Source organism: Vreelandella sp. DA03-1M (assembly GCF_055725665.1).
The window spans coordinates 3319635-3550320 of sequence record NZ_CM146798.1; the positions used below are offsets into that span (position 1 = coordinate 3319635).

199 protein-coding genes, 5 tRNA genes and 3 pseudogenes (2 of these 207 only partly in view) are annotated in these 230686 nt (G+C 54.9%); 99 read left to right on the forward strand and 108 right to left on the reverse strand.

The genetic code is table 11. The annotated features are described in order from the left end of the window. The 4 genes from ACXUPB_RS15570 to ACXUPB_RS15585 all read left to right on the forward strand — a co-directional run. Positions 1–866: the 3' portion of an AEC family transporter gene (locus tag ACXUPB_RS15570; RefSeq protein ID WP_035558832.1), read on the forward strand. 10 nt of this gene lie to the left of the window's left edge; the window shows 866 of its 876 coding nt (coding positions 11–876); its start codon lies off the left edge, out of view; the stop codon is at positions 864–866. A 130-nt stretch (positions 867–996) separates the two neighbouring features. Next, positions 997–2193 carry a PQQ-dependent sugar dehydrogenase gene (locus ACXUPB_RS15575; protein WP_472953335.1) on the forward strand — a complete coding sequence of 399 codons (1197 nt, stop codon included), beginning with the start codon at positions 997–999 and terminating at the stop codon, positions 2191–2193. A 52-nt stretch (positions 2194–2245) separates the two neighbouring features. Continuing rightward, a complete protein-coding gene (locus ACXUPB_RS15580) occupies positions 2246–3691 on the forward strand; it encodes a sensor histidine kinase (protein WP_472953337.1) in 1446 nt (481 codons plus the stop codon). An 11-nt stretch (positions 3692–3702) separates the two neighbouring features. Further along, the gene (locus ACXUPB_RS15585; RefSeq protein ID WP_335598081.1) at positions 3703–5103 is read left to right on the forward strand and encodes a sigma-54-dependent transcriptional regulator; all 1401 of its coding nucleotides are present in this window, start codon (positions 3703–3705) and stop codon (positions 5101–5103) included. Positions 5104–5269: 166 nt separating this feature from the next. Here ACXUPB_RS15585 and ACXUPB_RS15590 read toward each other — a convergent pair whose 3' ends face one another. After that, positions 5270–5749, reverse strand: coding sequence for a hypothetical protein (locus ACXUPB_RS15590; RefSeq protein ID WP_472953339.1), 480 nt, complete (start codon positions 5747–5749; stop codon positions 5270–5272). A 418-nt stretch (positions 5750–6167) separates the two neighbouring features. Between ACXUPB_RS15590 and ACXUPB_RS15595 the strand changes: the two genes are divergently transcribed. The 4 genes from ACXUPB_RS15595 to ACXUPB_RS15610 all read left to right on the forward strand — a co-directional run bounded on the left by ACXUPB_RS15595 (position 6168) and on the right by ACXUPB_RS15610 (position 11062). Further along, complete coding sequence (locus ACXUPB_RS15595; protein ID WP_335598079.1) at positions 6168–7370, forward strand: quaternary amine ABC transporter ATP-binding protein; 1203 nt, start codon at positions 6168–6170, stop codon at positions 7368–7370. Continuing rightward, on the forward strand, positions 7370–8197 hold the full coding sequence (locus ACXUPB_RS15600) for an ABC transporter permease (protein ID WP_035558852.1): 828 nt from the start codon (positions 7370–7372) through the stop codon (positions 8195–8197). Before ACXUPB_RS15595 ends, ACXUPB_RS15600 begins: the two co-directional genes overlap by 1 nt. A 140-nt stretch (positions 8198–8337) precedes the next feature. Further along, entirely contained in the window at positions 8338–9213 is an 876-nt protein-coding gene (locus ACXUPB_RS15605; RefSeq protein ID WP_472953343.1) for a glycine betaine ABC transporter substrate-binding protein, read from the forward strand. Positions 9214–9421: 208 nt separating this feature from the next. Next, positions 9422–11062 (forward strand): BCCT family transporter, encoded by a 1641-nt coding sequence (locus ACXUPB_RS15610; RefSeq protein WP_472953346.1) that lies wholly within the window; start codon positions 9422–9424, stop codon positions 11060–11062. 70 nt (positions 11063–11132) lie between these two features. Here ACXUPB_RS15610 and ACXUPB_RS15615 read toward each other — a convergent pair whose 3' ends face one another. From ACXUPB_RS15615 to ACXUPB_RS15625, 3 genes are all read right to left on the reverse strand, one after another. After that, entirely contained in the window at positions 11133–11858 is a 726-nt protein-coding gene (locus ACXUPB_RS15615; RefSeq protein WP_035558861.1) for a 3'-5' exonuclease, read from the reverse strand. Position 11859: 1 nt separating this feature from the next. Continuing rightward, positions 11860–13770, reverse strand: coding sequence for a DUF294 nucleotidyltransferase-like domain-containing protein (locus tag ACXUPB_RS15620; RefSeq protein WP_035558864.1), 1911 nt, complete (start codon positions 13768–13770; stop codon positions 11860–11862). Between the two features lie 280 nt (positions 13771–14050). Beyond that, the gene (locus ACXUPB_RS15625) at positions 14051–14443 is read right to left on the reverse strand and encodes a DUF4168 domain-containing protein (protein ID WP_035558867.1); all 393 of its coding nucleotides are present in this window, start codon (positions 14441–14443) and stop codon (positions 14051–14053) included. Positions 14444–14588: 145 nt separating this feature from the next. On the opposite strand from ACXUPB_RS15625, the gene ACXUPB_RS15630 reads away from it, so the two are divergent. Together ACXUPB_RS15630 and ACXUPB_RS15635 are read left to right on the forward strand one after the other, a co-directional pair. Next, positions 14589–15527 carry a DMT family transporter gene (locus ACXUPB_RS15630; RefSeq protein WP_472953348.1) on the forward strand — a complete coding sequence of 313 codons (939 nt, stop codon included), beginning with the start codon at positions 14589–14591 and terminating at the stop codon, positions 15525–15527. Positions 15528–15558: 31 nt separating this feature from the next. Beyond that, positions 15559–16326 (forward strand): EAL domain-containing protein, encoded by a 768-nt coding sequence (locus ACXUPB_RS15635; RefSeq protein WP_442906335.1) that lies wholly within the window; start codon positions 15559–15561, stop codon positions 16324–16326. 73 nt (positions 16327–16399) lie between these two features. Here the strand turns inward: ACXUPB_RS15635 and mtgA are convergent, their stop codons facing one another. The 3 genes from mtgA to ACXUPB_RS15650 all read right to left on the reverse strand — a co-directional run bounded on the left by mtgA (position 16400) and on the right by ACXUPB_RS15650 (position 19176). Next, positions 16400–17116 (reverse strand): monofunctional biosynthetic peptidoglycan transglycosylase, encoded by a 717-nt coding sequence (gene mtgA / locus ACXUPB_RS15640; protein WP_336274125.1) that lies wholly within the window; start codon positions 17114–17116, stop codon positions 16400–16402. 10 nt (positions 17117–17126) lie between these two features. Continuing rightward, a complete protein-coding gene (fghA, locus tag ACXUPB_RS15645; protein WP_101145237.1) occupies positions 17127–17981 on the reverse strand; it encodes an S-formylglutathione hydrolase in 855 nt (284 codons plus the stop codon). Positions 17982–18066: 85 nt separating this feature from the next. Beyond that, the gene (locus tag ACXUPB_RS15650; protein WP_472953352.1) at positions 18067–19176 is read right to left on the reverse strand and encodes an S-(hydroxymethyl)glutathione dehydrogenase/class III alcohol dehydrogenase; all 1110 of its coding nucleotides are present in this window, start codon (positions 19174–19176) and stop codon (positions 18067–18069) included. 163 nt (positions 19177–19339) lie between these two features. On the opposite strand from ACXUPB_RS15650, the gene ACXUPB_RS15655 reads away from it, so the two are divergent. Then, positions 19340–20236, forward strand: coding sequence for a LysR family transcriptional regulator (locus tag ACXUPB_RS15655; RefSeq protein ID WP_472953353.1), 897 nt, complete (start codon positions 19340–19342; stop codon positions 20234–20236). A 40-nt stretch (positions 20237–20276) separates the two neighbouring features. Here the strand turns inward: ACXUPB_RS15655 and ACXUPB_RS15660 are convergent, their stop codons facing one another. Continuing rightward, a complete protein-coding gene (locus ACXUPB_RS15660; protein ID WP_472953355.1) occupies positions 20277–21644 on the reverse strand; it encodes an L-serine ammonia-lyase in 1368 nt (455 codons plus the stop codon). Between the two features lie 187 nt (positions 21645–21831). On the opposite strand from ACXUPB_RS15660, the gene ACXUPB_RS15665 reads away from it, so the two are divergent. Next, a complete protein-coding gene (locus tag ACXUPB_RS15665; protein WP_472953357.1) occupies positions 21832–22479 on the forward strand; it encodes a hypothetical protein in 648 nt (215 codons plus the stop codon). Positions 22480–22586: 107 nt separating this feature from the next. Here the strand turns inward: ACXUPB_RS15665 and rpoD are convergent, their stop codons facing one another. From rpoD to rpsU, 3 genes are all read right to left on the reverse strand, one after another. Continuing rightward, positions 22587–24437, reverse strand: a complete 1851-nt coding sequence (gene rpoD / locus ACXUPB_RS15670) for an RNA polymerase sigma factor RpoD (protein WP_035558896.1) — start codon at positions 24435–24437, stop codon at positions 22587–22589. Positions 24438–24664: 227 nt separating this feature from the next. Next, positions 24665–26518, reverse strand: coding sequence for a DNA primase (gene dnaG, locus ACXUPB_RS15675; RefSeq protein WP_472953359.1), 1854 nt, complete (start codon positions 26516–26518; stop codon positions 24665–24667). A 347-nt stretch (positions 26519–26865) separates the two neighbouring features. Further along, a complete protein-coding gene (gene rpsU, locus ACXUPB_RS15680) occupies positions 26866–27081 on the reverse strand; it encodes a 30S ribosomal protein S21 (RefSeq protein ID WP_008956349.1) in 216 nt (71 codons plus the stop codon). Positions 27082–27305: 224 nt separating this feature from the next. Here rpsU and tsaD point away from each other — a divergent pair, with 224 nt between their 5' ends. Further along, positions 27306–28361, forward strand: coding sequence for a tRNA (adenosine(37)-N6)-threonylcarbamoyltransferase complex transferase subunit TsaD (tsaD, locus tag ACXUPB_RS15685; RefSeq protein ID WP_035558901.1), 1056 nt, complete (start codon positions 27306–27308; stop codon positions 28359–28361). A gap of 7 nt (positions 28362–28368) precedes the next feature. Here tsaD and plsY read toward each other — a convergent pair whose 3' ends face one another. Then, positions 28369–28941, reverse strand: coding sequence for a glycerol-3-phosphate 1-O-acyltransferase PlsY (gene plsY, locus ACXUPB_RS15690; protein WP_035558904.1), 573 nt, complete (start codon positions 28939–28941; stop codon positions 28369–28371). A gap of 103 nt (positions 28942–29044) precedes the next feature. Here plsY and folB point away from each other — a divergent pair, with 103 nt between their 5' ends. Further along, a complete protein-coding gene (gene folB / locus ACXUPB_RS15695; RefSeq protein ID WP_035558906.1) occupies positions 29045–29425 on the forward strand; it encodes a dihydroneopterin aldolase in 381 nt (126 codons plus the stop codon). After that, complete coding sequence (gene folK, locus ACXUPB_RS15700; protein ID WP_035558909.1) at positions 29422–29970, forward strand: 2-amino-4-hydroxy-6-hydroxymethyldihydropteridine diphosphokinase; 549 nt, start codon at positions 29422–29424, stop codon at positions 29968–29970. The genes folB and folK overlap by 4 nt, the downstream gene beginning before the upstream one ends. Before the next feature lie 4 nt (positions 29971–29974). On the opposite strand, the gene ACXUPB_RS15705 is transcribed toward folK, so the two are convergent. Beyond that, on the reverse strand, positions 29975–31099 hold the full coding sequence (locus tag ACXUPB_RS15705) for a tRNA nucleotidyltransferase/poly(A) polymerase-related protein (RefSeq protein WP_052703732.1): 1125 nt from the start codon (positions 31097–31099) through the stop codon (positions 29975–29977). Continuing rightward, positions 31099–31917: a symmetrical bis(5'-nucleosyl)-tetraphosphatase gene (locus tag ACXUPB_RS15710; protein ID WP_035558912.1), complete on the reverse strand. Its 819-nt coding sequence runs from the start codon at positions 31915–31917 to the stop codon at positions 31099–31101. Before ACXUPB_RS15710 ends, ACXUPB_RS15705 begins: the two co-directional genes overlap by 1 nt. A gap of 200 nt (positions 31918–32117) precedes the next feature. Between ACXUPB_RS15710 and ACXUPB_RS15715 the strand changes: the two genes are divergently transcribed. Both ACXUPB_RS15715 and ACXUPB_RS15720 read left to right on the forward strand, forming a co-directional pair. Continuing rightward, a complete protein-coding gene (locus tag ACXUPB_RS15715) occupies positions 32118–32297 on the forward strand; it encodes a hypothetical protein (RefSeq protein ID WP_035558915.1) in 180 nt (59 codons plus the stop codon). Beyond that, entirely contained in the window at positions 32297–33772 is a 1476-nt protein-coding gene (locus ACXUPB_RS15720; RefSeq protein WP_035558917.1) for an FAD-dependent oxidoreductase, read from the forward strand. Before ACXUPB_RS15715 ends, ACXUPB_RS15720 begins: the two co-directional genes overlap by 1 nt. Here ACXUPB_RS15720 and apaG read toward each other — a convergent pair. From apaG to ACXUPB_RS15745, 5 genes are read right to left on the reverse strand one after another with little or no spacing between them, the layout of a single operon-like run. Further along, entirely contained in the window at positions 33741–34118 is a 378-nt protein-coding gene (apaG, locus tag ACXUPB_RS15725) for a Co2+/Mg2+ efflux protein ApaG (RefSeq protein ID WP_008956340.1), read from the reverse strand. The two genes, ACXUPB_RS15720 and apaG, sit on opposite strands and share 32 nt — an antisense overlap. Next, positions 34115–34942 carry a 16S rRNA (adenine(1518)-N(6)/adenine(1519)-N(6))-dimethyltransferase RsmA gene (rsmA, locus tag ACXUPB_RS15730; protein WP_035558921.1) on the reverse strand — a complete coding sequence of 276 codons (828 nt, stop codon included), beginning with the start codon at positions 34940–34942 and terminating at the stop codon, positions 34115–34117. Before rsmA ends, apaG begins: the two co-directional genes overlap by 4 nt. 53 nt (positions 34943–34995) lie before the next feature. Then, complete coding sequence (gene pdxA, locus ACXUPB_RS15735; RefSeq protein ID WP_101145222.1) at positions 34996–36060, reverse strand: 4-hydroxythreonine-4-phosphate dehydrogenase PdxA; 1065 nt, start codon at positions 36058–36060, stop codon at positions 34996–34998. Continuing rightward, complete coding sequence (locus tag ACXUPB_RS15740) at positions 36060–37085, reverse strand: peptidylprolyl isomerase (protein ID WP_472953367.1); 1026 nt, start codon at positions 37083–37085, stop codon at positions 36060–36062. The genes pdxA and ACXUPB_RS15740 overlap by 1 nt, the downstream gene beginning before the upstream one ends. A gap of 39 nt (positions 37086–37124) precedes the next feature. Beyond that, positions 37125–39575, reverse strand: a complete 2451-nt coding sequence (locus ACXUPB_RS15745; RefSeq protein ID WP_101145220.1) for an LPS-assembly protein LptD — start codon at positions 39573–39575, stop codon at positions 37125–37127. A 70-nt stretch (positions 39576–39645) separates the two neighbouring features. Here ACXUPB_RS15745 and ACXUPB_RS15750 point away from each other — a divergent pair, with 70 nt between their 5' ends. The 5 genes from ACXUPB_RS15750 (at position 39646) to speD (ending at position 43335) form a co-directional block, all read left to right on the forward strand. After that, positions 39646–40653 (forward strand): aminoglycoside phosphotransferase family protein, encoded by a 1008-nt coding sequence (locus ACXUPB_RS15750; protein ID WP_101145219.1) that lies wholly within the window; start codon positions 39646–39648, stop codon positions 40651–40653. Continuing rightward, the gene (murU, locus tag ACXUPB_RS15755; RefSeq protein ID WP_472953370.1) at positions 40653–41333 is read left to right on the forward strand and encodes an N-acetylmuramate alpha-1-phosphate uridylyltransferase MurU; all 681 of its coding nucleotides are present in this window, start codon (positions 40653–40655) and stop codon (positions 41331–41333) included. Before ACXUPB_RS15750 ends, murU begins: the two co-directional genes overlap by 1 nt. A 3-nt stretch (positions 41334–41336) precedes the next feature. After that, a complete protein-coding gene (locus ACXUPB_RS15760; RefSeq protein ID WP_472953372.1) occupies positions 41337–41747 on the forward strand; it encodes a gamma-glutamylcyclotransferase family protein in 411 nt (136 codons plus the stop codon). A gap of 114 nt (positions 41748–41861) precedes the next feature. Continuing rightward, positions 41862–42281: an OsmC family protein gene (locus tag ACXUPB_RS15765; protein ID WP_008956332.1), complete on the forward strand. Its 420-nt coding sequence runs from the start codon at positions 41862–41864 to the stop codon at positions 42279–42281. A 259-nt stretch (positions 42282–42540) separates the two neighbouring features. Continuing rightward, on the forward strand, positions 42541–43335 hold the full coding sequence (gene speD, locus ACXUPB_RS15770; protein WP_008956331.1) for an adenosylmethionine decarboxylase: 795 nt from the start codon (positions 42541–42543) through the stop codon (positions 43333–43335). 62 nt (positions 43336–43397) lie between these two features. Here speD and lpxL read toward each other — a convergent pair whose 3' ends face one another. From lpxL to ACXUPB_RS15830, 12 genes are all read right to left on the reverse strand, one after another. Next, on the reverse strand, positions 43398–44312 hold the full coding sequence (lpxL, locus tag ACXUPB_RS15775) for an LpxL/LpxP family Kdo(2)-lipid IV(A) lauroyl/palmitoleoyl acyltransferase (protein ID WP_336274135.1): 915 nt from the start codon (positions 44310–44312) through the stop codon (positions 43398–43400). Between the two features lie 12 nt (positions 44313–44324). Next, a complete protein-coding gene (alr, locus tag ACXUPB_RS15780) occupies positions 44325–45425 on the reverse strand; it encodes an alanine racemase (RefSeq protein WP_101145214.1) in 1101 nt (366 codons plus the stop codon). A gap of 144 nt (positions 45426–45569) precedes the next feature. Continuing rightward, positions 45570–46544, reverse strand: coding sequence for an RNA polymerase sigma factor RpoS (gene rpoS / locus ACXUPB_RS15785; protein WP_035558949.1), 975 nt, complete (start codon positions 46542–46544; stop codon positions 45570–45572). A gap of 165 nt (positions 46545–46709) precedes the next feature. Further along, entirely contained in the window at positions 46710–47786 is a 1077-nt protein-coding gene (locus ACXUPB_RS15790) for a peptidoglycan DD-metalloendopeptidase family protein (protein WP_101145213.1), read from the reverse strand. Between the two features lie 7 nt (positions 47787–47793). Continuing rightward, positions 47794–48753, reverse strand: a complete 960-nt coding sequence (locus ACXUPB_RS15795; protein ID WP_008956326.1) for a DUF368 domain-containing protein — start codon at positions 48751–48753, stop codon at positions 47794–47796. Beyond that, positions 48750–49427, reverse strand: coding sequence for a protein-L-isoaspartate(D-aspartate) O-methyltransferase (locus tag ACXUPB_RS15800; RefSeq protein ID WP_101145212.1), 678 nt, complete (start codon positions 49425–49427; stop codon positions 48750–48752). The genes ACXUPB_RS15795 and ACXUPB_RS15800 overlap by 4 nt, the downstream gene beginning before the upstream one ends. Then, the gene (surE, locus tag ACXUPB_RS15805; RefSeq protein WP_101145211.1) at positions 49414–50160 is read right to left on the reverse strand and encodes a 5'/3'-nucleotidase SurE; all 747 of its coding nucleotides are present in this window, start codon (positions 50158–50160) and stop codon (positions 49414–49416) included. The genes ACXUPB_RS15800 and surE overlap by 14 nt, the downstream gene beginning before the upstream one ends. A gap of 183 nt (positions 50161–50343) precedes the next feature. After that, complete coding sequence (truD, locus tag ACXUPB_RS15810; protein WP_101145210.1) at positions 50344–51378, reverse strand: tRNA pseudouridine(13) synthase TruD; 1035 nt, start codon at positions 51376–51378, stop codon at positions 50344–50346. Next, complete coding sequence (ispF, locus tag ACXUPB_RS15815) at positions 51371–51859, reverse strand: 2-C-methyl-D-erythritol 2,4-cyclodiphosphate synthase (protein WP_101145209.1); 489 nt, start codon at positions 51857–51859, stop codon at positions 51371–51373. The genes truD and ispF overlap by 8 nt, the downstream gene beginning before the upstream one ends. A 17-nt stretch (positions 51860–51876) precedes the next feature. Continuing rightward, positions 51877–52584 (reverse strand): 2-C-methyl-D-erythritol 4-phosphate cytidylyltransferase, encoded by a 708-nt coding sequence (ispD, locus tag ACXUPB_RS15820; protein ID WP_472953375.1) that lies wholly within the window; start codon positions 52582–52584, stop codon positions 51877–51879. Beyond that, the gene (gene ftsB, locus ACXUPB_RS15825) at positions 52581–52919 is read right to left on the reverse strand and encodes a cell division protein FtsB (RefSeq protein ID WP_008956320.1); all 339 of its coding nucleotides are present in this window, start codon (positions 52917–52919) and stop codon (positions 52581–52583) included. The genes ispD and ftsB overlap by 4 nt, the downstream gene beginning before the upstream one ends. A gap of 200 nt (positions 52920–53119) precedes the next feature. After that, positions 53120–54271, reverse strand: coding sequence for a GNAT family N-acetyltransferase (locus ACXUPB_RS15830; RefSeq protein WP_472953377.1), 1152 nt, complete (start codon positions 54269–54271; stop codon positions 53120–53122). A 178-nt stretch (positions 54272–54449) separates the two neighbouring features. Here ACXUPB_RS15830 and ACXUPB_RS15835 point away from each other — a divergent pair, with 178 nt between their 5' ends. From ACXUPB_RS15835 to ACXUPB_RS15850, 4 genes are all read left to right on the forward strand, one after another. Then, entirely contained in the window at positions 54450–55805 is a 1356-nt protein-coding gene (locus tag ACXUPB_RS15835; protein WP_472953378.1) for an aldehyde dehydrogenase family protein, read from the forward strand. Between the two features lie 88 nt (positions 55806–55893). Beyond that, complete coding sequence (locus ACXUPB_RS15840) at positions 55894–58506, forward strand: ATP-binding protein (protein WP_472953380.1); 2613 nt, start codon at positions 55894–55896, stop codon at positions 58504–58506. Continuing rightward, entirely contained in the window at positions 58503–60269 is a 1767-nt protein-coding gene (locus tag ACXUPB_RS15845) for a two-component system response regulator (RefSeq protein WP_472953382.1), read from the forward strand. The genes ACXUPB_RS15840 and ACXUPB_RS15845 overlap by 4 nt, the downstream gene beginning before the upstream one ends. After that, positions 60259–61122, forward strand: coding sequence for a MurR/RpiR family transcriptional regulator (locus ACXUPB_RS15850; RefSeq protein ID WP_008956315.1), 864 nt, complete (start codon positions 60259–60261; stop codon positions 61120–61122). The genes ACXUPB_RS15845 and ACXUPB_RS15850 overlap by 11 nt, the downstream gene beginning before the upstream one ends. 11 nt (positions 61123–61133) lie before the next feature. On the opposite strand, the gene ACXUPB_RS15855 is transcribed toward ACXUPB_RS15850, so the two are convergent. Together ACXUPB_RS15855 and ACXUPB_RS15860 are read right to left on the reverse strand one after the other, a co-directional pair. After that, on the reverse strand, positions 61134–61493 hold the full coding sequence (locus ACXUPB_RS15855) for a RidA family protein (RefSeq protein WP_008956314.1): 360 nt from the start codon (positions 61491–61493) through the stop codon (positions 61134–61136). Positions 61494–61574: 81 nt separating this feature from the next. Further along, on the reverse strand, positions 61575–62060 hold the full coding sequence (locus ACXUPB_RS15860) for an Lrp/AsnC family transcriptional regulator (RefSeq protein ID WP_008956313.1): 486 nt from the start codon (positions 62058–62060) through the stop codon (positions 61575–61577). 194 nt (positions 62061–62254) lie between these two features. Here ACXUPB_RS15860 and ACXUPB_RS15865 point away from each other — a divergent pair, with 194 nt between their 5' ends. Continuing rightward, on the forward strand, positions 62255–63946 hold the full coding sequence (locus ACXUPB_RS15865) for a 2-isopropylmalate synthase (RefSeq protein ID WP_101145202.1): 1692 nt from the start codon (positions 62255–62257) through the stop codon (positions 63944–63946). 130 nt (positions 63947–64076) lie between these two features. Here ACXUPB_RS15865 and ACXUPB_RS15870 read toward each other — a convergent pair whose 3' ends face one another. Beyond that, positions 64077–64934, reverse strand: coding sequence for a universal stress protein (locus ACXUPB_RS15870; protein ID WP_101145201.1), 858 nt, complete (start codon positions 64932–64934; stop codon positions 64077–64079). Positions 64935–65103: 169 nt separating this feature from the next. Between ACXUPB_RS15870 and crcB (ACXUPB_RS15875) the strand changes: the two genes are divergently transcribed. The 3 genes from crcB (ACXUPB_RS15875) to ACXUPB_RS15885 all read left to right on the forward strand — a co-directional run bounded on the left by crcB (ACXUPB_RS15875) (position 65104) and on the right by ACXUPB_RS15885 (position 67039). Continuing rightward, complete coding sequence (crcB, locus tag ACXUPB_RS15875) at positions 65104–65505, forward strand: fluoride efflux transporter CrcB (RefSeq protein ID WP_101145200.1); 402 nt, start codon at positions 65104–65106, stop codon at positions 65503–65505. Beyond that, a complete protein-coding gene (gene crcB / locus ACXUPB_RS15880; RefSeq protein WP_101145199.1) occupies positions 65502–65888 on the forward strand; it encodes a fluoride efflux transporter CrcB in 387 nt (128 codons plus the stop codon). Before crcB (ACXUPB_RS15875) ends, crcB (ACXUPB_RS15880) begins: the two co-directional genes overlap by 4 nt. Before the next feature lie 188 nt (positions 65889–66076). Next, positions 66077–67039, forward strand: coding sequence for an arsenic resistance protein (locus ACXUPB_RS15885; RefSeq protein ID WP_101145198.1), 963 nt, complete (start codon positions 66077–66079; stop codon positions 67037–67039). Here ACXUPB_RS15885 and cfa read toward each other — a convergent pair. The 3 genes from cfa to ACXUPB_RS15900 form a co-directional block, all read right to left on the reverse strand. Continuing rightward, positions 67036–68199 carry a cyclopropane fatty acyl phospholipid synthase gene (cfa, locus tag ACXUPB_RS15890; protein WP_101145197.1) on the reverse strand — a complete coding sequence of 388 codons (1164 nt, stop codon included), beginning with the start codon at positions 68197–68199 and terminating at the stop codon, positions 67036–67038. The two genes, ACXUPB_RS15885 and cfa, sit on opposite strands and share 4 nt — an antisense overlap. Positions 68200–68405: 206 nt before the next feature. Beyond that, complete coding sequence (locus ACXUPB_RS15895; RefSeq protein ID WP_101145196.1) at positions 68406–69263, reverse strand: universal stress protein; 858 nt, start codon at positions 69261–69263, stop codon at positions 68406–68408. Between the two features lie 19 nt (positions 69264–69282). Beyond that, complete coding sequence (locus ACXUPB_RS15900) at positions 69283–70773, reverse strand: SulP family inorganic anion transporter (RefSeq protein ID WP_101145195.1); 1491 nt, start codon at positions 70771–70773, stop codon at positions 69283–69285. Positions 70774–71293: 520 nt separating this feature from the next. Between ACXUPB_RS15900 and ACXUPB_RS15905 the strand changes: the two genes are divergently transcribed. Next, positions 71294–72307: an isocitrate dehydrogenase gene (locus ACXUPB_RS15905; protein ID WP_101145194.1), complete on the forward strand. Its 1014-nt coding sequence runs from the start codon at positions 71294–71296 to the stop codon at positions 72305–72307. Positions 72308–72336: 29 nt separating this feature from the next. On the opposite strand, the gene ACXUPB_RS15910 is transcribed toward ACXUPB_RS15905, so the two are convergent. Beyond that, positions 72337–74541, reverse strand: a complete 2205-nt coding sequence (locus ACXUPB_RS15910; RefSeq protein ID WP_472953388.1) for a heavy metal translocating P-type ATPase — start codon at positions 74539–74541, stop codon at positions 72337–72339. A gap of 68 nt (positions 74542–74609) precedes the next feature. Between ACXUPB_RS15910 and ACXUPB_RS15915 the strand changes: the two genes are divergently transcribed. After that, positions 74610–75089, forward strand: coding sequence for a MerR family transcriptional regulator (locus ACXUPB_RS15915; protein WP_472953390.1), 480 nt, complete (start codon positions 74610–74612; stop codon positions 75087–75089). Positions 75090–75096: 7 nt separating this feature from the next. Here the strand turns inward: ACXUPB_RS15915 and ACXUPB_RS15920 are convergent, their stop codons facing one another. After that, entirely contained in the window at positions 75097–75873 is a 777-nt protein-coding gene (locus ACXUPB_RS15920) for a ZIP family metal transporter (protein WP_472953392.1), read from the reverse strand. A gap of 348 nt (positions 75874–76221) precedes the next feature. Here ACXUPB_RS15920 and ACXUPB_RS15925 point away from each other — a divergent pair, with 348 nt between their 5' ends. Continuing rightward, on the forward strand, positions 76222–77493 hold the full coding sequence (locus ACXUPB_RS15925; protein WP_472953395.1) for a methyl-accepting chemotaxis protein: 1272 nt from the start codon (positions 76222–76224) through the stop codon (positions 77491–77493). A gap of 54 nt (positions 77494–77547) precedes the next feature. On the opposite strand, the gene ACXUPB_RS15930 is transcribed toward ACXUPB_RS15925, so the two are convergent. Continuing rightward, positions 77548–78198, reverse strand: a complete 651-nt coding sequence (locus ACXUPB_RS15930; protein WP_336274145.1) for a peroxiredoxin — start codon at positions 78196–78198, stop codon at positions 77548–77550. 208 nt (positions 78199–78406) lie between these two features. Continuing rightward, positions 78407–79444 (reverse strand): CNNM domain-containing protein, encoded by a 1038-nt coding sequence (locus ACXUPB_RS15935; protein WP_336274146.1) that lies wholly within the window; start codon positions 79442–79444, stop codon positions 78407–78409. Between the two features lie 319 nt (positions 79445–79763). Here ACXUPB_RS15935 and ACXUPB_RS15940 point away from each other — a divergent pair, with 319 nt between their 5' ends. From ACXUPB_RS15940 to ACXUPB_RS15955, 4 genes are all read left to right on the forward strand, one after another. Beyond that, positions 79764–81035 carry a methyl-accepting chemotaxis protein gene (locus ACXUPB_RS15940; protein ID WP_472953397.1) on the forward strand — a complete coding sequence of 424 codons (1272 nt, stop codon included), beginning with the start codon at positions 79764–79766 and terminating at the stop codon, positions 81033–81035. A 128-nt stretch (positions 81036–81163) separates the two neighbouring features. Beyond that, entirely contained in the window at positions 81164–84640 is a 3477-nt protein-coding gene (locus ACXUPB_RS15945) for a class I SAM-dependent DNA methyltransferase (RefSeq protein WP_472953399.1), read from the forward strand. A 1-nt stretch (position 84641) separates the two neighbouring features. Beyond that, positions 84642–85388 (forward strand): HipA family kinase, encoded by a 747-nt coding sequence (locus ACXUPB_RS15950; protein ID WP_336275260.1) that lies wholly within the window; start codon positions 84642–84644, stop codon positions 85386–85388. Then, complete coding sequence (locus ACXUPB_RS15955) at positions 85385–86209, forward strand: DUF3037 domain-containing protein (RefSeq protein ID WP_336275259.1); 825 nt, start codon at positions 85385–85387, stop codon at positions 86207–86209. The genes ACXUPB_RS15950 and ACXUPB_RS15955 overlap by 4 nt, the downstream gene beginning before the upstream one ends. A 193-nt stretch (positions 86210–86402) precedes the next feature. Here ACXUPB_RS15955 and ACXUPB_RS15960 read toward each other — a convergent pair whose 3' ends face one another. After that, positions 86403–87641 (reverse strand): Zn-dependent hydrolase, encoded by a 1239-nt coding sequence (locus ACXUPB_RS15960; protein ID WP_336275202.1) that lies wholly within the window; start codon positions 87639–87641, stop codon positions 86403–86405. Further along, positions 87641–88831: a hypothetical protein gene (locus tag ACXUPB_RS15965; RefSeq protein ID WP_336275203.1), complete on the reverse strand. Its 1191-nt coding sequence runs from the start codon at positions 88829–88831 to the stop codon at positions 87641–87643. The genes ACXUPB_RS15960 and ACXUPB_RS15965 overlap by 1 nt, the downstream gene beginning before the upstream one ends. Before the next feature lie 166 nt (positions 88832–88997). Here ACXUPB_RS15965 and ACXUPB_RS15970 point away from each other — a divergent pair, with 166 nt between their 5' ends. Next, the gene (locus ACXUPB_RS15970) at positions 88998–89465 is read left to right on the forward strand and encodes a MarR family winged helix-turn-helix transcriptional regulator (RefSeq protein ID WP_336275204.1); all 468 of its coding nucleotides are present in this window, start codon (positions 88998–89000) and stop codon (positions 89463–89465) included. Positions 89466–89704: 239 nt separating this feature from the next. Here the strand turns inward: ACXUPB_RS15970 and ACXUPB_RS15975 are convergent, their stop codons facing one another. The 9 genes from ACXUPB_RS15975 to doeA all read right to left on the reverse strand — a co-directional run bounded on the left by ACXUPB_RS15975 (position 89705) and on the right by doeA (position 98243). Continuing rightward, positions 89705–90316, reverse strand: coding sequence for a LysE family translocator (locus tag ACXUPB_RS15975; RefSeq protein WP_035559052.1), 612 nt, complete (start codon positions 90314–90316; stop codon positions 89705–89707). A 158-nt stretch (positions 90317–90474) separates the two neighbouring features. Then, positions 90475–90942: an S-ribosylhomocysteine lyase gene (locus tag ACXUPB_RS15980; RefSeq protein WP_472953402.1), complete on the reverse strand. Its 468-nt coding sequence runs from the start codon at positions 90940–90942 to the stop codon at positions 90475–90477. 30 nt (positions 90943–90972) lie between these two features. Beyond that, positions 90973–91320: a putative quinol monooxygenase gene (locus tag ACXUPB_RS15985; RefSeq protein WP_008956294.1), complete on the reverse strand. Its 348-nt coding sequence runs from the start codon at positions 91318–91320 to the stop codon at positions 90973–90975. A gap of 61 nt (positions 91321–91381) precedes the next feature. Beyond that, positions 91382–92059: a haloacid dehalogenase type II gene (locus tag ACXUPB_RS15990; RefSeq protein ID WP_179916614.1), complete on the reverse strand. Its 678-nt coding sequence runs from the start codon at positions 92057–92059 to the stop codon at positions 91382–91384. Between the two features lie 116 nt (positions 92060–92175). Then, on the reverse strand, positions 92176–93609 hold the full coding sequence (locus ACXUPB_RS15995) for an aspartate aminotransferase family protein (RefSeq protein ID WP_179916613.1): 1434 nt from the start codon (positions 93607–93609) through the stop codon (positions 92176–92178). Positions 93610–93761: 152 nt separating this feature from the next. Further along, a complete protein-coding gene (locus ACXUPB_RS16000; protein ID WP_335596366.1) occupies positions 93762–95258 on the reverse strand; it encodes an NAD-dependent succinate-semialdehyde dehydrogenase in 1497 nt (498 codons plus the stop codon). A 243-nt stretch (positions 95259–95501) separates the two neighbouring features. Continuing rightward, entirely contained in the window at positions 95502–95978 is a 477-nt protein-coding gene (locus tag ACXUPB_RS16005) for an Lrp/AsnC family transcriptional regulator (protein WP_035559069.1), read from the reverse strand. Between the two features lie 8 nt (positions 95979–95986). Beyond that, positions 95987–97018 (reverse strand): N(2)-acetyl-L-2,4-diaminobutanoate deacetylase DoeB, encoded by a 1032-nt coding sequence (gene doeB / locus ACXUPB_RS16010; RefSeq protein ID WP_472953404.1) that lies wholly within the window; start codon positions 97016–97018, stop codon positions 95987–95989. 25 nt (positions 97019–97043) lie between these two features. Beyond that, the gene (gene doeA / locus ACXUPB_RS16015; RefSeq protein ID WP_035559075.1) at positions 97044–98243 is read right to left on the reverse strand and encodes an ectoine hydrolase DoeA; all 1200 of its coding nucleotides are present in this window, start codon (positions 98241–98243) and stop codon (positions 97044–97046) included. A 309-nt stretch (positions 98244–98552) separates the two neighbouring features. Here doeA and ACXUPB_RS16020 point away from each other — a divergent pair, with 309 nt between their 5' ends. The 15 genes from ACXUPB_RS16020 to ACXUPB_RS16090 all read left to right on the forward strand — a co-directional run bounded on the left by ACXUPB_RS16020 (position 98553) and on the right by ACXUPB_RS16090 (position 124661). Next, positions 98553–99488 carry a 2-hydroxyacid dehydrogenase gene (locus ACXUPB_RS16020; protein WP_335596364.1) on the forward strand — a complete coding sequence of 312 codons (936 nt, stop codon included), beginning with the start codon at positions 98553–98555 and terminating at the stop codon, positions 99486–99488. Positions 99489–99578: 90 nt separating this feature from the next. Continuing rightward, a complete protein-coding gene (locus tag ACXUPB_RS16025) occupies positions 99579–100310 on the forward strand; it encodes a hypothetical protein (RefSeq protein WP_335596363.1) in 732 nt (243 codons plus the stop codon). Further along, entirely contained in the window at positions 100311–101243 is a 933-nt protein-coding gene (locus ACXUPB_RS16030; RefSeq protein ID WP_472953407.1) for a LysO family transporter, read from the forward strand. Positions 101244–101763: 520 nt separating this feature from the next. Further along, on the forward strand, positions 101764–102708 hold the full coding sequence (locus tag ACXUPB_RS16035) for an IS5 family transposase (protein ID WP_101147219.1): 945 nt from the start codon (positions 101764–101766) through the stop codon (positions 102706–102708). A gap of 237 nt (positions 102709–102945) precedes the next feature. Beyond that, complete coding sequence (gene glgA / locus ACXUPB_RS16040) at positions 102946–104619, forward strand: glycogen synthase GlgA (protein WP_035562465.1); 1674 nt, start codon at positions 102946–102948, stop codon at positions 104617–104619. 15 nt (positions 104620–104634) lie between these two features. Then, positions 104635–106494, forward strand: a complete 1860-nt coding sequence (gene treZ, locus ACXUPB_RS16045; RefSeq protein WP_035562461.1) for a malto-oligosyltrehalose trehalohydrolase — start codon at positions 104635–104637, stop codon at positions 106492–106494. Continuing rightward, the gene (gene malQ, locus ACXUPB_RS16050; RefSeq protein ID WP_472953409.1) at positions 106491–108632 is read left to right on the forward strand and encodes a 4-alpha-glucanotransferase; all 2142 of its coding nucleotides are present in this window, start codon (positions 106491–106493) and stop codon (positions 108630–108632) included. Before treZ ends, malQ begins: the two co-directional genes overlap by 4 nt. Then, positions 108625–111438 carry a malto-oligosyltrehalose synthase gene (treY, locus tag ACXUPB_RS16055; RefSeq protein ID WP_472953411.1) on the forward strand — a complete coding sequence of 938 codons (2814 nt, stop codon included), beginning with the start codon at positions 108625–108627 and terminating at the stop codon, positions 111436–111438. The genes malQ and treY overlap by 8 nt, the downstream gene beginning before the upstream one ends. A 74-nt stretch (positions 111439–111512) precedes the next feature. Next, complete coding sequence (locus ACXUPB_RS16060; protein ID WP_179916606.1) at positions 111513–112121, forward strand: DUF2934 domain-containing protein; 609 nt, start codon at positions 111513–111515, stop codon at positions 112119–112121. A 112-nt stretch (positions 112122–112233) separates the two neighbouring features. Further along, complete coding sequence (gene glgX, locus ACXUPB_RS16065) at positions 112234–114432, forward strand: glycogen debranching protein GlgX (protein WP_082072553.1); 2199 nt, start codon at positions 112234–112236, stop codon at positions 114430–114432. A 58-nt stretch (positions 114433–114490) separates the two neighbouring features. After that, entirely contained in the window at positions 114491–116518 is a 2028-nt protein-coding gene (locus ACXUPB_RS16070) for an alpha-1,4-glucan--maltose-1-phosphate maltosyltransferase (protein WP_035562448.1), read from the forward strand. A gap of 103 nt (positions 116519–116621) precedes the next feature. After that, complete coding sequence (gene treS, locus ACXUPB_RS16075; RefSeq protein ID WP_045812081.1) at positions 116622–119969, forward strand: maltose alpha-D-glucosyltransferase; 3348 nt, start codon at positions 116622–116624, stop codon at positions 119967–119969. After that, a complete protein-coding gene (gene glgB, locus ACXUPB_RS16080; RefSeq protein WP_472953414.1) occupies positions 119962–122187 on the forward strand; it encodes a 1,4-alpha-glucan branching protein GlgB in 2226 nt (741 codons plus the stop codon). The genes treS and glgB overlap by 8 nt, the downstream gene beginning before the upstream one ends. Positions 122188–122393: 206 nt before the next feature. Continuing rightward, positions 122394–123623 (forward strand): nucleoside recognition domain-containing protein, encoded by a 1230-nt coding sequence (locus ACXUPB_RS16085; protein WP_035562445.1) that lies wholly within the window; start codon positions 122394–122396, stop codon positions 123621–123623. Between the two features lie 159 nt (positions 123624–123782). After that, positions 123783–124661, forward strand: coding sequence for a DMT family transporter (locus ACXUPB_RS16090; protein ID WP_035562443.1), 879 nt, complete (start codon positions 123783–123785; stop codon positions 124659–124661). A 12-nt stretch (positions 124662–124673) separates the two neighbouring features. Here the strand turns inward: ACXUPB_RS16090 and ACXUPB_RS16095 are convergent, their stop codons facing one another. From ACXUPB_RS16095 to ACXUPB_RS16105, 3 genes are all read right to left on the reverse strand, one after another. Next, positions 124674–124889 (reverse strand): DUF2798 domain-containing protein, encoded by a 216-nt coding sequence (locus ACXUPB_RS16095; protein ID WP_035562440.1) that lies wholly within the window; start codon positions 124887–124889, stop codon positions 124674–124676. Positions 124890–124987: 98 nt separating this feature from the next. Continuing rightward, positions 124988–127171 carry an OsmC domain/YcaO domain-containing protein gene (locus ACXUPB_RS16100; RefSeq protein WP_035562437.1) on the reverse strand — a complete coding sequence of 728 codons (2184 nt, stop codon included), beginning with the start codon at positions 127169–127171 and terminating at the stop codon, positions 124988–124990. A 121-nt stretch (positions 127172–127292) separates the two neighbouring features. Then, positions 127293–128177, reverse strand: coding sequence for an alpha/beta fold hydrolase (locus ACXUPB_RS16105; protein ID WP_472953416.1), 885 nt, complete (start codon positions 128175–128177; stop codon positions 127293–127295). Between the two features lie 126 nt (positions 128178–128303). Between ACXUPB_RS16105 and ACXUPB_RS16110 the strand changes: the two genes are divergently transcribed. Further along, positions 128304–129314 carry a zinc-binding alcohol dehydrogenase family protein gene (locus ACXUPB_RS16110; RefSeq protein ID WP_035562431.1) on the forward strand — a complete coding sequence of 337 codons (1011 nt, stop codon included), beginning with the start codon at positions 128304–128306 and terminating at the stop codon, positions 129312–129314. Positions 129315–129343: 29 nt separating this feature from the next. Here ACXUPB_RS16110 and ACXUPB_RS16115 read toward each other — a convergent pair whose 3' ends face one another. After that, positions 129344–129937: a TetR/AcrR family transcriptional regulator gene (locus ACXUPB_RS16115; protein ID WP_035562428.1), complete on the reverse strand. Its 594-nt coding sequence runs from the start codon at positions 129935–129937 to the stop codon at positions 129344–129346. Positions 129938–130142: 205 nt separating this feature from the next. Here ACXUPB_RS16115 and ACXUPB_RS16120 point away from each other — a divergent pair, with 205 nt between their 5' ends. The 4 genes from ACXUPB_RS16120 to ACXUPB_RS16135 all read left to right on the forward strand — a co-directional run bounded on the left by ACXUPB_RS16120 (position 130143) and on the right by ACXUPB_RS16135 (position 136693). Then, a complete protein-coding gene (locus ACXUPB_RS16120; RefSeq protein ID WP_035562426.1) occupies positions 130143–131369 on the forward strand; it encodes an efflux RND transporter periplasmic adaptor subunit in 1227 nt (408 codons plus the stop codon). Then, positions 131366–134503: an efflux RND transporter permease subunit gene (locus tag ACXUPB_RS16125; protein WP_472953418.1), complete on the forward strand. Its 3138-nt coding sequence runs from the start codon at positions 131366–131368 to the stop codon at positions 134501–134503. Before ACXUPB_RS16120 ends, ACXUPB_RS16125 begins: the two co-directional genes overlap by 4 nt. Further along, positions 134503–135909, forward strand: coding sequence for an ATP-binding protein (locus ACXUPB_RS16130; protein ID WP_035562419.1), 1407 nt, complete (start codon positions 134503–134505; stop codon positions 135907–135909). Before ACXUPB_RS16125 ends, ACXUPB_RS16130 begins: the two co-directional genes overlap by 1 nt. 88 nt (positions 135910–135997) lie before the next feature. After that, complete coding sequence (locus tag ACXUPB_RS16135) at positions 135998–136693, forward strand: response regulator (protein WP_035562415.1); 696 nt, start codon at positions 135998–136000, stop codon at positions 136691–136693. Here ACXUPB_RS16135 and ACXUPB_RS16140 read toward each other — a convergent pair. Continuing rightward, a complete protein-coding gene (locus ACXUPB_RS16140; protein ID WP_035562412.1) occupies positions 136690–137640 on the reverse strand; it encodes an alpha/beta hydrolase in 951 nt (316 codons plus the stop codon). The two genes, ACXUPB_RS16135 and ACXUPB_RS16140, sit on opposite strands and share 4 nt — an antisense overlap. A 149-nt stretch (positions 137641–137789) precedes the next feature. Here ACXUPB_RS16140 and ACXUPB_RS16145 point away from each other — a divergent pair, with 149 nt between their 5' ends. The 3 genes and pseudogenes from ACXUPB_RS16145 to dauA all read left to right on the forward strand — a co-directional run bounded on the left by ACXUPB_RS16145 (position 137790) and on the right by dauA (position 142371). Further along, a complete protein-coding gene (locus ACXUPB_RS16145) occupies positions 137790–138209 on the forward strand; it encodes a hypothetical protein (RefSeq protein ID WP_472953421.1) in 420 nt (139 codons plus the stop codon). A 212-nt stretch (positions 138210–138421) separates the two neighbouring features. Continuing rightward, positions 138422–140469: pseudogene (gene betT / locus ACXUPB_RS16150) on the forward strand (choline BCCT transporter BetT). A gap of 153 nt (positions 140470–140622) precedes the next feature. After that, positions 140623–142371: a C4-dicarboxylic acid transporter DauA gene (gene dauA / locus ACXUPB_RS16155; RefSeq protein ID WP_035562404.1), complete on the forward strand. Its 1749-nt coding sequence runs from the start codon at positions 140623–140625 to the stop codon at positions 142369–142371. 80 nt (positions 142372–142451) lie between these two features. Here dauA and adhP read toward each other — a convergent pair whose 3' ends face one another. Together adhP and exaC are read right to left on the reverse strand one after the other, a co-directional pair. Next, a complete protein-coding gene (gene adhP / locus ACXUPB_RS16160; RefSeq protein WP_035562401.1) occupies positions 142452–143480 on the reverse strand; it encodes an alcohol dehydrogenase AdhP in 1029 nt (342 codons plus the stop codon). A gap of 121 nt (positions 143481–143601) precedes the next feature. Further along, the gene (exaC, locus tag ACXUPB_RS16165; RefSeq protein ID WP_035562398.1) at positions 143602–145122 is read right to left on the reverse strand and encodes an acetaldehyde dehydrogenase ExaC; all 1521 of its coding nucleotides are present in this window, start codon (positions 145120–145122) and stop codon (positions 143602–143604) included. 129 nt (positions 145123–145251) lie between these two features. On the opposite strand from exaC, the gene ACXUPB_RS16170 reads away from it, so the two are divergent. Continuing rightward, positions 145252–145929: a response regulator gene (locus ACXUPB_RS16170; protein ID WP_035562395.1), complete on the forward strand. Its 678-nt coding sequence runs from the start codon at positions 145252–145254 to the stop codon at positions 145927–145929. Between the two features lie 3 nt (positions 145930–145932). Here the strand turns inward: ACXUPB_RS16170 and ACXUPB_RS16175 are convergent, their stop codons facing one another. The 11 genes from ACXUPB_RS16175 to ACXUPB_RS16225 form a co-directional block, all read right to left on the reverse strand. Next, the gene (locus tag ACXUPB_RS16175) at positions 145933–147312 is read right to left on the reverse strand and encodes a hybrid sensor histidine kinase/response regulator (RefSeq protein WP_472953424.1); all 1380 of its coding nucleotides are present in this window, start codon (positions 147310–147312) and stop codon (positions 145933–145935) included. Next, positions 147281–148447, reverse strand: a complete 1167-nt coding sequence (nosP, locus tag ACXUPB_RS16180; protein WP_035562389.1) for a nitric oxide-sensing protein NosP — start codon at positions 148445–148447, stop codon at positions 147281–147283. Before nosP ends, ACXUPB_RS16175 begins: the two co-directional genes overlap by 32 nt. Beyond that, positions 148428–150692 carry a hybrid sensor histidine kinase/response regulator gene (locus ACXUPB_RS16185; RefSeq protein WP_035562386.1) on the reverse strand — a complete coding sequence of 755 codons (2265 nt, stop codon included), beginning with the start codon at positions 150690–150692 and terminating at the stop codon, positions 148428–148430. Before ACXUPB_RS16185 ends, nosP begins: the two co-directional genes overlap by 20 nt. Further along, positions 150682–151257 (reverse strand): putative pterin-binding protein, encoded by a 576-nt coding sequence (locus ACXUPB_RS16190; protein ID WP_082072552.1) that lies wholly within the window; start codon positions 151255–151257, stop codon positions 150682–150684. The genes ACXUPB_RS16185 and ACXUPB_RS16190 overlap by 11 nt, the downstream gene beginning before the upstream one ends. A 97-nt stretch (positions 151258–151354) precedes the next feature. Continuing rightward, a complete protein-coding gene (locus ACXUPB_RS16195; RefSeq protein ID WP_035562383.1) occupies positions 151355–152173 on the reverse strand; it encodes a DUF2189 domain-containing protein in 819 nt (272 codons plus the stop codon). A gap of 348 nt (positions 152174–152521) precedes the next feature. Then, entirely contained in the window at positions 152522–152950 is a 429-nt protein-coding gene (locus ACXUPB_RS16200; protein WP_035562380.1) for a universal stress protein, read from the reverse strand. Positions 152951–152961: 11 nt separating this feature from the next. Then, a complete protein-coding gene (locus ACXUPB_RS16205) occupies positions 152962–155556 on the reverse strand; it encodes a TRAP transporter permease (protein ID WP_035562378.1) in 2595 nt (864 codons plus the stop codon). Positions 155557–155713: 157 nt separating this feature from the next. After that, positions 155714–156694, reverse strand: a complete 981-nt coding sequence (locus ACXUPB_RS16210) for a TAXI family TRAP transporter solute-binding subunit (RefSeq protein WP_035562376.1) — start codon at positions 156692–156694, stop codon at positions 155714–155716. Between the two features lie 456 nt (positions 156695–157150). Next, complete coding sequence (locus ACXUPB_RS16215; protein WP_035562375.1) at positions 157151–158455, reverse strand: TRAP transporter large permease; 1305 nt, start codon at positions 158453–158455, stop codon at positions 157151–157153. Beyond that, positions 158445–158924: a TRAP transporter small permease gene (locus tag ACXUPB_RS16220; protein ID WP_035562373.1), complete on the reverse strand. Its 480-nt coding sequence runs from the start codon at positions 158922–158924 to the stop codon at positions 158445–158447. The genes ACXUPB_RS16215 and ACXUPB_RS16220 overlap by 11 nt, the downstream gene beginning before the upstream one ends. Before the next feature lie 61 nt (positions 158925–158985). Beyond that, a complete protein-coding gene (locus ACXUPB_RS16225; protein ID WP_035562371.1) occupies positions 158986–159996 on the reverse strand; it encodes a DctP family TRAP transporter solute-binding subunit in 1011 nt (336 codons plus the stop codon). A 306-nt stretch (positions 159997–160302) separates the two neighbouring features. Here ACXUPB_RS16225 and ACXUPB_RS16230 point away from each other — a divergent pair, with 306 nt between their 5' ends. Together ACXUPB_RS16230 and ACXUPB_RS16235 are read left to right on the forward strand one after the other, a co-directional pair. Then, positions 160303–161166, forward strand: a complete 864-nt coding sequence (locus ACXUPB_RS16230) for a DMT family transporter (protein ID WP_335596333.1) — start codon at positions 160303–160305, stop codon at positions 161164–161166. Positions 161167–161274: 108 nt separating this feature from the next. Further along, positions 161275–162009 carry a ParA family protein gene (locus tag ACXUPB_RS16235; protein ID WP_035562365.1) on the forward strand — a complete coding sequence of 245 codons (735 nt, stop codon included), beginning with the start codon at positions 161275–161277 and terminating at the stop codon, positions 162007–162009. Positions 162010–162118: 109 nt separating this feature from the next. On the opposite strand, the gene ACXUPB_RS16240 is transcribed toward ACXUPB_RS16235, so the two are convergent. The 13 genes from ACXUPB_RS16240 to puuE form a co-directional block, all read right to left on the reverse strand. Beyond that, complete coding sequence (locus ACXUPB_RS16240; protein ID WP_472953430.1) at positions 162119–162652, reverse strand: DUF192 domain-containing protein; 534 nt, start codon at positions 162650–162652, stop codon at positions 162119–162121. A 2-nt stretch (positions 162653–162654) separates the two neighbouring features. Next, entirely contained in the window at positions 162655–163815 is a 1161-nt protein-coding gene (locus ACXUPB_RS16245) for an ABC transporter ATP-binding protein (protein ID WP_472953432.1), read from the reverse strand. Then, positions 163808–164473, reverse strand: coding sequence for a molybdate ABC transporter permease subunit (gene modB / locus ACXUPB_RS16250; RefSeq protein ID WP_472953434.1), 666 nt, complete (start codon positions 164471–164473; stop codon positions 163808–163810). Before modB ends, ACXUPB_RS16245 begins: the two co-directional genes overlap by 8 nt. 13 nt (positions 164474–164486) lie before the next feature. Further along, on the reverse strand, positions 164487–165278 hold the full coding sequence (modA, locus tag ACXUPB_RS16255) for a molybdate ABC transporter substrate-binding protein (protein ID WP_235272507.1): 792 nt from the start codon (positions 165276–165278) through the stop codon (positions 164487–164489). Next, positions 165259–166734 (reverse strand): pyruvate kinase, encoded by a 1476-nt coding sequence (gene pyk / locus ACXUPB_RS16260; protein WP_339934344.1) that lies wholly within the window; start codon positions 166732–166734, stop codon positions 165259–165261. Before pyk ends, modA begins: the two co-directional genes overlap by 20 nt. A 105-nt stretch (positions 166735–166839) precedes the next feature. Next, positions 166840–167328, reverse strand: a complete 489-nt coding sequence (locus tag ACXUPB_RS16265) for an ureidoglycolate lyase (RefSeq protein WP_035562352.1) — start codon at positions 167326–167328, stop codon at positions 166840–166842. Between the two features lie 9 nt (positions 167329–167337). Then, positions 167338–168183: a bifunctional allantoicase/(S)-ureidoglycine aminohydrolase gene (locus ACXUPB_RS16270; protein ID WP_035562349.1), complete on the reverse strand. Its 846-nt coding sequence runs from the start codon at positions 168181–168183 to the stop codon at positions 167338–167340. Between the two features lie 118 nt (positions 168184–168301). Next, entirely contained in the window at positions 168302–169030 is a 729-nt protein-coding gene (locus tag ACXUPB_RS16275; protein WP_035562346.1) for an amino acid ABC transporter ATP-binding protein, read from the reverse strand. Then, positions 169011–169667, reverse strand: coding sequence for an amino acid ABC transporter permease (locus tag ACXUPB_RS16280; RefSeq protein WP_035562343.1), 657 nt, complete (start codon positions 169665–169667; stop codon positions 169011–169013). Before ACXUPB_RS16280 ends, ACXUPB_RS16275 begins: the two co-directional genes overlap by 20 nt. After that, positions 169664–170341, reverse strand: a complete 678-nt coding sequence (locus tag ACXUPB_RS16285) for an amino acid ABC transporter permease (RefSeq protein ID WP_101147505.1) — start codon at positions 170339–170341, stop codon at positions 169664–169666. The genes ACXUPB_RS16280 and ACXUPB_RS16285 overlap by 4 nt, the downstream gene beginning before the upstream one ends. Before the next feature lie 8 nt (positions 170342–170349). Continuing rightward, the gene (locus ACXUPB_RS16290) at positions 170350–171204 is read right to left on the reverse strand and encodes a transporter substrate-binding domain-containing protein (protein ID WP_472953438.1); all 855 of its coding nucleotides are present in this window, start codon (positions 171202–171204) and stop codon (positions 170350–170352) included. 339 nt (positions 171205–171543) lie between these two features. Beyond that, the gene (locus tag ACXUPB_RS16295; RefSeq protein WP_447043404.1) at positions 171544–172419 is read right to left on the reverse strand and encodes a MurR/RpiR family transcriptional regulator; all 876 of its coding nucleotides are present in this window, start codon (positions 172417–172419) and stop codon (positions 171544–171546) included. A 20-nt stretch (positions 172420–172439) separates the two neighbouring features. Continuing rightward, complete coding sequence (puuE, locus tag ACXUPB_RS16300; protein ID WP_472953439.1) at positions 172440–173375, reverse strand: allantoinase PuuE; 936 nt, start codon at positions 173373–173375, stop codon at positions 172440–172442. A gap of 319 nt (positions 173376–173694) precedes the next feature. On the opposite strand from puuE, the gene ACXUPB_RS16305 reads away from it, so the two are divergent. From ACXUPB_RS16305 to ACXUPB_RS16365, 13 genes and pseudogenes are all read left to right on the forward strand, one after another. Continuing rightward, positions 173695–174447 (forward strand): aspartate/glutamate racemase family protein, encoded by a 753-nt coding sequence (locus ACXUPB_RS16305; RefSeq protein ID WP_472953441.1) that lies wholly within the window; start codon positions 173695–173697, stop codon positions 174445–174447. Positions 174448–174601: 154 nt separating this feature from the next. After that, positions 174602–175960, forward strand: a complete 1359-nt coding sequence (locus ACXUPB_RS16310) for an NCS1 family transporter (RefSeq protein ID WP_472953444.1) — start codon at positions 174602–174604, stop codon at positions 175958–175960. Positions 175961–175989: 29 nt separating this feature from the next. Continuing rightward, a complete protein-coding gene (locus ACXUPB_RS16315; protein WP_472953446.1) occupies positions 175990–177468 on the forward strand; it encodes an NCS1 family nucleobase:cation symporter-1 in 1479 nt (492 codons plus the stop codon). A gap of 626 nt (positions 177469–178094) precedes the next feature. Further along, positions 178095–178805, forward strand: coding sequence for a TetR family transcriptional regulator C-terminal domain-containing protein (locus tag ACXUPB_RS16320; RefSeq protein WP_472953448.1), 711 nt, complete (start codon positions 178095–178097; stop codon positions 178803–178805). 94 nt (positions 178806–178899) lie between these two features. Continuing rightward, positions 178900–179835, forward strand: a complete 936-nt coding sequence (locus ACXUPB_RS16325; protein ID WP_472953451.1) for a PDR/VanB family oxidoreductase — start codon at positions 178900–178902, stop codon at positions 179833–179835. A gap of 137 nt (positions 179836–179972) precedes the next feature. Continuing rightward, positions 179973–181097, forward strand: coding sequence for an amidohydrolase family protein (locus ACXUPB_RS16330; RefSeq protein WP_472953453.1), 1125 nt, complete (start codon positions 179973–179975; stop codon positions 181095–181097). Positions 181098–181119: 22 nt separating this feature from the next. After that, the gene (locus ACXUPB_RS16335) at positions 181120–181590 is read left to right on the forward strand and encodes a RidA family protein (protein ID WP_472953454.1); all 471 of its coding nucleotides are present in this window, start codon (positions 181120–181122) and stop codon (positions 181588–181590) included. Positions 181591–181592: 2 nt separating this feature from the next. Beyond that, positions 181593–182441: a creatininase family protein gene (locus ACXUPB_RS16340; protein WP_472953457.1), complete on the forward strand. Its 849-nt coding sequence runs from the start codon at positions 181593–181595 to the stop codon at positions 182439–182441. 36 nt (positions 182442–182477) lie between these two features. After that, positions 182478–183482 carry an ABC transporter substrate-binding protein gene (locus ACXUPB_RS16345; protein ID WP_472953459.1) on the forward strand — a complete coding sequence of 335 codons (1005 nt, stop codon included), beginning with the start codon at positions 182478–182480 and terminating at the stop codon, positions 183480–183482. Beyond that, positions 183479–184294 (forward strand): ABC transporter ATP-binding protein, encoded by an 816-nt coding sequence (locus ACXUPB_RS16350; RefSeq protein ID WP_472953461.1) that lies wholly within the window; start codon positions 183479–183481, stop codon positions 184292–184294. The genes ACXUPB_RS16345 and ACXUPB_RS16350 overlap by 4 nt, the downstream gene beginning before the upstream one ends. Continuing rightward, complete coding sequence (locus ACXUPB_RS16355) at positions 184287–185084, forward strand: ABC transporter permease (RefSeq protein ID WP_472953463.1); 798 nt, start codon at positions 184287–184289, stop codon at positions 185082–185084. The genes ACXUPB_RS16350 and ACXUPB_RS16355 overlap by 8 nt, the downstream gene beginning before the upstream one ends. A gap of 28 nt (positions 185085–185112) precedes the next feature. Next, positions 185113–186453: an FAD-binding oxidoreductase gene (locus tag ACXUPB_RS16360; RefSeq protein ID WP_472953465.1), complete on the forward strand. Its 1341-nt coding sequence runs from the start codon at positions 185113–185115 to the stop codon at positions 186451–186453. Positions 186454–186617: 164 nt separating this feature from the next. Further along, positions 186618–186762: pseudogene (locus tag ACXUPB_RS16365) on the forward strand (NCS1 family nucleobase:cation symporter-1); the annotation flags it as partial. Positions 186763–186789: 27 nt separating this feature from the next. Here ACXUPB_RS16365 and ACXUPB_RS16370 read toward each other — a convergent pair. Then, positions 186790–188307, reverse strand: coding sequence for an ATP-binding cassette domain-containing protein (locus tag ACXUPB_RS16370; protein WP_472953466.1), 1518 nt, complete (start codon positions 188305–188307; stop codon positions 186790–186792). A 132-nt stretch (positions 188308–188439) separates the two neighbouring features. After that, positions 188440–189912, reverse strand: a complete 1473-nt coding sequence (ilvC, locus tag ACXUPB_RS16375; RefSeq protein ID WP_472953468.1) for a ketol-acid reductoisomerase — start codon at positions 189910–189912, stop codon at positions 188440–188442. Positions 189913–190105: 193 nt separating this feature from the next. Here ilvC and ACXUPB_RS16380 point away from each other — a divergent pair. From ACXUPB_RS16380 to ilvY, 6 genes and pseudogenes are all read left to right on the forward strand, one after another. Further along, positions 190106–190357: pseudogene (locus ACXUPB_RS16380) on the forward strand (LysR family transcriptional regulator); the annotation flags it as partial. A 93-nt stretch (positions 190358–190450) separates the two neighbouring features. Then, positions 190451–191644 (forward strand): transposase, encoded by a 1194-nt coding sequence (locus ACXUPB_RS16385; protein WP_172416275.1) that lies wholly within the window; start codon positions 190451–190453, stop codon positions 191642–191644. Positions 191645–192084: 440 nt separating this feature from the next. Continuing rightward, positions 192085–192813: a TorF family putative porin gene (locus ACXUPB_RS16390; protein ID WP_062363658.1), complete on the forward strand. Its 729-nt coding sequence runs from the start codon at positions 192085–192087 to the stop codon at positions 192811–192813. Between the two features lie 284 nt (positions 192814–193097). After that, positions 193098–193943: a TolC family protein gene (locus ACXUPB_RS16395; protein ID WP_197746125.1), complete on the forward strand. Its 846-nt coding sequence runs from the start codon at positions 193098–193100 to the stop codon at positions 193941–193943. Positions 193944–194645: 702 nt separating this feature from the next. After that, entirely contained in the window at positions 194646–196007 is a 1362-nt protein-coding gene (locus ACXUPB_RS16400; RefSeq protein WP_074210231.1) for an IS1380 family transposase, read from the forward strand. Positions 196008–196185: 178 nt separating this feature from the next. Continuing rightward, positions 196186–196869, forward strand: coding sequence for an HTH-type transcriptional activator IlvY (gene ilvY / locus ACXUPB_RS16405; protein WP_472956760.1), 684 nt, complete (start codon positions 196186–196188; stop codon positions 196867–196869). Positions 196870–196906: 37 nt separating this feature from the next. On the opposite strand, the gene ACXUPB_RS16410 is transcribed toward ilvY, so the two are convergent. From ACXUPB_RS16410 to uraH, 3 genes are read right to left on the reverse strand one after another with little or no spacing between them, the layout of a single operon-like run. Next, positions 196907–197641 carry a GntR family transcriptional regulator gene (locus ACXUPB_RS16410; RefSeq protein WP_472953473.1) on the reverse strand — a complete coding sequence of 245 codons (735 nt, stop codon included), beginning with the start codon at positions 197639–197641 and terminating at the stop codon, positions 196907–196909. A 14-nt stretch (positions 197642–197655) separates the two neighbouring features. Continuing rightward, positions 197656–198858, reverse strand: a complete 1203-nt coding sequence (locus ACXUPB_RS16415; protein WP_472953475.1) for a urate hydroxylase PuuD — start codon at positions 198856–198858, stop codon at positions 197656–197658. A gap of 58 nt (positions 198859–198916) precedes the next feature. Further along, on the reverse strand, positions 198917–199270 hold the full coding sequence (gene uraH / locus ACXUPB_RS16420; RefSeq protein ID WP_472953476.1) for a hydroxyisourate hydrolase: 354 nt from the start codon (positions 199268–199270) through the stop codon (positions 198917–198919). A gap of 146 nt (positions 199271–199416) precedes the next feature. Between uraH and uraD the strand changes: the two genes are divergently transcribed. After that, a complete protein-coding gene (uraD, locus tag ACXUPB_RS16425; protein ID WP_472953478.1) occupies positions 199417–199956 on the forward strand; it encodes a 2-oxo-4-hydroxy-4-carboxy-5-ureidoimidazoline decarboxylase in 540 nt (179 codons plus the stop codon). A gap of 79 nt (positions 199957–200035) precedes the next feature. Here uraD and ACXUPB_RS16430 read toward each other — a convergent pair whose 3' ends face one another. The 3 genes from ACXUPB_RS16430 to ACXUPB_RS16440 form a co-directional block, all read right to left on the reverse strand. Continuing rightward, positions 200036–200392, reverse strand: a complete 357-nt coding sequence (locus ACXUPB_RS16430; RefSeq protein ID WP_447043390.1) for a phasin family protein — start codon at positions 200390–200392, stop codon at positions 200036–200038. Positions 200393–200573: 181 nt separating this feature from the next. After that, the gene (locus ACXUPB_RS16435) at positions 200574–201263 is read right to left on the reverse strand and encodes a glutathione binding-like protein (RefSeq protein WP_113269064.1); all 690 of its coding nucleotides are present in this window, start codon (positions 201261–201263) and stop codon (positions 200574–200576) included. 113 nt (positions 201264–201376) lie between these two features. Then, positions 201377–202069 carry a glutathione S-transferase family protein gene (locus ACXUPB_RS16440; RefSeq protein WP_472953480.1) on the reverse strand — a complete coding sequence of 231 codons (693 nt, stop codon included), beginning with the start codon at positions 202067–202069 and terminating at the stop codon, positions 201377–201379. A gap of 388 nt (positions 202070–202457) precedes the next feature. Between ACXUPB_RS16440 and ACXUPB_RS16445 the strand changes: the two genes are divergently transcribed. Beyond that, the gene (locus ACXUPB_RS16445) at positions 202458–204149 is read left to right on the forward strand and encodes an L-lactate permease (protein ID WP_447043387.1); all 1692 of its coding nucleotides are present in this window, start codon (positions 202458–202460) and stop codon (positions 204147–204149) included. A gap of 111 nt (positions 204150–204260) precedes the next feature. On the opposite strand, the gene ACXUPB_RS16450 is transcribed toward ACXUPB_RS16445, so the two are convergent. From ACXUPB_RS16450 to ACXUPB_RS16495, 10 genes are all read right to left on the reverse strand, one after another. After that, positions 204261–204785 (reverse strand): gamma carbonic anhydrase family protein, encoded by a 525-nt coding sequence (locus ACXUPB_RS16450; protein WP_447043386.1) that lies wholly within the window; start codon positions 204783–204785, stop codon positions 204261–204263. Between the two features lie 34 nt (positions 204786–204819). Beyond that, complete coding sequence (locus ACXUPB_RS16455) at positions 204820–207822, reverse strand: FAD-binding and (Fe-S)-binding domain-containing protein (RefSeq protein WP_472953481.1); 3003 nt, start codon at positions 207820–207822, stop codon at positions 204820–204822. Positions 207823–207838: 16 nt separating this feature from the next. Then, the gene (locus ACXUPB_RS16460; protein ID WP_472953482.1) at positions 207839–209050 is read right to left on the reverse strand and encodes a pyridoxal-phosphate-dependent aminotransferase family protein; all 1212 of its coding nucleotides are present in this window, start codon (positions 209048–209050) and stop codon (positions 207839–207841) included. 100 nt (positions 209051–209150) lie between these two features. After that, on the reverse strand, positions 209151–210338 hold the full coding sequence (locus ACXUPB_RS16465) for a CaiB/BaiF CoA transferase family protein (RefSeq protein WP_035562277.1): 1188 nt from the start codon (positions 210336–210338) through the stop codon (positions 209151–209153). Positions 210339–210356: 18 nt separating this feature from the next. After that, positions 210357–211142: an enoyl-CoA hydratase/isomerase family protein gene (locus tag ACXUPB_RS16470; protein ID WP_472953483.1), complete on the reverse strand. Its 786-nt coding sequence runs from the start codon at positions 211140–211142 to the stop codon at positions 210357–210359. Between the two features lie 67 nt (positions 211143–211209). Next, positions 211210–212493, reverse strand: coding sequence for a TRAP transporter large permease (locus ACXUPB_RS16475; protein ID WP_472953484.1), 1284 nt, complete (start codon positions 212491–212493; stop codon positions 211210–211212). Further along, positions 212490–212993: a TRAP transporter small permease gene (locus ACXUPB_RS16480; RefSeq protein WP_472953485.1), complete on the reverse strand. Its 504-nt coding sequence runs from the start codon at positions 212991–212993 to the stop codon at positions 212490–212492. The genes ACXUPB_RS16475 and ACXUPB_RS16480 overlap by 4 nt, the downstream gene beginning before the upstream one ends. Then, positions 212938–213078: a hypothetical protein gene (locus ACXUPB_RS16485; protein WP_472953487.1), complete on the reverse strand. Its 141-nt coding sequence runs from the start codon at positions 213076–213078 to the stop codon at positions 212938–212940. The genes ACXUPB_RS16480 and ACXUPB_RS16485 overlap by 56 nt, the downstream gene beginning before the upstream one ends. An 89-nt stretch (positions 213079–213167) precedes the next feature. Then, positions 213168–214148 (reverse strand): TRAP transporter substrate-binding protein, encoded by a 981-nt coding sequence (locus tag ACXUPB_RS16490; protein ID WP_472953489.1) that lies wholly within the window; start codon positions 214146–214148, stop codon positions 213168–213170. Between the two features lie 232 nt (positions 214149–214380). Then, positions 214381–214824, reverse strand: a complete 444-nt coding sequence (locus tag ACXUPB_RS16495) for a GlcG/HbpS family heme-binding protein (protein WP_472953491.1) — start codon at positions 214822–214824, stop codon at positions 214381–214383. Positions 214825–215047: 223 nt separating this feature from the next. Between ACXUPB_RS16495 and ACXUPB_RS16500 the strand changes: the two genes are divergently transcribed. Next, a complete protein-coding gene (locus ACXUPB_RS16500) occupies positions 215048–215731 on the forward strand; it encodes a GntR family transcriptional regulator (protein ID WP_472953493.1) in 684 nt (227 codons plus the stop codon). A gap of 5 nt (positions 215732–215736) precedes the next feature. On the opposite strand, the gene glcC is transcribed toward ACXUPB_RS16500, so the two are convergent. After that, on the reverse strand, positions 215737–216516 hold the full coding sequence (gene glcC, locus ACXUPB_RS16505; RefSeq protein ID WP_472953495.1) for a transcriptional regulator GlcC: 780 nt from the start codon (positions 216514–216516) through the stop codon (positions 215737–215739). Positions 216517–216529: 13 nt separating this feature from the next. On the opposite strand from glcC, the gene ACXUPB_RS16510 reads away from it, so the two are divergent. The 5 genes from ACXUPB_RS16510 (at position 216530) to ACXUPB_RS16530 (ending at position 221118) form a co-directional block, all read left to right on the forward strand. Next, on the forward strand, positions 216530–216748 hold the full coding sequence (locus tag ACXUPB_RS16510; protein ID WP_472953497.1) for a hypothetical protein: 219 nt from the start codon (positions 216530–216532) through the stop codon (positions 216746–216748). Further along, positions 216732–218231, forward strand: coding sequence for a glycolate oxidase subunit GlcD (glcD, locus tag ACXUPB_RS16515; protein ID WP_472953499.1), 1500 nt, complete (start codon positions 216732–216734; stop codon positions 218229–218231). The genes ACXUPB_RS16510 and glcD overlap by 17 nt, the downstream gene beginning before the upstream one ends. Before the next feature lie 51 nt (positions 218232–218282). Beyond that, positions 218283–219383, forward strand: coding sequence for a glycolate oxidase subunit GlcE (glcE, locus tag ACXUPB_RS16520; RefSeq protein WP_472953500.1), 1101 nt, complete (start codon positions 218283–218285; stop codon positions 219381–219383). Between the two features lie 14 nt (positions 219384–219397). Continuing rightward, positions 219398–220630, forward strand: coding sequence for a glycolate oxidase subunit GlcF (glcF, locus tag ACXUPB_RS16525; protein WP_101147522.1), 1233 nt, complete (start codon positions 219398–219400; stop codon positions 220628–220630). An 86-nt stretch (positions 220631–220716) separates the two neighbouring features. Then, a complete protein-coding gene (locus ACXUPB_RS16530; protein ID WP_472953503.1) occupies positions 220717–221118 on the forward strand; it encodes a heme-binding protein in 402 nt (133 codons plus the stop codon). A 116-nt stretch (positions 221119–221234) separates the two neighbouring features. Here ACXUPB_RS16530 and ACXUPB_RS16535 read toward each other — a convergent pair. From ACXUPB_RS16535 to ACXUPB_RS16560, 6 genes are all read right to left on the reverse strand, one after another. Then, positions 221235–221311: transfer RNA gene (locus ACXUPB_RS16535), tRNA-Asp, on the reverse strand. Positions 221312–221390: 79 nt separating this feature from the next. Continuing rightward, positions 221391–221466 (reverse strand) — tRNA-Val (locus tag ACXUPB_RS16540). Between the two features lie 52 nt (positions 221467–221518). Continuing rightward, positions 221519–221595, reverse strand: a tRNA-Asp gene (locus ACXUPB_RS16545). 58 nt (positions 221596–221653) lie between these two features. Continuing rightward, positions 221654–221730: transfer RNA gene (locus tag ACXUPB_RS16550), tRNA-Asp, on the reverse strand. A gap of 69 nt (positions 221731–221799) precedes the next feature. Continuing rightward, a tRNA-Val gene (locus ACXUPB_RS16555) sits at positions 221800–221875 on the reverse strand. Between the two features lie 70 nt (positions 221876–221945). Further along, the gene (locus ACXUPB_RS16560; protein WP_472953504.1) at positions 221946–222701 is read right to left on the reverse strand and encodes an alpha/beta fold hydrolase; all 756 of its coding nucleotides are present in this window, start codon (positions 222699–222701) and stop codon (positions 221946–221948) included. 164 nt (positions 222702–222865) lie between these two features. Between ACXUPB_RS16560 and ccoN the strand changes: the two genes are divergently transcribed. The 8 genes from ccoN to ccoS all read left to right on the forward strand — a co-directional run. Next, positions 222866–224290, forward strand: a complete 1425-nt coding sequence (gene ccoN / locus ACXUPB_RS16565; protein WP_176302356.1) for a cytochrome-c oxidase, cbb3-type subunit I — start codon at positions 222866–222868, stop codon at positions 224288–224290. A gap of 19 nt (positions 224291–224309) precedes the next feature. Beyond that, positions 224310–224918: a cytochrome-c oxidase, cbb3-type subunit II gene (ccoO, locus tag ACXUPB_RS16570; protein ID WP_088699417.1), complete on the forward strand. Its 609-nt coding sequence runs from the start codon at positions 224310–224312 to the stop codon at positions 224916–224918. 3 nt (positions 224919–224921) lie between these two features. Next, positions 224922–225146, forward strand: coding sequence for a CcoQ/FixQ family Cbb3-type cytochrome c oxidase assembly chaperone (locus ACXUPB_RS16575; protein ID WP_035585415.1), 225 nt, complete (start codon positions 224922–224924; stop codon positions 225144–225146). Further along, entirely contained in the window at positions 225143–226072 is a 930-nt protein-coding gene (gene ccoP, locus ACXUPB_RS16580; protein WP_101147525.1) for a cytochrome-c oxidase, cbb3-type subunit III, read from the forward strand. The genes ACXUPB_RS16575 and ccoP overlap by 4 nt, the downstream gene beginning before the upstream one ends. 149 nt (positions 226073–226221) lie before the next feature. Continuing rightward, positions 226222–227661 (forward strand): cytochrome c oxidase accessory protein CcoG, encoded by a 1440-nt coding sequence (ccoG, locus tag ACXUPB_RS16585; protein WP_101147526.1) that lies wholly within the window; start codon positions 226222–226224, stop codon positions 227659–227661. Positions 227662–227667: 6 nt separating this feature from the next. Then, positions 227668–228201 carry a FixH family protein gene (locus ACXUPB_RS16590; RefSeq protein ID WP_101147527.1) on the forward strand — a complete coding sequence of 178 codons (534 nt, stop codon included), beginning with the start codon at positions 227668–227670 and terminating at the stop codon, positions 228199–228201. Further along, complete coding sequence (locus ACXUPB_RS16595; protein WP_472953508.1) at positions 228198–230657, forward strand: heavy metal translocating P-type ATPase; 2460 nt, start codon at positions 228198–228200, stop codon at positions 230655–230657. The genes ACXUPB_RS16590 and ACXUPB_RS16595 overlap by 4 nt, the downstream gene beginning before the upstream one ends. Further along, positions 230654–230686, forward strand: partial view of a cbb3-type cytochrome oxidase assembly protein CcoS gene (ccoS, locus tag ACXUPB_RS16600; RefSeq protein ID WP_101147529.1) — the beginning only. It continues 213 nt past the right edge of the window; the window shows 33 of its 246 coding nt (coding positions 1–33); the start codon lies at positions 230654–230656; its stop codon lies beyond the right edge, outside the window. Before ACXUPB_RS16595 ends, ccoS begins: the two co-directional genes overlap by 4 nt.

A 230686-nucleotide genomic window follows, 5' to 3' on the forward strand; every position in this document is an offset into this window, starting at 1 on the left:
AACTTTTTGCCGTTATGGCGCCCGTGCTTGCCGGGGCAGGACTTGGCTTTTTATGGATCCGCTTAGGCCACCCCTACCCGGTCGACTTCATCACGCGGCTAGTATTTAACATCGGCACCCCTTCGCTGGTATTGGCATCCCTGGCGGGTGCCGACATTGATGCAGCCACCTTTGGCCAAACGATGCTTGCCGCCGCGTTGGTAATTCTTACCATGGGGGGCGCGACCTTTTTGGTGGCAAAACTGTTGCGGCGCAGCTGGCGGGTATTACTGGCACCGATGATGTATCCCAATACCGGCAATATGGGCTTACCCGTGGTGCTTTACGCGTTTGGGAGTGCGGGGTTTGCCTACGGCATCACGGTCATGGTCACCGTATCGCTATTTCAGTTTACCTTAGGCGCTGCGCTTAACAGCCAAGGTAATCCGCTCAAAACCCTCGTTAAAACACCGACCGTTTACGCCATTCTTATTTCTATGGCGCTGTTACTGACCGGTACCTCGCTACCGCCTTGGTTGGCGAACACAGTAGATTTAATGTCTGGGTTCACGGTACCACTAATGTTGATTACTCTCGGCGTATCACTGGCCAGTATTCAGGTTAAAAACCTGCGCTCGGGACTGGGGTTTAGCTTGGTGCGCATCCCTCTCGCCGCCGTGGCGGCTTGGTTTATTGCGGGCTGGGTGGGCCTCCCACCCTTGGCACAAAGCATTTTAGTGGTACAGATGTGTATGCCCGTGGCGGTATTTAACTATTTATTTGCGCAACGCGCTCAGCGCGAACCTGTCTATGTTGCCAGCTTGGTGTTCTGCTCAACGCTGCTAGCGCTGGTTTATATACCGGTGCTACTCGCCATACTCATGTAAGCCCGCGTTTTTCAATAACGCCGTTTAAGCACTCTTAGCGGAACCCCGACGTGAGTGAAGAGTCACTGCTAGACTGTTACTAATAACGGGTACTAATGATAACGGGCATTAACATCACAGAGGGCACGCTATGCACTATGCCAATAAGAGTCACTCTACTCGCCACTGGTTGGCGCCGGGGACTCGAGTAGTGGTGATTAGCGGGTTAATACTGGCGGCTACGATGAGCAGCGCGAACGCAGAAGTGATTCAGACGTCGCTTGAAACCGAGCATTTAACCCTTTCTATTGAGCGTATCGCCGAGGGTTTTGAACACCCCTGGGCGGTTGCATTTTTACCCGATGGCCGCTCGCTAGTCAGTGAACGCAGCGGGCAACTGGCGCTTGTTGACCCCGAAAGTGGCGAAACACGCTCCCTGCAAGGCATGCCAGACGTCAGCACTCAGGGCCAAGGCGGCCTGTTAGATATTGTTTTGCACCCTGATTTCAAAGGTGGCAATGGCGCGGGTGACAACGACTGGATTTATTTCACCTGGAGCAAGCCCGATGACACTAACACGCGCTCGGCGCTATCACGCGTACAATGGCTGGGCGACGAACTGGGTGAGGTAGAACACTTATTTGAACAGGATCGCGCCTCTGGGCCTGGCCGCCATTATGGCTCGCGACTCGCTTGGCTACCTGATGGTACGCTGCTAATGAGCATTGGCGACCGCGGTAGCGAGCCGCCTCGCGCCCAAGCTAGTGATGACCACGCTGGCTCAACATTGCGCCTTACCGCCACCGGCGGCGTGCCTGATGACAACCCCTTTGTAGACGACGACGCCACACTGGACGAAATTTATACCATGGGTAACCGTAATATTCAGGGCATGACCGTGATGAGTAACGGCCAAGCTTGGGTGTCCGAACACGGCCCGCGAACCGGCGACGAGCTTAACCATATCGAAGCAGGCAATAACTATGGCTGGCCGGACGTTAGTCAGGGCAATGACTACGCCACCAATGAACCGATTGGCGAAGACTCGCTGCCCGGCATGGTGAACCCGGTATATGTGTTTGAAGGACGCTTTGCACCCGCCGGGCTTGCAGAAGTGACTAGCGACGCGTTTGGCGAGTGGAAAGGTAATTTATTGGCTGGCGGTCTCGGCAGTGAAAAGCTACTTCGCTTGCGCTTAGAGAATGGTAACGTAGCCGAAGAGGAGCTGATTCTTAATGGTGACATTGGTCGTATTCGTGATGTTCGCCAAGGCCCGGACGATGCCATCTATCTGCTTACCGATGCCCCTCAGGGTGGCCTTTATCGCTTGGCGCCAACGAATCAGTAACGCCTCACGCACTTGCAGATATTAAATGTATTAACATCACTATGAGCACCGCATGCGACTACGCAATTTAATAATTTTAACGGTAATTGTGCCGCTTTTCGTCGTCCTAGTGGTGTTTAGCTTAGTCGCCATTAAATCGCTTGAGGATAACGTACGCTCAAAGCTACAAACGGAAGTAGAGATTATTACCCGCACGCTGAGTTCTTCGCTGAGTTACGCGGTCACCCCGGACAGCAGCACCCCGCTCGAAGAAGCGCTACAATCGGCGTTTTCGTTCCACCGCATTTATGGCGCCTATGTATTCGATACCGACGGGCGCGACATTTACGGTCTAGGCCTTGGCAAAGACATTTTCAGCCGGGAAGAAATTCAGCAAGTTATTGAGCGCGATGATTTATATAGCAACTATCGACAGCACGATGGCTGGAATTACTACTCTGCGTTGACACCCCTGCGCTCACAAGATGGCACTGTGTATGGCGTGCTGCAGGTTAACCGACTCAATACCGGCATTGAGAGCTATACTGGTTTTATCAGCATTGTGGCCGTGTTGGTCTTTGTGGTCGGCGCTGCAGGGATTGTATTTAGTATTTGGTGGGGGTTTCGCCGCCATATCGAGCGCCCGCTTAATCGGCTGCTGCACGTAATGCTGCTGGTGGAAGATGGTGACCGCAGCCAGCGCGCCACCGAAGACGGCCCTACCGAATATCGCCACCTCGCCTCTGGGTTAAATGGCATGCTAGATGCGATGGCAGAGAAAGACCAAGAAATCGAAGACCGCCAGCGGCGTGAAATCGAGCTTGAAAAGCGTCTGCGCAAATCGAAAAAACTAGCCGAACTAGGGGTTCTTGCAGCGGGGGTTGCCCACGAAATAGGTGCACCGCTAACGGTAATCAATGGCCAAGCTCAACGCCTGGCTCGCCGCGATGTGATTGGTGATGACGAACGCGCAAGGCTAAGCCGCATTCGCGGCGAAGTGGAACGCATCGTCGAAATTGTGCGTCAATTGATGGAATTAGGCCGTCAACATAACGTAGAGAAAGGCGAGTTAGCACTCGACCAGCTTATTATAAGTGCCAGCGATTTGGTTGAAGAGGAGCTTGAACCACGCAACATTCGTCTAGACATTGAATTACCGTCACCGATACCCAACTTAATCGCCAATGGTCAGCAGCTTATTCAGGTGCTGACCAATTTACTCAGAAATGCGGCGCAAGCGCCCAAAGTAAGCCGCATTAGGGTTCGAGCCCAACAGCAAGAACATGAATTAATACTGTGGGTAGAAGATGATGGCCCGGGCATACCCGACTCCCATCATCATAAAGTGTTCGATCCATTTTTTACCACCAAACCCGTCGGCCAAGGCAGTGGTTTGGGGCTCTCTATGGTGCATCGCATTATTAACGACCACGGCGGCACGATCGGCGTGTTTGACAGCGTCCTTGGTGGCGCTGGTTTTGAAATTACACTACCCCTTAGTGAAACCGTATCCGCGTGAGGACAACGTTTGTGACCCATCAGGAACACCTTTTACCTTTATTAGTGGTGGAGGATGACGCCGCTATACGTGAGTTATTAGAGGAAGAACTGCAGGATGCAGGCTATACCACGCTGGGTGTCCCTAGCGCTGAAGAAGCTATTGCCTTGTTGAGCCACACCACCGTCTCGCTGGTAATCACCGACGTACGTTTGCCGGGTATGACAGGCATACAGTTACTTCAGCAACTCCGCCAAACGGGCAGTGAGTTGGGCATTATCGTGATTACCGCCTTTGGTACCATTGATCAGGCGGTCGAGGCATTAAAACTCGGGGCTGACGATTTTTTAACCAAACCACTCGATCTGGATGCTATTCGGGAGGCCGTTTTTCGTGTGCTTGAACGGCAGCGTTTAGCAGTTTCTCATGATTCAGAGATCAGTCACTTCCACGGCATTGTGGGTAAAAGTCAGGTTATGCAGGCGCTGTTTCATGATGCCTCCCGCCTTGCCAAGAGCGACGCTCCCATCCTGATATTAGGTGAAAGCGGCACGGGTAAAGAGTTACTTGCTCGCGCCATTCATCAGGAAAGCCCGCGTAACGACCAGCCCTTCGTACCGGTTAACTGCGCGAGCATTCCCGCCGATTTGATGGAAAGTGAGTTCTTTGGCCATGTAAAAGGCGCTTTTACCGGCGCTAGCGAAGCGCGTAAAGGACTATTTCAAAGCGCCCAGGGCGGCAGCCTGTTCTTAGATGAAATTGGTGAAATGCCGATTAATCTGCAGGCTAAATTATTGCGTGCCCTTCAGGAAAAAACCGTGCGCCCAGTGGGTGGCGAGCGCGAAGAGCCGGTGGATGTGCGCATCATCGCTGCGACCCATCGCAATCTAGAAAAAGAGATAGAACAAGGTAACTTCCGTAGCGACCTTTTTTACCGGTTGGAAACTTTTTCACTGCGCATTCCGCCGCTGCGTGAACGCGACACCGATATCGAGCATCTTGTTTTTGCCCTTATCGATAAGCACTCTGAGGCACAGGGCAAGCAGATTGAGCAAATCGAGCCCGAAGCACTCAATAATTTGCTCAATTACACCTACCCCGGCAACGTTCGCGAATTGGAAAACGCCATTATGCGCGGCGTTACGCTGAGCGAAGATGGCTCGCTAAGCCACAAGGATTTACCCGAGCGCCTGCGGGAGCAATCAACGGTTGAAACCGGCACGCCTATAGTGCCTTCCGTCAGTGGCGAACTGCTCGCGGGAGGCCAACTGCCAGTACCGCCGCCGATTCGCTGGCCCAGCTTGGAAGAAGTCGAAAAACGCTATATTAACAAAGTCTTGGAAGCCACAGGGGGCAATAAGCGGCGCACGGCAGAGGTGCTGGGCATCGCGCGCAGAACACTCTACCGCCGCCTTGAAGATAATGAAGAGTAATTGACGCGACCCTGCTAGCTGATTAAACAGGATTAAAAAAACCCCCGCGGGCGCGGGGGCGGAAAGGATGGCAAACCGTGTGGAGCAGCCGCAGGGAACAGACAGCTGATGCGATTTACCATCGTAGGGAGCGGTACACTAACAATTAATTAATAATGACTAGCCATTACTGATTACTGGTTTCCTCATCATCGTCATCTGGGGTGGCATCTGTATCTTCACTATCGCCCGGCATCGGGTCAGTGCCTTCACCGAAACCCGCTTCATCTTCTTCAGGGTTCATTGTCCCCGTGGCGGGCTCATCCATTGTGTCTTCAGGCATGTTCTCTTCTGACATGCTCTCTTCTGACATGCTCTCTTCAGACATAGGCGCTTCAGATTCAGCGCCTGTACTTTGAGTCATAGACCCTTCTGAACCTGAATCCTGCTCCATTGCCGGCTCTTCACTCATGCTCGGCTCAGGTTCAGTGGTGGCATCTTGTTCCAACGGAGAAGGCTCTTCCGTGGGTGTCGCCGGCGGCTCTTCATTATCGCCGCAACCAGCCAATACGATGACACTTGCTGCGGTTGCCATCATGCACAGCGTTAACCAACGTGGGCGCTTGGTAGCTTGCTGACTTTCAATTTGGTCATGTTGATTATCCATAATACCCACCTCCATTGATGAGACCGTTAATCTCTACTCTGCAATATGCAATTAATAAAACGTTTACTTGGTTAAATGAAAATTTGTCTTATACAAATTGTGACACGCTTATTAAGTACATTCATTTAATGTGCCAACTTCCGCATAAATAAAACAAACACTTTAAAATCATAACGTTAAATAATAATAAATATCAGCATCGACAGCAGCTACTCGAAATCAGGTGGGTAAAAAATGACACATGTAGCGTTAATTGCCCCGTTGAGCGAGCCGTTGTGACACACAGGCCCTACCTATGTATAATAATTATTAATAAATTAACCAACACAAGTTATCTTTTCTTTTATGAATGACGTTGTGCCGCGGCTAACGCTGCCATCAATGCACATTCTTTCTGCTCAACAAAAAGGCACCGCCGATGGACGAGACACGACCCGTCAAAATTAAAGTGCGCGGCTTAAGCAAAGTCTTTGGCAAGCACCCTCAAAAAGCAATCGAGCTACGTAACCAGGGAATGAAGCGTCCAGAAATTCTGGAGAAAACAGGCCAGACGCTGGGGCTATCGAATATTTCGTTTGATGTCTATGAAGGCGAACTGCTGGTTATCATGGGGCTTTCAGGGTCGGGCAAGTCGACGTTGATTCGTTGCCTTAACCGCCTGATTGAAACGACCGAAGGTGAGATCATCATCGACGGTGAAAATATTCCGACGCTGAAAGAGAAAGCGTTGCTGGAGTGCCGTCGCCGCCACTTCTCTATGGTGTTTCAGAATTTCGCGCTATTTCCTCACCGCACTGTGCAGCAAAACGCCGAGTTCGGTTTGGAAATTCGCGGCGTAGAGAAAGCAGAACGACACAAGATTGCTCATGACTCGCTGAAACAGGTTGGCTTAGAGGGCTGGGAAGACGCCTACCCCAATCAACTTTCCGGCGGCATGCAGCAGCGCGTTGGCCTAGCCCGTGCGTTGGCCAACGATGCCACCGTGCTGTTAATGGATGAAGCCTTCTCCGCCCTCGACCCGCTGATTCGTAAAGACATGCAGCAAGAGCTTTTGCAACTGCAATCCAAAATGCAAAAGACTACCGTCTTCATTACCCATGACCTGGATGAAGCGCTCAACATTGGCGATCGCATCGTGCTGCTGAAAGATGGTGAAGTGGTGCAGATCGGCACGCCGGAAGAAATTCTGACTAAACCTGCGGATGACTACGTGCGGCGCTTTATCGAAGGGGTTGATCGGTCACGTATTCTGACCGCTGAAAGCGCCATGCGGCCTCTGCGCTCCACCGCCCGCGAAAGCGATGGGCCGCGTACGGCGTTACACCGTATGCGTGACCATGCTATCGACTCTATCTATGTCGTTGATCGCGACCGTCGTCTGCTCGGCCTGCTGGAGGTGGATGCCGCTAGCCGCGCGATTGAAGAAGGGTCTGATTCAATCATTCCCTATTTAACTCAAGATTTCCGCAAAGTCCCGATGGATGAGCCGCTGCATAACCTGTTTGCCATGTTTAGTGAAAAGAGCTTCCCTATTGCCGTGATTGATCAGCAAGAGCAACTGCTTGGCGTGGTGGTAAAAGGCGCAGTACTTGATGAACTGGCACGAGCAGGAGAGCAATAATGGAGATCCCACGCATCCCGCTAGGTGATTGGATTGAAAGCGGCCTAACTTGGTTGACCAGCGAATTCTCCATGGTTACCCGCGGCATTTCCCGCTTTACCCAAACCGGCATTGATACTTTAAACAGTAGCCTTTTTTGGCTACCTGAATGGGCGCTGCTAGGCCTGATTGCCCTGCTATGTTGGCGGTTAGGCGGCACTCGCTTAGCTATTGGGGCCATCGCGGGCTTAGCATTAATTTGGAACCTGGGCCTGTGGGAGCCCATGATTGAAACGCTTACGCTGGTGGTGTTTGCCACCCTGGTGGCGATCGTTATCGCGCTACCGGTCGGCATTGCGGCGGCGCTGTCTAATCGGCTTTACCGGGTGATTATGCCGATTCTGGACTTTATGCAGACCATGCCAGCGTTTGTTTATTTGATTCCCGCGATTCCGTTTTTCGGCATTGGCTCCGTCTCAGCGATTTTTGCGACGGTCATCTTCTCGATGCCACCAGCGATTCGCTTTACCACGCTAGGTATTCGTCAGGTTCCTGTGGAGCTCATCGAGGCCGCTGATGCTTACGGCGCTACGCGGGGTCAGAAACTGTTCAAAGTGCAGCTGCCGCTATCACTTCCCACTGTCATGGCGGGTATCAACCAGACCATTATGTTGGCGCTCTCGATGGTGGTGATCGCAGCCATGATCGGTGCGGATGGTTTGGGCAGCGAAGTATGGCGCGCTATTCAACGCCTGCGTCCTGGCGATGGTTTTGAAGCGGGCATTGCAGTGGTTATTCTAGCCATGCTGCTTGACCGCTTGACGCAGTCACTAAGAAAGACCCGATAATCGGGAAAACGCATCAATTAAGCAAAACGGCAAAAGCGACTGTGTTGAGCCAACCGCTTGCTAAGTCGCTTCTGGCTAACCATGCTGTGTTTGGCAGCAGATTGACACATCAATAAATGTATACCCAAGGGAGAAAGTGAATGAAACATCGCACATTGAACCTCCGTATCCGTATTGCTTCACTGGCACTGTTAGCTGGTACAGGCGTCGCTATCAGTAGTGCAGCGCAAGCCGAGGAAGAGAAAGGCACCGTTAACCTGGCCTACGTCGAGTGGTCATCTGAAGTTGCTTCCACCAACGTGGTTGCCGCGGTTCTTGAGCAAGCAGGCTATGAGGTTGATCTAACCTCGCTTTCGGCTGCTGCCATGTTCCAAGCGCTCTCTTCTGGCGATGCGGATGCGATCGTTGCCGCTTGGCTGCCGACCACTCACGCCGATTACATGGAACGTTTGGGTGATAGCATAGAAGATCTGGGCCCCAACCTGGACGGTACCAAGCTAGGCCTCGTTGTACCTGAGTACACCGACGTCGACTCCATTGCTGACCTTAACGATAACGCTGACAGCTTTAATAACGAGATCATCGGCATTGACCCCGGCGCAGGCTTAATGTCGCTGTCCGAAAAGGTTGTGGATACCTATGACCTTGAGCTGGAACTGCGTAGCGGTAGTGGCGCTACGATGACGGCAGCGCTGTCGAGTGCTATTAATAACGAAGAAGATGTTGTTGTTACTGGTTGGACGCCTCACTGGATGTTCGCCCGCTTTGACCTCAAATACCTAGAAGACCCTGAAAACGTCTACGGTGGCGCAGAGCAGATCCATACTGCGGTTCGCGAAGGCCTGGAAAATGATATGCCGGAAGCCTATGCCATTCTCGATGCTTTTAAATGGACGCCAGAGCAGATGGGGGAAGTCATGCTGATGAATCAGGAAGATGGCAGCGACCCCTACGAGAACGCGAAGCAGTGGGTTGAAGATAATCAGGACGTAGTTGAGCAGTGGCTCGATAGCTAAACGACCTGTGCAGTAACTATAACGGGGGGCTTCGGCCCTCTGTTGTCGTTATAAACGATATTCTTGCGGTCACCAACTCACGCTACGTTGAATAAGGTTTTTATCCGTTTTGCTATTATAAGTAGGTAAAAACGCGCCATCCGATGCTGTTTGATGACCGCATCTTGGCTTCTGTTTAACTTTTCCTGTTCGACCTAAAGAGGCTCCTGTGGCTAACCACGACTCTAATACCCCCCCTGAAGAGCCGGTTTCTGAGGGCATACCTTCCCCGGATGGTCCGGCCAATCTAATTGATACCGATTATGTGATCGGACAAGACAACATCACCACCAATGCCATGGGTCTCAACCTTGACCTGCACGGCAAGGTATTTACTATCTCGTCATTGGTTGTGCTGCTATTTGTCATCCTCACGCTGGCACTGCAAGACACGATTGCACCGGTTTATGACGCGATGTTCGGTTTCTTGACCGGCAACTTGTCTTGGTTCTTTATCCTGGCAGCGAATATATTCGTCATTTTATGTATTGGTCTGATTTTCTCCCCATTAGGTAAAATCCGCATTGGTGGCGCCGATGCCAAACCCGATTTTACTTATATGGGTTGGTTTTCAATGCTGTTTGCCGCAGGCATGGGCATCGGCCTGATGTTCTTCGGCGTTAATGAACCGCTGACGCACTTTGGCACATCCTTTGACGGCGGCAGTTGGGCGCCGCTTGCAGGTGCGGAAGGTGATGCTGCCGGTGCTGAAGCGCTAGCGATGGCCGCAACCATTTTTCACTGGGGTCTGCATCCTTGGGCAATTTACGCGGTAGTAGCGCTTTCGTTGGCGCTGTTCTCGTTCAATAAGGGTTTGCCACTCTCTATGCGTTCGGTGTTTTACCCGATTTTAGGTGAACGCGTCTGGGGCTGGCCAGGCCATATGATTGATATTTTGGCTGTCTTTGCAACGTTGTTTGGCCTGGCCACCTCATTGGGCCTAGGTGCTACCCAAGCCGCAGCGGGTATAAGCTACCTGTTTGGCGCGCCGGAAAGTGATATCACCATGATCCTGTTGATCGTCGGCATTACGATGATCGCCATCTGCTCAATCATTGCCGGCGTTGATAAGGGCGTACAACTGCTCTCCAAAATCAACATTATCCTGGCGGCAATGCTGCTTTTCTTTGTGATTGCAGTGGGCCCTACCCTGCTTATTGCTACCGGTTTCTTTGAGAATCTGTGGAACTATGCGGTTCACCTGCCTGCATTGTCGAACCCCTTCGGCCGTGAAGACGCCAACTTCAGCCAGGGCTGGACGGCCTTCTACTGGGCGTGGTGGATCTCCTGGTCCCCGTACGTAGGTATGTTTATCGCCCGGGTTTCCCGTGGCCGCACCGTGCGTGAATTTCTGATCTCGGTCATGCTGGTGCCATCCACCGTATCCGTATTATGGATGACCACCTTTGGCGGTACCGCCATTGATCAGTACGTAAGCCAAGGCATTGAGGCCGTTCGCGATGCAGGCGTTGATCTACAGCTATTCATCATGCTTGAGCAACTGCCGTTATCACAAATCACCTCTTTCGTCGCCATTGTGCTGGTGATCGTATTCTTCGTCACCTCGTCTGACTCTGGCTCGCTGGTGATTGACTCCATCACCGCTGGCGGTAAGGTCGACGCACCGACGCCACAGCGCGTATTCTGGGCGATCATCGAAGGGGCAATTGCGATTGCGCTGCTACTAGGCGGCGGCTTAACGGCACTACAAACCATGGCGGTGTCGACCGGCTTCCCATTCACCATCATTTTGCTAGTGGCCTGCTATGCCATTATCAAGGGGTTGATGAGCGAGCCAAAAGCGGTTTAAGCCTTCGGTTACATACTCCATAAAGCAAACGGGCAACCCACTGGGTTGCCCGTTTTTTTGTTGATAACCTTTAACACCAAATGTCTTTTAAAGGTGTGTGGGGCCGGTAATGGGTAGCAATTTGCGCCTGCAATAGCTCTGCGGTGGCCAACGCATCCACCAGGGCATGATGTCCTTGATAAGCGGGCAAACCATAGCGTTCGCGGCTAGCGTGCAACCGTATCGAAACCGGTGGGCGACCCAACCAGCGACGAAAGCGCGCCCAAAGCGTTTGGCGATGGAGCCGCGCCTCCAGCGACATGGTATCGATCATCGGAAACAGCACCCCTTCCCCACGGCGAGCTTTGACAGCGGCATCTAAAAAAGGCCGCTCGATATTGCGGAAGTGAACGACGACTAATCGACCCGCTAACGCCGCTAACACCTCATCCAATATCACTTCTAAATCTGGCGCCTGGGCAATCTCCGAGTGGGTAATGTGATGATAGGCAATCGAGGCTTCCGCCAGCGGCCGCGAAGGATTCACCACCCAGTAGCGCCGCTCGGCAAGCTTAATGCGATTAAGGGTAAACGGCACAAGACCAATACTGACAATGGCATGGCGCCGCTCATCCAGCCCGGTGGTTTCCATATCAAGTGCCACCATGGGCACCTCGGCAATCGGGGTTTCCGGATCAGGCAGCGGGGTACTAAAAAACTGTTGGATCGCCGAACTGTCAGCTTGCTGAGCCCGCTGGGCCATATAGCCAGCCCAGTCAGCCTGAGTGATTTTCTGACGTGGTCGTATTCCAAACATTTCAGCGCCCCTGCCGCTGAGCGGGCATCGGGTAGCGGAATTTGAGAAATTTTTGCGCGTTGCTCAGCACCTGGAAAGCGTCTTTCAGGGTGTGGCGTTCGCTATCAGCAACGTTTTCGGGCTCGATATTGTTGTCCGGCAGGCGATCCTCTTGCAGATCGATCATTTGATGGCGAATCCGCGACATGCATAAAAACTCAAATGCGTAGCTTAGCTTGTCGCTCATACCGGTCGCTAATAGCTGGGTCTTGCTGATGTCATTCAAGCGTTGAAAGGAGTTCTGTGCCTTGGAGCCGCAGGCCAAGGCGTGAATCCGCACCAAATCCACCATCGGTGCGGTACCGCGGCGTTTCAAGTTGATGGAGTTGTTGTGCTTACCATCTTGTTCCATCACAAAGGTACGGAAAAATCCTAATGGCGGCGTACGATTTAAAGCATTGCGCGCCATGGCGGCTAAAAACAGCGGTGATTTTGGCGCTGTCTCGGCAATCAAATCCTGCAGCGTTTCCACATAGAGGTCTTCGCCATAGCAACTATCCAGGTCAAAGAAAATCGAGCTGTGCAGCAGCCGTTCAGGCGTGGGGTTGGCCATCCAATCCTGAAAATACCCCTTCCAAACGCTGAGCGGCTGACGCCACTGAGCGTTGGTCGCCATAACGTCACCTTTGCAGTAGGTGTAGCCGCAGGCGTCCAAACCATCGCTAACAATTTTCGCCAAGGCGTGAAAGTAAGCGTCGTGCTGTTCGGGAACAAACTCATCGGAGAGGATCAGCGCATTGTCTTGATCGGTAACAATGCTCTGCTCATTTCGCGCCATGGACCCATTGACCATAAAGCAGTAAGGCACTGGCGGCGGGCCTAGTTCCGCTTCGGCCATTTCTAGCAGCCGGCGGGTAAAGCTACGTCCGATGGTGGAAAGTGCACTACCCACCATCTGAGAATTGGCCCCTTCTTGTACCATTCGTACAAACGCCGCGCGTACATCCGGCGCTAAGCGTGCTAACCCTTGGGCGCTGGATTGGTTAAAAATATTACTAACCAGATAGAGGCCGCTATGGGTTTCATAACGAATGATATCGGAAAGATGCACGACGCCTACCGGACGCTGCCGATAGAGCACAGGCAGGTGATGCACGTTACTGCGCAGCATCGTCAGCATGGCTTCATAGACAGAAGCATCTGATTGAATAGTAATTAAGCGTGAGGAAACCACTTCGCCCACCGTGGTTTGCGGCGATAGTCCCTCAGCCACAACACGAGTGCGAAAATCACTATCGGTTAAAATTCCGCACATCTGCCATGTTTGGCCTTCGCTGTCTTTAAAGCTAAAGCGTGGGTTGTCACTCCCCTCTTTCAATACCAATAGCGCAGAGGCTTGGGCTTCGCTCATTTGCTGGGCGGCTTGCTGAACGCTGGTAGAGACTTCGACCATCACCGGATAACGCGTCAGCAACTTGCGTATCCGCGTGACCATCATGTCATTGGATTTCTTTTGCTGCTCGGCAGCGGTTTCTAACCGCGGCCGCTCTAACTCAACAAAATCAGCAAAATGATCATCTTCTTCACACAGACGTTGGAAGACCGCATCTGGAATAAAATAAAGCAGGGTATCTTCGATAGCCTTTGCAGGAAGGCTTACTTTATGATTACGCAGCAAGCTGAAGTGCCCAAAGATATCGCCTTCCCCCAGTCGATTATATAGCTCTCCATTTCTACGATAGACTTCTACTGCGCCACTGCGGATGTAACAAAGCTCATTTAGCGTTTCATTGAGCTCTAAAATATTGCTGCCGGTTTTGAAGTAGCTCACTTCCACCTGTTCAGCAATGGCATCGAGAAGATCGTCCGACAGCCCATCAAACGGGGGAAACCGCCCCATATGCTGGCGTATTTCTAGCAGTTCGACATCCATACGGACTCCTTAGGCTTGCCGGTCAATTGACTGGAGAATCAACACATAATGTAAAGTGTGGCGGGAAGGCCGGGTAAGGTAAACCCCGAGACATACAATAAAGACGACCATGCCGAGAGGGGTTAAGAAAAAGAGACCTGCAAAAGAGACAAGCAATAAAAAGCCCGATGCATGTTGCACCGGGCTTTGGTGGCCGAAGCCAAACTGATAGTTAAATGGCTAATTAATTTACTTAACTAGCTACATCCAAAACACTATCAACCAATATCAAACGCTAAGCTTAGGATTGGCTAGCCATTTCCTGAACACGCTGCATCATTTCTGGATCTTGCTGAATAGATTGACCAATTGCATTGAAGGTATCAACATCTAAACCGCTGTCTTCGACCACTTCGATCATGCGGTCATTAGCTTCAGTGCGCACTTCCTGCTGCGCTGATTCATCTTCCGCTTCCTGCAGACGTTGGGTATATTCTTGAGAAATAACCGCAATTTCTTGAGAAGCATCGGCGAACTGCTGGAGCTGATCGTCAGAAAAATCCTGGGCAGGTGCTGCTTGCTGGGTTGCCATTGGATCTTGTGCCGAGCCTTGCTCTTGTTGGGCATGAGCAGTAGCCGTCATTAGACCAGTAGCGAGCAGGGCAGCAGAGAACAGAGCAGTCATACGTTGCATAGTAATAAACCTCAATATTGCGTTATGTATGTGCCCACTGTGACGCGCTGTTTTCAAGCAGGTTCAATTTATAATGTAAGAGTTAGTAACAAAAAGAATCATATGTATCAAAGCGATGATCTAAACACGCCACCACGGAAAAATAATGACTAGCAAATTCAATATCTTAAAATACAGCGATCTCTCTTCTGCGGGCTTGGCGGCTATGCCTGCTATTTTTGTTCTTCTCTGGAGTACAGGCTTTATCGGCGCAAAATTTGGCCTGCCTTATGCTGAACCCTTCACATTTCTGTTCATACGCTTCGTGCTGACCTTACTGCTGTTAATCCCGTTGGCACTTTTAATGCGTATTCCTTGGCCAACATCGCCTAGGTTATGGACACACATTGCCATATCGGGTTTTCTAGTCCACGGCGCTTACTTGGGTGGCGTCTTCTATGGCATTTACTTAGGTATGCCAGCCGGGCTAGCGGCGCTGCTTGTCGGTCTTCAGCCGCTTTTGACCGCCGCCTTTGCTGGACCACTATTAGGGGAAAAGCTGACACGGCTTCAGTGGGTGGGGTTGAGCCTGGGTTTAATCGGAATCTGCTTAGTCCTCGGCAGTAAGTTAGAGATTGGTGAATCCCTCTTTGATGGCTTCGGTATTAGCGCTTTACTGTGCGTCACCGCCGCATTAATGGGCATTTCATTGGGTACGCTCTATCAGAAAAGATATTGCACCAGTATGCCGCTGCTTTCTGGGGCGGTTATCCAATACTTGGCGGCAGGTGTCCTACTAGGGAGTGGCGCACTACTATTTGAGACACGCCAGGTGGAATGGAGTAGTACTTTTATACTAACCCTTGCTTGGCTGGTGTTGATTCTCTCAATTGCCGCTATCCTGTTACTTATGGCCTTGATTAAAAAGGGGGAAGCCTCGCGGGTAGCGAGTCTTTTTTATCTTGTGCCACCCGTCACGGCGCTTCAGGCGTGGTGGTTATTTGACGAACGTCTACCCCTATTGGGGCTTGCGGGAATGGTGATTGCCATCACAGGGGTAGTGATGGTGATTCGAAAACCCGCCCATGGGGCGACTAGACGATAACAAGGTTTTGTAGAACAGGGTTTGGATAAACATGTCAGCACAACACCACTGTGCCAGGGTGAACGGACACTGTAACCGTTGCGATTCACCGGTACCTTTTGCATTTACGATGGCATTTCAACCAATCGTCGATGTTAGTCAGCGAGAAATTATTTACTACGAAGCGTTAGTGCGCGGGCCCAATGGTGAATCTGCCTTTTCAATACTTGAGCAAGTGACAAAGGATTTGATGTACCGCTTTGACCAGGCGTGCCGTATCAAGGCCATAGAGCTAGCCAGCAAGCTGGGTATGCAGGAAAAGCTCTCGATTAACTTTCTACCCAATGCGGTTTACGAACCAAGAGCGTGCATTCAAGCCACCCTTGAAACAGCGCACCGTGTTGGCTGGCCTACCGAGCAGCTCAATTTTGAAATAACCGAAACTGAGCGGGTTAAAGATCGTGGGCATATGCGTCGGATTATCGAAAGTTACCGTGAGATGGGCTTTACCACGTCACTGGATGACTTTGGTAATGGCTATGCCAACCTCGATCTACTGACAGACCTGCGGCCAGATACGCTGAAACTTGACCGCGACCTGGTAATGGAATGCGATAGTGATAAGCGTCGACAAGCCATACTTCGTAGCCTAGTGGCGCTAGCAAGCACATTGGGAACACAGCTAATTGCTGAGGGCGTTGAAACCCGTGAAGAGTCTCGCTGCCTAGTTGAATTGGGTATTCCGATGCAGCAAGGCTACTACTTTTCCTACCCAAATTTAGAAGCATTGGCGGAAATTGATGACGCCAAATACCGTTAGGCAATACCATTAGGTCATGTGAAAAAAAATATGACCTAATCGGCTATCAATGCTTTTATATCAGCATCCTAAACTATAGTTGTTGCAGATAATCAGCTCCGCCTAAGTTACGCATCTGCTGGCGTATCCACTGGCTGCGCCGCTCAACCTGAGCATCGGGCCTTGCGGCGCTACGCGTTAACGGGCTGGGTAAAATAGCGGCCAGCAAGCTGGCTTGGCGCTCGGTAAGGGAATGGGAAGAGGCGCCGAAATAGTGCTGAGCCGCTGCCTCCAACCCAAACACGCCGCGATCCCACTCAGCGACATTGAGATAAACCTCAAGAATACGTTGCTTACTCCAGAGTATCTCAATCAGCAGCGTGAACCACGCCTCTAGCCCCTTGCGCGTCCAGCTTCGGCCGGTCCATAGAAACACGTTTTTCGCCGTTTGCTGGCTCAGGGTGCTGGCACCGCGTAGCCTTCCGCCGTCCCGACTGGCCTGCAGCGCGCGGCGTAATTCGACAAGATCAAACCCACTATGATGCGGAAAGCGCTGATCCTCTGCGGCAATCACTGCCAGTTTGGCGTTGTCAGAGAGCGAATCCCAACCGCGCCACTCGCGCTGTAGTCGAATCGGCTCACTATGGATCCAACTCTGTATTTTGCGCTCAACCATCACCATCGAGCCCGGTGGAGGAACAACGCGAAACAGCACTACCAGCGCGACTGATAGCAGCACAAACGCTAATACGCTGCGCCATACAATCCGCCATAGCAGACGCATAAAACGGCGCAGCGAACGATTGAGCATCCAGTAATCCTTAACGCTTCATGAGGTGGTCTGCATGATAGCGCAGATGATCCTCAATGAACGAGGCAATGAAGAAGTAACTGTGATCGTAGCCCGGCTGACGGCGCAGTGTTAACGGATGATCGTGCTCTTCACAAACGGCTTCTAAACGCTCAGGCTGAAGCTGCTCCTCTAAGAACTGATCCGCTTCGCCCTGGTCGATAAACAGTCGCTGACGGGATGCACCATTAGCCACCAGTTCACAGGCGTCGTACTGACGCCAGCGTGACTGATCTTCACCTAGATAGGCAGTAAAGGCTTGCTGCCCCCAGGGGCAGTTCATTGGATTCACCACCGGTGAAAAAGCCGAGACTGAGCGGAAACGACCTGGGTGGCGTAGTGCCAGAATCAAAGCGCCATGCCCACCCATCGAATGGCCACTAATGGATTCGCGACCATTCACCGGGAAGTGCTGGCGTACTACCGAAGGCAGCTCCTCAATCACATAGTCGTACATGCGATAGTGAGACTTCCAAGGCTCCTCAGTCGCGTTGACATAGAATCCAGCCCCGGAACCCAGATCAAAGCTTTCGTGCTCGCCAGGCAAATCCGTACCTCTGGGGCTAGTGTCAGGGCAGACAATCGCCACACCCAATTCGGCGGCAATACGGTGAGCGCCCGCTTTCTGCATAAAGTTTTCGTCATTGCAGGTTAGCCCTGAGAGCCACCAAAGCAGCGGTACGCGCGCGTTTTCCGCCTGGGGGGGCAAGTAAACGGCGAAGACCATGTCGCAATCCAGCGCACGGGAGTAATGGCGGTAGCGCTTATGCCAGCCACCAAAACTACGGTTAGCGGACACCAGTTCTAAAGTTTCACTCATGCTCATGGGCAGGTTCCTTTAAATGCAGCAAACGCGGCAGGTCTCCCCGCCGCGCTTTAAACGTGCTAGCTATCAGTTTCAGCAATGATACTCAGTAATGCAGTACGGTACGAATGCTCTTACCTGCATGTAGTAAATCAAACGCTTCGTTGATCTTCTCGAACGGCATATCGTGGGTAATGAAGTCGTCGATATTGATCTCACCCTTCATATAACGATCAACGTAGCCCGGTAGCTCGCTGCGCCCTTTGACGCCACCAAAGGCGGATCCTTTCCAGACGCGTCCGGTAACCAATTGGAATGGGCGTGTCGAAATCTCTTCACCGGCCCCGGCGACACCAATCACGATCGATTCGCCCCAGCCTTTGTGGCAACACTCCAGCGCCGAGCGCATCACATTGACGTTGCCGATACACTCGAAGGAGTAGTCGACACCTCCATCGGTCATATCGACAATGACTTGTTGGATCGGGTCTGAATACTCTTTCGGGTTCACAAAATCGGTAGCGCCAAACTGCTTGGCCAGCTCAAACTTATCAGCATTAACGTCGATGGCAATGATACGTCCCGCTTTAGCCATAACAGCGCCTTGGATAACGGCTAATCCGATGGCCCCAAGACCAAACACCGCCACTGTAGCGCCCGGCTCTACTTTGGCGGTATTAAGCACCGCGCCAATGCCGGTAGTCACACCGCAGCCCAATAGGCAGATTTTATCCATGGGCGCTTCTTTAGACACCACCGCCAGGGAGACTTCGGGCAACACTGTGTACTCACTGAACGTAGAGGTGCCCATATAGTGGTGAAGCATCTTACCGTCTAGGGAGAACCGCGAGGTACCGTCAGGCATGACCCCTTTACCCTGGGTAGCGCGCACGCTGCCACACAGGTTGGTTTTACCCGATAAACAGAACTTACACTTACCGCACTCGGCGGTATAGAGCGGAATCACATGGTCGCCCGGCTTAAGGCTGGTGACGCCCTCGCCTACTTCCTGAACGACGCCTGCGCCTTCATGGCCGAGAATCGCAGGGAAGTTACCTTCCGGGTCAGCACCAGAGAGCGTGTAGGCATCGGTATGGCAGACGCTGGTAGCGGCCATTTTAACTAGCACTTCCCCCGCTTTCGGGCCTTCTACATCAATCTCAACCAGTTCAAGCGGCTTACCCGCCTCCAGTGCAACCGCTGCGCGTGATTTCATTAAGCCTGCTCCTTTTTGCATCGCCCACAGCAGGCATAACCCCGCTGCTCAATGTGTTTTCAGTGGTTGCAGTGTAGGCCAGCTAGGCGCCCTTGATAAACCGGGATACACTCATAAGATTATTGCCACACTGCAACAATCGCTATCGACCCAAGGAGTTAGCATGCAGCATTGGAGCCGTATCGAAGCCTTTGTTGAGGTAGTGCGTTTAGGCACCTTCTCTGCTGCGGCCCGTCACCTGAAGGTGTCGACCTCACATATTAGTCGTCTGGTCAGTCAACTCGAAAACCAGTTGGGGGTTCAGTTGCTCTATCGCACCACTCGCCAGATCCGCTTAACTGATGCAGGGACGACTTATGTTGAGCACTGCCGCCACCTGTTTGATGGGTTGCGCGATGCCGAGCAGGCACTCAGCGAACTCCAGGCCAAACCTAATGGACTGCTTAAACTTACCTCGGCTACTACCTTCGGCGAGCGCTTCATCGCCCCACTGGTTAACGACTTTCAGTGTTTGCATCCGCAACTGGATGTACATATGCACTTCACTAATCGACCGGTGGAGCTGATTGAAGAGGGCTACGACATTGCCATTCGGATGGGGGTGTTAAAGGATTCCAGCCTGATCGCCAGGCGCCTATGTGACCGCCGCGAGTATGTCGTCGGCTCACAAGGCTATTTTCGCCAAGCGCCGCGCCCCCACACCTTGGCAGAGCTTAGCCAACACCGCTGCTTGATTGGCTCAAGGCCCAACTGGTTGTTTGAAGTGAATGGCCAACGTCGCGAAGTGCGTGTCGAGGGGTGCTGGACAGGCAACTCTGGCCCAGCGCTGCTAGATGCGACACGCAAGGGGCTCGGCCTTGCCCAGTTGCCCGACTATTACGTAGCGCCCTACTTGGCCAGCGGTGAGCTGGTGGCCGTGCTTGAGCCTTTTCAGCACCATGATACCGCCGTCTGGGCGGTCTACCCTCGCCACCGTCACCTATCGCCTAAAATCCGCCAACTGGTCGACTACCTGGTCGCCAACATTGACAGCTTATTACCCAGTAACCCGCTGGCTTAGCACTTGATGACTTAGAACTTGATGACCTAGACTTGATGGCCTAGCACTCGATGGCATTAACAGCGAGCCCGCCCTTGGAGGTCTCTTTGTATTTGTCCTGCATATCGCGGCCAGTATCGCGCATGGTGCGGATCACTTTATCCAGCGATATAAAGTGCTCGCCATCACCGTGCATCGCCATGCGCGCGGCATTAATAGCTTTGACGGAGGCAATCGCATTGCGCTCGATGCAAGGCACTTGAACGAGCCCGCCGACCGGGTCGCAGGTCAAACCTAAGTTATGCTCCAAGCCAATCTCAGCGGCGTTCTCCACCTGGCCCGGCGAGCCGCCTAGCACCTCGGCGAGCCCTGCGGCTGCCATGGCGCAGGCGGAGCCCACTTCGCCCTGGCAACCCACCTCCGCACCGGAAATGGAGGCGTTCTTTTTGCATAAAATGCCAACTGCCCCGGCGGTCAGCAGAAAGTCCACCACATCGGCTTCGCTAGCGTCGGGTTCAAACTTCAAGTAGTACGCCAATACGGCGGGCACAATACCCGCAGCGCCGTTGGTGGGCGCAGTGACCATCCGCCGCCCGGCGGCGTTCTCTTCATTCACCGCCAGCGCGAATACGTTGACCCAATCCATGACGGTAAAACTCGACACGATCAGGCGCTGATTGGCCGGTGGATGCAGCAACTGCTGATGGAGCAGCTGCGCACGACGGCGCACATTTAATCCGCCTGGCAAATGACCAGTGGCGCGCAGGCCATTCTCGATGCTGTCGCTCATGGCGTGCCAAATGGTTATTAGTTCCTCACGGATGGCCGATTCACTACGCCAGGCTTTTTCATTTTCCAGCATCAGTTGACTAATGCGCAGCTGATGCTGCTGACATAGCGCCAGCAACTCAGCCGCCGTATTGAAGGGGTAAGGCAGTTCAGTAGCATCTTCACCAACCTCGCCTTGATCTGCCTTAGCTTGATCGACATAAAAACCGCCGCCGAGGGAGTAAAACGTATTGGTCGCCACCAGCGCTTCATCGCAATAGGCGCTCAGCACCATGGCATTAGGGTGAAAAGGCAGGCAGGTCTCATCCCACTCCACATCGTTACGGGCCTCAAAAGCGATCTTTTGCCCATTGGCAAGCACCAGCGGCTCTCCCTCTTCAAGGTGTTTTAACCGCGAAGCTATGGTATCCGGATCAATGCTTTCAGGCGCTTCGCCCATCAAACCCATAATGACTGCCTGATCGGTGCCATGCCCCACTCCGGTGGCGGCAAGTGAACCGTGCAGCCTTACCACCAGTCGGGTAACGCGGATATCGCCAAGCGCCTGGGCAAAATCTCGGGCTGCGCGCATCGGTCCCACCGTGTGGGAACTTGAAGGACCGATGCCGATACGAAAAAGATCAAACACACTAATAGCCATGCCGATGACGCCTCAAAACGTTGTTATTGCCTGTCCAATAGACACTTTGCAGGGACGATGACCAAACATCGTGTGATTAACCGCAATATCGACGTGCGAACATACAAGTGTGACGATATAATGAACATTCACCCTTGCATGTTAATATATGCGAATTGCGACGCTGCTTACCACAAAGGATGTTGGTATGTCTTCTCCCCCTCCCTGGCCAATAGGGTTTCAAACCATTTTAGTGCGTGCAGTGCTGTACGTGTTATTTATCGGCGCGATTGCCCAAGGTGCCTATTTAGAAGCACTCTATCTCCCTTCAGTACGGTTTTCTGAGCTGGGCTTTACCGAGTTTACGCAAACACTGGTGCTTGCCACCTGCTGTGCAATGCTGATTTATATTCGCCAAGTGCTTAAAGTCTGGCCCACCGTCACCCTACTGCTACTAGCGTTTGTGGCCGCCTCGCTGGTGCGCGAACAAGATCACTTTTTAGATAACTATGTTGCTCATAACACCTGGAAGGTGCTTGTTGCGCTGATTATTCTCCCGACACTCTTTTGGGTGGTGAAGCAGCGCCAACGCTTTCTTGCAGAGTTTACTCATTATAGCAACACCTTCGCTTTCGGTTTATTTACGGCAGGCGTACTGACCACTTATATCTTTTCGCGCCTCTATGGACGACAGGAATTCTGGCAAGCCATTCTTGAAGACAGCTACTCTGGAACCTTTAAGAGTGTCGCAGAGGAAGTGGTCGAGCTACTCGGTTACAGCTTAATTTTGATCGCCACCTTAGAGCTACTACTATTGACGCGCCGCATTTATAAAGCTCGGCAGCTATCCACTTAAGCTAGGTACCGATCACCACCACGAAAAAGCCCGCCGTTCATTGAACGGCGGGCTTTTTGATCTTAGCGGCTACTGCTTGGCTATTCACCACTTACCAATCACGGCATTCACTCGTCAAGGAACGAACGCAGCGGTTCAGAGCGGCTGGGGTGGCGCAGCTTACGCAGCGCTTTGGCTTCAATCTGACGAATTCGCTCACGTGTCACGTCAAACTGCTTGCCCACCTCTTCCAGCGTATGGTCGGTATTCATATCAATACCGAAGCGCATACGCAGCACTTTCGCTTCGCGAGCGGTCAAGCCGCCTAACACGTTACGCGTCGCTTCGATAAGACCTTCACCGGTGGCCATATCGATCGGCAGCAACATGGTGCCATCTTCGATAAAGTCGCCCAGGTGTGAATCATCATCGTCACCAATCGGCGTCTCCATGGAGATCGGCTCTTTGGCGATTTTGAGCACCTTGCGTACTTTATCTTCCGGCATTTCCAAGCGCTCGCCGAGCTCTTCCGGGGTCGGCTCACGGCCCATTTCCTGGAGCATCTGGCGTGATACGCGATTGAGCTTGTTGATCGTCTCAATCATGTGCACCGGAATACGAATGGTGCGCGCCTGATCCGCGATGGAGCGGGTGATTGCCTGACGAATCCACCAAGTGGCATAGGTCGAGAACTTGTAACCACGGCGGTATTCGAACTTATCGACCGCTTTCATCAAGCCGATGTTGCCTTCCTGAATGAGATCCAGGAACTGCAGACCGCGATTGGTGTACTTCTTGGCAATCGAGATAACCAAACGCAAGTTAGCCTCAACCATCTCTTTCTTGGCACGACGAGCTTTCGCCTCACCAATCGAGAGCTTGCGATTCACCTCTTTAAGGTCGGCAACCGAGAGTTGCACCATGTCCTCTTCAAAGGCGATCTTGCGCTGGGCACGGGCGATATCGGCGCGCAGCGGCTCAAGACGGTCAGCGTACTTGCTCTGCGCTGCCTGGAAATCATCCAGCCACGTTTTACGCGATTCGTTGCCAGGGAACGACTTGATAAACGTTTTACGCGGCACCTTGGCTTTCTTCACGCACAGCTGCATCACCGCTTTTTCCTGGGCGCGCACCTGCTCAACGCTGATACGCACTTGGCCAACGAGGCGCTCAAAGTGCTTAGGTACCAGCTTGATGGGCGAGAAAAGTACCGCCAAGCGAGCCTGCTCGGCCTTCAGCTCGGCACTACCTCGGCCATGCTTGGCAAACGCCGCTTCGACTAAGGCTTTCTGCTCGCGAATCTGCTCAAAACGCGCACGCGCTTCTTCGGGATCCGGGCCGCCCTCGCTGGCCGTGGAGTCTTCGTCCTCATCGTCGCCGTCGCCTTCCACGTCATCTTCAAGTTCGGACTCGGGCTCCGGCTCGGGCACCTCTGCTTCGGCAACGCCGGGGATACCCTCATCGGGATCAATGAAACCAGAAAACAGATCCGAAAGACGCCCCGGCGCTTCTTCATCCTGGGTGGCGTCATAGGCGTCCAGAATAGACGCGACGGCTCCCGGCAAATAGGCCAGAGACGACATCACTTCACGGGTGCCCTCTTCGATCCGTTTGGCGATTTCAATTTCGCCCTCACGGGTCAAAAGCTCAACCGTGCCCATTTCACGCATATACATGCGTACGGGGTCAGTGGTGCGGCCTACATCGCTTTCCACGGCGGCAAGGGCCGCTACGGCCTCTTCCGCAGCGGACTCGTCCGTGGACTGATCCGACATCATCAAAGTGTCTTCATCTGGCGCTTCTTCAGCGACACTTATACCCATGTCGTTGATCATGCCAATGATGTCTTCCACTTGATCCGGGTCGGCGATATCCTCGGGTAGATGGTCGTTGACCTCGGCATAGGTCAGGTAGCCCTGTTCCTTGCCTCGAGCGATCAACTCCTTCAGACGCGACTGCTGCTGCGCATTTCCAGCCATAGAAACCCTATCTCGACGAAGAAGAATGAAACACCTGGAGCGCTGAATCGATTAAACTCAACAAGCCGTACAGTATAGCGTAAAAAGCAGGAAATTTTCCAGCTCGACGTATTTGCGCGGTAATTCAGGTGTGTTAGTTTGTTCGGTTAGGCCAGCGCTCGGTAGCTGAGCCTATATCTGGTGCTGAAACGCTAGGAATTCAACCCCCCATCGCCCAAGACACCGCCTCATTGACGCTGGGCAAGCTCCATTACCAAGCTTGCCAAACGCTGACGCTGTTCCTTATCTAACTTTTGCCCGGCGCGCTCCTGCGCCAGCAACGCCATGTACTCCTCTTGAGGAGAACGCTGACGTTGAACATGCTGCAGATGTTCCACCCAGCCATTCAGCTCTGCTTCCCTATCTGCCTTGGGAATCAACAGCTCGCGCTTAGCAAAGACCGCCAATACCTGCCCCTGCTGACTGCCTTGAAAATGCGCCAACACTACTTGCGGGCTGCGGTAGCGCCCCGCCTTTAGCAGTGCGATCAGTTCTCTGCATAGCGGTGCGTCATCATCTTCCGGTAGCCACTCCAAATGATCCGGGAGCGAAGTCACCAAATTGGGCTCATGCAGCAACAGCTGCACGATACGCCCAACCGGGGAGAGCGCCTGGGAACGTGAGCGCAATGAGTGGGCTGGCGCTGCCAATACCGCACCCTGCATCGCTGATGACGCCGAATCGGGCTCTACCTGCTCCGCCTGTCTCTGTGAAGCGTGGTGCTGCGACACTTGGGCACGCTTTTCGAGCAGTACTTTCAATTGCTCTTGTGCCAACCCACTACGCTGTGCCAAAGACTCAAGCAGTAGTGATTTGAGCATGCCATCAGGTACTTTGTTCAATGCTTCAAGCACCTGACTGGCAAATCGTTCGCGCCCTTCCACCGTATTAAGGTCGCGCCCTTGGGCCGCCTGCTCGAACAGAAACTCCGATAGAGGCATGGCACAGGTGACGCGATCCTGAAACGCCTGGGCGCCTTCACGGCGCACCAGGGTATCCGGATCGTCACCTTCAGGCAGAAACAGAAAACGCGCTTCACGGCCATCAATCATTTGCGGCAACGCGGTTTCCAACGCCCGGCTAGCCGCCTGTCTTCCCGCACGGTCACCGTCAAAACAGAATACTACGCGACTCACCAGTCGAAACAGGCGGGTCAAATGGTCTTCCGTGGTAGCGGTGCCCAGCGTCGCCACGGCGTTATGAATACCAAATTGCGCCAGCGCCACTACATCCATATAGCCTTCGACCATAACAAGCTGCTCAAGCTTGCTAGAGGCTTGGCGCGCTTCATACAGGCCGTAAAGCTCACGGCCTTTGTGGAACACGGGTGTTTCCGGCGAGTTGAGGTATTTAGGCTGATCATCGCCCATTACCCGCCCGCCGAACGCAATCGTACGCCCACGTAAATCACGAATCGGAAACATGACCCGATCCCGAAAGCGGTCATAGGTACGCCCGGTATCTTCACGGTGAATCAGCAGCCCATACTCCACCTGAACCGGCTCACCAATACCACGCTCACTGAGATGCTGCTTCAGCGCCTCCCAACCGCTCGGGGCATAGCCAATGCCATAGGTCTTGATCACCTCGTCCGAAAGCCCACGACCCGACAAATAGCGCTGGGCAGACTGGCCCTCCTGCATCTTTAATCGCTCGCGATAAAAACTGGCGGCGAGTTCGAGCAGGTTAACGCCCTCTTTGCGCTTCTTTTCGCGTTGCTGGGCACGTGGGTCGTCAGCACCTTCGCGAGGCACCTCAATACCCAAGCGCCCGGCCAACTGCTCTACCGCTTCGGGAAACGGCAGCTTGTCGTACTCCATCAAGAAGCGTAGTGCATTCCCATTAGCGCCGCAGCCAAAGCAGTGATAAAACTGCTTATCCGCGCTGACGGTGAACGACGGGGTCTTCTCTTGATGAAAGGGACATAGCCCGGAGTAGTTACGGCCGGCTTTTTTAAGCTGCACACGCTCACCGACCACCTCGACCACATCAACGCGGCCTAACAGATCATCAATAAAACGCTGTGGAATTTGGCCTGCCATGAACTACGGGCATCCTCGCGCAAAGCGCTAATTCGCTGACTTTCGAGACTGCTTTCTAAAACTATCTTCAAAATACTATCGTCAAAATACTGTTTTTAAAAAATTGTATTTAAAAACTGATCTTAATAACTGCTTAAGGTCATCAGACCTATTGCCAGATCAGATCATCATAAACAGCGACAGTCTTAAAAAACGGTGATTTTGAAAACCGTGATTTCGAAAAACAATAACCTTGAAAAACAGCGATCATGAAAACAACAGTCAAAAACAAACGGCCACCTAGTGGCGGCCGCTTGGCATCCCTCTTGAGACGACCAGCTAACTGCTCCGGCCCCCTCGGGTACGGATCAATAGAGCCGTTCGAAACGCTTTTGCTCACGCTGGACTTTCTTGGCGTGGCGTTTTACGGCAGCTGCCGCTTTGCGTTTACGCTCAGCAGTCGGCTTCTCATAGTGCTCGCGGCGGCGTACTTCAGAAAGAACACCGGCTTTTTCGCAAGAACGCTTGAAGCGACGCAGGGCGACGTCAAACGGCTCGTTATCACGTACTTTTACAGAAGGCATTAAGCACTCACCTACCTTAAGGAGTCTTGAGTTCGGATAGTACGTACACTGCGATATTGCGGTTCAGAATACAGTGTACGACCCAGTTTTACAGCGCACAGTAGTCTAGTCGCCGTTGGCCATCTTTGCAAATGCTTACGCTCGTTTGCAGCGACAATGTTAGACTACTGGCCTTGTGATTTTCACCTTTATATTTTTTGCACATCCTTTGAGAGTCCCTTTTTATGCGTGTTCTGGGCATTGAAACATCCTGCGACGAAACGGGCGTTGCGCTTTATGACACTTCGCTAACCGGCGGCAAAGGGCTGCTGGCCGACGCGCTCTACAGTCAAATCGCCATGCACGCCGAATTTGGTGGTGTGGTACCCGAACTCGCTTCTCGCGACCACACCCGCAAACTGCTACCGCTAATTGAGCAGGTGCTCAGCGATGCCAAGCTAACGCGTCACGACTTGGACGGCATTACTTATACCGCTGGCCCGGGCTTAGTCGGTGCATTAATGGTAGGCGCCAGCACCGCCCACGGTATGGCACGAGCGTTAAATATTCCCGTACTTGGCGTGCATCATATGGAAGGTCACTTACTGGCACCGATGCTGGAAGACGAGCCGCCTGCGTTCCCCTTCGTGGCGCTGCTGGTATCCGGCGGGCATACCCAACTGGTCGAAGTGCAGGGGCTGGGGCGCTATCAGCTACTCGGCGAATCGGTGGATGACGCCGCGGGTGAAGCGTTTGATAAAGCTGCCAAAATGCTGGGCTTGGCCTACCCAGGTGGGCCTCAAGTCGCCAAACTGGCGGAACAAGGGGATCCCAAGCGCTTTCGCTTCCCGCGCCCGATGACCGACCGACCAGGGCTCGATTTCAGTTTCTCAGGCTTAAAAACCCACACCATGACCGCCATTCGCCAATTGGAGGCAGTGGGGGAACTCGACGACCAAGCACGTGCCGATGTAGCCCGCGCCTTTGAAGAAGCCGTGGTTGATACGCTGGTCATTAAGTGCCGCAGAGCGCTGGATCAAACCGGTTTGAAACGTTTAGTGGTAGCGGGTGGGGTTAGCGCCAATCATCGCCTGCGTGAACGACTCCACGCTGAGTGTGAAAAACGCCAAGCCCGCGCCTACTACCCACGCGGGCGCTTTTGCACCGACAATGGCGCCATGATTGCCTACGTAGGCGCTCAGCGCTTGGCAGCGGGCGAGTGCGATACCTACGGCATAATGCAGGCGACCCCCCGCTGGCCGCTGGATCAACTGTCACCCCCGGCTGCCGCTGACAGCTAACTGCGCTCTAGGAGCCGCGAAATGGCGGCTCTTCACCGCGTCGCAGTCGACGAATATTAAGCCCGTGGCGGGCCAACACCAGCAGACTGAAGCCGCCGACCACCATAAAATACGCAGGCGCTAGCCAAGCGCATATCAGCGGCGCCACCAAAGCACTGGCCAGCGATGCCATCGCCGCCGTCTTTAGCCGCCACGCCAGTAGCGCCCAAATAATGGCGCTTAATAGCGCCACATTGGGCACCAATATCAGCAGTACACCAAACGCACTGGCGACTGCCTTTCCGCCACGAAAGTGGTGCCATAAGGGAAAACTGTGTCCTAGCAACACGGCCAGCCCAACCAGCCCTTGCAACCATACTGGGCAGCTCATGAGCTTGGCTCCTATAACAGCGGGCATGGCTTTTAAGGCATCTAGCAGCAGAGTAACGGCCGCCAAACGGGGGCCATAAAGGCGCAATACGTTAGAAAACCCAGGGTTAAACGAACCATGTTGGCGTGGGTCCCCCACACCCGCTAGGCGGCAAACGCTCAGCGCTGCCAACCAACTGCCGCTTAAATAACCCACTACTATCCATACCATGGCGCTCTGCTCGCTTTATAGACCGTCTCGATAGCCTGGCTCGCTGTCGTTTAGCCCCATCCTAACGTACAATCGCCCGCTTGTTGCAGCTGGGGGAAGGCAGATGGATCGCATTTTGATTGAAGCGTTAACCGTCGACACAGTTATCGGTGTCTATGCTTGGGAGCGTTCAATTCAGCAGTCGCTGAGCCTGGACTTAGTGCTGGCAACCGATATACGTTCAGCGGCAGCGACCGATGATTTACGCCTCACGCTGGATTACGCGGCCATTTGTCAGCGCATCCAGACATTTGCCGATGCTCATCAATTCGCCCTGGTCGAAACTTTCGCCGAACGCCTCGCAGAGTGCTTACGTACAGAGTTTCCAATCAATGGGTTGCGCCTCACCGTGCGTAAACCCGGCGCAGTGCCCAACGCTGTCAGCGTCGGTTTGGAAATTACCCGCGGCGCCTTACCAGAGGCAATGCAGGAGCCCAGCGCATGAAACTGGTCACTGTCAGCTTAGGCAGCAATATTTACCCCACTCGGCATATCCGCTACTGCCTTGATGCGCTCGCGGACACCTTTGGCTCGCTGCAAATCTCACGTGTGTTTGAAAGCGAGCCAGTGGGCTTTACCGACAGTCGCAATTTCTATAATTTGGTAGTGGCCTTCCACAGTGACTGGACACCCGGGGAGCTTCAGGCTTGGAGTAAGCAGCTGGAAATAGAGCACGGCCGCCTTCCTGACACTGCTAAATTTAGCCCCCGCGCGCTGGATATCGACTTGCTTACCGTGGGCAGCCTCTGCGGCACCGTCGATGATGTCACGTTGCCACGCAGCGAAATCACTCATAATGCGTTCGTGCTGCAGCCGCTTGCGGAATTGCTACCCACAGAGCGCCACCCCTTGTGTGACACCTCTTACGCTTCGCTATGGAAAACCTTCGAACTAGGCAGCCAACGTCTCTGGGCGGTTGATTTTAGCTGGCGTGGCCGCTGGATCTCTCAGTCAGACGAGCTTCCTCGCTTGGCAGCGGCCCGTCGATAACCAGTTACTCAAGTGCTACCGCCACGGCTTGCCCGCGCCGCACGCGTATTGCCTCACCCAGCGCTGCCCCCTGATATCCTTCCGCCATTAACGCCTGCGGCCCCACCTCGCGAGCCGCTAGCCAAGCGCTGCCAAGCCGCTCCACTTGCTCCGGCGCCAGCACGCTCACTAATGCCAACTGCGCCTCGACCTGCTCGGGCTTGCGCCAGCCATCCAACCTTTCAAGCCAATGCAGCACATTCGGGCCCTCCAGTGGCGCGGTAAGCAGCGCATAAGTGAGCACGGTATGACGGGCAAGCTGAGCCACGGCGTTAGGCAACTTTAACCGCGTTGCTAAGGCATCACGCTGTTCGGCGGTGAGCGGTGACACCAACTGCGCATAGCGCCAGTGAGCCACTGCTATCGTGCTGTTTCGAGGCGTTTGATCCAGCGCAGCTAAACCTCGCGGCAACACCGACCCCATGAGTTCGGGAAACCAGATAGGCAGCGCCTCGCAGCGCTCAAGGGTGGTAAAATAAACGTCCGGGCTTGGTTCGCCCAGCGCCTTTTCAGTTTCCACCCACACCCGTTCGGCGGCCAAATGCTCAAGTTCACCGCTATGACTCACCTGACGCATCAGCGCCAGGGTTTCAGGGGCAATGGTGAAGCCCAGCCCTGCATAACGGGCCAAAAAGCGTGCGGTACGCAGTACGCGCAGCGGGTCTTCGCTAAACGCAGAAGAGATATGCCGAAGCACGCGCCGTTCGATATCGCCTTGACCATTAAACGGGTCGGTTAATTCACCCTCGGGGCTCTGGGCAATCGCGTTAATGGTTAAATCCCGCCGCAAAAGATCCTCTTCCAGGCTGACATCGGGGCTGGCGTGCACTTCAAACCCGCCATAACCATGGCCAGATTTGCGCTCGGTGCGGGCGAGCGCGTACTCCTCGGCCGTATCCGGATGCAGAAAGACCGGAAAGTCGCGCCCCACGGGTTTAAAGCCACGTTTGCGCATGACGTCTGGCGTAGCGCCCACCACCACCCAGTCATTGTCATAGACCGGCCAGCCCAGTAGCGCATCGCGCACAGCGCCGCCCACCCGAAACACGCTCAAACCCGCTAAACGTGGATCGCTATTGGTCTCTTTCACTACTGTCTACTCCGTTGCTGGCTCGCCACACTGGTTCGCTCTCCGCTGTCCAGATTAAGCGCGGTTAACCGCCCACCCCAAACGCATCCCGTATCCAACGCCTCGACGGGCACCCGCGCCTGCGGGGTTCTTCCTTCCAGTGCCGCCCAGTGGCCGAAAAGCAGCCGGGTATTATCATCTCGCGGGTATTGAAACCAGGGCAGAAAACCCGAAGGCGCACTATCTAGCCCCTCTTTAGCGGCAAAGTCCAAACGCCCTTGGGCATCAATAAAGCGCATTCGGGTGAGCACATTAACAATCAGGCGCAGACGATCCATGCCGTCTAGATCGTCGCGCCAGCTATCCGGCAGGTTGCCAAACAGTTGGGTTAAAAACTTACCAGAGGCGTCACTGCCCAGAGCTGCCTGCACTTCACGCCCCAGCGACTCGGTCTGAGCCACACTCCATTGGGGAAGCAGCCCGGCATGGGTCATGAGCGTACCGTTTTCAATCACGCAAAGCGGTTGGCTCTGTAGCCAATCCAGTAGCGCTTCGCGATCAGGGGCGCCCAGAATATCGCTAAGGGTGTCGTTTTTCTTCAGTTTGCCGCCGCCGCGCGCCACCACCAGCAAATGAAAATCGTGGTTGCCCAGTACGCTGCGTGCAGCGCTCCCCAGAGCACGCACTTCGCGCAGGCACGCTAAAGAGCCTGGGCCACGATTAATTAAATCACCGACCAGCCATAGCGTATCCCGCGTGGGGTTGAAGCTGAGCTTCTCCAGAAGGGCTACAAATTCGGCGTGACAGCCGTGCAGATCGCCGATCGCATAGGTACTCATGCGGGAGGCCTTTTTCATAAAATAAGTGGACTAATACTACCACTTCACCGAGACCCTCTGCCTGTTGTAGACGGTTTATGTTGATGATTAACACTGGTTAAAAGAGTGAACCTGGCTCACTATAAAAGTACGCTTTGATGCTCTTAAGCCATTCGATAGTTAGCCACCTGGTAATAACTGTTAAGGAAAACGATACGCCTATGGCAATGGATCACTCTCGACGCAGCCTGCTGCGAGTTGCAACACTGGCGGGCCTTGGTGCCCTCATACTTCCCGGCACAGCGCTTCTTCCTGCCGCACGTGCCACTGCTACCAAGCTTGGCCCGCCCCCCGTTGCGGTGACGGTTAATGGCTGGCTACTGAACAGCAGTGACCGCTGATGTATATCGCCTTTGAGGATATCAACGAACACAGCAACGCCTGGGATGTCTGCATTATCGGCGCGGGTGCGGCGGGCATTTCCATGGCCGTTACCCTAGCGGAGCGAGGCCACCGGGTACTGCTCTGTGAAGGTGGCGATGCGGACTACAGCGAACGCTCCCAGGAGTGCTACCGGGGCGACGTCGTCGGCGACCCCTATATTCCCCTGTATGGCGCTCGGCTGCGCCATTTGGGTGGGTCGACCAACCACTGGGGCGGCATTTGTCGCCCTTTGGATCGCTACGACTTCAATGCCAAAGCCGTCGCCAGCGAAACGGCCTGGCCTATAGGCCGCGATGCGCTGGTTCCTTACTACAGCGCGGCCGTTACTATGCTCGGTCTGGAACCTACGCCAGCCGATCATGTGGTCCCTGAAGCGGGGCTAAAACGCATCTATTTTTCGCTGGGTCACCCCACACGCATGAAAGAGAAGTATGCCGCTACGTTGAGCGATTCGACCACTCTGACGTGCTGCCTAACAGCCAACTTGGTGGCACTGGAAACCCAGGCTGGCAAAGTCACCAGCGCCACTTTTAGCAATTACCGGGGCGACTACCGCAAGGTTCAGGCGCGCTACTTTGTACTGGCCTGCGGCGGCATCGAAAACTCGCGCCTGCTGCTGTGGTGCAACCAACAACTAGATGGCCAGCTAATCCCCCAAGCCGACACCCTGGGACGCTACTGGATGGAGCACCCCCACGCCACAGTGGGGAAGGCGCTCATTTTTGAGCCTGCGGCACTGGGTCTGGACGAGGATTACAACGTTTTCCTCTCCCCCACTGCTCGCTCCTTGCGCTCACGACAAATACTCAATTGTGGGCTGCGCTTGCACCGCATGAACGCTGAAGCTACCCAGGAACTGATTGACGAGCTCGCAGAACAGGCACCCGCGCTGGTGGGTCGGCTGCGTATCTGGCAGGCCCAAGGTCGGGTGGTGCACGGCGCGTTTCTAAGAGCCGCCTGGGAGCAGGAACCTCGCTATGACAACCGTATTGAGCTAAGCGATGAGCTGGATAAACTGGGAGTGCCACGTAGCCGGCTGGTGTGGCGGCAATCTGAGCTGGATCGCCACACCATTCGCGAGAGCATGCTACTGCTGGGTGAATACCTGCGTGATAACGAGGTGGGCAGGCTACAGATGGCTGATTGGCTTGCCGATACGCCGGTGCAACTGCCCACGGAAGGCGAACTTGCTGGACGTCACCACATGGGCGGCACGCGCATGAGCCTTGTTGCCGAGACGGGTATCGTTAACCCCGACTGCCGTCTATTTGCCCAGGAAAATTGCTACTTGGCGGGCTCCAGCGTTTTTGCTAGCGCAGGGCACGCCAACCCCACTTTAACGCTGGTACAGCTGGCCTTGCGACTTTGCGATCATCTGGAGAGTAGGTTAGCGCAAAACGCTAGTGAAGCTGGAGCGGCACCGCCAGCCTGAACGGTGTGATAGCCACTTCAAACGCGCGTTGCGTGGAAGTGTCCAGCAACGTATAGGCGCCCTCCATGACCCCCACCGGCGTTTGCAGAATGGCACGGCTGGTATAGCGAAAGCTCTGGCCAGGGCCAATCAGTGGCTGCTGCCCGACGACGCCTTTGCCGCGCACTTCCTGGCACTCGCCGCTGCCCTGGGTGATTTTCCAGTAGCGCGCCATGAGCTGCACGCTATGGGGGCTTTGATTGTGGACGGTGATGGTATAGCTGAAGACGTAACGCGACTCCGCATCATTGGACTCATCGGCACGGTAGCTAGGCGCAACGTTTACCTCGATAGTTAGACCACTCACGCTTGGCTGCCCCGCTCACTGCTCGCCTGTTCATCGGCGGCGACTCGATTGGCAATCGCCACGTATTCGGCGACCGTCAGTGTTTGCGGACGGCGGATAGGATCAATACCCAACTCTTCAAGGATTTCAGGACTCACGCGCCCTTTAAAGTTATTGCGCAGCGTTTTGCGCCGCTGGCCAAACGCGAGCTTCACCAACTCAAACAGCAGCGTGGGGTCTTCTGCAGTATGGGGCAGGGTCGCATGAGGCGTTAAGCGCACGATGGCCGACTCAACCTTGGGCTGCGGCACAAAGGCTTCCGGCGGCACAATAAATAGCTGCTCGACACTACAGTAGTACTGCGCCATAACCGACAGACGCCCCCAGTCGGCACCGCCCGGTTCAGCAGCCAAGCGCTCAACGACTTCTTTTTGCAGCATGAAGTGCATATCCTCTATCGCACTTCCTGCAGCCAGCAGGTGAATTATCAGCGGCGTGGAGATGTTGTAGGGCAGGTTGCCCACCACACGCAGCGCAGGTCCATCGCCTTTCAGCGCGGCAAAATCAAACTTCAGCGCATCGCCTTCATGTATCACAAAGTCGGGGTAGTTAAAAAACTGCACTCGCAGGCCAGGGATCAGATCGCGGTCGAGTTCAATTACCTCCAGATGTCCCGCCGCTTCCAGCAGCGGCTCGGTTAGTGCGCCCTGCCCTGGGCCAATTTCGACAAGGCGATCCGTCGAGCGCGGGCCAACGGCACGAACGATCCGCGAAATAATGCCAAGGTCGCGCAAAAAGTTCTGACCAAAGCGTTTACGAGCGCGGTGTTGGGGCACAGTAGACATCAAACGGTGTTCCTTGGAGTGCGGATTCAATCGGGAGTATTTCGCAGCAAACGCTAGACAGTAGCAGACAACCGCTGGGTAGATAGACGGCGTGCAAGGGCGATAGCGACTTTCAGGCTGCCGGGGTCTGCCACGCCTTTGCCAGCCAGATCCAACGCGGTGCCATGGTCGACCGAAGTGCGTACCAATGGCAAGCCCAGGGTAATATTGGCAGCCTGACCAAAGCCTGCATATTTTAACACTGCCAAGCCCTGGTCATGGTACATCGCCAACACTGCATCGACACCTGCCAAGTGCCGCGGGGTAAATAGTGTGTCGGCGGGCAACGGGCCAAGGATATCCATTCCCTCAGCGCGAAGGGCATCAAGCGCGGGAATAATAATATCCAGCTCTTCGTGGCCCAGGTGGCCATTTTCACCGGCATGCGGGTTTAAGCCACACACTGCAATGCGCGGTTTAGCAATCCCGAACTGGTGCTGCAAACCAATCGCCAGTAAGCGACTAATGCAGGTGACCCGCTCAAAGGTGATAGCGTCGGCGACGTTGCGCAGAGGCAAGTGTGTGGTCACCAGAGCAACACGTAAATCGCCACTACCCTGCCAGCTTGGCGATGCCGCATGTAGCGCCGCGTCGGTGGCCAGCATCATCACGACGTCATCAACGCCACAGGCATCACGCAGCCATTCGGTATGGCCGGTAAAGCCAGGGTGACCGCCGTCAATAATTACGCCTTTGTGCAGCGGTGCGGTCACCATGGCAGCGGCGAGGCCGTGTTGACAAGCATCGACCGCCATTGCCAGGGTGGCAAGTACGTAATCGGCGTTAGCTGGATTAAGCACACCTGGCGAGGAAGGGGCATTAAGAGCGACGGACCAAACAGGTAAGGCATTGTCGCCACTTGGGCACTCACCCACCGAACACTCTACCACCGTAACATCCAGCCCCAGCGCAATTGCGCGCTGGCGCAGCATTTCCGGATCGCCAATGGCCACGGTATTTGGAGGAAGCCCCCCCCCGGCTGCAAGCATTAGCGTTAGTTCAGGACCGATGCCCGCTGGTTCGCCGGTGGTGATGACCACCGGCAGCGCGCTATCAGCCCTTGAAGTCCCAGCTACCATTAGAGACGAACATCAACAAAAGCCTGTGAGCGAATCTCTTGCTGCCAGGTTTCAAGCTCTTCGTTCGCGCGACGCTGGAAGATCGCTTGGCGAACCTGCTCGCGCTGACTCTCCTGAGTAACGTTCTGGCGGCGACGCTCTTCCACCTCAATCACGTGGTAGCCGAACTGAGAGCGCACCGGCTGGGATATCTGGTTAACGCCTAGGTCACGCATTGCTTCCTCAAACGCAGGAACAGTTTGCCCTGGGCGCACCCAGCCAAGCTCACCCCCGTTGAGTGCAGTGCCGCTGTCATCGCTATACTCGCGCGCCACGGAGGCAAAATCATCTCCCTGAGACAAGCGCTGGCGCACTTCTTCGGCTCGCGCTCGCGCCTGGTTTTCATCGCGATTAGGCGTCAGCTCGATTAATACGTGGCGGGCCCGCGTCTCTTCAATGAAGTTCTGCTCGCCGGCCTGCCCCTGCTGCTGGTCAAGAAAACGCTCAACGTCACGATCACTAACCGTCACACGATTACTGATTTGGCGCTGCTGCACCTGACGCATCAGCATTTCGCGGCGAATATCTTCGCGCACGCTCGCCAGCGTCATGCCGTCAGCTTCCACGGCATCAGCAAACTCATCCAGCGTCATACCGTTGGATTCGGCAATCGAGCGCACCTGACCGTTTAGCTCAGTATCATCAATCGTCAGACTGGCATCTTCCGCCATTTGTAGCTGAATCTCTTCCATCACCATACGCTCAAGCACTTGCCGCTCAAGCTGGGAGCAGGGAGGAAGATTACCGCCCTGCGTCTGGGCCTGCTGCTCAATTTGCGCCATACGATCATCCAATTCGCTGCGCATGATCACATCGTTATTGACCACGGCCACGACACTATCCAATGCCTGACGCTGGGTGGATTGGAAATTTTGCGCTTGGAGCGTCAGTGGGGCCAACGCAAGGCCAGCGCCAACGCAGAGGGCGAGTAGGCTACCAGCAGAGAGCTGCTTCATTCGGCCTAGCAAGGGCTTTCTCATTTTCATTACAAACGTCTCTTTCATTAGCCATTCTATGGAAGTCATTTACAGGGCGGTCGGACGATAGCCAGGAATGGTCTGTTCAAAATAGCTGTCCGCATTCTGGCCAACGCCACCTAAGCCACGGAACACGAAGCGCAAAAAAAGCCCGCGATCATTAAAATCATCATCAATGCGGGCAGTATCATCGTCATCGACCCATTCACGCCAAACAAGCTGCAGGCCATAACAGCAGTTATTCCACTGCACGCCTGCCAGCTGCTCAAGCGAGCGGTCATTGGTTTGATCGTGAAGGTAGCGACCGATCAAATCAATGCTAGTGCTGGCTTTCCAGGCAAACGACAGATCCCACTCTTCACGGTTATAGTCGCGAAAGCCGTCGTCGCCCTGCAACACACCCGGGTCAAATCCTTCGATCTCCCAACGGTAGCCAAGGTTCACTACGTGCCCTTCGGGATGGCGATAACGTACATCAACGCTTGAGCGTTCGGTGCGATCACGGTGATCATCGTAGAGCCATTCGTAGCCACTGCTCCAGCGATCATTAATTTGCCAATCAAGGCGGGTCACTAGTGGTGAACGATCCCGGGTGGCCTGATAGTAGCTTTCAGGATTAACGTTGGGGTTTTCTTCCGGCCGATCCGGCAGCGTATCCGCATCGCCTTCGCTATCGATTCGGCGATCATCAAAGTAAACACTCTGCCCGACCCCAAACGAAAGTCGATCACGACCGGACGCATCCTCAAGTAGGCGCGACTGCACGCCATAAGAGAGCCGGTTGAGATCACCCACGCGGTCAGTGCCGGAAAAGCGCTGGGCGGACCAGAGCTGATCCCAGGAGAACACACGTTCTCGACTGTCAAAGTCCGGCAGCTCAGTTTGATCGGTACGTGGCACGTAGGCGTAGTTCAGACGCGGTTCCAAGGTTTGGCGATAGTCGCGCCCGCCGAGGGCCAGCTCGCGCTCAAAGACCAACCCGCTATCGATTGAGGTCAGCGCAATGCTGCGGCTGGGCGAGTCACCCCGCTCCGTTTCTCGCTCGCCATAATCCAACTCATAGGCGGTGTTCCACAGTTCAGTACGCGGCTCTAAATAGCCCCAAGGCCGTTCAAAGCGCCAGCCAACAACAGGCGTAAGGTGCAATCGGCTACCGGTGGCCGCCTCACGCTCCGGCACACGGCGCTCATCCACATCGCGCCAAAAATAGGTCGCATTAGAGCGCCACTGGGTGTAGAGGCCGTTGTCGAACTGCCAGTTCGCGTTGGCACTCAGGCTCGGCAGTTGATAAAAGGGCTTATCGCTATCGCTGAGCGGGTCTTCCAGACGCTGAAAGCCTTGGGCACGGGCATCTAACTGCCAGCGCTGGCCACGGTAATCGACCTGGGCCAAGCGCTCCATGCTGGCGCGATCACTTTCACCGAACTCGCCACCAAAGTCATCAAAATAGCGCCCGTCGCTGGCCGCACCATAGCGCAGCCGGTAAATGCTACGCTCGTTTACCCGCCCTGCATGGCGGGCATCCACATACCAACGATCCTCACCTTCAAAGCGATTTTCTCCACCGCCGGAGCCGCCGTTATCACTATTTAAATAGCCGCCTTCGACGATGCCCGCACTCTCTTCAAACAAGTAGCGGTACTCACCGTTCATTAGCAACCCGTGGTCGCTCATCCAGCGCGGCGTGATGGTTGCATCGTGGTTAGCAGCAATATTCCAATAAAATGGCTGAGTATAATCAAAACCGTCTGTTGAAAAGCCGATTGACGGGGACAGGAGCCCGGTGTGACGACGATCGTCAATGGGAAAACGTAGCCAAGGCCAGTAAAACACCGGGACATCTTTAACATGCAGTCGGGCATGACGCGCGGTGCCAAAGCCTTCTGCTTGGTATAATCGAATATCACTGCTCACCAATTCCCAGCTATTGGCGCCTGGGTCACAGGTCGTGAAGCTGGCGTCCTGCAGACGATACTCGCCCTCTGCCGTCTGCTCTAACTGATTTGCCTGACCGCGCAGGTGCTGGTCGTAAAGCACATAATGGCTATTCCCCAACGTCGCCCGGTCTTCGTTTAGCCTCAGCATCGCCTGCTCGCCGCGCACCAATGCACGTCCGTCACGTATGGCGATATTGCCTTCAGCATCGACCTGCTCACGGTCGGCGGGTAAAAAGACACGCTCCGCTTCTACTTCCTCATTGCCGCGCCGAAGCACCACATCACCGCGCAACAACGCCTCGCCATTGGCGGCGTAATCGACGTCGCTGGCCTCAAGTGAGAGGGTTTCCGGGTTCTCTTCCGCGGGTAAGCGGTAGCTGGGCATCACGTAGCGCCCCCGGCACAATTGATTGGCCGCCTCTTCTTCCCCCCAGGCTTGCCAGTCTAACGCCTCTGCGGGCATGTTTTGACCTTGAGCCACCGCTGTAAACGAGGCGCCAGCAAGCAAACTGCCCATCAGCGTATGCGCAACTGGCAACGTGCGCGAAAATCGCTTGCCCATGTTCGTTATCCTTGGCATCCAGAATCGGTATTATACAGCCCGCATGATGCCCGACCAGCAAGGAGCTTGCATGTCCTCTTATCGGATTAACGCCCTCACCACGTGGGCTGCCCAACAAAACGGCCTTTCCAAGGCCGATATTACGCTTTCATCCGCCGTGGGCGATGCAAGTTTCCGGCGTTATTTTCGCCTCACATTACCCGACGGCTCTACCCAGGTAGTAATGGATGCCCCGCCTGAACAGGAGGACTCACACCCTTTTGTCGCCATCGCCCAACGTTGGCACAGCGCAGGCTTGGCGGTACCCAAGGTGCATGCCGCCAACTTGGCGGACGGCTTCCTGCTGCTTGATGACCTGGGCAACACACCGCTACAAAACTTGTTTACCGACGACGCTACCACACAGGCGTACCATGCGCAGGCCCTAACGCTCATCGCCGAGCTGCAAAACCGCGCCAGCCCCGAATCACTGCCCGCTTATGATAGGGCGCTGCTTGGCCGGGAGCTCGATCTGTTTCCCGAATGGTGCTTGGGTGCTTGGCTGAAGCTACCGCCACCCGAAAGCTGGCACCCCCTGCGCGAGCAGCTTATTCAGCAAGCGCTGGCCCAGCCGGTGGTCAGTGTGCACCGCGATTTCGATGCTATGAACCTGATGGTACACGACCAGCGTTTATTCATGATCGACTTTCAGGACGCGGTGGCAGGCCCGCTAAGCTACGACCTTATCTCATTGTTGCGGGGGCGCTACTGCCGCTTTAGCGATGAGGAGTTTAGCGACTTCGTCAGCGCATTTTATCAGCAGGCCCGCCGTGATGGTCGTCTTCCCAGCCGGGTCGATTTTGCCACCTTCCTAATCCAGTGCCATGCCATGGCCGCTCAGCGCTCGCTGAAAGTGCTGGGCATATTTTGCCGTTTAACGCTACGCGATCAAAAAAGTGGCTATCTTGAGCGCTTGCCGCACTTTTTGGATCATCTGGAGGATAGTCTTTCGTTCCTGACCGAGCAGACTGATTTCACTGAGTGGGTCACGCTCACCTTTCGCCCCGCCCTCATGAAACGACTAGCGGAAATGACGTAATGAAAGCAATGATCTTAGCCGCAGGGCTCGGCAAGCGGATGCGACCGCTCACGGATCACTGCCCCAAGCCCCTGTTACCCGTCGCGGGTAAGCCGCTCATCGTGCATCATCTGGCGCGTCTTCACGAAGCGGGGATTCATGAAGTCGTCATTAATGTCAGCTACCGTGCCGAGCAGATTATTGATGCCCTGGGTAATGGCGATGCTTTTGGGCTGCGTATTCATTGGAGCCGTGAAACAGAGCCTTTGGAAACCGGTGGCGGTATTCAGCAAGCCCTACCGCTGCTGGGTGAAGCACCTTTTCTACTTATTAACGGCGATGTCTGGTGTGAAGCGTTGCCCAACGTACAAGCGCTGCAAGGCGATGATTTAGCGCATTTGGTGCTGGTAGATAATCCTTCCCACCACCCCGACGGCGATTTTGGGCTAGCGGGAGGGCGCGTTAATCAAACCAGCAATGAGCGGTTGACCTTCGCGGGCATCAGTGTGATTCACCCAGCATTGTTAGCCGGTCAGCCTCAGGGCGCCTTTACATTAGCGCCACTGCTCAGGACCGCTATTGATGACCAACGGGTGAGTGGGGAACATTACACGGGGCAATGGGTCGATGTGGGCACGCCTGAACGGCTGGCGGCATTGGAAAGCCAGCTCCAATTCCAACGACCGCGCGGGAAGGACTAGCCGATGCATCCAGACTATTTACGTGAGGCAATCGCTGATACGCCCCGCGTAGCGGTCTATGGCACGCTGAAGCAGGGTTTCAACAACGCCCACTGGTTAAACGGCGCCAGGCGACTGGGGAGCGACACCACCCGCGCCCTCACGCTCTATGATATCGGCCCCTACCCCGGCGCAAAATGGCAGCCATCCAAAGGCGTCACTATAGAGGTTTATGAGGTCAGCGTTGGCCAGCTGGCCCAGCTAGACCGGCTGGAGGACTACCGTATCGATGCCCCCGCGCAGGGCGAGTATGACCGCCAGCAAATAGCCACCCGCTTTGGTCGTGCCTGGGTCTATCTTTACAATCCGGAAGTGGCGGATAAGCGAGCCATTTGCGAAGGCGGTTGGGAGATGCCTTACACTGACCATGATTAATAATGCCGGTGATGAAAAACAGGGACATTGAGAAGAGCCCCGAGAAGAGGCGCGCAGGCCAAGAAATGTTATGCTGCGCGACTTACCTTTCGTCGCCTAGATGAGGAGAGCCGCGTGAAAGCACGGGTAAAATGGACAGAAGGCCGTCAATTTGTGGCGGAATCCGGTAGCGGGCACAGCGTTGTCATCGACGGTCCGCCCGACCACGGTGGCCGCAATACGGGGCCCCGCCCCATGGAAATGCTGTTGATGGGCATGGGCAGTTGCACCGCTTTTGACATCTTGAACATTCTCGATAAAGCGCGTGCCAATGTCACCGACTGTGTCGCGGAACTTGACGCTGAACGCGCTGATGAAGTGCCCGCCGTCTTTACCAAGATCCACGTTCATTTCGTAGTGACTGGGCATGCATTGAAAGAGAAGCAGGTTCAGCGCGCCGTTGAACTCTCTGCTGAAAAGTACTGCAGCGCGTCGATCATGCTGGTTAATGGCGGCGTAGAGATCACTCACTCTTTTGAGATTATCGAGGCTTGAGCGGCTGTTTGCACGGGCAGCGCTTGGCTCTCTCGGCTAGCGCCGCCGCTTGCCCAACCGCGGCGGCAAAAAAAGTAGTTCAGTCGGATGCAAGCAATCGCCTTGACGGGCATAATACGCCCGCTTGTTTTACCTTCACCTGTGCTGTCACCGCCCTGCTTTATCGGGTGGGGTTACACCGCAGCGATGGTGGCAACGTCTTATCGGTTCCGGCGCTGGCTCGTCGGGGTGTCTTCACCTGCCATAAGGAGGCTCGGACATGACAGATAATCTCCGACTCCACGGGTTTAACAACCTGACAAGCTCTTTGAGCTTCAACATTTACGACATTTGTTACGCCAAAACCGAAGAGCAGCGTGCGGCTTATATCGACTATATCGATGAGCTCTACAACGCCGAACGTTTGACGCAGATCCTGAAAGACGTCACCAACATTATCGGCGCTCATGTGCTGAATATCGCCCGCCAGGACTATGAGCCCCACGGCGCAAGCGTGACGATCCTGATTGCCGAGCATGAGCTGGATGACGCCGCGCCTGAGCAGATTAAGCCGGGCCCCGGTCCACTGCCAGAAACGGTGGTTGGGCACTTAGATAAGAGTCACGTTACGGTGCACAGCTATCCTGAGTCGCATCCTGACAACGGCATCAGCACCTTCCGTCTCGATATCGATGTCTCGACCTGTGGTCATATCAGCCCGCTTAAAGCGCTGAACTACCTGATCCACAGCTTCGACTCCGACATTGTCACCATGGATTATCGGGTACGCGGCTTCACCCGTGACGTAGACGGCAAGAAGCTGTTTATTGATCACGGCATTACCTCCATCCAAGACTACCTTGCTGACGATACCAAGCATGCGTATCAGATGATGGATGTAAACGTGTATCAGGAAAACATGTTCCATACCAAGATGCTGCTCAAAGATTTCGAGCTGGAAAATTACCTGTTCGGTACGTCTCGCCGCGATATTACCTTTGAAGAAGCACGTGATATTGAGAGCCGTTTGCGTAAAGAGATGCTGGAGATTTTTTACTCTCGTAACTTGGATTAAGCGACGCCTCTGAATGCCAAAAGCCAGCTAACGCTGGCTTTTTTTGTGGCGCTTATATGGGATCAATAAACGCTGGGCTCGCCTTCGGGGCGGGTCTTAAAGCGTCTATGCAGCCACAGATATTGCTCCGGGTGCTTGCGAATGGCCTGCTCAATAAACTGATTGACCTTGGTCGCATCGGCTACCTCGTCATTGCTCGGAAACCCTTCTAACGCTGGCAGGCTCTCGATGGTGTACGTCGCATTATCAGGGTTGCGGTGAAACATCATCGGCACCACCGACGCGCCGGTCATACGCGCAAGCTTGGCCGTTAAGCGAATCGTCGCAGCCTGCTGACCAAACAACGGTGCAAACACACTGACATCGCGGCCAAAATCCTGATCCGGCGAGTACCACACCATCCGGCCTGCCTTAAGCTGCCGCACAGCCCCACGCAGATCGTAACGGTCAATCGCGACTCCAAAGTTGCGTCCACGAGCGCGAGTCATAAAGCGCTCAAACAGCGGGTTGTTATGCGGGCGATAGACAGCGTCAGCAGAGAAAAATAGCGCGTGTAAGGCACCGCCTAAATCGAGCGATGAGAAGTGAACACCGATAATGACCACCCCTTTGCCTCGCGCCTGAGCACGGGCCATGTGCTCTTCGCCAATATAAGCAACTCGGTGGCGTAAGCTTTCGCCATTTCGACACCAGCCCGTCGCGGTTTCGACGAGACCAATGCCATTAGCGATGAATGACTCTTTGACGAGTTGCCGCTGTTGTTCGGCGCTCTTTTCGGGAAAGCACAGCGCTATATTGGTGTCGGTAATGCGCCGCCGCCGCTTGGCAAAGCGCCATGCGAGCAACCCAAGCCCTTTGCCAATACTCATTTTTAGCCGCCAGGGCAGCCAGGCGGCAACATACATGGCACCAATCCCGAGCCAAGTGGGCCAGTAACGCGGGTGGGCAAACGAACGTGGATAACGTGATTTTGACATAAAAACAACCGTTTAATCAGAACGCCCATGATAACGCCGAGGCGCCCGGGGCAGTACCCCCGTCAGCAGGGTATAGCTGATCGTATCGCAGTAACGGGCCACTTCATCCACCGGCAGTACTTCGCCGTTGCTAGCGCTACCCCATAATACGACTTCGCTGCCAATGGCGGCATCGGGCACGTCTGTTACATCCACCGTGAGCATATCCATAGAGACTTTACCGGCAATCGCGCAGCGTTGGCCGTTTACCAGCACTGGCGTACCATCGCGGGCATGGCGGTCATAGCCGTCACCGTAGCCGCAGGCAACCACGGCAATGCGTGAACGCCGCGGCGCACGCCAGCGCCCGCTGTAGCCCACGGGCTCGCCCTCTTCTAGCTCTCGCAGGGCGATAATTTCAGAGCGCAGAGTCATCACTGGCTTCAGTTGCCGGGTGATGTCATTGGCGACTTCTAAGGGGTCGCTGCCGTAGAGCATGACGCCTGGCCGGTTCCAGTCACCATGTGCCACCGGCCACGCCAAGGTCGCCGGTGAGTTGGCTAGGCATAGCGGCGCTTCTAGCTCACTGGTCAACTCCTGGAGCCGTGCCATTTGCTGAGTGAAATAACGGCTATCCTGAGCATCGGCAGTGGCAAAATGGCTCATCAGGTGCAGCGAAGCCACACTCGGCGCAGCAAGAAGCTGGCGCCAGATGGCAGCGGCCTCTTCAATGGCAAAGCCCAGGCGGTGCATGCCGGAGTCGACTTTTAACCATACCGGGATGGGCTGGCGTGGCGTGGCCGCCAACAGTGCATCAACCTGCCACTGGCTATGCACCGCGATCCAGAAACCGTGGGTGTCCACCAGCGCCAACTCATCAGTACTGAAGATGCCTTCAAGCAGAACGATAGGCTTCGTAATGCCACCTTTACGCAACGCGAGAGCCTCTTCGATACAGGCGACGGCAAACGCGGGAGCATGGGCCTCCAGCGCTTGAGCGCACGCTAGCGCACCATGCCCGTAAGCATCAGCTTTGATAACGGCCACTGAGCGGCTTTGGGGCGCACAGCGGCACGCCAATTGATAGTTGTGACGCAGCGCGTCCAGATCAATATCGGCCACAAGGGGGCGCATAGGTTTTCTCACTTACCTGATTCAGCAATAAATGCTTATTAACAAAAAATGTCAGCGATAAAAAACCGAGCAAGCACCTATAGGTACTTGCTCGGCTTAGAGGGAAGGCGCGTTTAATAATCACCTTTGTTGCGCTTCAAACACTTAAGTTTCAAACAAAGCTTCTAACGAGAGACCCTGTTTTTCCAGCGAACGACGCAGCTTTTTCAGCGCTTCGACTTGAATCTGACGTACCCGCTCACGGGTCAAACCAATTTCGGCACCGACTTCTTCAAGAGTGGCGGATTCGTGACCCCGTAAGCCAAAGCGGCGCACGACAACTTCACGCTGTTTTTCGCTCAGCTCATCAAGCCAAAGATCAACGTGCTCTTTGACATCGCCATCCACCAGACGCGCTTCAGGCCCCTGCACCTCATCGTCGGTCAACGTATCGATCAGCGGCTTATCGCTCTCACCGCCCATCGGGTAATCAACGGACGATACGCGCTCATTGAGGCCGAGCATCTTTTTGACCACCTCGACCGGTTTGTCCAGGTGCTCGGCGATCTCTTCAGCAGTGGCCTCATGGTCAAACTTCTGGGTCAATTCGCGCGCCGCGCGCAGGTAGATATTGAGCTCTTTGACCACATGAATCGGCAAACGGATTGTACGCGTTTGGTTCATCAACGCGCGCTCAATGGTTTGTCGAATCCACCAAGTGGCATACGTTGAAAAACGAAAACCCCGTTCGGGGTCAAACTTTTCAACGGCGCGGATCAAGCCCAAATTACCCTCTTCGATCAAATCCAGCAGCGTTAAGCCGCGGTTAAGGTAGCGGCGGGCAATCTTCACCACCAGCCGCAAATTGGACTCAATCATCCGTGAGCGTCCCAGCGGGTCGCCCTTACGCGCTAATCGGCCGTAATATACTTCCTCTTCTGGCGTTAATAATGGCGAAAAGCCGATTTCGTTGAGGTAGATTTGCGTTGCATCCAAGCTTTGGGTCGATTGTCGATCCTCACGCCCTAGCGCTTTTTCAAAAGCATCTTCTTCTACCGCGATGTCATCATCGGTATTATCAAGTGCCTCCTCAGCAGCCTCCAGGTCAACCTCCTGTAGATCTTTCTCCAACATACTCATGGCCTTACCCCCGTGTTTCGCCTACCCGCCATTTAGAAAGTCAAAGGGGTGCGCTCTAAGGCGCACACCATATTGTTATGTGACAATTGTTATATGACGCTCGAATACAGCGATTCGGGCAACTTCCAAGTTAAACGCTGGCCTTCCACGCTACCGGTGAGTGCATTAGCGGGAAGGCAGAAAGTCCATGGGATCTTGAGGCTGGCCATCACGGCGAACCTCGAAGTGCAATCGGACATTTTCTGCGTCACTATCCCCCATCGTCGCAATCACTTCACCCGCTTCTACCACGTCATTTTCACTGACCCGTAAGCTATCGTTATGCGCATACGCACTCAGGAATTGGTCGTTGTGCTTGAGAAGGATGAGGTTGCCATAACCCCTGACGCCGCTGCCCGCATAAACCACAATACCGGGCCCAGCTGCTTTAACAGGTTGCCCCTTTTCACCGGTGATATCAATCCCGGCAGTGATGCTATCGCCTTGTCCAAATGCCCCGACGACGTTGCCATCGGCAGGCCATTGCCAATTGATCGTTTCAGCAGGCGTATAGGTACGCGAAGAGCGGTCAACGCTGGCACTTTGTGTAGCTGGAGCAGCTTCAGGCTGTGGCTCGGGTTCTGATACTGGCTGCGGTTCAGGTTCTGACGCTGGCTCAGGTTCCGGCTGAGCGGCAGGCTCAGGTTCGGCAGCTGCGACCACTTCAGGCTCAGGCGTGGAGGAAGAGGTATTTTCTTCACTGCTAGGCGAAGAATCAGCCACTTGTTCCGCAGCCTCTACGGCATCGCGTTCAGCGGTTAGGCGCTGGTTACGTTGAATCGCGGATTCGTCGGGCAACAGCCAGTCGAGTTCCTGGTCATCACTCGCAACAGAGGCTGCTTGCGGATTCAGTCCGGTCGCCACGGCGCCACCACCATTGTTATTAGCGGCAGGCTGGCTACTGGCGACTGATGACGTTGAGGCGCCTTCGCGCAGGGCAATGGTTTGCCCTGGCCGAATTTGGTACGGCGCATCAATATTGTTCATTGCCGCCAACTGGCGATAATCCAAATTGTGCTGCCATGCGATGCCATACAGCGTGTCGCCCGCTTTAACGGTGTACTGGGGTGAGTTTTCCACCGCTTGGCGTGCTTGGCTTAAATCACGCACTTGAGGGCTTCCGCCTTGTTGGCTGGCACAACCCGCAATTGTTAATGCCAGCGCCGACATCATCAGTACTTTAAGACTATAACCTTTACGCATATAAACCTTACTCCTTTTCAGCGCCAAGCTTGGTATCGATGGGCCGACGATCCGCGTGTCGGTTGAGTAACACAACAATGAGTGCCCCCAAGGCCATTAGCGCGACAACGCCAGCTACTTGTGCCGAGGCACCGGTCAATACGGCATAGTCAGCGGGCAACAAATAACGGTGCTCCAAAGGGATCATTTGCCCTTCTGGCCCTATTTGATAGCGTAACAGTTCACGCCATGGCCAGAGAACCGGTAACGAACCGACAATAAACCCCAGTAGCAGTTGCATGGTCGAGGTATGGTGGCGCCGTAACAACCAGGACAACAAGCGTGAAAACAACGCTAAACCCACCACACAGCCCATTCCAAACAGAATAATAATGCCCAGATCAAAGCTGCGAATTGCTCCCATGATGGTGCCGTAGAGCCCCATTGTCAGCAATAGAAAACTGCCTGATACCCCTGGCAGGAGCATGGCGCTGATGGCAATGCAGCCTGCCACCATCACTACCAGCGCCTCGTTGCCCAGCAGCAGCACCAGCGGCATCATGCCTGGCAACGCTTGGGCGAGCACTAACCCCACCAACAATGGCAGCAGATACCATAGTTTCCAGCCGCTACTTGCCTGCCCGACCACCAGTGCGGAGGCCGCTACAAGGCCAAAAAAGAACCCGTCCAACAGTAGTGGATGCGCTTCCATCAACCATAGTGCTAAATGCGCAACGCTAAATAGACTAACCGCAACACCTGCCAATAGCGGTACCAGAAAGGCTAGGTTCAAATGGAGACTCAGGGCTTTCCAGCCACCTTGACGCCATACACCAATCGCACTTGGGCCAAATTGCTTGATGGTGTTAATCAGCTCTTCATAGATACCGCTAATAAACGCAATCGTACCTCCCGACACACCGGGTACCGCATCGGCGGCGCCCATCCCTGCGCCACGTAAAAATATTCCCAAGGGTTGCCGCTTCAATCCACTACTCCTTGTAGTAAAGGTACAAAACGTACGGGCTCAAGCCGCCGTTTTTCAAAGGCACTGCCGATGCGCTTTACCTGAGTAAGCCACTGGCTGCCATCGGGATCTTCCAAGGGGGCGATCAACACCCCGTCGTAACTCAATTGCTCTAGTAGCGATGTGGGCAATGTATGAGCGCAGGCGGTTAGCAAAATAACATCAAACGGTGCCACTTCAGGCCAACCATAGCCTCCATCCGCCACTGCTAGTGTGGCTGGGGCCGTAAGCCGCCGTAACCGCTCAGCCGCACGCTCGTACAACGCACCAATGCGTTCAATGGAGTAGAGCTCTTCTACCAAGCGCGACAATATTAACGTTTGATAGCCAGACCCGGTGCCCAGTTCCAATACCCGGCGGGGCCCGGCGCGCAACACGAGCTCGGTCATCCGCGCCACAATGAACGGCTGCGATAGCGTTTGGCCAAAGCCAATCGGTAAGGCGGTATCTTCATAGGCGCGGTGCGCCAGCGCCTCATCCACAAACAGATGACGCGGTTCACTGGCCATGACCTCTAGCACGCGGGCATCGTTGATGCCTTGCTGCATGAGGCGCTCGACCATTCGGTCTCGGGTACGCTGTGAGGTCATACCGCGACCGCGCAGCTCAGCAGGGGAGATATCAGGCAAAAACATCCAACCAATCCTGCACATCGTTAAGCGCGGGGTGGCGCGTCAGGTCTGTTTGTAACGGTGTAATCGATACAAAGCCCGCTTCAACAGCGGCAAAATCGGTATCTTCACCATCATCGGCATTGGCTGCTACCGGCGCAATCCAATAGCGGGTACGCCCCCGCGGGTCTTGTACTGGCAACGGTTTTTCGGCTGGTCCGCGGTACCCAAGGCGGGTAACTTTAACGCCTTTGATCTCTTCCCAGGGTACATCGGGGACATTGACGTTAAGCAGCGTACGCGGCGGTAGCGAGAGTTGATCCGCGGCGCCAATCAAGGTGGCGGCCACTCTTCCGGCGGTAGCGAAGTGGCGCTCGCCGCATAGCGACATGGCAATCGCGGTCATGCCTAGGTTGCGCCCTTCCATCGCCGCCGCAACGGTGCCGGAATAGAGCACATCGTCGCCCAGGTTACTGCCGTGATTAATCCCTGAGATCACTAAATCAGGTTTTTCATCCCATACACCGTGAACGCCTAAATAGACGCAGTCGGCAGGGGTACCATCAACGCTATAAAAGCCGTTATCAAGCGCCGTCAATGAAAGCGGCCGTGACAAGGTAAGCGAATTACTGGCACCGCTGCGGTCTCGGTCAGGCGCCACCACGCGCATATTGGCGTGCGACAGCAGCGCATCGTGTAGCGCACGCAACCCAGGCGCGTAAACACCGTCATCATTTGAAAGCAGTAGTCGCCGCATAGTGGCTCTCCCTTTTTTATATGCACAAGTTATATGCACAAGAGTCATTAGCGCCAGCGTCATAAGCACACAGCATAAACGCGAAAGGTGACAACTCCTATCCATCACTTTTAGTAAACTTTTTAACGTCTTATAGCTATTCTGACGACTTATAACCGTTCTGACGACTGACGTCGCCCACCGCTATCCACTCATCTCTATCAGCTCACCAAGCACAGCGGTAGCAAAGCTACCGCGAGGCAACGCAAACGAAAGCCGTACGGCATCAGCTTCCCAAGTAAGCTGTGGTTCCAGCAGCCGCATCCGCAGCGCACGGCGTGCCTGCTTAACCCCGCAGCGCTCCAAACCACTACACAAGCCAGGATACTGCTGCTGCAAATACGTTTCATAGCTAGCAGCGTCACCCTGACCGGCTTCGCCAACGCCCCAGAGCACCCCCGTTGGATGCACATCCAGCGCCATGGCGCGGGCCTGAAGCGTCGCATCGGTGGCTTCAATACCAAACACGCTTTGCGTGCCGTCCAACATTAAGGTGTCGCCTGCCAGGGGTTGCGTCCAAGTGCCATCCGCAACGCGAGTGCTGAGCAGTTCGTTAAACAAAAAGCTGCGCGCGGTAGAAAGCATCATACCTTGACGGTCGTCCCGTTTACGCCAACCTCTGTTAAGTAGTGCTTCTGCGCGCTGAAGATTATGCCCTTCATGACCAAAGCGCTGGGGGCCGAAATAGTTGGGCACACCAGACTGACAAAGCGCTTCCCAGCGGCTGATAAAGTCGTCGCTTGCTATGGCCTTACCGCTTAGGCGTAAGACGAATCGATTAGTGCGGTGAACCCCGCGCTTAAGCTTACGCGGGTGGCGCGCCTGCTCAACCACCGTGATGCCCTGGGCATTAAGCGATTGCTCTAAGTCAGGCGGCGCATCGCGCCCTGGCAGATGCACGCTCAGCCACTGGCGGGTCACGGCAATACGATCCTTCATCCCGGAGTAACCAATATCACGGGGTGTTACGTCACAAAGCCGACTTAACAACTTAGCCACTTCTAACGTGGATTGGTTACGTTTTTCAACCCGCAACCACAGGTGTTCCCCGTGCGCCTCGGGAGTAAAATCCAACTGTTCGTCAACCCAGAAGTCTTCCGCCTGAGCACGGTATTGACCGGCTTTAGGCGGGCCGAACAGAGGATCTAAGCAACGCTGCCAGACAGGCATATTAATCATTAAGCGCCTCTGCACGGTTTAGCAGCACCACTGCCTCAGCAGCAATACCCTCACCGCGCCCGGTAAAGCCCAGCCGCTCGGTAGTGGTGGCTTTAACGTTAACCTGGCTAAGCGCGACGCCTAAGTCAGCGGCAATGATGGCCCGCATTGCATCAACATGAGGCGCCATTTTAGGCGCTTGCGCCATTAGCGTGGCGTCCAGATTGACCACGCCATAGCCCTGGCCCTGAATAAGAGTGACCACATGGCGCAGCAGTTCGCGGCTATCAGCCTCCGCCCACGTTGGGTCGGTATCGGGAAAATGACGGCCAATATCGCCCAACGCACAGGCACCTAACAGCGCATCGCTCACAGCGTGCAGCAGCACATCGCCATCGGAGTGCGCCACGAAGCCATGGTCAAATGGCAGCTTAACGCCACCGATCATCAGGTGATTGCCGGGGCCGAAACGGTGGACATCGAATCCGTGGCCAATACGCATTACTAAGCTCCTAATGATTAAAGCCTGTCAGGCAGGTTAGCGGCTTGGGCCGCCATAATCGCAGCTGCCAGCGCTAAGTCGTCTGGGTGGGTAATTTTCAGGTTGTCGCGCCGCCCGCTTACTAATTGCGGCCGTTCGCCCAGGGCTTCGACTGCCGAGGCTTCATCAGTTACCAGTGTTTGCTGCTGGCGGGCGGTTTCCAGTGCACGCCGCAGCAGCGCGTAACGAAAACCTTGGGGCGTTAGCGCATGCCATAAGCCATCCCGGGGTTCGGTTCGCGAGCTCAGGCGCTGGTTATCGGCACGCTTCATGGTATCGGCTACCGGCATCGCCAAGAGCGCGCCAGCGGGGTGTGTCGAAGCGGCTTGATAGAGCGCCTGCAGATCGTTCGCAGTAATACAGGGACGTGCCACATCATGCACCATCACTACATCGTCACCCTCGGCCGTCATGGCGTGCAGCGCATTTAACACGCTGTCCATTCGCTCGTTGCCACCGGGTACTCGCTGCCAGTCCGCAAAAGGTACCCAGCCTGGTGAAAACCAGCGGTCATCAGCATCTAAACAGAGTACCAAGCGGGCGTGGGGAAAGGCGTGATGCAGCCGAGCCAAGGTATGCGCCAACACCGGCTGTTCATCGGCCAAGGTTAAATACTGTTTAGGCTTGTCTGCCCCCATGCGGCGACCTTGGCCCGCCGCAGGAACGATTAGCCAGGTTTGGCTCACTGTGCCGGCTCCTGGGGAGCGACCAGACCCGCATTAATACCGATCAGCTCATTCTCAATTGCCACACCAGGCACCCAGAAAAATTGTTCATCGGTACGCACCATGCCCATATCGCTACGCGCCCGTTCCTCTATGGCGTCTAAACCGTTTTTTAAATCCGTCACTTCGGCCGCCAGCCGCGCATTGCGCTCGCGCATGGGTACATTGGCCGCTTCTTGCACCGCCACACGTTGCTCCACACGCTGTAAATCGCTCCAGCCGCCGTTACCTAGCCACAATTCGTATTGAAGCAGTGCCACCACCGCGAGCAATGTTATCACTAGCCATTTGCGCATCATTGCTCTCCCTAGGTATATCGGCTGGGTTTATTAAAAGCACTGGCTGAATCAACCTCTGCGCTGATCCGCTGAAGAGCGCTTATCGGCGCGTATTATGCCATTAAGGGGCAACACCAGCGAGCCGCGCCTTACTTTAATGTCGGTTTTAATAGCAGTTTTAATATCGACTTAAATGACGGCGTAAATGATCGTTAAAATCACTGCTTAAATGGCAGCGCTTGATGGGCCGCTTCGCGATAGGCGCTGACATGCTCGCCCTCTTCCTGGCAAAACTGGGCGACACCGGCAGCAAGCCCCGGATGGCGAATATAGTGCAGCGAGCGCACTCGTTGAGGGGCAAAGCCACGCACCAGCTTGTGCTCACCCTGGGTGCCTGGATCAAACAGCGTTATGCCATGCTGCAAACAGTACTCAATCCCCTGGTAGTAGCAAGCCTCAAAGTGGAGACAATCAGCGACGACCTCGCTTCCCCAATAGCGGCCATATAACGTGCTACTGCCACGAAAATAGAGCGCTGCGGCTACCGGGCGGCCTTCACTATGGGCCTGTACCAGCACTAGCGCGTCCGGCATGGTTTGGCGTAGTTGTTCAAAAAAATCATGGTTTAAATAAGGCGGACGACCACGCTCATGGTAGGTAATCGCATAGCAGCGATAGAAATGTGCCATATCGGCGGAGGTAATCGCCTCGCCTTCCAAACGCGATACCGTTAAGCCTTGCTCAGCGACTAAGCGCCGCTCGCGCTTGATCATTTTGCGTCGCTTAGAGGTCAGGCTGGCCAAGAAGCCATCAAAGTCGCCAAAACCACGATCACGCCACTGAAACTGGACGCCTTCACGGGTGATAAGCTCGGGGCACTGTGCCTGCCAAGCGGTGACATCCGCTTCATTGGCAAACAGCAAATGCCAGCTTGAAAGGGCTTGGCTTGTGCACTGTTCACGCCATGCCTCGGCAAGAAACGCTCGCACTGCCGTGGCATCGGCGTGTTCAGCAATCAGCGTGCGCACGCCGGGTACCGGTGTGAACGGCACCGCGCTAAGCGCTTTAGGATAATAACGACCACCGGCGTGTTCTAACGCTTCCGCCCAGCCCCAATCAAACACATACTCACCGTAGGAGTGATGCTTGCGGTACATGGGCATCGCCGCGACTAGCTGCTCGCCTTGCCATACACTCAGATGACAAGGCTCCCAGCCGGTAGCCACGCTGACCGAGCCGCTGGCTTCAAGTGCGTGTAAAAAAGCATGGCGTAAAAAGGGCTGATCATTATCGACGAGTGCATCCCACTGGCTTGCCGTGACGGCCCCAATGGTGGGTAGAATAGTGAGCGACAGTGGATCTAACGGCATAGCACCTTCCAGGGAGTGTGGGGCTAACGCAATATAAATTACCAGCACCACTTTACACTAACTGACTGCATTAACCGTTTACATTAATCATTGTCGTCAGCCGTTTATACCGACCAACTATACCGACATTGATACCCACGTTTATCACTCACGCCGATAGCGGCGTACAGGAGAGGCCATGAAGCGCGACCTAACGGGTGACTTCCAAACGCAGCGTCATGCTGCCGATCAAATGCCCTACCCGACGCTAACGGTGCGACGTGAACGACTAGCCCGCCTTGCGCGCATGACCAAGCATCACCAGCTAGAGATTATCCGTGCGATTCAAACCGATTTTGGTCAGCGCAGCGACGTGGAAATACGCATAGCCGAGATCAGCGCGGTACTAGACGCCATTCGTCACGCAAGACTCAATCTATGGCGCTGGATGCGCCCTTGGGCGGTCAGTATGCCCTGGCGGCTACTGCCAGCACGGGCTCGCATTGCGCCTCAGCCACTGGGCGTTGTCGGCGTGATATCACCCTGGAACTACCCATGGTGTTTGTCGTTAATGCCGGTGGTTGACGCCTTTGCAGCCGGTAATAGGGTGTTACTCAAACCTAGCAAGCACTCCCCCGCTACCAGCGCCCTACTGAAGCGATTAGTACCGCAATATTTTACCCCTGAAGAGTTCAACGTGGTGGAGGGCGATGAGGAGGTTGCGCGTCGTTTTAGCGGCTTACCGTTTGATCACTTGATATTCACTGGCTCTACCGCGGTGGGACGGCAAGTCGCCCAAGCGGCGGCGGCGAATTTAACCCCAATCACGCTAGAACTGGGCGGTAAATCGCCAGCTATCGTGGCGGGCGATGCCGACCTGGATCAAGCGGCCGCAGCGATTATTTTCGGCAAAGGCATGAACGGCGGACAAACCTGTATTGCCCCTGACTATGTGCTGGTAGAAAGTCGCCATATTAGCGGCTTGGTTAAGGCGTTAAGCCACACCATTCAACAGCAGCGACCCGACGACCACGCAGCCACGTCTCCCATTGATGCCGCTCACCAACAGCGGCAGGAGGCCATGCTACAAGAAGCCCACGATCATGGCTGTAGAATCGTTGATCACGGTCCACATGCGCCTGCACTGATTATCGACCCCCATCAAGATCTTCAGGTGATGCGTGAAGAAACGTTTAACCGCTGCCTACCGGTGATTGGCGTCAGTGATATATCGGCAGCTATCAACGTTGTGAATGCCCTCCCCCACCCATTAGCGCTTTACGCATTTACTCACGATAAAGTTTTACAGCAACAGCTGCTGGAAACCACTCGTTCTGGGGCACTGGTGTTTAATACGACGCTGCTGCATCACGCAGTGCCATCTTTACCTTTTGGTGGTGTAGGCGAGAGTGGCATGGGCGCCTATCACGGCCGCCACGGCTTTGAGCGATTTAGTCATTTACGTAGTGTTTTTTATCAATCAAAACGCACACCCAGCCACATGTTTTATCCGCCTTACCGGCGCTGGCTAATGAAACTGATTGGGCTTGGTTAAAGCTTACGGGTTAATGTCCGATATTTAGTTATACATTGGCATAAAACCCTTATGGTATGTTTTATTAATTCTCAGCTTTGGAATGGTCATGCAAGCCACAGAAACACCTGATAACGAAACACAGCGTTTGGCGGCCTTGCATGCTTTACAGGTACTCGATACCCCTCTCGATACGGCTTTTGAGCGTATGACGCAATTGGCCCGTGACCTGTTTGATGTGCCTATTGCGCTGGTTTCATTAGTCGATCAAGAGCGCCAATGGTTTAAATCGCATCAGGGCCTTGAGACCTGTGAAACCAGCCGTGAAGTCTCTTTCTGCGCCCATGCCATTGCGCTTGATGCGCCACTAGTGATCGAAGATACGCTTCACGACGAGCGCTTTATAGATAATCCGCTGGTCGGTGACCTGCCACATATCCGCTTTTATGCAGGTTACCCACTACGGCCATTAAATGGCATGCCAGTAGGCACACTGTGCATCATTGATCGCCAGCCTCGCGTCTTCAGCGAGCGTGACTTAATGTTACTCGGCAGTTTGGCCGGTCAAGTAGAAGAACTACTGCGCCAGCATAAACTGCAGGTAGACCTCACCCATACCGCGCGCCGTTTTGAGGCGCTATTTACCAAAAGCGCCACCGCCAAGATACGTATTGATCACGCGGGCCTGATTATTGGCATCAACCCCTTCGCACTGAACCTTCTCGGTTATGAAGAGAGCGAGCTACTCGGCAAAAATGTCTCTGTCCTTACGCCCCCAGGCATAAGCTCACAGCACGATTCGTTTATCGCCCGCTATATTGCCGGTCACGAGCCCAAAGTCATTGGGCGTGGCCGTGAAGTAGAGGCGTTACATAAAGAGGGGCGTTACATACCGGTTCATCTCGCGATTAATGCCATCCACGATGATCACGGAAAAGTGGTCGAGTTTTTAGGCGTACTCACCGATTTAACCGATGTTTACAACGCCAACCGCAGGATGCGTAAAGAGCAGAACTTGCTCAAAGTGCTCCACCAGGGCGTTACCGACTATCAAGCATTAATGTCGGGAGAACGCCTATGGACCTTCTTAATGGAGGCGCTTCGCGACCTTACCGACAGTGACTACGCGCTGATTGGTGAAGTGATGCCCACCACGACCACCAATGCGCTTAAAATCCATGCGATTACCGACCTGTCCTGGAGTGTAGAGTCTCGCCACCTGATGGAGCGGCTGCGTAGCGGCGATATGACCCTCACCAACCCCAAATCGCTGCTCGGCCGTGTGTTTGCATTTGGCGAAGTGATTATGACCGATGACGTTTATAGCCACGTCAAACGCGGCGGCTTTCCCCCGGGTCATCCACCGCTGCATAATTACCTGGGTGTACCCATATTCAGCGGCGAGCGGCTAATCGGCATGTTTGCCATCGCCAATAGCAAACAGCCGCTCAATCAGGCACTGCTGGATTGGCTGCAGCCGTTTACCGATACCTGCGCTCTGCTGATCAACCTTTACAGCCAAATGGCTGAGCGTGAAGAGGTCACCAAAGATTTGGCTAACGCCAGAGATCAAGCGGAAATTGCCAATCAGGCTAAAAGCGAATTTCTCTCCTCGATGAGCCATGAATTGCGCACACCGCTCAATGCCATCATTGGGTTTTCTCAATTACTAGCCAAAGGACGGCGCGACCCACTGACTGAAAAACAACAGCGCCAAGTAACACAAATCGAGAAAAGCGGGCTTCATTTGCTTAATTTAATCAATGAGATACTCGACCTCGCCAAAATAGAAGCAGGTCATCTGACGCTATCCATTGAGGCAATCGTAGTGGCCAACGTGATTGACGATGCTTGCAGTACGCTTGAGGCTAACATCGAAGCGGCGGGTATTACTTTACTTCGCACACCTCACCCGCTCCACTGGCAAGTCAGCGCGGATTACACCAGAACCAAACAAGTGCTGCTTAACCTGCTCTCCAATGCGATTAAATATAACCGTCACCATGGCACTATCGAAATCGCGGTAACGCAAGAGAGCGATGAGCTATGTATTAGCGTTACCGATTCGGGAAAAGGCATTGCTGTTGAGCGCCAGCATGAACTATTTGAACCGTTTAATCGCCTTGATGCTGAGCAGAGCACAACGGAAGGTACGGGTATCGGCTTAGCCATTACCCGCGAACTCATAGGGCGGATGCAAGGGCGCATCGGTGTGGAAAGCGCGCCAGGACAAGGATCCACCTTCTGGTTTACGTTACCTATCAACGACCAGAGCCTACCGCAAGAAAACGTGCTGCCTAGTGAAGTCGCAGAGACCACCAACGAGACTGAGCACATCTTTCAGCTGCTTTATATTGAGGACAATCCAACTAACCAACGGTTGATGGATGACATTATAGAAGACTATCCCAATATTGAGCTTCAGACGGTGTCCAGTGCAGAACTAGGGCTTGAAATCATGCGTCACTCGCCGCCTGATTTAGTGTTAATGGATATTCATTTACCCGGTATGAATGGCTATCAAGCGTTAGCGGAGATACAGAACACCCCCGAACTCCAGCATATTAATGTGATTGCCCTGTCGGCCAATGCGATGGATCGCGATCTTCGCTATGGTTTAGCCGCCGGTTTTGCTGATTACCTGACGAAACCCATCGATATCGAGAAGCTAAGCCGTACGCTTCACCAGTTTTTACCGACTGTGTTAAGGAAGGTGCCATGAGCCTTACCGAAAAACACCTGCTAGTTATTGATGACAACACGGTTAATATCGAATTATTGCTCGACCTACTTGACGAGTATGGCTTCGAGAATGTTCACGGTATTAATGATTCACGGGAAGTGCTTGGCCACTGTCAGTTGCAAATGCCTGACCTGCTACTGCTGGATATCCGTATGCCCTACTTAGACGGCTACGCGGTTATTGAGCAGTTGAGTGCCCACTTTGAAGAGCAGATGCCTCCGATCATTGTGCTCACCGCGCAAATCGATGATGCCACCCGTCAACGCGCTCTCGCTTTGGGCGTTCGTGATTTTATCACCAAGCCCTTTAAGCAGGATGAAGTCCTGCAGCGTATACGCAATACGTTGAACATTGAGCACCGCTATCAAATACGCGATAAGCAGGTCGATACGTTAGAAATGACGGTCGCTAAACGCACCCAAGAGCTTGATAGCCAGTCGCGCACTGACTCAATTACCCAATTACCCAATCGCCGCGGATTAAACCAGGCATTGCAAGCGGCAGCCCTTCAAGCCTCCGGCACAGGGGTATTGTTTATTGCGCTCGATAAATTAGATGATGTGGTGCGCCTGCACGGCTACCAGGTCGCCGACCAATTGCTGCGTCACATTAGCCAACAGCTGCGACAACAGCTTAGCGCTGATTGCCTGCTCGGCTTATGGGGTGGCAGCGAACACCTGATTATCACACCAACGGCAGATTCAGCCAAGCTGACGCAACTGGCTGAACAGCTGTTGAGCTGCTTTGAGCAGGATCAGGCGTTGGATGAGCTGCTGCTTCCCCTTAGCGCACGTATCGGGATTAGCGGTGAAACGGGCCATTTTGAGACTGAACGCCTGGTGCATATGGCCGCCTTAGCGTTGCCGCCCCAAGGGTCGCTACGCATCCAATGCTATACGCCAGCGATTGAGGAGAAGCAGCGCCATCAGCTACACATTCAGCAGGCGATACGCGGTGCCACCGAGCGAGGTGAAATGTCGCTCGCTTTCCAGCCCAAATTATCGCTGGCCGATCACAAAATTATAGGCGCAGAAGCACTCCTGCGCTGGCACCATCCAGAGCTCGGTCTTATCTCCCCAGGCGAGTTTATTCCACTGGCAGAAGCCAGCGGTGATATTCTTGCCATCGGTGACTGGGTGCTCACTGAGGCGATGCGCTACATCAACCTTTGGCGGGCGCAAGGACTGCTCAATGACGACTTCCATATTGCCGTCAACGTGGCCGCACGCCAGCTAACGCGTAAAGACTTTGCCCAACAGCTACTGGCACGGCTTGAAGAGCAGCAGATTCCCCAGCGCTTCTTTGCCCTGGAAGTGACAGAATCCGGGTTGATGAGCGATATGGATCACGCCCGTCAGCAGCTCGCACAACTGGCCCAAATGAATATCGCTGTCGCTATTGATGATTTTGGTACAGGCCAGTCGTCACTGGCGTATATTAAAACGCTGCCCTTCTCGACACTCAAAATCGATCGCGCCTTTGTGATGGACTTGGAAACCAGCGCCATTGATCGCCAACTGGCGCAAACGATCACCCAACTTGCACATAGTGTAGGTTGCGATGTGGTGGCAGAAGGCATCGAAAATTCCGCCCAAGCGGCGTATTTAAGCTCAATTGGCTGTGAGGCTGCACAAGGTTACTTTTACGCTCGCCCGCTGCCTGCGGAGGCCTTCGTGACCTGGTGCAGCGAATGGCAGCCGCTTCTTTCTACTTCTCCTAGGGAGGCCGTTAATGGCTCATGACTTACTTGACCGCTTACGCGAACGTTTAGAAGAACTCAACCGCTCGGAGCGTAAAGTCGCCAATGTAATTCTTGAGGACCCGACGGTCGCTACCAGCCTTAGCATTGCCAGCCTAGCGCAGGCGGCAAGCGTTAGTGAGCCCACGGTTAACCGCTTTTGTCGCAATTTTGGCGCCAAAGGCTACCCCGATTTTAAAATCAAACTCGCTCAGAGTTTGGCCGGTGGCACGCCTTATGTCACCCGGGCCGTGGAGCCCGGCGACACCGCCACCCAGTACACTCAAAAAATTTTTGGCGCCACCATAGCCGCACTAGACGAAGCACAGCGTGAAATCGACATGGCCGCCATCGAGCGCATGGTCGACTACCTCACCCAGGCAAAACAGATCCACATTTTTGGTTTGGGCGCCTCTGGCGCAGTGGCCCAGGATGCCCAACACAAGTTCTTCCGCTTCAACCTGCCGGTGATGGCCTACATAGATGTGCTGATGCAACGCATGGTCGCCGCCGCCTGCCATACCGGTGATGTGGTAGTGATTATTTCCTACACCGGCCGCACCCGGGAACTGGTGGATATTGCCCGCTTGGCGAGGGATGCCGGCGCCGTGGTTCTGGGCATTACCGCGCCGAATTCGCCGTTAGCGCATGAGTGTACTGCCACGCTTGAAGTGGCCACGCCCGAAGACACCGACCACTACATGCCGATGACCTCGCGGGTAATCCAATTAACGCTGATTGATGCGCTGGCCACCGGAGTGACCCTGAGGCGTGGTGAAGACTTCTTACCCCACCTCAAGAAAATCAAAGACAGCCTGCGCGACACCCGCTTTCCGGTGGAAAAGCCAGGCAAGTGATTGGTGAGTGTTTACTCACTGACGGCGGCGGTCACGGTAATTTCCACTTTCAGCTCATCGGCTGGCAGCGGTGCGCACACGCAGGTGCGCGCCGGGGCATAACCCTCCGGCACCCAGGCGTCCCAAACCTCGTTCATGGCAGCAACGTCGCTGCCGTCTTTTAGATAAACCGTCGCGCTAAGCAGCTGCTCGCGGCTTGAACCAATCTCTTTCAGTAGCGCATCCACCCGCGCCAGCATGCTTTCCGTTTGCGCGGTAATATCGCCATTACGGGCCTCAGGACCGGCCACTTGGCCACACAAATAGGCAACCCCTTGGTGAATCACTGCTCGGCTCATGCGGGCTTTCGTATCGTGGCGCTGAATCGTCATAGTGCAAACTCCCAATAAGTAGAAAAAAAGCAGTCTAAACCGCTTAGCTTACCTTTGACCATGCCAAAAGCATTAAGGCTATCAAAGCCGATCGGTAGGCACTGGGCGATGTTCAAAGACCCGCCGCAGGACAAAGCTGGTGTGCGCCCCCGTCACGCCTTCAATCCGGTTGATCACGTGCAGGAGCAGGTGTTGATAGTCGTCCATATCGCGCACCAGAATCTTGAGCTGAAAATCCGCCGCCTGACCGGTAATAATCAAACACTCGATGACATTGGGTATTTCCCGTATATGGCGCTCGAAATTATCAAAGCGTTCCGGCGTATGCTGATCCATGGAAATATGCAGTAGCGCCATCAGTTGATAGCCCAGTTGACGGGAATCGACTTCTGCACGGTAGTGCAGAATCAAGCCATGCTCCTCCAAGGCTCTCACCCGACGCAAACAAGGCGAAGGAGAAAGGCCGATACGGTCAGCTAACTCCTGATTACTGATCCGTCCTTCCTGCTGCACGATATCCAATATATGACGATCAAAACGATCCAACACCAGTGGCGACACGGACATAAAAAGCAGCTCCTACCATAAAATTAAAGACTATCGATATTTTATGCTAATTATGTGCCTGGTGGACCTATTTTCGCAAGAACCTAGCGCGGCAAAGCGCATACACTGGATAGGCTGTCAAAAGCAGCCAACGAAGTAGTGCGGTCGCCACAAGCAGCCGATTCAATCAACCAGCTACGCTTAGGAAATCCACCATGTCCGCTTTCGATCATCGCAAGTATCGCCCTGCGCCCCGTGTACCTGCTTTCAACCGTCAATGGCCGGATCGTGACCTTGATCACGCCCCGATCTGGGTGAGCGAAGACCTACGCGACGGTAACCAGGCGTTACTTGAGCCGATGACCGTTGAGCAGAAACAGCGCTTCTGGCATCAGATCGTTAAAGTAGGTATCAAAGAAGTCATGGTGGGCTTTCCTTCGGCCAGCCAACCGGACTACGACTTCGTGCGCTGGCTGATCGAAGAGGATCAAATTCCCGATGACGTCACCATTGCGGTGCTGGTGCAGTGTCGCGAACACCTGATCGAAAAGACCTTTGCCTCGCTGGTAGGCGCCAAACGCGCCATTGTTCACCTCTACAACTCCACCTCAACGGTTCAGCGCGAACGTGTCTTTGAGATGGATCGCGCCGGTATTGTGGATATCGCGGTACAGGGCGCCACCTGGGTTAAGACCTACGCCGACCGTTACCCGGACATTGACTGGCGCTTTCAGTACTCACCGGAAAGCTTTTCCAGCACCGAAATCGATTTTTCCCTGGAGGTCTGCGAAGCAGTCTTGGATGTTTGGCAGCCAACGCCGGACAACAAATGCATTCTCAACCTGCCGACCACGGTGGAAGTGGCTGGGCCGCACCATCACGCCGACCAGATTGAGTACTTCTGCCAGCACATCAGCCGCCGCGACAGTGTGATCATCTCGGTGCATACCCACAACGACCGCGGTGGCGCTGTCGCCTCCGCCGAGCTTGCCCTGCTGGCCGGTGCCGAGCGGGTAGAAGGCACCCTGCTGGGCAATGGCGAGCGTACCGGTAATATGGATATCGTCACCCTGGCGATGAACCTTTATAGCCAAGGCATTGATCCTGAGCTGGATCTTTCCAATCCTGATGAAATCATTCAGGTCGTCAACGAGTGCACCGGGATTGCGATTCACCCACGCCACCCCTGGGTGGGCGAGATGGTCTACACCGCTTTCTCAGGCAGTCACCAAGATGCGATCCGTAAATCACTCAAGCACCAGAAGCCCGACGAGCCGTGGCAAGTGGCCTATTTGCCCATTGATCCCCATGACATCGGTCGCGACTATCAGGCCGTCATTCGCGTCAACAGCCAGTCCGGTAAGGGGGGCATGGCCTTCCTGCTGGAACGCGATTACGGCATTAACCTGCCGCGTTGGATGATGCTGGCCTTGGCGCCTTACGTGCAGCAAGAGAGCGAAAAACGCGCCAGCGAACTCTCCAGCGAAATGATTCGCCAGGTGATGTTTGATCACTTCACCCAGGAAGCACCGCTCTCGCTAGTCGACTACCGGCTTTCCAAGGGTCAGCAGGAAGGCATTGAAGTCACGCTGCAACAAGGTAGCGAAACGCTACGCCTTTCAGGCAAGGGCAACGGCGCGATGTCCGCGTTTACCGATGCGTGGCAACGTCACTCCGGCAGCAGCGTAGGCATTATCGATTACAGCGAGCACTCTCTCGGTGCCAGCAGCGAGGCCAATGCCATTGCCTTTGTGCAGCTTAATATCGATGGTCAGCGGCTCTGCGCGGTAGCCGAGGACAGCGATACGGTAAGTGCATCGCTCAAGGCGATCATCGCGGGTATCAATTTCACCGATCAAACGGTGGCAAAGGGATTATCTTCCAAGGAAGCAGAGCTGACGCTGTAACCGCCGCTGCCACCTAAACCTCAACTGGCGATGTAGCCTGACTCAAGCAGGGATTCATCTACGTCGCCAGCAAGCGTATCGAAGACAAATATTGCACACCCAGCTCTACTTTCGGTATTTCTCACATGGATTAGCGCAAAATCAACACCGGCAGCTGCGCTTTACGCAGCATCGCGGTGGTAGTACTGCCGACCAATAGGTGGCGAATTCGCGAGTGGCCGTAGGCCCCCATCACCAACATATCAATGCCGTTCTCTTGTTTGTAAGCACGTAGCGTTTTTTCTACTTCGCCAGAGCGGATGGCCCCTTCGGCAGTGTGACCGGCCTCGCGCAGTGTTTCTAATGCCCAGGCTAGCTGCGAGCGGTTTTCTGCGGTTTCCGCACCCACAATCACCACGTGGCAGGTGGCGCCCTCAAATAGTGGGCTTTTAGCCAGCATTTCCACGCCTTTACGCGCGGTGTTACTGCCATCGAATGCCATCATCACGTTATGCGGCTGGGTAAACTGTTTCGGCACCATAAGAATCGGCCGGTGCATTTCCCGCACCACACGCTCAAGGTTGGAGCCTAAATGGCCGCTGGCTTGGTGCGCCGTTTCGCCCCGCTTGCCGACTACCAGCAAGCGCACCTCTTTTTCGTTCTCGACTAACGTTTCCACCAGCGTACCGTTGCGCTGCAAGCACTGCGGCTCGGCAACGCCCGCGCTTATCGCACGCTCTTTGGCGGCGTCTAACAGTAGTCGCCCGCGTTCACGGGAGACTTTGGCATGCTGCTCTTCTATACCCGAGAGTTTTTCCAGCAGGTGCTCTCGGGTACCTAATCCTAGGTTACCGGTTAAATCCGGCTCGGTTACCTGGGCGTGATGATTATCGACGGTGTGGATAAAACTAAGCGGCGCATTCAGCGCTTTAGCGGCCCAGGCCGCATAATCACACACACCTTCTGAAAACTGAGAACTATCGATAGCGGCCAACACGCGATCTGACATGGAGTACTTCTCCTTGAGCGGGGGCATCAACATTGTTGTTATATTCTCGACCTTTTCTACACCAACTGATTGACGTGCGACACCCTAAAACGCTCTTGCGTGCTTCGGACGCTATAAAACGCACATGCTAAACTGGGCGGCCTATTTATTGAGCGCCTAAGGGGGAAGCATGAGTGATGGCTTAACAAGCGTACTGTTAGTCGCACTCGGCGGCGCGCTGGGTGGCATGGGGCGGTTTGCGGTTTCCAATCTACTGGCCCGCTATCTCGGTAAGGCCTTTCCCTGGGGAACCCTGGCGGTTAATGCCAGCGGCGCGTTTCTAGCGGGCTGGCTACTCGGCAGCCTAGGTATCGCCAACGCCCCCTCACCTTTATGGCTGTTCACTGTCGCCGGTTTACTGGGTGGCTACACCACCGTTTCTTCTTTTAGCTTGCAGACCATCGAGCTATGGCAAGGCGGCCAGCAACTGCGCGCCAGCGTGAATGTAGGGGCCACGCTGCTGTTTGGCTTAGCCATGGTCACCTTTGGCTGGTTGTTATCAGGCGCTTCTCTGTCAGGAGCGAACTTATGAGTGCCTGGAGAGCGTACCTTGCGGTGGGCATCGGCAGCGGCGTCGGCAGCGTGCTACGTTACGGCGTTTCGCTGTTATCGCAGGCGGCATTAGGGGGTTATTTCCCGTGGGGAACACTTATCGTCAACGTGCTGGGTTCTTGTTTAATCGGCTGGTTGGCTGCCACCTTCTCGCGCTCACCCCACAGCCCACTCGCGCGTTTGCAACCGTTACTGGTCGCCGGGTTTTGCGGGGGCTTTACCACCTTTTCGCTGTTTAGCTTAGAGACGCTGTATCTGGTGCAGGTGGGCAAACCAGCTATGGCGCTGGTTTATATAGTGGTCAGCCTGCCGCTTTGGCTGGGTGCCGCCGTTGTGGGTGAACGCATGGCGCTTTCTCGTTAGGCTTTGTACGAAAACTGCCTGCGCTCGTCTATACGGCGTTAAAAATCATCTCGTGCGCGAGTCCGATCAAAATGCTCATTTACACCCTGTAAACTCCGCTTTTTCGTTGATTTTTGCCTTGTCTAGCCATCGCTCGCCGACTTTTCGTACAAACCCTAGCAAAACCGTCAGCCAAAGGACGATCCAGTATGCGCGATCAGATGGAACAGTATCAGTCTTGGCTCTATCTGGTATTCATTGGCTTGGGTTTAGCACTAGGCATCGGGGCGCCGGGATTTGCTCAGCGCCTAGCGCCGTTAGTATGGCCTCTATTAGGCATACTACTGTATGCCACCTTTACTCAAATCCCCTTACTGAACATTGCCCGCAGCTTCACTGACAAGCGCTTTATGGCGGCGTTACTAACCGGCAACTTTATCGCCATTCCCGCTTTTTTAGCGCTTTTCGTTTTGTGGCTACCGCTTTCTTCCGCAGTGCTGGCAGGCGTTCTGCTGGTACTGCTAGTACCCTGCACCGATTGGTTTATCACCTTTACGCATTTAGGCAAAGGCGATGCCGCCCGGGCGATGGCTGCCACCCCGCTACTGCTGCTGGTGCAGATGGTTGCGCTACCGATTTATCTTTGGCTGTTTTTAGGCAGTGAATGGTTTCAGTTAACGCTTTCTAAAGAGCTACTGAGTGCCTTTACCGGCCTTATTATTACGCCGTTAGTGCTCGCTTGGCTGACTGAATACCTAGCCCAAGGCCGCCGCAGCATTAAACGCAGCGTTGCCTGCCTGGGGCTGCTGCCCGTGCCGCTATTGGCGCTGGTGGTGTTTATGATTGCCGCTTCGCAGGTTCACACTGTGATCGAGCTTAGCGAGGTGTTGGCTCAGGTCGTCTTTATCTTTATCGGTTTTTTACTCTTCGCGGCACTGCTGGGCAAAGGGCTAGGCAAGCTGTTTGCATTGCCCACCGCTAGCGCCCGAACCCTGGCCTTTAGCTTTGGCACGCGTAACTCCTTTGTAATGCTGCCTATCGCCCTGACGCTACCCAGCGCTTGGCAGGCCGCGGTAGTCGTGATTGTGTTTCAATCACTCATCGAACTCTTTGGCATGGTGGCATTCTTACGCTGGGTGCCTAGCAAGCTATTGCCAGAGAAAATACATTAACTGATGCGGTGATAGCCCCCCAACACCCCCTGCTTGCTCATCACCAACTGCCAGAGATGGATTTCCCGAGCGCGGAAAGCACCAGCGCAGCTTAATAAATAGTAGCGCCACATGCGATAAAACCCCTCGCCATACTGGTCTTTAAACGTCGGCCAGTGAGCCTCAAAGTTTTGATGCCAAGCCATCAGCGTACGGTCGTAATCAGCCCCAAAGTTATGTACATCCTCTACCACGAAAAGCGCTTCAGCAGCGTCCGTGACTTGCCCCATGGTGGGCAGCTCCCCATTGGGGAAAATGTACTTATCAATCCAGGGGTCGGTGACCGTATTACTTAGATTTTTGCCAATGGTATGCAGCAAAAACAGCCCATCATCTTTTAAGCAACGGTTGGCGACACTCATAAATTCACGATAGTTTTTATGCCCCACGTGCTCAAACATGCCGATGCTGACAATGCGGTCAAACTGCTCGTGCTCATTACGGTAATCCTGCAAGCGAAACTCAACCGGCAGGCCTTTTTTGATCAGCCGCTGCCCGAACTCGGCTTGCTCCTTAGAGATCGTAAGGCCCACGCATTCAACGCCGTAATGCTCGGCAGCGTAGGCCATAAAGCTTCCCCAACCGCAGCCGATATCCAGCACGCGCATACCTGGTTTCAATTGAAGTTTTCGACAAATGAGATCTAGCTTGGCTTCCTGGGCTTCATCCAACGTTTGAGCATGTTTCCAGTAACCGCAGGTATACGTCATGCGTTGATCAAGCATGGCAGCATAGAAGTCATTACCCAGATCGTAATGCTTTTCGCCCACTTCCCATGCGCGCTTAACGGTTTGGCGATTCAGCAGGCGCGAACGTAACGAGTAATACACTAGTTGGGTAGGCTTGATACGCTGCCCAAGCTGAGCACGCATTAAGCGGTAAAACAGCTCGTCTAGTTGCGCAGCGTCCCAATCCCCTTTCATATAGCTTTCGCCAAGCCCGAGGTTACCTCGCGAAAGGGCGCTATCGATAACACCGGGTGCTTTTAGCTGTATGTCCCAGGATCGTCGGCCATCCAACTGAATATCGGCTTGGGCCAGCAACTCGGCGACAAAACGATGGGAAGGAGAGGCTTCATCGAAGCCAACAGGGACTGTTCTCTCTAAGGTAGGCATATTCAAGGCAGGCTCCTCGCACTATTCCAGTGTGTGAATAGATAACAACCTGACTATCAGCATAGAACCGCATTGCAACATTAGCATTGTTAAATAAGCCACCTTAACGCTAATTAAATACAAAAAAACCGGCCACTCAAATTACGAGGGCCGGCTGCAGAGAAGAAGTCGCAATGCGAGCTAAACGGTGATGCGCTGCTGTTTAGTGAGCCTTAGCGCAAAATCAGTACCGGTATGCGGCTACCACGTAGCATGGCCGTGGTTGTGCTACCTACCAGCAAGTGGCGAATACGCGAGTGCCCGTAGGCGCCCATCACCAGCAGGTCAATGCTGTGCTCTTTTTCGTAGGCTTGCAGGGCTTCATCTACCTCGCCAGCACGAATAGCGCCTTCGGCCTGGTGGCCAGCTTCACGCAACGTGCTTAACGCCCACTCAAGCTCGGAGCGGCGTTCAGCCGTTTCTGCACCCACGATCAGCACATGGCACTCGGTGCCTGCAAACAGCGGCGAACGGGCCAGCATCTCGACGCCTTTTCGGGCGGTTTTGCTGCCGTCAAAGGCTATCAATATCTTTTCAGGCCGCTTGAAGGTTTTCGGCACCATCAGGATCGGGCGGTGCAGTTCACGCACCACCCGCTCAAGGTTAGAACCCAGATGCCCACTGGCTTGGTGGGCGGTTTCACCGCGCTTGCCCACTACCAGCAAACGTATGTCTTTCTCAAGCTCTAACAGGCTTTCCACCAGGGTGCCATTGCGCTGGCGCGTGGCGGGGTCGCTGACCCCATCTTCTATTGCGCGCTCTTTGGCGGCTTCCAACATCAACTTGCCTTGCTCGCGATTCACCTTCGCGCGCTGCTCATCAAGTTCGGAAAGCTCTTTCATCAGCCGTTCGCGGGCGCCGAAACGCAGGTTGCCGGAAAGGTTCTGCTCTTCGGGTACGCCTGAATGATTGTCGACCACATGCACAAAGGTTAACGGTGCATCCATGGCCAAGCTTGCCCAGGCGGCGTAATCGCAGACGCCTTCTGAAAACTGGGAGCCGTCAATAGCGGCTAATACTTGATCTGTCATGTTGCGCTCCTTGCGTTGGTTAGTGGCCGCCCATCAATTTTTCAACCGCTTCGGGGTCGTTATGAACCGCATAGCGATCCACTACCGTCGCGCTGGCCTCGCTCAAACCAACAAGCTCTACTTCAGTACCCTCACGGCGAAATTTAATCACGATCCGGTCCAGCGCTTGTACGGCAGTCACATCCCAAAAGTGTGCACGGGAAAGATCAATCGTCACTTTCTCGATACTTTCCTTGAGATCGAAAGCGGCCGTGAAACGCTCAGAAGAGGCGAAGAACACTTGGCCGACTATTTGATATTCACGCTCTTTGCCCGCTTCGATCTCTTTTGAACCGATGTAGAGAATGTTGCCCACTTTGTTAGCAAAGAACAGCGCCGCCAACAGCACACCGACAAATACGCCGATAGCCAAGTTGTGTGTGCTAACCGTGACCGCCACAGTAGCCAACATGACGATATTGGTGCTTAGGGGGTGTTTTTTCAGGTCCCGGATCGATTCCCAGCTAAAGGTGCCGATTGATACCATGATCATTACCGCCACCAGCGCCGCCATGGGTATCTGCGACACCCAATCTGACAGGAAGACCACCATCATTAAGAGCACCACGCCAGCAATCAGCGTCGATAATCGCGTCCGGCCACCGGACTTAATATTAATAACTGATTGACCGATCATGGCACAGCCAGCCATGCCGCCCATCAGCCCGGCACCTATATTGGCAATCCCCTGCCCTTTACACTCGCGATTTTTATTACTCGGTGTATCGGTCAGGTCATCCACAATGGTGGCGGTCATCATCGACTCAAGCAGGCCCACCACAGTCAGCATCAACGCGTAAGGTAAAATAATCCATAGTGTTTCCAGATTCAGCGGCACGCTGGGCCACAGAAAAACAGGCAGCGTATCGGGCAGTTCACCCATATCACCGACACTGCGGATATCCATCCCACTAATCATATAGACCGCGGTTAGCACCACAATGCAGACCAACGGTGAAGGAATCGATTTACCGATGACGGGTAAATAGGGAAACAGATAGATAATGCCCAAGCCCGCCAACGTCATGGCATAAACATGCCAGGTCACGTCGGTCAATTCCGGCAATTGTGCCATGAAGATCAAAATCGCCAGCGCATTCACAAACCCGGTAACCACTGAGCGCGACACGAAGCGCATCAAATCCGCGAGTTTCAGGTAACCGGCTATAATCTGCAGTACACCGGTAAGCAGCGTTGCCGCCAGTAGATATTCAAGCCCATGTTCGCGCACCAGCGTCACCATCAGTAACGCCATAGCGCCGGTTGCCGCTGAAATCATGCCGGGACGACCACCGGTGAAGGCAATAATCACCGCGATACAGAAGGAGGCATAAAGACCAACTTTGGGGTCAACGCCTGCGATGATTGAAAAGGCAATCGCCTCGGGAATCAGCGCAAGGGCGACCACGATTCCCGAGAGCGTGTCGCCTTTAATATTGGAAAACCACTCTTGCTTACTATAGAGAGACATTCAGGGAGTCCATGGCTGGAGGTTAAAATAGTACAAACCCTCGACGCGACACAGTGGCGCACGCAAGACGCGCGGTATCAGACTAATGAGCCAGTGCTGGAGCAATCTAAGGTTCGGCCCGCCAATCGGCGGAAGAATGGCAATAGCATGCCGTAACGCCATGACAACGCAATTAACGTGTCTAGACGTATCGCTTGGGGAGGGGGAAACCTAGGGCGGAGTCATCAGCCCTGAAGTGGGTAATGCTTGTGTTGAATTTGAAAAGGTCATTGCCGTTATGCCTTGCTGTCAGAAGAACGCTATATTTAATCGCGTTGTAATAAGCCGCCGCATTCTAGCAGCAATTATTGTTGACTGCACCCGCCCTACACCCTTTGCAGGGTGCCCTCTAGGTTCAATTTGGCGTACCATTGCACCGCTAAAAGAGACATTTAATCCCAACTTTTCACGTTGAAGCGGCACGCCATTCCTTGCCCCATAAGCATGCCGAATAAGCCTGCCGATTAAAGAGGAGCAGCACATGAGCCAATCTATTGCAGTCATCAAAGGCGACGGTATCGGCCCCGAAATTATGCAGGCCACGCTACGAGTACTCGACGCGTTAGATTGCGGCTTGAATTACCAACATATTGACGCCGGCCTGGGCGCGCTTGAAAAGCACGGCACGCTGATTCCCCAGGAATCGCTGGATGCCATCGAAAAATACGGCATTGCCCTAAAAGGCCCGCTGACCACGCCGATTGGTAAGGGCTTCTCCTCAATCAACGTACAGCTACGCCGCCACTTTGATCTTTACGCCAACGTGCGTCCGGCGATTAGCTTCCCCGGCACCCGCTCGCGCTACGACGATATCGACATGATCACCGTGCGCGAAAACACCGAAGGCGCCTACCTTTCCGACGGTCAGGAAATGATCGACGACGGCAATACCGGCATTTCGGTAATCAAAGTTACCCGCAAAGGCTCAGAGCGTATTGTGCGCTACGCTTTTGAGCTGGCCAAAAACAACGGCCGCAAAAAAGTCACCGCGGTACATAAAGCCAACATCATCAAAACCAGCTCTGGGCTGTTCTTGGACGTGGCGCGTGAGATCGCCAAAGAGTACCCCGAGATCGAATTTCAGGAGATGATCGTCGATAACGCCTGCATGCAACTGGTGATGAACCCGCATCAGTTTGATGTGGTGGTCACTACCAACCTGTTTGGCGATATTCTCTCTGACCTATGTGCAGGTCTAGTGGGTGGACTGGGCCTGGCGCCTGGGGCGAATATCGGCGAAAAAGCGGCAATCTTTGAAGCCGTGCACGGCTCCGCGCCAGATATCGAAGGCAAAAACATTGCTAACCCCTGTGCCCTACTGCTGGCTGCCGCGCAAATGCTCGATCACCTGGGCATGAACGAGAAAGGCGACGCTATCCGCCAGGGTATTCGCACCGTGCTGGAAACCCGCCGAGACATGGTCACCCCCGACATGGGCGGCACCGGCAGCACCGATTCCTTTGCCCAGGCGTTGGTCGAGTACGTACAGGGCTAGTTCGTAAAGAGCTAACAGGCTAGTTTGTTTTAAACGTCGTTAAAGCGGTAACGCAATAAATGCAACGCATTGAGGGTGACCAGCACAGTTGCCCCGGTGTCCGCCATTACAGCGACCCACATCCCCGTAATCCCCAGCGCGGTAGAGACCAGAAACAGCGCTTTAAAGCCAAGCGCCAAGGCCACATTGGTTTTAACATTGCGCATGGTGGCCCGGGAGAGCGCAATCATTTCGGCAATGCCCGCTACGCGGTTTTTAAGCAAAGCGGCGTCGGCGGTTTCTAGCGCCACATCGGTGCCGCTGCCCATCGCAATACCTACTTCCGATGCCGCGAGCGCCGGTGCGTCGTTAATACCATCGCCCACTTTACCTATCGGCCCAAGACCTTGTGCCTGCCACTGGCGCACACGCTGGGCTTTGTCTTCGGGCATCAGCTCGCCTTCAGCTTCAATGCCCAACTGCTCACCAATGGCGGCCACGGTGCGGGCGTTGTCTCCACTGAGCATCACGGCCTGTACGCCTAGGCGCTCAAGCGCTTGAAGTCCTTCGCGAGCATCTTCACGCGGCTCATCACGCAGGGCGATCAGACCTAACGGGCGCTCGTTCTCTCTGTCTACTTCGATCAAGACGGCCACGCTTTTGCCCTGCGCTTCCAGCGCGGCAATGCGCTTATCGCCTTCACTGGTGGGCCTGTTGAAACGTTGCAAGTAGCGCGGACTTACCAGCATTAACTCACGCCCATCCACCCGCCCAGCAACGCCATGCCCTGCTAGCGCATGGGCACCTTGCACAGTAGGCAGCGGAGCATCCTGCTGCCGGTGAAAATAATCACTAATCGCCACGGCGAGGGGGTGGCTCGAGCCCTGCTCCAGCGCAGCGGAGAGACGCACTACTTCATCCCGACTGTTTTTATCAACACTGCCGTCAGTTTCAAAGCTCTCCACATCGGTCACCGAGGGCGTGCCTGCGGTGAGCGTACCGGTTTTATCCAGCGCGACGCGTTTCAGCTTGCCTAACTGCTCTAACACCGCGCCGCCTTTCATCAACAGGCCATGACGAGCGCCCACCGACAAGCCTGCTGCAATGGCCGCGGGAGTCGAGATTACCAGCGCACAGGGGCAAGCGATCAACAGCAGCGCCAGGGCGCGGTAGATGGATTCCGACCACAGCATTGGCGACACCAGCGGCGGTATAATAGCGACCAGCAGCGCTACTGCCACCACCGCAGGCATGTAGTAAAAAGCAAAGCGGTCGATAAAACGCGCCACCGGTGCTTTCGCCGCCTGGGCCTCTTCCACCAGCTTGATCACTCGGGCAATCGTGTTGTTTTCTGCACTTTTAGTTACCTCGACCTCCAGCACGCCGTCTAGGTTGACGGTGCCCGCAAACACCCCCTCCCTTTCGCCACGCTCACTCGGCACCGATTCACCATTGACTGGCGATTCATCAATTGAGGAGCATCCCGCCATAATGAGCCCATCGCAGGGTAACCGGTCGCCTGGGCGTACTTGCACCCGCTGGCCGGGCTGAAGCGAAGCGGCAGCGACGTCACGAATATTGCCTTGCTCCATTAATCGCGCGGTAGAGGGCGTCAGCTTAGAAAGCGCGGAAATACTGCGCCGCGCCTGGGCGGCGGCAACGCCTTCCAGCATTTCCCCCACCGCAAACAGAAACACCACGACCGCGGCTTCGGCGGCGGCGTTAATCGCCAGCGCCCCAATGGCGGCAATGCTCATCAGCATCTCAATGGTGAAGGGGTTCCCCATCTTCAACGCCTGCCCAGCACGCTGGACAATCGGCACAAGGCCAACCACCGTCGCGACGACAAACGGCCAAGTGCCCAGGCTAGGCCAGGCAAATTTAAGCGCCCAAGCAAGCGCCAGCAGTACCCCACTAACAAGCACTAAACGCCCTTTAGGCGTTTTCCACCAAGGGGTACGTGTTGTCGCTTCAGCCGTGTTCGCCGACTCATCAATTACCTGGTAACCCAGCGCAGTGATGGTCGACTCTATCTCGGCATGGGGCAGCGTTTTCCCAGGCAGCGCGGTCAATCGCACCGAGCCGGTAACAGAACTCGCGGAGACTTCTTCGACATGGTTTAAGCGCGTTAGCGCCGCTTCGACTTTACGCTCGCAGCCGCCACAATCCATGCCCTGTACACGCAGGGTGGTGGGCGTGGGCGTCGCTTGAGGGGTCTTGTCTTGCGTGGTTTTAGTAGGGGTCGTATGACTCATCGCATGGAACTCCCAGTTCGACTATCTTAAGAACAGCGTAATACCTGTAGCGACTAGAGGTTCAAGCAATGAAAGAACATTCTCCAACGCTCTCCACCACTGAGCGCTATATTGGCATTGGTGAATTGGCACGTGAGTCCGGCTGCAAACCGGAAACGGTGCGCTATTACGAGCGCATTGGTCTACTGCCTTCAGCACCGCGCAACGAAGGCAACCAGCGCCGCTATACGGCGTCGGCTGTCCGTCGATTAACGTTTATTCGTCATGCACGGGATTTTGGCTTTTCGGTTGAGGCGGTACGGGAGCTTTTACAAATGGCGGATTATCCCGCCATGCCTTGCGAAGAGGTCGACACCTTGGCCAAACGCCACCTAGCCGAAGTAGAAGCACGGCTTGCGCGGCTAACCGCGGTGCGCGATGAACTGCAGCGCATGATCAATCAGTGCGCGGGAGGCAATATTGGCCAGTGCCATATTATTGACGTGCTGAGCGACCATCGCCTGTGTGAGCACTCTGGCCCCCACGGTGGCGCGGATGTCATCGGTTAACGTGAAGTTAGCCCAGCCACACATCCAGAAACAGCATAATCACCAGCCCCATCGCCAAACCAAAGGTGGCTTTCTTCTGATGGCCGGATCGGTGGGTTTCAGGAATGATTTCATGGCTGATCACATACAGCATGGCGCCAGCGGCAAAGGCTAAGCCCCATGGCAGCAATATTTGCGAAACGCTAATAATACTGGCGCCAAACAGCCCACCGATGGGTTCGATCAAGCCGGTTAGCGCAGCAATCGACCAGGAGCGCCACCTCGAGTAGCCCTCGCCCATCAACGCAACCGCGACGGCTAGCCCTTCCGGCATGTTCTGCAGGCCAATGCCGATCGCCAGCGGCATGCCGCCTTCTAGCCCATTGGCGCCAAAACCGACGCCCACCGCCATGCCTTCTGGCAGGTTGTGGATGGTAATGGCAAATACAAACAACCATACCCGGCGCAGTGATGCAGCCGCTGGCCCTTCGCGCCCCTGGGCAAAATGCTCATGGGGAAGATGCTCGTTAAGCAGCGCAATCGCGCCCATGCCCAACAAAATAGCGGTACACACAATCGCGGCGGGCACGGGGCCACCAGAATAATAGATTTCAGCGGCATCCAGCGCAGGAATAATCAGCGAAAAGAAAGACGCCGCCAGCATCACCCCAGCGGCGAAACCCAACGCCAAATCGCGAAAGCCACGGCTGGGTGCTTTGCCTAGCAGCACTGGTAATGCGCCTACAGCCGTTAGCAGCCCGGCCGTTAAGCTGCCTAAAAACCCTAATAACAACGTATTTTCCATGAACAACATAAACCCGGTTAGCAATTAGCAAGACATAAAACAGAACGACACGTTGTTGTCTAGGTTTTGTACCAAAAGTCGCTGGAGAAAGGCCAAGCGAGGCCAAAACCGGCGAACATCACTTCGCCCTCCTCACTCTGCATTGAGCATCGCCAACGAGTCAATTAACACCTAGGCCTGGCGGTCTCAATAACAAAGCCGCCTTCTTCTTCCGCTATATGTAAAATTTTAATTACAATGTGTTAATAACATTATGTGCTATATCGCTACAAAAAAGTGATTTTACACCGAATGTCTATTATGATTTGTATAACTATACAAGCCCTATACGATCGAGACATTTTATAAATGCTAAGCCTTCACCGCCATTCACCCCAACATAGCGCCCTATTGCAACATACTGCCTGTATTTCATTCACCCCTGATGGTGAGATTAAAGAGGCAAGCCCTCTATTTTTGAACGCTGTGGGCTACACGCTCGAGCAAGTTAAGGGACAGCATCACCGTATGTTTTGCTTTCCTGAAGAAACCAACCAGCCCGAATACGCCGCTTTTTGGGAAACACTCGCCGCAGGCTACAGCCAGCAGGGGCGCTTTCGGCGCTTAAACGCTAAAGGCAAGGAAATTTGGCTTGAAGCGACCTATATACCTATCAAAAACCGGCGTGGAAAAGTTATACAAATATTCAAAGTCGCTAGCGACGTTACAGACAAACATCAAAATGCGGCGCGGGAGCGCGCCATTCTTCAGGCGTTGAATAACTCTATGGCAGTGATTGAATTCACTCCAGATGGGTATGTACTGGATACAAACAGTAATTTTGAACAAACAATGGGCTACGCAGCTGAACAAATAAGAGGCGTTCATCACCGCCAATTTTGCCCTGATACGTTTTACCAGCAGCACCCTGATTTTTGGGAGCGGTTAAGCCGTGGCGAATTTATGCAGGGTAAATTTGAGCGCATTGATGCTCGTGGCAACACTATCTGGTTGGAAGCCACTTATAACCCAATCCACGATGAGCAAGGGAAAATCATCAAAGTAGTCAAATTTGCCACGGATATTACCCGCTCAATTCAAGAATCAGAAGCAGCGTATATAACGGTTAATACGGCGCAAACATCGTCAACACAGACTGAAAAAATAGCCCAGAGCGGTTTAACTCACCTCAAACAAATACTCAAGGATTCAGAACAAGCCACACACACGCTCAACGAAGCACAGAGCTTAATAGCCGCCCTTAATCAACAAGCTGACCAAATTAATAAAATCACCGCTTCAATCGCGCAAATTGCCAATCAAACCAACCTATTGTCGCTTAATGCTGCAGTTGAAGCAGCGCGAGCCGGCGAGCAAGGCCGCGGATTTGCGGTGGTTGCAAACGAAGTACGCCGTTTAGCCAAGGGCTCCAGCGAAGCAGTTGAAGAAATTACCCGAGTGCTTAAAGACAACAGCGCATTGGTGGAACGCACTACGCATGCTATGCAGCAAGTGGTGGAACAGGGCAAATCAAGCCAAGCCAGCGTGGGCGAAATTGAGGTCATTGTGAATGAAATACTGATTGGTGCGCGCAGTGTGTCAACGTCTATTGAGCAGCTAGCGTTGGAATCTCCTCGCTAACCCAATAAAAAAGCCAGCACTGTTGTACTGGCTTTTGTAGCTTATACCACGCTGTTAACGTAGCGGTGTTTTGCGCAAATAGGGCAGGATCGTTTCGTATTCGCCATATTTCTGTTTGGCGTCTTCATCAGAAACGCTAGGTGGAATAATAACGTCTTGCCCTACCATCCAATCAGCCGGAGTGGCAACACCGTGCTTCGCGGTGGTTTGCAGTGCATCCAGGGCACGCAGAATTTCAGCAAAATTACGCCCCACGGTCATGGGGTATGTCATCGAGAGCTTCAACTGCTTATCCGGTCCGATAATAAATACCGAACGTACCGTGGCACTGTCTGCTGGCGTGCGGCCATCAGGTAAATAGGCATCTTCAGGCAGCATATCGAACAGCTTGGAAACAGTCAGGCTATCGTCAGCGATGATAGGAAAATCAACATCGCTGCCGGATACGTTCTTAATATCAGTGCCCCAGCGTTTGTGGTCTTCCACGCCATCAACCGATACACCGATCACCTTGGTGCCGCGCTTTTTCCACTCTTCGCTCAGAGTGGCAACAGCACCAAATTCCGTCGTGCAGACCGGGGTAAAGTCTTTCGGGTGTGAAAACAGGATAGCCCAGCTATCGCCAATCCATTCGTGAAATTGAATCGGCCCCTGGCTAGTCTCCGCTTTAAAATCAGGCACGACTGCATTGATACGTAATGACATTGCTTTCCTCCTTAATGGACGTTGAACGCCCTAATACCTTATTTATCTTTCAACACCTTCACTATAGATCATTTAGTGCTAAGACAGCCAGTGGCAAGGCAACGTTCACTCTGTAGAGCCAAGCCCAGTATAAAGGCGTAAAAGCCTGACGATAAAACGTACTACGGCGCCCTAAGGCGCCGTTTTATACCAATAAGCTGAAAAAGGTTTACTCAGCCGCTTTGGCGTTTTTATCATCCCGCTTAACGCGCTTGATCCACTGCTGTTTCGCGTAGTGGCGCAAATTGGCTACATTGTCGGTCTCATCGACAATATCCTGCCCCAGAATGGTTTCGATAATGTCCTCAAGCGTAATCAAGCCGACAAAAGTGCCGTGCTCATCATAAACCACCCGCATATGCAGGTGATCTTTGAGCATAGAGGTAAACACCTGCTCTACATTATTTGAAACATCCACGCTACCAATCGGGTGCATCAGTTCACGCATCGTTTTGGCATCGTCTGCATGGTACATATCGGCTTTATGCACATAGCCAAACGCCTGCTCGCCGTTATCCATCACGGGGAACCGCGTGAACGGCGCTTTGCCATACTGCTTATCAAACGCGGAGACGGTCATATCAGGCAGCACCGTTACACACACGGTACGTGGCGTCATCGCTTTGCTCACCAGGATATCGTGCAAGTTAAGCATATTGATGATGGTGCGTGATTCATCCGCATCCAGCACGCTCTCTTCCAGGCCCACGCGCGCGAGAACTTTGATTTCATCACGCAGGTCGACATCATGCTCTGACTTGCCTAGGCGGCGCGTAATCTGTTCTGACATCCAGATAAAAGGCAGCAAACCCATAATCATAGGATTTAACAGGCGTGGCAGAAACGGCGATAAACCGCGCCAGTACGTTGCGCCAATGGTTTTTGGGATAATTTCCGACAAGATCAAAATCAGCATCGTCATCACTGCCGACACAATAGCGATAGAGGCTTCACCAAATACCACGGCCGCCTGAGCACCCACAGCGGTTGCCCCCACAGTATGAGCGATAGTATTGAGCGTCAAAATCGCCGCGAGTGGCCGGTCGATATTGGCTTTTAGGCGCGTAAGCGAGGCATGCAACTTGGGATTGTCTTCTTTCTGTTTAGCTATATAGCTGGGGGTAATCGAAAGAAGCGCCGCTTCAAGGATGGAACATAAGAATGAGAACGCGATTGAAAGGGTAGCAATCGTGATTAAGAGGAACATGAGGGCCTAGGGTGATGGATTATTTCGCGTTTATAGGGGTAAGGCAGACGAATGTCAATAACAGCCATCACCAAAGCAGCAGAAACCATCCATTGGCCTCCCCCCTAGCTTGCGCCTTTCAAAGTTTACTTTTGTTCACAGTTGAAGGGTTACAAATCTAGTGCAAAGAGAACTATATTATTAAAAATGAGTTCAGATTCATCAATAAAGAAGAAGTTACAATAATTAAACTCACTTGATAATCAAGCCTCTTTTCACTTAGGTGCCTCCCCTTGTGCCTGTTCCCAGTATTATTCGACTAAATACAGAGAAGGCCTAAATGTATAACAACTTTTTTAACGCATCTCTCTATAAAGCATTACTCAATCATACGGCCTGCATTTTCTTTACGCCACAATGGGTTATCAAGCACGCTAGCCAATCGTTTTTAGACGTAATGGGGTGTCGGCTACAGGAAATCAAAGGGCAACATCACCGTATTTTCTGCGATGCCGCCGAAACACAACGCCCTGAATATCAAACGTTTTGGCTGTCGCTTGCCGCTGGCAAAAGCCACCATGGGCGCTTTCGCCGTTTTAGAGAAGATGGCGAAGAGGTGTGGCTTGAAGCAACCTACCTGCCAATATGCACGCGCATGGGCAAAGTAACTCAAATTCTTAAAGTAGCCAATGAAGTTACTAAAAGCCACCAAGAAGCTAACCACCAAGATGCGCTGCTGCATGCCCTACACCGCTCTATGGCCGTGATTAAATTTACGCCAAAAGGCGACATCCTGGATGTAAACCAAAACTTTGAAAAAGTAATGGGTTATCGCAAGGAAGCATTGATCGGCAAACATCACTCTATGTTTTGCCGACCTGATTTTTATCGCCAGCAACCCAACTTTTGGCAGAATCTTGCCAACGGTGACTTCAAAAATGGCCGCTTTGAACGGGTAGATGCACAGGGCAAAACCGTATGGCTTGAAGCGACGTATAACCCTGTTGAAGATGCAGACGGTAACGTCATAGCCGTTGTTAAATTCGCCAGCAATATTACGCCACTGGTGGAAAAAGCTACCGCCACCACAGGTACGATAAGCTCAGCGCAAAGCAGTACATCGCAAATTGAGCAAACCGCTAAAGACAGCCTGGGCCACTTAGATGAGATGGTGAAAGGCGCTGCGCAGGCCGCGCAAACGCTCGCCCAAGCGCAAGAACTGATTGATGAACTGCATAAGCAGTCGCAAAGTATTCACAAAATCACCGAATCAATCGCAAAAATTGCCAGCCAAACTAACCTTCTCTCGCTGAACGCCGCTGTAGAAGCCGCCCGCGCGGGCGAACAGGGCCGTGGTTTTGCGGTGGTCGCCAACGAGGTGCGCCACCTTGCCAAAGGCGCCACCGAGGCGGTAGCGCAAATAACCCAGGTACTTAAAGACAACGGCAGCTTGGTAGAACGTACGACCCAATCCATGCAGCAAGTGATTCAACAGGGCAAAGCCAGCCAGTCCAGCGTTAGTGAGATTGATACCATTGTGAATAAAATTCTTCACGACGCCCGCAATGTCGCCACCTCTATCGAACAACTCGCCGCCGATACGCATATTTAGCCAAACCGATTTCATGCACAAGGAAGTGCACCCTTTACACATCACCCTCCTTTTATCGCTTTTAAGCATGCTACTATCTAACCCAGCTTAACTAGTTTAGATAAACATGCCTGAAAGGATATTGACTGATGTTCGATTCGCCCGTTGCGGTTGCCACGCCTGCCGCTGTTGATAGTTTTATCGACCGCTGGAAAGGCACCACCGGCACCGAAAAGGCCAACTATCAGCTCTTCCTTTCAGAACTGTGCACACTGCTTGAACTCCCCACGCCCGACCCTGCCAGCAAAGACAACAGTGAAAACGGTTACACCTTTGAGCGCCGGGTGGATATTCAAAACCCTGATGGCAGCGAAAATCGCGGCTTTATCGACCTCTACAAGCGCAGCGCCTTTGTGCTGGAAGCCAAGCAAACCGGCAAAGGGCTAGAAACCAAAGGCTGGGACAAAGCCATGCAGGCGGCTTACAACCAAGCCGACCAATACGTGCGCGCCCTACCCGCAACAGAGGGCCGCCCGCCGTTTATTGTGGTCACGGATGTTGGCCGCACGCTGGCACTCTACTCTGAGTTTTCGCGCTCTGGCGGCACCTATGTGCCCTTCCCCGACCCGCGCAACTACCGTATTAAACTCGAAGACCTGCGTCAGCCAGAGATTCAGCACCGCCTAAAAGCACTATGGGAAGCGCCAGACACGCTAGACCCCAGCCAATACGCCGCCCGCGTAACCCGCGCCGTGAGTGCCAAACTGGCAACGCTTGCCAAAACGCTGGAGTCCGACGGTTATGAAGTTGACCGCGTGGCGCACTTTCTCAAGCGCTGCCTGTTTACCATGTTCAGTGAAGATGTGGAGTTACTGCCCAAAGGCAGCTTCACCGCATTTTTAGAGCGCATGAAAGCAACCCCCGAGCACTTTACGGACGCCATTGGCTCGCTGTGGGAAAGCATGAACAACGGCGGCTTTAGCGGCGTGCTCACCGCTAAAGTAATGCGCTTTAACGGCGGCCTGTTTAAAGGCATTGACCCGATCCCGCTCAACGCCGAGCAAATTCAGTTATTGATTGATGCCGCCAAAGCCGACTGGCGCTTTGTCGAACCGGCCATTTTCGGCACGCTGTTAGAGCGCGCCCTAGACCCCCGCGAACGCCACAAGCTGGGTGCCCACTACACGCCCCGCGCCTATGTCGAACGGCTGGTAATGCCCACGCTGATTGAACCGCTGCGCCGCGAATGGGCCACCGCCCAGGTAGTCGCAGAAGCCCACAACCAGAAAGGCAAAACCGACAAAGCACTGGAAACCCTGCGCGCCTTTCACCACAAGCTCTGCCAAGTGCGGGTGCTTGACCCCGCCTGCGGCAGCGCCAACTTCCTGTATGTTGCGCTGGAACACATGAAGCGCCTGGAAGGTGAAGTGTTAAACCTGATCGCTGACCTTAGCGGCGGTCAAGATAGCTTGGAAGCCGAAGGCTTTACCGTCTCGCCCCAGCAGTTCCTCGGCATGGAAATTAACCCCCGTGCAGCCGCCATTGCCGAAATTGTGCTGTGGATTGGTTACCTGCAGTGGCACTACCGCATTAACGGCAGCCTCGACCTGCCCGAGCCGATACTGAAAGACTTCCACAACATCGAAAACCGCGACGCGTTGATCGAGTTTGACAGCCGCGAACCGCTGTTGGATGACAATGGCCAGGAAGTCACCATTTGGGACGGTATCAGCATGAAGAAAAGCCCCGCTACCGCCGAGCTGATCCCCGATGAAACCGCCCGCACAAGCGTGTACCGCTACCATAACCCCAAGCGCACAGAATGGCCGGAAGCAGATTACATCATCGGTAACCCGCCGTTTATTGGCGCTTCCACCATGCGCCGCGCACTCGGCGATGGCTATGTGGATGCCGTACGGCAAGTATTTAAAGGCACCGTGCCGGAATCCGCCGATTTTGTGATGTATTGGTGGCATATCGCCGCCGAAGCGGTACGCACCGGCCACGCTCAACAGTTTGGCTTTATCACCACCAACAGCCTGCGCCAAACCTTTAACCGCCGCGTACTGGAACCGCATTTAAACGATGCCAAAAAGCCGCTATCGCTCACCTTTGCGATTCCCGACCACCCCTGGGTAGATGGCAACGACGGTGCAGCGGTACGTATAGCGATGACCGTGGGCCGTGCAGGCGAAATGCCAGGGCTATTGCAGCAAGTAACAAACGAAAGCAGCGATGAAGGCCGCGAAGCACTCAATGTCGCACTGAGCCACCGAGAGGGTAAAGTGTTTGCTGATTTAGGTATTGGGGCAAATACAGCGGGGGCAGCTCCTTTGCTGTCAAATAGTGAACTCAGCAATCGTGGCGTATCGTTATTTGGCAAGGGCTTCATTGTTACCCAAACAGAAGCTGCTCAGATTGGACTTGGAAATATCAATGGGTTAGAAAATCACATCAGACAATACCGAAATGGCCGAGATCTGACTCAGAGTTCTCGCAACGTGATGGTCATCGACTTTTTCGGGCTGACAGCAGAAGAGTCAAAAGCGCGATACCCAGCAGCTTACCAATGGTTGCTTGAACGCGTGAAGCCTGAGCGTGACAACAACAAGCGTGAGTCACGCAAACGTAACTGGTGGCTTTTTGGTGAAACAAACCCTAAATTACGCCGTCAACTTAGTGATCTTCCTCGCTATATCGCCACGGTAGAAACCGCCAAACATCGCCTATTTACATTTTTGGATGCCGATATTCTTCCGGATAATATGCTGGTGAATATCGCTGTTGATACTCCTACGTGGCTAGGAGTCGTATCAAGTCGTATGCACTTCCGTTGGGCCAACGCTAATGGTGGTTCGCTCGGAATGTACGTAGGCGATGTTCGCTATAATAAAACTCGTTGTTTCGAGACCTTCCCCTTCCCTGACATTACCGACGAGCAGGCGGCGCATATCGGCCAGCTAGCTGAACAGATTGACGCACACCGCAAACGCCAACAAGCAGAACACCCCGCGCTCACGCTCACCGGCATGTATAACGTGATGGAAAAGCTTCGCGCTGGGGAAGAACTTAATGCCAAAGAGCAAACCATCAACCAGCAAGGCTTGGTCAGCACCCTGCTCGCCGACCACGACGCGTTAGATAACGCCGTGTTTAACGCCTACGGCTGGGATGATTTAGCTAAGGAGCTAGTCGGCCTACCCGGTGCCACCACGCCGCTGCCAGATAAACCCGCCGCCCAGGCGAAGGCCGAAGAAGAACTGCTAATGCGTTTAGTGGCGCTAAACAAACAGCGCGCCTTAGAGGAAGCCCAAGGCAACGTGCGCTGGCTACGCCCAGATTACCAAGCGCCGGAAGAAGCCGCACCCACCCAAACCGAAATGGCCAGTGCCGCCACGGCTGCTGCCGCACCCGCCGCAGACAAAACCAAAGCCACATGGCCCAAAGACCTCGCCAGCCAAGTCACCCAGCTACGCGACATGCTCGCCGCCAGCCCCCACAGCGCGGAAAGCTTAGCTACCCAGTTCAAACGCAAACCGCTAAAAGGCGTAAACGAGGTACTCTCCGCCCTCGCCGCCCTCGGCCAAGCCCAGCAAGAAGGCGAGCAATGGCGATTGGTGAGGTGATATGAAAAGACCTTATATAGTAGAGGCTAAGGAAATTCTGCGCCAATCGACACAGGGGCGCACAAAGCCATTTATAATACGTGATACAAATAATGATCAATATGTGGTTAAAGGCGTCAATGGCGTTGGCCAGCAGTCACTGGTATCTGAACTCATTTGTTCAGAATTAGCGCGACGCTGTGAATTGCCTGTTGCTGAGTACGCCTTAATGCGTTTTCCAACGGGCATGTTGGCTTTTTCGACAGAACCACGTGCCGGGGACCTAGAGGGAGGAATGGCCTTTGCGTCTAAGGTAGCTCCCCACAGCCAAGACCTACTCTTCTCGCTAATGGGAGAGGTCGACGAAGGTACTCAGCAGCGTCTCTTACTGTTTGATATTTGGATTAACAATGAAGATCGATGCTTAAGTAGCCAGGGAGGCAATGTAAACCTACTGTGGAGCGCTGTAAGTGGTTTGGTGGTCATTGATCATAATTTAGCTTTTGACCCCATAAACCATACAGGTGACTTTGAAAATCATGTATTTAGCCATCAACGTGGACGTTTCTCAGACCTTGAAATACGCGCACGCCACGAAGCGGTGCTTGACGCTGCACTGAATGATTGGGATATGATCACTGATTTAATACCTTTAGAGTGGCTCTACCGAGATACCGATGACGAGACCACCGAGATACAACCCACATTAGCAGAGCGCTTTAATTTGTTAGTGCGTTTACGCGATTCTTCCTTCTGGAGCTTGATATGAGCGCAATTATTTGTAATTACGCGGTACTGCGCTTTCAGCCCTATCTCGATACAGGTGAGTTCGCGAACCTGGGGATCATCATGCTCTGCAATAATGGCGAATTTCTTCAGCGTGTCGAAACTGTTTCACGAAAACGTATTACGCATTTCTTCGATAAATTGCCAGTAAAAATGTTTACTCAAGCGCGCCAGAATTTCGTAACAGAGCTTAAGCGTACGGTTGATTTAGCTAACCACCACAAAGGTCAATTGGATGTGCAATTACGCATTTTCAATGACTTGGTAGAACCGCGCGAAGCGATGTTCCGCTTCAGCAATCCAGGCACACTCGCTGCAAAAGACCCAGTGGCTGCCCTTGACGAGCTGTTCAATCGCTATGTTCATCATGATTTCAAACACATAGCTACACCAGAAGAACAGCTCACTAAAAACGTTACGCATTGGCTTAGATCACTGAATCGCAGATACACAGAGCAAACGCTAGGTAATGATATTGTTCGCGTAAAGTTGCCATTTGTCTGGCGAGAAGGCGTACGTATACGCCAAGCCATCAAACCCATCAGCTTCGACTTAGAAGACGCTAGCCGCATTATTGAGAAAGGTGATAAATGGTTGGCACATTTACGTAGACTCAAAATTTCTGAAACTGCTCCAGATGACATGGTGTTCATCAGTCAAGCCCCTAACGTACAAAAAGGCCCTAAACTACGTGCTTACAATGAAATCTGCCAAGAAATAGAGAGCGATTTTTCGGCGAGAGTACTTCCAGAGCAACTGGGGCAATATAGTATTCTCAAGGCAATTGCAGAGCCTGTTGTATAGAACGACAGGCATCTTAACGATATTGCTGCGTATGCAGCGCGAACTAAAGTTTTTCGGCTACGTGCTCCGCAGCCGATACTTATGGACTCTAAAAAAAGTATCCCGTTTAGATAGCCAATATATTTTGCGATCTAGTACGTAAGGGAAAATCGCTATGAAGGAGCCAAACCGAAGCAGTTTCTGATCGTTTATTTCACTCAGAAAGAGCTTTTGCGGTTCGGAAAATCACCTCAATCCCCTTCGCAAGCTTCTTGTAGTCAGTCCATTCCTCAGGCGCATGAGAGATACCATCGCGGCTCGGGACGAAGATCAATCCCGTCTGCGTTATTTTCGACAGGATCATAGCGTCATGCCCTGCGCCACTGGGCATCCAACGCCAATTTATTCCACTGGCATTGGCATCTTTAGCGAACTGTTCCTGAATCTCTTTGGCCATTGGCGTGGACGGAATGGTTATCTTTTCGTTGATCTCGAACGTAAGACCGTCATCCAGAAGTTGCTTCAACTCTGTGCGAAGCTTGCCCTTGATCTCGGCAACGTTTTCCGCCTGCGGCGACCGGATATCAACGCTGAAAGAGACACTATTAGGAATGACGTTCGCACCACCCGGTTGAGCTACTATACGCCCGACAGTGCCAACAGCTGCCTTATCCACCTCTATAACGATATCAGGAATCCGAGCGATAACAGCTGCTGCCCCGACCATCGCATCTTTTCGGGCATTCATTGGAGTCGTTCCCGCATGGCCCGCCGCACCAATCACGGTCACCTCAATCTGTGACAGCGAGACAACCTCGGTGACAATGCCGATGTCTTCCTGGTTTTGTTCAAGAACCGGCCCCTGCTCAATGTGCAGCTCCAGAAAGGCGTGGAGAGAACCTGCTGACAGCGCCACTTCGTCAGACCTTGAAGGATCCAGCCCAAACTCTGACATTGCCTGTGCAACGGATATGCCGTTTTGATCTTTCAGTTCATACAGTTCCTGCTGTTTGACCTGGCCCGTCAGAAGACGAGAACCCAATAGCCCACTACCGAAACGGCCACCTTCCTCCTCAATCATCGCAATAATCTCGACAGATCGTTCTGGTTTCAGGCCAAGTTCTTGAAAAACAAAAGCCGTTTCAAGCCCGGCGACCACCCCAGCGGGGCCATCAAAGTTACCGCCGTTCGGAACAGAGTCGAAGTGCGACCCCACTAACACTGGCGGAAGGGCCGGGTTTTTGCCCTCAATTCGCCCAAAAAGATTTCCGACGGCATCTTCTCTCGTCTGCAGTCCCGCCTCTTTCATTTTCGCCAGTAGATAATCTCGTGTATCTCTGTGCTCTGCGCTGTAGGTAAGGCGGGTAGTTCCTTTACCAGGTGTCGATGTGAACCGTGCGATACACTCGATCATATCCTGAACTCGGAATTCGTTAATATGCTGCTGTGTCATTAGATCAATCCTGTAAAAATACCTGCTATAACAACGGATACCATAGTCACCGTGACAAATCCGGCGACCAGCATGGAAGGCATCATATGTGCGGAGAGGGCTGCGCGCTCTTTCTCATCGTCGGTAAGCGTGTTTACCACCTCGTTAGTAATAACGTAGTCCGCGGGGAACCCATAGAGCGCTGTCAGTGAGCAGGCAAAAGCCATGGCCGGCGTCATCCCCAAAAGTTTGCCCGCAACGTATGAAAAAATGTACATGCCGGAGATGCCGATAATGATCGCCCCGAACATTGGGCCAGCGAGACCAAGCAGCATTTCAGGTGTTGCCCGGTTGAGGCCGCCAAAAATAAACAGCATCAAAACCATGATGACAAAGCCGAAAGAGTTCGCCGACTGCAGTGGCTGGCGTTCAAGGAAGCCAAAAGAGGATGCGAGTACCCCACCAATCAAACAAAGTACAAAGGGGCTTATTTCGAAAACAGGTTGAATTAGTTGAGCCACGCCCCACGCCAGAAAGGCAACAACTCCTAGCCGGAAAAGTTTGAAGTACACCGTGTTGTAGGCAGGTGGCATCTTCTGGAAGAGGCGCGGCAGAGGATTTTCGCCCAATGTCGAACCGGTTGCAGCATCATCAGTGACTACCCATTGTCCAGCCCGATAAAGGTTGAGAACGCGACATCCTTCTCGCTGAAGCATCAGCGACGTTAACGGATAGCCAATGAAGCCCTGCATCACATATATCAATATAGCAAGCACCGCGAGGCTCTCAAGTCCGGCCTCAGAAGCTGCTTGCGACATGATCAGTGACGACACAATGCCGCCTGTTAGTGGAGGAGTTGCTACAATTACTGTTTGGTAATCAAGAAAAAGCCGTCCCACAGTGAATAGAATTGCTGCTATACCAGCGATCCCGCAAAGTGCAATGACGACCGTTCGCCATTGCCGCTTCAATTCATCGATCGACAGCAAAGTGCCCATATTGGTAATAAGCAGGTATATAGCGAGATAAACCACAGGTGTTGGAATGCCCGCGATCTCAACTATATTTGCGGGAAAAAAAGTCCAATAGCCAATTAGAAATAAAACGGCACATACAAAAACTGAAGGCAGCTTTGATTTGGTACGTAAAGCGGCCACATCGCCGATATAAAGAATGAACGCGAGTATTGCGAAGGCTGCGAGTTGTGACATGAGAACCCCTTTTTTCGGTTTGAACGCAGCCCGCTAAGTAGCTTTAAACTTGTAATATGCTGCGCGCTAAAACTCAATATAGATCCATATGGATTTATATTGCAACAGGATGGTGGTATGTATACCGTTGAAAGAGGTATCAAGGATGACTGACAAAAGGTTATCAATGCTTGAGGAGACCTTCTCCTCAGATCTGTGCTATCTAATGGCAATGAGCCACATCGTACTGGCTAATAACCAAGTAACTAGCCGTTTTATCGAAAAAAACTATGATATGCCAGTAAATGCGTGGTCAACGCTTTATGCAGTCAGCTATTTTCCAGGCATTCTCGCAAAAGACGTACAAATCCTCTTCCCACGACCACAGAACTCGATCAGCAGGGCAATCAAACTGCTTGAGGATCGTTGCCTGATCAAACGTGAAGTAGATAATAATGACACGCGCGCTAAGCAACTTTTTCCTACCGCCGAAGGCGCCGCCTTGCTTTCGGAGATCGAAAATAAGGTGGTTCGGCGTCAAGAAGAGGTATTCGGCGCGCTGACAGACTTAGAACGAAAAACGTTTCTGAGCCTCTGCCGAAAGATCATCGATAGTGGCGAGCTAAATAGCTCATCAGCGCTCGATGTATTTTAGTGCTGCCGTTGATAGCAAGCATTTGAGAAGGTGACGGCATTTTTTCAATGGCCGCAAACATAAAGATATCCATATGTGTCATGTCCGAAGCAGAAGCTATCATCTTTAATGAACGATTATTGCTGTTGTCAGAAGATAACAAGGACAGTCAGCAGGAGGCTCGCGTCTATGGGCTAGGTATGTCAGTTAAGAGAGGCTGCATAAATGTTAATGACAGTCACCGATCAGGATGAACAACGCTAAGCCCTTAACGGCAACGCAGCCCCGATAGCAACAAAGATACCGCCACAGGTGCGGTTGAACCCGCGGCCAACGCGTTTTAACCAGTGGCGAATGCGGTTGGCCATATTGGCGAGCAGGCCTTCCACGATGCATTCGATAGCCACAAAGGTGCCTGCAAGCACGAAGAATTGCAGCATCAAACTGCCTTGGGGGTCGATAAACTGAGGTAGGAAGGCGCTAAAGAACAGCAGTACTTTGGGGTTGGTAATCGATGCCAATACGCCTTGGCGATACAGGTGCCACCCGCTCGCTCGGCTTGCATTAATATCAATGTCGCCCGTAATCGGCGGCGAGCGCCATACCTGAATACCCAACCAAATAAGATAGGCCCCGCCGACCCATTTCAGCACGGTCAGCCATACCACCGATGATTTAAGCAATGCACCAATCCCAAACATGCACAGGGCAATAATCAGCATAAACCCTGTCGCACCGCCAACAATGGTAAACAAGGTTTTACGGCTGCCATGCATGGCGCCGTGGGTTAGCGCCAACAGGCCGTTTGGCCCTGGCGAGAGCGAAAGGCCAATGCAGGCGATTAGGTATAAAAGCCAAGTGTCTAACAGCATGTCGAAGCCTCACCGGTGGAAAATGCGCGCGTTGTGCCAGCATGTCATCGTTGGTTAGCCTTTTCATCCGTTAAATACCCTAGCTATAAAAACGCCTCCTGGGTAATTGATCCCCAGGAGGCGTTTGGCTTACAACATACGTGCTGTTAGGTAAAAGCTTAACCGAACACTTCAGTCCACTCGTTGCGCTTGGCCAGCAGGTTGCGGGCCAGTTCCTGGGCGCCTTCCAGGCTGTGGCTGGCGGCCCAGCCGCACTGCATTTCGTTGCAGGCGGGTACTTCAGTGGCTTCTAGCACATCGTTCAAGGTTTGTTCGATGATAGTGATCACGCCGTCGTAGTCGTCGTGATTGATCATCGCGATGTAGAAGCCGGTTTGGCAGCCCATGGGGCTGATATCGACGACTTTATCGGTGTGATTGCGCGACAGCTCAGCCATCAAGTGCTCAAGGGAGTGCAGCGCGGGCATCTCCATGTGATCTTTATTGGGCTGGCAGATCCGCAGGTCATACTTGTGGATACGGTCGCCGTTCTGGCCTTCTTTGATGTCGGCTAAACGCACGTACGGGGCTTTTACCTTGGTGTGATCCAGGTTAAAGCTTTCGACGTTCATCTTTTTATCGCTCATGTTGGCTCCTTTTTGCTTAAACCTTTTCGCTTACACCTTTGGCGCGTCAAAATTCCATGGCTCATCGGTGTATACGCACACGTTGGCATCTTCAATATCACCATCGGGCGACTCAACGTGCTTGGCGAAGAAGTCTTGAATCTCTTTACGTTGGCAGTGCGCTTCAAACTCTTCACGACTGGCCCAAATTTCATGAAACACGATCGGATAACCGGTGCCCTGGGCAAAGGGATTATCAATCTGGCGCGTTACTGTGTAGTGAATGCAAGCATCTTCCCGGTGCGTATTCGGCTCTAAGGTCTGAAGTGCTTTAAATACCGCTTCTTCCTTGCCTGGTTTGGGTTTAAAGCCGGCAACACAGTAAATTTTTTCTGACATGCTCATATCCTAATTCGTTAAGCGTGCGTCATTATGCGGCTTGTCTACGCAGGTTCACAACCTAGCGAATAATGCGTTCGGCCAATGCGCCTAAATCGGTGACCGTCATATCGGGCTCAATGCCCCAGGGGTCAAACGGCGCATCCGAATTACGCCGTATCCAGGCGCTGCGCAAGCCTGCATGAGTGGCGCCAATCACATCAAAGGGATTGCTGGAAATTAGCCAGGTGTGTTCTGGGCGGGTTTCCAGGCGGCTACGCAGATGGGAATACACGGCGGGGTCTGGCTTGAAGCGCTTTACTTCATCCGCGCTAATGACGTCATCCATATGGCTCTCAACGCCCGCACGCGTCAGTAGCGTTGAGACGGTATCGGCAGTGCCATTTGAAAACGCCACACAGCGGATACCCGCATCGCGCAATTGATCCAAGGCGGGCACGACATCGTCAAACGCAGGTAGCTCACCATACACCGCCATCAAGTGATCGTGATCGTTATCGGAAAGGCCGGTTTGTAGTGCCCGGTCGATAAAGACCAGCGCTTCGCGGGTACATTCAGAAAAGGGCACATAGGCGCCCATCAGGCCGTGGCGGAAGCTGTATTCAAGCTGTTTCTCGCGCCAGCGGCGGGCAAATTCGCCTGCTTTGGAAGCATCGGCCAAGCGTCGTTCCAGCTCAACGGTCACTCCCTGGGTATCAATCAGCGTGCCATAAACATCGAAGGCTAATACCGGCTGCATCGTGGGCCTCTCTTTTACTATCAATTGGCTAACAACTGTATTCAGCATAGTCGTGGCTTACAAAAACAAAAGCGCCGCTGCACAGACAGCGGCGCTCAACAGGCTAAGTCAGGTGATTAAACCGTAAAGGCAGCCTCCTGCTGGCCGGTTTTAAGATCACCGGAGCGCACTAGTTCATCAGTCACGCGGTCAATGGCGCGTTTGGCGCGGCCAATCATTTCGTCCACTTCACCGCGGTTAATGGTCAGCGGTGGTGCAAAGCCGAGAATGTCGCCTTGGGGCATGGCGCGGGCAATCAGGTTCTCTTCCATCGCGGCTGCCGCAACACGCGGGCCGACTTTCAGCGCTGGGTCGAAGTGCAGGCGCTGCTTGGCGTCTGGCGAGAACTCCAGCGCCGCCATCAGGCCTACACCGCGCACGTCGCCCAATAGCGGATGACCTTCAAAGTTAGCTTTTAGCTGCTGCTGGAAGTAAGCACCGGTTTCTGACGCGTTACCCACCAGGTTTTCACGCTCGATGATATCCAGGTTAGCGAGCCCTGCCGCACAGCCCAGCGCGTGGCCCGAGTAAGTCCAGCCGTGGCCGATGGGGCCGTATTCGCCGGTGCCTTGCTCAAGCACTTGCCAGACTTTCTCACCAACGATAACGCCGGAAAGTGGTTGGTAGGCGCTGGTGAGGCCTTTGGCGATGGTGACCAGGTCAGGCTTCATGTTGTAGTGGTGGCTGCCGAAATCAGAACCGGTACGGCCAAAACCGCACACCACTTCATCAGCGATCAGCAGCACGTCGTACTTGTCCAGTACCGCCTGAATCGCTTCCCAGTAACCTTCCGGCGGCGGCACGATACCACCCGTACCCAGCACGGGCTCGCCGATAAAGGCGGCGACGGTATCCGGGCCTTCTTCCAAAATCATCGCTTCGAGTTTCTCGGCGCAATAGGCAGAGAACTCAAGCTCAGTCATGCCATGCTGCTCAGCGGCGCGCAGGTAATAGTGCGGCGCTTCGGTATGGCGAATGGTGTCAATCGGCAGATCAAAGTGGTCGTGGAATGCTTTCAGACCGGTCAGTGAGCCAGAGGCGATGCCGGAACCGTGGTAACCACGCATGCGCGAGATGACCTTTTTCTTCTGCGGGCGGCCCAGCACGTTATTGTAGTAGCGCACGATCTTGAGCTGGGTTTCGTTGGCGTCTGAGCCGGACATACCGTAGTAGACCTTGGACATGTTCATGCCCGCGATCTTCAGAATCCGCTCGGAAAGCTCGATCTGCGGCTCGTTAGAGTGACCCACATAGGTATGGTAGTAAGAGAGTTCGAGCGCCTGCTTATAGATCGCCTCAGCCACCTCGGTGCGACCGTAGCCGATGTTGACACAGTAAAGCCCGGCAAAGCCGTCGATAAATTCACGGCCATCCTTGTCCACAATGTTGATGCCTTTACCGCCGGTAATCACGCGGCCCGGCAGGTCGCCGTGGGCGAAATCGCGCAGGTGGGTAGAAGCGTGAAAAGTGACTTTGCGGTCACGTTCGATCAGATCCTGATGCAAGCTCATAGCGTTCTCTCTTATCTATAAAGGACGTATCGCCCGACAAGTCTGGCGCCTACAAAACCGGCTCTGGATGGCCGCTGTAGGCACCTAATTGTTTGAGCGATTAACGTTTTAATTCTGCTTATCGCCAAGTACTCCGGGCGATAACGTTGATGTTAGCTACCAGAAACTGATCCCAGCGCGCCCAGGCAGTAATACTTCGTTTCCAGGTATTCATCGATACCCGTGGCGCCACCTTCACGGCCAAGGCCTGACTGCTTCACACCGCCGAAAGGTACCGGTGGACCAGTCATTTTGACGGAGTTAACGCTGACCATGCCGTATTCCAGCGCGCGCATCAGCTTCCAGATACGGCGGATATCGTGGGTGTAGATATACGCGGCCAGGCCGTACTCGGTGTCGTTGGCCATTTCGATCACTTCGTCGTCGGTGCTATAGGCGGTGATACCGGCTACCGGGGCAAAGTTCTCTTCCCGCCATACTTTCATTTTGGGCGTTACGCCGGTCAGCATCACCGGCATAAAGAAGTTCTCACCCGGCGCTTGGCTTTGGTCACCGCCAATCATCTTGGCGCCTTTGGAAATAGCGTCATCGACAATCGCTGCCGCTTTTTCTACCGCCTGACGGTGAATCAGCGGGCCCAGGTCAATTTCACCCTGCAGGCCATTGCCTACCGTTAGGGCCGCCATGCGCTCGGCGAACTGCTCAACGAATTCATCATGAATGGATTCGTGTACCAAAATGCGGTTGGCGGCTAGGCAGTCCTGCCCGGCGGTTTGGAACTTGGCATCGACCGCCGCGTAGGCGGCCTGTTTAGGATCCATATCCGGCCCGACGATAAACGGCGCGTTGCCGCCCAGCTCCAGAGAGAGTCGCTTGACGGTGTTGGCGCTCTGTTCGATCAGCAAACGGCCCACGCGGGTGGAACCGGTGAAAGAGAGCGCACGAATACGCGACTCGCTGCAAAGGATTTTCGAAACTTCCGCCGGGTCGCCCAGCACGACGTTGAAAATCCCTGCCGGGATCCCCGCCCGCTCGGCAAGCTCCGCCAGCGCCAGCGCCGAGAACGGCGTTTCGTTGGCAGGCTTCACAATCACCGGGCAACCCGCTGCCAGTGCTGCGGCGGCCTTGCGGGTGATCATCGCCAGCGGGAAGTTCCACGGCGTAATCATCGCGGCAATGCCGACCGGCTCTTTAATGGTGCCGAGTGACGCATTCGGGATATGACTGGGAATAGTTTCGCCGTAGGTACGCTTGCCCTCTTCCGCGAACCAGCGCACGAAGCTGGCACCGTACTCGACTTCGCCACGAGCATCAGGCAGTGGCTTGCCCTGCTCCAGCGTCATGATGGTAGCGAGGTCTTCACGGTTGGCTTGAATCAGGTCGTACCAGGCCAGCAAACGCTCGCAACGTTCATCGGCGCGCAGTGCCCGCCAGTGTACAAACGCCGCTTCTGCAGCATCCACAGCGGCAGTGATCTGCTCGGCTTCCAACAGCGGAATATGGCCAATGGCTTCATTGGTGGCAGGGTCATACACCGCTTCTTCGCGACCGCCTTCGCCGTGAGTCCATTTACCGTTCACGTAGGCGTACTGCCGGAACAGACGCGGATCTTCCAGACGCTTGGCAAGCGTGGTCGATAGTGTGGTCATGGAAACCTCCCTCAAATGCAGTCTGGCTAACCGAGCGCTGCAATAACTGTGTGGCATTGTCAGCAAACGCTCATTAGCCTTGCCGTCGAATGCACATAGGTTAACGGAGAGGCGCCACGAAGTGTTTTTGAAAACCGAGGCTTATCACGCGACTTTTTTTGTCAGCGGACGTTTGGCAGTGGATTTTTTTTGTTGTTCTGGCAATAGCTTTGGTGAGCTAGCCAGAATGCTGAACGAAGTGATTTAAAACACATCGTCGGTATCGATGCCGATAGGAACCCGCTTAACGGTTTTGGTCACGATATAGGTGAAGTAGCGCTCGATACCGGCTTCGGACACCAGCCACTTATCCATCAGGCGCTGGTAGCTATCAATGGTACGCGCTTCAAACTTCACCAAATAATCCACGCCGCCCCCCACTGCCACGCACTCGGTGACTTCGGGGGTTTGCATTACCAACGCTTCGAAACGAGAGAAGCTTTCGGCATTGTGCTGTTTGAGTTCAATCTGCACCCAAACAGGGTTGCGTGGCACCAGCACGTCCGCATTGATACGGGCGGTGTAGCCTTCGATAACACCGGCCTTTTCCAGGCGCTTTACCCTCTCCCAGCAGGGGCTGACCGAGAGGTTGATCGCCTCGGCCAGCTTCGATTTAGTGATCCGCCCATCGCGGGAGAGGATATCGAGGATTTTTAGATCGTAGCGGTCCAGTTTCATCATGCCGGGGGCTACGCCTCCAGGCGTTCAACAACATCGGCGATCACCGCTAGGGTGTCCCCCATATTGATCAGCGAGGGTGCACGGCGGGCCATCAAAATGCCATCGCGCTCGGCTTTGTAGGCCACTGGTGCAGTGCCGCTGCGAGTCATGTCATACACATAGGCAATCGTCTGGCCTTTTTTCACCTCGTCGCCCAGCGCCACCAGCAGCTCCAACACGCCGGAGTGCTGGCTCTGCACGTAGCAGCTGGCATCTGGCATATCGAGATATATCTGTCCGCCAGCGGGCATTTCGACTTCGCCCTTGACTAGCCCGTAGTGAATCAGGAAATTGCGCACGCCGCGTTCGGCAATGGCGATACTTAAGGGCGTCGACGTGCCGCCGCCGCCAAGCTCTGTGGCCACAAACACTTTACCCTGGCGCTCGCAGGCGGTATCGAAGAGTTTTTCCGCATCCAGCTCAAACATCACCATGGCGTAGGGGGCGCCGAACGCCTTGGCGCCTTCCAGAGCGGACTGCTGCTGCGCTTTGTTATCCAGTACGTGAGACGCACCAAACGGCAGAATATCCAGCGTACGGCCGCCAGAGTGCAGATCAAGTACCACATCACTCATCGGCACCAGCACGCGGGTAAAGTAGTCGGCAATTTGCGGCGTCACGCTGCCGTTAGGGTCGCCGGGGAAACTACGGTTGAGGTTGCCCTGATCCATCGGCGAGGTGCGCTTGCCTGCCATGACCGCCGGCGTGTTCATACACGGCACGATAATCACGCGGCCAGTGACCTCTTCCGCTTTCAACGTCGATGAGAGCTTCAGCAGTGAGGTGATGCCTTCGTACTCATCGCCGTGGTTGCCGCCGGTCAGAAGCGCCGTGGGGCCGTCGCCGTTCTTGACTACGGTCACCGGAATCATCACCGCGCCCCAGGCAGATTCGTCAGTAGAGATGGGCAGTTTTAAAAAGCCGTGCTGCACGCCATCGGCATCAAAATCAACGGTGGCGGAAATGGGGCTTGGCCGCAATTGGTTCGCTTGATCGGTCATTGGATATTCCTTTTTTTACAAACCACTACTTAACAAACAGCTGGCGCGGAAAATTGGCCAGGGTTTCGCAGCCGTCTTCGGTAATCAAGATGCTTTCGGTAATTTCCAAGCCCCAGTTTTCTTCCCAGAGCCCCGGCATAAAGTGGAACGTCATGCCCGGTTCCAGAATAGTGTCATCCGAAGGGCGCAGACTCATGGTGCGCTCGCCCCAGTCTGGGGGGTAAGAAAGCCCGATGGAATAGCCGCAGCGGGCGCCGCCACGGTCAAAGCCATATTTATCCATCGCGGCACCCAGCGCCATGGCGATATCGGCAGTGCGATTACCGGGCTTAGCGACCGCTAAGCCATTTTCAATGCCTTCCAACAGGGCCGATTCCGCGCGGATAAAATCGACCGGAGGCGTACCCAAATACACCGTGCGCGACATCGGCGCATGGTAGCGCTTAAACACCCCGGCAATTTCAAAGAAAGTGCCTTCGCCTTTGCGAAACGGCGTGTCATCCCAGGTCAGGTGCGGTGCGGCAGCATCTTTACCGGTGGGCAGCATCGGCACAATAGCGGGATAGTCGCCGCCAAATACTTTGCCATTCTCATCCACAAAACCTTCGATGCCAACGCGGTAAATCTCTGACACCAACTTGCTCTTTGGCAAGCCTGGCTCAATTACTTCCAGAATACGCGTATGCATGCCTTCCACTATCTTGGCGGCAATGCGCATATAGGCCACTTCTTGCGGCGATTTGATCGCCCGGCACCAGTTCACCAGGGCGTTGGCATCCATAAAACGCGCATGGGGCAGCTCGCGCAGAAGGCTTAGATAGGCCTTGGCGGAAAAGTAGTAGTTATCCATCTCCATACCCACGACACCTAAATGCCAGCCGCGATCGGGCATGATCGACTGCGCCAGATACTCCATTGGGTGCATATCCGGATTTTGCACATAGTAATCCGGGTAGTAGGTAATGTTATCGGGATCAATCCAGCAGGTGCGCAGAGCACCGTTGGCATCCATGCGCCGCCCGAACCATACCGGCTCGCCTTCGAGGCCCACCAGGACACACTGATGCACATAAAACGACCAACCGTCGTAACCGGTTAGCCAAGCCATATTGGAAGGGTCACTGACGATTAATACGTCAATGCCACGACTGGCCATTTCAGCACGCACTTTCCACAGGCGGTTAGCATACTCTTCGCGCGTGAAAGGTAGGGAAACCTGAGTCATCGGGCAACTCGCCATTAAGGATCACCAAGAACCAACGTGCTGCCTACTGTACTGTTAGGCACACAACGCTGGGCCACAGGATCGACCTGGCCACCACCGATCAGGCGTCGGGGTTGCATCTGCTGCGGTTGCAGCAGGCCCGCCAATGTCGTCTTAAGGCGATACTAGCACCGACCCTTGGTTAGCGGTCAAAGGCTTTATGACAAAAAGTGTATAGAGCATCATTATTTAGGCTGAGCGAGCTTGCAACAGCCCCCATCGCTCACCATGATAACGGCAGTGAAGGCACTTTTAACAAGAGGAGACGAGATGAAAATTATTGTCCATATTGACGAAGCTACACAATGGCAGGAGGCGCTTTCACAGGCACTGCCCCAGGCAACCGTGCTAACTAGCGAAGCACCCGCGGAAGAACGCCAACAGGCTGACTACCTCGCCATTTGGAAAGCGCCTGCCCATTTACTGCAAGAGCAGACTCAGCTAAAAGGCATCATTAACTTAGGCGCTGGGGTGGATTACCTCCTGAAAACGCCAGGGCTGCCTAGCGATGTACCGATTGTAAAGTTACGCGATGCCGGCATGGGCGAGTTAATGGCCGATTACGCCCTGTATGGCGTACTGCATTTTTACCGCAGCATGGACCGTTACCGGGAACAACAGCAAAACGCCACCTGGCAACCACAGGCCGTGGTAGAGAAATCTCAGTGGTCGGTGGGTGTACTAGGCCTGGGGGCTATTGGTGGTTTTGTGGCCAGCGCTTTACAGCAAGCTGGTTTTCAGGTGCTGGGCTGGAGCCGCTCGCCCAAACAGATTAGCGGCGTACACTGTTTTCACGGCGATGGCGGGTTAACCGAACTGTTAGGCCAAGTGCAAAGCTTAATCACTATTTTGCCTGACACAGAAGCGACCAAACACATTCTCAACGCCGAGCGGCTGGCCCAATTACCCAAAGGCGCCAGCGTGATCAACCCAGGCCGGGGTAGCTTGATTGATGAACAGGCATTGCTGGACGCGCTGGGCAACGCTGAACAGCCGGGCCATTTGCGAGGGGCACTCCTGGATGTCTTTCAGGAAGAGCCGCTGCCAACAAACAGTCCGCTATGGCAGCATCCCAATGTGATCGTAACGCCGCATATGGCAGCCCCTACGCCGCTGAATGATGCCATCGACCAAGTAATTTCCTACTTACATGCCTTTGAATCGGGTGAAAAACTATCCACCGTCAATCCGGACGCAGGCTACTGACGACCTCCTCCACCGCGGTTATACTAGCGCGCTGGGAACCAAGCGCTGGCTAAAGGCTCTTAGGATGACACTATTTTTGGAGGAACGGCCTTGGCCAATGTTTTCGCACGAAAACCTAACCGCACGCTTGCGGGGATAGGGTTGAGTCTTGCCGCCTTCTGGTTAAGCGGCATGACGTTAGCAGCAGATACACTCAAAGACCCACGCCCCTTTGAGGCCCAATACCGACTTGAAGTGCGCGGCTGGCCAGGGGCCACCATCACCCACCGGCTCACTAACGAAGGTAACCACTGGTTAAGCGACATGCGTTTTTCCATTACCGTGGCACGCGGCCAGGAATTCAGCCGTTTTGCTGTCAACGGCGATGAGACCCAGGCACTGCTTTTTAATAGCAGCTACTCAGTGTTAGGCATCGGTGATAGCTACAAATTGAACGAGAACGATATTCCCAGCCTAGATCGGCAAACGGCGCTGTTTGATTTATCGCGCCGGGCGGGGCACGAAAACTGCACTGAAAGTTCCCCCTGCGAGATTGAGTTCGTCGATCAAAAAGGCCGGGACGAACACTTCCAATACTATGTTAATGACACGGTTAACAACACGAATGCCAACGCACCTGAAACCATTCACGTGCCTGCCGGTGAGTTTGAAGCGCTGCAGGTGTCGTTGATTGATATTGAGAAGCCTGATCGCCTGCTACAACTCCACTTTCATCCCGACTGGCCCGGCTTGATTCTGTCTGCGGTGTACCAAAAAGAGGGCAACCGCGAAACGCAGCTGACGTTAACCAACTTCAACCCAGACGGGGGCATGACGCCCTAAATGTTTTCAGGCTTATTGATTGTTTTGTTACCACTGGTTCTTGGCTACTTGGTACCGGTGCATTCCACCCGCATTCAGCAGTTAATAAACCGAGCCGTTAGCGGCTCGGTTTATTTGATTTTACTGTTTATGGGCATCAGTTTGGCGGGGCTAGAAAACCTGGCCAGCCAATTTTCACGCTTAGGTGGCAACGCCCTACTGCTATTTAGCATTACCACCGCCTTTAACTTAGCAGCTCTTTGGTGGTTATCATGCCGTTTGCCCCTTAAGACAGGCAACTCGCCGGTGGTAAAGAATGCACCTACCAGTAAATTGGCCGCCATGCAGGGCTCACTGTTGCTCGTTACTGTGGTGGCAGGCGGCGTTATCGCTGGCCTGTTGTTAGGGCCTCTTGTAGGCGAAGGGCTTTTCAGCACCGCCGATTTACTCGCCGAATGGGTGCTTTACCTACTATTGGCACTGATTGGCTGCCAACTGCGCAATTCAGGCATGTCTCTTAGACAAATCCTGCTTAACCGTATGGGGCTGGCAATTGCAGTTACTCTAGCAATCAGCTCATTACTGGCAGGCCTGGTTGCCGCCCCGCTGCTTTCACTTAGCTGGAACGAAGGATTGGCGATGGCATCAGGCTTCGGCTGGTATTCGCTGTCCGCTATCTTGATTGGTGATCAGCTAGGCCCGCTGATGGGTGGCGTGGCGTTTTTCAACGACCTCACCCGCGAGCTACTGGCGTTTATCCTGATTCCGTTGGTGATCCATCGCCATACCGCACTGGCGATTGGCTACGGCGGGGCGACCTCCATGGATTTCACCTTGCCCGTCATTCAGCAACATGGCGGCGTGGCCTGCGTCCCTATCGCCGTGGTCAGCGGGTTTATTCTTTCACTGCTATCCCCCCCGCTGATCCTGTTTTTTCTTTCGCTATCGGCTTAAATGCTGAGAGGCCATGCTTTTTTTCGCAATGGCCCTCGCCCCTGCCCTAAGCGATTAATAAGCAAGCCAAAGTTATCATTTACTTTTGTTAAAAAGACAGCCCAGCTCACTAAAGGCAAAGGGGAATTCAATAAATAAAAATAGAAAAAATCTCTTATCTTTTATTAAATTTTAAACACAACCCTTTAAAGCCAAAGCATTTAACGAACTTAACCGCTCTTCCATTGCGCCTCTTTAGCTCTTCCAATACTTATTTAACACGCATATTGATGTAGGTTATGGTCGCCCCCCATTTAGCTAACCTATGATTTCTCAACTATAGTTTTTAAGTAGCGCCTGTTCTTAAGTAGCGACTTCCGATGCAACGCCTAGAGGCATGGTAGCCGAGGGTGAGGAAAGGAAGTCATTAGGGAGTAGTGAACTAGGTAGTCAAATACTAGATACCTAAGGAAGCTCTGAAAAAGTCACTGCCATCAGCGATAATACGGCTATCGTCAACTGCATAGGATTCAGTGCTGCCATGGATCAAATCACCTTCTCAGAAGCCGAGTACCAGAACAAGAAGCGAAAGACCCGCCGCGAACTCTTTCTGGAGCGGATGGACAAGCTGATCCCCTGGACGCAGTTGGAGAAGAAGGTAGCCCGTTATTACCCCAAGGGCGAGAGCGGGCGGCCTCCGTATCAACTGTCTGCCATGCTCCGCGTCCATTGCATGCAATTGTTTTACAACCTGAGCGATCCGGCCATGGAAGACGCCCTCTACGAGATCGAGTCCATGCGCCAATTCGCCGGTTTGAAACTGGACCGATTGCCGGACGAAACCACGATTCTCAAGTTTCGCCATTTTCTGGAACGCCACGGCCTTGGCAAGGTGCTGTTCCAGGAAGTGAACAACCACCTGGAGAAAAATGGCCTGATGCTGCGCGAAGGGAGCATTGTCGATGCCACTATCATTTCTGCGCCTAGTTCCACCAAAAACAAAAAAGGCGAGCGCGATCCGCAAATGCACCAAACTAAAAAAGGTAGCTCTTGGCACTTTGGCATGAAAATGCACATAGGTGTCGACGATAAGCTTGGGTTGATTCACAGCATTGAGACCACGGCTGCCAATGTCCATGACATTGTGCCTGCCGATAAGCTCCTTCACGGTGAAGAGCAACGCGTCTTCGGTGATGCCGGTTACCTTGGTATTCAAAAACGAGACGAGCACAAGCACCGCAACGATGTCTCTTGGTATATTGCCAAACGGCCTGGCACCCGCAAGCAGCTAGATGCCAGGCGACAGAAAGTCGAAAAAATCAAAGCCAGTATCCGTGCCAAGGTGGAGCACCCCTTTCGGTACATCAAACAAGTTTTTGGTTATGGCAAGGCTCGCTATCGTGGACTGGCCAAAAACACTCAGCGCCTGCACTTGCTGGCGGCGTTCAGCAACCTGCTGATCAGTGAGAAATACCTATGGGAATAGGGCGATTGCGCCCGTTTTCCGCTCAATGAGCGGGAAACGGGCAAAAATACACAAAGAACGGGAGAAGAATGTCTGAATTTTCGATTTTTTCTCGGCTCAAGTGAGCGGTGATGAATATCGGCAGTTATTCAGACCTTCCCTAAATATTAAATACCTAAATACTGTCTGACTTAAGGCGATCTAGTTAAAAGCTATCAGTTAAACAGTATTGACCATGGTAATCCAGGGAGGTAGAGCATGGGCGATGTGGCTTTGAGTGAGGTTGCTAACGTTAAAAGCATGTCGGACGAGAGCATGGTAGAAAATGACGAAAAAGAGGGGCCTAGACTGAAGGATGCTCCTTTCACCGATAACCAAGTAATCCCCCGGCACCATTTAAATCAAACTGTTACCGATCGCCGTTACGACATTATTGATCGACGCCATAACGATAAACTCGACTCTCCACAACGCATTCTATTTGTTACCACTGAAATTACCGATTTTGTTAAGGTCGGCGGTCTGGGCGACGTCTCTTCAGCGCTTCCCCGCGCACTGGCAGCGCATCACGATGTACGGGTATTAATCCCCGCTTATCGGGAAATGGTTCAGTCCGATTATGACATCGTGACGGTTGGCCATTTGCCCGCTTTTGCGGGATTGCCAGCCTGTGATATTGGCCAGCTAACCTGCCGCGATGGGCTGATCGTTTACGTGCTGCTCTGCCCAGAGCTTTATGAGCGTGAAGGCACTCCCTATGGCACCGGCTCAAGCGGTTATGGCGATGGTCAGGATATAGGCTGGAACGATAACGATATTCGCTTTGCTAGGCTGTCACGGGCGGCGGCTGATATCGCCCTGGGCAAAGCGAATTTGGATTGGCAGCCCCAACTACTACATCTCAATGACTGGGCGTGCGGATTGGCGCCCGCCTACGTGCATTGGCAAGGGCACTCAATTCCAACCATTTTCACCATCCACAACTTGGCTTACCAAGGCGTATTTGATGCCTCGCGCCTAGCGTTACTTGGCATTCCCTACGACGCATTTAACATTCATGGCGTCGAATATTATGGCGACCTTTCCTTCATGAAAGCGGGAATTGTCTATGCCTCGCAAGTAACCACCGTCAGCGCCACCTACGCCCAAGAGATCACCACCCCTAAATTCGGATGTGGGCTGGACGGGCTGCTTCGCTGCAAAGCCGAACAGGGTCGCTTGAGCGGTATTCCCAATGGTATTGACGACTCCTGGGACCCACGTACCGATAGCCATTTGATTCAGGCTTTCTCTTCTAATGATTGGCGCGGCAAACGGGCCAATGCGGATTATGTGCGCCGCCATTTTGGACTCACCCCCAGCCAGGGCCCGTTATTTGCCGTGATCTCACGCATGGTGCATCAGAAAGGGCTTGATCTGACCATCGAGGCCGCGAAGGCCATTGTCCATGCGGGCGGCCAAATCGTTTTTATGGGCTGCGGAGAACATCACGTCGAGGAAGCCCTGCGTAAGCTGGCCATTCGTTTTCCTGGTGCCATTACAGCCTATATCGGTTTCGATGAGTATCAGGCTCGCTGCCTTTTCGCGGGGAGTGATTTCCTGCTAATGCCTTCACGCTTCGAGCCCTGCGGGCTGAGCCAGATGTATGCCCAGCGTTTTGGGTCACTGCCGATCGCTCACCGCACTGGCGGCCTGGCCGATACCATCGAAGACGGCGTGACCGGTTTTCTGTTCGATGACATGCAGTTCGGCAGCTATATGCATGCCATTCAGCGTGCCTTCGCAGTCTACAAGTCGACCGACCTGTTCAATGCCATGCGGGGGGCGGCGATGACAGGACGCTACCACTGGAAACAGTCAATTGTTCCCTATAGCAAGCTGTACCTGCAGGCCCTTGAACAGGCAGGTAACGAGGCGGCACTGGCCCAATGATGGAGGTGACAAGCGATGTTTGAAAGGCCTCAGCTCCAGACCACCAGATTGAAGAAAAACAAGCTACATACGAGCCGTTTTCACCCCACCTTTGGCGCTCAGGTTTTGGGCGAGGGACGGACTCGTTTTGTGCTGTGGGCGCAGGGCGCTCACCGGGTCGATGTAGAGGTCGAGGGCCTGCCCAGTGTCACCATGGATCAGGCCGATGACGGCCGCGTAACGGCCGAAGTGGCCTGTGAGCACGGTGCTCGCTACCGCTACCGAGTGTTCGATAAGGACGACGAGCAGGGCAGCCTAGTGCCCGACCCCGCCGCCCGTGCTCAGGCCGGTGATATCGACGGCCCCAGTGTGGTGATCGACCCCAATAACTACCAGTGGAAAAACGCCGATTGGCAGGGGCGCCCGTGGCACGAAACCGTGCTTTACGAACTGCATGTCGGCACCCTGGGTGGCTTTAAAGGCGTGCGCCAACACCTGCCCTACCTGGCCGAACTAGGGGTCAATGCCATTGAGTTGATGCCGGTCTCGGAATTTCCCGGTGCGCGTAACTGGGGCTACGACGGCGTACTGCCCTACGCGGTGGAAGCCTCCTACGGCAGCCCTGATGACATGAAAGCACTGATCGACGAGGCTCACTCCTACGGCCTGATGGTGTTTCTTGATGTGGTCTACAACCACTTCGGCCCCGACGGTAACTATTTGGCCAACTACGCTGGCGCCTTCTTCCGTGAGGATTTGGTCACACCCTGGGGGCCTTCCATCGACTTCCGCCAACCGATGGTACGTCGTTACTTCATCGATAACGCCTTGATGTGGTTGGAGGAGTATCACCTGGATGGCTTGCGTTTCGATGCTGTCCACGCCATTAGCGAGCAGGACTTCCTGGTCGAGTTGGCCGGCACAATACGCACCCAAATGGCTCCCGAGCGGCATATTCATCTGGTGCTAGAGAACGAAGGCAATACCGCCAGCCTGCTCAACCAACAGCAGTTTACCGCTCAATGGAATGACGACTGGCACAACGTGATGCATGTCTTGCTGACCGGCGAGCAGGAAGGCTATTACAGCGATTTTGTCGATAACGCTACGCCTAGGCTGGCCCGCTGCCTCAGTGAAGGCTTTATATTTCAGGGCCATACATCGCGTCATGGACATTCCCGCGGAGAGCCCAGCGCCCATCTGCCGCCAACAGCCTTCGTCGCGTTTCTCCAGAACCATGATCAGACCGGTAACCGCGCCCTTGGCGAACGATTGAGCATGCTCGCCGATGCCGATTCACTGGCAGCCGCTGAGGTTTTACTGCTGCTGTCACCCATGATTCCACTACTGTTCATGGGCGAAGAGTGGGGTTCCACCCGACCCTTTCTATTCTTCACTGAACATAATGAGGAGCTCGCCCAAGCGGTTCGCGAAGGGCGGCGGGCAGAGTTTGCCGACTTTAGCGCTTTTTTTGACGAGAAGAGCCGCGAACGCATACCCGACCCTAATGCGCTGACCACCTTCGAAGCCTCCATCCCCGACTTCGCCGCGAGGGAAACATCTCCCTTTGCCGCCTGTTTGCACCGCTATCGCACGCTATTAGCGCTGCGTCACCAGCATATTGTGCCGCGCCTGCCTGGCGCAGAAGCACTGGGGGCAAAAGTGCTCGGCGACAAGGCCGTACTGGCCCGCTGGCGAATGAGTGACGACACCCAACTGGTAATAGCACTCAATCTTGGGCAGCAGGCGGCAGCCACGCCGGGGTTGGGAGTAGGTCAACTGCTTTATGAAACTACCGAAGGCGCCGCAAAGGCCACCGAGAGCGGCCGGATGCCACCCCGTGCCGCGGCTGCCTGGTTGCGCCACACCCCCGGTGACGAGGAGGTCAGTGCATGAAAGCGTCGTTGAGGGAACTCGCCGAAGCGGCCGGTTTACTACTTGAGTGGGAAAATAGCGACGGCGAGCACTGCCAATTGTCTGAGCAGGCTCAGCGTAACCTACTGGAAGCACTCGGCTATTCAACGTCGAGTAAGTCTGCCATGAAGGAAGGCTTGCAACGCCTGAAACGCCTGCATGCGCCGCGAAGCCCTGCAGAATGGCCACCGCTGCTTACCGCCGACTGTGACACGCCGATACCGCTGCCCTCGCCGTTGCCTCCCGGCACCGCGTTTACATTGCAGCTTGAGCAAGGCGGTTCTAAACAAGGTTACCTTGACGATGGCGGTGCGGTGCCCAGCATTACCGAGATCGGCTATCACCAGTTGCAGGTAGCCGATACCGAACTGACCCTGGCCGTTGCGCCACACCAGTGTTATTCACTGAGTGACGCCAGCGGTGAGATTACACCACGACTATGGGGCTTGGCAGCGCAGCTTTACGCACTGCGGCGTCCCGGGGACGGCGGCATCGGCGACACCTTGGCACTGGAACAGTGCGTTTTGCATGCCGCCGAGCAAGGCGCGGATGCCCTGGCAATTAGCCCGACCCATGCCATGTTTAGCGCCGACCCTGAGCGCTACAGCCCCTACTCCCCCTCCACCCGCCTACTCTATAACGTGCTTTACAGCGCTGCAGAAACCCTGCTGGGCGACGCCAGTGTTTATGACGCCCAGGCACGTAATGGGCTGCATGCTGAGCTGCGCCGCCTGGAAGCCGATGACTACCTCGATTGGCCCGAGGCAGCACGCGCCAAGCTCTCCTGGCTGCGTTATCTCTACGATGACTTCATGGCGCGTGAAGATGATGAAGCCCAAACCCTCCACCGGGAAATGCAGGCATTTCGCCGTGCGGGTGGCGCCTTGCTGGAAGATCATTGCCGCTTCGAAGCCCTGCAAAGAGAACTCGGCCCCGGCGACTGGCGAGAGTGGCCCGAAGAACTACGCGACCCAGCCAGCCCTAAGCTTGCTCACTTCGCCGAAACCCGTGCCGATGAAATCGGTTTTCATGCTTTCTTGCAGTGGATAACCGCCGATGGACTGTCCCGTGCTCAGCGAGTCGCCCGTGAGAGCGGTATGGCGATTGGCTTGATCGCAGATCTGGCGGTGGGGGCGGATGCCGGTGGCAGCCAAACCTGGAGCCGCCCAACGGATATGCTGGAAGGCGTCTCAATTGGCGCCCCACCCGACCTGTTTAATGCCCATGGTCAAAACTGGGGCCTCGCCGCCTTTTCGCCCGACGGTCTGAAGCGTTCAGGCTTTCGAAGTTTCATTGACATGCTGCGCAGTGCCTTTGCCCATGCTGGCGGGGTGCGCATCGATCATATCCTCGGCTTGTTGCGACTATGGCTCATTCCCCGTGGCGCACCGCCCACTGAAGGCGGTTATCTCCGCTACCCGCTAGACGACATGCTCCGCCTGGTGGCGCTGGAGTCGTGGCGACACCGCGGCATCGTGATTGGTGAAGACCTGGGCACCGTCGCCCCCGGCTTTCGCGAACGCCTTACCGCCCGCGGCATATTGGGCATGCAGGTGCTGTGGTTCGAGCAGGACGAGGCGCATCACTACCTTACCGCCAGCGATTGGAACCCCAATGCCATGGCCACCTCTTCAACCCATGACCTGCCCACCGTAGCGGGCTGGTGGGCGGGGCGCGATATTGAATGGCGCAGCCGCTTGGGGCTGCTCAAGGAAACGCAAAGTGCTGAAAGCGAACGGCTAGCCAGGCGCAAGGAGCGTGCCAAACTCGCCGCGACGCTGGGCTTACTGGGTGTAAAGCCAACGACCGAGACGCTAGAAGCGGCCGATATACCCGCCTCGCAGGTACTTGATGCGTGTGCGCGTCACTTAGCCGCCACGCCCGCGCCGTTACTCTTGCTCCCGGTTGAAGACGCCTTAGGGCTTGAGGAGCAAGCCAACTTACCGAACACGGTGGATGAGCACCCTAATTGGCGTCGGCGCTGGGCATCCGATGCCAATGATTTACTGACATCGGATGAGGTTCGTCAACGGCTCGCGGCGCTGACGCGTGCACGTAAAGACTCCTCCTCTGGCAAACCATCACGATCCGCCCTATCTGGGAAATCGACTCATGAATGAAATCCTCGCGACTGTGCGGTTGCAGTTTCACCGCGACTTTACCTTAGAGGATGCCGAACACTGGGTAGACTATTACGCCAGCCTGGGTATTAGTCATATCTATGCCTCACCTCTACAGGCATCACGTGCCGGTTCGCCCCATGGTTACGATGGCATCGACCCAACACGCATCGACCCTGAGTTAGGCGGCGAGGCGGCGCTGGAGCGCTTAGTGTCGCGGCTTCGCTCGCGCGGCATGGGGCTAATCCTGGATATTGTCCCCAACCACCTAGCGGTGGGGGGCTCCCAAAACCGCTGGTGGCAGGATGTGCTGACCTGGGGGAAAGATAGCCCCTATGCCGACTTCTTCGATATTGACTGGCACGCTGCTGATATTAATAACGCCGCCCCCTCGCTTGCCGGAAAGCTGCTTGTGCCGTTCTTGGGTGATCCTTATGCCGAAACCCTGCATTCGGGTGAATTAGAACTGAGCTACGACGCCGATACGGCGGGCTTCCATGTGGATTATCACGAGCACCGTTTTCCCATCGACCCTCGTCATTACGGCGACATACTACGCTTTGCTGAGCACAACGTGCTGCACGAACAGGCGGCTTTTTTCGATGCCCTGCAGCAACGCGAAGACGCCTATACCGCCGCTGACGAGGCGCGTTATCAACTAAGCAAGGTGATGGAATCCCCCGCTGCCCGGCAGTCGCTCGACGCTGTTCTGCCCCTGTTCGACGGTGCAAATCCCAACGGCGCCATTCGCCTGCATAACTTACTTGAACGCCAGCATTACCGCCTGGCGTGGTGGCGCACCGCTTCTGATGAGATCAACTGGCGGCGTTTCTTCGATGTCACCGAACTGGGTGGACTACGCGTTGAAGTGCCGGAAGTGTTCGAAGCCGTTCATGCCCTGCCGTTACGTTTGGTCGAAGCGGGCTGGGTCGATGGCTTACGGGTCGACCACGTTGATGGGCTTGCCGACCCACGCGGTTATTGCCTAAAGCTTCGCCAGCGCCTGGATGCCTTGCAAGCCAAGCGACCAGCCGATGTGCCTCCCCACGTCGCTCTCTATGTAGAAAAGATTTTGGGTGATGGCGAAACACTACATGACGACTGGGGCGTGGACGGCACCAGCGGTTATGAGTTTATGAACGAGGTCTCAGGCATACAGCACAACCCGGCCAGTGCCGCACCATTGCGAACGCTTTGGCAGGAAATCAGTGGCCGAGACGTTGATTTTTTAGCTGAGGTACGGCTGGCCAGGCGCGAGATACTGACCTCACTACTGGCCAGCGAATTCAATGCCTGTGCCAACGCCCTGCATGCCGTTGCTCGCACCCAGCTGGCCAGCCGTGATATTACCCTGGCGGCCATCAGCCGGGCGCTGGAAGCATTAATCGTTCACTTCCCCATCTATCGCAGCTATGCCGACGAAGCCGGGCGCCCCGAAGCCGATGCCCCCTTCTTCACTCAGGCGATGCGAGGGGCTCGGCAAGCGCTAAATCCACCCGACGCTGCCGTTCTTGAAACCATGGAGCGCTGGCTGGGGGGAGAAGCTCCCCAAGACATCGCTAATGCTGAAGAGCGCCGACTGCGTCAGCGCGCCATAGTGCGTTTCCAGCAGCTCACCTCGCCGGTGGCGGCCAAGGCAGTGGAAGATACCGCGGGATATCGCAGCGCCGTGTTGATCTCGCGAAACGATGTGGGCTTCGATGGCGAGCACTTCAGCCATTCGCCCAGGCACTTTCATGAGGCGAATGCCCGGCGTGCCCGCCAATTCCCTCGCACCATGGTGACCACCGCCACCCACGACCACAAGCGTGGCGAAGATGTTCGCGCTCGATTAGCAGCACTCAGTGAACACGCCACTCACTTTGCGACACACATTGAGCATTGGCGGCGGTTAGCCGCCCCGCTGCGCCGATCGTTGCCCAACGGGGTTGCTCCCTCACCGGGCGATGAACTGATTCTCTATCAGGTTCTTCTAGGGGCTTGGGCGCCAACGCTTGACCCGCTGGACAACGACGAGATGCAAACGTTTACCCAGCGGCTCGCTCAGTGGCAGCAAAAAGCCCTGCGCGAAGCCAAGTTACGCAGCCATTGGCTATGGCCAGATGATACTTATGAGTCCGCTTCTCAAGCGTTCCTTGAAGACTTACTGACCACACCGCCCTTGCGCGATTCCATTGCAGCGGCGGCACGCACTATCGATCTACCAGGCGCCCTCAATGGCCTCGTACAGACGGTACTGCGCTTGACCGTACCCGGCGTGCCTGATCTTTACCAAGGTGGCGAATTCTGGGATTACAGCTTGGTCGATCCTGATAACCGCCGCCCCGTCGACCATGCCGCGCGTCAAGCAGCGCTTGAAGCGGCCCTCACGCCTACAGAGGCACTATTAACGTGGCGGGATGGACGAATAAAGCAAGCGCTCATCGCCCGGTTACTGGCGCTGCGCCATCGTCATCCACGGCTATTTACCCACGGTGATTATCATCCTATCTCGGCAACCGGTGAGCATGCCGACCACGTGGTGGCATTTACCCGGCGTTACGCTGGCTACCGATTGTTGGTGGTAGTACCGCGGCTGACAACTGCCCTGCTAGGCAACGCCGAGCTACCGCATATTCCCCCGTCACACTGGGGAGATACTTTGCTACAGCCAGATGCTGGTGTTTGGCAGGGGGTGTTGACCGCGTCTTCGCTGGAGATAGGCGACCACGGACTTCCTATTGCCTCCTTGCTGGCGGAACTACCCGTCGGTGTCTACCTGCGCGATGACGACACGGAGAGCAGTGGCGCTTGGGTTACTTCTTAATGACTTCAACACCCTGTCACATCGTAAACGAGCGTCGAAAACGAATTGTGAAATAGGACATAGGATGAGCTGACATGACTGACGAAGAACGCGTACGTCAACTGGCCTACAGCATCTGGGAAGCTGAAGGACGACCCGAAGGCCAACAGCAACGCCATTGGGACAGAGCGTTAAAGATCGTTGCCACTGAGCAAGCAGCCGGTAACGACGCCGATTTGGAAGAAGTCGGTGAGCCTCTGGACGAAACACCTATCTTGGAGGAGGACTTGCCGCTAGAGGATGACGAGGTGGGCATCCAGGAGAACCGTTTACCGCTGGAAGACCCCGACGGCGACCCCGCCTTTGATGAAGCTCCCTTTCGCGACGACACCGTAGTCGGGCAGGACCTGCCGGTGCAGGATCGTGGCCATCCGCCCCAGGCACCCACCGATCCCGACGCTACAGCGAGTTTGATGGAGCCACTGCCTGAGGACTCCGCCACGGTGGCGCGTACCCGCCGCCCGCGGCGTAGCAGCGACCCGCTGGCCGCTAGTAAAGAGACGAACACAGCTAAGACAGCCAACACACCTAAAAAAGCGGGTAAGGCGGCAACGGCTAAAAAGACAGATGCCAAGACAGCGAAAAAAGCGACGCCAAAGGCGAAGAAAACCAACACGCCTAAGACAAGCGACCCCGAGAGTTAAAAGTACTAGTTAAAAGCTGTTATTAACAATGTCGTTAAAAACGCTCGTTAAAAAACAGACGTTAAAACGTTAGCTAACTCCCAAGTGCCCGAATGGCCCAAGGATGAATGCAATGAATACAAGCCACGCCTCGCGGGACAGCGATAAGTCCGTTGCCGCCGACGAAACCCCAAGCGTTATGCGGCACGCACGTGTTCACGAAGGGTCATCGTTTCCTTTAGGAGCGACCTGGGATGGCCTAGGCGTTAATTTCGCGTTGTTCTCCGCGAATGCCACCCGAGTTGAACTATGCCTGTTTGATGAAACCGGCGAACAGGAAGTGGCGCGTGTTGAGCTGCCCGAATACACCGACGAAGTTTGGCATGGCTACTTACCCGACGCCCGCCCCGGCCAGCTTTACGGTTACCGTGTGCATGGGCCTTACGCACCCGAGGAAGGCCACCGCTTCAACCCCAATAAACTGCTACTCGACCCTTACGCCAAGCAGATTGTGGGTGACCTGCAATGGGATGAAGCGCTGTTTGGTTACACCATTGGCCATCCCGATGGTGATCTAAGTTTCGATGAGCGGGACAGTGCAGCATTTATGCCCCGCTGCCGCGTGATCGACCCGGCCTTCACCTGGGGGCGCTCACGAGGCGTGCAGCTGCCTTGGGATCACACCATTGTTTATGAGACCCATGTGCGTGGCTACACCATGCGTCATCCGTCGGTGCCGGAAGCGCTGCGCGGTACCTTTGCCGGGCTGATGGTCAACGATGTGGTTGACTACATCCGCTCGCTTGGCGTGTCGTCGGTTGAGTTACTGCCGATCCACGCCTTCGTTGATGATCAGCGTCTGTTAGAGCAAGGGCTGCGCAATTACTGGGGCTACAACACGCTCGGTTTTTTCGCCCCCCATTCGCGCTATATCTCTGGCGACAGCATTAATGAATTTAAGGAATTGGTGGCGCGCTATCATGCCGCCGATCTCGAGGTCATTCTCGACGTGGTTTACAACCACACCGCCGAGGGCAACGAACTAGGCCCCACCCTTTCCCTTAAGGGGATCGACAACGCTTCTTACTACCGGCTGATGCCCGACGAACTGCGCTACTACATCGACGATACCGGCACGGGTAACACCCTTAACCTGAGCCATCAGCGTGTGTTGCAAATGGTCACTGACTCGCTGCGCTACTGGGCCACCGAGATGCGCGTTGATGGTTTCCGCTTTGACTTGGCGACCATTCTTGGCCGCGAACCCCACGGCTTCGATGAGGGCGGCGGTTTTCTCGACTCTTGCCGACAGGATCCCGTTCTAAGCCAGGTCAAGCTAATTGCCGAACCCTGGGACTGCGGCCCCGGCGGCTACCAAGTCGGTGGCTTTCCGCCGGGCTGGGCGGAGTGGAATGACCGCTACCGGGATACGGTGCGCGCTTTCTGGCGCGGCGATGAAGGGCAGTTACCGGAGCTTGCTACCCGGCTAATGGCGTCGGCGGATTTCTTCAAGCGGCGAGGCCGGCGGCCTTTCGCCTCGGTCAACTTCGTGACGGCCCACGATGGCTATACCCTTTTTGATCTGGTGGCCTACAACGATAAGCATAACGAGGCGAACGGCGAGGATAACAAGGATGGCCATGGTCACAATTTATCGTGGAACCATGGCGTGGAGGGCCCTACTGACGATGAGGATATCCAGTCATTACGGCTGCGTCAGATCCGTAACTTCATCGCCACCACGCTGTTCTCACAAGGCACGCCGATGCTGCTGGCGGGCGATGAACTATTGCGCACCCAGCAAGGCAACAATAACGCCTACTGCCAGGATAACGAGATCAGTTGGGTGGATTGGAACTTAGACGGTGACGCCCACGCCATGATCGAGTACCTGCGACGGGTGATCGCACTGCGGTTGCGCTACCCCATCCTGCGTCGAGGTCGCTTCCTTTCCGGTGAGTACAACGAGGAAATGGGGCTCAAGGAAGTGGCATGGCTGGCCCCGGATGGTGCCGAAATGGATGTTGAGCGCTGGGAAGATACCGAGGCGCGCACACTCGGCCTATTACTCGATGGTCGCGCCCAGCCTTCCGGTATACGCCGTGCGGGGGCCGATGTCACCTTGCTGCTAATTTTCAATGCGCACCATGAGGCCGTCGCTTTTCAACTACCGGCCGCACCGAGTGGTAGCGGATGGTTATGCCGCCTCGACACCAGCCAAACCATTGAGGAAGCCCCCTTCCAGCGCGCCTTTGGAGAGGAACACAGGATGGAAGGTCGTTCACTGGCCCTGCTAGAGCTAGTACAGCACGGCGAAGGCGCCGTTACCTAGATATAAGGCGGCGCGGATACCTTCGCTGTCGTTTTCGCGCTGCAAGGAGAAGCATGCGATGAGTTCACCTGTCTATCCCACGTCCGGGGCTCTCCCGGCACAGAGTCAACACCAGGACCATGGCCTAGCGGCCACCCATGCCCCGCGCATTGCCATTGAAGCCGTCACCCCTTCCCTGGATCAAGGGCGCTTTGCGACCAAGTCCATCGTTAACGAAACGGTAGTGGTGAAAGCCACCATCTTCGCGGACGGTCACGATGTGCTGGCAGCGGCTATCTGCTGGCATGACGATGAGGGGCAGCAACAGCGCGCGCCCATGAGCCAGATCGAGCCCCTCGGCCTGGATGTATGGGAAGGGAGTTTCACGCCTCTCCGGGTGGGCCGCCATGGTTTTATTATTGAAGCCTGGTGGGATGTGTATGCCACTTATCACTACGAACTCGCCAAGAAACACCAGGCGGGGGTTCCCATCGGGCTCGAACTGGAAGAAGGCAGACAACTGGTGGAACAAGCCGCCGAGCGTAGCGAGGGAGCGCTGTATAAATCACTGGCTGACCTCCTTGAGCAATTCCGGCTGGCGCAGAATGATGCTGACCGCGTCGCGCTGCTATTAGATGATATAACCACTAGATTGATGCACGAAGCGGATACTCGTCCGCACATAACCAGAAGCGACGCCCTCTATCCGCTCGAAGTCGAACGGCTTAAAGCGCGTTTTGCCAGCTGGTACGAACTGTTCCCCCGCTCGGAAACCGACGATCCCAATCGCCACGGCACGTTCAAGGATGTGCACAGGCGGCTACCGTTAATCCGCGACATGGGCTTTGACGTGCTCTATTTCCCGCCTATCCATCCTGTCGGTCGGGCGTATCGCAAAGGGCCTAACAATAGCCTTGAAGCCGGGCCGAACGACCCAGGCAGCCCTTACGCCATTGGCAGCGAAGAAGGCGGACATGACGCCATCCATCCTGAGCTTGGCACCCGCGAAGACTTCCGCGAGCTGGTCCGTGTCGCGGCCGACCACGGCCTTGAGATAGCGCTCGATTTTGCCATTCAGTGTTCACCGGATCACCCCTGGCTCAAGGAGCACCCCGGCTGGTTCTCCTGGCGGCCCGACGGCTCGATTCGCTATGCCGAGAATCCGCCCAAAAAATATCAGGATATTGTCAACGTCGATTTCTACGCCGAAGAGGCGATTCCCTCGCTGTGGCTTGAACTGCGCAATGTGGTTCAAGGCTGGGTCGATGAAGGGGTAAAGATATTTCGGGTTGATAACCCACACACCAAGCCGCTGCCCTTTTGGGAATGGTTAATTGCCGATCTTCGCCAACGTGACCCCGATGTGATTTTCCTGGCCGAAGCGTTTACCCGCCCGGCCATGATGCTGCGCCTGGGCAAGCTGGGTTTCACACAGAGCTATACCTATTTTACTTGGCGCCATACCAAGGCGGAGCTAACCGAATACTTCACGCAACTCAATGAATCGCCCCTGCGTGACGGCTATCGGCCCAACTTTTTCGTTAACACACCGGATATCAATCCCTATTTTCTGCAATCGTCTGGGCGGGCGGGATTCCTGATTCGCGCGGCGCTGGCCACCATGGGATCAGGATTGTGGGGCATGTACTCCGGCTTTGAACTCTGCGAAGGCGCACCGGTACCCGACAAGGAGGAATACCTCGATTCAGAGAAGTACCAGATTCGCCTGCGCGACTATAGCGCCCCCGGCAACATCATCTATGAGATCGCCCAACTCAACCGCATCCGTCGCGAGAATTCGGCGCTGCATAGCCATCTTGGGCTGACCTTCCATGCGGTACACAACGACCGTTTATTGCTCTTCGCCAAGCGCACCGAACTAAGCGACGAGGCCATCTTGGTCGCCGTCAACCTTGACCCGTTTGAGCCTCAGGAGGGCGCCTTTGAGTTGCCCATGGCGCTATTCGAAGTTCCCGATGAGGCGGCACTGCATGTGGAGGACCTCATGAGTGGCCGTCAATGGACTTGGCATGGCAAATGGCAATCGATGCGCTTAGACCCCAGCGTTATGCCGTTCGCCATTTGGCGACTTCGCCCGGTTCACTAGCTTCCGGTTTATTAGCTACCGGTTTATTAACAACGGTATTGGCTTGGAAGCCGCTAGTTCATGTCAATTGTTATCTAATGATCAAAGCAGAGAGGGTAAGCCAATGATGGATGCCAGCAGCGAAACACACGCCGTCGAGGCGATGGATTTCCTCGATGACCCACTCTGGTACAAAGATGCGGTGATTTACCAGGTACACGTGAAGGCCTTCTTCGATGCCAACGATGATGGTATCGGCGACTTCGAAGGGCTTATCCAAAAGCTCGACTATATCGTCAGCCTGGGCGTCAACACGATTTGGATTTTGCCGTTCTACCCCTCGCCGCGTCGCGACGATGGTTACGATATTGCTGAATACACCAGCGTTAGCCCCGATTACGGCACGCTTGATGACGCCAAGCGCTTCATCCAGGAGGCCCACCAGCGCGGACTGCGCGTGATTACCGAACTGGTCATCAACCATACGTCTGACCAACACGAGTGGTTTCAACGCGCCAGACAGGCGCCAGCAGGATCACCAGAGCGCGACTTCTATGTATGGTCGGACACCGATCAAAAGTACCCCGGCACACGCATCATCTTTCTGGACACCGAATCCTCCAACTGGACCTGGGACCCGGTGGCCGGCGCCTACTTCTGGCATCGTTTCTACTCCCACCAGCCGGATCTCAACTTCGATAACCCCGTGGTACTCGATGAGATTCTCAAGGTCATGGAGTACTGGCTCGATATGGGGGTCGATGGCCTGCGCCTGGACGCCATACCGTATCTGGTCGAGCGCGAAGGCACCAACAACGAAAACCTGCCCGAAACCCATGTGGTACTCAAGAAGATCCGCGCGGTGCTCGACGAGCGCTACCCCGACCGCATGCTGCTCGCCGAGGCCAACCAGTGGCCCGAGGACACCCGGCCCTACTTCGGCGATGGCGATGAGTGCCACATGGCATTCCACTTCCCTTTAATGCCGCGCATGTACATGGCTCTCGCCCAGGAAGACCGCTTCCCGATTACCGATATTTTGCGCCAGACCCCGGAAATACCGGCCACCTGCCAGTGGGCGATCTTTTTGCGTAACCACGACGAGCTGACCCTTGAAATGGTGACCGATAAGGAGCGCGACTACCTCTGGAATCACTACGCCGCCGACCGTCGGGCTCGTATTAATTTGGGCATTCGTCGTCGGTTAGCGCCGCTGCTTGAACGCGACCGGCGGCGTATTGAGCTGCTTAACAGCCTGCTGCTCTCCATGCCGGGCACGCCGGTGCTCTATTACGGTGACGAGATTGGTATGGGTGACAATATCTATCTCGGCGACCGTGACGGCGTGCGCACGCCCATGCAGTGGTCGGTGGATCGCAACGGCGGCTTCTCCCGCGCCGACCCGGCCAAGCTCGTGCTACCGCCGATCATGGATCCGCTCTACGGCTATCAAACGGTCAATGTCGAAGCACAAATTCGTGACTCGCACTCGCTGCTTAGCAATATGCGGCGGCTACTCGCAGTACGCAGCCAGCACCGTGCTTTCAGCCGTGGCACCATGCGGCCACTCTACCCCTCCAATCGGCATATTCTCGCCTACCTACGCGAGATGACACTCGATAATGGCGAGACAGAAACACTGCTGTGCGTGGCCAATGTGGCCAGCACTGCCCAGGCGGTGGAGCTCGATCTTTCCGCGTTTTCCGGTCAGGTGCCGGTAGAAATGGTCGGCGGAAGCGCTTTTCCACCGGTGGGTAAACTGGCGTACCTGCTGACGCTGCCTCCTTACGGTTTTTTCTGGTTCTTGCTGGCCCCGGCTACCGCCATGCCGGAGTGGCATGTGCCTGTACCAGAGCCCATGCCGGATTTCGTTACGCTGATTATCAAAAAGCGCCTTAACGAGATTTTTGAGGAGACACCCAGGCGACTACTCGAACGCGAGACGCTGCCCAGCTACCTGCCCAAGCGACGTTGGTTCGCCGCCAAGCAGGCGCGTATTGAGGAAGTCCACTTACACGCCACTGCCAGCCTTGAGCACAGCGGCCATACGCTGCTGTTTAGCGAAGTGGAGGTCAAACATGGCCAAGGCAGCGAGCGCTACCAACTGCCGCTGGCTTTCCTGGGCGAAGATGAACAGAGCAATCCGCTACCCCAACAGCTCGCCATGGCCCGTGTTCGTCGCTTCCACGAAGTGGGGCTACTCACCGATGCGGTCACCCTGGATGCCTTTACACTGGCGGTACTAGAAAACATGCGCCTAGGCACCGTGCTGCCTTATGAGAAAGGAGAAATTCATTTCTTGCCAACCGCCACCTTCGCCGAACTGACACTTCCCGAGCACCTCGAGGTGGTGCAGCAGAGTGCCGAGCAATCCAATAGCTCGGTGATCATCAATCATCAATTAGTGCTCAAGCTGTTCCGACGCTTGGAGCCAGGCATTCATCCCGAAGCGGAAATCGGCAGTTACCTGACTGAGCGGGGCTTTACGCATACCGTGCCTTTGTACGGCGTGGTCACCCGGCTCGAAGAGGGAGCCACGCAAACGCTCATGATTCTGCAAGGCTTCATCGACAACCAGGGCGATGCCTGGTCATGGACGCGCAATAAGCTGGAACGTGCCATTCGTGAAGCGGTGGCGGACGACGAACGGGCAAGCGAGCCAAAAGCCGAAGCCCGCTACGGCGCCTTCGAGGAGTTGGCAGAGTTTGCCACTACCTTAGGGCGTCGATTGGGTGAGCTGCATATGGTGCTGGCGACGCCCAACGACGACCCAGCATTCACGCCCGAAGTCGCTGGTCTCTCCCATGTGCAGCACTGGACACAACGCGTGACGCAGCGTGTTGAGGAAGCGCTAAACGTGCTGGAGCAACACAAGAACACTGCCAACGAAGCCGAACAGCGGCTTGCCGACATTATTTTGGCTCGCCGCGCCACGTTGATGGATGCCATCAAAAAGATGTCGGAACTTGCCCAAGGCAGCCTACTCACCCGTATTCATGGTGATCTACATCTTGGCCAAGTTCTGGTGGCTCATGATGATGCTTACATCATCGATTTTGAAGGCGAACCGGCCAGGCCCTTGGAAGAGCGTCGCGCGAAGGATAGCCCGCTGCGCGATGTGGCTGGCATGTTGCGCTCCTTCGACTACGCCTATGCCAAGGTGGAGGAAGCCCGGCCCGGCGACAATGAAGGCGCTGATACGCATACCGGCACCAGCCATGCGGTGGTGGAGCAGTATCTGCTTAAAGGTCGCCAAGCCTTTCTCAACGCTTATTGGCTGGCCACCATGGAAATACCCCACGAATGGAAGCAAGCCAGCGGAGCCGCTGCGGCGGTGGATCTGTTCGTGCTGGAAAAGACGGCTTACGAAATCGCCTACGAAGCCGCCAACCGCCCCGAATGGTTGGGTGTGCCGCTGCACGGCTTAGCTGCCCTCATCGAACAACTTAGCCCAGGAGAGCCACATGAATAATGTTATTCACACCCGACCCCTTCTGGATCGCAGCTTGTGGTTGACTGAGGAAGACGCCAGCGCTCTAGCGCAAGGAACCCATCGCGATCCCTTCGCCATCCTCGGTATTCACAGTGATGGCAAAGGGCAGTTTTTGCGCGTATTCCTACCCGGCGCGGTAGGGGTTGATGTACTCGACCGCGACGGCGGCAGTGTGCGTTGCTGCCTGACGGGCATACAAATCCCTGGTCTGTTCGCTGCCCGGCTGCCGCATGCGGCTCCCTATCTGCTGCGTATTCGCTGGCCCCAAGGCGAACAGCTAACCGAGGACCCGTATAGCTTCGGCCTGCTGCTGGGCGAAATGGATCTCTACCTGCTAGGCGAAGGCAACCATCGGCAGCTGGGGCACTGCCTAGGTGCCCAGCCCATGACAGTGGATGGCGTCAACGGCGTGCGCTTCGCCGTTTGGGCGCCGAATGCCCAGCGTGTTTCCGTCGTGGGTAATTTCAATAGCTGGGACGGCAGACGACACATAATGCGCCTGCGCATTGCTGCCGGGGTGTGGGAGATATTCGTACCGCGCCTTGGGCCTGGGGAGGCGTACAAATATGAGGTGGTCGAGGCCTACGGTGCGATTGGCCTGCGTGCCGACCCAGTTGCTTTAGCCACCGAAGCACCGCCCTCTACCGCCTCGGTGGTAGCCGACATCACGCCCTTTACCTGGCATGACGACGCATGGATCGCCCAGCGGCAAAAACTCCATGACCCGACCCATCCAATAAGCATTTATGAAGTGCACGCTGCCTCCTGGCGCAAACATGGCGGCGACAACGGCGAACTCTATAGTTGGCGTGATCTGGCCGAGCAATTAATACCTTATGTGCTGGACATGGGGTTCACCCACGTTGAACTCTTGCCCATCATGGAGCACCCGTTCGGCGGCTCCTGGGGTTATCAGCCATTGAGCCAGTTTGCGCCTAGCGCCCGCTTCGGTAAGCCTGTCGACTTTGCCTACTTCGTTGATGAGTGCCATCGCGCAGGGCTGGGCGTCATTCTCGACTGGGTGCCGGCCCACTTTCCCACCGACCCCCACGGCTTGGCACGCTTTGATGGCACCGCTCTGTACGAATATGAGCATCCTTTTGAGGGGTTCCATCAGGATTGGGACACCTATATCTATAATCTGGGAAGGCGTGAAGTGCATGGCTTTATGCTCGCCTCGGCACTGCACTGGCTGCGGCATTTCCATGTCGATGCATTGCGTGTCGATGCCGTTGCCTCAATGCTCTATCGCAACTACTCCCGTAACGAAGGCGAATGGATTCCCAACCGCTTTGGTGGTCACGAAAACCTGGAAACCATCGACTTCCTGCGCCACCTCAATGACGTCATCAGCGAGGAAGCCCCCGGCACCATCGTTATTGCCGAGGAGTCAACCGCTTGGCCGGGTGTCACCCAGCCGACCAAGGAGGGCGGGCTGGGCTTTGCCTATAAATGGAACATGGGTTGGATGCACGACACGCTGGAATACATCGCCAAGGATCCGGTGTATCGCACCTATTCGCATCACGATATGACCTTTCCTATGGTCTACGCTTTCTCTGAGCACTACGTCTTGCCGATTTCTCACGACGAAGTAGTCCACGGCAAGGGCTCGCTGATCGGTAAGATGCCCGGCGATGAGTGGCAGAAGTTCGCCAATCTCCGCGCCTATCTCGCCATCATGTGGTCGCAACCCGGTAAGAAGCTGCTGTTTATGGGCTGCGAGTTCGGTCAGTGGCGGGAGTGGAGCCACGACCGTGAGCTGGATTGGTCGCTGCTCGCCGAAGCCCGGCATACCGGTGTCCACCGATTGCTTAGCGACCTTAACCGCTGCTACGTCGAGCTACCTGCTCTGCACCAATGCGATAGTGAACCCCGAGGGTTTACCTGGGTGGTGGGCAATGACAATACCAATAGCGTTTTTGCCTGGCTACGCTGGAGCGCCACCGGTGAGCCGTTGCTGGTGGTTGCCAATATGACGCCAATCCCACGCATAGGCTATCGTCTGGGCGTGCCGCTTGCCGGTGGTTGGGAAGAACGCCTTAACAGTGACGCGGAGTGTTATGGTGGTTCCAACATGGGCAACCTAGGTCGGCTAACCGCCGAAGACTCCCCACTTCATGGGCAAATCGCCAGCCTTGAATTGACGCTACCGCCACTCGCGGTACTGCTGCTGCGCCCGGCCGACATGCAATGACCAAGTAAAAAGCCGAAATACTTTCCGGGAGCACGTTAAAGTGAAAGCGGCCCTGACTCGATACTGAGCCAGGGTCTGCACGGTTTTAAACAGCGCCACCTATTCTTTTTCTGTCGGGTTAGCGAGAGCGGGCATTCATTGGTTAGGATAAGCGGCATTGTCTGTTTAACTACCCATCGCTTCACTGCTTAGGATGCCCTTCCTTCATGCTCAACGGAATCTGGTTAAGCTTTTTTATTGCTGCTTTCGCGGCTTCCTTATGGCAGTGGTTAGTCGGCGGCGACAGCGAAGTATTCGCCCGTTTGGTGCAATCGCTGTTCGATATGGCGGAAGTCAGCGTCGATATTATTTTGGTGCTGTTGGGCACTATGACCTTATGGTTGGGTTTTCTTTCGATTGCTGAAAAGGCGGGGTTGATACGCCTGCTGGGGCGAGTACTCGACCCGCTCTTCTGCCGCTTGATGCCGGAGGTGCCTCGCGGCCACCCCGCTATGGGGCTTATCAGCATGAACTTCGCGGCGAACATTCTGGGATTGGATAACGCTGCCACGCCGATCGGTATCAAGGCCATGCACTCACTGCAAACTCTCAACCCCAGCAGTGAAACTGCCAGCAATGCACAAATTCTGTTTCTAGTTCTCAATACTTCTTCACTGACACTCTTGCCGGTAACGATTTTTATGTACCGTGCCCAGCAAGGTGCCGCCGACCCGACGCTGGTGTTTTTACCGATCTTGCTCGCTACCAGCGCCTCTAGTCTGGCAGGACTTTTGGCGGTAGCGGTGATGCAGCGATTAAAGCTCTGGCATCCCGTCGTGTTGGCCTATTTGGTGGCGGCCGCCTTAGCGTTGGGACTCTTGATCACCACGCTGGCGGGTATGTCTGCCCAAGCGCTGGCGGCGGCCTCTACGCTAGTCGGCAACCTGACGCTATTTAGCATCGTAATGATGTTTTTAATCGTAGCGGCATTGCGTGGAGTGAAGGTCTATGACGCCTTTATCAAAGGTGCAAAAGAGGGCCTGAGCTTCACCATTACGCTGCTGCCCTATTTGATTGCCATGCTAGTGGCGGTGGGCGTACTGCGCGCCAGCGGTGTGCTGGACGCCGGTCTTAGCGGCATTCGCTGGTTGGTTGAAGGCGTTGGGTGGGATACTCGTTTTGTAGATGCCCTGCCAACGGCGTTTGTTAAGCCGCTTTCTGGCAGCGGTGCCCGTGCCATGATGATCGAAACCATGGACACCTTTGGCGTCGACAGCTTTCCAGGCCTACTGGCTGCCACCATGCAAGGCAGCACCGAAACCACCTTTTATGTATTAGCTGTTTACTTCGGCGCGGTGGGCATCACCCGTATTCGTCATGGCTTAGGCTGCGCGCTGGTGGCTGATTTAGCAGGTGTTACCACCGCCATTGCAGTGTGCTACTGGTTCTTTGGGTAAGTGCTGAAACGCTCGATTTTCATAGAATGTCTGCCACACTTATGAGCGACGTACGCTTTAGACGCCAACTGGGATTGGAGGCTTGAGCCCTTAACACTATTATAGAAACAGCTTCGCATGGATTGCGCAGCCTTATTGAGGCTACAAGGAGAGTAAATAATGGGTGTCAGTACAGTGTTTGTGGCGCTAGCCGCATTTTTCTGGGGTGTGTCCGGCGGGATTGGTAGCATCCTTATTGAGAGTGGCTGGGCACCGTCAGTCGTTTCCTTTTACCGTGGGTTTATTGGGCTTCTTTTCGTACTTGTCTGGTTGCTAATTCGTCCCCGTAGCAGCGGGCTCTCGAATCGACAGTTATGGCTTTGGTCTACTATCGCGGGCCTGGGTGTTGCAGGCAATTTCTCCTTCTATTTCATAAGCATTGAGCACGGTAGCGTGGCCGTTGCAGCTACATTGATGTATTGCGCCCCGGTATTTGTATATCTAATATCATTCGCGCTAAAGCTTGAAAGACCCACGGTATCAAAATGGGCGGCAATCGCCTTGGTGATGATTGGTATTGTGCTTTTGACAAAGCTTTACGAGATTGGCGCAAGCGACTTATCGCTGATCGGTGTGGTTGCTGGGCTACTTGCAGGGCTCTCATACGCCGTTTTTATTTTCGGTTTTAAATACGCAGCTCCCCATGGCAGCCCCCAGGCAGTCCTTTCGATTGCCTTTGCAGTGCTTTCCATCGTGCTGATATTGCCGAGCGATATTGATCAAACCGTGAGCGTTGTAAGGTCTTCAGAATGGCCGATGTTTTTAACCCTGGGCGTACTGGGGGCGGGCCTCTCCTTTGTGCTTTACATTGTCGGTCTAAAACACACCGCGCCCGCGTTAGCTTCGATGATAGCCATGGTAGAGCCCGTCACCGCAACACTATTTGGCTTCTTACTCTTAGATGGAAGCCTCGACGTTATTCAGATTATCGGCATGGGGTTAATATTAATCACTGTAACAACGCTAAGCGTTACTTCCAGTAAGTCCAGTCAGGCATAACTAGCCAGACAGTTAGATCTTCTCGGCAATGCGGTGTGCTAATTTATGAATAAAGGGGCCGCTGACAAACGCGATGATTCCCGCGGCTGGCCACGCCAAGAACCAAGCATGCATCCAGAGGCTAAAGAAGTTGGGAGGTGCCCCAACATTAACGAACGTGATCCAAGCAGACATGATCAGCGTTAGCGTAAACGACATAAGAATAGCGAAGATAATTCTATGCTTCATGGGAAGTCCTTAACTACCGTTTTACGTACCTTAAACCTACCCTGTTGGTGCCGTCGCGCCAGCAGAGAGGTTTAACTATCATTGCTTGTAGCTGATGCTTAAATTTCCGCTTTCGCCGCCCGAGCCGCGTGGAGCTTCTTGTAGCTATCGATCAAGCGCTGGTGGCGCTCAAGGCCCGCTAACTGCATGTTCGTCGACGTTAGGCCATAGAAGCGTTCCTCGCCACTTACCGAGCCCACGACGGCCGCCATGGTTTCCTCGCCAAACATGCGCTGGAAGCTATGTAGATAATCGTTTAGCTCCAGCTCGTCATCCAGCACAATTTCCAGCACCGCGTTCACTGCTTGATAGAACAGGCCGCGCTCGACGGTGTTGTCATTGTACTGCAGGAACATCTGTACACAGTCCAGCGCCTCTTCATGACGCTGCAGCGCCAGGTAGACCAACAGCTTCAGTTCCAGGATCGTCAGCTGCCCCCAGACGGTGTTCTCGTCAAACTCAATGCCGATCAGGGTAATAATGTCAGCATGGTCATCCATCTGGCTCTCTTCCAGCCGCTCGACCAGATCAGTGAGCTGATCGTCGTCGAGACGGTGCAGGTTGAGAATATCCTCGCGGTAATCCAGTGCCTTGTTGGTGTTGTCCCAAATCAGGTCTTCAATCGGGTACACTTCCGAGTAGCCCGGCACCAGAATGCGGCAGACCGGCGCGCCCAGGTCCTCGTGAACCGCCATGTACACTTCAGCGCCCAACTCTTCAAAAATGCCGAACAGCGTCTCGGCTTCTTCATCGTTGCTGCCAGAGAAGTCCCACTCGCTAAACTCGAAGTCAGGCTTGGCACTAAAGAAACGCCAGGAGACCACGCCGACCGAGTCGATAAAGTGCTCAACAAAGTTGTTGGGCTCGGAAACCGTCTGTGAGTTAAACGTCGGCAACGGCAGGTCGTTCAGGCCTTCGAAGCTGCGGCCTTGCAGCAACTCGGTCAAGCTGCGCTCCAGTGCCACTTCAAAGCTCGGGTGGGCACCAAAAGAGGCAAACACGCCGCCGGTGCGCGGGTTCATCAAGGTGACGCACATGACCGGGAACTGCCCGCCCATGGAGGCATCTTTCACCAGCACCGGGAAGCCCTGTGCTTCCAGGGCGTTAATGCCCTCCACAATGCTGGGGTACTTGGCCAGCACTTCCTGCGGTACATCCGGCAGGGTTAGCTCCTGCTCAAGGATTTCACGTTTCACCGCCCGCTCGAAAATTTCCGACAGGCACTGCACCTGGGCTTCTACCAACGTATTGCCCGCGCTCATACCGTTGCTTAGGAATAGGTTTTCAATCAGGTTGGAGGGGAAGTAGACCGTCTCGCCATCGCTTTGACGTACAAACGGCAGCGATACAATACCTCGGTCTTCACGACCCGAGTTGGTATCAATCAGGTTGGAGCCGCACAGTTCGCCTTCCGGGTTGTAAATAGCCAGGCAGTGCTCGTCGAGAATTTCTGCGGGCAGCTCGTCGTTCGGGCCCGGCTTGAACCACTTCTCATTGGGATAGTGAACAAACGCGCTATTGGCAATCTCTTCACCCAAAAACTGATCGTTATAGAAGAAGTTGCAGCTCAGGCGTTCTATAAACTCGCCCAGCGCCGAACACAGCGCACTCTCTTTGGTCGCGCCTTTGCCGTTGGTAAAGCACATCGGTGAGGCCGCATCGCGAATATGCAGCGACCATACGTGGGGCACAATATTGCGCCAGGAGGCGATCTCGATTTTCATGCCCAGATCAGCCAGGATCGCGCTCATATTGGCGATGGTCTGCTCCAGCGGCAGGTCTTTGCCCTCAATATAGGTACTGCCGCCTTCCGGCGCGCCCATCAACAGCGCTTGGGCGTCCTCGTCTATGTTCTCTACCGTCTCGATTTGAAAGTCGGGGCCAGTTTGCACCACTTTCTTGACCGTGCAGCGGTCAATGGAGCGCAGAATGCCCTGGCGATCTTTTTCAGAAATATCTTCCGGCAACTCGACCTGAATTTTGAAGATCTGCTTATAGCGGTCTTCCGGGTCAACGATATTGTTCTGGGAAAGACGGATATTCTCAGTGGGAATGTCTCGAGCGTTGCAGTAAACCTTTACGAAGTAGGCCGCGCACATGGCAGACGACGCCAGGAAGTAGTCAAACGGTCCTGGTGCCGAGCCGTCGCCTTTGTAGCGAATCGGCTGGTCGGAGATAACCGTAAAATCGTCGAACTTGGCCTCCAGGCGGAGGTTGTCGAGATAGTTAACTTTGATTTCCATGAGCGGGCGTCCGGAGTAATGAGTGTGCCTGGGCTTTTGCAAAAACAAGCCAACAGGCGAATTGCGGCCCATTATCCAGTTTTTTACCCGCTTCGTCTTGGTCAGTCGCCTCCCGAATCGCCTATCCAGCGTCAAGAAGAAACGGCAGCGCTTCATCCAGCAGTATTTCGGGAATTTCTTCGGCGATGTAGTGGCCACAAGGGAGCGCTTTGCCTTTTACATCGGTGGCGACTTTTTGCCATTCACTGAGTGCATCAAAGCAAGCTTCAATGGCGCCTTCAGCGCCCCACATCACTTTTAATGGGCAGGTGAGCTTTACGCCTGCGTCGATACCGGCTTGATCATGCTCCAAATCGATGGTGGCGCTGGCGCGGTAGTCTCCGCAAATACCGGTAGCGGTGCCGGGGAGCGCAAGGCAGCGCTGGTATTCGGCCAGCGCTTCTGGGGAGAAAGGCGCCATGCCGGCACTGCGGGCACCCATCACGCTTTTGAGGTATTGGGGGGGATTACTCTGGATCAGCATTTCCGGCAGCGGCTGGGGGCGAATTAGGAAGAACCAGTGCCAGTAGCTGCGCGCAAAGGCCTCGTTGGTGCCGCGATACATGGCCAGCGTCGGGGCAATATCCAGAAGCACCATACGCTCTACTCGCTCTGCGTGGTCAACGCCTAAACGATGGGCGACTCGCGCCCCACGATCATGGGCCAGCACTTTAAAACGCTCAAAGCCCAGCGCACTCATCAGCTCTGCCATATCGGCAGCCATGGCGCGCTTGGCGTAATTTAGGTGCTCAGGATCGTCGTCGGGTTTACTGCTGTCGCCGTAACCGCGCAGGTCGGCTGCGATAACGGTGAAATGCTGGGCAAGCTCTTCTGCCACTTTGTGCCAAATTATGTGGGTCTGTGGGTGGCCGTGGAGCAGAAGAAGTGCCGGGCCGCTGCCGCCCATTCTAAACGTAATGTCGATACCGTTAACGTGACGTGTCTGTTTTTCAAACCCTTCAAACATGGTGAGCTCCTGACTTAGGACATGGCGATTCAATTCAGCCTGCGCTGATATTACGCAGCAGAGTTCTTTTTAATAAAACAACATCGGGGCATGATGGTGCCACTTATCGTTAACGAGAGAACTACTATGAAGGCGTTCGCCTTTACCCAAAGTCTGCCCATCGACCATCCTGACGCGCTGCAAGCCATTGAGCTCCCCCTACCCACGCCTGACGCCCACGACATTCGTGTCGCGGTAAGCGCGGTTTCGGTTAATCCTGTGGATGCCAAAGTGCGCAGTAGCGCCCTGCCTGAAAGCGGCGAGCCGCGCGTGCTGGGTTACGACGCCGTGGGCGTGGTCAATGCCATCGGCAGCGCGGTCACCCGCTTTCAGCCGGGTGACCGGGTGTGGTACGCAGGCAATATTGCTCGGCAGGGCTCTAATGCTGAATATCAGCTTGTCGATGAGCGTATCGCCAGCCTAGCGCCGAAAAGCCTTTCTGACACGGAGGCCGCTGCGCTTCCGCTGACCGCGATTACGGCTTGGGAGCTACTATTTGACCGGCTAGAACTAGGCATGCGCGATACCCAAGGCAAAAGCCTGTTGGTGATTGGTGCAGCAGGGGGAGTGGGCTCAATCCTGGTGCAACTTGCCAAACAGCTCACCGATATTACCGTCATTGGCACAGCGTCCCGGCCCGCAAGCCAAGCCTGGGTGAAGTCACTAGGCGCCGACGCGGTGATTAATCACCACCAGCCACTTGATCAAGAACTTAAGGCGGCGGGCTTTGACGGTGTGGATATGGTGATTAGCCTTAACCAGACCGACCACCACTTTGAGGCCATTCTTGAAGCCCTCAAGCCCCAGGGAAAACTGGCGCTTATTGATGACCCGGAGCTGATCGATGTGCGTAAGCTCAAAATGAAAAGTCTGTCCCTGCATTGGGAGCTGATGTTTACCCGCCCGCTGTTCGCGACGGACGATCTCGCCAAGCAGCACGACCTGCTCACAGAAATATCGACCATGGTCGATGACGGACGCCTAAAAACGACTCTAGGCGAGGTATTGGGCCCGATTAACGCCGAGAATTTAAAGCGCGCGCACGCTCTGATTGAGAGCAACAGCACGATTGGCAAACTGGTCTTGGAAGGCTTTTAATACGCGCTCAACGTCACGTCCATCGCTGGCTATGGCAATGGGCGTACCAGTACTTGCTGAAACAGGATCGTTTCAAACTGCTCCATCGGCTCGACGGATTTAAGCGTTTTGGCACGCAGAATGGCACCTTCCCAACCGGTGAGAATAAAGCTGGCGAGCGCCTCGGGTGCGGTGTGGCTGGCAATATCACCCCGCGCCTGAGCATCCTGCAGGCAGCGCACGAAGCGCTGTTCCCAGCGCTGTAGCACGAGGTTTAACGCATCGCGGAAGGTATCGCTCTGGCCTGAAAGCTCTTGGCCAAGGTTGCCAATCAAGCAGCCCGTGGCATGATCGCACTCGTGCATATGGTCCCGGCCTGCTGCGAAGTACCGTTTCAGGCGCTCAAGTGGTGGCGTCTCACTATCTTCCAGCAGTGCCACCAGCGTTTCGTCATAAGTAGCCGCAAAGCGCTCAATCACCGCCAGCCCGAAATCCTCTTTGCTGGAGAAGTAGTGATAGAAGGAGCCCTTGGGTACACCGCAGGCCTTTAAAACGGCATTAATACCCGTCGCGTTGTAGCCTTGCTGACTAATCAGCTCGGCGCCACTATCAATTAATTTGTCGCGGGTTACATTGTTTTTCATATACTTAAAGTAGACCAGTCAGTCTATTACTATCAAATGAGTGAAAGCCAAGTAAGTAAAAGCCAAATGATTGAGTGCCAAGTAAATGTTAATTACATGTTATTTGCACATTGTTTGACTAATCGCTGCTTAACAATGCGTGATGCTAGCATCATACGCTTATTTTTCTGGGATTTTCGCCCTAGCCAACGGATGACGCGCGGTAATGACACCAAAACGCTCCCTCTCTTCCCCTCACTCGTCTTATCAACGAGGCCGCGTTCGGTTAGGTGCCGTAGCTGCGCTGTTGATTCTTGTCGGCACCCTTGTGCTCGCTTGGTGGATTATATCTCAGCCACCCCGCATTGCGCGCACAGCGCCGCCGGAACCTCTACCTACCATGGTAGACGTAATGACCGTGTCCGCGAGCACTCAGGCCCCTAATCTTTATGGCTTTGGTCGCGTTGAGGCAGAGCAGGAGACAATGCTGGCAAGCCGCGTAGCAGGGCAGCTTGAGCGTTTCGCTAATGGCGTTGTTCCCGGCCAGGTCGTCGAGCAAGACGCCGCCGTGGCGTTTATCGATCAAGCCGATCTGGCGCTTACGCTTGAAGATGCTCAAGCGCAGCTGGCTAATGCCCAGGCGCTACTTGCTTTAGAGCAGGCAGAGCAGCAGCGCGCCCGTAGTGAATACGAATCCTTTGGTCGCCAACTCTCCGCCGAACGCCAAGCCCTGGTTTTGCGTGAACCACAGCTGCGCCAAGCACAAGCTGAACTCACCCAAGCACGCGTGGCCCGCGACCAGGCAGCACTGAATGTTGAGCGCGCAACCCTCACCGCTCCCTGGCGGGCCATAGTACAGGAGCGCTTGGTCGGCGCCGGCAGTCTGCTCAGTCAAGGCACCGAGGTATTGCACCTGGTGGGCGTCGAGCAGTTTTGGGTGCGCGCCTCACTACCCGGTGAGTGGATGGAGTGGCTGGAAGCGGGCAGTAGCGTGACGTTAACCAGCCGCGGCTGGCCCGAAGGCGCCACACGTGAAGGCACGCTGGTGTCGATGTTGCCCAGCCTGGAAGAGAATGGCCTGCAGGCACAGCTACTCATCGCAGTGAACGACCCCTTGGCGCTAGAGAGCGACGGCCCGGCCCTGCGTCTGGGCGATGTGCTACGTGCGTCCTTTCAACCCGCTATTCAAGAGCAACTCATATCGCTACCCTCTGCCGCGCTTCGCCCAGGGGATGTTACGTGGCGAGTCGACGAGGAGAATCGCCTGCGCCGAACGCCGGTCACGCTGGCTTATCGCGGGGAAGATGACGCCTTGATTCGTAGCGGTCTGGAAACCGGCCAGCAGGTCGTCACCGCGGGCTTGGCCCAGCCTCGAGAAGGCCAACTCGTGCGCATTCGTCGGCCCAACGACACCCCGGCCCAAGCGGGAGATGAACCGGGAGACGAATCATGAAGGTACCACGCGGCCCATTGGCATGGATGGTGGATCACGGGGTAGCGCCTAACTTACTGATGGTGCTTTTTATCGCCGGCGGTTTAATGGCATCGCTGGCGATTAAAAAGGAAGTATTCCCCGAATTCGGCACCGAAGTCGTCCAAGTCACAATTAGCTATCCCGGCGCCACGCCGGAAGATGTTGAACAGAGCCTGCTGCTACCGGTGGAAGCCGCAATTGCCGATGTCGAAGGCATTGATGAGCTCACCGCGACGGCCAGCGAAGGCAGCGCCAACGTCAGCGCTACGCTGATTGACGGCATTGATGTCATGCGCGCCTATCAGGATATTCAGCAGGCAGTGAACGCTATCACCACGCTGCCCAGCGCCGCCGATCCACCGCGTTTCACCCTGGCGGGACGCTCTCGCAGTGTGCTCAGCCTGCAAGTTTATGGCCAGGTCGGCCTAGAGGCACTCCACGATGCGGCTGAAGATGTACGCGGCGAGTTGCAAGCCACATCGGGCATTTCCCGCGCTGAGCTTTCCGGCAACCGCGAGCGGGAGATTCAAGTCCATCTGGATGAAGAGGCCATCGAGCGCTTTGGCCTCGACCATCAGGCGTTGGCCAGCCGCATCGCCGAAGAGGCGCTTGACCTTGCCAGTGGTCAGCTAACAACGGCCGAAGGCGAGTGGCTAATTCGCTATCAAGGGCGGCGCAACAGCGCTGAAGCCTTTGCAGAGCTGCCGATACTCACCAGCACTCAGGGCGCTCCGATTACACTCGGTGAGATCGCCAGGGTCAGTGACGGTTTTGCCGAGACCGATCGCGAGGAGTTCTATAACGGTCAGCCCGGCCTCTCTGTGGATGTTTACCAGATTGGCGACCAGACCCCGACCAGTATCTCTGAAGCGGTCAACGGAGAGCTTGAGCGCTTGCGGGAAGGTATGCCGGAAGGCGTCAGCCTGGATATTTCCCGCGACAGCTCAGAAGTTTACGAAGACCGTCTTAGCCTGCTGTTAAAAAATGCCTGGATGGGCTTAGCGCTGGTATTGGTACTCATGGCGCTGTTTCTGGAAGCACGGTTAGCCTTCTGGGTCACCCTGGGCATTCCGACGGCGTTTCTGGGCGCCATGCTGTTTCTGCCCTGGATCGGCGTCTCGCTCAACATGATGTCGATGTTCGCCTTTATTATCGCCCTAGGGATCGTGGTGGATGACGCCATTATCGTTGGCGAAAATATCTACAGCTACCGGGAAGAGGGCTACTCGCTGCGCGATGCAGCGGTGAAAGGCGCCAGCGAGATCGCCACGCCGCTCACGTTTGCGATTCTGTCCAATATCGTCGCTTTCCTGCCGCTGCTGTTTTTACCCGGCTTTTTAGGGCTTATTTTTGCCACCGTGCCGGTGGTGGTAGTCACCGTCTTTTTAATCTCCTGGCTGGAAGCGCTCGTCATTCTGCCCGCCCACTTGGCGCATAGCCGTAAACCGCGCCAAACCCCGGCGTGGCAGCGTCCTCTTGAAGCACTGCGCCAACGCCTCCAGGGCGGCTTACACCACTTTACCTATCGCCAGTTCGAGCCGTTTCTACAGCGCGCGCTAAATCAGCGCCTGCTAAGCATTTCGCTGGGCGTCGCCATTCTGCTGATCGCCCTCTCCTGGTCAATGAGCGGGCGTTTGGGCTTTTCCCTGATGCCACGAGTTGAATCGGATCAGGTTCAGGCAACGGTAACGCTGCCCATTGGCAGCAATATCAGCGTCAGCCGTGAGCTTAGCCAACAGCTGCTCGACGCCGCCGATGTCCTAAGCGAGCGCGAAGAAACACTCAGCTTTAGTAGCTCGCGCAGTCGCCTGGACGGCGAAAGCCTGGAAGTGCGTTTGGATATTGCCAGCGAGAGTTTAGAGGCTTGGCCACCGTCGCGCATCGCCCGCGAGTGGCGCGACTTAACCGGCGATTTACTCGGCGCTCAGTCAGTGCGTTTTGAGGCTGATGTCGGCGGCCCCGGCAGCGGCGCGGCGCTCAGCCTTCGCCTTTCCCACCCGGACACGCAGGTATTGGAAGCCGCCGCCGAACGCTTGGCGGAAACATTGGGCGGCTATGGACTCACCGATATCGACAGCGGCCTGGGCGACGGTAAACCGCAGTTAGAGATGCGTCTCTCTGCCGAAGGCCGCGCGCTGGGGCTCACAGGCAGCAATTTAGCCGAAGCGCTACGCGGGCCTCTTCAAGGTGCCACGGCACTTGAACAGTACGTCGGACGCAGCGAAATCAGCGTTGAGGTTCGTCTGCCCAACGACAATCGCGACAGCCTGAATGAGCTCTACCGCATGCCGGTGCGCACGCCTGACGGCCTCAGCGTGCCACTTTCCCGGGTAGCCGACATCACCATCAGTCAGGCCTCTAGCAGTCTTGAGCGCATTAACGGGCGACGGATTATTACCGTGACCGCCGACTCAGAAAGCGATCTGGCCATTAACCAGGTACTGGCAACGCTGCAGGAAGAGGTTTTCCCCAATCTTGAAGCAACCTGGCCAGGGCTTGAGGTCAGCATGGGCGGTCGTCAGCAGGACACCGCCGACAACTTGGCCACGCTCAAGACCTCCATGTGGTTAATGATTGCCGCTCTTTACGCCCTGCTCGCCATTCCGTTCCGTAGCTATTTGCAGCCGCTGCTGGTGTTGGCCGCCATTCCCTTCGGCATTGTCGGTGCAGTGGCCGGCCATATGATTATGGGTTTCGGACTTTCGATTATCAGTTTGCTGGGCATGCTCGCGCTCTCTGGCGTGGTGATCAACGATGCGCTGGTGCTGATTGACTACGCCAACCGTAAACGCCGCGAAGGCATGGATGCCCGGGGCGCCATCGTGGCGGCGGCTACTCGCCGTTTACGGCCGATTATGATGACCACGCTGACGACCTTCTTGGGCTTGGCACCCATGATCTTGGAAACCTCGCGGCAAGCACGCTTTATGATTCCTATGGCGATTTCGCTAGGTTTTGGCATGCTGTTCGCAACGGCTATTCTGTTAATTCTGGTGCCCTGCCTCTATCTGGGCATGGAGAATGTTCGCGAACGGCTTAGTGCCCCGCGTCAGCCCTCACCCAGCAACAAATTGAGCGACAACAAATCGAGTCAAGAAGAGGGAGCTCATTAATGGCAGTGCTCACCGCGATACGCCAATGGCGGCCCTCTCGGCTGGGCCTGAAGCTGTTTGTGATTATCCTAAGCGTCAATGTGGCCATCTCAGCCAGTATGTTTCTGGCCGTCTCCTACAGTATTGACCGTGGCTTTCTCGACTATCTCAACCAAGCCCAAGAGCGCCGCGCCACGCTGCTAGCAGACGGTCTTGTCACACGCTGGGAAACCCAGCAGAGCTGGGAGTGGCTGGAGCAGTCACCGGAACGCTGGCCGTTTATTGTTCGTTTTGAGCTTGGCCAGGAGCATCGCGACCGCCCCTCACCGCTTGGCGAAGCGCGGGATTTTAGCCTTCGCGCAGCGGATGGACGCTTTGTCGTGCCGCCCCACAGCGGGCGCGAAAACTCGGGCAACTGGCATTGGCTAACGCTGCAAAGCGGTGAAACCACTATCGGTTCGCTGGGTTTCCGGCCGCCGCGGGAAATGATGGAGCGCATGGAGAGCCGCTTTCTGGAGCGTCAGCAGCGTAATCTGGTGCTTATCGTCATATCACTCTGCGTTGCTTCATTGCTACTGGCGGGCGGGCTTTCCTGGTGGCTGGGGCGTCGTACCCGGGCATTGGCCGGCGCCACGCTGCGCCTTACCGAAGGCGACTACCACACCCGGCTACCGGAACGCGGCCGCGACGAGCTCTCGCGCCTAGCGCGGGATTTCAATGTGCTTGCCGCCACGCTGGAAGCCAGCCGTGATGCCCGCGCCCGCTGGGTGTCCGATACGGCCCATGAGCTGCGCACGCCGCTGGCGGTGCTGCGCGGAGAGATCGAAGCCATGCAGGATGGCATTCGGCCCCTGAATCAAGAGAACCTCGGCTCGCTCGCCCAAGAGGTGGGTCAACTAGAGCGTTTGGTGGCAGATTTACGCCTGCTTTCCCAAAGCGACGCGGGCGCGTTGGATATACAGCTGGCCCCGATGGATCTTAGCGACTGTCTCGCTAGCCGTCTGGCTGACGCTGACCGCTGGTTAATGGACAGCGGTTTAACGCTGACAGAAAAAATCGAGCCTGGCATTATGATTCGTGGCGATGCCCAGCGCCTGCGCCAGCTGTGGAACAACCTGCTGGATAATAGCTGCGCTTACACCCAGCCGCCGGGCGAACTCCGCGTCACGCTCACGACTCAACAGGGAATGGCAGTGGTTACCTGGGAAGATAGTACGCCGGGTGTACCGGAGGGAGAGCTAGCACGCTTAACCGAGCGTCTGTATCGAGTGGAAGGATCGCGCAACCGCGCTAGCGGCGGCAGCGGCTTGGGCCTCTCCATTGCCAGCGCCTTGGTCAATGCCCACGGCGCAACGCTGACACCCTCCACCTCAACACTAGGTGGGCTGTGCTGGACACTGCGCTTTCCCCTGTTGACCCCTGTCTGATATTTTCAAAACAATTGTTTAAGAACGAATGCTTATAAATCAGTTTTAAGCCATGCTTTTCCGTTCACTGCTAAGCGAGTCTACCTCTATGTCTCATGCTGCCTCTTTGCTCGTTGTTGAGGATGAACCGAAGATTGCCCGCCTGATGGCGGACTACTTAACCACCCATGGCTTCGAGGTGACGACCCTGGGCCACGGTGATGAAGTGATGCCGTGGCTGGAGCAGCACTCCCCTGCCCTGGTACTGCTCGATATTATGCTGCCGGGTAAAGATGGCCTCACTCTGAGCCGGGAAATTCGCCAGCTGTGGCCCTCCATTGCACTTATAATGGTCACCGCCAAGGTAGAAGAGGTCGACCGCCTGCTGGGACTGGAGCTAGGTGCCGATGACTATATCTGCAAGCCGTTTAGCCCTCGTGAAGTCGTCGCTCGGGTCAAAGCCGTACTGCGCCGCAGCCAAGCGGCAGCCGAGGCGTCGAGTGAAGTACAAAACGCCCCGGTGGTTTTAAACGAAGACGGCTGGCAAGCCCTCGCCCACGGTCAGGACCTGGGCCTGACCGCGGTGGAGTTTCAGTTATTGCGCGTAATGATGCAGGCGCCGGGGCGCATCTTCAGCCGCGAGCAGCTAATGGATCATATGTACCGTGACAACCGCATCGTGTCAGAACGCACCGTGGACAGTCACATTAAAAAACTGCGTAAGAAAATCCACGAAGCGCTCCCTGAACTCGAAATCATTCGCTCGGTATATGGTGTCGGCTATAAGTATCAGCCGGAGGGTTAAGGATTTACCTGCCGATTGAGAAAGGCGATGCCTGCATCGATAGCGCCGCCCCGTAGCAGGAAGCTCGTAATGTGGCCGCGCCAGCGCTGCAGGTAGAGTTCACTTTCGATGTGGTTGTCCTGCAGGGCTTGATAGAAGTCCGTGGCGTGATCCACCGGCACCAGTTTGTCCCATTTGCCGTGAAACAGAAAAAACGGCGGTGCCTGTGGGGTAATTTGCCAAGCAGGCGAGGCTGACCGGTACGCCTCGGTCTTTTCTGCGCGGGTGCCGCCGATAAAATCAACCACTAGCGGCCCATCCTCAAACTTGAGCAAATCACTGGGAAGACCCCCGGCCAGCACCGCGGCCAGACGGCTCTGCTCACCGCCGTATGGCTCCGCCAATGGCCCTTCGACGCCCGCTAGCGCCAACAAACTTACCAGGTGGGCACCGGATGAAAAACCTACACCCACAATGCGATCGGTATCCACCTGCCACTCATCGGCATTGGCGTGAATCCAGGTCATGGCCTGCTGCAAATCGTTTAGCTGATTGGGAAAGCGGTATTCCGGTGCAAAACGGTACTCAACATTCACCGCCACATAGCCCTGCCCTGCTAGCTGTTCGGCAATACTCTGCATATCTTGCGGTGTGCGATTGCGCCAGCCGCCGCCATGTACCACTAATGCCGCGGGTCGCCGCGTATCCGTTGATCCATTGGGCAGATAAACACTCGCCTTTAACGCCTGAGGCCATGCCTCGGGTGTGTAACTAACTGGGGCTAAGCGCTCAAAAGGCTGGGGGGCATGCAACGGGTTACTCTCAACAGCAGTTTCGCCCTGGCTAATATGTTGGGAAGCGCTACAGCCATTCAATAGCAAGGCAAGCGCCCCCAGGCCAGTAACACGGCGTAGGGTGGTAAACGCATAACGCTGCTGAAACACGCGAAAGTATTCGATTCGCGACATTAATTTGCTCCTTGATAACGAGGTGACCCCTCACCTACCGACTACGACCTGCAACAAGCCGATAAGATCATGATTGTTGCACACTATCTGCAAACGGTTTGCACGCCACCTAGCGATACTGTCATCGTCAACTCACCAGGAGAGAACTTATGGACGCTTCAAGTGCTAGGAAAATGTCAATTCGCCACCTGTTTGCCCCTGCACTGCTGGCTATCGCCATTGCGCCATTAGCGCTTACCGCTCAAGCGGATAGCCACGGTGATCATGAAGGTAAAGATCCTGATCGTGAGCGTATGGAAGAGCGCATGGAGGAGCGTCGCCAAGAGGTATATCAGCGCGCAGAAATTTCTGAAGAGAAGCAGGCTGAGCTGAACGAAGCTCACGCTGAACACCGTGAAGCCATGCACGCTCTGCGTGAAGAGCACCAAGAGCGGGTCGCCGAGATCCTCTCTGAGGAAGAGCAAGAAGCGCTGCGCAATGCCATGCACGAAGCCCATGAAGAGTATCGTGGTAAGCACGGCAAACGCGGCCACTACGGCGATAACGACGACAGCGCCGATAGTGAATAAGCATTGATCATTTTTTAAATGTTAGCGTTAACGCCCGGCTTGCCGGGCGTTTTTGCGTCTGCCTTTGCATTTTTCTCACCGCTCACTCCACGCTTATTCACCCCACACAAGGGAGGTTAACTTGAAGGAAAAGGCTTAATCGCGTATTTTATTTGAACGTTCATTTAAAATAAAATCTTCCCTTCCTCTTTCAACAACAGGAGCCCGCCTGCATGGCGAAAGACAACCTTAACCTTCCCTCCCGCGACCGCCTCAATCCCGTGGTTTTCCACGGCAGTGTAGCCGGTATCCTTATCTTTTTAGTGCTTACCATGCTGTTCACCGAGCAAGCAGGCGCCTTTTTTGATGCTGGCCTCGCCTGGGTGAGCAAAACCTTTGGCTGGTACTACATGCTCGCCATCGTGGCTTACTTGGTTTTCGTCGTCGCCATTGGTATGTCGCGGTTTGGCAGTATTCGCCTGGGTCCCGATCACTCTCGGCCCGAGTTCTCGCTGCTCTCCTGGTCGGCCATGCTGTTTGCCGCGGGTATCGGCATCGACCTGCTCTTCTTCAGCGTTGCCGAACCGGTTGCCCACTATTTGGCACCGCCGGATTTAACCCCGGAGAGCCAGGCAGCGATGCGTAACGCCGTCGTTCAAACCTATCTGCACTGGGGGCTCTCCGGTTGGGGGCTGTATGTGTTGATGGGTATGGCGCTGGCTTACTCAGCTACCGTCACCGTTTGCCGCTAGCTATTCGTAGCGCGCTCTACCCAATCCTCGGTAAACGTATCCACGGCCCGATTGGCAACGCGGTGGATATCACGGCGGTCATCTCCACCGTGTTCGGCATTGCGACCAGCCTTGGCATTGGGGTGATGCAGTTGAACTACGGCCTAACCTATATGTTCGGTGTGCCGGAAACCCTTACCGTGCAGGTGATCCTGATTGTCCTGGTAGTGATACTAGCGACGATTTCGGTGGTCACTGGGGTTGAGAAAGGCATTCGCCGCTTATCAGAGTTCAACATGCTGCTGGCGCTGGCGTTAATGCTGTTTGTACTCTTTTCAGGCGACACCCTGGTCCTGCTAGACAAAGTGGTCAATAACGCTGGTGATTACCTTTCCGGTTTTGTCGGTGCAAGCTTTGATACCTATGCCTTTGCCGATGAGGGCGCCCAAGAGTGGAAGATGTGGTGGACAATCTTCTTCTGGGGCTGGTGGATTGCTTGGACGCCCTTTGTGGGGCTGTTCCTGGCACGTATCTCCCGAGGCCGTACCATTCGTGAATTCGTCGCCGGTGCACTGTTTATTCCGCTGGCCTTTATGATGGTGTGGATGTCAGTCTTCGGTAACAGCGGTATTGAATTGGTCGCTAATCAAGGCGTTGTGGAGCTAGGCGAACAGGCCCTTAACACCCCGCAAACGACGCTCTACACGCTGCTTGAGTACTACCCTTACGTTGGCCTTACCGCTGCGGTCGTTACCGTACTGGGTATTGTGTTCTTTATTACCTCAGCGGACTCCGGTGCGCTGGTACTGGCCAACTTTACCTCTATTTTGAGCGATGTGAACCACGATGCGCCGGTAAAGCTGCGTATCTTCTGGTCGGTGATGATCGGCTTGATCACCATTGCCCTGCTAATGGCCGGTGGCTTAAATGCCCTGCAGAGTGCTGTGGTCATCACCGCACTGCCCTTCTCGCTAGTAATTTTCGCGGTCATGGTGGGTATGTATAAAGCCCTGAAAATGGAAGGCAGCAAGGCCGATGCGCGCCGCATGATTGCCGGTAGCGCCCCAGGCGGCGACTGGAAAGAGCGTTTGGATCGTGCCCTGGATACCTCTAACCGCGCGGGTGCGGCGGCAACCATCGAGCATGCGATTCGCCCTGCAATGACGCAGTTCGCCCAGGAGCTTGAAAGCCGAGGCCAAACCGCCAACGTGACCGAAGAGCACGTTGAGGGTGAAACGCTAGCCAACCTGACACTACAGGTCGATTTTGGTGAAGCCACCAGCTTTGTTTACCAAGTGTGTCCGCACCGCATGCGTACGCCAAGCTTTATCCCGGCGGACGATGACTTCTATGTACGCTTGGATGTGTATTTGGCTGAAGGTGGGCAAGATAAGGACCTTAACGGCTACACCCGGGGTCAGGTGATTGGTGATTTGGTCTGCGAATATGAGCGCCACCTGCACTTCCTCACCCTGGCGGGTCAGCAGATGGGCCATGTACAGGCGATGCCCGGCACGATTGGGGAGCCGCCTGAAGATTCCCAAATGTAACGGCATTATTTGTTTAACCCCACAGACAATCCCGGCCTGCGCGCCGGGATTTTTTTGTGCGCGAACGGCTCTGAAAAAACGCTTTGTTGTGGGAACTCCAGGGTAGGCGTAGCGTAGTAGCCTGTTTTCCCTAACACTTAGGAGGCTGGCCACATGTCCCGCGCACATCGACCCTCGGGGTACGTTTTCCCGATGCCTGGCAGTGCGTTACTCAACGCCTGGCGTGAAGGTTATTCGCTGGGTAAATTAAAGCGCGACGTGATGGCGGGGCTGACGATTGGCGTCGTCGCCGTGCCGCTTTCCATGGCACTGGCGATTGCCACTGGGGTACCGCCCCAACACGGGCTCTATACGGCCATTGTGGCAGGGGCGGTGATCGCGCTAACCGGTGGTTCGCGGTTTAACATCTCCGGCCCCACCGCTGCGTTTGTGGTTATTCTTTTCCCGATTGTTGCCAACCATGGCTTGGGGGGGCTGCTGATTGCCACCTTTATGGCGGGCGCTATTTTGGTCGCGCTGGGGCTTTCGCGATTGGGCAGTCTCATTCAGTACGTGCCTTACCCGGTCATTCTTGGCTTTACGGCGGGCATCGGCGTGGTGATTGCCCTGTTACAGCTGCCTGACTTTTTGGGTTTGGCGGGGGTCGAGCTGGGCGATAGCACTCTGGATAACCTAATGCTGATCGGCCAAGCGCTGCCCACGCTGTCGCTGGCGGAGATCAGCGTCGGGCTTGTCACCTTAGCAACGCTGTTAGTTTGGCCGCGCTTAAATACCCCAATACCTGCCCCGCTGGTAGGGTTAGCGGTGGGTACGCTGGCAGCCTCGCTACTGCTGATGAGTGGCGTTGAGGTCGATACGATCGCCTCGCGGTTTAGCTGGGAGTTTCAGGGTGAAAGCGGCAGCGGCATTCCGCCCTTTGCGCCCAGCTTTGTAGCCCCCTGGCACCTCCCGGGTGCAGATGGCACGCCGCTTGAAATCGACTTTGCGTTGATTCAAGCGCTGCTAGGCCCTGCGCTGGCGATCGCTTTACTCGCTGCGATTGAATCGTTGCTGTGCGCCGTTGTCGCAGACGGCCTAACCCGCACCCGCCATGACCCCAATGCAGAACTGATTGGCCAAGGGCTCGGCAACCTGGTGGTGCCCTTCTTTGGCGGCATTACTGCTACGGCGGCCCTTGCCCGCACCGCGACCAATATCAAAAGTGGTGCCTTTTCACCTGTCGCGGCACTGGTGCACTCGGTAGTGGTGCTTCTGGCCGTCGTCGCACTGGCGGGCGTGCTGGGGTATGTACCGATGGCTGCGCTGGCTGCGCTGCTGTTTATTATTGCCTGGAACATGAGTGAAGCGCGGCATTTTATGCACACGCTAAAAAGCGCGCCCACCAGCGATGTATGGGTATTGGTAATCTGTTTCGCATTGACGGTTATTTTCGACATGGTGATCGCCGTGGCCGTCGGTATTGGCCTAGCCGCCGCGCTATTTATTCGCAGAATGGCGCAGCTAACCAATACTCAGCGCCTTGAGTCGCACAACACCGGCGAACATTTCCCGCCAGAAGTAGCGCTCTACAAAATTAGCGGTCCGCTGTTTTTTGGCGCCGCAGAAAAAGCCATCGCCACGCTACGGATCATTGATCACAGCGTGAGAATCGTCGTGTTGGATATGCGTGATGTGCCTAGCCTAGATACCACCGCGATGGTGGCGCTGGAGTCACTGCGCCGTGAGCTAGGTGAGCAAGGCGTGGGGGTGATGTTTGTTGGGCTGCCGCCGCGCATGGCGCTGAAAATAAAGCGCGCAGGCATTCGACGCGAAGCGGGGAAGCTAGCGGTCGTCAGCAACCTTGCCCATGCCGAGCGCATGGCGCGCCGTTGGCTGAGCTTACTGGAGAGCGGAAAGGATTAAATATCGACTGTTCAAGTGGCAAGTTCGACATTAAAAAGGGGGAGTATTCTCCCCCTGGTGCGATACCCACTGGCTGGCTGTTAGCTCGCCATGTCCAACACGATGCGGCCTTCGATCTTGCCGTCAATCATGCGCTGGAAGACATCGTTGATATTATCCAGCGTATCGGTCGCTACCGTGGCCTTAACCTTGCCTTCGGCAGCGAAATCCAACGCTTCCTGCAGGTCACTGCGCGTGCCGACGATAGAGCCACGAATGGTAATACCGTTGAGCACCGTGCTGAAGATCGGCAGCGGAAAGTCGCCGGGCGGTAAGCCATTGAGCACCAACGTCCCGCCGCGGCGTAGCATATTCTGCGCCTGATCAAACGCCTTCGGCGACACCGCTGTCACCAAGGCCCCGTGAGCACCACCAATGGTTTTCTTCAAGTACGCCGCTGGGTCGGTTTTCATGGCGTTAACGGTGACCGTGGCGCCTAAACGCTCAGCCAGGGCTAGCTTGCCGTCATCGATATCGACAGCCGCCACGTTCAGCCCCATCGCTTTGGCGTACTGCACCGCCATATGGCCCAGGCCACCAATGCCCGAAATCACCACCCACTGGCCGGGCCGGGTATCAGTCATCTTCAAGCCTTTATAAACCGTCACCCCCGCACACAGCACAGGAGCTATTTCAATGAAGTCGATGGCATCCGGCAGGCGCCCAACATAGCCCGCATCCGCTAAGGTGTAGTCGGCAAACCCACCGTTAACGCTGTAACCGGTATTTTGCTGAGACTCACACAGGGTTTCCCAACCGCCTAAACAGTGCTCGCAGTAGCCGCAGGCCGAGTAGAGCCAGGGCACACCAATACGATCACCCTCTTTGACATGGGTAACGCCTTCACCCACCGCCACGATATGCCCAACACCTTCGTGCCCTGGAATAAATGGCGGCGAGGGTTTCACCGGCCAATCGCCTTGGGCGGCGTGTAAATCGGTATGGCAAACCCCAGAGGCCGCCACTTTCATCAATACTTCGCCCTGCTTAGGGCGAGGTACGTCAACTTCTTCTATGGCCAACGGCTGGCCAAACTCACGAACGACCGCCGCGCGCATTGTGCTATCCATGATGCAACTCCTAATAGTTTTCGATACGGCAGTTTAAGTACTGCTCTTATCGGTAGAGTCAGCGTCAGGGGACTGACAATACCGCCCGGCTAATGCCGGGCGGTGTGGCTAGCAGAAGGGGTTAGAAGAAGCCCAACGGGTTGATGTCGTAGCTGACCAGCAGATTTTTGGTTTGCTGGTAGTGTTCGAGGGCGACTTTGTGAGTTTCCCGGCCAACACCAGATTTCTTATAGCCACCAAAGGCTGCGTGGGCGGGATACTGGTGGTAACAGTTGGTCCACACGCGCCCGGCTTGAATGCCTCGGCCCATGCGGAAAGCGACGTTGATATCGCGGCTCCAAACGCCTGCGCCCAAGCCAAACTCGGTGTCGTTGGCAATCGCGAGGGCTTCTTCTTCATCCTTGAAGGTAGTGACGGCTACCACCGGGCCAAAGATCTCTTCCTGGAAGACGCGCATCTGGTTGTTACCCTTCAGCAGCGTGGGCTGAATGTAGTAACCGCTGTTGATACTGTCATCCATGGTCTCTTTATTGCCGCCGGTGAGGAATTCAGCCCCTTCATCCCGGGCGATATCCATGTAGGACATGATCTTGTCGAACTGCTCTTGGGATGCCTGGGCGCCTACCTGTACATCGGTATCTAGCGGGTTACCGCGCTTGATGGTTTTGGTGCGCTCGATGACCTTGGCCATGAACTCGTCGTACATGCTCTCTTGAATCAGCGCCCGCGAAGGGCAGGTACACACTTCGCCCTGGTTAAAGAACGCCAGCACCAAGCCCTCTACCGCTTTATCAATAAACGTCGGTTCGGCATTCATGATGTCGGCAAAGTAGATGTTGGGGGATTTGCCGCCTAGCTCCACGGTAGAGGGAATAATGTTTTCCGCCGCACATTTCAAAATATGCGAACCGACAGGCGTGGAGCCGGTAAAAGCAATCTTGGCGATACGCTTGCTGCTGGCCAGTGCTTGGCCCGCTTCAGCACCAAAGCCATTGACGATATTGAGAACGCCGGGCGGCAGCAGATCGCCAATCACTTCCATCACTTTCAGAATCGAGGCGGGGGTTTGTTCCGCGGGCTTCAATACCACACAGTTACCCGCTGCCAGCGCAGGCGCCAGTTTCCAGGCGGCCATCAGGATCGGGAAGTTCCAGGGGATGATCTGGCCCACCACGCCTAGCGGCTCGTGGAAGTGATAGGAGACCGTGTTGGCATCAATATCCGCTGCGGTGCCTTCTTGCGAACGCAGACAGCCTGCAAAGTAGCGGAAGTGATCGACAGCCAATGGAATATCGGCATTGATGGTTTCGCGTACCGCTTTACCATTATCCCAGGTTTCGGCGACGGCGAGCATTTCCAGGTTTTGCTCAATGCGGTCGGCAATTTTTAACAGAATATTGCTGCGCTCTTGAACCGAGGTTTTCCCCCAGGCAGGTGCCGCTTTGTGGGCCGCATCTAGTGCTTTATCGATATCTTCTGCCGTCGAGCGGGGGATTTCGCAAAAAACATGACCATTAACAGGACTGATGTTGTCAAAGTACTGGCCTTTGACCGGGGCAACGAATTCGCCGTCGATATAGTTGCCATAGCGCTTTTCAAATGACACCAGTGAACCGGTATCACCAGGGTTGGCGTAGATCATTGTCATGCTCCTGAGTATTATGATTGTTAAAGGTGCTTTTTTAAGATGCTTAGACAGTGTTGTTCACTAAAGCAAATGGCGATATAGCCCGATGGCAGGATTAGCCCTCATCCCTTGGTAGGAGACGCCATGTATTCCCTGTTAGTGGCCGATGACCACCCGCTGTTCCGTGATGCGCTGCAAACCGTGATTAGCGGGGGCTTGGCAGGCAGCCAACTGGTGGAAGCAGAGAGTCTCGCTGATGCGATGACGTTGGTGGAACAGCATGCGGAGTTAGATTTGCTGCTACTGGATTTAAGCCTGCCGGATGCCGAGGGGCTAGAGGGGCTAACCCGACTGCGCGAGGTGTTTCCATGGCTGCCAGTAGCGATTGTGTCTGCGCATCAAGAGCGCCAACTGGTGCTGGATGCCATTACCCTGGGCGCGGTGGGCTATATCCCCAAATCTACGCCCCGGGAAGCAATGCTAGCAGCCTTAACACAGATTCTTGAAGGTCAGCTCTACCTGCCGCCCGACATCATGCGTCGGCCTGCGCCGCGCACGTCTTTGCCCCCCACCACCGTCACCGCCACAACGCCCAGCGAGCGCTTGGCGCGCCTGACCGAAAAGCAGTTGATGGTCTTGGGCTGTATGGCCAAAGGGATGTCCAATAAACATATTGCGCGAGAATTGTTGATTGCCGAAACCACTGTTAAAACCCATGTCTCGGCAATCTTGCGTAAATTAAATGCAACCAGTCGGGTGCATGCGATCGTCATTGCCGGGGAGGAGGATTTAAGTTTTTACCGCGCCAACCGGGCTCACTAATATTTATGCAACAGCGAGCCGCATGCGCAGCCGCAGCGGCTTGAGCGGTTTTAGTAAGCAGTGCATGCCCGCTTCACGGGTGGCTCGCTTAATCTCTGCCTCGTGATTCGCCGTTATAACCACGGCGGCCAATCCAGGATAGCGCCGCTGCAAGCGCGCGGCCAGATCGATACCGGTTTCACGATGTTCCCCCAAGTGGTAATCAACCAGCAGCACCGCAGGGCGCTCACCATCGCTGGCGGCCTCAAGGGCACTCACCGTGGCTGCCGCGCGTACCCGACAGCCCCAACTGCTTAGCAGTGCCTGCATGCCCTCAATAATGGCCAAGTCATCATCGATCACCCAGACGATACAACCCTGCAACGGATCATCTATCTCACCTGAAGGCGAGGCATAGCGCATGGGCAGAGCCGATGTCGCGACCGCCGCGTAAGGCACGGTGATAGAGAACAGAGCCCCCACGCCGGGGCGAGAAGCGAGGGATACCGGCTGCTCCAGCATGCTGCTGATCCGGTCAACGATGGCTAGCCCCAGCCCTAAGCCACGGCTATTAGCACTATGGGGCTGGTTAACCCGCCGGAACTCCAGAAAGATCGCTTCGCGCTGCTGCTCTGGAATGCCGGGGCCGGTATCGCCCACCATAATTTCCAACCCATGAGGGCGTCGTCGGCAGCCCAGCAGCACGCGGCCATGTTCGGTATAGCGCACCGCATTACTAAGAAAGTTGCGTATGACCCGTGCCAGCAGCGCCAAGTCTGATTCAATCATCATACTGGAGGGCACGTAATGCAACGCCAAGCCACGCACGCCAGCCACTTGCCGGTACTCCTCCGCCAAGGTATCGAGCAGCGTGCTCACCGCAAACGGCGCTTTATCGGCACGCAGTACCCCCGCATCCAGGCGTGAGATATCCACCAGCGTTCCTATCAGCCCTTCCACATCTTTTAGCGAGCGGCCAATATGGCCCACCAGCATTTGCGAGGTTTCAGGTAAAGAGTGAGTTTCTAACGCACTGGCAAACAGCCGGGCGGCGTTGAGAGGCTGTAGCAGGTCGTGGCTGACCGCCGCGAGGAATTTTGTTTTGGAAAGGTTGGCCGCTTCAGCCTCGGCTTTGGCCGCCAATAATCGCGTATTGACCTGGCCCAGTTCGTCCAGGGTGCGGTGTAAGGCATCGGTGCGTTCTCGCACCTGCTCAGCAAGCAGCACTGAACGTTCAAATGCGGCGTAAGGGGCGCCCTCGGCACTGCCATCCCCTTCCACCCTTTCCATTAGCGCTTGGCAAACTTTACGCAGACGACGGTTCTCTTCGCCCAGTTCTGCGACATTAAGCTCGTCATTGCTACTGGTATCGTCAGTGGTTGTCGTCAGCTGAAAGAGATCCAAACGCCACCCCCGTAAACGTTTGATTCACATGCATGCCGTGGTGTTGCTCGCCGTAAGTATTGAATCCCACCACTCGCGATTGGCGTAGCAGTTGCGACGCCTGCTCTAAATGATCGAGCGCTTCCAGTTCCATGCGGCGTAAAAAACAGTCACAGGCAATGATCACACTAGGCGCCCCAAGCCTAGCGCTCACCCCGGCAAGCATCACTTGAAGATCATCGAGTAGCGGTGCTGGTTGCATGGCCGTGAGCACGATGCCATTTTCAACCGCACAGTAAAAACTCAGGCTATTGTCGCTATTAACACTCTGGATGGAGCGCACATAGTGCTGCCCCCCGATACGCACCGCTAAAGGGTGACGAGCAAATATCGCTGCGTTGAGTTGAGTAGGCGCAAGCCCAACCAAATCCGCGTATACCCGTGCGGCGGGTAAACCATTCAGCTCAATCACCCGTCGTTGCTCTCGGTTTGCCTCCGTCACGACCAGTTTGTGAGCTAGCGGCGTTAAATGGTGGGTCGAAAACACTTCAAAGGGCAAGCGGGTATTGATCATGATAACGACCGCGGCTTGGGTATAGAAGCGCCCGGCGCTGTACACGTGGGTGTGGCTAAGGTGGTTATCGTCGCCTGCTGAGCCGCCAAAGCTGGGTATTCGACCTAGCGCTGCATCTAAGGTGGCAAGCACCTGCTCTTCACGGCTCGATAGGCCATCCAATAACGTCAGAGCGAAGCTGTGTTCGTTGATGGGTGCAATGGCCTGTCGCCGGCAACGCTCAAGTAACGTATCAACTAGCGGTTGCGCATTGGTTAACTCAAAATGATCCAGGTCATCGATCAGCGCTGTTTCGATGGCAAACCAACGACGATCAAAGCCCATTGCTACAATCGAGCCACGGTCATAGCCAAGCGGGGTAATTTCCCCTGCGGTGGTGCAGCCACTTAGTGGCATGGAGGGAAAGCTTCGCTCTAATGCAGCCGCCAGCCCCGCTAAATCATACTCCGCACTGCAGAAGAACAGCACGAAGCTCAAATGCTCGTGACATAGGGCGCAAGCTAGCTCGGCTGCAGCGTAGGAAGCGTCGGGATGCTGGCTAGCCGCAGTAATGATGCCCTTTTCAACGGGATAAGTGGTCACGACACCATCTCTCCAGTGCGGCATGGGTATGCGCAGCGGCAAGCTTTAACGTGCTGAACACATCATTGAGTTGGCTTGTAGTGGCTTGCTCTGTCTTGGCCAATATCTCCAACTGCTTCGCCAATTCGGCAAGCTGGTCGGCGCCCATGCTCACTGACTCGCCGCGCAGCTGGTGCGCCAAACGCATAACTTGATGGTGCTGTTCTGGAGTCAGTGGTGTTGCCACCAGGCAAGCAGCCAGTTGCTCGGTGTAATTGCTGACTTGCTGATGGTAAAGCATCGCCAGTTGGATCAGGCTCGATTCTCCCAGTGACGCTTTCAGCATGGCGAGAGTGTCGGCATTCAGTAACGGCGGCTCCCCGGTTGGCGTTTGTGTTCCCGCTAATGCTTGTATAGGAGCAGTGTCGGGAGTGGCAAAAAGCTGTAACGCCAGCACGTTACTTAACGCCGAAAGTGACAGCGGCTTGGTAATGTAATCGTTCATGCCCGCAGCTAGGCAGCGTTGGCGATCATCTTCAGCGCCGCCTGCCGTCATGGCGACGATAGGAACACTCGCCAGCCAGCCACCCTGTTCGCGTAAGCGCTGAGTGACTAACAAGCCATCCATATCGGGCAACTGGATATCCATAAAGATGAGTTGTACCTGCTGTGACTGGGCCATTGCCAAGGCGTCATGACCGTTCTCGGCCCAGATCACATCGCAGCCTAGGCGCGATAACAAGCCAATGGCGACTTTGCGGTTGACCGCATTGTCCTCCACCAGCAGCAGCGTTGTGCCTGAAAAATCGTGTTTAGGCATTACGGGCAGTGACGCTGAAACAGGGTCAGCTTCAACCAAGGGCAACTGGCACCAGAAGGTACTTCCCTGGCCTAATTGGCTCTTGACCCCTAACCGCCCTTGCATGGCTTCGCTTAACCGCTTGCAGATCGCAAGCCCCAGCCCAGTTCCACCAAAGCGGCGGGCCACTGACTCATCCGCCTGCTGAAAAGGCTCAAAAAGCCGCTTTTGCTGCTGCTCACTCAAGCCACAACCGGTGTCGATCACCTCAAATAATAGCTGCTCTACTGTAGAGGAGACCTTGACGCTTACCTCGCCATGGTCAGTGAACTTGATCGCATTGGCGATCAGGTTTAGTAGTATCTGCCGCAGGCGAGCAGCATCGACCAACACCCACGCAGGCACCAGTGGGTCGACGTTAACCGTAAGCGTCAATCCTTTAACTTTTGCCCTAGGTGCAAGCAGCACCACCACACTATCGATAAGTGGTTTTAGCGCAGTAGGCGATGTTTCCAGGGTTAAGTGACCGGCTTCGATTTTAGAAAAATCGAGGATCTCATTAATCATTGCCAGCAGTTGATTGGCACTATCGTGAATCGTGTCAGCGTAATCCTCTACCTGAGCGGGACTCGCCGATTCGCGTAATAACTCACTCATACCAATCACGCCGTTCAGCGGGGTACGAATTTCGTGACTGACCATAGCGAGGAAGTCTGACTTAGCTTGATTCGCCGTCTGCGCCTGTTTGGCAGTAACTTCCAATTGCTGGCCTAATTGCTCCTGCTTGCGCCTGACCGCCGCACTTTCACGCATTTCGCGCACCAGAAAAGCAATCACCAGAAAAGCCGCGAAGCTCATTCCGACGATTAGTGACATGAGGAGCTTGTAGAGCAGGCTAAGCTGAGCGCGCTCTTCGGTCGCCGACTCGGCCAAATAGCCATTAATCGCAATAACCAGGCGCTCTGTTAACTGCGTGAGTGCCTGCAATTCCTCTTCCAGCACCGTCACCGTTAATTGATCAATTCTCCCACCGGTTTCAGGCCCATCATAGGGATAAAACATAATATCCAGCACATCCAGCTGTTGCTGGATTTGGCCCAATAATTCCCGAGCCGTACCGATCTGTTGTAATAACGTGCTGACCTCACCCTCATTGAGCAATGTAATACGGCTATATAACAGCTCAAAGCGTAGGTTTAGCTCATCATGCGTCTCGGACGTAAGCGGCTCACGCGTCACTGCCAATAGATGGTTCAAGAGCTGTACCGCATCGCGGTCCAGCTTATAAACCACCCAGGCGGTATCTTCACGCAGGCTCTGAGTGAGATTTTCCTGCCGCCAGGCGGCTAGGGTAGCGACGACCAACGCCGCGGCAAATAGCGATACTGCAACGATGGCAACGAGCTTAAAACGGCGAGGATAACGCAGCAAGCTGGAAGCCTGAGCGGTTGAAGCGCTAGCGAACATCAATATGCATAACCTGCCATACCGCTCTGAAGCGTATTTTTTCGCTTAACAGCGCTTCATCCTGATCAAAGGGATAAAGCACCCATAACGGACCGTACTCACGAATGGGGATTGCTTTTTCATCCTTTTCAAGGGCTAAGATAACGTCATACTCTTCAAAATCACTCACCGGTATTTCCGCTTCGTAGCCGTTCAGGGCGGCAACGTGTACCGTATCGCTTTCCGCGTTTAAACGCGCCAGCAGGTCGCGCATTAAAGGCCCGCGATAATGGTTACTAGCTTCTGTCCAGGGTGTGGTGGTATCGAACTCGTGCTGTGGTAACGCCTCTAACATGGCGCGGTCAAACTGCGCCTCACTACCAACGTTCGTAAGGCCAACATTACCGCTAACGGTCAAAATAACCGGCCCGCTGGGTTCCTCTAAGTTATCGGCTGTTTCAGCGAGCCCCGCTAGGGGAATGCTGAATATCAGCACAACCCACCCCATTAATAACGCTTTCACAGTAAACACCTCACGCCAAAAGACCCGTTGGTTTAAACGCCCAGAAATAAAAGGAGACAGCATAAAGATTACGCTATCTCCTTAAATAGGTCAGTCTCAATACTGTTTTTTTGGTAATGTTTTTTCGTACTGGAAGCGTTATTCGCTATTCACAGACGAGTTACGAGCTAATTTTCTCAAGGGGGTTGAAGCGCACTAACTCTTCGTAGGCATGCCAACTGGCGTGACCTAATACCGGCAAGATGAGCGCCAAGCCAATATAGAATGTCATCACACCCACCAACACACACAGCGTTAAAATCACCGCCCACAACAGCATCACGCGAAAGTTACGGGCAACACAGCGTACGCTGGCTTCAATCCCTTCCATAAAGGTTAAGTCTTGATCCATCAGTGTGGGTATCGCCACGACGCTGATAGCAAACGCGCCGAATGCTAAAATACCGCCTGCCACTGTGCCAACGGCAAGCATGCCCAACCCTTCAGACGTCGTCAGTAGCGCGGTATACAGTGTGGCGGGGCTGGGAACTTCAAACCCAAAAAACAGGGCAAACAACAGGGTTGCTAAACGAATCCAGGCCAGAAAGAAGATCATCATCATGACCCCCATCATCGCCAACTGACCGGCATGGGGTCGCCAGCTTCCGAATGCATCTCCCAGGTTTGGTACTTGCCCACGCTCTAACGCACGGCTAATGCCATACGAACCAACCGCGACCAAGGGCCCGATAAACATAAAGCCGGCAATCATGGGCAGCAGCCAATACCAATACCCCAGCGTAAATGCGCCCAGGGTGATAGCGATACTCAAGCCGACCCAAAACATGCCATACGAAAGACTGACCACCGTTGCGCGGCGAAAATCTTCTACACCCGCGGCCAACCACGCTCTAGGCCGATCCAGTCCGACCTTATTAATAGTAATTTTAACGCTGGGCTGATCTGAATGGTGGTTTGTTTTTGTTGTAGCCGCATTCATGGCATCACTCCTGTTGTACCTGATACTAGGTCCTGAATTCAGGATTTACCTCAAAGCATCACCGCTTGTTAGCGCTGGTGGTATTAATGCCAACTTAATGGCTTAACACTATTTTTCAGTGCTTTCTCTCAGTGCTTTCTTAATGCTCTCTTAATGTAGCTGACCTGAAGACCTGAGGCGTTGACTGAAAGGTTATGCGTACAAAAAATCCATGAGAAGGCTTTAAAGCGCCAATTTAATTGCTGCGTTAGCAAAAGCGTATGTAGCCAAATTGAGGTACCAATCATAAAAAAACTCCAGGCTAGCTGCCCGGAGTTTTTGGTTTTTTCTACGTAACGCTTTGAATGTCTAGCGCACAATCATTACCGACATTTTGGCATGGTGCACAACGTGCTCTGCATTAGGGCCAAGCACATAATCGACAAACTTACGCTTATTGTGAGAGGCCATGACGATCAGATCCACATCCAGTTTCTTAGCGGCTTTGATAATGGCCTCCCAAGGCGAACCATCCACAATGACACTCTGTACCTGAATGTCATCGGGCACATTCGTCTTGATAAACGCGTGAAGCGCATCGGTGATCGCGACATGCGCTTTTTTGGCGAAGTCCTTGGGGAAATAAGACCCCACCATGGGCATGCGATAGTCCGGCAGTACCGTGACCACATGAAGCGAGGCCCCGAAAGTTCGGCATAGCGTCAGGGCGGTAGGCAACGCCTTCGACCAGGAAGACTCCTCGTTCAAATCCACCGGCAACATGATCTTACTGTACATGGCACTCTCCTTCATGCGGTGGCTGTCGCTTGCGTGTTATCACGACGCCGACGCTGCATCAATACAATCAACCCAAAGAGCAAGAAGGCAGGAATCCACATTAGCTCTTTCGTCCAGCGATCAACGGGGGCCAGAATCTCGACAATTTCTTGATCGAAGTCGAAACCGAGTTCAGCCGCTTGGCTGCCGTAGGTCACCATATCAACGGTCGCCGTGCCATCCTCGATAAAGAGCTCCATACCCAAGTTATCAAGCCGCTCTTGGCCTGTTTCACCTTCAGGTACCGGCAGGGTCATGTAAGTGGTCATGGGATCACCATAATCATCGAGACCGGCAATCTGCAAGCGCAGCGTGGAGTCTTCATCGACACCACCCAATGCTTCGACGAATTGCGCGGGCGGGATGGATTCGTAGGGATCATGAATCATGTCCATCCAGAAACCGGGGCGGAACAGCGTGAACGCAATCAGCAGCAGCACAATAGACTCATACCAACGGTTGCGCGTAATCATAAAGCCCTGGGTCGCCGCGGCGAAAATCAGCATCGCGATGGTCGACACCACAAAGATCAGCACCCCTTGAAGGAAGGTCACATCGATGAGCAGTAGGTCGGTATTAAAGATGAACAGAAACGGCAGCGCTGCGGTACGAAGGCTGTAATAGAACGCCTGGAAGCCGGTTCGAATAGGGTCACCACCGGATACTGCCGCCGCCGCAAAGGACGCCAGCCCCACCGGCGGGGTAACGTCGGCCATGATACCGAAGTAGAAAACGAACAGGTGTACTGCGATTAACGGCACCAGCAGGCCATTTTCGGCCCCCAGTTGCACGACGACCGGCGCCAACAACGCAGATACAACGATATAGTTGGCCGTTGTGGGTAAGCCCATGCCGAGAATTAAGCTGAGCACTGCGGTAAGCAGCAAGATCAGCATTAAGTTACCCATGGCCAGTGTTTCCACCACCTCGGCCAGCACCAGGCCCACCCCGGTCTGGGATACGGCACCGACGATGATACCGGCGGTGGCCGTGGCAATGCCGATGCCAATCATGTTGCGAGCACCAGTGACCAGGCCATCCCAAAGATCCATCGCGCCTTCACGCAGATCCGCCCGCATATCGCTGCGTCCGCGAAAGATTGACGTGATGGGGCGCTGGGTAAGAATGATAAAGATCATAAATACCGTGGCCCAAAAGGCGGAAAGCCCTGGCGACAACCGCTCCACCATCAGGCACCAAACCAACACAATAACCGGCAAAATGTACTGCAGGCCAACCAACACCGTTGGTTTGGTCTGGGGCAGTGAAAAGATCGGCTCGTTAGGATCATCGAGTTCAAGCTCTGGGTAACCGGCCGCCAGTTTGAGCAGAGCGATATAAATGACCGTAAGTCCAACAGCTACCACCCACGGGGTTGCATCGCCCAGTACCGGCTTGAGCCAACCAAGACCGTAATAAACCGCTAGGGCGGTGACCATCATGAGTAGCAAACCACCGAGAAATCCGATCACCTTATTGACCAGCGGCTTAGGTGGGTTACTGCTTTGCAGCCCCTTCATATTGGCCTTGAGGGCCTCAAGGTGAACGATGTAGACCAGCGCGATATAGGAGATCAGTGCGGGCAGGAAGGCATGCTTAATGACTTCAACATAAGAGATGCCCACATATTCGACCATCAAGAAAGCAGCAGCCCCCATCACCGGCGGCATAATCTGTCCATTGACCGATGACGCCACTTCGACAGCACCCGCCTTTTCCGCAGAAAACCCAACACGTTTCATCATCGGCACTGTAAAAGTACCGGTGGTGACCACGTTGGCAATCGAGGAGCCGGAAATTAGCCCGGTCATGGCCGACGCTACCACGGCGGCTTTCGCTGGCCCACCGCGATAGTGACCAAGCAGCGAAAACGCCACCTTGATAAAGTAATTGCCAGCGCCCGCCTTATCGAGCAGAGCACCGAACAACACAAACAGGAATACGAAGCTGGTTGAGACGCCCAGCGCGATACCGAAGACCCCCTGGGTCGTCAACCATTGGTGATTAATCAAGCCGAAGAGGCTCACCCCTCCATGGGAAAGAATCCCCGGCATCCAAGGGCCAGCCAGGCTATAGAGAAGAAAAATAGAGGCCACAATCATTAGCGGCGGGCCAAGCGCTCGACGTGTCGCTTCAAGCAGCAGCAGTATCCCAGCGATGCCAATGATGACGTCCTGCAGTATCGGGGCGCCGGGGCGCTGGGATAACTGCTCGTAAAACATAAACATGTAAGCGCCACAAAAGGCCGCCGCTGCTGCCAGCACCCAATCCTGAATCGGAACACGGTCGCGAGGCGAGCGCTTAAGTGCCGGATAGGCCATATACGCCAGGAACAGCGCAAAGGCTAAGTGAATAGAGCGGGCTTCTGTGGCGTTAAAGACACCAAAACCTAAAATGAAGGGCACTGGAGAGGCAATCCACAGCTGGAAAAGAGACCACACTGCCGCAATGGTTACCAATATCTTCCCGGGCATGCCGGCTGGCTTGCGGGCTCCCGTGTCGCTGGAGGCGACCATATCCTCCAAGTCTACTCCGGCTCCCGAAGGCCTGTTCTTATCGTCTGTCATCTGCCTGCCCCGCTCCGAGTCGATTGACGCATCATTGCCATATCGAAATGCCCTATCAACATTCTAAACGCCCTATTAACATTCTAAACCAAAATGCGCGGCACCCTGGGGTAACCGCGCATTTCTTACTAAGGTAGTATCACCTTAGGCTTCTGGATTACTCAATCCAGCCTTGTTCACGGTAGTAACGCGCTGCCCCATCGTGCAACGGCGCGGAAAGCCCTTCACTCACCATCTCTTCTGGATCAAGATTTTCGAAGGCCGGATGCAGCTGCTTGAAACGATCAAAATTATCAAAAACCGCTTTCACGGTCTGATAGATAACTTCTTCGTCAGCTTCAGCGGTGGTGACAAAGGTCGCTGCCACACCGAAAGTTTCGACATCTTCGTCATTGCCGCGATACAGACCACCCGGAATGACCGATGCGGAGTAGTACGGATATTCATCGATGATGCCCTGAATGTCTTCGTCATTCAGCGGAATCAAACGAGCATCAACCGTGGTGGTCGCTTCTTGGATGGAACCATTGGGGTGACCAACGACATACACCATGGCATCGACGTTATTATCGGAGAGCGCCGCTGCTTGCTCGGCCGCATCAAGCTGAGATGCCAAAGAGAAAGTATCTTCGGTCCAGCCCTTGGCGTCCATCACCACTTCCATGGTGTTGCGCTGGCCTGAGCCTGGGTTACCAATATTGACGCGCTTGCCTTCCAAATCATCGAGTGTCTCGATGCCTGAATCAGCACGTGCAAGCAGGGTCAATGGCTCACCGTGGACACGGAACACAGCCCGCAGGTCCTCATAGGCCTCACCTTCGAAATTCCCGGTACCATTGTAGGCTTGGTACTGGACATCCGATTGAGCGACACCCATGTCCAATTCGCCGGACTTGATGCCATTGATGTTGGCGACAGAACCACCGGTGGAAGGTGCGTTACACTTAATGTTGGTGTCTTCAAGACGATTCACCAAACGGCAGATCGACTGACCTACGACGTAGTAAACGCCGGTTTGGCCACCGGTGCCGATGGTGATGAATTGCTCGTCATCCTGTGCCATTGCCGGTGAGGCGAAGGCAGCGGCGGCAAGTAGCGCACCGGAGAAGGCTGTAGTGGAAAATACATGGCGTTTCATGAACACACCTCTTTGTATTGATGTTATGAGCGTATTTGATGTTACAAACATCGTGCGTTTTGGTCTCACCTAATGAACCGTTCCCTCAGGTGGACTTGCTCCAAAACGTTTTCAAGACATTCTGTTTTTAAGACAAACTGTTACAGGCGTCCTGTTGGCTGCCTGCTAATACTACTTTAGCGAAAAACTAAGCCTTTAGCGAAAAATAAAACGCTCAGCAAGAAACATGCGCCCGCCCCAAGGTAGCAGCAGCTATTGCTGTTTCGGGCCTACTCTCCTCTGTTTCCAACCTACCCACGCCTCACGGGCATGCATTCCATGGCAATGAGTTTAGCCCTAGGTAACGTTTAGTAAGCGTTAACTCCTATACTGTTTTGACATAGGGAATAAGGAGTTTCGTTGTTTACTGGACGCAGGCGCTATCTTTTGCCTGGCAAGCTCACCGCGCAGCCTCCATCAAACGTTGTAACCCAACACGCTAGGTAGCCACAGCGCGATAGCCGGGAAGATTGCCACCAGTGCCAAAGCGCAGCCCATCGCAACGACAAATAGCAGCGCCCAGCCGAGAGTCTGCTCCAAACGAATTTTGGCCACTTCGGTGGTTACCATCAAATTCACGGCCACCGGCGGGGTAAACTGACCAATGGCTATGTTCATCGCCAATAGAATCCCAAACCACACCGGGTTCCATTCAAAGTGCTGCATAACGGGGATCAAAATCGGCATCATGATTAGATAAATCGAGATCGCATCCAATAGCATCCCTGCGACCAGCACTGCCAGCATCACCAGGATTAGCAGCAGCACGCCGTTATCGGTCAGGCTAACAATCCATTCAGCTAAGTGGCGGAAGGTGCCCAACATGGTGCCCGCCCAGGCAAAAATACCCGCCAGGGCGATAATCAGCATTACCACGCCCGAGATAATCGCCGCCTCCCCCAATAGCTCCCATAAATCGCGCAGCGACAGCTCGCGGGTTAAAAACAAACCGACAATAGCCCCATAAGCCACTGCCACCACGGCCGCTTCGGTGGGAGTAAACAGCCCTGACCGCAAACCGCCCAAAATCAGCACCGGGGCAAACAGCGCGGGTATCGCCTGTTTAAAGGTGGTACGTACACTTAGCCGTTCAGCGCTCTCTACCGGTGTGCCGCCCTCCCAACCGTAGCGCTTGGAAACGATCATGGCGGGTACCAGTAGCGCCAGCCCGGCCAAAATGCCGGGAAATAAGCCTGCCGCGAAAAGTGCGCGTAAATCGACGCCCGGCACCACAATGGAGTAAAGAATCAGCGCCACTGAAGGGGGAATGAGAATCGCCGTCGAGGCAGAGGCGGCAATCAGCGTGGCGGAAAACGGCTTGGGGTAGCCCGCTTTGGTCATACTGGGCAGCATGACCATCGCTACCGCCGCTGCATCGGCGGGGCCAGAGCCGCTCATACCGCCCATAATCATACATACCAGCACCGCCACTAACGCCAAGCCACCGTGGCGGGGGCCTATCAACGCCTGGGCAAAACGCACCAAGCGCAGCGCCACACCCGAGCGCTCGAAAATAAGCCCAGTTAAGATAAATAGCGGAATCGCAATCAAGGGGTACTTGGCGATGCTGTTATAGGTGTTGGTGCCCATCGTCGCGAGCATATCCGGTGACAAACCCAGCACGATGCCAACGGCTCCGGAGAGCGCCAGCGAGAACGCCACCGGCACTCCCGCTATCAGCAAGCCTGCAAAGGCCAGAATCATCCACACATCAGGGCTCATCGGTGAGCCTCCCCGTTAAACGGTCAGCGGTTTGCTGAAACAGGCGCCATAACATGGCCGCAGAAAGCACGGGTAACCAGACTAAATACCACCACTGAGGCAGGCCAAGTCCTGGTGATAGCGACTCCCATTGATACTCTTGCCAGGCTAACTTACCGCCGTACCAAGTGATCAAGCCCAGCACGGTGACGCCACACAGCGCTTGAAAAAGGATCAGTACGCGGCGGTACTTGGGCGGTAGCGCCCGTTCCAGAAAGCCAATACGAATATGGCGGTTACGCCGTAGCGCCACCGAGGCACCCGCAAAGGTCAGCACCACCAGCAGAAATACGGAAAACTCTTCAGTGAACGAAAATGAGCCGCCGGTTAAATAGCGGGTAATAACATTGCCCAAACTAATCAACGAAATAATGATTAATGCCAGCGCGCCCAGCCAGCGCTCAGGGCGCGCATCAGGAAAGCCTTTCATGGCAGCCTCACAGCAAAAAACTCCCAGCCATAAAGGCCGGGAGTTTGAACATCAAAGGTAATTAGCGCGCGTCGATAGCGGCTTGTGCGGCCTCTACCACCTCTTCACCAATTCGCGGCGCCCATTTTTCGTAAACAGACTGGGTGGCATCGACAAAGGCTTGGTACTGCTCATCAGTTAATTCAGTCACGGTCACACCGCGCTCTTGAATCGCCGCAAGACGCTCGCCCTCCTCTTCACGGGTCATGGCAATTTCCCACTCACCGGCCTCTACAGCGGTTTCGCGCAGCAGGGTTTGCTGCTCTTCGCTCAATGTTTGCCATACCTGCTGATTGACGGCAAAAATCAGCGGGTCATTCATGTAGTTCCAGAGCGTTAGATGCTCCTGGCCAACTTGATCGATGCGCGCGACGTCAAACACAGAGAGCGGATTTTCCTGGCCATCCACTGCGCCGGTGGTCAGCGCGGGCTGAGCGTCCGTCCAGCTCATTTGAGTGGGGTCAGCGTCCAGTGCTGAGAAGGTATCCTGGAACAGCGGCGAACCCACAACGCGGATTTTAAGACCGTCCAAGTCATCCGGCTGGCTAATCGGCCCACGAGAATTGGAAACCTGGCGGAAACCGTTTTCACCCCAGGCTAACGGGATAACGCCCCGAGACTCAATGGCTTCAAAGACCAACTCTCCTGCTTTACCACCGGTGACCGCATCAACGGCGGCTTCATCGGGAATGAAGAACGGTAAAGAGAACAGATTGAGCTCCGGTACCTGGGGCGACCAGTTGATGGTCGAACCCACAGCGGCGTCGATCAATCCAGAGCGCATTGCAGAAAACTCGCGGGTTTGATCGCCGGAAACCAGTTGTGAATTGGGGTAAACGCGCAGCGTTAACTCGCCATCGCTGCGCTCTTCCACTAGTTCTGCCCACTTCTCCGCTGCCTGCCCCCACGGGAAAGCATCAGACAAAACGGTGGAAACCGAGAGTTCGCGAGCTTGTGCAGAAAGGGAGGCAGAGAGCAGTGCCGCACCGGCCAAACCAGCGGTTAAACGAGCCATTGAGCGTGTCAGCGTCATGGTAGATCCTTTTTATCTATTTTTATGGTGTGCGCTTTGTGATCTGCGCAGATAGCAGTCATGAAGCTTTTCGATAAAGCCCCACTTATTGTATGCACTTAGCGCACGAAAGAAAGACGCCTAAGGTCGGCATGACTAACTCTCTTCTGGATCCCTTTGAGTCTTGGTCATAAATTTCTAGGTCATGCCGTTGAAGAGAGACCATCATCGAATAGCCCCTCCTGCAGCGACTCAGAGCACTGTTATTTTTGCCTTCACCCAAGCTGATACAATAGCCGTCTTTTTCATTTAACCATGGACCTCAACGTGCCACTACGCGATCTGCTGCTCGGCCTCTTTGTTATCGCCATTTGGGCGCTGAATATCATTGTTATCAAGGTCGGTGTAGCAGAGCTACCGCCGCTATTAATGACGACCCTACGTTTTATGCTGGTCGCAATTCTGCTGGTGCCCTTCTACCCGGTGGCGCGGGCGCAACTTCCTTTTTTGCTGCTGTTATCCATCACCTTCGGCAGCCTTCACTTCGCTCTGCTGTTTATTGGTTTAGAGCATGCAGAAGCGGGTACCGGCGCGCTTTTAGTGCAGATGGGAACGCCCTTTGCCACATTGTTAGCGGTGATCTTTCTAAAAGAGAAGCTGGGCCCCAAACGTATTGTCGGGTTGCTGCTCTCGTTTGCCGGGGTAATCGTATTGGCCGGTGGGCCAACGCTGCCCTCGCCTCTGCCGCTAAGTATTTTACTGATGAGTGCGCTAGGCTGGGCGGTGTCGCAGCTGTTGATCAAGCGTGGCCCGCCTATTGCACCAATGGCGTTGGCAGGCTGGGTGGCACTGTTCGCAGTGCCTCAGGTAGCGCTGGGGTCATGGCTATTTGAGAGCGGTCAGTGGCAGGCGATGCAGCAAGCAACTTGGTTAGGCTGGGGGGCGATGATTTACACCGCCGTAATGTCGTCGATCGTCGCTTACGGGATTTGGTACGCGCTTTTGCGCCGTCACCCGGTTAATCGCGTGGTCCCCATGACGCTACTTGTACCGGTACTAGCAGTGGGCCTAGGTGCACTGTTAATGGGCGACAGCCTAGGCGTGCATAAACTGGTAGGCGGTGGCTTAGTGATCGCAGGTATTGCCCTGATTGTGATCAGATTTCGCCGTCGTTGTGGAGTAAAGCAATAGCGTGGGGAACCAGCGTAACAACATTGCCAGCAGTGCCGTCATCGAAACGTCACATTTCCACTCAGGCCAATCGGTTAGACTGAACGGTCACCAAGCCGGGAGTTCCCTATGCAGATGCTGGCGCTTTACAGTATCAAGGGTGGCGTGGGCAAGACCGCCTCCGCCGTCAATCTCGCCGCCGAAGCGGCACGCGACGGCAGGCGGGTATTGCTCTGGGATCTCGATCCGCAGGCCGCTACCACCTTCTACCTGCGTAGCAAACCCAAGGTGCGCGGTGGCGTCGACAAACTGGTCAAGGGCAAGGCGGACCTCGATCGAGCGATCCGCGAGACCGACATCGAGGGGCTCGACCTGCTGCCTGCGGCGCTGGGATCGCGCGACCTGGAAACGTCAATGGAAACCCGCAAGCCCAGTCGGCTGCGCAAAATCCTCAAGCCGGTGATGGCCAGTTACGACTTAGTGATCCTCGACTGCCCGCCAAGCCTGTCCGCGCTCGCCGGGCAGATCTTCTCCAGCGTCGATGCCCTGCTGGTGCCGGTGGTACCGACTACCCTGTCGTTGCGCACCCTTGAGCAATTAGACGGTCATCTCGACGCGGTCGAACAGGCCTGCCCAATCTGGCCGTTCGTAACCCTCGCCGACCGCCGCAAGACCCTACACCGCGAGGTGATGGAGAGTCTCAGCGAACGCTGGCCGAGGCGCCTGTCAACGACCGTGCCCAACGCCAGTGCGGTCGAGCGCATGGGTGTCGAACGCGCGCCGGTTGGGCATTTCGCCCGCAGCAGTCCGGGCGGTCGCGCCTACACCGCTCTATGGCGAGAGATCGCGCAGCGTCTGCAATGACAATGACCGTCTGCAATGACCGTCTGCATCTAACCGGCTCAAGACCGGGGCGGCGGCTTGATGGTCGCAGACATAAACCTAGTAGTGATCAGATTCCGCCTACGCCTGCTTAATTCCCAGGCTGGCAGAAGCCGGCTTCGTCTGGAATGGAAATGCAGTCGCCCACTTTGATACCACGCTCGGCAAAATAGCCACCGTTGACCTCTAGCGCCGAATGGTAAGCCGCACCCGCCGGATAAGAGGGGCAGTTACTTGGTGACGAGGATTCACAGGGCGGCATGGTATTGATCGCCACGATACGGCCATCGCTATCGATAAAGGCAATATCGAGGGGAATCAGGGTGCGATACATCCAAAACGCATTGCTAGCCGACTGCTCGTCCTCGAAGCGAAACAGCATCCCCTGCGCTTCGGGCAGGCTCTCGCGCTCCATCAAGCCACGCTGGCGCTGTGGAGCCGTTTCTGCCACATCGACCTCTAGCCGATGTGGGCCTCCTTCGCTGTGAATAGCCAGCGCCAACGTCTGCATTTCTTTCGCCGTCGCCTGCCCCCAGGCAAACGAGCTGAGTAGCGACATCGGCAGCAGCGCCGCCAGCGGTAACAGTAGCGATGCTTTAAGCAGCGTGCGACGCGTGAGATCCATGCTTACTTCCTTTTATCATGCGCATCTGCGCGAACTCGGTGGCCTGGCATCAGGTGAATGCCTGCCGCCAGCAACGAAACGTTCACCACTGCACCGCGGGTTAACTGGTTACGTCGTGCGGCATGGGTGGCGATATCGAAACGTAACATATCGCCATGATTGACGCGCAGTGAAACTGATGTAATGCCGCCCAACACCACTACCTCACTGACCGTGGCAGCCAGCGGGTTTTCCCGCTCGCCTTGCGAAGGTCGGTCGCGGCGGTGAAGCACAATATCCGACGGTGGCAGATACCAGGCCACCGTTTCTCCCAGTGGCAGATTGGCAAGTCCTTCGGCGACTTCCAGGTAAGTTTCCCCCCACTGCAGGCGGCGCTGCCCTGCTACCTCTACGACGGTGCCTTCAAACAGATTATGGCGGTCCAGCAAGCGTGCAACTAACGGCGAGGCTGGGCGACTGAACAGTGCCTCGGGCGAATCCTGCTGAAGGCTTACGCCGTTATGCAACACGCAGATTTGATCAGCTAGTGCAGTGGCTTCCTCCAGGTCATGCGTCACCAACACGATGGGAATCTCGATTTGCTGGCGAAGCAGTGCCAGTTCGCGCTGCAAACGCCGACGGGTCACTTGATCCACCGCTGAAAACGGCTCATCGAGTAACAGCACCTTCGGGTCACGGGCCAAGGCACGGGCCAGCGCCACCCGTTGGCGTTGCCCCCCCGAAAGCGCATTAGGATAGCGCTTGCCCAGCCCGTCTAGACGCACCTTGGCGAGCCACTGCTCCGCCTGTGCTAGCCGCTGGGATTGGGGTAGATGGCCCAGCGGTAGTTGAATATTTTCTAACGCGGTTAAATGGGGAAACAGCGCATAGTCCTGAAACACCATACCGACTTGCCGACGCTGGGGCGGAAGTGAATGCTTACGCTGAGCATCAAACCAAACGTCACCAGCGCATTCCACATGCCCATTTTGAGGGCGATAGAGCCCGGCAATAGTCCGCAGCAGCGTGGTTTTTCCGCTACCCGATGGCCCTACCAGCGCCAGCAGTTCACCGGGTTGGCAAACAAACTCGGCGGCCAGTGGAATTGGCCCCGCTTGCTTCACCGCTACGCATAGCCCTGCACCTAGCTCTGCGACGGCCCCTGTAATGCGCGAATCAGCCACGTGCCCACCGCCTGCGCCCGGCCAGCCCATAGACGAGCCCCAAGGTAATAAACGACACCAGCAGCAGCGCCGACATCTGCGCCGCGCCCTGCTCATCGAAGGCTTGGACGCGATCATAGATAGCAATGGCAAGGGTGCGTGTTTCGCCATCGATAGCGCCACCCACCATCAAGATCACACCAAATTCGCCCAGCGTATGGGCAAACGTTAGCGCTGCCGCCGACATGATCCCTGGCCACACCAAGGGCAGCTCGATGCGCAGCAGCGTTTGCCAAGGGCTCAAACCACTGCACCAGGCCGCTTCACGCAGGTTGTGGGGTACATGTTCAAAGGCGCGCTGAATAGGCTGCACGGCAAACGGCAAATTGGCGATCAGGGAGGCCAGTAATATGCCCGTGAAAGTGAAATTCAGCCCGCTGCCGGTTAAGTTTGCCCAAAGCGAGCCCACCGGCGCGTCGCGGCCAAAGCTCAACAGCAGATAAAAGCCCAGTACGGTAGGCGGCAATACCAGCGGTAGTGCGATCAGCGCTTCGCATAGTCCTTTGCCCCGGAAACGTGCGTAGGCCAGGGCGCGGCCTAGCCAAATAGCGATGGGGATGAGGATAAGACAGGTGGACGCCGCGAGACGTAACGAAACTGACAGCGCCGACCAATCCATTATGGCCGACCTATCATTCGACGCTAAACCCATAGGTACGCAAAATGGATTGCCCTTCGTCTTGCTGCAGCCATTGATAGAAGGCAGTGGCGACGTCTCCCGCCTGGTTGGTCAAGACCATGCGTTGACGCAAAGGCTCATGCCAGCTCTCAGGGATAAGTACGTACTCACTTCGCTCGCGTAAAGAAGGCGCCAGGGCCAGCGAGTAAGCCACTAACCCACCACGCGCATCGTCGGAAAGCGCAAACTGCGCTGCCTGGGAGACATTTTCGCCCAGCACGCGCAGCGGCTCGGTTTGCACCCAAAGCCCGTCGTGCTCAAGCGTCTGCTGCGCCGCCACGCCGTAGGGCGCGTGCTCAGGATTCGCCAGGGCGATTCGTTCAGTGGTACCGCTCTTTTGTGCTTCTAGGGCAGCCTCTACCCCAGCCAGCGGCGCATCGTCACTGGGCAAGTCACCGCGGCCTGCACGCTGCAGCCACACTAACCGGCCAATGGCGTAGATCACGCCCTCATCATGAGTGTGCCCCTCTTCATAAAGCGCTTGAACGTAGCGCTCGTCAGCAGAAAGATAGAGCTCGAAAGGGGCACCCTGGGCAATTTGGCGGCGGAAGTTGCCGGAGGAGCCAAAGTTCAAGCGCAGGTCATGACCGGTTTCCTGCTGAAACTGCTCGGCGGCCTCAGTTAGCGCAAACTGCAGATCAGAAGCGGCGGCTACAATTGGCGCCGCCGCTATGGTGGGGGCGCTTGTTGATAGCAAACAGGCAAGGAGAAGCCCATGCGCTAATTTAGCTTTTAGCATGTTCATCAGTAATCTCCATCACCTTCATGGTATTGGTACCGCCATGAGCGTTCATATGGTCGCCGCGGGTAAGGATCACATGATCCCCTACTTTGGAGATACCGGTCTTCACCAGCAGTTCCAGCGCACGGTCGTTTAGCTCGGTGGGTGTCATATCAGAGGTATCGAACGGCAGCGAAACGACTCCACGGTAGAGTGCCATGCGGCGCTGAGCAATAGGGTTATGCGCCAAGCCCACAATCGGCAAGCCAGAGCGAATACGCGACGCGATTAGCGGCGTATAGCCCGACGAAGTCATGCAGGCAATCGCGGTGATGCCGGCCATGTGGTTAGCAGCATACATAGCGGAAAGCGCGATGGTTTCATCCGGACGAGTAAAGCCTTCATGAATGCGGTGGCCGGATTCCTGGGCGGATTTCTCCCTCTCAGCGCCCAGGCAAACACGCGACATCGCTTCGACGGTTTCCAGCGGATAATCACCCGCGGCGGTTTCTGCCGAGAGCATGACCGCATCGCTGCCATCCAATACCGCGTTAGCGACGTCAAACACTTCGGCACGCGTAGGTAGCGGCGCTGAAATCATGCTTTCCATCATCTGCGTGGCGGTAATGACAGCACGGTTGAGTGAACGCGCCCGCTTGATCATGCGTTTCTGAACGCCCACCAACTTGGCATCGCCAATTTCAACGCCTAAATCACCGCGTGCCACCATGACCGCTTCGGAAGCTTCGATAATACCGTCCAGGGTGGCGTCATCAGCGACCGCTTCAGCGCGCTCGACCTTGGCGACGAGACCAATTTCCTTACCCGCTTCGCCCAGTAAACGGCGTGCTTCCAGCATGTCTTCGGCATGACGGGGGAAGGAAATGGCTAGATAGTCGACGCCAATATCTACAGCGGTTTTAAGGTCTTCTTTGTCTTTCTCGGTCAACGCCGGGGCGGAGAGGCCGCCGCCTTGCTTGTTAATACCTTTATGGTTGGAGAGCTTGCCGCCCACAACCACGGTGGTATGAACCTGTTGCCCTTCAACGCGAGCCACATCCAGCACCAAACGTCCGTCATCTAGCAGCAGACGATCGCCGGCGGCCACATCTTGTGACAAGGTTTTGTAGTCACAACCCACCTGATGGATATCACCGGCATCGCCATCGAGTTCCATATCAAGAATGAACGGCTGACCTTCTTTGAGCACCACTGAGCCATCTCTAAACCGTGCAATGCGGATCTTGGGGCCTTGGAGGTCGCCCAAGGCCGCTACGCTACGGCCCAGTTTGGCGGCAATCTCGCGTACCTCGGTTAACCGGCGCCGATGATCATCGGCGGTGCCGTGAGAGAAATTAAGACGCACCACATCGACACCCGCTTTGAGCATGGCTTCCAATACGCCTTCCCGGTCGCTGGCAGGCCCAAGGGTGGCGACAATTTTGGTACGACGGATCGAAGAGAAGTGCAGTGCGTTCATAATATTCCAACCATGCTAATGAGCGTGTAGTGACTTTGTTTAATAACACTAGCTTATCAGTTTAACGCGTTCTATATGACAGCCCTGCAACACGGAATGTACGTATTATTCCAACATAACGGTAATTGCCAGGGGAAACTCATCGCAGTTATTGCCATCGCCGCCCCGATCCACCACCAAGAACTCGCCTTCACGTTCTAGCACTGACTGAATGGCGTGCCAAGTGCCTGCGCGGTAATTCACGCCTTGGCGGCCATCGGTCACAAAAGCACGCACTTCGTCAGGATTGATATGTTCACCGGGCGGCGCCACTACGATGATAAAACGTTCCTGATGCAGCGGCATAAACGCTTGGCTGCCCTGGGGGTGGCGCTCTAGAAACGTGAGCTCCAGCGGCAGTGTTACCGGTTGGCTAACAAAGATGTTGATCAGCGTGTGAGCGTTTTCGCCCAGGGTTTCGACCTTCGCCAGATCATGGTGGCGCTGAGTGCGACCGGCGTTGATCGGAAACGAGGCGGAGGTACGCGCATCCATCACATCGCCAAAAGGGGCAAAGGCCTCTGCCGTCAGCGGCTCAGTGTTCAGTATCAACATTACAGCTCCTTAGCGTGACGACAGTTTGAGAGAAGCGTGGCGATTAACATCTTTATACAACAAATAACGGAACGGCCCTGGGCCAGCGGCGTAGCAAGCCTGAGGGCAGAAGGCACGCAGCCACATGAAGTCCCCCGCTTCCACCTCAACCCAATTCTGATTCAAATGATAAACAGCCTTGCCTTCAAGCACGTATAAACCATGCTCCATGACATGGGTTTCATCAAAGGGAATGACGCCGCCGGGCTGAAAGGTGACGATATTGACGTGCATATCGTGGCGGACGTCCGCAGGGTCGACAAAGCGCGTGGTGGCCCAGCGCCCTTCGGTGCCCGGCATTTCGATCGGCGCAATATCCTGCTCGTTGGTCACAAACGCCTTTGGCACCTCAAGCCCTTCCACAAACTCATAGGCCTTGCGCACCCAGTGGAAACGTACCGGCGCGTTTGATTCGTTGCGCACCTGCCACGAACTGCCAGGGGGAATAAACGCATAGCCGCCGGGCTGCATAACGTGGCGCTCGCCCGATAAAGTAAGCGTTAACTCACCTTCAACAATAAACAGCACGCCTTCTGCCTGGGAGTCTGGTTCGGGCTTATCGCTACCGCCGTGGGGCTGAACTTCCATAATGTACTGGGAGAACGTCTCGGCAAAACCCGACAGCGGCCGCGCCAGCACCCATAACCGGGTGCCTTCCCAAAACGGCAGGTTGCTGGTGACGATATCGCGCATCACGCCTTTGGGAATCAGCACATAGGCTTCAGTGAATACAGCACGGTCAGCGGTTATTTGGGTTTGTGGCGGATGCCCGCCAGTGGGGGCATAGTAAGAAGTCGAGCGGCGTTTTGTTGGCATTGTTTCTCCCTTTTTAAAGTGAGCATGGCGTATTGGGCTGCTGTTTTTCCGAATTTTTCAACAGCTTTATGTATTCATCCTTGTATACGATATTACGCTGAGCTATTTCAGACAAACCTTAGAGCACGGCAGAGATAAACTGCTTTAGCTCCGGCGTTTGAGGGTTGCTGAACAGTTCGCTGGGGGCGCCCTCTTCGTGGATGCGCCCCTGGTGCATAAACACCACCCGGTCGGCCACATCACGGGCAAAGCTCATTTCATGGGTGACCAGAATCAGCGTCATACCCTCGGCCGCCAGCGCTTCCAGTACGCGCAGCACTTCCCCGACCAGCTCAGGGTCAAGCGCTGACGTCACCTCATCGCAGAGCATCACTTTGGGGCGCATGGCCAGCGCCCGAGCGATGGCGACCCGCTGCTGCTGCCCCCCGGAAAGCTGCGCCGGGTAGGCATCGTATTTGTCGGAGAGCCCCACTTTCTCAAGCACTTCGCGGGCGACTTTCTCGACCTCGGCTTTCTCCTCACCACGCACCACCAGCGGCGCCAAACAGACGTTCTCACCCACGGTTTTATGGGGAAACAGGTTAAAGCTTTGGAATACCATGCCGACGTTTTCGCTCAGCTCTTTAGGCGACATTGACGCCGCATCGAGCTGCTTATCGGCAATGGTAATTTGGCCGCTGTCGTGTTTTTCCAGCTGATTCAGGCAGCGCAGCAGGGTGCTTTTACCCGAGCCGCTGCGACCAATAATCGCCACCACTTCGCCTTGCGCAACTGAAAGGTTAATACCTTTAAGCACTTCCAGGTCGCCAAAGGCTTTATGAACGTTATCAACGTAAACCAGCGTCATAGAGCTTTTTCTCCAGATAGCGCGCGTAGCAGGAAAGTGGGTAGCACAGCGCGAAGTAAAGCAGGGCCACAAGGGCAAAAATGGTGAAAGGTTCGAAGGTGGCGTTATTAAGCATGGTGCCCGCCTTGGTCAGCTCGACAAAGCCAATGATGGAGGCCAGTGCCGTGCCTTTGATGACCTGTACCGAGAACCCCACCGTGGGCGGAATCGAAAGCCGCAGCGCCTGAGGCAGAATCACATGGCGCATGGTCTGGAAGTAGTTCATCCCTAGCACCCGCGATGCGTGCCACTGTCCTTTGGCCACCGCCTCTAAACAGCCGCGCCAGATGTCACATAGGAAAGCACTGGTGAACAGCGTCAGTGCGATGGAAGCCGCCAGCCAGGCAGAGATCGGGTGCCCCATGGCGGCAGCGCCGAAGAAGATCAAAAACAGCTGCATCAATAGCGGCGTGCCTTGGAACAGGTCGACATAAAGCGACGTTAAGCGCTGCAGCCAGCGGTTGCTGGAGAGACGCATAAAGGTCAATAGCAGCCCCACCGTCGCACCGCCTACAAAGGCAATCAGCGACAGCACAATGGTCCAGCGGGTTGCCAGCAGCAGGTTGCGCAGAATGTCCCAGAAGGTGAACTCAATCATCGTTGTTCTCCTTGCTGATAGGCGAATACGCGCTTGCCCACCAGCATAAAGCTGCGCCGCATGCCAAAGGCGAGGAGCAAATAGACCAGCGTGATCAGCAGGTAGACTTCAAAGCTGCGGAAGTTGCGTGACTGGATAAAGTTGGCGGCGTAGGTCAGATCGAAAACCGAAATCTGCGACACCACCGCCGAGCCCAGCATCACGATGATCGATTGACTAATGAGCGCGGGGTAAACCCGCGCAAAGGCAGGCACCAACACCACGTGGCGATAGCTTTGCAGCGTGGTCATGCCCAATGCCCGCCCGGCTTCCAACTGCCCTTTCGCCGTGGCGCTAATACCGGCGCGTAGAATCTCGGCGCTATAAGCGGCCAGGTTGAGCGTCATGGCAATGAACGCCGCGGTAATGGCATCAATTTTGATGCCGAGCCCCGGTAGCCCGAAGAAGATAAAGAACAGTTGCACTATAAAGGGCGTGTTGCGGGTGACTTCGACGTAGCCGCCTAGCCCCCAGCGCACCCATGGCTGCGCATTCACGCGTAAATAGGCTACCGCCACTGCCAGCGACAATCCCGTTAAGGTCGTCACCACGGTCAAAATGACCGTGGTGGTAAATCCTTTGAGAAGCTCACTGACGTAGGGCAACAGGGTAAGAAAATCGAGTGTTGGCCCCATGGTGAGCCTCAGCTACCGAAGTTTTCAGGTAGATCCGCGCTGAACCAGCGCTGGGACAGCTCGTTCAGCGTGCCATCTTCCAGGCCCTGGGCGATCAGGCGGTTCACTTCTTCCATTAGCGCTGGCTCGTTTTTGTTCATGCCCACGTAGCAAGGCGAATCTTTAAGCTGATACACCAGCGAAGGCGCACGCTCGCTATTACGCTCGGCGATTTCGGCGGCAACTACGTTACCGGTAGCGACGTAGTCGACCTGGCCGGAGAGAAACGCAGAAATGGTGGTGGCGTTGTCTTCAAAGCGCTGCACGGTAGTGGAATCCGGCGCAATTTCCGAGAGCTCCATATCTTCCACGGCACCCCGTGTGACCCCGATGGTTTTATCGGCCAAGCCTTCCGGGCCTTCTACGCTTTCATCCGCATCGGCGCTGAATACGCCTAAAAAGAACGGCGCGTAGGCCTCAGAAAAATCTATCGCCGCTTCACGCTCCGGGTTCTTGCCTAGGCTGGAAATCACCAAATCCGCCTGGCCGGTCTGCAAATAGGGAATACGGTTAGCACTCGTGACCGCAATTAGCTCAAGCTCCACGCCCATTTCGTCAGCGAGGTACTGGGCCATATCGATATCGTAACCCTGGGGCTGCATATCGGTGCCTACCGAGCCAAACGGTGGGAAATCTTGCGGCACCGCCACGCGGAGCGTGCCGCGCGATTCGATATCTTCCAGCGCATCCGCCTGAACATTGGGGCTAGCGGCAATAGCACCAAGGGCAACAGCAGCGCTCAATCCTGTGGCTAAAACGCCGGACTGCCAGCGCTTAAAGCGACTCGAAAAAGAGTGATTGAAGCAGTGCGATAACGATTTCATAAAGTTCTCCTGGCAGGCGTATGCCCTGCAAAATCTGGGTTTTGCTAGAGACACATCGCCGAATAATTAGCAGTGGTGGCCTTAGCAATGGAAGCGAAGCGAATGAAAGCTTTGTTGCACGATTTCTAACAAAGAAACTTTCGTTTCACTTGACCAGCTAATAGCAACAGGGATACCAGAAGTGGCTAACGTTTTTCAGAACAGCCGTTTAGAGAGCGTCAAGAGCCAAAATGCAGTGACTGACGCATTGAGAAGAAGGGATAAAAAAGAGAGCAATGCAACGAGTTGGTGCAGTTTTCAGCGGCCAATACGCTGAGGTGCACCATGAAGAGACTCCAGCTACTGGGCGCTCCAATCTACGCTCATGGTCGGCGCTTCCAACTCACTCAGCTCAGCGTAAACATCGCTGATCGCGCTGATTCGCTCGCGGCCAGAAGCCAAACGTCGATGCAGCACACCGTTGGCAATCAGGCAGATCAGGCTATTGGCGGCAGCGTAGCTATCAAACGCCGAGAGGCTTTCCAGCGGCGTTTCAAAAAACCACGTTACTTGTGAGGCGACGTTGACCGCGGTGGGGTCAGCCAGTAAGGCCACCTTGGCGGGTGAGCGCTCCAGTGCATCGACCAGCGCGGCAAACGCTGCCGGGCGGCGGCGAAAACCGAACAGCACCACCACATCCTGCGCGGTGAGATCGACGATCTCTTCCGCTAACGACTGGTTAGGATGAGGCACCACCCGCACCTGGGTGCGCGCCTGGATCAACTGCTGGCGAAAATGCAGCGCTAGCGGGTAGCTGTTACGAAAGCCGATCACCACCACATGACGCGCGCTATCCAAGTACTCAACCAGCGCAGCAAACTGATCCGCCTCGATGCCATTAAGGCAGCGCTGCAGATTATCCTGCTCGCGCTGCAAATGGCGCTGAAACGGCGCCCCGGCCTCTTCCTGCATGGCGTTGGGGTCGATCACCAACGGCACGCCCAGGTTACGCAGCTGGCGGGCATGGTCTTTAACGGTGCGGTAGCTCTCAAACCCCAGCCGCTTGAACAGGCGACTGACCGTCGATTTAGATACCCCGGTCAAGCGCGCCAAATCGGCGGCGCTATATACGGCCAGATCATCGAAGTGATCGAGGATAAAGCTCGCCACCCGCTGCTCCTGGGCCGTTAGCGCGTCAAACTGGGCGGTAATCCGCTGTCCGATATGCGGCGTCATAGCATCCTATTAAGCGCTTATTAACGAGTTGCCGGGTGATGCTCCGCCCAGTGACGGGCGATATCGACCCGGCGGGCTACCCAAACGCGGTCGTGGGTTTCGATGTAATCCAAAAAGCGCTGCAACGCGCGAAAACGCCCCGGCCGACCCAACAAGCGGCAGTGCATACCTATGGAGAGCATTTTGGGCGCCTCCTCTCCTTCTGCGTATAGCACATCAAAGGCATCGCGCAGGTAGGTAAAGAAGTGATCCGCCGTGTTAAAACCTTGCGGGGCAGCAAAGCGCATATCGTTGCTGTCCAGCGTGTAGGGCACAATCAGATGATTATGGTCACTGCCCTGACTATCGGTCACCTGCGTCCAAAAAGGCAAGTCGTCGCCGTAGTAGTCGCTATCGTAAAGGAAACCGCCTTCGTCTAGCACCAGCCGCCGGGTATTAGGGCTATCGCGGCCGGTGTACCAGCCTTGGGGCTTCTCATCGTAAAGGCGCTGAAAAATCTCCATTGCCTGCTGCAGATGCTCCCGCTCAACGTGCTCGGGCACTTCCTGATAGTGAATCCAGCGGTAGCCGTGGCAGGCAATCTCGTGGCCTAGCTCTTTAAATGCCAGCGCCACCTCCGGGTTGCGCTCCAGCGCCATGGCCACGCCAAACACCGTGAGTGGCAAATCGCGTTTTTCAAACTCGCGCAGAATGCGCCACACCCCGGCGCGAGAGCCATACTCGTAGATAGACTCCATGCTCAAGTGGCGATCCGGATAAGCCGGCGCACCGATAATCTCAGAGAGGAACTGCTCAGAGCCTGCATCGCCGTGCAGCACGCTATTTTCACCGCCCTCTTCGTAATTAAGCACGAACTGGACTGCTATTTTGGCTTTATTGGGCCAATTGGCGTGAGGCGGATTGCGTCCGTAACCGATCAAATCGCGTGGGTATTGCACCTTGGATGAGGACGACATGGTTAGCTCCTTCAGTCATATTTCTGACCAACACTGGTTAGCTTCTATTCGATGAACAATGCCAGTGCGGCAACAAATTATTTGTATACAAAATAGCGACATTAATAGCATACCGCAACGCGGCTTAGCGCTAATCCTCTGACACCAAAAGCCTTTCTCATCGCAATCCGCGTTAAGCCCTTGAATCCTGAACAATTGGTCAAACTTTTAGGCTATCACTTTCGTCGTGTATTCGCGGCTAGACCCTTGCGTCTGGCTAGAAACCGCCCTATTTTTGTATACAAGAAAAGTTATATTGTTTACATGCGGATTATTTAACGTGCATATACGAATTATTAACCCCAACACCACGGCCTCGATGACCGCTGCTATTCATCAGGCAGCTCAACAGCAGGCAGGCGTTGGCACCACGGTGAGCGCTTCACAACCTGACGCGGGGCCGGTTTCAATCGAGAGCCATTTTGACGAAGTGGTCAGTGCGGTGGGCGTAGCCGAGGAAGTACTTAAAGGCGAGCGCGAAGGCGGTATCGATGCTTATGTGGTGGCTTGTTTTGGCGACCCCGGCCTACTTGCAGCACGGGAACTGACCCGCGCGCCGGTCATTGGCATTGCTGAAGCGGCCTTTCATCTTGCTACGCTAGTCAGCACGCGCTTTTCGATCGTCACGACCCTGGGCCGCACCGGCATTATCGCCGAACATCTGCTTCAGCAGTACGGCTTTAGCCACCACTGCCGTCGTATACGCGCCGCTGAAATCCCGGTGTTGGATCTTGAGCATCACCCTGAAGTGGCGTTTACCCGCATTGTGGAAGAGTGCTGCCGCGCAAGGGATGAAGACGGTATCGGCGCCATCGTTTTAGGCTGTGGTGGCATGGCTAATTTGACCCAACAGATTAGCCGCGAAGTGGGCCTGCCAGTCGTAGAAGGTGTTACCGCCGCGCTGAAACTGGCGGAAGCACTGGTGAATTTGGGGCTGCATACCAGTAAATATGGAGACCTTGCCTACCCACGGCCAAAGACCTTTACCGGTAAGTTTTCTGAGCTCTCGGATCTTGCGCTACCGCTTAAATAGCAGTTCCAAATAATAATAGTGACTCAACAACACATAATAACAATAGTTTAAATAGAATTTTAAATAGTACGTCCATTAGCACGCCACGCCGCAAGCGTTTCCCGATACCTAATCGGGGATTAATAAAAACCGACAATCTTGCGAGGACGACAACATGAGCGCTTCAACCTCCGCTCTTGCGTCAGAAGAACGATCCGATGCTGGATCAAAAGCACTCGGGGCAGAAAGCCTGGCCCCACAACACACCCGGATAATGGGGCGCGGCTCCTACTTTCTGGCGTGGTTCGGCGGCTGCGTTTCCATCGGCACCTTTGCCATGGGCTCAAGCGTAGTCGGCACCCTGAACCTGTTACAAGCCACCCTGGCCATTGCCATCGGCTGCTTTGTGATCGGGATAGCCCTGGCCATTAACGGGGCCGCAGGCTACAAGTACGGCATTCCGTTTATGGTGCAGGCGCGCAGCGCGTTTGGTTTTACGGGCACGCGCTTACCGGGCTTGGTGCGCGCGGTGCCTGCGGTAGTGTGGTACGGCTTTCAAAGCTGGATTGGTGCCGGGGCACTCAATATGGTCTCGGCTACCCTGTTTGGCTTCGATAACCTTATCTTCTACTTTATTACTTTTCAGTTCCTACAAATCGGCCTGTCGGTGATGGGTTTCCAGGGCATCAAATGGTTAGAGAATATCGGCAGCGCCTTTATCCTCGCCTCGCTGGTGTATATGTTCTACGCCACGGTGCAGCGCTATGGCGATGAGCTTTCCGCCAGCCTGCTGACCATGGAAGGCTCCTGGGGCATGCCGTTCTGGGGCGCGACCATGTTGTTCCTGGGTATCTACAGCACCATGATGCTCAACGTCAGCGACTACTCCCGCGAGCATAAAAAGGGCACGGCCCAGAGCCTGCTGACCACCATCTACGCCATGTCGATTCTGCCCTGCACGCTGTTTATGGGCTTGATCGGCTATATGGTCTCCCAAGCCACCGGCACCGCCGACCCTATCCAGGTGTTCGCCAACGCCGTCGACAACACGCCGCTATTGATGACCACCCTACTGTTCATCGCCTTTGCCCAGGTCACCACCAACGTACTCAACAACGTGGTGCCGCCCACCTACGTGCTAATGGACGTCTTCAAGATCAAGTTCTCGGTCGCCACGGTGATCGTCGGGCTGCTGGCCTTCGCCACCTTCCCCTGGAAGCTGGTGCAACCGGGCTCTGCAGCAGGCTTACAGCTGTTTGTACAAACGTACTCCGCTTTCCTAGGCCCTATCTTTGCCATTCTGGTGGTCGATTATTATGTGATTCGCCGCCGCACGCTGGATATCGACAAACTGTATGACGTCAACGGGCCTTACCAGGGTATTAACTTAGCCGCTTTCATCGCCACGGCGGTGGGCATTGTGGCGGCGCTCTCTTTCTCGGCGATCTCGTGGTACGCCAGCCTGATCCCCGCCGGTGTTACCTACTATCTATTGATGAAGTACTGGGCTCCCTGCCAGCGCTTTAGCCAGTAACTCCATTTGCCAACCGAAGAGCTAATAAGATGAATGAGAGCAACGACGTTAGTGACCTGGATATTAAGCACATTGATCCCACGCTCTATAACGAGGATCTCGCGCCGCTAAAACCCCAGGACCGTAACTGGGGCGCGTTTGAGATATTTAACGTTTGGTCTAACGATATCCAGAGCCTGTTTGGTTACACCCTGGCCGCCTCGCTGTTTTTAACCTACGGCCTGAACGGCTGGGCGGTGATGGCGGCGATTATTCTGGCCGGTGTGATCGTGATGTTTCTGGTCAACCTCACCGGCAAGCCCAGCGTTAAATACGGCATTCCCTTTCCTGTCATGGTGCGCGCCAGTATGGGCGTACGCGGCGCGAACCTACCCGCGATGCTGCGCGCCATCGTGGGGATCTTTTGGTACGGCGTGCAGACCTATTTCGCCTCCACCGCTGTCACCCTTCTTATTACCGCCTTTGTGGGCGCAGGCAGCGGCAGCACCTTCCTGGGGCTTTCCAGCGTTGCCTGGATGTCGTTTGTGATTGTGTGGCTGTTTCAGATCGCGATTTTCTGGCAAGGCATTGAGCGTATCAAACACTTCCTGAACTGGGCAGGCCCGCTGGTCTACGTGGTGATGTTGGTGCTGATGATCATTGTTTGGTACCAGGCAGGAAGCGAGTTGATCCCTGCCATTGGCACCATTTTTAGCGGTGGCAGTGAAACCAGCGGCAGCTCGATCGCGGCCTTTATGGCGATTGTGGGTACCATGGTGGCGTATTTCGCAGCGGTGGTGATCAACTTCGGCGACTTCACCCGCTTTGTGAAAACCGAGCGTCAGATGAAGCTAGGCAACCTGCTGGGCTTGCCGCTCAACGTCGCATTCTTCTCATTTATCGCACTGATTATCACCGCCGGCACCCTGGTGCTGTTTGGCGAGGCCCTGACCAATCCCGCTGATATCGTTGAGCGTGTGGATTCGCTGCCGCTAACGATTATCGCTGCGCTGACCTTCTTTGCCGCCACGGTAGGCATCAACCTAGTCGCCAACTTCATTCCCCCTGCCTACGACCTCGCCAACCTGTTTCCCAGCAAAATTAGTTTCAAAATGGGCGGACTGATTACCGCAGTGATTGCGTTCTTTGTCGGCGCATTATGGCTTTCGGTGATCAGCCAGATTGGCGTTCCCGGCTTTGTGAATGCGCTAGGCGCCATCGTCGCGCCCTTCTACGGCATTATCGTGGTCGACTACTACCTGATTAAGCGTCAGCATCTGAACATGCAGGAGCTGTTCTCATCAGCCCCCGGCAGCGCCTACTACTACGTCAACGGCTGGAACACCCGCGCGCTTATCGCCTTTGGCGTGGCGGCGCTGTTCTCGCTCTCAACCGTGTTAGTACCCGCACTTTCAGCCCTTGGCGGCTACGGCTGGCTGATTGGTGCCGGTTTGGGCGGGCTGATTTACTACGCGCTGATGCGCAACTTCAAAGCAGCGCCCGCCATCGGCGCCCACCAGGCAACCTAATGCGCTCAACTCACGCTTTGGGGTAATCTACCAAAGCGCCACCGGCCCCGGCCGGTGGCGCTTTTTTATATGTCGATTTATGCTCGGCTAACGCCTTTACGCACTGAGTCACTTCGCCAATCGCTCGAGAGCACTATCGCTATCTTATGAATACGTTGCCACCGAACCAGAAGGTGTTTGCCAAAGGGGTCGTCACACAGTCGGGCTATTATGCCCTGGACGGTGCTGAAGGCTACGGTGCCACCTCAAGGGGAGCACTTACATTGCGCTACTCTGGCAGGCGTTTGAAGCAGGCGAGGCGCTGTCGCTCTACTCGAGCTCGGCGCCGACGTGTCATCCAGCCACCGAGTCCGAGAGCTTGCCGCCTGGTGCAAAACGCACTTTCCCGACTGCTATGGCGAGTATCTCGCGCGATCAAAGCTTTAAGGTAGCGCTGCAAAGCATTGGAATCGTCATATTTATCTTTTTTGGCCGAAATAATTATCAAACCCGCCATACCGCTTTTACCCAGTATAAAGCGGCATGTCTGGTACGTTTAAAACTTTTATTTTAAGAGTAAGCACGCCCGAGGTAAAAACTCTCAACCCTCTATACATTGCGCTTAAGCTCGATAGGATAAAAGCCTGGTGCCTAATGGAAAAGATATAAATCATTACGGTGCACTGGGCCCGCAATTTCACGAATATGGTGCAAAAGTGGCAAAAGTTGATCAGCGAACACAACGCTCCAAACAAAGCCGTCAGGAAATCATGAATAAAATTCTCGATGCTGCGATTATCGAGTTTAGCCAGTACGGTTTTCAAGGGGTCTCCACACAGGCGATCGCTGAGCGCGCCAATCTTAAAAAGTCGCAGCTTCATTATTATATCGAAGATAAAGAAGCTCTTTATTCCAAGGTTTTGGGCAAAGTGCTCGATGGCTGGCGCACAATTTTCTGTTTCGACGCCCATCCTGACATGAGCGCCCGGGATTCTATTTCGGCCTTTGTCCGTCTCAAATTCAGGTTTGCGCTCGAGAACCCGGAGCTATCACGTATCTTCACTATGGAGATCCTAAGTGGCGGTGAGCGTTTAGAAAAGTACTGGCCGTACTCTATCGCCAATACACATTCAAAAGTGCTGCATATTCAGCGGTGGGTAAGCAACGGCGAAATGCGTACGCTGGATGGGCGTCTGCTAATCATGCATATATGGGCGCTCACTCAGTACTATTCGGATTACACAATGCAAGCTGAATTACTAATGGGCGCCTCTTTATCAGACTCGGAAACCTGTTCGAAAATAGAACAGGAGCTGGTTACCTTTGTCCTGATGGGATGTGGCATACCCATCCAATAGCTCTCTAACACGTACGCCATTTTATAAAAACCAACGTCAATGGCATGGTTAATGCATTTAGTTTGACCAAATGTACAATCTAAATGGTCAACCCATGTCTTCTTTAGATTTTGAATCGCTTTCGGTCGCCAAGAGAGAGTATCTAACGCCGCAGATCTTGAGCCTGCATTTACAGCGCTCAGACAAGAGTGCTCTGCCTGCTTACAGGGGTGGAGCGCACATCTATATTCAAATCAGCGGCCAGCTATGTAGGGCATACTCGTTATGCGGCGACCCGGCGCAACGTGACCACTACGAAATCGCGGTAAAGCTCGAACCCTGCGGCCAAGGTGGCTCCAAAGCGCTCCATCAAATGGCCACCCCAAATGCTACGCTGCAGGTAAGCGCTCCCTATAATATGTTCGAGCTGGCAGATGATGCCCCTCACCACCTATTGGTGGGTGGCGGCATTGGGTTAACGCCTCTTGTTGCTATGGCGCATCAGTTGAGCCATGAAGGCGCGCCATTTTCACTTTATGTTGCGTCGTCCAATCCAGTCAATATGCCCTTTCAAAAACTACTCGAACGGCAAAACTGGTCGGTTGAAGTTTGCCCAAACCCACGCCAACTGCTCGATATAGCCTCCTGTCTTAAAACTCTCCCTACCGGTACACACGTTTACTGCTGCGGCCCTACAGGGTTTATCGACCGCGTACGCGCCCAGTGCAGCAATGTGCCTCTGGCGTGTTGGCATGAAGAGCGATTTAGCACAAGTGAGCCTATCTCTAATACAGGTTTTGAACTTTATCTAAGCGAGAGCGAGCGTTTACTGCGAGTAGAGCCTGGCGCCTCCATGTTAGCAACGGTTAAACAGGCGGGTATTGAAGTAGAGAGTGCCTGCGAACAAGGCATTTGCGGAAGCTGCGTTGTTCCCTGGTGCGACGGCGAGCCCGTCCACGGTGATCAGTGCCTGGATGACGAAGAGCGGTCTGAATACATCGCCCTTTGCTGCGGCAGCTGCCGCTCTAACCGTTTGACGCTGGAGCTTTGATGAATCTTCCACTATCGCTTATTACCGGTATGCGCTTGCCAAGGTGGTACCTCCCGTCGAATTGGCCAGAAGTAAATGGTCATCCGCAGTTGGGAACCGTATACGTTGAACAGGGAATGTTTGGCTTCCCCTCTCCCATGAAAACGAACGATGCCACTAAAACCGGGGCGCTCAACGTCGAAGGTCGGCTTGTACTGCCGCCTCTCATCGACGCACACGTGCATCTGGACAAGACATACACTCGCAACCGGTTAGGCGGTATAGACCCAGGCCTTTTGAGCGCAATATCGGCCATGCATGCCGACCGTAAAGCTTACTGGAACTCCAATGACTTATTCACACGAAGCGAAAGAGCATTAAAACGAGCTTACGACGCTGGCACCCGCCTGATTCGCAGCCATGTCGACTGGGTTGATGCGGACACCATACCACTGGCTTGGCCGTTACTCGCTGAACAAGCCGAACGCTGGAAAGAGAAGATTCGCTTACAACGTATTGCGCTGGTGCCGCTTGACGTCCTTTCAAACAAAGAAAATGCCACGCGGATCATTAAAGAAGTCGCGCTCAGTAAGGATGCGGCAATGGGGGCTTTCATACACAGCAGTAACTTTGACTCCCAAGCCATCCATCTTTTAGTGGAGCTTGCTGACACATGGGGAGTCGATCTCGATCTGCATATTGATGAAGAGCTTTCTCCAGAGGCAAAAGGGCTCGAATGTTTGCTCGATGCGCTTGAAGCGCGCGATCAGCCTTTTAATGGACACATCGTATGCGGCCATCTTTGTGCACTTGCAGGCAAGGAGTATAAAGACGCGCTAGCGCTGCTGGATCGCGCGGCTCATCACCCAATTACCATCATTGCGCTACCCACCAGCAACCTTTTCCTTCAAGACGCGCACGCTAATCGTACACCGCAGCTACGCGGTCTTACTTTACTAAAAGAGGCCAGTGAGCGCGGTATCCCATGTCTTCTTGCAAGCGATAACGTACAGGACGCTTTTTATCCATTAGGTAACTACGACCCAATCGACATACTCCGTTTAAGCATTGTGGGTAGTCATTTAAGTGATGCGTTCGATAGCTGGTCTCAAGCGATTTGTTCTAGCCCAACAATTGCAGGAAAGCTGACAGATAGAGAGAGCGGCCCCGAACAGGAGTGGCTGCTCTTTAATACCGAAGCGATCTGGAGTTGGCCAAGCGACTTAAAGCGCACACGGTTACATGCGGATATGACGCCTTTAGAGAGAACTCTTTTTTCTTGATCAATACCCAAGGAGCGACGTGATGACAAGTAATTTGGACAAGGGAGCCCCCCTGGCGCGCTACGCTGCCAGTAAACGGATGGGTGATTTTATCTTTTTATCCGGAATTATCGCCGTTGATCCTGCCCGACGGCTGGTAGTAAACGGCTTTGACGATATACCCGATGAGGCAGCAAAACGCCTCGGGCGTACGGGCGAATTTTCAAGCGATATCAAAAAAGGGCCGATCCTCTCCCAAAGCTGGTATGTACTTGATGCAATCCAGCAAATCATCCAGCAGGAGGGCGGACAAATGAGTGATGTTTTCAAACTCGTGCAGTACTTTCGCAACCTTGACCACTTTCCTTTCTACAGCGAAGTACGCGGGCTTTTCTTTCCCGGTACGCCACCAATTTCCACCATTGTAGAAGTAAGCGCCATGCTGCCCAACGAACAGGTATTAATTGAAGTAGAAGCTACCGCCTACTTGCCACTCAACGTCGTTAAGGATTGATTATGTTACATGGTTATACGCCCGCTGAGCGCTTTCTTCCCTACTTAAGCTGGACCGACATCGCTACTTTAGAAGATAAGGCCAATACCGTCATTGTTCTTCCTGTGGGCGCTATTGAGCAGCACGGCCCACACATGCCTTGTGGCGTGGATGCCATCATCGCGGCTGGCGTGGTAGGCAAGGCGATGGAGAAGCTCTCTTCTAATGTGCCCGCGTATGCATTGGCGCCGATCACCTATGGCAAATCGGACGAGCACTTACATTTTCCAGGCACCATGACACTTACCGGCGAGCTTTTCCTCCATACGATCCAGGAAATCGGCGAGTCTGTTTACAGAGCAGGGTTTCGTAAACTTATTTTGGTGAATGCTCACGGCGGCCAGCCACAACCCCTTGAAATGGCAGCCAGAGAGCTGCGATTACGCCATGGCGATTTCATGGTGATTCCTCGCTCTGCCTGGAGCGTGGCTCATGACACGAGTTTCATGTCGGAAGAGGAACGCCAACTAGCGATGCACGCAGGGCATGGCGAAACCGCCATTATGATGCAGTTAGCGCCAGATACGCTGCATATGGAGCGTGCAAAAGCTTGCATGCCAGAGCCATTCCCCTGCCCGACCCTGTCCAGCTCTCGTCCAGCCGCCGCTTGGGTCGCTCGCGACTTTGGACCAACCGGCGTTATCGGCGACCCAACCCCCGCTACCCCAGAACAGGGCGCCAAACTGCTGGATGAACTCTCAACCCAATGGGCGCAAGCAATCACTGAAGTCCACCAGGTTCAGTGGTGTGTACGTCATGCATCCTCTTGGGGCCGAAGTCAGTATACAGGCGATATCGAAGCGCACGCGTAATCAAGAAATCATACCACACCGGCACTGGAGAAAAGCATGAAAACAATACCGACAAAACGTCGCTGGCTAAGCTGCTGTATCGCTCTCCCGGCCTTAGCGATCAGCACTTATGCAAATGCTCAAAGCGACTCGCTGACGCCGTTTACCTTTATTACCAACTGGTACGCGCAGGCAGAACATGGCGGCTTTTATCAAGCAATGGCCGAAGGCCTTTATGCTGAAGAAGGATTAGACGTCACTTTGCGTATGGGCGGACCACAGGTTAACTCCGTTCAGCTACTAGGCGCAGGACGAGCCCAATGCATAATCCGTGATGACGTAGGAACAATGCTGGCACGCAGCCAAGGTATTCCTATCACAATGGTAGCTAGCAGCTTTCAGTTTGATCCTATTGTCATCATTACCCATAGCGATATAGATACGCTTTCTGATCTTAACGGGCGCACAGTCTTGATATCTTCAAGCGCCCACTCTTCATGGTGGCCGTGGGCGAAAAGTCAGTACGGTTTTACCGATGAAATGAGCCGTCCCTATACCTTCAATATCCAGCCTTTCATGGCGGATACCTCACTCGCACAACAAGGCTATATGAGCTCCGAGCCCTTTGCCATGATGCAAGCGGACGCCGATTACAAAGTCTTCTTGTTAGGCCAGGAGGGTTACCCACCCTATGGCAACTCCATTGCCTGTCGCGATGATGTGATCAATGAACACCCTGAGCAGGTACATGCTTTCGTCGAGGCGACCATGCAGGGCTGGAAAAACTACCTATCAGATCCAGCAGCAGGCAACACGCTTATTCAAGCGGAGAATCCCAACATGAGTGATGAGCAGTTGGATTACGCCCTTGATCAGCTTCGCTCTACCGGCATCTCGACCGGCGGTGATGCGCAAACAGACGGCATTGGCATTATTACCGACGAACGTATGCAGGCTACATGGCAGATGGCAGTTGATAACGAACTCATCGACGCCGACAGCGTCTCGTTGTCTGAGGTTTACACTACCGAATTTGTTACTAAAAATCCGGTGATGCCATGAAGGCTGCCAGTAAACCCAGCACCGCCTCAGAGCGAAACGCAGTAGAGCTTTTATCCTGTGAGAAAGTTTATCCCAACGGCACGCGCGCTCTTATGCCTGTTGACCTGACCATTCAGGAAGGAGAGTTCGTCACGCTATTGGGGCCTTCTGGCTGCGGTAAAAGCACGTTGCTTAAAATGGTTGCCGGGCTCACGGAACCCTCCGATGGGCGTTTGTTACTTTGGAATAAAGCTCATCATCGGCTCCATGAAAGTCACCGTTCGCTGTCATTTGTATTTCAGGAAGCTTCTCTGCTTCCTTGGCACAGCGTGCGCAAAAACGTAAGCCTGCCATTGGAGCTTGAAGGGCTCAGCCGGAAAGATATTTATGCAAGAGTCGATCAGGTACTTGAACTGGTTGGTCTTACTCGTTTTGCCAGCGCCCTGCCTCGTGAGCTCTCGGGTGGCATGCAGATGCGGGTGTCTATTGCGCGCGGCCTTGTCGTCAAGCCAAACTTGCTGTTGATGGATGAACCGTTCGGCGCTCTGGATGAAATTACTCGCTTCAAACTCGATGGTGACCTGCTCGATCTTTGGCAAAAAAACGGCCTGAGCGTGCTGTTTGTCACCCATTCTATACACGAAGCCGTCTTTCTTTCAGAGCGTATTATCGTGATGGCTGCGCGCCCAGGTCGAGTCGTTGCGGATATTCGCATTGATGAGCCCTTTCCGAGACACTCTGAATTTCGGATGAGCACACGCTTTAGTGAATATGCCATGCAACTACACGAGCATTTGGTCGCTGCGGCCAGTACGGAGGACGGCTATGAGTAGTGCACTACCGTTATGGCGTCACGAAAAGTTCAGAAACATATGCGTTCCCTCCGTTATCGCAATTTTATTGTTGTTATTGTGGCAAACGATAGTGGTAGTGAGCGAAGTTCCTGAATACCTCTTCCCCTCCCCTTTATCCGTATCAAAAACATTAGTAGAGGACTGGCAGCTTCTTGGTTCATCCTTGATGAATACGCTAAAAATCACGCTAATATCGTTCTTACTCGCGATCATCGTAGGCGTTTTAATTGCCTTTATGTTTGTGCAAAGCCGCATAATCGAAAGGGCGTTTTTTCCTTATGCAGTGCTTTTACAAGTTACGCCCGTAGTGGCCATCGCACCTCTGATTATCATTTGGATTCAAAACACCACCTTGGCACTCGTTGTTTGCTCCTCTTTAGTGGCGTTATTTCCTATTATTTCAAATACGACACTGGGCCTTCGTAGTGTATCTCCCAACTTACTGGCCTATTTTAGACTGCGCCGCGCAAGCCGCTGGCAAACACTCTGGCGACTTCGCGTTCCTTCTGCCCTTCCCTACTTTTTTGCTGCCCTGCGCATAGCAAGTGGCTTGGCGTTGATTGGAGCCGTAGTTGCTGAGTTCGTTGCGGGCACCGGGGGGGCCAATACGGGGCTTGCCTACCAGATTCTGCAGTCAGGGTATCAGCTCAATATTCCGCGCATGTTTGCAGCCCTTGTACTGATATCGCTTACTGGCGTCTTTTTGTTCACCACCATGTCAGTACTTTCAAAGCTTGCCATCGGCCATTGGCACGAAAGCGAAGCATAAAAATCTTCTTTTTTAAAGGTATGAACGAATGCTCTCCATCGACACGCTGCAATCACGCCTGCCTGACATCGAGTGGGTAACTTCTAAAATTCATATTAAGCGTCTTTCAAAGGATTTTTACTGGTTTAGCCCTCTTTTAACAACATTATTAGCCGACAAAAAAGCGGACATCATTGCTCGTCCTAAAGATGAAGCCGAACTAGAAGCGCTGATCAGCGCCTGCGTTGATCTAAGTATCCCCTTAACCGTTCGCGGTGGCGGAACAGGTAATTACGGCCAAGCAGTTCCGCTTTGTGGTGGTGTCGTTATCGATATGATCGCTTTAAAAGCATGCCAATGGATTAGCGATGGAGTAATCCAGGTACAGGCCGGAATGAGAATCGCCGAACTTGAAGGCGTTACTCGCCAAAATGGTTGGGAGCTCCGTTGCATGCCTTCCACCTACAAAGCAGCAAGCATAGGAGGGCTTTTTGCGGGGGGGTTTGGGGGGATAGGGTCGGTCAATTACGGCCCCGTTGCTACCTCCGGCACCGTTCAAAGAGCTCGGGTGTTAACGATCGAAAAGCATCCCCGTATAATAGACGTTAGCGGCGATGAGCTTTTAACCTACCATCATACTTATGGCACCAACGGTATTATCATCGATTTACAGCTCGCCCTGGCCCCGGCAAGGAGCTGGAGCGAATACCTCATGGAATTCGCCTCGCTTGAAAACGCCTATACCTTTTGCCGCGCGTTATTGGACTCAGCGGGTATTGAAAAGCGCGAGATTTCACTTTATGACGGTGTCGCAGCTTCTTATTTTAAAGAGCTACCCGCCCAGCTAGCGCCTAAGCGCTTTTATGTCATTGCCTTGATTGCCCCCAACTGTCAGGTACCTTTCATAGCGCTAAGCACGATCCATGGGGGTACTAACGTATGGCACCAAAGCTTTGACGAGGCCAATGCGTCAGGGCTTACTTTGATGGAGCATTGCTGGAACCACTCGACACTACAAGCGCTCAAGCACGATAAGAGCTTTACCAACTTACAAACCAATTACGATAGCGCATGTGCATTAGAACAACTTAAAGAAGTTGAAATCCAGGCAGGCAAAGAGGTATTTATTCATCTTGAATTTATTCGTAACGCACATAGCCAAGTACTTATCACCGGACTTCCGTTGGTCAAATACACAAGCGATCAACGTTTGTTAGACCTCATCGAGATTCACCGGAAGATAGGAATCAAGGTTAACAATAGCCACACCTATACTCTGGAAGATGGAAAGCACGGCGGAACGTTGGATCAATCCATACTAGATAGCAAGGCGGCCAACGATCCACATAACTTGCTCAATCCAGGCAAAATAAGGACGCTTAACGACTAAAAATCACGACGCTCAATTCTCGCGACTTACTTTTTAACCCCATCGGTGAGATTGAGTTCAAGCGTCGAAAATATCACGCAAATCCGATATATTTTTCTCTTCTTCCGCCACCTGAAAACGACGCTTTTATCGCTTTCAGGTAGCGGCTTACCGCCTTCCAAGTGGCCGACATTGTCAAGCGGGTCGACTTACTTCTGTTGACCTTCTTTGCCCTTTGCCGCCTCGCCAGGGATTAACTTGACCGCTAACTTTATTCCTCTCGCCTATGATCTGGTCAACCTGCTTCCCAGCAAGCTCAGCTCCAAGATGGTGGACTAGCACTCAAAACACTCTGCGCTAGTGGTATTTCTCGAGCGTCAGGTGGTTATCGATTTCCTTGATCCTGTCTTCGGTGTGGTGATTAACGTACAGCACCGTGGTCTCTTTGCCTTCACAAATTTTCTCAATAAGGGCGAGAACCAGCTGGCGGTTCATGTCGTCCAGGCCGAGGCACGGCTCGTCTAAGATCAACAGCGGCGGATGTTTTACCATGGCGCGGGCGATGAGCAGCAAACGCTGATCGCCGTAGGAGAGTTTGTTAAAGGGCTGGTCGGCGCGGTCTTTCATGCCAAGTAGTTCGAGCCATTGGTCGGCTATTTTCTTCTGGTTATCGGTGGATTTGGTGTACACGCCGATGCTGTCGTAGAAGCCTGAAATAATCACGTTTTTGCAGCTGGTGCTGACGCGATATTCCCACTGCAGGGCGGTGGAGACATAGCCGATAAACTGCTTGATCTGCCAGATGCTTTCGCCGTTACCGCGCTGGAAGCCAAACACAAAAATATCGTTGGTGTAGCACTGAGGATGGTCCCCCGTGATCAAGGACAAGACGCAGGTTTTACCACTTCCGTTAGGGCCACTCAGTTGCCAGTGCTGGCCCGGCTCGATCGTCCAATCGAGCTTATCGACGATCACGGTATCGCCGTATTTAATCGTCGCTTGCTTGAGTTTCACTAACGGCTGGCTGGGGTCGAGCTCGGGTAGTTGGTTGGCGGGGTCGGCCTCGGGCACGCGGAGGTCGGTGGTTTTCAAATGCAGCAATTGATACAGCTCATTGAAGGCAGCATCGTCCTGGCGGTCTACCGTGAACGCTAAACGTCCCGTTTCTCCGCGCTTTGTATCTCTGCTCTTTTTTTCCGAACGCTCTTGCTCGGAGCGGTCCTTCTCCCCACGCTCTTTGTCCAGGTAGGCCACATGGGTGATGAAGTCAGGCATTTCATCAAAGCGGTTCAGCACCAGCACCATGGGTACAGTGTCGATGATGGAGGCAAGATGGGCCTGCAGCATGGCGAGCGTATCGACGTCTAAGCCATCAAACGGCTCGTCTAGAATCAGTAAGTCCGGCTTATTCGCCAGCGCGCGAATCAGCATGACTTTGCGGGTTTCGCCCGTGGAGAGCTTACGAAAGGCGCGGTCGAGAAGCCTCGTCAGTCCGAACTTTTCGACCAGTACGCTTGCAAGTTCAGTATCCCGGCAGTGTTCGAAAATCATTTCATTGACGGGTGTGCCGAGTGAAATGACGTCCATGATATCGGCATCGTCTTTTTTTAATTCTTTGGCAATGAGTTCGGCTTGCGCTTCGAAGGAGACCAAACCGACGTTGTGGGGAAGCCCTTGAACACTGCCCGCTTCGAGTTTGCCAACGCCCGCAAGCGCCGCCGCCAGGGCGGATTTGCCTGCGCCATTGGTGCCGGTGATGACCCAATGCTGGTGGGGTTCGATGGTCCAATCGATCTCGCTTAGGGTGAAGCGATCATCAAAACTGATCGTCGCTTTGTTTAGCTGAATATTGGCTAAGCGGTTTGAAGGCTCCATCGAACTATTCCTTACGGTGACGGTGTTAAAAAATCAGGCTTGAATAAAAAAAGAGACAAAAAAAGCCGAGACTATCGTGGCGATATCCCCGGCTTTTTAATTGCATTAACCCGCTATTCTTTATTCAACCGGTTAAACGATCTTCTTCATGTCCGCCATGTGGCCTCGCAGCACTGCGCCAACGGCTTCAACCGGGTGCGCGCGCAGGGCATCGTTGACTTCGATCAAACGCGCGTTATCAACGCCGTTATCATCTACATCCAGGCCTTTACCGATCACATCCGACTTAATGACTTTCATGAAGTCAGCCAGGAGTGGTACACATGCGTGGTTGTAGAGGTAGCAGCCGTATTCCGCGGTATCTGAGATCGTCGCGTTCATTTCATAAAGCTTCTTACGCGCGATAGTGTTGGCGATCAGTGGCGTTTCGTGCAGAGACTCGTAGTAAGCAGACTCGGCGATAATGCCAGCCGCGGTCATGGTTTCGAACGCAAGCTCAACCCCCGCTTTTACCATCGCCACCATCAGGATGCCGTGGTCGAAGTACTCTTGCTCAGAGATCTTAATGTCACCCGCTGGTGTTTTTTCGAATGCTGTTTCAGCGGTGTCTGCGCGCCATGCGTGAAGTTTCGCATCATCGTTCGCCCAGTCTTCCATCATGCCAGCAGAGAAGTTGCCGTTCATGATGTCATCCTGGTGCTTGTTGTAAAGCGGACGCATGATCTCTTTCAGCTCTTCTGCAAGATCATAGGCTTTGATCTTCGCGGGGTTAGAAAGACGATCCAGCATGTTGGTCACGCCGCCGTATTTCAGTGCTTCCGTGATGTTTTCCCAGCCGTACTGAATCAGCTTAGAGGCGTAGCCAGGCTCGATACCTTCTTCGATCATTTTGTCGAAGCAAAGGATAGAACCAGTTTGTAGCATGCCGCAGAGGATCGTTTGCTCGCCCATCAGGTCGGATTTAACTTCCGCGATGAAAGAGGACATCAACACACCGGCTTTGTGGCCGCCAGTGCCCACTGCGTAGGCTTTTGCCAGGGCAAGCCCTTCGCCTTTAGGATCATTGGCTTCGTGAACAGCGATCAAGGTGGGAACCCCGAAACCACGCACGTATTCAGCGCGCACTTCAGATCCTGGGCACTTCGGCGCCACCATGATGACGGTGAGGTCGTCGCGAATCTTCATGCCTTCTTCGACGATGTTGAAACCGTGAGAGTAAGACAGGCAAGCGCCCTCTTTCATCAGCGGCATTACCGCCGTCACAACTGCGGTGTGCTGCTTATCGGGCGTCAGGTTCAACACCACATCTGCCGTGGGGATCAGCTCTTCGTAGGTACCGACAGTAAAGCCGTTTTCAGTGGCGTTCTTCCAGGACTGGCGCCTCTGTTCGATGGCTTCGGGGCGCAGGGCGTAAGAGACGTCCAAGCCGCTGTCGCGCAGGTTCAAGCCTTGGTTAAGGCCTTGCGCGCCGCAGCCGATCACGACCATTTTTTTGCCTTTAAGCGCGTCCACGCCATCGGCAAATTCAGAACTGTACATAAAACGGCATTTGGCGAGTTGAGCCAGTTGCTCGCGTAGCGGCAGCGTATTGAAGTAGTTAGCCATCGTTAACATCCTAATGATTGATAAGCACGATATCGATGTCACACACCGATACGAAAAAGAGTGACATAGCCGCCAAGTGCGGGCCCAGCGCCATGTGAGTAGCGCCAATCTAACGAAAAACGACTATTTCTTAAATTGATATATTTGCAACAACATGTCCCTTTTTTTGCAAAGCTCCATTATCATGACAGGTATGAATTTTAAAATTTTAAAACAATTTCTCGCCTTGGCAGAAACCCTGCATTTCGGTCGCGCCAGCGACGAGTGCTATGTGAGCATTTCTGCCTTGTCGCGCAACATTCGTCATTTAGAAGACGAGCTGGGTGTGGCGCTGTTTAACCGCGACAACCGTACCGTGGTGCTCACCCAGGAAGGCCAAAAATTTCTCAAGTATGCCCGCGATGCCAGCAGTCAGTGGAATTTGATTCGTCATCAGTTAACCGACACCTGAATCCGTGAGACCGGCCCCAGGAAGCACTTCTAACCCACTGACCTGCATGGCAATATAGCCATTATCGCCATTCACCCAGACAGTGCCATGCCCAACATAAAGTTCCGCGCCAGTTGCCGCACCCTCACCAGCCACGCCGGGCTGTCCATCATCGGGCAATGCTTCGAGATCGCTGGCGTCGACAGCATCGACAGCCGCTTCCCCACCACGCTGGGCATGCGCACCAGTGACGTGATCAAGAGCTACCTGGGCCTGCTGTGTCTGGGCATGAGCGACTATGACGCTGTCGAGAACTTCCGCCGCGACAAGCCCTTCCAACAACTGCTGACCCTGCAGAAGGTGCCGAGCGCGGCGACGCTGCGACAGCGGCTGGAGAAACTTGCCGCCAACGACCTGCAGGCGCGCACCGCCACCTGGTCCACGACCCTGCTGTCACTGATCGAAGCACCGATCACCGCCGAGACGACGCACGTCTGCCTGGACATCGACACCTTCGTCATGGACAACAGCAACTCGAAGAAGGAAGGCGTCTCGCGGACCTACCAGAAGGTCGATGGCTACACCCCGATCGCCGCCTATCTGGGCAACGAAGGGTGGTGCCTGGGTCTGGAACTGCGGCCTGGCAAGCAGCACACCATGAAGGAGAGCAACGCCTTCCTGGAGCGGGTACTGCCTCGCGCCCAATGCTTGACCAAGCAACCGATCCTGTTACGCGAGGACAGCGGCTTCGACAGCCAGGCGCTGTGGCCGCAGACCGTCTCGATCCACGACGACAACAAGACCGAATACGTCGTCCAACGCGTGATGCGCCTGGTCGAGCGCACCGCCGATCGCGATGGCCAGTTGCTGCTCGAACCGGACTATGAGTTGGAAGGCTGGTGGACCAGCCTGGACGAGGCGCCGGAGGCGGTGATCAAGCGCTACCAGGCGCATGCCACCCATGAGCAGTTTCACAGCGAGATCAAGACCGATCTCGACCTGGAGCGCTTGCCGTCCGGCAAGTTCGCCACCAACGATCTGATCCTGCATCTCGCCCAGTTGGCCTACAACATCCTGCGCCTGATGGGACAGCTGGGCATGACCGGCGAGCTGAGCCCGGTTCGCCACCCGGCCAAGCGGCGCCGGCTGCGCACCGTGCTACAAGAGCTGGTGCACCGTGCGGCTCTCGTGATTCACAAGGCACGGCAGATCATCCTCGACTTCGGGCAGGATATCGGGCGCATGACGGTGCTCAAGACGCTGCGGAGCCGACTGCGTTATCCACGAGGAACGCCATGCTGACCGTCAATCGGCGACACTCTATCCACAAGCAGTTCCAAGCGACACGCGATCGCCAGATATGTCGTGCCTGGCGGGTGGAAAGGCATGACAAAACGGGCCGTCAGCACCGATCAGCACGGTGGGTTTTGGCAATAACGGGCTTGCGAAAGCCAACTTGCACGGGGCGAATGATCAAAAAGTGCTCGCTGGCGGTGATAGGGAAAGTGTCGGCGCCGGCTTCACGGATTCAGGAGAATGGTTACAGAGAATGCATCAAAACAGGGCGCTGGTCCGGGCCGGTGACAGGTTCTGGGGCGCTAGGTGTTGGGTCGTTTTTCGGGGGCAAGCTCAGAATGTGCCGATTTGTCTCTATAATAATGATAAACAAGAATAAATAAGATGTGGCAAGACTTTTGCTAAATCATATTTGGAGCAATGAAACCCAACCGAAGGTATCCATTATGAAGAAGCAGTTTTTCACCAAATCCGGATTTATCAGTATCACTTTGCTTGCAGCACTTCAGGCTGCGCCCGCCATTGTTAGCGCTGACGTCAGCTCAAATGTGAGCGCCAGCAGCAACTATCTGTTCCGGGGCGTCACCCAGACAGACGGGGCTGCGGCTGTCCAGGGAGGGTTGGATTATGAGCATGCGTCGGGCTTCTACGCCGGTGGTTGGGGTTCCAATGTCGATTTTGGTGACGGCACCAGCTATGAGCTTGATCTTTATGCCGGATTCTCCGGCTCTGTGGAAGAACTGGGTTATGACGTTGGGTACATTTATTATGCGTATCCTGACGCGCCGGACTCCATCGACTTCGGCGAACTGTACGGCGAGATCAGTTATGGCATTGCGGCCATCGGCCTGGCCTACACGATCAACAGCGACACCAGTGGTGATGGGGTGTTCGTGCAGGGGGATGCCTATTACTACGCCTCTGTTGGGGTGCCTCTGGAGGACAGCTACAGTGCCGGTGTGACGCTTGGCTATTACGACTTCGCTGATGACGGCAAGGCTTCTGTCGGCGAGGCAAGTTATTCACACGTCGCCGCCAACGTTACAAAGGATGCGGGAAACTTCGGTTCTTTCAGTGTTAACGTGGAGTACGCGGACATTGAGTCAACCGACGCGCTTGGCTCTGTCAACTCGGATGATCCGAAGTTCTGGCTGGGTTGGAGCAGGAGTTTCTGATCGGCCAAGTGATCACAAGCAATTCAGATCCAGAATAAAAAGCCGGCCCAAATGACGGGCCGGTTTTTATTTATCATGCAAGAACCCACCATCGTGCGCCTGCCTTGACGCCCGGTGACTCGACATCCTCGCCCTTACCTCTGCCCCCCCTGCCGCCAAAGCTCATTTCTTATCCGGTGCCTGAATTTCAAACTGTATTAAAGGTTTGTCTGTAAGGTCGTTCCAGATTCCCACGCAAAAATGCTGACTCACTGACCTCAGTCAAACAGCCAGGATGATACTGAATGAACAAACGATTGTTGTTGTGCGCGATGATAGTTCCGGGAGCCTTGGCCGTCTCTCCTATGGTGTCGGCCCAGGCAAAAGAGAGTGTGTCGCTGAAAGAATATCAGCAGGCCAAAGCCAGCCAGGCTGTTTCCCTGAACCAGGCCATGGTGATGGCTTTCGAGAATAGCCCGGTATTGGCTTTGAGGCGGGCCGCGGTCTCGATACAGCAGGGACAGCTTGATCATGCCAGCCGCTGGGCGCCGAGCAATCCAGAGTTTGAGTTGGGGGCCCGTCAGGCCCCGGATCAGGCCGACGAGTCCCTGGAATATGGGGTGAGGGTTACTCAGGAGATCTGGATGGGTAATCGCGGCGACCTTGGGCAGTCGCGTGCCCGGAGTAATCTCACGTCCCGGCAACAGGAGCTTGAATACCTGAAGGTAGCCACCAAGGCGCGGGTGCGGGCCGCCTATTTCCGGATACTGCTGGCTCAGAAAGAGTTGGAAACCGCAACCCGTGCCGTTGAACTTATGCAACGCACCAAAGACCTGGTTGAAATGTCCGTAAAACAGGGTAAACAAACCCGGATTGATCTCAATACCGCAGTCATTGGGCTTGCCAGGGCCCGGAATCAAAAAGCCTCGGCGGAACAAAAGCTCGAGCAATCAAAAATTGACCTTACCGAAGTGCTCGGGGTGTCCCCCTCCGATGCCGTTGGGGTGACCGGCGAGCTTGATGTGACGCTCGAAGACCTGCCTCCGACCAGCCAGCTTGTCGAGATGGCACAGAGTCAGAGAGCGGACCTGAAAGCGGCGGCCGCCAGAATTGCAGCGGATGAAAATAGTGTTATGTTGAAGGGCGTATAATCACTGTTACGTGTATCTATGAGTAAGCTTGAGAAGACGATACTGATTGTTACGATCGTTTTGGCGGTAGCATATATTGTCGCTTTCAATATGAACGTGCCCTATTATTGGGGTTCGGGAGAAAGGGTAGTCCCAAAGGGAATAGTAGATGCTTTATGGGTAGTAGTGCTATTAATGTCCGTCATCACACTGGCAGTTTGCATTCGTGATAGCGGTCTTCGGAAGCTACAAAACCGAGGTTGGTGGATATCGTACATGGTGCTTTTAGGCGCAGTAGCGATACCTCATTATTACATTAAGCACGGGAGGCGGAGTCGTGATTAAACACGTAACCATACGCACCAGTTCGCGCCCTACCGGGCGCCGGACGCTCGTAAACTCGCGCCGCTGTGCTTAAGCGTTAATGTGTCCCCGTCATGTATAGCTACGAAGAAATAATAAACAGATCAGCGGTAGAGGATGAAATAGTCGTCGGGTATGCCGATGCAATGGAATTGCTTCGTATTCTTAGAGGAAAGACTACGAGAGTCCTTGGATGGGAGGGCTGGGTTAAGTACGCTGACGGAAGTTTAGGTCATTCCCAGGAGCATCAAGGCACCGTTGACCTTTCCCTGAATCCGTGAGACCGGCCCCCGGAAGCACTTCTAACCCACTGACCTGCATGGCAATATAGCCATTATCGCCATTCGCCCAGACAGTGCCATGCCCAACATAAAGTTCCGCGCCAGTCGCCGCACCCTCACCAGCCACGCCGGGCTGTCCATCATCGGGCAATGCTTCGAGATCGCTGGCGTCGACAGCATCGACAGCCGCTTCCCCACCACGCTGGGCATGCGCACCAGTGACGTGATCAAGAGCTACCTGGGCCTGCTGTGTCTGGGCATGAGCGACTATGACGCTGTCGAGAACTTCCGCCGCGACAAGCCCTTCCAACAACTGCTGACCCTGCAGAAGGTGCCGAGCGCGGCGACGCTGCGACAGCGGCTGGAGAAACTTGCCGCCAACGACCTGCAGGCGCGCACCGCCACCTGGTCCACGACCCTGCTGTCACTGATCGAAGCACCGATCACCGCCGAGACGACGCACGTCTGCCTGGACATCGACACCTTCGTCATGGACAACAGCAACTCGAAGAAGGAAGGCGTCTCGCGGACCTACCAGAAGGTCGATGGCTACACCCCGATCGCCGCCTATCTGGGCAACGAAGGGTGGTGCCTGGGTCTGGAACTGCGGCCTGGCAAGCAGCACACCATGAAGGAGAGCAACGCCTTCCTGGAGCGGGTACTGCCTCGCGCCCAATGCTTGACCAAGCAACCGATCCTGTTACGCGAGGACAGCGGCTTCGACAGCCAGGCGCACCTGGCGCTTCTCGAACAGCAACGCCAGGTCTTTGCCGACGAGGGGCGCCGGCTCGACTATGTCGTCAAATGGAACCCGCGTGGCTCGGCCACGGCTGATCGAGATACCTGGCTGGCGGTGGCGGCGGACTACTGGGAAGAGCTGCGTCCTGGCAAGCGCCAGGCGCTGTGGACGCAGACCGTCTCGATCCACGACGACAACAAGACCGAATACGTCGTCCAACGCGTGATGCGCCTGGTCGAGCGCACCGCCGATCGCGATGGCCAGTTGCTGCTCGAACCGGACTATGAGTTGGAAGGCTGGTGGACCAGCCTGGACGAGGCGCCGGAGGCGGTGATCAAGCGCTACCAGGCGCATGCCACCCATGAGCAGTTTCACAGCGAGATCAAGACCGATCTCGACCTGGAGCGCTTGCCGTCCGGCAAGTTCGCCACCAACGATCTGATCCTGCATCTCGCCCAGTTGGCCTACAACATCCTGCGCCTGATGGGACAGCTGGGCATGACCGGCGAGCTGAGCCCGGTTCGCCACCCGGCCAAGCGGCGCCGGCTGCGCACCGTGCTACAAGAGTTGGTGCACCGTGCGGCTCTCGTGATTCACAAGGCACGGCAGATCATCCTCGACTTCGGGCAGGATATCGGGCGCATGACGGTGCTCAAGACGCTGCGGAGCCGACTGCGTTATCCACGAGGAACGCCATGCTGACCGTCAATCGGCGACACTCTATCCACAAGCAGTTCCAAGCGACACGCGATCGCCAGATATGTCGTGCCTGGCGGGTGGAAAGGCATGACAAAACGGGCCGTCAGCACCGATCAGCACGGTGGGTTTTGGCAATAACGGGCTTGCGAAAGCCAACTTGCACGGGGCGAATGATCAAAAAGTGCTCGCTGGCGGTGATAGGGAAAGTGTCGGCGCCGGCTTCACGGATTCAGGCGACACCCCGGATCAATTAAGCGGTGAAATCAGCTTGTATGGCTCCGTAACGGCCAGCTACAGCTTTTTGCACGAGCTACTGCGCCGCTTTCGTATTGCCTACCCGGTCATTGAAATCAAGCTGCGCACGGGGGATCCCGAACACGCCATTGCCCATGTGCTCGATGGAAAAGAAGACCTTAGCATTGCGGCACAGCCCGCCAACTTACCGCGAGGCCTGGCCTTCAAGCCCATTGCGACGTCGCCGCTGCTGTTTATTGCGCCGCTAGAGCAGCAAGTGCCCAATGCGCCCACCAGCACGCCCATTACACCGGCTGAGTGGGCGAATACGCCCATGATTCTATCGGAAAGCGGTGTGTCTAGAACGCGTGTGGATGAGTGGTTTCGCCAGCATGACATCTCCCCGCGCATATATGCCCAGGTGACCGGCAATGAAGCCATTGTGAGTATGGTGAGCCTGGGCTTTGGTATTGGCGTGGTGCCTAAGATCGTCCTCGACAACAGCCCACTGTTGGATCGCATCCGCGTGCTCGACGTGACGCCGGAACTGGAGCCCTACGATATTGGTTTGTTTACCTTGAAGAAAAACCTAAAAAACCCGTTGGTCGACGCGTTTTGGAGTTTGATGTAAGCCCGGCGCCCCGTGTTTCACGACTCAACCAGCGCCTTCAATCCCCAAATATCTGCTGTAAATCCGGCACGTTCTCTTCCTCTTCGACCATGGAGAGCGAAGCTTCGATGGCTTTGAGGTGGCGACTCATAAAGGCTTTCGCGCGCTCGCCGTTGCCTGCTTCTAAATAGCCGATCAGGTCATCGTGGTCGTGGGATTCGCAGCCCAAGTGGCCGCGATGGCCGTAGACGGCGAGGATGAGCGAGGAGCGCGAGCAGAGCCGCTCAACAAACTCCGCGAGGGTCGCATTGCCGGAAAGCTGCGCCAAGCGCACGTGAAAATCGGCAGAGAGCCGGATAGCGACGCTTTGTTGGCCGCTGCGCAGCGCTTGGCGTTCTTGCTTGGCCATTTCGCGTAGCTCGGCGGCTTCTTTTTCCCCCATGCGCCGCGCCACGTCGGGCATTAATCCGCACTCGAGCAGTTGGCGGGCATCGAAAACGTCCTTGGCTTCATCCGCGGTGGGCCGGGTAACGCTGGCCCCACGGCGCGGCGTCAGGGTAACGAGTTGCTCCAGTGCCAAGCGCTGCAAAATTTTACGAATACCGGTGCGGCTAATGCCGAACACATCCGCCAGGGCATCCTCGCGCAGCCGCGCGCCGGGCTTCAAGCGCTGCTCGACAATGGCATCGCTCACGGCGCGATAGATTGCATCGTGGCGTTCATCACCCTCTTTGCCATCTTTGGTTTCTTTAACGGAAGCGCGCCGCTTTACCGGCGCTTGCGCATCACTCATAGCTAGCCTCTTTATCACTCCTCCCAAGCGGCAATGATATCGCGCTCTTCATCGCTCATGTTGGTCATATTGCCTAACGGCATGTAGCGGCTGGCCACGACCTGTTGAATCTGCGCTTTTTGACCGAGAATGCCGTCCCAGTTTTCAAAAGCAAACCCAGCGGGCGGTGCTGAAAAACCGGCATGCTCGGGGTTGCGAGCATGACACTGAACACAGTGCTGCTCAATCAGGCCGGTGATTTGCGCTTGGTCCGGCCCTTGCGCGCCAGCAGTGCCGCCAGGGGATGAAGCACTGGGTGCAGCCACCCAAAACGCCAACAGAATAAGCCCTACCCCGAAGGCGGGATAGGCTGGCTGGGTTTTACCTGCGTGCATCAACACAAAGAACTGACGGATCAGGGCGCCGGCGAAGATGAACAGCACCATCACCACCCAGGCGAGCTCGTGAGAATAGATAAACGAGTAGTGATTACTCACCATCAACAATACGACCGGCAGCGTGAAGTAGGTGTTATGCACCGAACGCTGTTTGCCGCGTTTGCCATCCAGCGGATTGGGCGCATCGCCCGCCTTCATGGCTTTAACCATGCGGCGCTGGCCGGGAATAATCCAGAAGAAAACGTTAGCCGACATCGCCGTCGCCATGACCGCACCCGTGAGCAGGAAGGCCGCGCGACCGGTGAACATCTGCGTACTGAGATAGGCAACGACCACCATCATCACGGCAACGGCAATGCTCAGCAGCCCATCGCGATCCATGTTGGGGCTAATGCGTTTGCACAGCTCGTTATAAACTACCCAGCCGCCCAGCAGGAATGCCAGCGCCAGCACATTGGCCTGCCAGCCCGTCAGGTTGGCGGCCCACTCCCAGGGGCTATTGGGGTTCACCAAATAGAAGCCTGGGTTGACCATATAGAGAATCACAAACAGCGCAAAACCGGAAAGCCAGGTGGTATAGGCTTTCCAGAATGACCAGTGCAAGTCATTGGGTAACTTGGCAGGTGCGGTAGCGTACTTCTGGTTGTGGTAAAAACCACCACCATGCACCGACCACATTTCACCAAACACGCCCTTGTCGCGATCTTCCGCTGCTTTTGGCGTGCGCAGGCTGTTATCCAGCATGACAAAGTAGATCGACTCACCGATCCAGGCGATGGCGGCAACCACGTGCAGCCAGCGCAGCAGTAAGTTAACAAACTCGATTAGGTACGCTTGCATAAACAAATCCCGTTAGGTTTGACTGAAACTCAGCGTGAGCAGCCAGATTTCAGACAAATCAGCTACCGCGGTAAGTCGAGTACCCATAAGGCGAGAGGAGTAGCGGCACATGGTAGTGCTGGCTGGCATCGGCGACGCCAAAACGCAGTGGAATAACGTCTAAAAAGCGCGGCTCATTAGCTTCAACGCCTTGGGCACGCAGGTAGTCACCCGCATGGAACACCAGCTCGTACTCGCCTGCCGTGAGCGCATCGCCTTCTAAAATGGGGGCATCGCAACGTCCGTCGCTGTTGGTGGTCACCGTGCTTAAAAGTTGACGCTCGCCGTTTGAAAGGCGGAACACTTCAATGATGATTCCCTGGCCGGGCTGTCCTTTGGCGGTATCCAATACGTGGGTGGTTAAACGTCCCATAGCCACTCCTTATATTCTTGCGTTGTTTGCATTATCTGACCATCTGGTCAAAGAGTACCTTTGATGTTATTTGTTGTATACAGTAATTCTATCCGCGCACATTGTGAATTAACTATGCTTTAAATTGCCCACTTTGGAGAGTGCCAGTGCCTACAATAAGTCCGTTATTGCTTTCACCCGCGCCTAGTCAGTGCAGCCTGGAAATGCTTACTCACCATTATGGCGATGTTTATGAGCACTCACCTTGGGTGGCAGAAGCGGCTTGGCAACACGGCCTGACTGACGTCCACGACGCGCCCGACGCACTGGCCGAGCTTATGGGGCTCATGCTCCAGCAGGCAAGCAGCGAACAGCAAATTAAAGTGATTCAGGCGCACCCGGATCTAGCAGGCAAAGCCGCGATGGCTGGTGAGTTAACTAAAGATTCAACGAGCGAGCAGGCAGGTGCCGGGCTCGACCAATGCGACCCCGAAGAGTTTGCACGCTTTGAGAAGCTTAATGCGTCATACAAGAAGAAGTTTGGTTTCCCTTTTGTGATTGCCGTTAAGGGGCTAGATCGGCATGACATTTTAGCCGCCTTTGAAGATCGCCTGTACAACGATGCGGCCACCGAACGAAAAACGGCGATTGAGCAAATTATCCGCATTGCGCGCTTTCGTTTAATTGATCGCGCTACAAGAAACTAAGGTTTATAAAAATATTTTTTGTATACAAGAAAGCGCCGCGCCCTTGAGGGCACGGCGCTTCAGAACGGTTAAAGCTAACTTACTGCTTGGCTTTTTCCACCACGTTTTTAGTGGCTTCTTCAGTCTGCTTTTGGCTATCTTGAGCAAAGCTTTGACCGATTGACGTTACTTTTTCAGTATCGCCCTTAACGCGTTCCATGAAATTGCTTGCCGTTTTCTGCTGGCTTTCCATCGCCTTCTTGAAACTGTCGGCGTCTTTTACATCAAGCCATGTGCGTGCTTGCGAGATAGCCATGTCCGAGTAGGCACGGAAAGCATCCATTTGTGCACTAAATAGCTGATCGTAGTAATCAAGCGCCGTTAGCGTGTAAGAACGCATGGGTGATACAAATGCTGATTCAAACTGCTGTGTGGTTTTATCAGTCGCTTTATTCACAAGTATCTCTCCAAGTGTGAGCTAGCACATAAACACGCCTTCAATAGGCGGTTCTTAGCCAGGCTTTTGCCTCTGCTATAGCTAAAGCTAGCAGTGCTTTTTGTGCAGCGCAACATGATTTTTTGTCATGCTGCGCTTGCACACTTGCAGATTACCAACAACCTTTTCTTACAAACCGATACTAACGGTTACCAAACAAGTGCTTACGCGCTTGCTCATCCATTTCAACCCCCGCTTGTGGATTAACTTCTTCCACTAAAGCGTACGCCCGACGCACGGCTGGGCGCGCTTTGATCATCTCAAACCACCGCTCCAGGTCGGGAAACTCTTCGATCGTTTGCCCTTGCTTTTCCCAAGGAACGATCCAGGGGTAAATCGCCATATCAGCAATTGAGTAATCATCACCGCCCACATAAGTGTGATTCGCCAAGCGCTGATCCAGTACGCTGTAAAGCCGATTAGTTTCACGCACGTAACGCTCAATGGCGTACTCGATCTTCTGCGGCGCATAGTGGCAGAAGTGGTGGTTTTGGCCTGCCATCGGGCCTAAGCCACCCATCTGCCAGTGTAACCACTGAAGTACGATATAACGTTCACGACCCGCCGCAGGCAAAAAAAGACCGCTCTTATCGGCGAGGTATTCCAGAATGGCGCCAGACTCAAACATCGAGAGCGGCTGGCCGCCATCCTGCGGTGAGTGATCCACAATGGCGGGAATGCGGTTATTAGGGGCAATAGTGAGAAATTCAGGATCAAACTGCTCGCCTCGGCCAATGTTTATTGGCTTCACTCGATACGCCAGTTTGGCTTCTTCGAGCATAATGGAGATTTTGTGGCCGTTAGGTGTTGTCCAGTAGTACAGGTCAATCATTGCCATCTCCTTGTTGAAAACGTTGATGTACTCGCCATGAGTTTACCAAGCTTTCTCAATGCAGCAGGCGGTACGTAAGTGTACCGCCTCTATTAAATATATCGCGCAGTGCTTTATAGTTCTCTTACTGTCAGGGCGTTGCTTGCAGCGCCATCGTGAGCGCTGAGCATACGCTGGAACCACTCATCCACCGGATCGCCGGGTTCAACGACCGCCTGCGTGGATACGACGTGTGCCCACATCATGCTGCCAAACAACAGGTAGTCGGCGCCAGCGGGTGCTTCGCCGTCTAAAAAAGCACTCTCGCGCAGCAGGTCGCGCACAGGGGCTAATACCTGCTTGAGTTGCTGCTTGCCCTGTTCGGGTTGGTGAAATTCTTCCAATGTACAGCCAAACCTCGCTTCACGGGTTTCGCGGAAATAGTCGCGGTCGTCTGGGTGTACCGCGGCGAACAGATCCATACCGATAATACGGAATAGCGCCGGGTTCACGCTGCGTTCTACAAAGTACTTAAACAGTAAAACCCGCTGATAGCTGACGCCTTCACCTAGCATGGGTGCGTCGGGATACGTTTTATCCAGATAGCGCATAATCTCAAAACTGTCGGTAACGACCTGATCGCCGTCGCAAAGCACCGGGACTTTGTCGTAGTCGGCAAACGCCAGCGCTTCTTTATCAAGGAATCGCCATGCCACAGAGGTGAATTCCAGCCCTTTATGGGCGAGTGCCATACGTACGCGCCAGCAATAAGGTGAGAAGCGAAGCCGTTCGTCCCGGCCGCATAGGTCATAGAGCTTTATTGCCATCACTACCGCCTTCTAGTTGAGAACATCGTTGCGAAAAATGTTTGGTAAAAAAGAGCTTAGAGCTTTTTTACACGCTTTGGATAGCTAAACAATGAGCCCAAGAAACTAACCGTGCAAGAGAGGTTTCTTAGCACTGTCTATTAGTCTAATGAACCAGCATTGCCCTCATTTTAATAAAATTCTAGAACTATTTTTAAAATCAATGATTTAAATAAAAACAGCCAGCGCAAACACATGTTCAAAACAAGCGATGCTTTGGTAAGACCAATTTTCCAATGTAGTCATATTGTTAGCCAAACCGTATCTTTCACCTACACCCGACTGGCGATACAAACACCAGACGGTTATTGCGGAGCATACCAAATCAATAACAAGGGCAGTTCCTTCCATGAATGAAACGATACTTGCACTTCTAGCCTTCTTGCCGCTGTTGCTGGCCGGTATTTTGCTCATAGGGTTTAAAATACCTGCCAAGATAGCGATGCCGATTGTCTTTCTGACGGCGGCTATTATTGGCTTAACCGCCTGGGATATGTCCTTTAGCCGCGTGGCAGCGTCGACCATTCAAGGCTTGATTCAAACCGCTGGTCTTCTCTGGATCATCTTTGGCGCTATCTTGCTGCTGAATACGCTTAAGCACTCTGGCGGCATTACGGCTATTCGTAACGGCTTTTCAGGCATTAGCCCTGACCGTCGCGTACAGGCGTTGATTGTTGCTTGGCTGTTTGGCTGCTTTATCGAAGGGGCTTCTGGCTTCGGTACGCCCGCCGCAGTTGCGGCACCGCTGATGGTCGCCCTCGGCTTCCCAGCACTTGCGGCGGTGGTCGTGGGTATGATGATTCAATCAACGCCAGTCTCCTTCGGCGCGGTGGGCACACCTATCGTGGTCGGCGTTGGTAGCGGTTTGGATCGCGCTGGTATCAGCGCTGAGCTTGATTCGGTAGGCTCTAGCTGGGATGTATTCTTCCAGATGGTGACCAGCGAAGTGGCGATCACTCACGGTATCGTGGGTATTTTAATGCCGCTGATTCTGGTCACTGTGATGGTGCGCTTCTTCGGTGCTAACCGCTCCTGGAAAGAGGGGCTGTCGATTACCCCCTTCGCCATTTTTACCGGCATCTGCTTCGTAGTGCCTTACATGCTGGTGGGCGTGCTGCTGGGGCCTGAATTCCCGTCGATGATTGGCGCCATGGTGGGTCTGGCGATTGTAGTGCCAGCGGCTAAACGTGGCTTCCTGATGCCTAAAGATACCTGGGACTTCCCTGAATCCTCTTCTTGGCCAGACGAGTGGATCGGTAACCTGCAAATCAAGCTTGATGACGTTGTAGGCAAAGCGCCGATGTCCACCTTCAAAGGCTGGGTACCCTATGTATTGCTGGCGCTGTTCCTGGTGGCTTCGCGCACCATTGAACCGCTTCGCGTGGCGCTGACCTCGATCAACCTCAGTTGGACCAATATTCTTGGTGAAGCGGGTGTCAGCGGCGGTGTACAGCCGCTCTACCTACCGGGCGGCATCATCCTGGCCGTGGTCATCGTGACCTACTTCCTGCACCGCATGAACCCGCAAAAAATCAGTGCCGCGGTATCGGAATCGACCAAAACCATTTTTGGCGCGGGCTTTGTGTTGATCTTTACCGTGCCGATGGTACGTATCCTGATCAACTCCGGCGTTAACGGTGCGGATCTTGTCTCGATGCCGGTCATGATGGCCCAGGCGGTCGCTGATAGCGTAGGTGGCATTTATCCATTCTTTGCTCCAATGGTAGGGGCGATGGGTGCCTTCATTGCAGGCTCCAACACGGTATCCAACCTGATGCTGGCGGAATTCCAATTTAGCGTTGCTGAGACACTGGGGCTTTCCACCGCCATGATGGTGGCGCTGCAGGCAGTCGGTGCGGCAGCGGGTAATATGATCGCTATCCACAACGTCGTAGCCGCATCAGCGACGGTAGGCCTGCTCGGTCGTGAAGGGGCGACTATCCGTAAAACGATTCTACCGACGATTTACTACCTCATCTTTACCGGCATCATCGCTCTGATTGCGTTCTACGTGATTGGCGTCACCGATCCGTTAATGTGAGCATGAGGCAGCGCTTGTTCTAATAACCGACGCGCTAATAAAGACGCTAGAAACGCAAACCCCCAGGCCTAGACCTGGGGGTTTGCTGTTTAGCACCGCTGGTTTTGTGTGTTAATCGATACGCTTTAGCTGCTGGCTATGGAGTTTGCCGCGTTCAACATAGCTTTGAGCGTTCTGCTTCAGCCCCGCCACTGCCTCTTCGGAAAGCTCGCGCACTACTTTGGCAGGCGAGCCAACAATTAATGAATTGGGTGGGAATACCGCCCCCTCCTTAATAAAGGCACCAGCACCTACCAAGCTGTTTTCACCAATCACCGCACCATTGAGCACCACGGCCTGAATGCCGATTAAGCAGCCGTCACCAATAGTGCAGCCATGCAACATCGCCTGGTGCCCCACTGTTACACCTTTACCTACCTTTAACGGAAAGCCTGGGTCTGCATGCAGTACAGCGCCATCCTGGATATTGCTCTCTTCGCCTACTTCAAGGTGGTCGGTATCACCGCGTAGCACGGCTTGATACCAGACGCTGGAGTGCGCTTTAAGGGTGACCTGGCCGATCACATCGGCCGTTTCCGCAATGTAGACGTCGTCGTGAACCGCTGGGCGATGCTCGCCATACTGGTAAAGTGCCACGTTAACCTCCTGGGTTGTTATTGGTGTTAAGCGTTCAGGCTAGCGCTTGTTCCAGCAATCGAGCAACGTGAATTGCTTCACGTCCACTGCCATCGTGAATCTGATGGCGACAGCTGGTGCCATCGGCAATCAATACGGCGTTGCTATCCGCATTGCGAATCGCCGGTAACAGCGAGAGTTCCGCCATTTTCAGCGAGGCGTCGTAGTGCTCCGCTTCATAGCCGAAGCTGCCGGCCATGCCACAGCAGGAGGACTCGATTGTCTCGACGGTGAGCTCTGGAATCCAGCCCAGCACCTGCTCGACGGGGCGCAGCGCATCGAAAGCTTTTTGATGGCAATGGCCGTGCAGCATCGCCCGCTCGTAGTTCAGCGGCTTAAGTTCGAGGGGAAGCTGATTCTCGGCACGTGCCTTAACCAAAAACTCTTCGAACAGGTAGGCCGATGCCGACAGCACCTTCGCCTCTTCGCCAAAACCGTACTGCAGAAATTCATCGCGCATGCTGAGCAGGCAAGAGGGTTCTAACCCAACGACCGCCACGCCGCGCTCGACAAACGGCATCAGGTGCTCAAGCGTGCGTTTGGCCTCGGCCTTGGCTTTGTCAAACTGACCCGAAGAGAGGTACGTACGCCCACAGCAGAGCGGCCGCTGCCCTTTGGTCACATTGAGATGCACAAGATAGCCCGCCGCTTCCAGCACCCGCTTAGCCGCTTTGGCATTATCGCCTTCCATGTAGTTATTGAAGGTATCCACAAACAGCAACACTTCGCGCGTTGACGTGGCTGACTGCTGAGACGCTTCGGCGCTGGCGAGGAAATTACCGTTGAACACAGGCAGCGATCGCTGGGGCGCCAGCTTTAACGCCTGCTTGATCTGTTTCGCCAGGAACGGCACGCGCTCTACGCCATTTACCAGTGCGGAAAACTTGCTGGCCCAGGGGGCGTAGCGGGGCATCTCACCCACCATGCGGTCACGCAGCGATAACCCGTTAACGCGGGCGCGCGCGGTGCGGGCCTCTATCTTGAACTTCGCCATATCGACGCCGGTGGGGCAATCCCGCTTGCAGCCTTTGCACGACACACAAAGGTCCAGCGCCTCTTTCACATCGTCGCTGGCCAGCCCTTCATCGCCCAACTGGCCCGAGAGTACCAGCCGCAGCGTGTTGGCCCGGCCACGGGTCAGGTGCTGCTCCTCTTGGGTGGCGCGGAAACTGGGGCACATGGTGCCCGCATCAAACTTTCGGCAATGGCCGTTGTTGTTGCACATCTCGACCGCCATGGCCAGGCCATGGGTGGCATCGCCGCCGGTACCGGGGGACGACTGTTCGCCGGTGAGCGGGTCGCGCTTGACGTTCCAGGCGGACCAGTCGAAGACCGGTGTCAGCGGAATGGTGGTATAGCTCTTGGGAAAGCGAAAATAGCGCTCGTCGTCCATTTTAGGGGTATCGACGATTTTGCCCGGGTTGAACAGATTTTCCGGATCAAACAGCTGCTTGATGTCGCGGAAGGCGTTATTGACGGTTTCGCCAAACTGCCACGCCACCCACTCACCTCGGCAGATGCCGTCGCCATGTTCGCCGGAGTAGGCGCCTTTGTATTCGCGCACCAAGGCGGAGGCCAGCTCGGCGATTTCGCGCATTTTCTCTGCGCCATCCCGGCGCATATCGAGAATCGGCCGCACGTGCAGCGTGCCGACACCGGCGTGGGCGTACCAGGTACCTTCAGTGCCGTAGCGGTTGAACACCTCGGTGAGCTTATTGGTGTACTCGGCCAAGTGTTCGAGCGGCACCGCGCAATCTTCAATAAAGGAGACCGGCTTACCGTCACCTTTCATGCTCATCATGATGTTGAGTCCGGCTTTGCGCACGTTCCACAGCGCTTTCTGCTCGGCCGCTTCGGGCATATCCACCACGCTGCCCGGCAGACCTAAATCGCCCATAAGCTCATTCAGCCCGCGCAGCGCTTCAAGCTGTTTGGCGTGGTCGTGACCGGCAAACTCCACCAGCAAAATCGCCTCGGGCTTGCCGATCAGCGCCTTCTCGATGACCGGGCGGAACGCCGGGTTCTCAAGCGACAGCTCGATCATGGTGCGATCAACCAGCTCCACCGCCGTGGGGCCAAGCTTGACGATATGCTGAGTGAAATCCATCGCCTGGTAAAAGGTCGGGAAGTTCACCACACCCAGCACCTTCTGCTCAGGTAGCGGTGAAAGCCGGAGCTTAATGCGCTGGCTCACCCCGAGCGTGCCTTCCGAACCCACCAACAGATGGGCCAAGTTGGCACGACCGTCCGGGTCGTAGGGCATCGGGTTCTGGCAATCGAACAGATCCAGATTGTAGCCGCCCACCCGACGCAGTACTTTGGGAAAGTGATCGCGAATTTCCGGGCCTACCCGCTCCGCAATCGCCCTCACCTGCTGGGCTAGGCGCTGCTCCCGCGAGCCTTCCGCGAAGCGGTCAACGAAACCAAAACTCGCCGCGCTGCCGTCAGCCAGTAGCGCGTCCACGCCCAGCACGTTGTGCACCATATTGCCGTAGTAGATCGAGCGCGACCCGCAGGAGTTATTGCCCGCCATCCCACCGATGGTGCACTGGGCGCTGGTGGAAACATCCACCGGATACCAGAGCCCATGAGGTTTGAGCCAGGCGTTAAGGTGGTCGAGCACGATGCCCGGCTCCACCACCACGGTGCGCGCCTCGGCGTCAAACTCAATCACCTGATTGAGCCAGCGGGTAGTATCGATCACCAGCGCTTCACCGACGGTTTGACCACACTGGCTAGTGCCCGCGCCACGGGCCAAAATCGGCACTTTGGCATCACGGGCAATATCCAGGGCAATTTTCAGATCTTCCTGATGGCGCGGGATGACCACGCCTACCGGCGTCACCTGATAAATAGAAGCGTCGGTTGAATAGCGCCCCCGAGTGGCCCGGTCAAACAGCACCTCCCCGGCCATCTCTCGGGATAACCGCTCGGCTAGTTCGCCGAGCGGTTTAATCTTGGCATCGCGGGACGGGTATTGGTTCGTCAGAGACGTCATATGGCTCTCCCGTCGTTTAGCGCTCGCCTGCGTTAAGCGGGTTGGCAGCAAAGTAGTCCAAAGCAGCCGTTACGCCACTGCCTTTAAGGTTAACGCCGGACAGCTTCATACCCGCTTCACAGCCGCCTAGCGTGGCAATCAAAGTGAGGTCGTTGCAATCGCCCAAATGGCCAATACGGAACATCTTGCCCTTGGCCTTACCCAGCCCCATGCCTAATGAAAGGTCAAAGCGCTCATAGATAATCTTGCGCACCGCATCCGCATCCACGCCTTCGGGCATCACCACACCAGTCAGCACCGGCGAGTAAACCGACGGATCCAAGCACTGAATCTCAAGCCCCCACGCTTCTACCGCCGCGCGCACCCCAGCGGCCCAGCGTTGGTGGCGAGCCAGCACGTTGTCCATGCCCTCATCCAGCAGCATATCCAACGCTTCGTTAAGGCCATACAACAGGTTGGTGCTGGGCGTGTAGGGCCAGTAGCCGTTCTTGTTGGCTTCGAGAATTTCATCCCATGCCCAGAAGCTTTTCGGCAATTTCGCCTGTTTGCTAACTTCAATCGATTTAGGCGAAAGCGCGTTAAAGCTGATGCCCGGCGGCAGCATCAAACCTTTCTGCGAGCCGGAAACCGTTACATCCACGCCCCACTCATCATGGCGGTAGTCGGCGCTGGCCAAACCAGAAATAGTATCGACAATCAGCAGTGCGGGGTGGCCCGCCGCGTCGATGGCTTTACGCACGGCGGCGATGTCACTGGTCACGCCGGTGGAGGTTTCGTTATGCACCACGCAAACGGCCTTAAGCTCGTGGCCGGCATCCTCTTTAAGGCGCGCTTCGATCATGTCGGCCTGCACGCCATGACGCCATCCTTCGTAGCCGGGCAACCCGAGAAACTCAGGCTGGATGTCCAAACGCAGGGCCATTTTGTGCCACAGCGTGGCGAAGTGGCCGGTCTCGAACATTAGGACCTTGTCGCCCGATGACATGGTATTGGCCAAGGCAGCTTCCCAGGCTCCGGTACCCGACGCCGGGTAGATAATCACCGGGTTCTCGGTTTTGAAGATTTTTTGAATCTTGCTCAGTAGCTCAAGGCCTAACGCACCAAACTCAGGCCCGCGGTGATCGATCGTGGGCAGGCTCATCGCCCGTAAAATGCGGTCTGGCACCGGCGAAGGGCCAGGAATTTGCAAAAAGTGACGGCCGGATGGATGAAAATTAAGCTTTAACATGATGAGGTTCCTGTTTGTTGTTGTCAGGCTAAACGTTGGCTCTGCCGATTAGCGTTATTCAAAATGTATAATGAATGCAATTACTCATATCAAAAAAGCGCTATTTGATACATCCTTCAGCACGTAAAGCATCAAGTTCAGCGCCGGAGAACCCTAAACTATCGAGCACTTCATCGGTGTGCTGGGCGAAAAGCGGCGCTGGGCTGCGAATTTGCGACGGCGTTTCTGAGAATTTGCTCGGAAAACCGATGGTTTTCATTTTGCCCATTACCGGGTGCTCCATCTCTTGCACCATGCCGCGCGCTAAATAGTGCTCATCCTGCATGGCCTGGGCGAAGTCGTTGATTGGCCCGGCAGGCACACCCGCGCTGTCACATAGGGTTAGCCACTCATCAACACTTTGATTCGCCATTAGCTCTTCGAGCAGCGCTTCCAGTTCTTCAACGTGCTGACCACGATCCTGATTGGTAATAAAGCGGGGGTCCTGCATGAGTTCTTCGCGCTTCAGTACGTCCTGGCAGAAGCGCTCCCAGGTGCGCTGGTTGGCGCAGCCGAGCATCAAATAGCCATCGCTAGCTTTGACCGCCTGATAAGGCGCGGAAACACGGTGGCGCCAGCCCGTTGGCCCAGGCACGGTACCTTCAGAGAAGTAGGCCGCCGCTTCCCAGGTAAACCAGGGCAAACCGCACTCGGTGATGGCGATATCAATATGTTGACCAGCGCCGGTCTTCATCTTGTGGATACACGCCGCCAGAATTGAGTAGACTGCCGTGAGCCCGCCGCCAATATCGTAAACCGCAATACCGGTTTTCAGCGGGCGCTTGCCCTCCTCACCGGTCATCGACATCAAACCTGTCATACCCTGCGCGACCAGATCAAAGCCCCCTTTATGGCTATACGGCCCAGTTTGGCCATAGCCTGAAATGGAGCAGTAGACGATGCCGGGATTGATTGCCTTAATGGTGTCGTAGTCGATCTCAAGCGACTTGGTCACGCCAGGCCGGTAGTTCTCAACAATGACATCCGCATCAGCGGCCAAGCGGTAGAAGATTTGCCGCGCCCGCTCGTCTTTAAGATTCAGCGAGATACTTTTTTTGTTGCGGTTAATCTGTGAAAAGCAGGTCGATTCGCCATTCACGTAGGGGCCCATTTGGCGGCTGTCGTCTCCACCATTGAGCTTCTCGACTTTGATGACTTCAGCGCCCATATCGGCCAACACCATGGTGCAGTAGGGGCCGGCCATAATCTGTGATACATCAAGTACTTTTATATCTTGTAGGGGAAGCATGCGCTCTCTCCTTGACCTTTAATGACCAGACCACTCAAAGGGCGTTTTATTGACGAACTTATCCACCGCGGCGGCAAAGTCTCGGCTCATATAGCAAATGGTGACCCAGTCGTCGCTGGCATCGGCAGGGAGTCTCCGCTGTTCTAGCGCACGTCCAATCAACGCCTTGCTGGCCTGTAGCGTCAATGGCGCTCGCTTGGCAAAGGCTTCCGCCAGCGCAGCCACTTCGGCGTAAATTGCATCAGCGTCAAACAGTTGATTGATTAGGCCTGCGTCGCGTGCTTCGTCAGCGCCAAACAGCCGAGCCATCATTAGCGCTTCTTTGGTGCGTGCAACGCCAAGCATGTCGATCATGCGCGAGACGTTGTTAATCGAGAGCGTATTGCCCAGCGTTTTGGCGATCGGCACGCCAAACTTCATCGTCGGGGTGGCGTAGCGGAAATCGCATACCAGCGCTAGCGCCGCACCGCCGCCCACGCAGGCGCCTTCAATCAATGCCAGGGTCGGCTTGGGAAAGGTTTCCAGCTTGCCCACTACGCGGTCAATGCGTCGCTCGTAGGCAATCGCGTCTTCAGGCTGAGTGAAACCCGAAAACTGGCTAATATCAGTGCCGGCGACAAAGGCTTCGCCGCCGACGCCGTGCAAGACTACGGCATGCACGGCGTCATCCTCGGCCAACTGATCGCAGTGCTTTTCCAGGGCATCGTACATTTCCCAGGTCATCGCATTGCGGCTCTGGGGACGGTTGAAACCCAACCATGCAACGCCATGCTGTACCTTGAATAGCAGGCTGTCGTCATTCATATGCATCTCCTTGCGGCTCCCGGTGCTACTCGGACGAGAGTTTAGCGGTGGCTTCGCCCTAGATGACCTAGCGATAGAAGAGCTCGACCAGTGCCATGGGAATCGCCGGAATGTAAGTGACCAACAGCAGCACAATCATCAACACCCCAATAAAGCCAATATTGGATCGCGTCACTGACCAGACATCACATTTAGCGATTGAGCAAGCGGTAATCAGAACACTCGCCACCGGCGGGGTCTGCTGACCAATCGCCAGATTGAGGCAAACGATCAGACCGAAGTGCACCGGATCAATACCTGCCGCGCCGATAAGAGGCATGACTATAGGCACCACTAGAATGATTGCCGCCGCCGAGTGCAGGAACAGCCCAATCAGCAAGAAAAACACGTTGAGAATCATTAAGATCGCGTATTTGTTATCGGTCAGGCCGAGAACCGCCTGCGCCAACTGCTGGGGCATACGCATTTCGGTCAGGAAGACGCCAACCAGAGCCGATGCTGCCACCAGTAGCATCACCACAGCGGTTTGCTGGCCGCCATCGATGATCGCTTTGTAGAGCGTCTTAAGGTCAAGCTCACGATAAATCACTGTACTTATCAGGATCGCAGCCAGCACGGCCAAACCAGCGCCTTCGGTGGCGGTCACGAAACCGCCAAAGATTGAGCCCAGAATAATGATCGGCAACGTCAGCGCCCAACCTGCTTCCTTGGCGGTCTGCTTGACACGCTTAAGCTGGAAAACCTCTTCCACAGGCCAGTTGTACTTACGAGCGTAGTAGTAGCTCAGTGCCATCAACCCGCCAGCGCCCAACAAACCAGGGACAATGCCCGCTACAAATAGCTGAACGATGGACGCCCCAGACATCACTCCATAGAGAATCATCGGGATCGAAGGTGGAATGATAATGGCCAGCGACGCCGACGAAGATGTTACAGCTGCTGCAAAGGAGCTCGGGTAGCCGCGCTTCTTCATCGCGGGGATCAGAACCGATCCGGTCGCAGCCACATCAGCCACCGCAGAACCGGATATTTCGGCAAAGAACAGCGAGACGCCGATATTGATCATTGCGAGCCCGCCGCGGATAAATCCGAAAAGCGCTGAAGCAAACGCAATCAGTCGTTTGGAAATGCCGCCAGTGTTCATAACAGCACCGGCCAGTACGAACATCGGAATAGCCAGCAGAGGAAAGCTGCTCGCCCCCTCGTACATGGTCAAGCCGATATTGGGTAGCATCTCTAGCCCTTGAGAAGCGACAATAGCCACTGTCGCCACAATGGCCAGAGCAACCGCAATGGGCACACTCATCAGGATCAGTACCAGCAGGCCAAGTAACATGAACAAAAGTGTCATGAGTGCTCCCTCTTTGTCAGTTCTTCTGCTGTCAGGCCTGCCTTAGCGTTATCTCGCTCAGCTTCAGCAATGGCGAGTCTTATCTCTTCCTCCTCCTGAGTGACACCAGAGCGTACCTTGGCCAAGTAATCCGGCATGCTAAGCAGTTGCGCAATGATAAAGAGCCCCGCACCGATGGGGATCACCGACTGTGTGAAGGTGAGCGGCACCCAGCGCAGGGTGATCAATGCCATCCCCTGCATGACCTCAAGAACCACTAGACCGGCCCAGCCGAGCACTAAGAAAAAGCCGATGAATAGCGCCTCGGAGAGATAGACAATAGGCATGCGGATATGAACCGGTAGGGCGGCAAGCACACCGTCTACGCCAATATGGCCCCGTTTTAGTGCCGCAAGTGCTCCAGCGTAGTAGGTTAGCCACACAAGCATGATGGCGGCCACTTCGTCATACCAGGAGGGTGTTCTCCATGCATAGCGGGTCACCACCGCATAAAGCACCACCAGCTGTCAGCGACACCATCAGCACCACTGTGATGATCTCTAAAAAACGCTCCATGATGCGGGAAAGCTGGTTAATATTACCCATGGATCTCGACTCATTGAGGTAAGTGGCAGGATCCCCACGCCTTTCATCGACGTGAGGATAAAGGGCACGCAAGCAAAAATTGCCTAGTGTTAGGAGTCGTTGCCAAGTGCCAATACTTGATCAATCAACTCTTGCGAACCCGGCACTTCATTGGCGAACGCTTCATAAATAGGCGATGAGGCCTCAATAAAGACCGAGGTCTCAACTTCATTCACCTCTGTTCCTGCCGCTTCAATGACTGAGATCAGATCCTGATCCAGTTGTGCAGCATGCTCATAAACATACGCCTGGGTTTCCTGAGCTGCTTCGATGATGATTTCCTGAATCTCTTCAGGCAGATTGTTGAAGCGCCGCCCTGCGGTTAGGTATGCCGGGGTGTAAACGTGCCCAGTGAGTGAGAGGTAATCCTGGACTTCCTGAAAGCGCTGACCAGCGATCTGGGCCAGCGGGTTCTCTTGACCGTCCATTACGCCAGTCTGCAGGGCCATGAATACTTCGGAGAGCGACATTGGTGAGGGCTCGGCGCCATACTCCTCGAACATGCGTACGCGCCAAACTCCCTGGGGTACACGCAGTTTTATGCCGCGAAGATCCTCGGGGGTATTGATGGCGCGCTGATTATTGGTGATGTGGCGGAAGCCGTTTTCCCAGACGGCCAGCACGCGATAGCCATTCTGTTCAGCAAGCGGAGCAAGGTGAGGCCAGAAAACCTCTGCTTCAACCCGCTTCATGTGCTCTCGGTCCTGTATCAGGTAGGGAAGTTCAAACAGGCCAAATTCGTCAGCAACGGAGGACATAATCGTGGACGGTAGCGCCAGGTCGACGGTGCCCAGGCGCATGCGCTGTAGCAGTTCGGAGTCAGTACCCAACTGGCTTGACCCGAAGGGCACAACTTCATAAGGCTCCGGGAGACGTTCGTTGACGAGTTCAGCAAAGTAGTTGGCGGAATCGGTGAACAGCGAGTCTGGGCCACCTACATGACCCAAAGTAATCTCGCGAGCTTGAGCCTGCAGCGATACTGACGCCACTGCGATGGCGAGCGTGGCGACAGCGACACGTGGAAATAGCATGGCTTGTTACCTCTTTATTATTGTGTTGGCACGATGCCTAGGTTGATGCTTTGAGCAATTTTTTGTGGTTGTGCGAGTGTTGCTATACAGATTTTTATTAGCGAATGCTGCTAGGCGATGAAAAATGAATTCTTTATTCAAAGCCTAACCCTCAAGCTAGTCGGCGCTTATCTCAAGTGTCAAGGCACCATTGAGCATACTTTCCTCCACGAGGTCATTCTGGCGCTAACCCTCAGGACAAACCGGCCTGCTTAATACCCTCAATAGCGGCTTGCTGGTCTTCATCTGACGAGGCACCGCTTACGCCCACCGCACCAATTACGCAATTTTGCTCATTCAGAATGGGCACTCCACCCGCTACCGCCACAAAATGGCCTTGAGAAGCCGCTGCAACACTGGCTATAAACGCAGAGCGGTCAGCATTGCGCGCCCCTATTACTCCACTAGCAATCCCAACACCCATCGCGGCATAAGCCTTGCCCTGTGCAACAGGAAAACGAAGAGGAGCACAGCCATCCTCGCGCTCGGCAGCGACCAAATTACCGCCACCGTCCAACACCACAATAGTTAGCGGTGGCAAACCCGAATCGCGTGCCACTGCCATGGCGCCATCAATCACATTTCTGCCCTGCGCTCTCGTGAGCTGCACACTACAGTGAAATACTTGTCCGGCCATCAGCTGTTACCTTTGTGGTTGTTAATGGGGAGGAGTAGCCAGCAAAATGCTGATCATATGAATATTGAATTCATAATTACTTTTGCAGATCATACAAATAATAGCCACTATGCAAAGATAATATTGTGGAGATGGTATCGTGCTCAAAACGATCAAAAGATTTGGCAAAAGGTCTGGGTAGCTCGGCGGCAAGCCAAGCGAGCCACTGACAAGGAACTTACGAATGACAAAGATCTTGCAACGCAATTTATATCGCGAAGTGGCCGATAGAATTGGCGACCTGATTGAGCACGGAGAGCTGCTACCCGGTGAACGTATTTCGGAAAAGCAGCTGTGCGATCGCTTCGGAGTATCGCGTACGCCGCTGCGGGAAGCATTGAAAGTACTCGCCACTGAAGGACTGATTGAACTGCTACCCAATCGCGGCGCGCGGGTGGTGCGGTTAACCTTAAAAAACGTTAAAGACACCTATGACCTGATGGCCGCACTAGAGGGGCTGTCGGGAGAGCTTGCCTGCCAGTACATCAGCGACGCGGAAATTGCCGCCATTCGTCAGTTACACGACACGATGCTGGAACACTACCGCAATCGGGATTTAATACCCTATTTCCAGGTCAATCGGCAGATTCACGAAAGCATTCTGGCGGCGTCCAATAACGATGTGCTGCAAGAGATGTATAGCAATTTAAGTCAACGTATCAAGCGCGTTCGTTACTCCAAGAAGATGACCGAACGCTACTGGAGTCAGGCAGTAAAAGATCATGAAAATATGATGGCCGCGCTTGATAAACGTGATAGCCAACTGCTCGGCCAAATTTTACGTGACCACCTGTGCAATAAGATTGAAGTGGCTACCTTAGCAGGCGTGATTGATACCGAAGACGATAAAAGCGTGGCCAATAGCTAACGTCACTATTGCCACTCTTCAAGGCGCATGGAGGAGCGCTCCAGCCGATCGTGCTCCACCTCCAGATCACGCAGCAGTTGGCTAATGCTGGAGAGATGCTCTAGCGCCACCTGTTTTGCTTGCTCCGCATTGCCGCTAACCACGGCATCGTGCAGTTGAGCATGCTGCTGATTAATCATCGCCCGCGGCACAGGCAAGTGGTAAAGGTGTTTGACCGAGGCAAAGACCGAACTCAGCAATAAATCGGTCAGGCTTTGCAGCGTGTGCACCAACACAGGGTTGTGCGACGCCTGGGAAACCGCCAAATGAAAGGCGTGATCAAACCTAGCCAGCCGCTCGACATCGATCGGTTCGGCGGTTTCCGCATAGTCGGCCATTTCTCGATAACGGCGGGTGATCAGCACGCGGTCAGCGGAGGTGCCCCGGCTTGCCGCCAAACGTGCCGATTCCCCTTCTAACAGGGCGCGCACTTCTAGCAGATCAAACAGCGTACGTGGATGGTCTTTAAACAAGTGCATTAAAGGGCTTTGATTGCTGACAGGCAGTAGCGTAGCTACCGTTGAGCCATGGCCCTGCCGGGTATCGATAATTCCTTTGCTGCGCAGAATTCTTAATCCCTCGCGCAGCGATGCGCGGGAGACGCCCAACCGGTCACACAGCCGTCGTTCAGAAGGAAGCAGCTGGCCGGGGCGAAAAACACCATCAAGAATAAGGCGCTCAAGCCGGGTGGCCACTTGATCCGGCCTTCGCTGCCCGGGTGACAAGGCTTGATTTTCTGCTGCCATGGTGACTCTCCTGATGGGCAATATGACCAGCTTGCCAGCACTTCACCCAGTACTAAACAAAGAAGGCATCACTGTCGACCAATTACTGGTCAGACCAATGCACCACCACCTAGACAGATGGATAAAAAAAGCTCAAATTGAGGCCATGCCAGTTGGTGGTATGCGCCTAAATTTTCAACGTTTGCCTTTAATGATAATAAGCATGGGATGTCGTGATGAATATCCTCTTTGATGAGCGTCTGGACGGCGAATTGGTTCAGCGAGATAAAAGCGAGGTCTTGAACGACCTGCAGCAAGCGGTCCCGGATATGACGCTGCTGCACCGTGAAGAAGACCTCCGCCCCTTTGAGTGCGATGGGCTAGCGGCCTATCGCGTGCTACCGATGCTGGTGGCACTGCCTGAAACCCTGGAGCAGGTAAAAGGGCTGCTGAATCGCTGCTATGCGCTGGGCGTGCCCGTCGTTACCCGCGGCGCGGGCACCGGCCTCTCTGGCGGCGCACTGCCACTGGAGCAAGGCGTGCTGCTGGTCATGTCGCGCTTTAGCAAAATACTGAGTGTGGACCCCGATGCCCGCATGGCGCGGGTTCAGCCTGGCGTGCGTAACCTGGCAATTTCTGAAGCTGCTGCGCCTTACGGACTTTACTACGCGCCGGACCCCTCCTCGCAAATTGCCTGTTCGATCGGCGGTAACGTGGCCGAAAATGCGGGTGGCGTGCACTGCCTCAAATACGGCCTGACAGTGCATAACGTGATGCGCGTCGACGTGCTCACCATTGAGGGTGAACACATGACACTGGGCGCCGAGTCGTTCGATGCGCCCGGCTTTGATCTGCTGGCACTGATGAATGGCTCAGAAGGCATGCTTGGTGTGGTCACCGAAATTACCGTTAAGCTTCTGCCCAAGCCCGAAACCGCCAAGGTGCTCATGGCCAGCTTCGACGATGTCGAAAAAGCGGGACGCGCCGTGGGCGACATTATTGCCGCTGGCATTATCCCCGGCGGCCTGGAGATGATGGATAAACTTGCCATCAAAGCCGCCGAAGATTTTGTCAAAGCAGGCTACCCCCTCGACGCCGAGGCGATTTTGCTCTGCGAGCTGGATGGCGTAGAGGCCGACGTGGACGACGATTGCGATACCGTACGCCGCGTGCTGGACAAAGCCGGGGCTACCAATATCCAGCAGGCCCGCGATGAAGCCGAGCGCGCCAAGTTCTGGGCCGGACGTAAAAACGCCTTCCCCGCGGTGGGTCGTATGTCACCCGACTATTACTGTATGGACGGCACTATTCCACGCCGCGAACTCCCCCGCGTACTCAAAGGAATTGCCGCGCTTTCCGAGGAGAGCGGCCTGGCAGTTGCCAACGTATTCCACGCTGGCGACGGCAACATGCACCCGCTGATCCTGTTTGATGCCAATAAAGAGGGACAGTTGGCGCTTGCCGAAGAGGTGGGCGGCAAGATTCTTGAGCTTTGTGTCGCGGCAGGCGGCTCGATCACAGGTGAGCACGGTGTTGGGCGCGAAAAGATCAACCAAATGTGCAGCCAGTTCCAGCCGGATGAGATTAGCGTTTTTCATGCCCTGAAAGCGGCATTTGACCCTAAGCGACTGCTCAACCCCGGCAAGAATATTCCAACCCTGGCGCGCTGCGCAGAGTTTGGCGCCATGCATGTTCACAATAACGAACTGCCGCACCCGGATCTGCCCCGTTTTTAATAGTGACCTAGTTAAGATAACCACTAGGCAAAATAAATATTGGAATAGACCATGACCGAACTAGCGATGCATGCCGCCGACCGCGATATCGCTGACACGCTGTGTGAGCAGGTGCGCAGTGCGTATGACGCACGCACTCCGCTACGTATTGTAGGCGGAGATACCCGCGCTTTTTATGGCCGACCGGTGGAAGGCCAAGCGCTGCAGATGGCTGAACATAGTGGCATTGTCAGCTACGACCCGGTGGAATTGATCGTCACCGTGCGCGCTGGCACGCGGCTAAGCGCCCTTCAAGCAGCGCTGGCAGAGAAACACCAAATGTTAGGGTTTGAGCCGCCCATGTTTGGCGAAGCCTCGACCATTGGTGGTGCCGTTGCGACCGGCCTTTCCGGCCCACGCCGCCCCTGGGCGGGTGCGGCGCGGGATTTTGTGCTCGGCACACGGATAATCACTCAAGAGGGCAAGCTGCTGCGCTTTGGTGGCGAAGTGATGAAGAATGTCGCCGGTTACGATCTTTCGCGCATGATGGCTGGCGCCCAGGGAACGCTTGGCGTACTGACCGATATTTCGTTTAAGGTGTTGCCGATCCCTAACGCCACGCACAGCCTGCGTTTATCGCTCAACCTTAACGATGCGCTGAAAAAGCTGGCCGAGCTGGGCCGTCAGCCGCTACCGATAACGGCGGCTGCTTGGCATAACGGTGAGCTCTTTCTGCGCCTAGAGGGAGGCAAAAGCTCGGTACAGGCAACCCAGGAGCGCTTAGGCGGCGAATCGCTTGACCCAAGCTTCTGGGCGTCCCTACGCGATCATAGCCATCCATTTTTCCAGCTAAACGACGGCCAAGCATTGTGGCGGCTATCGCTGCCGCCCAATACCGCGCCGCTGAACCTGGATATTGCCGAAACCGATATTTTTTACGACTGGGCAGGCAGTCAGCGCTGGGTAAAAACAGCGCTGGACGCTGATACGCTGCGCGCCGCCTGCAAAGCAGTAGGCGGCCATGCCACCTGTTACACACCCCATGCCCAGGGCGGCGCCGTTGAGCCTTTCACACCGCTGAATGCGGTGGTGGAAAAATATCATCGTAACTTAAAGGCGGAGCTGGATGCTTATGGCATATTCAATCCCGGTCGTCTTTATGCGGCGTTTTAATCAGGAGAGCTGACATGCAGACGCAATTTACCGATGCCGACCGTCAGAAGCCGCACATTCAGGAAGCAGATAGCATTTTGCGCACCTGCGTTCACTGCGGTTTCTGTAACGCCACCTGCCCCACCTACCAGCTGTTGGGCGATGAGCGTGACGGCCCCCGCGGACGCATCTATCTAATGAAGGAGCTGCTTGAGAGCCGCGACGATGACGACCAAGTCACCGAAGAGACTCGCCTGCACCTTGACCGCTGCCTGACCTGCCTTAACTGTGAAACCACCTGCCCTTCAGGCGTGGAGTACCACAAGCTGCTCAACATTGGCCGTGCCGAAATTGAGCGCCGGGTGCCCCGCCCTGCTGGCGAGCGGGCTCAGCGCTATGCGCTGCGTAAGATGATGGTCGAACCTAAACGCTTTCAGGCGCTGCTAAAGCTGGGCCAAACCTTTAAGCCGCTGGTGCCTAGCAAACTACGCAATAAAATGCCCGCTGAACCGATAGATGCAGGCGTACGCCCTGATGCGCACCGTCATACCCGGCAAGTGCTGATTCTGGAAGGCTGCGTGCAGCCGGGGCTGTCACCCAATACCAATGCGGCTACCGCGCGGATCCTAGATCGGCTCGGCATTAGCGTAACGCCGGTGGCTGAAGCAGGCTGCTGTGGCGCGGTTGATTTTCACCTCAACGCCCAGGACGATGGGCGGGCTCGTATGCGCGCCAATATCGACGCTTGGTGGCCATATATTGAACAAGGCGCTGAAGCCATCGTTCAAACCGCCAGCGGTTGCGGCGCCTTTGTTAAAGAGTATGGCTATATGCTCAAGGATGATCCTGAGTACGCCGTTAAAGCGCAAAAGGTCAGCACCTTGGCCAAAGACATTGTCGAAATCTTGCGCGATGAGCCCCTGGAAGCATTGAACGTTAAAGAATCCAAGCGGCTGGCATTTCACTGCCCTTGTACGCTGCAACACGCGCAAAAGCTTAACGGTGCAGTGGAAGGCGTACTCACCAAGCTCGGCTTTTCGTTAACGCCGGTGCAGGATGCCCACCTCTGCTGCGGCTCGGCGGGCACTTACTCGATTACTCAACCGGAAATTGCCACCCAACTGCGCGACAATAAGCTCAATGCCCTGGAGGCCGGTAATCCAGAGATGATTGTCACTGCCAATATCGGCTGTCAAACCCACTTGGCTGGCGCCAACCGGACGCCGGTGCGCCACTGGGTTGAAATCGTCGATGCGGCACTTCCCTAGCGCTAGTGGTTACTCTTTAACCCCTACCGCCGCGCTGCTACTTAATAGCGCGGCGACTCACTCCCTGCCTTAAAAAGGATTACACCATGCAAACAAAAGCCATCCTCGCTCAAGCCGATGTCATCAATGTATTAGACGCGGCGCAAAACGAAGCCGACAGCAATAACTGGCCGGTCACTATCGCAGTAACCGACGACGGCGGCCACTTATTGGGCCTGCGCCGCTTAGATGGTGCCGCCCCTTTCAGTGCCGATGTTGCCACGCAAAAAGCGCGCAGCGCAGCGCTAGGTCGTAAAGAGACCCAGGTATTTGAAGAGATGATTAACGGCGGCCGTACAGCGTTTATTTCTGCGCCGCTGCAGGGTCTACTTTCAGGTGGTGTGCCGATCACAGTGGATGGCCATGTGGTGGGTGCCGTGGGCATTTCCGGCGTTAAACCCGACCAGGACGTACAAGTTGCCAAAGCGGGTGTCAGCGCTATCGGCTAAGGCTAGCGTGCAGCCTATGGGCTGCACGCAATAAAAAAGCCCGGATCATTGATCCGGGCTTTTTTTGGAATTCGTTCGGCTGATGCCGATGTTACATTTTCAATCTAAGCGCTTAATGGCGGACCGGACGAGACTCGAACTCGCGACCTCCGGCGTGACAGGCCGGCATTCTAACCGACTGAACTACCGGTCCACGTTAAGGCGCATTACTACTACAACCATCGTATGCATAGCATTTTCAGCGGTTCAGAGGCGCTTTAAATGGTAGGCGATGGTGGGTGGTACTGGGTTCGAACCAGTGACCCCCAGCTTGTAAGGCTGGTGCTCTCCCAACTGAGCTAACCACCCAATCTGTCAATAAGTCCCACAGGCACTTACCAACCTTGCTTCGCAGTTATCGTGGCGGACCGGACGAGACTCGAACTCGCGACCTCCGGCGTGACAGGCCGGCATTCTAACCGACTGAACTACCGGTCCGAATAGCGATAACGTACTTTAATACTACTTGCTCATAAAGCAGATACTGATTTGATGTTGGCGGACCGGACGAGACTCGAACTCGCGACCTCCGGCGTGACAGGCCGGCATTCTAACCGACTGAACTACCGGTCCGTTATGCACATCAAAGCTTAATCTTACTTTTTACTTCACGCTTCCAACCATTTTAGCGATTACTAAATATGGTGGGTGGTACTGGGTTCGAACCAGTGACCCCCAGCTTGTAAGGCTGGTGCTCTCCCAACTGAGCTAACCACCCGCTGGTCACGTGGCGCTGCATTCTACAGAAGGTTGTTTCAATGTCAACATGCTGCGCTTAAAAACTGCTTTTAAGCTAGCGCGTTGCCCTCTTCTTTCAAGCCTTGGCTGTGAACGCGGACGAAGGATGCCGCAACCTGGGTGGCTTCGTCAATCAAAAACGTTTGCGTTAGCCCAGAAGAGCGCCGTGGCTTGAAATCGTGATCGCCATCTTTCAGCCAAGCCAGCTGTGCATTAGCGGGCAGCGTATAGCTTGCGACCTCCTCCTGAGTACCGAAAGGATCTCGCTCGCCTTGTATCACTAGCATGGGGCAAGTAATCGTCGGCCAGTGTTCCAAACGAAGCTTTTCCGGCACTTTGGTGGGATGAAACGGATAACCGGCCACCACGACACCAGGGCACGGTTGTTGACTGGCTAACAGCGTCGCCACGCGGCCGCCCATTGATTTCCCCCCAACCCAAAGCGGCCCGTCAAACAGGGAATCAAGTAGCGCATACCACTCGGCAAACTGGGCAAGCGTCTGAGCGATCGGTGGCGGTGGGCGTCGCTTGCCGGTTTCCTGCATTTGCTGCATATAGGGGAAATCAATACATAGAACTTGTATGCCCCGCCCAGCCAAAGAGGTGACAAATTGACGCATGAAAGCGGACTGCTGGCCGGCGCCAGCGCCATGGGCAAACAGCAAGCGTCCTATTTTGGCCTCACCATGAACCGCCAACGGCCCCATGCCCTGCACCAGATAACAGCCGTTTGAGTCGAGATGAGTCTCTTCGCTTAATGCGTCTGGCGTTAGCAAAATGTAGTCAGACAAAGCGTAATGTGACATGCACCGCTCCTAATAATTCAATGATTAACCTATTGGCATGTTCAGCTTAAGCCTCGGCTGCGCTAGAATCCTCGTCGGATCTTGACCTGCATCATCAAGCGGGTGGCCGCATCCGTGCAAAATGCCACGGGTTACCCCCTAACCGCGTTCGATGGGAACATGAAATGAGCACAGCACTTGAACACCCGACCTACAACTACAAGGTAGTTCGGCAGTTCGCGATTATGACCGTTGTGTGGGGCATCGTGGGAATGACCGTTGGTGTCATCCTCGCCTCGCAACTGGTTTGGCCGCAACTGAACCTCGGCATACCTTGGACCAGCTTCGGGCGACTGCGTCCGTTACACACTAACGCCGTTATTTTCGCTTTTGGTGGCTCGGCGCTCTTTGCAACGTCCTATTACGTTGTCCAACGAACGTGCCAGACACGGCTATTCTCGGACAGGCTGGCGGCCTTTACGTTCTGGGGCTGGCAAGCCGTTATTATCTCAGCGATCGTGTCGCTCCCCATGGGCTACACCACGACCAAGGAGTACGCTGAGCTAGAGTGGCCGATCAATATATTGATTGCAGTCGTTTGGATCAGCTATGCCATCGTGTTCCTGATGACGATTAAAAAGCGCACCACGTCGCATATTTATGTGGCGAACTGGTTCTTTGCGGCGTTTATTTTAACCGTTGCAGTGTTGCATATCGTCAACAACGCGGCGATCCCGGTTACCCCGATGTACTCCACCTCGATCTACGCTGGTGCGGTGGATGCCATGGTGCAGTGGTGGTACGGCCATAACGCGGTAGGCTTTTTCCTGACCGCTGGCTTCCTGGGCATGATGTACTACTTCGTGCCGAAGCAGGCTGAGCGACCGATCTACTCTTACCGTCTTTCCATCGTCCACTTCTGGGCGCTGATCATGATTTACATGTGGGCAGGCCCGCACCACCTGCACTACACAGCGCTGCCGAACTGGGCACAGTCGCTGGGCATGATCATGTCGATCATCCTGTTGGCGCCCTCTTGGGGCGGCATGATCAACGGCATGATGACCCTGTCAGGCGCCTGGCATAAGCTACGCACAGATCCGACACTGCGCTTCTTGGTAGTGGCCCTATCGTTCTACGGCATGTCGACGTTTGAAGGCCCGATGATGGCCATTAAAACGGTCAACGCGCTGTCGCACTACACGGACTGGACCATTGGCCACGTTCACTCCGGCGCGCTCGGCTGGGTAGCGATGATCACTATCGGCTCGATGTACCACCTGATCCCGCGCGTATTTGGTCGCACTGAAATGCACTCCGTCAACCTGATTGCCGTGCACTTCTGGCTGGCCACTATTGGCACCGTGCTCTACATCGCCTCCATGTGGGTTAACGGCATTCTGCAAGGCCTGATGTGGCGTGCGATCAACCCTGACGGCACCCTGATGTACACCTTCGTTGAAGCCGTTGAAGCCAGCGCGCCGGGCTACTTTGTGCGCTTAATCGGCGGCCTCTTCTGGGTCACCGGCATGCTGATCATGGCATTCAACGTTTACATGACCGTTAAGCGTCGTGAGGCCATCAGCCATTCAGCGCCACAAGCTGCTTAAACCGGGGAAGTTGAGACCAATGAAACACGAGATTGTCGAAAAGAACGTTGGCCTGCTTGCCGTGTTGATCCTTGTCGTGATCAGTTTCGGCGGCTTGGCTGAGGTGGTGCCACTGTTTTTCCAGAAGCAGACCACCGAGCCGGTTGAAGGCCTGGAGCCGCTGTCTGCTCTGGAGCTGGAAGGCCGTGACATCTACCGCCGCGAGGGCTGCGTGGGCTGTCACTCGCAAATGGTGCGTCCGTTCCGCGCGGAGACCGAGCGCTACGGCCACTACAATGTGGCAGGTGAGCAGGTTTACGAGCACAACTTCCTATGGGGTTCCAAGCGTACCGGGCCAGATCTGGCGCGTGTTGGCGGCCGCTATAGCGACGACTGGCACCGTGCTCACCTCTACAATCCCCGAGATGTAGTCCCTGAATCGGTTATGCCGGCTTACCCCTGGCTGTTTGAAAATACCCTCGATGGTGACGCTACTCCCGCTAAAATGCGCACCCTGCGCCAGCTAGGCGTGCCGTACACCGACGAAGATATTGCCAACGCAACTGACGATGTTCGCGGTACTCAGGAAATCACTGCCCTGGTCGCGTACCTACAGCAGCTGGGAACCGTGCTCGAGGGCACTCGCTAAGTTATGGATACGGGAACTTTTCGCGGTCTCATCACGCTAATCTTGATTTTCGCGTTTATTGGCATCGCCCTCTGGGCGTACTCCAAGCGACGCAAGCCAGATTTCGACGAAGCGGCTAATTTGCCCTTTGCCGACGACGATGAGCTACCGACCAGTGACAAGCACGCTTCGCGTGAACGCGACAGCGAAGCGCATTCCCGCGACGACAGGGGAGATAAGAAGTTATGAACAATCTATGGGGTGACTCCCTATCCGGCTTCTGGAGCGCCTGGATCATTATCATTACGCTGGGCACGATCGCGCTGAGCGTATGGATACTACTGGCCAACCGCCGCACCGATAAAACGCCTGACGCGGACGGTAACGTTGAAACCACGGGCCATGCCGCCGATGGCATCGAAGAGTATGACAACCCACTGCCAAAGTGGTGGTTTCAGCTATTCGTCTTGACGGTGGTCTTTGCACTGGGCTACCTGGTGTTTTATCCCGGCTTGGGCAACTACGCGGGGATACTGGGCTGGTCGCAAGAGGGCCAGTGGGAAGAGGAAGTCGCTCAGGCCGAAGAGCGTTTCACACCGATTTTTGCCCAGTATCAGGAAGTGCCCATTCCTGAGCTTGCCGAAGATCCCGAGGCGATGCAGGTTGCTGAACGTATCTACCAAAACAACTGCGCGGTGTGTCACGGTTCCAACGCTCAGGGCGGTTACGGCTTCCCCAACCTGACCGACGACGACTGGCTGTACGGCGGAGAGCCCGACAATATCGTTCAAACGCTGACGAATGGCCGTAACGGTCTGATGCCTTCCTGGCAGCAGCTGGGGCAAAACAATATTGAGAACCTGTCTCAATACGTGCTCTCACTGTCTGATGAAGCGCATGACGAGGCACAAGCTGAACAGGGCGAAAGCACTTTCACAGCAGTCTGTGCGGCTTGCCACGGCCCAAGCGGCACGGGTAATACAGCCCTCGGCGCGCCTAACTTGACCGACAATACCTGGCTCTACTTGGCGCCCGGCCAAGAAGTAGGTGACTCCATCCGTCAAACGCTACGCAATGGCCGTAACGGTCATATGCCAGCGCAAGCGGCTTATATTGGTGAAGAGCGTGTTCACCTGGTCGCCGCCTACGTGTATAGCCTGCGCTTAGCGGACTGATTAACTGCTCAGCCATACTCGCCAAGAAAGGGTGCGGCCTCAAACCGCACCCTTTCTTTATGCACAACCCGATACAATATTGACCATGCACTCGCCTTCATGAGACTGGGGGTGCTACCTCTCCTGCCTTCTGAGCCGGGAATACCGCCATGGAAAAGATACCAACCCAAGACGTCACGCCGAATCCGGTGGGGCATCACACGCCTCCACAACAACCGGTTACTCAGGAAATGTACGCCAAACGGCGTCACATTTATGTGCGAGAAATTAAAGGTATTTTCCAGAAACTACGCCGCAGTACTAACTGGGCGTTAATGCTGATGTTTTTCCTATTGCCCTGGATCAATGTTGGCAACCGGCCCCTCATTCTGTTCGATCTGCCTAATCGCGAATTCCATATCTTTACCGCCACGTTCTATCCGCAGGAGTTCATACTGCTATCGTGGCTGTTGATCATTTGTGCTTTTGGGCTGTTTTTTATTACCGTTTTTGCGGGCCGGGTGTGGTGTGGTTATACCTGCCCGCAAAGCGTTTGGACCTTTCTGTTTATCTGGCTTGAACACCGCATCGAAGGCTCGCGCAATCGGCGTATCAAGCTCGACAATCAACCGATGACGGCGGATAAGGCTTGGCGAAAAACTGCTAAGCACACTGCTTGGCTATTGATAGCGCTCGCTACCGGCATCACCTTTGTGGGTTACTTCACGCCAATTCGTGATTTAGTGACAGAGCTCCCCACCCTTGAAGCCCATGGCTGGTCCTACTTCTGGGTGGGCTTTTTCCTGGTATTCACTTACCTGAACGCGGGTTGGCTGCGTGAACAGGTGTGCATTTATATGTGCCCCTATGCCCGTTTTCAATCGGTGATGTTTGACCGTGACACACTGATTGTCTCCTACGATGAGTCCCGTGGTGAACCCCGTGGCCATCGCCCTAAAAGCCTGAGCCATCTAGAGGCCCGTGAAGCAGGATACGGCGACTGTATCAATTGCGATCTTTGCGTTCAGGTATGCCCTACCGGTATCGATATCCGTGACGGACTGCAGTATGAGTGCATCACCTGCGCCGCCTGCATCGACGCCTGCGACAGCGTAATGGACAAAATGGGCTACCCGCGGGGGCTGATACGCTACACTACCGAAAACGCGCTTGAGGGCAAAAAGAGCCATATCATGCGCCCTCGCCTGCTAGGCTACTTTGCCGCATTGGTGCTAATGATAGGCACTTTTGCCTGGGCGATTAATGACCGCATGCCACTTAACTTTGACGCTGAGCGCGAGCGCACCCAACTTTACCAAACGACCCGCGACGGCCTGATTAGTAATGTGTTTACCCTGACCATTCGTAACCTTGATGACCAGGATCACACTTACCAGCTGAGCGTTTCCGGGCTGCCCAGTTTAGCCTTAGATAGCAATATGATTGACGTGCCTGCGGGTGAGTCGCGCTTAGAAGTCGTTACAGTGACCGCTAGCCCTGACGAACTACAGCAACCCAGTCACGACATTGTATTCACACTGCAGGCTCAGCAAGACGAACGTATTCGCCTTGAGCGGGATGCCCGCTTCCTGGGCGATATTAGGAGATAAACGACGATGTCATCCCTACCCTCTAGCGAGAAGGTGATCCCCTGGTACAAGCAGTTTTGGCCATGGTTTCTAATCGGCATTCTGCTCTCATCCATTATGTTCAGCATAACCTTTGCCGTTATGTCAGTTAAAAGTTTTGATGGCATGGTAGTGCAAGAGGATTACTACGAGCATGGCAAAGCCATTAATATGGTACTTGCCAAGCAGGAGCAGGCGCGCACTCTGAACTTAAGCGCCGAGCTACGTCTTGATCCGATGACCAGCGACATCGTGGTTGATTTAAGCGGCGATGCGCGTCCCGACAAGCTCTATCTGGACCTCATCTTCCCTACCGAGGATGACCGTGATCAATCGTTCATACTGGAGCATGTCCGTGACGGCCGCTATATCACCCAGGGCCCTGACAACCTGCGCTACCGCTGGTACCTACAGATTCAGCCCGCACTAGAAGATGCCGACTGGCGTCTGACGGGTGAAGCGACGTTCCCTAATGAAAATAGCGTCGCGCTATTGCCAGGAGGGCGTCCAGAAAGCGAATGAGCAACGCCGTGCCTGCCTCTGACTGCTACCACTGCGGTAACCCGGTGCCCGCTGCGGCACCCTGGACGATTACCCTGGATGACCACACCCACCCGCTCTGCTGCCCCGGCTGCGAAGCGGTGGCTCATGCCATTGTCGATGGCGGGCTAGAGAGCTACTACCGCTACCGAACCGAACTTCCCGAACGCCCCGATGAACGCCAAGCCGCCAAAGCGGACACGTGGTCGGTATTTGATGATCCCGGCCTGCAAGCGCAGTTTGTTCACCCTGATGGTGATGAGGGCAATGTCAAAGCTACCCTCGCCATCGAAGGCATTACCTGTGCCGCCTGTGCCTGGCTGATCGAACACCGTTTAAATGCCTTAACCGGCGTTGCCTCCAGCGCGGTGAATTTAACTCACCACCGTCTGCGGGTGAGCTGGGATCCCCAGCAGTTAAAACTCTCACAACTGCTGGCCGAACTTGCCGCCATTGGCTACGACGCCCAGCCCTACGAGCCAGACCAGGCTCAGACGCGCATGCAGCACGAAGAGCGTATGAACGTGCGTCGGCTAATCATCGCCGCTGTCGGCATGATGCAGGTGATGATGTTCTCTATCCCAATCTATGTCTCCGGCCCCGGTGAAATCAGCGACGACTTCTACGCGCTGTTTCACTGGCTCTCCTTTGCCCTAGCCACGCCGGTGGTGTTTTTTTCCGCCCAGCCGTTTTTCCGCAACGCCCTGCGCGACCTGCGCACTGGCGTACTGGGTATGGACGTACCGGTCTCGTTAGCCATTGGTGGCGCTTATCTTGCCAGCAGCTATGCCGTGCTATTCAACGTCGGCGAGGTCTATTTTGACTCGGTAGCCATGTTCACCTTCTTTTTACTGTTTGGCCGCTACGTGGAAGGCCGTGCCAGACGCCGCAGCGGGCATAGCGGCAATGCACTGAGCGGCGTACTGCCGATTTCAGCCACGCGGTTAGAAAGCGATGGCAGCGAACGTATTCTGCCCGCCAGCGAACTTTCCTCCGGTGATCGCGTATTGATCAAGCCCGGCCATGGCGTGCCCGCCGATGGCATCATCGAGGAGGGCGAATCGAGCCTGGATGAATCCATGCTGACCGGCGAATACCTGCCGGTCACCCGCCGGGTGGGCGACCGCATTATCGGCGGTAGCCAGAACATGGAAAATCCGCTGGTAATCCGTGTTACCCACGCCGGCCGCGATGCCCGTGTGGCGGGCATTGTCGATCTCACCGACCGCGCCTTTGCCAGCCGTCCGCGGCTGGCCCAGATGGCAGCACGCATGGCCCACCTATTTGTGCTCCGCCTGTTAGTGGTAACCGCCTGCGTCACCATCGCCTGGTGGTTTATCGACCCCTCGCGGATGCTCTGGGTACTGCTTTCGGTGCTGGTCGTGACCTGCCCTTGTGCGCTGGCGCTGGCCACCCCCGCGGCCCTGACCGCAGGCCATGGTCAACTGCGCAAGCGCGGCGTGTTGATCACCCGTGCCGATGCCATGGAGACGCTCTCCAACGTAACCCGAGTAATCTTTGACAAAACCGGCACGCTAACCCGCGGCGAAATGCACCTGACCCAAACCCAGCCGTTTGGCGAATTGACCGCCGAGCACGCCCAGGCAATTGCCGCTGCGCTTGAAGCCCAGTCAGAACATCCTATCGCCCGCGCCTTTCGTCCGTTTCGGGATGCAACGCTTCAGGCAAAAGATATTCATAGCCATACCGGTCAAGGACTAGAGGGCACGCTAAACGGCGCGCGCTGGAAGCTGGGCAAACCAGAATTTGCCGCTGGAGAAGCCATTTCGGCACCCGCCAGGGGCCAATGGCTGCTGCTGAGCGAAAACGGCGAACCCCGTGCCTGGTTTGGTCTGCATGATGGTATTCGTGATGACGCTGCTGCCACGATCAAAGCCCTTCAGGGCCAGGGGCTAACCGTGGAGCTGCTCTCCGGTGATACCGTCGATGCCGTTGAGAGCCTGGCTAACCAGCTCAACATTACTACTTGGCATGCGGGTACCAGCCCCGAAGGCAAACTGGCCAGGATGAAAGAGCTTCAAGCCGCTGGCGAAACCGTGGTAATGATTGGTGACGGCATCAACGACGTACCGGTGCTAGCCGGTGCTGATGTGGCAATTGCCATGAATGGCGCGACGGATCTCGCCCGTACCCGCGCCGACGCGGTGCTGCTCAGCCCACGCCTGATGCGGATTTTTGAGGCTATCGAGATTTCCCGCGCGACCCGGCGTATCATGCGCCAGAACATGATCTGGTCAGTATGTTACAACTTTTCGGCGCTGCCGCTGGCGGCAATGGGGCTGGTGCCGCCCTGGCTGGCGGCTATTGGTATGTCGCTCAGCTCGCTAGTGGTGGTGGGTAACGCGCTGCGGCTGTCACGCTGGCGTACGACGCCGCCCGCTTCTTCGCCAAGCGCTTCAACACCGGTAACCGCATGACGATTCTGTATCTACTCATTCCGCTTTCA

Excerpts from the sequence above, each read along its gene's own strand:
- ACXUPB_RS16290 (WP_472953438.1), bottom strand. The coding sequence starts at position 171,204 with ATGAAATCGTTATCGCACTGCTTCAATCACTCTTTTTCGAGTCGCTTT.
- ACXUPB_RS15950 (WP_336275260.1), top strand. The coding sequence starts at position 84,642 with ATGAAAAGACCTTATATAGTAGAGGCTAAGGAAATTCTGCGCCAATCG.
- ACXUPB_RS15615 (WP_035558861.1), bottom strand. The coding sequence starts at position 11,858 with ATGTTTGGAATACGACCACGTCAGAAAATCACTCAGGCTGACTGGGCT.
- ACXUPB_RS15990 (WP_179916614.1), bottom strand. The coding sequence starts at position 92,059 with ATGCAGCCGGTATTAGCCTTCGATGTTTATGGCACGCTGATTGATACC.
- ACXUPB_RS16145 (WP_472953421.1), top strand. The coding sequence starts at position 137,790 with ATGGACGCTTCAAGTGCTAGGAAAATGTCAATTCGCCACCTGTTTGCC.
- ACXUPB_RS16560 (WP_472953504.1), bottom strand. The coding sequence starts at position 222,701 with ATGTCACATTACGCTTTGTCTGACTACATTTTGCTAACGCCAGACGCA.
- ccoO (WP_088699417.1), top strand. The coding sequence starts at position 224,310 with ATGAAACACGAGATTGTCGAAAAGAACGTTGGCCTGCTTGCCGTGTTG.
- ACXUPB_RS15895 (WP_101145196.1), bottom strand. The coding sequence starts at position 69,263 with ATGACAGATCAAGTATTAGCCGCTATTGACGGCTCCCAGTTTTCAGAA.
- ACXUPB_RS15905 (WP_101145194.1), top strand. The coding sequence starts at position 71,294 with ATGAGCCAATCTATTGCAGTCATCAAAGGCGACGGTATCGGCCCCGAA.
- ACXUPB_RS15575 (WP_472953335.1), top strand. The coding sequence starts at position 997 with ATGCACTATGCCAATAAGAGTCACTCTACTCGCCACTGGTTGGCGCCG.
- ACXUPB_RS16530 (WP_472953503.1), top strand. The coding sequence starts at position 220,717 with ATGCAAACAAAAGCCATCCTCGCTCAAGCCGATGTCATCAATGTATTA.
- ACXUPB_RS15620 (WP_035558864.1), bottom strand. The coding sequence starts at position 13,770 with ATGGATGTCGAACTGCTAGAAATACGCCAGCATATGGGGCGGTTTCCC.
- ACXUPB_RS15650 (WP_472953352.1), bottom strand. The coding sequence starts at position 19,176 with ATGAAATCACGCGCAGCGGTTGCACTGGAGGCGGGTAAGCCGCTTGAA.
- pyk (WP_339934344.1), bottom strand. The coding sequence starts at position 166,734 with ATGAACGCACTGCACTTCTCTTCGATCCGTCGTACCAAAATTGTCGCC.
- ACXUPB_RS16435 (WP_113269064.1), bottom strand. The coding sequence starts at position 201,263 with ATGATTGACCTGTACTACTGGACAACACCTAACGGCCACAAAATCTCC.
- ACXUPB_RS16185 (WP_035562386.1), bottom strand. The coding sequence starts at position 150,692 with ATGTTCGCTAGCGCTTCAACCGCTCAGGCTTCCAGCTTGCTGCGTTAT.
- ACXUPB_RS15965 (WP_336275203.1), bottom strand. The coding sequence starts at position 88,831 with ATGTCACAACTCGCAGCCTTCGCAATACTCGCGTTCATTCTTTATATC.
- rpoD (WP_035558896.1), bottom strand. The coding sequence starts at position 24,437 with ATGGCTGGAAATGCGCAGCAGCAGTCGCGTCTGAAGGAGTTGATCGCT.
- ACXUPB_RS15630 (WP_472953348.1), top strand. The coding sequence starts at position 14,589 with ATGACTAGCAAATTCAATATCTTAAAATACAGCGATCTCTCTTCTGCG.
- ACXUPB_RS16275 (WP_035562346.1), bottom strand. The coding sequence starts at position 169,030 with ATGACGCTGGTTTACGTTGATAACGTTCATAAAGCCTTTGGCGACCTG.
- surE (WP_101145211.1), bottom strand. The coding sequence starts at position 50,160 with ATGCGGCGACTACTGCTTTCAAATGATGACGGTGTTTACGCGCCTGGG.
- ACXUPB_RS15870 (WP_101145201.1), bottom strand. The coding sequence starts at position 64,934 with ATGTCAGATCGCGTGTTGGCCGCTATCGATAGTTCTCAGTTTTCAGAA.
- ACXUPB_RS16125 (WP_472953418.1), top strand. The coding sequence starts at position 131,366 with ATGAAGGTACCACGCGGCCCATTGGCATGGATGGTGGATCACGGGGTA.
- glcE (WP_472953500.1), top strand. The coding sequence starts at position 218,283 with ATGACCGAACTAGCGATGCATGCCGCCGACCGCGATATCGCTGACACG.
- modA (WP_235272507.1), bottom strand. The coding sequence starts at position 165,278 with ATGAACATGCTAAAAGCTAAATTAGCGCATGGGCTTCTCCTTGCCTGT.
- glgB (WP_472953414.1), top strand. The coding sequence starts at position 119,962 with ATGAATAATGTTATTCACACCCGACCCCTTCTGGATCGCAGCTTGTGG.
- ACXUPB_RS15900 (WP_101145195.1), bottom strand. The coding sequence starts at position 70,773 with ATGTCTCTCTATAGTAAGCAAGAGTGGTTTTCCAATATTAAAGGCGAC.
- glgX (WP_082072553.1), top strand. The coding sequence starts at position 112,234 with ATGAATACAAGCCACGCCTCGCGGGACAGCGATAAGTCCGTTGCCGCC.
- plsY (WP_035558904.1), bottom strand. The coding sequence starts at position 28,941 with ATGGTATGGATAGTAGTGGGTTATTTAAGCGGCAGTTGGTTGGCAGCG.
- ACXUPB_RS16465 (WP_035562277.1), bottom strand. The coding sequence starts at position 210,338 with ATGCTTCCCCTACAAGATATAAAAGTACTTGATGTATCACAGATTATG.
- ACXUPB_RS15635 (WP_442906335.1), top strand. The coding sequence starts at position 15,559 with ATGTCAGCACAACACCACTGTGCCAGGGTGAACGGACACTGTAACCGT.
- ACXUPB_RS15985 (WP_008956294.1), bottom strand. The coding sequence starts at position 91,320 with ATGTCAGAAAAAATTTACTGTGTTGCCGGCTTTAAACCCAAACCAGGC.
- ACXUPB_RS16390 (WP_062363658.1), top strand. The coding sequence starts at position 192,085 with ATGAAGAAGCAGTTTTTCACCAAATCCGGATTTATCAGTATCACTTTG.
- ACXUPB_RS16005 (WP_035559069.1), bottom strand. The coding sequence starts at position 95,978 with ATGATGAAACTGGACCGCTACGATCTAAAAATCCTCGATATCCTCTCC.
- ftsB (WP_008956320.1), bottom strand. The coding sequence starts at position 52,919 with ATGCGCAAATGGCTAGTGATAACATTGCTCGCGGTGGTGGCACTGCTT.
- ACXUPB_RS16445 (WP_447043387.1), top strand. The coding sequence starts at position 202,458 with ATGAATGAAACGATACTTGCACTTCTAGCCTTCTTGCCGCTGTTGCTG.
- ACXUPB_RS16590 (WP_101147527.1), top strand. The coding sequence starts at position 227,668 with ATGTCATCCCTACCCTCTAGCGAGAAGGTGATCCCCTGGTACAAGCAG.
- rpsU (WP_008956349.1), bottom strand. The coding sequence starts at position 27,081 with ATGCCTTCTGTAAAAGTACGTGATAACGAGCCGTTTGACGTCGCCCTG.
- treY (WP_472953411.1), top strand. The coding sequence starts at position 108,625 with ATGAATGAAATCCTCGCGACTGTGCGGTTGCAGTTTCACCGCGACTTT.
- folB (WP_035558906.1), top strand. The coding sequence starts at position 29,045 with ATGGATCGCATTTTGATTGAAGCGTTAACCGTCGACACAGTTATCGGT.
- ACXUPB_RS15655 (WP_472953353.1), top strand. The coding sequence starts at position 19,340 with ATGCAGCATTGGAGCCGTATCGAAGCCTTTGTTGAGGTAGTGCGTTTA.
- ACXUPB_RS16130 (WP_035562419.1), top strand. The coding sequence starts at position 134,503 with ATGGCAGTGCTCACCGCGATACGCCAATGGCGGCCCTCTCGGCTGGGC.
- glgA (WP_035562465.1), top strand. The coding sequence starts at position 102,946 with ATGGGCGATGTGGCTTTGAGTGAGGTTGCTAACGTTAAAAGCATGTCG.
- doeA (WP_035559075.1), bottom strand. The coding sequence starts at position 98,243 with ATGACTCAGGTTTCCCTACCTTTCACGCGCGAAGAGTATGCTAACCGC.
- truD (WP_101145210.1), bottom strand. The coding sequence starts at position 51,378 with ATGATTAATATGCCTGTCTGGCAGCGTTGCTTAGATCCTCTGTTCGGC.
- ACXUPB_RS16370 (WP_472953466.1), bottom strand. The coding sequence starts at position 188,307 with ATGGAGCCTTCAAACCGCTTAGCCAATATTCAGCTAAACAAAGCGACG.
- ACXUPB_RS15975 (WP_035559052.1), bottom strand. The coding sequence starts at position 90,316 with ATGCTGTTAGACACTTGGCTTTTATACCTAATCGCCTGCATTGGCCTT.
- ACXUPB_RS16490 (WP_472953489.1), bottom strand. The coding sequence starts at position 214,148 with ATGCTATTTCCACGTGTCGCTGTCGCCACGCTCGCCATCGCAGTGGCG.
- ACXUPB_RS16060 (WP_179916606.1), top strand. The coding sequence starts at position 111,513 with ATGACTGACGAAGAACGCGTACGTCAACTGGCCTACAGCATCTGGGAA.
- ACXUPB_RS16395 (WP_197746125.1), top strand. The coding sequence starts at position 193,098 with ATGAACAAACGATTGTTGTTGTGCGCGATGATAGTTCCGGGAGCCTTG.
- ACXUPB_RS16325 (WP_472953451.1), top strand. The coding sequence starts at position 178,900 with ATGTCTTCTTTAGATTTTGAATCGCTTTCGGTCGCCAAGAGAGAGTAT.
- puuE (WP_472953439.1), bottom strand. The coding sequence starts at position 173,375 with ATGTCGTCCTCATCCAAGGTGCAATACCCACGCGATTTGATCGGTTAC.
- ACXUPB_RS15830 (WP_472953377.1), bottom strand. The coding sequence starts at position 54,271 with ATGCCGTTAGATCCACTGTCGCTCACTATTCTACCCACCATTGGGGCC.
- ACXUPB_RS15850 (WP_008956315.1), top strand. The coding sequence starts at position 60,259 with ATGGCTCATGACTTACTTGACCGCTTACGCGAACGTTTAGAAGAACTC.
- ACXUPB_RS15860 (WP_008956313.1), bottom strand. The coding sequence starts at position 62,060 with ATGTCCGTGTCGCCACTGGTGTTGGATCGTTTTGATCGTCATATATTG.
- ACXUPB_RS16280 (WP_035562343.1), bottom strand. The coding sequence starts at position 169,667 with ATGATTGAGTTCACCTTCTGGGACATTCTGCGCAACCTGCTGCTGGCA.
- ACXUPB_RS16035 (WP_101147219.1), top strand. The coding sequence starts at position 101,764 with ATGGATCAAATCACCTTCTCAGAAGCCGAGTACCAGAACAAGAAGCGA.
- ACXUPB_RS16200 (WP_035562380.1), bottom strand. The coding sequence starts at position 152,950 with ATGTACAGTAAGATCATGTTGCCGGTGGATTTGAACGAGGAGTCTTCC.
- ACXUPB_RS16100 (WP_035562437.1), bottom strand. The coding sequence starts at position 127,171 with ATGGAAATCAAAGTTAACTATCTCGACAACCTCCGCCTGGAGGCCAAG.
- ccoG (WP_101147526.1), top strand. The coding sequence starts at position 226,222 with ATGGAAAAGATACCAACCCAAGACGTCACGCCGAATCCGGTGGGGCAT.
- ACXUPB_RS16090 (WP_035562443.1), top strand. The coding sequence starts at position 123,783 with ATGGGTGTCAGTACAGTGTTTGTGGCGCTAGCCGCATTTTTCTGGGGT.
- ispF (WP_101145209.1), bottom strand. The coding sequence starts at position 51,859 with ATGCGTATTGGCCACGGATTCGATGTCCACCGTTTCGGCCCCGGCAAT.
- ACXUPB_RS15970 (WP_336275204.1), top strand. The coding sequence starts at position 88,998 with ATGCTTGAGGAGACCTTCTCCTCAGATCTGTGCTATCTAATGGCAATG.
- lpxL (WP_336274135.1), bottom strand. The coding sequence starts at position 44,312 with ATGTCAAAATCACGTTATCCACGTTCGTTTGCCCACCCGCGTTACTGG.
- ACXUPB_RS16340 (WP_472953457.1), top strand. The coding sequence starts at position 181,593 with ATGTTACATGGTTATACGCCCGCTGAGCGCTTTCTTCCCTACTTAAGC.
- ACXUPB_RS15910 (WP_472953388.1), bottom strand. The coding sequence starts at position 74,541 with ATGAGTCATACGACCCCTACTAAAACCACGCAAGACAAGACCCCTCAA.
- ACXUPB_RS15595 (WP_335598079.1), top strand. The coding sequence starts at position 6,168 with ATGGACGAGACACGACCCGTCAAAATTAAAGTGCGCGGCTTAAGCAAA.
- ACXUPB_RS16195 (WP_035562383.1), bottom strand. The coding sequence starts at position 152,173 with ATGAATGCGGCTACAACAAAAACAAACCACCATTCAGATCAGCCCAGC.
- ACXUPB_RS15840 (WP_472953380.1), top strand. The coding sequence starts at position 55,894 with ATGCAAGCCACAGAAACACCTGATAACGAAACACAGCGTTTGGCGGCC.
- ACXUPB_RS16345 (WP_472953459.1), top strand. The coding sequence starts at position 182,478 with ATGAAAACAATACCGACAAAACGTCGCTGGCTAAGCTGCTGTATCGCT.
- ACXUPB_RS16215 (WP_035562375.1), bottom strand. The coding sequence starts at position 158,455 with ATGAGCCCTGATGTGTGGATGATTCTGGCCTTTGCAGGCTTGCTGATA.
- glcD (WP_472953499.1), top strand. The coding sequence starts at position 216,732 with ATGAATATCCTCTTTGATGAGCGTCTGGACGGCGAATTGGTTCAGCGA.
- speD (WP_008956331.1), top strand. The coding sequence starts at position 42,541 with ATGACAGATAATCTCCGACTCCACGGGTTTAACAACCTGACAAGCTCT.
- ACXUPB_RS16470 (WP_472953483.1), bottom strand. The coding sequence starts at position 211,142 with ATGAATGACGACAGCCTGCTATTCAAGGTACAGCATGGCGTTGCATGG.
- uraH (WP_472953476.1), bottom strand. The coding sequence starts at position 199,270 with ATGGGACGTTTAACCACCCACGTATTGGATACCGCCAAAGGACAGCCC.
- ACXUPB_RS16000 (WP_335596366.1), bottom strand. The coding sequence starts at position 95,258 with ATGACCACACTATCGACCACGCTTGCCAAGCGTCTGGAAGATCCGCGT.
- ACXUPB_RS16070 (WP_035562448.1), top strand. The coding sequence starts at position 114,491 with ATGAGTTCACCTGTCTATCCCACGTCCGGGGCTCTCCCGGCACAGAGT.
- ACXUPB_RS15590 (WP_472953339.1), bottom strand. The coding sequence starts at position 5,749 with ATGGATAATCAACATGACCAAATTGAAAGTCAGCAAGCTACCAAGCGC.
- ACXUPB_RS16235 (WP_035562365.1), top strand. The coding sequence starts at position 161,275 with ATGCAGATGCTGGCGCTTTACAGTATCAAGGGTGGCGTGGGCAAGACC.
- ACXUPB_RS15940 (WP_472953397.1), top strand. The coding sequence starts at position 79,764 with ATGTATAACAACTTTTTTAACGCATCTCTCTATAAAGCATTACTCAAT.
- ACXUPB_RS16285 (WP_101147505.1), bottom strand. The coding sequence starts at position 170,341 with ATGGGGCCAACACTCGATTTTCTTACCCTGTTGCCCTACGTCAGTGAG.
- dnaG (WP_472953359.1), bottom strand. The coding sequence starts at position 26,518 with ATGGCAGGCCAAATTCCACAGCGTTTTATTGATGATCTGTTAGGCCGC.
- malQ (WP_472953409.1), top strand. The coding sequence starts at position 106,491 with ATGAAAGCGTCGTTGAGGGAACTCGCCGAAGCGGCCGGTTTACTACTT.
- doeB (WP_472953404.1), bottom strand. The coding sequence starts at position 97,018 with ATGACCGATCAAGCGAACCAATTGCGGCCAAGCCCCATTTCCGCCACC.
- exaC (WP_035562398.1), bottom strand. The coding sequence starts at position 145,122 with ATGATCTACGCCAACCCTGGTGATACCGGTTCACTGGTGTCATTTGAA.
- ACXUPB_RS16385 (WP_172416275.1), top strand. The coding sequence starts at position 190,451 with ATGCCCAACATAAAGTTCCGCGCCAGTTGCCGCACCCTCACCAGCCAC.
- ACXUPB_RS16170 (WP_035562395.1), top strand. The coding sequence starts at position 145,252 with ATGTATTCCCTGTTAGTGGCCGATGACCACCCGCTGTTCCGTGATGCG.
- ACXUPB_RS15845 (WP_472953382.1), top strand. The coding sequence starts at position 58,503 with ATGAGCCTTACCGAAAAACACCTGCTAGTTATTGATGACAACACGGTT.
- ACXUPB_RS16120 (WP_035562426.1), top strand. The coding sequence starts at position 130,143 with ATGACACCAAAACGCTCCCTCTCTTCCCCTCACTCGTCTTATCAACGA.
- ACXUPB_RS16400 (WP_074210231.1), top strand. The coding sequence starts at position 194,646 with ATGCCCAACATAAAGTTCCGCGCCAGTCGCCGCACCCTCACCAGCCAC.
- ACXUPB_RS15885 (WP_101145198.1), top strand. The coding sequence starts at position 66,077 with ATGCGCGATCAGATGGAACAGTATCAGTCTTGGCTCTATCTGGTATTC.
- ACXUPB_RS15600 (WP_035558852.1), top strand. The coding sequence starts at position 7,370 with ATGGAGATCCCACGCATCCCGCTAGGTGATTGGATTGAAAGCGGCCTA.
- ACXUPB_RS16475 (WP_472953484.1), bottom strand. The coding sequence starts at position 212,493 with ATGACACTTTTGTTCATGTTACTTGGCCTGCTGGTACTGATCCTGATG.
- ACXUPB_RS15625 (WP_035558867.1), bottom strand. The coding sequence starts at position 14,443 with ATGCAACGTATGACTGCTCTGTTCTCTGCTGCCCTGCTCGCTACTGGT.
- ACXUPB_RS16575 (WP_035585415.1), top strand. The coding sequence starts at position 224,922 with ATGGATACGGGAACTTTTCGCGGTCTCATCACGCTAATCTTGATTTTC.
- tsaD (WP_035558901.1), top strand. The coding sequence starts at position 27,306 with ATGCGTGTTCTGGGCATTGAAACATCCTGCGACGAAACGGGCGTTGCG.
- ACXUPB_RS15995 (WP_179916613.1), bottom strand. The coding sequence starts at position 93,609 with ATGAGCTTGCATCAGGATCTGATCGAACGTGACCGCAAAGTCACTTTT.
- fghA (WP_101145237.1), bottom strand. The coding sequence starts at position 17,981 with ATGAGCATGAGTGAAACTTTAGAACTGGTGTCCGCTAACCGTAGTTTT.
- glcC (WP_472953495.1), bottom strand. The coding sequence starts at position 216,516 with ATGGCAGCAGAAAATCAAGCCTTGTCACCCGGGCAGCGAAGGCCGGAT.
- rpoS (WP_035558949.1), bottom strand. The coding sequence starts at position 46,544 with ATGAGTATGTTGGAGAAAGATCTACAGGAGGTTGACCTGGAGGCTGCT.
- ACXUPB_RS16355 (WP_472953463.1), top strand. The coding sequence starts at position 184,287 with ATGAGTAGTGCACTACCGTTATGGCGTCACGAAAAGTTCAGAAACATA.
- ACXUPB_RS15915 (WP_472953390.1), top strand. The coding sequence starts at position 74,610 with ATGAAAGAACATTCTCCAACGCTCTCCACCACTGAGCGCTATATTGGC.
- ACXUPB_RS15960 (WP_336275202.1), bottom strand. The coding sequence starts at position 87,641 with ATGACACAGCAGCATATTAACGAATTCCGAGTTCAGGATATGATCGAG.
- murU (WP_472953370.1), top strand. The coding sequence starts at position 40,653 with ATGAAAGCAATGATCTTAGCCGCAGGGCTCGGCAAGCGGATGCGACCG.
- ACXUPB_RS15920 (WP_472953392.1), bottom strand. The coding sequence starts at position 75,873 with ATGGAAAATACGTTGTTATTAGGGTTTTTAGGCAGCTTAACGGCCGGG.
- ACXUPB_RS16330 (WP_472953453.1), top strand. The coding sequence starts at position 179,973 with ATGAAAACGAACGATGCCACTAAAACCGGGGCGCTCAACGTCGAAGGT.
- ACXUPB_RS15945 (WP_472953399.1), top strand. The coding sequence starts at position 81,164 with ATGTTCGATTCGCCCGTTGCGGTTGCCACGCCTGCCGCTGTTGATAGT.
- crcB (WP_101145200.1), top strand. The coding sequence starts at position 65,104 with ATGAGTGATGGCTTAACAAGCGTACTGTTAGTCGCACTCGGCGGCGCG.
- ACXUPB_RS16240 (WP_472953430.1), bottom strand. The coding sequence starts at position 162,652 with ATGGATCTCACGCGTCGCACGCTGCTTAAAGCATCGCTACTGTTACCG.
- ACXUPB_RS16205 (WP_035562378.1), bottom strand. The coding sequence starts at position 155,556 with ATGACAGACGATAAGAACAGGCCTTCGGGAGCCGGAGTAGACTTGGAG.
- ACXUPB_RS15715 (WP_035558915.1), top strand. The coding sequence starts at position 32,118 with ATGGCAATGGATCACTCTCGACGCAGCCTGCTGCGAGTTGCAACACTG.
- ccoN (WP_176302356.1), top strand. The coding sequence starts at position 222,866 with ATGAGCACAGCACTTGAACACCCGACCTACAACTACAAGGTAGTTCGG.
- ACXUPB_RS16105 (WP_472953416.1), bottom strand. The coding sequence starts at position 128,177 with ATGTTTGAAGGGTTTGAAAAACAGACACGTCACGTTAACGGTATCGAC.
- ACXUPB_RS15930 (WP_336274145.1), bottom strand. The coding sequence starts at position 78,198 with ATGTCATTACGTATCAATGCAGTCGTGCCTGATTTTAAAGCGGAGACT.
- pdxA (WP_101145222.1), bottom strand. The coding sequence starts at position 36,060 with ATGGTAGCTGGGACTTCAAGGGCTGATAGCGCGCTGCCGGTGGTCATC.
- ACXUPB_RS15935 (WP_336274146.1), bottom strand. The coding sequence starts at position 79,444 with ATGTTCCTCTTAATCACGATTGCTACCCTTTCAATCGCGTTCTCATTC.
- ACXUPB_RS15580 (WP_472953337.1), top strand. The coding sequence starts at position 2,246 with ATGCGACTACGCAATTTAATAATTTTAACGGTAATTGTGCCGCTTTTC.
- modB (WP_472953434.1), bottom strand. The coding sequence starts at position 164,473 with ATGGATTGGTCGGCGCTGTCAGTTTCGTTACGTCTCGCGGCGTCCACC.
- ACXUPB_RS16460 (WP_472953482.1), bottom strand. The coding sequence starts at position 209,050 with ATGTTAAAGCTTAATTTTCATCCATCCGGCCGTCACTTTTTGCAAATT.
- ccoP (WP_101147525.1), top strand. The coding sequence starts at position 225,143 with ATGAACAATCTATGGGGTGACTCCCTATCCGGCTTCTGGAGCGCCTGG.
- ACXUPB_RS16485 (WP_472953487.1), bottom strand. The coding sequence starts at position 213,078 with ATGGGTAATATTAACCAGCTTTCCCGCATCATGGAGCGTTTTTTAGAG.
- ilvC (WP_472953468.1), bottom strand. The coding sequence starts at position 189,912 with ATGGCTAACTACTTCAATACGCTGCCGCTACGCGAGCAACTGGCTCAA.
- crcB (WP_101145199.1), top strand. The coding sequence starts at position 65,502 with ATGAGTGCCTGGAGAGCGTACCTTGCGGTGGGCATCGGCAGCGGCGTC.
- rsmA (WP_035558921.1), bottom strand. The coding sequence starts at position 34,942 with ATGTCTACTGTGCCCCAACACCGCGCTCGTAAACGCTTTGGTCAGAAC.
- ACXUPB_RS15745 (WP_101145220.1), bottom strand. The coding sequence starts at position 39,575 with ATGGGCAAGCGATTTTCGCGCACGTTGCCAGTTGCGCATACGCTGATG.
- ACXUPB_RS16295 (WP_447043404.1), bottom strand. The coding sequence starts at position 172,419 with ATGACGCCGCATATCGGACAGCGGATTACCGCCCAGTTTGACGCGCTA.
- ACXUPB_RS15980 (WP_472953402.1), bottom strand. The coding sequence starts at position 90,942 with ATGAGCGATAAAAAGATGAACGTCGAAAGCTTTAACCTGGATCACACC.
- ACXUPB_RS16135 (WP_035562415.1), top strand. The coding sequence starts at position 135,998 with ATGTCTCATGCTGCCTCTTTGCTCGTTGTTGAGGATGAACCGAAGATT.
- ACXUPB_RS15955 (WP_336275259.1), top strand. The coding sequence starts at position 85,385 with ATGAGCGCAATTATTTGTAATTACGCGGTACTGCGCTTTCAGCCCTAT.
- dauA (WP_035562404.1), top strand. The coding sequence starts at position 140,623 with ATGTCCCGCGCACATCGACCCTCGGGGTACGTTTTCCCGATGCCTGGC.
- ACXUPB_RS15720 (WP_035558917.1), top strand. The coding sequence starts at position 32,297 with ATGTATATCGCCTTTGAGGATATCAACGAACACAGCAACGCCTGGGAT.
- ACXUPB_RS15710 (WP_035558912.1), bottom strand. The coding sequence starts at position 31,917 with ATGAGTACCTATGCGATCGGCGATCTGCACGGCTGTCACGCCGAATTT.
- ACXUPB_RS16335 (WP_472953454.1), top strand. The coding sequence starts at position 181,120 with ATGACAAGTAATTTGGACAAGGGAGCCCCCCTGGCGCGCTACGCTGCC.
- ACXUPB_RS15605 (WP_472953343.1), top strand. The coding sequence starts at position 8,338 with ATGAAACATCGCACATTGAACCTCCGTATCCGTATTGCTTCACTGGCA.
- ACXUPB_RS16360 (WP_472953465.1), top strand. The coding sequence starts at position 185,113 with ATGCTCTCCATCGACACGCTGCAATCACGCCTGCCTGACATCGAGTGG.
- ACXUPB_RS15800 (WP_101145212.1), bottom strand. The coding sequence starts at position 49,427 with ATGTTTTTGCCTGATATCTCCCCTGCTGAGCTGCGCGGTCGCGGTATG.
- ACXUPB_RS15865 (WP_101145202.1), top strand. The coding sequence starts at position 62,255 with ATGTCCGCTTTCGATCATCGCAAGTATCGCCCTGCGCCCCGTGTACCT.
- ACXUPB_RS16315 (WP_472953446.1), top strand. The coding sequence starts at position 175,990 with ATGAATGAGAGCAACGACGTTAGTGACCTGGATATTAAGCACATTGAT.
- ACXUPB_RS15740 (WP_472953367.1), bottom strand. The coding sequence starts at position 37,085 with ATGAAAATGAGAAAGCCCTTGCTAGGCCGAATGAAGCAGCTCTCTGCT.
- ACXUPB_RS16095 (WP_035562440.1), bottom strand. The coding sequence starts at position 124,889 with ATGAAGCATAGAATTATCTTCGCTATTCTTATGTCGTTTACGCTAACG.
- mtgA (WP_336274125.1), bottom strand. The coding sequence starts at position 17,116 with ATGCTCAATCGTTCGCTGCGCCGTTTTATGCGTCTGCTATGGCGGATT.
- ACXUPB_RS16225 (WP_035562371.1), bottom strand. The coding sequence starts at position 159,996 with ATGACGCTGACACGCTCAATGGCTCGTTTAACCGCTGGTTTGGCCGGT.
- ACXUPB_RS15925 (WP_472953395.1), top strand. The coding sequence starts at position 76,222 with ATGCTAAGCCTTCACCGCCATTCACCCCAACATAGCGCCCTATTGCAA.
- ACXUPB_RS16510 (WP_472953497.1), top strand. The coding sequence starts at position 216,530 with ATGGGCAATATGACCAGCTTGCCAGCACTTCACCCAGTACTAAACAAA.
- ACXUPB_RS15750 (WP_101145219.1), top strand. The coding sequence starts at position 39,646 with ATGTCCTCTTATCGGATTAACGCCCTCACCACGTGGGCTGCCCAACAA.
- ACXUPB_RS16495 (WP_472953491.1), bottom strand. The coding sequence starts at position 214,824 with ATGGCCGGACAAGTATTTCACTGTAGTGTGCAGCTCACGAGAGCGCAG.
- ACXUPB_RS16270 (WP_035562349.1), bottom strand. The coding sequence starts at position 168,183 with ATGCCAACAAAACGCCGCTCGACTTCTTACTATGCCCCCACTGGCGGG.
- ACXUPB_RS16440 (WP_472953480.1), bottom strand. The coding sequence starts at position 202,069 with ATGGCAATAAAGCTCTATGACCTATGCGGCCGGGACGAACGGCTTCGC.
- ACXUPB_RS16115 (WP_035562428.1), bottom strand. The coding sequence starts at position 129,937 with ATGAAAAACAATGTAACCCGCGACAAATTAATTGATAGTGGCGCCGAG.
- ACXUPB_RS16220 (WP_035562373.1), bottom strand. The coding sequence starts at position 158,924 with ATGAAAGGCTTTCCTGATGCGCGCCCTGAGCGCTGGCTGGGCGCGCTG.
- ACXUPB_RS16140 (WP_035562412.1), bottom strand. The coding sequence starts at position 137,640 with ATGTCGCGAATCGAATACTTTCGCGTGTTTCAGCAGCGTTATGCGTTT.
- ACXUPB_RS16110 (WP_035562431.1), top strand. The coding sequence starts at position 128,304 with ATGAAGGCGTTCGCCTTTACCCAAAGTCTGCCCATCGACCATCCTGAC.
- ACXUPB_RS15760 (WP_472953372.1), top strand. The coding sequence starts at position 41,337 with ATGCATCCAGACTATTTACGTGAGGCAATCGCTGATACGCCCCGCGTA.
- folK (WP_035558909.1), top strand. The coding sequence starts at position 29,422 with ATGAAACTGGTCACTGTCAGCTTAGGCAGCAATATTTACCCCACTCGG.
- ACXUPB_RS15665 (WP_472953357.1), top strand. The coding sequence starts at position 21,832 with ATGTCTTCTCCCCCTCCCTGGCCAATAGGGTTTCAAACCATTTTAGTG.
- ACXUPB_RS15835 (WP_472953378.1), top strand. The coding sequence starts at position 54,450 with ATGAAGCGCGACCTAACGGGTGACTTCCAAACGCAGCGTCATGCTGCC.
- treS (WP_045812081.1), top strand. The coding sequence starts at position 116,622 with ATGATGGATGCCAGCAGCGAAACACACGCCGTCGAGGCGATGGATTTC.
- treZ (WP_035562461.1), top strand. The coding sequence starts at position 104,635 with ATGTTTGAAAGGCCTCAGCTCCAGACCACCAGATTGAAGAAAAACAAG.
- ACXUPB_RS16085 (WP_035562445.1), top strand. The coding sequence starts at position 122,394 with ATGCTCAACGGAATCTGGTTAAGCTTTTTTATTGCTGCTTTCGCGGCT.
- glcF (WP_101147522.1), top strand. The coding sequence starts at position 219,398 with ATGCAGACGCAATTTACCGATGCCGACCGTCAGAAGCCGCACATTCAG.
- ACXUPB_RS16410 (WP_472953473.1), bottom strand. The coding sequence starts at position 197,641 with ATGAGTGATGCGCAAGCGCCGGTAAAGCGGCGCGCTTCCGTTAAAGAA.
- ACXUPB_RS16020 (WP_335596364.1), top strand. The coding sequence starts at position 98,553 with ATGAAAATTATTGTCCATATTGACGAAGCTACACAATGGCAGGAGGCG.
- ACXUPB_RS16265 (WP_035562352.1), bottom strand. The coding sequence starts at position 167,328 with ATGTTGATACTGAACACTGAGCCGCTGACGGCAGAGGCCTTTGCCCCT.
- ACXUPB_RS16310 (WP_472953444.1), top strand. The coding sequence starts at position 174,602 with ATGAGCGCTTCAACCTCCGCTCTTGCGTCAGAAGAACGATCCGATGCT.
- ACXUPB_RS16455 (WP_472953481.1), bottom strand. The coding sequence starts at position 207,822 with ATGACGTCTCTGACGAACCAATACCCGTCCCGCGATGCCAAGATTAAA.
- ACXUPB_RS16595 (WP_472953508.1), top strand. The coding sequence starts at position 228,198 with ATGAGCAACGCCGTGCCTGCCTCTGACTGCTACCACTGCGGTAACCCG.
- ACXUPB_RS16030 (WP_472953407.1), top strand. The coding sequence starts at position 100,311 with ATGTTTTCAGGCTTATTGATTGTTTTGTTACCACTGGTTCTTGGCTAC.
- ACXUPB_RS15660 (WP_472953355.1), bottom strand. The coding sequence starts at position 21,644 with ATGGCTATTAGTGTGTTTGATCTTTTTCGTATCGGCATCGGTCCTTCA.
- adhP (WP_035562401.1), bottom strand. The coding sequence starts at position 143,480 with ATGGATAGCACAATGCGCGCGGCGGTCGTTCGTGAGTTTGGCCAGCCG.
- ACXUPB_RS15855 (WP_008956314.1), bottom strand. The coding sequence starts at position 61,493 with ATGACGATTCAGCGCCACGATACGAAAGCCCGCATGAGCCGAGCAGTG.
- ACXUPB_RS16415 (WP_472953475.1), bottom strand. The coding sequence starts at position 198,858 with ATGCAAGCGTACCTAATCGAGTTTGTTAACTTACTGCTGCGCTGGCTG.
- alr (WP_101145214.1), bottom strand. The coding sequence starts at position 45,425 with ATGCGCCCCCTTGTGGCCGATATTGATCTGGACGCGCTGCGTCACAAC.
- ACXUPB_RS16210 (WP_035562376.1), bottom strand. The coding sequence starts at position 156,694 with ATGAAACGCCATGTATTTTCCACTACAGCCTTCTCCGGTGCGCTACTT.
- ACXUPB_RS15790 (WP_101145213.1), bottom strand. The coding sequence starts at position 47,786 with ATGCGTAAAGGTTATAGTCTTAAAGTACTGATGATGTCGGCGCTGGCA.
- ACXUPB_RS16190 (WP_082072552.1), bottom strand. The coding sequence starts at position 151,257 with ATGCTGTCTCCTTTTATTTCTGGGCGTTTAAACCAACGGGTCTTTTGG.
- ACXUPB_RS16500 (WP_472953493.1), top strand. The coding sequence starts at position 215,048 with ATGACAAAGATCTTGCAACGCAATTTATATCGCGAAGTGGCCGATAGA.
- ACXUPB_RS16350 (WP_472953461.1), top strand. The coding sequence starts at position 183,479 with ATGAAGGCTGCCAGTAAACCCAGCACCGCCTCAGAGCGAAACGCAGTA.